At 36.4% G+C, this 230,686-nt stretch carries 206 protein-coding genes, 1 tRNA gene and 2 pseudogenes (2 of these 209 running past the window's edge); 116 read left to right on the top strand and 93 right to left on the bottom strand.

The features are described from left to right. The 4 genes in view from O4O04_RS19590 to O4O04_RS19575 are tightly spaced (at most 32 nt apart) and all read right to left on the bottom strand, a layout consistent with a single transcriptional unit that may run on beyond the window. On the bottom strand, nucleotides 1–835 hold the 5' portion of the coding sequence (locus O4O04_RS19590) for an aldehyde dehydrogenase family protein (RefSeq protein ID WP_272533609.1). 629 nt of this gene lie to the left of the window's left edge; the window shows 835 of its 1,464 coding nt (coding positions 1–835); its start codon is at nucleotides 833–835; its stop codon lies off the left edge, out of view. Next, nucleotides 832–2,202, bottom strand: coding sequence for a 4-aminobutyrate--2-oxoglutarate transaminase (gabT, locus tag O4O04_RS19585; RefSeq protein ID WP_272533607.1), 1,371 nt, complete (start codon nucleotides 2,200–2,202; stop codon nucleotides 832–834). The genes O4O04_RS19590 and gabT overlap by 4 nt, the downstream gene beginning before the upstream one ends. Continuing rightward, nucleotides 2,203–3,669, bottom strand: a complete 1,467-nt coding sequence (locus O4O04_RS19580) for an aldehyde dehydrogenase family protein (RefSeq protein ID WP_272533606.1) — start codon at nucleotides 3,667–3,669, stop codon at nucleotides 2,203–2,205. It abuts the gene before it with no gap. A gap of 32 nt (nucleotides 3,670–3,701) precedes the next feature. After that, complete coding sequence (locus O4O04_RS19575; protein ID WP_272533605.1) at nucleotides 3,702–4,388, bottom strand: TetR/AcrR family transcriptional regulator; 687 nt, start codon at nucleotides 4,386–4,388, stop codon at nucleotides 3,702–3,704. A gap of 166 nt (nucleotides 4,389–4,554) precedes the next feature. Here O4O04_RS19575 and O4O04_RS19570 point away from each other — a divergent pair, with 166 nt between their 5' ends. From O4O04_RS19570 to O4O04_RS19545, 6 genes are all read left to right on the top strand, one after another. After that, the gene (locus O4O04_RS19570; RefSeq protein ID WP_272533604.1) at nucleotides 4,555–5,715 is read left to right on the top strand and encodes an ABC transporter substrate-binding protein; all 1,161 of its coding nucleotides are present in this window, start codon (nucleotides 4,555–4,557) and stop codon (nucleotides 5,713–5,715) included. Nucleotides 5,716–5,794: 79 nt separating this feature from the next. Beyond that, nucleotides 5,795–6,847, top strand: coding sequence for an ABC transporter ATP-binding protein (locus O4O04_RS19565; protein WP_272533603.1), 1,053 nt, complete (start codon nucleotides 5,795–5,797; stop codon nucleotides 6,845–6,847). Nucleotides 6,848–6,866: 19 nt separating this feature from the next. Beyond that, entirely contained in the window at nucleotides 6,867–7,781 is a 915-nt protein-coding gene (locus O4O04_RS19560; protein WP_272533602.1) for an ABC transporter permease, read from the top strand. Continuing rightward, a complete protein-coding gene (locus O4O04_RS19555) occupies nucleotides 7,771–8,607 on the top strand; it encodes an ABC transporter permease (RefSeq protein ID WP_272533601.1) in 837 nt (278 codons plus the stop codon). The genes O4O04_RS19560 and O4O04_RS19555 overlap by 11 nt, the downstream gene beginning before the upstream one ends. A 148-nt stretch (nucleotides 8,608–8,755) precedes the next feature. Further along, nucleotides 8,756–9,235 (top strand): helix-turn-helix domain-containing protein, encoded by a 480-nt coding sequence (locus O4O04_RS19550; protein WP_272533600.1) that lies wholly within the window; start codon nucleotides 8,756–8,758, stop codon nucleotides 9,233–9,235. Between the two features lie 77 nt (nucleotides 9,236–9,312). Then, the gene (locus tag O4O04_RS19545; RefSeq protein ID WP_272533599.1) at nucleotides 9,313–11,415 is read left to right on the top strand and encodes a M23 family metallopeptidase; all 2,103 of its coding nucleotides are present in this window, start codon (nucleotides 9,313–9,315) and stop codon (nucleotides 11,413–11,415) included. Nucleotides 11,416–11,440: 25 nt separating this feature from the next. Here O4O04_RS19545 and O4O04_RS19540 read toward each other — a convergent pair whose 3' ends face one another. After that, on the bottom strand, nucleotides 11,441–12,208 hold the full coding sequence (locus O4O04_RS19540) for a glucose 1-dehydrogenase (protein ID WP_272533598.1): 768 nt from the start codon (nucleotides 12,206–12,208) through the stop codon (nucleotides 11,441–11,443). 134 nt (nucleotides 12,209–12,342) lie between these two features. On the opposite strand from O4O04_RS19540, the gene purB reads away from it, so the two are divergent. Beyond that, nucleotides 12,343–13,644, top strand: coding sequence for an adenylosuccinate lyase (gene purB / locus O4O04_RS19535; protein ID WP_272533597.1), 1,302 nt, complete (start codon nucleotides 12,343–12,345; stop codon nucleotides 13,642–13,644). On the opposite strand, the gene O4O04_RS19530 is transcribed toward purB, so the two are convergent. The 3 genes from O4O04_RS19530 to O4O04_RS19520 are packed head-to-tail and all read right to left on the bottom strand — an operon-like array spanning nucleotide 13,630 to nucleotide 15,222. Continuing rightward, nucleotides 13,630–14,079 carry a hypothetical protein gene (locus tag O4O04_RS19530; RefSeq protein ID WP_272533596.1) on the bottom strand — a complete coding sequence of 150 codons (450 nt, stop codon included), beginning with the start codon at nucleotides 14,077–14,079 and terminating at the stop codon, nucleotides 13,630–13,632. The two genes, purB and O4O04_RS19530, sit on opposite strands and share 15 nt — an antisense overlap. A gap of 1 nt (nucleotide 14,080) precedes the next feature. Beyond that, nucleotides 14,081–14,527, bottom strand: a complete 447-nt coding sequence (locus O4O04_RS19525; protein WP_272533595.1) for a hypothetical protein — start codon at nucleotides 14,525–14,527, stop codon at nucleotides 14,081–14,083. Further along, nucleotides 14,512–15,222 (bottom strand): DedA family protein, encoded by a 711-nt coding sequence (locus O4O04_RS19520; protein ID WP_272533594.1) that lies wholly within the window; start codon nucleotides 15,220–15,222, stop codon nucleotides 14,512–14,514. The genes O4O04_RS19525 and O4O04_RS19520 overlap by 16 nt, the downstream gene beginning before the upstream one ends. A gap of 193 nt (nucleotides 15,223–15,415) precedes the next feature. Between O4O04_RS19520 and O4O04_RS19515 the strand changes: the two genes are divergently transcribed. Genes O4O04_RS19515 through O4O04_RS19505 form a run of 3 tightly spaced genes read left to right on the top strand, consistent with a single transcriptional unit; the run spans nucleotide 15,416 to nucleotide 22,208 of the window. Next, nucleotides 15,416–17,809, top strand: a complete 2,394-nt coding sequence (locus O4O04_RS19515; protein WP_272533593.1) for a SpoIIE family protein phosphatase — start codon at nucleotides 15,416–15,418, stop codon at nucleotides 17,807–17,809. 3 nt (nucleotides 17,810–17,812) lie between these two features. Then, entirely contained in the window at nucleotides 17,813–19,375 is a 1,563-nt protein-coding gene (locus O4O04_RS19510; protein WP_272533592.1) for an ABC transporter substrate binding protein, read from the top strand. Nucleotides 19,376–19,394: 19 nt separating this feature from the next. Continuing rightward, nucleotides 19,395–22,208, top strand: coding sequence for a TonB-dependent receptor plug domain-containing protein (locus O4O04_RS19505; protein WP_272533591.1), 2,814 nt, complete (start codon nucleotides 19,395–19,397; stop codon nucleotides 22,206–22,208). Nucleotides 22,209–22,239: 31 nt separating this feature from the next. On the opposite strand, the gene O4O04_RS19500 is transcribed toward O4O04_RS19505, so the two are convergent. Continuing rightward, nucleotides 22,240–22,590, bottom strand: a complete 351-nt coding sequence (locus O4O04_RS19500) for a hypothetical protein (protein ID WP_272533590.1) — start codon at nucleotides 22,588–22,590, stop codon at nucleotides 22,240–22,242. A gap of 156 nt (nucleotides 22,591–22,746) precedes the next feature. On the opposite strand from O4O04_RS19500, the gene O4O04_RS19495 reads away from it, so the two are divergent. Further along, nucleotides 22,747–23,487 carry a hypothetical protein gene (locus O4O04_RS19495; protein ID WP_272533589.1) on the top strand — a complete coding sequence of 247 codons (741 nt, stop codon included), beginning with the start codon at nucleotides 22,747–22,749 and terminating at the stop codon, nucleotides 23,485–23,487. Between the two features lie 157 nt (nucleotides 23,488–23,644). Here O4O04_RS19495 and O4O04_RS19490 read toward each other — a convergent pair whose 3' ends face one another. Together O4O04_RS19490 and add are read right to left on the bottom strand one after the other, a co-directional pair. Beyond that, on the bottom strand, nucleotides 23,645–24,457 hold the full coding sequence (locus O4O04_RS19490) for a putative Ig domain-containing protein (RefSeq protein WP_272533588.1): 813 nt from the start codon (nucleotides 24,455–24,457) through the stop codon (nucleotides 23,645–23,647). 453 nt (nucleotides 24,458–24,910) lie between these two features. After that, on the bottom strand, nucleotides 24,911–26,251 hold the full coding sequence (add, locus tag O4O04_RS19485; protein ID WP_272533587.1) for an adenosine deaminase: 1,341 nt from the start codon (nucleotides 26,249–26,251) through the stop codon (nucleotides 24,911–24,913). Nucleotides 26,252–26,400: 149 nt separating this feature from the next. On the opposite strand from add, the gene O4O04_RS19480 reads away from it, so the two are divergent. Then, complete coding sequence (locus tag O4O04_RS19480; RefSeq protein ID WP_272536152.1) at nucleotides 26,401–27,594, top strand: DegT/DnrJ/EryC1/StrS family aminotransferase; 1,194 nt, start codon at nucleotides 26,401–26,403, stop codon at nucleotides 27,592–27,594. Nucleotide 27,595: 1 nt separating this feature from the next. Here the strand turns inward: O4O04_RS19480 and O4O04_RS19475 are convergent, their stop codons facing one another. From O4O04_RS19475 to O4O04_RS19460, 4 genes are read right to left on the bottom strand one after another with little or no spacing between them, the layout of a single operon-like run. Continuing rightward, entirely contained in the window at nucleotides 27,596–28,453 is an 858-nt protein-coding gene (locus tag O4O04_RS19475; RefSeq protein WP_272533586.1) for a metallophosphoesterase, read from the bottom strand. Further along, nucleotides 28,450–29,229: a hypothetical protein gene (locus tag O4O04_RS19470; protein WP_272533585.1), complete on the bottom strand. Its 780-nt coding sequence runs from the start codon at nucleotides 29,227–29,229 to the stop codon at nucleotides 28,450–28,452. Before O4O04_RS19470 ends, O4O04_RS19475 begins: the two co-directional genes overlap by 4 nt. After that, nucleotides 29,226–30,695: an NHL repeat-containing protein gene (locus O4O04_RS19465; RefSeq protein WP_272533584.1), complete on the bottom strand. Its 1,470-nt coding sequence runs from the start codon at nucleotides 30,693–30,695 to the stop codon at nucleotides 29,226–29,228. The genes O4O04_RS19470 and O4O04_RS19465 overlap by 4 nt, the downstream gene beginning before the upstream one ends. A 4-nt stretch (nucleotides 30,696–30,699) precedes the next feature. Beyond that, entirely contained in the window at nucleotides 30,700–31,608 is a 909-nt protein-coding gene (locus O4O04_RS19460) for a site-2 protease family protein (protein WP_272533583.1), read from the bottom strand. A gap of 106 nt (nucleotides 31,609–31,714) precedes the next feature. Between O4O04_RS19460 and cysE the strand changes: the two genes are divergently transcribed. After that, nucleotides 31,715–32,428: a serine O-acetyltransferase gene (cysE, locus tag O4O04_RS19455; RefSeq protein ID WP_272533582.1), complete on the top strand. Its 714-nt coding sequence runs from the start codon at nucleotides 31,715–31,717 to the stop codon at nucleotides 32,426–32,428. A 40-nt stretch (nucleotides 32,429–32,468) separates the two neighbouring features. On the opposite strand, the gene O4O04_RS19450 is transcribed toward cysE, so the two are convergent. Next, a complete protein-coding gene (locus O4O04_RS19450) occupies nucleotides 32,469–33,374 on the bottom strand; it encodes a hypothetical protein (RefSeq protein ID WP_272533581.1) in 906 nt (301 codons plus the stop codon). Between the two features lie 11 nt (nucleotides 33,375–33,385). Between O4O04_RS19450 and O4O04_RS19445 the strand changes: the two genes are divergently transcribed. Then, complete coding sequence (locus O4O04_RS19445) at nucleotides 33,386–33,922, top strand: hypothetical protein (protein WP_272533580.1); 537 nt, start codon at nucleotides 33,386–33,388, stop codon at nucleotides 33,920–33,922. On the opposite strand, the gene O4O04_RS19440 is transcribed toward O4O04_RS19445, so the two are convergent. Further along, entirely contained in the window at nucleotides 33,906–34,328 is a 423-nt protein-coding gene (locus O4O04_RS19440; protein ID WP_272533579.1) for a globin domain-containing protein, read from the bottom strand. The genes O4O04_RS19445 and O4O04_RS19440 overlap by 17 nt on opposite strands. After that, on the bottom strand, nucleotides 34,329–35,684 hold the full coding sequence (locus O4O04_RS19435) for an MATE family efflux transporter (protein WP_272533578.1): 1,356 nt from the start codon (nucleotides 35,682–35,684) through the stop codon (nucleotides 34,329–34,331). Nucleotides 35,685–35,755: 71 nt separating this feature from the next. Between O4O04_RS19435 and O4O04_RS19430 the strand changes: the two genes are divergently transcribed. The 3 genes from O4O04_RS19430 to O4O04_RS19420 all read left to right on the top strand — a co-directional run bounded on the left by O4O04_RS19430 (nucleotide 35,756) and on the right by O4O04_RS19420 (nucleotide 38,673). Beyond that, complete coding sequence (locus O4O04_RS19430; RefSeq protein WP_272533577.1) at nucleotides 35,756–37,021, top strand: amidohydrolase family protein; 1,266 nt, start codon at nucleotides 35,756–35,758, stop codon at nucleotides 37,019–37,021. 116 nt (nucleotides 37,022–37,137) lie between these two features. Beyond that, the gene (locus tag O4O04_RS19425) at nucleotides 37,138–37,854 is read left to right on the top strand and encodes a hypothetical protein (RefSeq protein WP_272533575.1); all 717 of its coding nucleotides are present in this window, start codon (nucleotides 37,138–37,140) and stop codon (nucleotides 37,852–37,854) included. Between the two features lie 9 nt (nucleotides 37,855–37,863). Then, a complete protein-coding gene (locus O4O04_RS19420) occupies nucleotides 37,864–38,673 on the top strand; it encodes a cobalamin-binding protein (protein WP_272533574.1) in 810 nt (269 codons plus the stop codon). Here the strand turns inward: O4O04_RS19420 and O4O04_RS19415 are convergent. Continuing rightward, complete coding sequence (locus O4O04_RS19415; protein ID WP_272533573.1) at nucleotides 38,640–38,837, bottom strand: hypothetical protein; 198 nt, start codon at nucleotides 38,835–38,837, stop codon at nucleotides 38,640–38,642. The genes O4O04_RS19420 and O4O04_RS19415 overlap by 34 nt on opposite strands. A 65-nt stretch (nucleotides 38,838–38,902) precedes the next feature. Between O4O04_RS19415 and O4O04_RS19410 the strand changes: the two genes are divergently transcribed. Then, nucleotides 38,903–39,649 (top strand): HAD family hydrolase, encoded by a 747-nt coding sequence (locus O4O04_RS19410; RefSeq protein ID WP_272533572.1) that lies wholly within the window; start codon nucleotides 38,903–38,905, stop codon nucleotides 39,647–39,649. Here O4O04_RS19410 and dapF read toward each other — a convergent pair. Then, the gene (gene dapF / locus O4O04_RS19405; protein WP_272533571.1) at nucleotides 39,636–40,478 is read right to left on the bottom strand and encodes a diaminopimelate epimerase; all 843 of its coding nucleotides are present in this window, start codon (nucleotides 40,476–40,478) and stop codon (nucleotides 39,636–39,638) included. The two genes, O4O04_RS19410 and dapF, sit on opposite strands and share 14 nt — an antisense overlap. Nucleotides 40,479–40,581: 103 nt before the next feature. On the opposite strand from dapF, the gene O4O04_RS19400 reads away from it, so the two are divergent. Beyond that, nucleotides 40,582–41,442, top strand: coding sequence for a class I SAM-dependent methyltransferase (locus O4O04_RS19400; RefSeq protein WP_272533570.1), 861 nt, complete (start codon nucleotides 40,582–40,584; stop codon nucleotides 41,440–41,442). Here O4O04_RS19400 and O4O04_RS19395 read toward each other — a convergent pair. Together O4O04_RS19395 and O4O04_RS19390 are read right to left on the bottom strand one after the other, a co-directional pair. After that, nucleotides 41,439–42,320 (bottom strand): LIC_13029 family protein, encoded by an 882-nt coding sequence (locus tag O4O04_RS19395; protein ID WP_272533568.1) that lies wholly within the window; start codon nucleotides 42,318–42,320, stop codon nucleotides 41,439–41,441. The two genes, O4O04_RS19400 and O4O04_RS19395, sit on opposite strands and share 4 nt — an antisense overlap. Before the next feature lie 192 nt (nucleotides 42,321–42,512). Then, entirely contained in the window at nucleotides 42,513–43,130 is a 618-nt protein-coding gene (locus O4O04_RS19390; protein ID WP_272533567.1) for a hypothetical protein, read from the bottom strand. Nucleotides 43,131–43,296: 166 nt separating this feature from the next. On the opposite strand from O4O04_RS19390, the gene O4O04_RS19385 reads away from it, so the two are divergent. Genes O4O04_RS19385 through O4O04_RS19360 form a run of 6 tightly spaced genes read left to right on the top strand, consistent with a single transcriptional unit; the run spans nucleotide 43,297 to nucleotide 50,212 of the window. After that, complete coding sequence (locus tag O4O04_RS19385) at nucleotides 43,297–44,085, top strand: adhesin OmpL37 family surface protein (protein WP_272533566.1); 789 nt, start codon at nucleotides 43,297–43,299, stop codon at nucleotides 44,083–44,085. Between the two features lie 28 nt (nucleotides 44,086–44,113). Then, nucleotides 44,114–44,785 carry a rhomboid family intramembrane serine protease gene (locus O4O04_RS19380; protein ID WP_272536151.1) on the top strand — a complete coding sequence of 224 codons (672 nt, stop codon included), beginning with the start codon at nucleotides 44,114–44,116 and terminating at the stop codon, nucleotides 44,783–44,785. Then, a complete protein-coding gene (locus tag O4O04_RS19375) occupies nucleotides 44,782–46,191 on the top strand; it encodes an MDR/zinc-dependent alcohol dehydrogenase-like family protein (RefSeq protein ID WP_272533564.1) in 1,410 nt (469 codons plus the stop codon). The genes O4O04_RS19380 and O4O04_RS19375 overlap by 4 nt, the downstream gene beginning before the upstream one ends. Beyond that, nucleotides 46,184–48,652 carry a hypothetical protein gene (locus tag O4O04_RS19370; RefSeq protein ID WP_272533563.1) on the top strand — a complete coding sequence of 823 codons (2,469 nt, stop codon included), beginning with the start codon at nucleotides 46,184–46,186 and terminating at the stop codon, nucleotides 48,650–48,652. The genes O4O04_RS19375 and O4O04_RS19370 overlap by 8 nt, the downstream gene beginning before the upstream one ends. After that, complete coding sequence (locus O4O04_RS19365; protein WP_272533562.1) at nucleotides 48,649–49,071, top strand: NUDIX hydrolase; 423 nt, start codon at nucleotides 48,649–48,651, stop codon at nucleotides 49,069–49,071. The genes O4O04_RS19370 and O4O04_RS19365 overlap by 4 nt, the downstream gene beginning before the upstream one ends. Further along, nucleotides 49,064–50,212 carry a carbon-nitrogen hydrolase family protein gene (locus O4O04_RS19360; RefSeq protein ID WP_272533561.1) on the top strand — a complete coding sequence of 383 codons (1,149 nt, stop codon included), beginning with the start codon at nucleotides 49,064–49,066 and terminating at the stop codon, nucleotides 50,210–50,212. Before O4O04_RS19365 ends, O4O04_RS19360 begins: the two co-directional genes overlap by 8 nt. A gap of 307 nt (nucleotides 50,213–50,519) precedes the next feature. On the opposite strand, the gene O4O04_RS19355 is transcribed toward O4O04_RS19360, so the two are convergent. Both O4O04_RS19355 and O4O04_RS19350 read right to left on the bottom strand, forming a co-directional pair. Beyond that, on the bottom strand, nucleotides 50,520–51,653 hold the full coding sequence (locus O4O04_RS19355; RefSeq protein WP_272533560.1) for a hypothetical protein: 1,134 nt from the start codon (nucleotides 51,651–51,653) through the stop codon (nucleotides 50,520–50,522). Beyond that, the gene (locus O4O04_RS19350; RefSeq protein WP_272533559.1) at nucleotides 51,640–52,338 is read right to left on the bottom strand and encodes a hypothetical protein; all 699 of its coding nucleotides are present in this window, start codon (nucleotides 52,336–52,338) and stop codon (nucleotides 51,640–51,642) included. The genes O4O04_RS19355 and O4O04_RS19350 overlap by 14 nt, the downstream gene beginning before the upstream one ends. A 31-nt stretch (nucleotides 52,339–52,369) precedes the next feature. On the opposite strand from O4O04_RS19350, the gene prfA reads away from it, so the two are divergent. Further along, the gene (gene prfA / locus O4O04_RS19345; RefSeq protein ID WP_272533557.1) at nucleotides 52,370–53,428 is read left to right on the top strand and encodes a peptide chain release factor 1; all 1,059 of its coding nucleotides are present in this window, start codon (nucleotides 52,370–52,372) and stop codon (nucleotides 53,426–53,428) included. 40 nt (nucleotides 53,429–53,468) lie between these two features. Here prfA and O4O04_RS19340 read toward each other — a convergent pair whose 3' ends face one another. Further along, the gene (locus O4O04_RS19340) at nucleotides 53,469–54,386 is read right to left on the bottom strand and encodes an alpha/beta fold hydrolase (RefSeq protein ID WP_272533556.1); all 918 of its coding nucleotides are present in this window, start codon (nucleotides 54,384–54,386) and stop codon (nucleotides 53,469–53,471) included. A 45-nt stretch (nucleotides 54,387–54,431) separates the two neighbouring features. Beyond that, nucleotides 54,432–55,319: a metal-dependent hydrolase gene (locus O4O04_RS19335; RefSeq protein ID WP_272533555.1), complete on the bottom strand. Its 888-nt coding sequence runs from the start codon at nucleotides 55,317–55,319 to the stop codon at nucleotides 54,432–54,434. Between the two features lie 115 nt (nucleotides 55,320–55,434). On the opposite strand from O4O04_RS19335, the gene O4O04_RS19330 reads away from it, so the two are divergent. Continuing rightward, a complete protein-coding gene (locus tag O4O04_RS19330; protein ID WP_272533552.1) occupies nucleotides 55,435–56,358 on the top strand; it encodes a diacylglycerol/lipid kinase family protein in 924 nt (307 codons plus the stop codon). A gap of 6 nt (nucleotides 56,359–56,364) precedes the next feature. Here O4O04_RS19330 and pepN read toward each other — a convergent pair whose 3' ends face one another. Beyond that, the gene (pepN, locus tag O4O04_RS19325; protein WP_272533550.1) at nucleotides 56,365–59,019 is read right to left on the bottom strand and encodes an aminopeptidase N; all 2,655 of its coding nucleotides are present in this window, start codon (nucleotides 59,017–59,019) and stop codon (nucleotides 56,365–56,367) included. 27 nt (nucleotides 59,020–59,046) lie between these two features. After that, nucleotides 59,047–60,387: a peptidoglycan recognition protein family protein gene (locus tag O4O04_RS19320; protein WP_272533548.1), complete on the bottom strand. Its 1,341-nt coding sequence runs from the start codon at nucleotides 60,385–60,387 to the stop codon at nucleotides 59,047–59,049. Between the two features lie 39 nt (nucleotides 60,388–60,426). On the opposite strand from O4O04_RS19320, the gene O4O04_RS19315 reads away from it, so the two are divergent. The 3 genes from O4O04_RS19315 to O4O04_RS19305 are packed head-to-tail and all read left to right on the top strand — an operon-like array spanning nucleotide 60,427 to nucleotide 64,112. Then, entirely contained in the window at nucleotides 60,427–60,924 is a 498-nt protein-coding gene (locus tag O4O04_RS19315; RefSeq protein ID WP_272533546.1) for a hypothetical protein, read from the top strand. 28 nt (nucleotides 60,925–60,952) lie between these two features. After that, nucleotides 60,953–62,557, top strand: coding sequence for a GMC family oxidoreductase N-terminal domain-containing protein (locus tag O4O04_RS19310; RefSeq protein ID WP_272536150.1), 1,605 nt, complete (start codon nucleotides 60,953–60,955; stop codon nucleotides 62,555–62,557). A gap of 31 nt (nucleotides 62,558–62,588) precedes the next feature. Further along, complete coding sequence (locus O4O04_RS19305; protein ID WP_272533544.1) at nucleotides 62,589–64,112, top strand: tetratricopeptide repeat protein; 1,524 nt, start codon at nucleotides 62,589–62,591, stop codon at nucleotides 64,110–64,112. On the opposite strand, the gene O4O04_RS19300 is transcribed toward O4O04_RS19305, so the two are convergent. Beyond that, nucleotides 64,109–65,341: a hypothetical protein gene (locus tag O4O04_RS19300; RefSeq protein ID WP_272533542.1), complete on the bottom strand. Its 1,233-nt coding sequence runs from the start codon at nucleotides 65,339–65,341 to the stop codon at nucleotides 64,109–64,111. The genes O4O04_RS19305 and O4O04_RS19300 overlap by 4 nt on opposite strands. 131 nt (nucleotides 65,342–65,472) lie before the next feature. On the opposite strand from O4O04_RS19300, the gene O4O04_RS19295 reads away from it, so the two are divergent. Next, a complete protein-coding gene (locus O4O04_RS19295) occupies nucleotides 65,473–66,891 on the top strand; it encodes a porin (RefSeq protein WP_272533540.1) in 1,419 nt (472 codons plus the stop codon). Nucleotides 66,892–66,909: 18 nt separating this feature from the next. Continuing rightward, nucleotides 66,910–67,461, top strand: a complete 552-nt coding sequence (locus O4O04_RS19290; RefSeq protein ID WP_272533539.1) for a hypothetical protein — start codon at nucleotides 66,910–66,912, stop codon at nucleotides 67,459–67,461. A gap of 48 nt (nucleotides 67,462–67,509) precedes the next feature. Here O4O04_RS19290 and O4O04_RS19285 read toward each other — a convergent pair whose 3' ends face one another. Further along, complete coding sequence (locus O4O04_RS19285) at nucleotides 67,510–69,399, bottom strand: alpha/beta fold hydrolase (protein WP_442915919.1); 1,890 nt, start codon at nucleotides 69,397–69,399, stop codon at nucleotides 67,510–67,512. 122 nt (nucleotides 69,400–69,521) lie between these two features. Here O4O04_RS19285 and thyX point away from each other — a divergent pair, with 122 nt between their 5' ends. After that, a complete protein-coding gene (thyX, locus tag O4O04_RS19280; protein WP_272533538.1) occupies nucleotides 69,522–70,457 on the top strand; it encodes an FAD-dependent thymidylate synthase in 936 nt (311 codons plus the stop codon). A gap of 3 nt (nucleotides 70,458–70,460) precedes the next feature. On the opposite strand, the gene O4O04_RS20505 is transcribed toward thyX, so the two are convergent. The 8 genes from O4O04_RS20505 to O4O04_RS19245 form a co-directional block, all read right to left on the bottom strand. Then, entirely contained in the window at nucleotides 70,461–70,745 is a 285-nt protein-coding gene (locus O4O04_RS20505) for an LIC_10461 domain-containing protein (protein ID WP_442915975.1), read from the bottom strand. A gap of 95 nt (nucleotides 70,746–70,840) precedes the next feature. Next, on the bottom strand, nucleotides 70,841–71,419 hold the full coding sequence (locus O4O04_RS19275) for an LURP-one-related family protein (RefSeq protein WP_272533536.1): 579 nt from the start codon (nucleotides 71,417–71,419) through the stop codon (nucleotides 70,841–70,843). A 53-nt stretch (nucleotides 71,420–71,472) separates the two neighbouring features. Further along, complete coding sequence (locus O4O04_RS19270) at nucleotides 71,473–71,895, bottom strand: Bor/Iss family lipoprotein (protein ID WP_272533534.1); 423 nt, start codon at nucleotides 71,893–71,895, stop codon at nucleotides 71,473–71,475. 35 nt (nucleotides 71,896–71,930) lie between these two features. Continuing rightward, the gene (locus O4O04_RS19265; RefSeq protein ID WP_272533533.1) at nucleotides 71,931–72,260 is read right to left on the bottom strand and encodes a hypothetical protein; all 330 of its coding nucleotides are present in this window, start codon (nucleotides 72,258–72,260) and stop codon (nucleotides 71,931–71,933) included. Next, entirely contained in the window at nucleotides 72,253–72,948 is a 696-nt protein-coding gene (locus tag O4O04_RS19260) for a type I 3-dehydroquinate dehydratase (protein ID WP_272533531.1), read from the bottom strand. The genes O4O04_RS19265 and O4O04_RS19260 overlap by 8 nt, the downstream gene beginning before the upstream one ends. Further along, on the bottom strand, nucleotides 72,949–73,917 hold the full coding sequence (locus tag O4O04_RS19255; protein ID WP_272533530.1) for a KpsF/GutQ family sugar-phosphate isomerase: 969 nt from the start codon (nucleotides 73,915–73,917) through the stop codon (nucleotides 72,949–72,951). It abuts the gene before it with no gap. After that, nucleotides 73,914–74,459 carry a UpxY family transcription antiterminator gene (locus O4O04_RS19250; protein ID WP_272533529.1) on the bottom strand — a complete coding sequence of 182 codons (546 nt, stop codon included), beginning with the start codon at nucleotides 74,457–74,459 and terminating at the stop codon, nucleotides 73,914–73,916. The genes O4O04_RS19255 and O4O04_RS19250 overlap by 4 nt, the downstream gene beginning before the upstream one ends. Next, a complete protein-coding gene (locus O4O04_RS19245) occupies nucleotides 74,449–74,934 on the bottom strand; it encodes an LIC_10042 family TonB-like protein (protein ID WP_272533527.1) in 486 nt (161 codons plus the stop codon). The genes O4O04_RS19250 and O4O04_RS19245 overlap by 11 nt, the downstream gene beginning before the upstream one ends. A 230-nt stretch (nucleotides 74,935–75,164) precedes the next feature. Between O4O04_RS19245 and aroC the strand changes: the two genes are divergently transcribed. The 6 genes from aroC to O4O04_RS19215 all read left to right on the top strand — a co-directional run bounded on the left by aroC (nucleotide 75,165) and on the right by O4O04_RS19215 (nucleotide 82,120). After that, complete coding sequence (aroC, locus tag O4O04_RS19240) at nucleotides 75,165–76,283, top strand: chorismate synthase (protein ID WP_272533526.1); 1,119 nt, start codon at nucleotides 75,165–75,167, stop codon at nucleotides 76,281–76,283. 10 nt (nucleotides 76,284–76,293) lie between these two features. Further along, entirely contained in the window at nucleotides 76,294–77,031 is a 738-nt protein-coding gene (locus O4O04_RS19235; RefSeq protein WP_272533525.1) for a response regulator, read from the top strand. Nucleotides 77,032–77,058: 27 nt separating this feature from the next. After that, nucleotides 77,059–78,522, top strand: a complete 1,464-nt coding sequence (locus O4O04_RS19230; protein WP_272533524.1) for an NADH-quinone oxidoreductase subunit G — start codon at nucleotides 77,059–77,061, stop codon at nucleotides 78,520–78,522. Further along, complete coding sequence (locus O4O04_RS19225) at nucleotides 78,509–79,036, top strand: NuoI/complex I 23 kDa subunit family protein (protein ID WP_272533523.1); 528 nt, start codon at nucleotides 78,509–78,511, stop codon at nucleotides 79,034–79,036. Before O4O04_RS19230 ends, O4O04_RS19225 begins: the two co-directional genes overlap by 14 nt. Before the next feature lie 101 nt (nucleotides 79,037–79,137). Next, complete coding sequence (locus tag O4O04_RS19220; protein WP_272533522.1) at nucleotides 79,138–81,201, top strand: putative bifunctional diguanylate cyclase/phosphodiesterase; 2,064 nt, start codon at nucleotides 79,138–79,140, stop codon at nucleotides 81,199–81,201. A 109-nt stretch (nucleotides 81,202–81,310) separates the two neighbouring features. After that, nucleotides 81,311–82,120, top strand: a complete 810-nt coding sequence (locus tag O4O04_RS19215; protein ID WP_272533520.1) for a M23 family metallopeptidase — start codon at nucleotides 81,311–81,313, stop codon at nucleotides 82,118–82,120. A gap of 12 nt (nucleotides 82,121–82,132) precedes the next feature. Here the strand turns inward: O4O04_RS19215 and O4O04_RS19210 are convergent, their stop codons facing one another. Further along, a complete protein-coding gene (locus tag O4O04_RS19210; protein ID WP_272533519.1) occupies nucleotides 82,133–83,077 on the bottom strand; it encodes a hypothetical protein in 945 nt (314 codons plus the stop codon). A 103-nt stretch (nucleotides 83,078–83,180) separates the two neighbouring features. Here O4O04_RS19210 and O4O04_RS19205 point away from each other — a divergent pair, with 103 nt between their 5' ends. Genes O4O04_RS19205 through hemH form a run of 3 tightly spaced genes read left to right on the top strand, consistent with a single transcriptional unit; the run spans nucleotide 83,181 to nucleotide 85,981 of the window. Continuing rightward, the gene (locus O4O04_RS19205) at nucleotides 83,181–83,825 is read left to right on the top strand and encodes a hypothetical protein (protein WP_272533517.1); all 645 of its coding nucleotides are present in this window, start codon (nucleotides 83,181–83,183) and stop codon (nucleotides 83,823–83,825) included. A 30-nt stretch (nucleotides 83,826–83,855) separates the two neighbouring features. After that, a complete protein-coding gene (gene fliG, locus O4O04_RS19200) occupies nucleotides 83,856–84,869 on the top strand; it encodes a flagellar motor switch protein FliG (RefSeq protein ID WP_272533516.1) in 1,014 nt (337 codons plus the stop codon). A gap of 8 nt (nucleotides 84,870–84,877) precedes the next feature. Continuing rightward, complete coding sequence (hemH, locus tag O4O04_RS19195; RefSeq protein ID WP_272533515.1) at nucleotides 84,878–85,981, top strand: ferrochelatase; 1,104 nt, start codon at nucleotides 84,878–84,880, stop codon at nucleotides 85,979–85,981. Here the strand turns inward: hemH and O4O04_RS19190 are convergent. From O4O04_RS19190 to O4O04_RS19160, 7 genes are read right to left on the bottom strand one after another with little or no spacing between them, the layout of a single operon-like run. Next, on the bottom strand, nucleotides 85,966–86,664 hold the full coding sequence (locus O4O04_RS19190) for an esterase/lipase family protein (RefSeq protein WP_272533513.1): 699 nt from the start codon (nucleotides 86,662–86,664) through the stop codon (nucleotides 85,966–85,968). The two genes, hemH and O4O04_RS19190, sit on opposite strands and share 16 nt — an antisense overlap. A 53-nt stretch (nucleotides 86,665–86,717) precedes the next feature. Continuing rightward, entirely contained in the window at nucleotides 86,718–87,998 is a 1,281-nt protein-coding gene (locus O4O04_RS19185; RefSeq protein ID WP_272533511.1) for a protoporphyrinogen/coproporphyrinogen oxidase, read from the bottom strand. A gap of 23 nt (nucleotides 87,999–88,021) precedes the next feature. After that, the gene (hemN, locus tag O4O04_RS19180; RefSeq protein ID WP_272533510.1) at nucleotides 88,022–89,368 is read right to left on the bottom strand and encodes an oxygen-independent coproporphyrinogen III oxidase; all 1,347 of its coding nucleotides are present in this window, start codon (nucleotides 89,366–89,368) and stop codon (nucleotides 88,022–88,024) included. A 3-nt stretch (nucleotides 89,369–89,371) separates the two neighbouring features. After that, nucleotides 89,372–90,490 carry a uroporphyrinogen decarboxylase family protein gene (locus O4O04_RS19175; RefSeq protein WP_272533509.1) on the bottom strand — a complete coding sequence of 373 codons (1,119 nt, stop codon included), beginning with the start codon at nucleotides 90,488–90,490 and terminating at the stop codon, nucleotides 89,372–89,374. Between the two features lie 31 nt (nucleotides 90,491–90,521). Continuing rightward, nucleotides 90,522–91,865 carry a glutamate-1-semialdehyde 2,1-aminomutase gene (hemL, locus tag O4O04_RS19170; RefSeq protein ID WP_272533508.1) on the bottom strand — a complete coding sequence of 448 codons (1,344 nt, stop codon included), beginning with the start codon at nucleotides 91,863–91,865 and terminating at the stop codon, nucleotides 90,522–90,524. Then, a complete protein-coding gene (locus O4O04_RS19165) occupies nucleotides 91,855–93,450 on the bottom strand; it encodes a type 2 periplasmic-binding domain-containing protein (RefSeq protein WP_272533507.1) in 1,596 nt (531 codons plus the stop codon). Before O4O04_RS19165 ends, hemL begins: the two co-directional genes overlap by 11 nt. Further along, nucleotides 93,435–94,322 carry an NAD(P)-binding domain-containing protein gene (locus tag O4O04_RS19160; protein WP_272533506.1) on the bottom strand — a complete coding sequence of 296 codons (888 nt, stop codon included), beginning with the start codon at nucleotides 94,320–94,322 and terminating at the stop codon, nucleotides 93,435–93,437. The genes O4O04_RS19165 and O4O04_RS19160 overlap by 16 nt, the downstream gene beginning before the upstream one ends. Nucleotides 94,323–94,455: 133 nt before the next feature. Here O4O04_RS19160 and O4O04_RS19155 point away from each other — a divergent pair, with 133 nt between their 5' ends. Further along, nucleotides 94,456–94,854, top strand: a complete 399-nt coding sequence (locus O4O04_RS19155) for a DUF2721 domain-containing protein (RefSeq protein ID WP_272533504.1) — start codon at nucleotides 94,456–94,458, stop codon at nucleotides 94,852–94,854. Continuing rightward, nucleotides 94,826–95,329: a DUF3592 domain-containing protein gene (locus O4O04_RS19150; protein ID WP_272533503.1), complete on the top strand. Its 504-nt coding sequence runs from the start codon at nucleotides 94,826–94,828 to the stop codon at nucleotides 95,327–95,329. The genes O4O04_RS19155 and O4O04_RS19150 overlap by 29 nt, the downstream gene beginning before the upstream one ends. 16 nt (nucleotides 95,330–95,345) lie before the next feature. Here O4O04_RS19150 and O4O04_RS19145 read toward each other — a convergent pair whose 3' ends face one another. After that, on the bottom strand, nucleotides 95,346–96,047 hold the full coding sequence (locus O4O04_RS19145; protein WP_272533502.1) for a lytic transglycosylase domain-containing protein: 702 nt from the start codon (nucleotides 96,045–96,047) through the stop codon (nucleotides 95,346–95,348). Nucleotides 96,048–96,264: 217 nt separating this feature from the next. Here O4O04_RS19145 and O4O04_RS19140 point away from each other — a divergent pair, with 217 nt between their 5' ends. Next, entirely contained in the window at nucleotides 96,265–97,308 is a 1,044-nt protein-coding gene (locus tag O4O04_RS19140) for an aldo/keto reductase (protein ID WP_272533501.1), read from the top strand. Nucleotides 97,309–97,311: 3 nt separating this feature from the next. Here O4O04_RS19140 and O4O04_RS19135 read toward each other — a convergent pair whose 3' ends face one another. Together O4O04_RS19135 and O4O04_RS19130 are read right to left on the bottom strand one after the other, a co-directional pair. After that, a complete protein-coding gene (locus tag O4O04_RS19135; RefSeq protein ID WP_272533500.1) occupies nucleotides 97,312–99,012 on the bottom strand; it encodes a mucoidy inhibitor MuiA family protein in 1,701 nt (566 codons plus the stop codon). Beyond that, complete coding sequence (locus O4O04_RS19130; RefSeq protein ID WP_272533498.1) at nucleotides 99,006–101,084, bottom strand: mucoidy inhibitor MuiA family protein; 2,079 nt, start codon at nucleotides 101,082–101,084, stop codon at nucleotides 99,006–99,008. The genes O4O04_RS19135 and O4O04_RS19130 overlap by 7 nt, the downstream gene beginning before the upstream one ends. A gap of 76 nt (nucleotides 101,085–101,160) precedes the next feature. Between O4O04_RS19130 and O4O04_RS19125 the strand changes: the two genes are divergently transcribed. After that, nucleotides 101,161–102,015: a DUF4846 domain-containing protein gene (locus tag O4O04_RS19125; RefSeq protein WP_272533497.1), complete on the top strand. Its 855-nt coding sequence runs from the start codon at nucleotides 101,161–101,163 to the stop codon at nucleotides 102,013–102,015. 2 nt (nucleotides 102,016–102,017) lie between these two features. Here O4O04_RS19125 and O4O04_RS19120 read toward each other — a convergent pair whose 3' ends face one another. The 3 genes from O4O04_RS19120 to O4O04_RS19110 are packed head-to-tail and all read right to left on the bottom strand — an operon-like array spanning nucleotide 102,018 to nucleotide 104,918. Beyond that, complete coding sequence (locus O4O04_RS19120; RefSeq protein ID WP_272533496.1) at nucleotides 102,018–103,046, bottom strand: glycerophosphodiester phosphodiesterase; 1,029 nt, start codon at nucleotides 103,044–103,046, stop codon at nucleotides 102,018–102,020. Between the two features lie 27 nt (nucleotides 103,047–103,073). Next, entirely contained in the window at nucleotides 103,074–103,313 is a 240-nt protein-coding gene (locus tag O4O04_RS19115; protein WP_272533495.1) for a hypothetical protein, read from the bottom strand. 51 nt (nucleotides 103,314–103,364) lie between these two features. Beyond that, nucleotides 103,365–104,918 carry a two-component system sensor histidine kinase NtrB gene (locus O4O04_RS19110; protein ID WP_272533494.1) on the bottom strand — a complete coding sequence of 518 codons (1,554 nt, stop codon included), beginning with the start codon at nucleotides 104,916–104,918 and terminating at the stop codon, nucleotides 103,365–103,367. Nucleotides 104,919–104,959: 41 nt separating this feature from the next. On the opposite strand from O4O04_RS19110, the gene O4O04_RS19105 reads away from it, so the two are divergent. The 3 genes from O4O04_RS19105 to O4O04_RS19095 all read left to right on the top strand — a co-directional run bounded on the left by O4O04_RS19105 (nucleotide 104,960) and on the right by O4O04_RS19095 (nucleotide 108,082). Then, nucleotides 104,960–106,171: an acetyl-CoA C-acetyltransferase gene (locus O4O04_RS19105; RefSeq protein WP_272533492.1), complete on the top strand. Its 1,212-nt coding sequence runs from the start codon at nucleotides 104,960–104,962 to the stop codon at nucleotides 106,169–106,171. 32 nt (nucleotides 106,172–106,203) lie between these two features. Then, nucleotides 106,204–106,467 (top strand): OB-fold domain-containing protein, encoded by a 264-nt coding sequence (locus tag O4O04_RS19100; RefSeq protein WP_272533490.1) that lies wholly within the window; start codon nucleotides 106,204–106,206, stop codon nucleotides 106,465–106,467. Between the two features lie 145 nt (nucleotides 106,468–106,612). After that, entirely contained in the window at nucleotides 106,613–108,082 is a 1,470-nt protein-coding gene (locus O4O04_RS19095; protein ID WP_272533489.1) for an NHL repeat-containing protein, read from the top strand. Nucleotides 108,083–108,225: 143 nt separating this feature from the next. Here O4O04_RS19095 and O4O04_RS19090 read toward each other — a convergent pair whose 3' ends face one another. From O4O04_RS19090 to O4O04_RS19075, 4 genes are all read right to left on the bottom strand, one after another. Next, a complete protein-coding gene (locus O4O04_RS19090) occupies nucleotides 108,226–110,058 on the bottom strand; it encodes a sensor histidine kinase (protein WP_272533487.1) in 1,833 nt (610 codons plus the stop codon). Nucleotides 110,059–110,062: 4 nt separating this feature from the next. Beyond that, nucleotides 110,063–110,752, bottom strand: coding sequence for a response regulator transcription factor (locus tag O4O04_RS19085; RefSeq protein WP_272533485.1), 690 nt, complete (start codon nucleotides 110,750–110,752; stop codon nucleotides 110,063–110,065). 122 nt (nucleotides 110,753–110,874) lie between these two features. Next, nucleotides 110,875–112,497 (bottom strand): alpha-glucosidase, encoded by a 1,623-nt coding sequence (locus tag O4O04_RS19080; RefSeq protein ID WP_272533484.1) that lies wholly within the window; start codon nucleotides 112,495–112,497, stop codon nucleotides 110,875–110,877. 11 nt (nucleotides 112,498–112,508) lie between these two features. Then, nucleotides 112,509–115,145, bottom strand: a complete 2,637-nt coding sequence (locus O4O04_RS19075) for a [protein-PII] uridylyltransferase family protein (RefSeq protein WP_272533482.1) — start codon at nucleotides 115,143–115,145, stop codon at nucleotides 112,509–112,511. 70 nt (nucleotides 115,146–115,215) lie between these two features. Here O4O04_RS19075 and O4O04_RS19070 point away from each other — a divergent pair, with 70 nt between their 5' ends. From O4O04_RS19070 to map, 5 genes are all read left to right on the top strand, one after another. After that, entirely contained in the window at nucleotides 115,216–115,698 is a 483-nt protein-coding gene (locus tag O4O04_RS19070; RefSeq protein ID WP_272533480.1) for a hypothetical protein, read from the top strand. A 54-nt stretch (nucleotides 115,699–115,752) separates the two neighbouring features. Continuing rightward, nucleotides 115,753–116,928, top strand: a complete 1,176-nt coding sequence (locus O4O04_RS19065) for a glycoside hydrolase family 172 protein (protein ID WP_272533479.1) — start codon at nucleotides 115,753–115,755, stop codon at nucleotides 116,926–116,928. Continuing rightward, nucleotides 116,913–117,848, top strand: a complete 936-nt coding sequence (locus tag O4O04_RS19060; RefSeq protein ID WP_272533478.1) for a sensor domain-containing diguanylate cyclase — start codon at nucleotides 116,913–116,915, stop codon at nucleotides 117,846–117,848. The genes O4O04_RS19065 and O4O04_RS19060 overlap by 16 nt, the downstream gene beginning before the upstream one ends. Nucleotides 117,849–117,997: 149 nt before the next feature. Continuing rightward, complete coding sequence (locus tag O4O04_RS19055) at nucleotides 117,998–118,363, top strand: phage holin family protein (protein WP_272533477.1); 366 nt, start codon at nucleotides 117,998–118,000, stop codon at nucleotides 118,361–118,363. 21 nt (nucleotides 118,364–118,384) lie between these two features. Then, nucleotides 118,385–119,131, top strand: coding sequence for a type I methionyl aminopeptidase (gene map, locus O4O04_RS19050; protein ID WP_272533476.1), 747 nt, complete (start codon nucleotides 118,385–118,387; stop codon nucleotides 119,129–119,131). Here the strand turns inward: map and O4O04_RS19045 are convergent. Continuing rightward, complete coding sequence (locus O4O04_RS19045; RefSeq protein WP_272533475.1) at nucleotides 119,128–120,876, bottom strand: ABCB family ABC transporter ATP-binding protein/permease; 1,749 nt, start codon at nucleotides 120,874–120,876, stop codon at nucleotides 119,128–119,130. The genes map and O4O04_RS19045 overlap by 4 nt on opposite strands. Nucleotides 120,877–121,120: 244 nt before the next feature. On the opposite strand from O4O04_RS19045, the gene O4O04_RS19040 reads away from it, so the two are divergent. After that, nucleotides 121,121–121,627, top strand: a complete 507-nt coding sequence (locus O4O04_RS19040) for a 6,7-dimethyl-8-ribityllumazine synthase (RefSeq protein ID WP_272533473.1) — start codon at nucleotides 121,121–121,123, stop codon at nucleotides 121,625–121,627. A 78-nt stretch (nucleotides 121,628–121,705) separates the two neighbouring features. Here the strand turns inward: O4O04_RS19040 and O4O04_RS19035 are convergent, their stop codons facing one another. Further along, nucleotides 121,706–123,292 (bottom strand): methyl-accepting chemotaxis protein, encoded by a 1,587-nt coding sequence (locus O4O04_RS19035; protein WP_272533471.1) that lies wholly within the window; start codon nucleotides 123,290–123,292, stop codon nucleotides 121,706–121,708. A 213-nt stretch (nucleotides 123,293–123,505) separates the two neighbouring features. Here O4O04_RS19035 and O4O04_RS19030 point away from each other — a divergent pair, with 213 nt between their 5' ends. The 11 genes from O4O04_RS19030 (at nucleotide 123,506) to O4O04_RS18980 (ending at nucleotide 135,417) form a co-directional block, all read left to right on the top strand. Beyond that, nucleotides 123,506–124,174 (top strand): START domain-containing protein, encoded by a 669-nt coding sequence (locus O4O04_RS19030; protein WP_272533470.1) that lies wholly within the window; start codon nucleotides 123,506–123,508, stop codon nucleotides 124,172–124,174. 10 nt (nucleotides 124,175–124,184) lie between these two features. Then, nucleotides 124,185–125,516: an Lcl domain-containing protein gene (locus O4O04_RS19025; protein ID WP_272533468.1), complete on the top strand. Its 1,332-nt coding sequence runs from the start codon at nucleotides 124,185–124,187 to the stop codon at nucleotides 125,514–125,516. A gap of 151 nt (nucleotides 125,517–125,667) precedes the next feature. Continuing rightward, nucleotides 125,668–126,699: a heat-inducible transcriptional repressor HrcA gene (gene hrcA / locus O4O04_RS19020; protein WP_272533466.1), complete on the top strand. Its 1,032-nt coding sequence runs from the start codon at nucleotides 125,668–125,670 to the stop codon at nucleotides 126,697–126,699. Between the two features lie 126 nt (nucleotides 126,700–126,825). Continuing rightward, nucleotides 126,826–127,476, top strand: coding sequence for a nucleotide exchange factor GrpE (gene grpE / locus O4O04_RS19015; RefSeq protein ID WP_272533465.1), 651 nt, complete (start codon nucleotides 126,826–126,828; stop codon nucleotides 127,474–127,476). A 26-nt stretch (nucleotides 127,477–127,502) separates the two neighbouring features. Beyond that, a complete protein-coding gene (dnaK, locus tag O4O04_RS19010) occupies nucleotides 127,503–129,452 on the top strand; it encodes a molecular chaperone DnaK (protein ID WP_272533463.1) in 1,950 nt (649 codons plus the stop codon). Nucleotides 129,453–129,455: 3 nt separating this feature from the next. Then, entirely contained in the window at nucleotides 129,456–130,589 is a 1,134-nt protein-coding gene (dnaJ, locus tag O4O04_RS19005; protein ID WP_272533461.1) for a molecular chaperone DnaJ, read from the top strand. 21 nt (nucleotides 130,590–130,610) lie between these two features. Then, nucleotides 130,611–131,570 (top strand): Gfo/Idh/MocA family protein, encoded by a 960-nt coding sequence (locus O4O04_RS19000; RefSeq protein WP_272533459.1) that lies wholly within the window; start codon nucleotides 130,611–130,613, stop codon nucleotides 131,568–131,570. A 76-nt stretch (nucleotides 131,571–131,646) separates the two neighbouring features. After that, nucleotides 131,647–132,204, top strand: a complete 558-nt coding sequence (locus tag O4O04_RS18995; RefSeq protein WP_272533458.1) for a YqgE/AlgH family protein — start codon at nucleotides 131,647–131,649, stop codon at nucleotides 132,202–132,204. A 148-nt stretch (nucleotides 132,205–132,352) separates the two neighbouring features. Next, a complete protein-coding gene (locus tag O4O04_RS18990; protein WP_272533456.1) occupies nucleotides 132,353–133,660 on the top strand; it encodes an adenylate/guanylate cyclase domain-containing protein in 1,308 nt (435 codons plus the stop codon). Between the two features lie 3 nt (nucleotides 133,661–133,663). Further along, complete coding sequence (locus O4O04_RS18985) at nucleotides 133,664–135,025, top strand: PP2C family protein-serine/threonine phosphatase (RefSeq protein ID WP_272533455.1); 1,362 nt, start codon at nucleotides 133,664–133,666, stop codon at nucleotides 135,023–135,025. Between the two features lie 65 nt (nucleotides 135,026–135,090). Continuing rightward, nucleotides 135,091–135,417 carry a hypothetical protein gene (locus O4O04_RS18980; protein ID WP_272533453.1) on the top strand — a complete coding sequence of 109 codons (327 nt, stop codon included), beginning with the start codon at nucleotides 135,091–135,093 and terminating at the stop codon, nucleotides 135,415–135,417. Nucleotides 135,418–135,442: 25 nt separating this feature from the next. On the opposite strand, the gene O4O04_RS18975 is transcribed toward O4O04_RS18980, so the two are convergent. Together O4O04_RS18975 and O4O04_RS18970 are read right to left on the bottom strand one after the other, a co-directional pair. Then, on the bottom strand, nucleotides 135,443–136,600 hold the full coding sequence (locus tag O4O04_RS18975) for an LIC_12337 family protein (RefSeq protein WP_272533452.1): 1,158 nt from the start codon (nucleotides 136,598–136,600) through the stop codon (nucleotides 135,443–135,445). A gap of 8 nt (nucleotides 136,601–136,608) precedes the next feature. Next, entirely contained in the window at nucleotides 136,609–136,815 is a 207-nt protein-coding gene (locus tag O4O04_RS18970; RefSeq protein ID WP_272533451.1) for a hypothetical protein, read from the bottom strand. A 314-nt stretch (nucleotides 136,816–137,129) separates the two neighbouring features. On the opposite strand from O4O04_RS18970, the gene O4O04_RS18965 reads away from it, so the two are divergent. From O4O04_RS18965 to O4O04_RS18890, 16 genes are all read left to right on the top strand, one after another. Next, a complete protein-coding gene (locus O4O04_RS18965; protein ID WP_272533449.1) occupies nucleotides 137,130–138,554 on the top strand; it encodes a circularly permuted type 2 ATP-grasp protein in 1,425 nt (474 codons plus the stop codon). 32 nt (nucleotides 138,555–138,586) lie between these two features. Continuing rightward, nucleotides 138,587–139,579, top strand: coding sequence for an alpha-E domain-containing protein (locus O4O04_RS18960; protein ID WP_272533447.1), 993 nt, complete (start codon nucleotides 138,587–138,589; stop codon nucleotides 139,577–139,579). A gap of 3 nt (nucleotides 139,580–139,582) precedes the next feature. Then, on the top strand, nucleotides 139,583–142,834 hold the full coding sequence (locus O4O04_RS18955; RefSeq protein WP_272533446.1) for a transglutaminase family protein: 3,252 nt from the start codon (nucleotides 139,583–139,585) through the stop codon (nucleotides 142,832–142,834). A 13-nt stretch (nucleotides 142,835–142,847) separates the two neighbouring features. Further along, on the top strand, nucleotides 142,848–145,367 hold the full coding sequence (locus O4O04_RS18950; RefSeq protein WP_442915917.1) for a circularly permuted type 2 ATP-grasp protein: 2,520 nt from the start codon (nucleotides 142,848–142,850) through the stop codon (nucleotides 145,365–145,367). After that, nucleotides 145,360–146,235 carry a transglutaminase family protein gene (locus O4O04_RS18945; protein ID WP_272533445.1) on the top strand — a complete coding sequence of 292 codons (876 nt, stop codon included), beginning with the start codon at nucleotides 145,360–145,362 and terminating at the stop codon, nucleotides 146,233–146,235. The genes O4O04_RS18950 and O4O04_RS18945 overlap by 8 nt, the downstream gene beginning before the upstream one ends. A 287-nt stretch (nucleotides 146,236–146,522) precedes the next feature. Then, entirely contained in the window at nucleotides 146,523–147,458 is a 936-nt protein-coding gene (locus O4O04_RS18940) for a hypothetical protein (protein ID WP_272533444.1), read from the top strand. Nucleotides 147,459–147,601: 143 nt separating this feature from the next. Next, nucleotides 147,602–147,778: a hypothetical protein gene (locus O4O04_RS18935; RefSeq protein WP_272533443.1), complete on the top strand. Its 177-nt coding sequence runs from the start codon at nucleotides 147,602–147,604 to the stop codon at nucleotides 147,776–147,778. A gap of 367 nt (nucleotides 147,779–148,145) precedes the next feature. Continuing rightward, complete coding sequence (locus O4O04_RS18930) at nucleotides 148,146–148,523, top strand: phasin-related domain-containing protein (protein WP_272533442.1); 378 nt, start codon at nucleotides 148,146–148,148, stop codon at nucleotides 148,521–148,523. A gap of 498 nt (nucleotides 148,524–149,021) precedes the next feature. Then, the gene (locus O4O04_RS18925) at nucleotides 149,022–149,921 is read left to right on the top strand and encodes a porin OmpL1 (protein ID WP_272533441.1); all 900 of its coding nucleotides are present in this window, start codon (nucleotides 149,022–149,024) and stop codon (nucleotides 149,919–149,921) included. Nucleotides 149,922–150,021: 100 nt separating this feature from the next. Continuing rightward, a complete protein-coding gene (locus O4O04_RS18920; RefSeq protein WP_272533439.1) occupies nucleotides 150,022–151,269 on the top strand; it encodes an ROK family protein in 1,248 nt (415 codons plus the stop codon). An 11-nt stretch (nucleotides 151,270–151,280) separates the two neighbouring features. Then, nucleotides 151,281–154,394, top strand: a complete 3,114-nt coding sequence (locus O4O04_RS18915) for a glycosyl hydrolase (protein WP_272533438.1) — start codon at nucleotides 151,281–151,283, stop codon at nucleotides 154,392–154,394. A 474-nt stretch (nucleotides 154,395–154,868) separates the two neighbouring features. Continuing rightward, nucleotides 154,869–155,777, top strand: coding sequence for a porin OmpL1 (locus tag O4O04_RS18910; protein WP_272533437.1), 909 nt, complete (start codon nucleotides 154,869–154,871; stop codon nucleotides 155,775–155,777). 25 nt (nucleotides 155,778–155,802) lie between these two features. After that, entirely contained in the window at nucleotides 155,803–157,401 is a 1,599-nt protein-coding gene (locus O4O04_RS18905) for a hypothetical protein (protein ID WP_272533436.1), read from the top strand. A gap of 173 nt (nucleotides 157,402–157,574) precedes the next feature. After that, nucleotides 157,575–158,387 carry an LBF_0142 family lipoprotein gene (locus O4O04_RS18900; RefSeq protein WP_272533435.1) on the top strand — a complete coding sequence of 271 codons (813 nt, stop codon included), beginning with the start codon at nucleotides 157,575–157,577 and terminating at the stop codon, nucleotides 158,385–158,387. Continuing rightward, a complete protein-coding gene (locus tag O4O04_RS18895) occupies nucleotides 158,384–159,049 on the top strand; it encodes a class I SAM-dependent methyltransferase (RefSeq protein ID WP_272533434.1) in 666 nt (221 codons plus the stop codon). Before O4O04_RS18900 ends, O4O04_RS18895 begins: the two co-directional genes overlap by 4 nt. Before the next feature lie 35 nt (nucleotides 159,050–159,084). Beyond that, nucleotides 159,085–160,659, top strand: a complete 1,575-nt coding sequence (locus tag O4O04_RS18890) for a methyl-accepting chemotaxis protein (RefSeq protein WP_272533432.1) — start codon at nucleotides 159,085–159,087, stop codon at nucleotides 160,657–160,659. A gap of 31 nt (nucleotides 160,660–160,690) precedes the next feature. Here the strand turns inward: O4O04_RS18890 and O4O04_RS18885 are convergent, their stop codons facing one another. Genes O4O04_RS18885 through zigA form a run of 3 tightly spaced genes read right to left on the bottom strand, consistent with a single transcriptional unit; the run spans nucleotide 160,691 to nucleotide 162,702 of the window. Beyond that, the gene (locus tag O4O04_RS18885; protein ID WP_272533431.1) at nucleotides 160,691–160,966 is read right to left on the bottom strand and encodes a hypothetical protein; all 276 of its coding nucleotides are present in this window, start codon (nucleotides 160,964–160,966) and stop codon (nucleotides 160,691–160,693) included. A 52-nt stretch (nucleotides 160,967–161,018) separates the two neighbouring features. After that, nucleotides 161,019–161,450, bottom strand: a complete 432-nt coding sequence (locus O4O04_RS18880) for an SRPBCC family protein (protein WP_272533430.1) — start codon at nucleotides 161,448–161,450, stop codon at nucleotides 161,019–161,021. Nucleotides 161,451–161,481: 31 nt separating this feature from the next. Continuing rightward, the gene (zigA, locus tag O4O04_RS18875) at nucleotides 161,482–162,702 is read right to left on the bottom strand and encodes a zinc metallochaperone GTPase ZigA (protein ID WP_272533428.1); all 1,221 of its coding nucleotides are present in this window, start codon (nucleotides 162,700–162,702) and stop codon (nucleotides 161,482–161,484) included. 158 nt (nucleotides 162,703–162,860) lie between these two features. Here zigA and O4O04_RS18870 point away from each other — a divergent pair, with 158 nt between their 5' ends. Continuing rightward, nucleotides 162,861–164,171, top strand: a complete 1,311-nt coding sequence (locus O4O04_RS18870; protein ID WP_272533427.1) for an FAD-dependent oxidoreductase — start codon at nucleotides 162,861–162,863, stop codon at nucleotides 164,169–164,171. Between the two features lie 72 nt (nucleotides 164,172–164,243). Further along, nucleotides 164,244–165,038 carry a class I SAM-dependent methyltransferase gene (locus tag O4O04_RS18865; protein WP_272533425.1) on the top strand — a complete coding sequence of 265 codons (795 nt, stop codon included), beginning with the start codon at nucleotides 164,244–164,246 and terminating at the stop codon, nucleotides 165,036–165,038. On the opposite strand, the gene O4O04_RS18860 is transcribed toward O4O04_RS18865, so the two are convergent. After that, nucleotides 165,001–165,720 (bottom strand): TerC family protein, encoded by a 720-nt coding sequence (locus tag O4O04_RS18860; protein ID WP_272533423.1) that lies wholly within the window; start codon nucleotides 165,718–165,720, stop codon nucleotides 165,001–165,003. The genes O4O04_RS18865 and O4O04_RS18860 overlap by 38 nt on opposite strands. 64 nt (nucleotides 165,721–165,784) lie before the next feature. Then, nucleotides 165,785–167,143 carry a GH1 family beta-glucosidase gene (locus O4O04_RS18855; RefSeq protein ID WP_272533421.1) on the bottom strand — a complete coding sequence of 453 codons (1,359 nt, stop codon included), beginning with the start codon at nucleotides 167,141–167,143 and terminating at the stop codon, nucleotides 165,785–165,787. Between the two features lie 111 nt (nucleotides 167,144–167,254). On the opposite strand from O4O04_RS18855, the gene O4O04_RS18850 reads away from it, so the two are divergent. Beyond that, a complete protein-coding gene (locus O4O04_RS18850) occupies nucleotides 167,255–168,244 on the top strand; it encodes a hypothetical protein (RefSeq protein ID WP_272533420.1) in 990 nt (329 codons plus the stop codon). A gap of 22 nt (nucleotides 168,245–168,266) precedes the next feature. Here O4O04_RS18850 and O4O04_RS18845 read toward each other — a convergent pair whose 3' ends face one another. From O4O04_RS18845 to lepB, 5 genes are all read right to left on the bottom strand, one after another. Then, nucleotides 168,267–169,736, bottom strand: a complete 1,470-nt coding sequence (locus tag O4O04_RS18845; RefSeq protein WP_272533419.1) for a lipid A deacylase LpxR family protein — start codon at nucleotides 169,734–169,736, stop codon at nucleotides 168,267–168,269. A gap of 30 nt (nucleotides 169,737–169,766) precedes the next feature. Further along, complete coding sequence (locus tag O4O04_RS18840; protein WP_272533418.1) at nucleotides 169,767–170,231, bottom strand: hypothetical protein; 465 nt, start codon at nucleotides 170,229–170,231, stop codon at nucleotides 169,767–169,769. 81 nt (nucleotides 170,232–170,312) lie between these two features. Then, nucleotides 170,313–172,232, bottom strand: a complete 1,920-nt coding sequence (locus tag O4O04_RS18835; protein WP_272533417.1) for a motility associated factor glycosyltransferase family protein — start codon at nucleotides 172,230–172,232, stop codon at nucleotides 170,313–170,315. Beyond that, nucleotides 172,229–174,040 carry a penicillin-binding protein gene (locus tag O4O04_RS18830; RefSeq protein WP_272533415.1) on the bottom strand — a complete coding sequence of 604 codons (1,812 nt, stop codon included), beginning with the start codon at nucleotides 174,038–174,040 and terminating at the stop codon, nucleotides 172,229–172,231. Before O4O04_RS18830 ends, O4O04_RS18835 begins: the two co-directional genes overlap by 4 nt. After that, nucleotides 174,040–174,618 carry a signal peptidase I gene (gene lepB, locus O4O04_RS18825; RefSeq protein ID WP_272533413.1) on the bottom strand — a complete coding sequence of 193 codons (579 nt, stop codon included), beginning with the start codon at nucleotides 174,616–174,618 and terminating at the stop codon, nucleotides 174,040–174,042. Before lepB ends, O4O04_RS18830 begins: the two co-directional genes overlap by 1 nt. A 73-nt stretch (nucleotides 174,619–174,691) precedes the next feature. Here lepB and thrC point away from each other — a divergent pair, with 73 nt between their 5' ends. The 3 genes from thrC to O4O04_RS18810 are packed head-to-tail and all read left to right on the top strand — an operon-like array spanning nucleotide 174,692 to nucleotide 177,886. After that, entirely contained in the window at nucleotides 174,692–176,032 is a 1,341-nt protein-coding gene (thrC, locus tag O4O04_RS18820; RefSeq protein WP_272533411.1) for a threonine synthase, read from the top strand. A 6-nt stretch (nucleotides 176,033–176,038) separates the two neighbouring features. After that, a complete protein-coding gene (locus O4O04_RS18815) occupies nucleotides 176,039–176,794 on the top strand; it encodes a hypothetical protein (RefSeq protein WP_272533409.1) in 756 nt (251 codons plus the stop codon). After that, nucleotides 176,795–177,886 carry a hypothetical protein gene (locus O4O04_RS18810; RefSeq protein ID WP_272533408.1) on the top strand — a complete coding sequence of 364 codons (1,092 nt, stop codon included), beginning with the start codon at nucleotides 176,795–176,797 and terminating at the stop codon, nucleotides 177,884–177,886. It abuts the gene before it with no gap. A gap of 42 nt (nucleotides 177,887–177,928) precedes the next feature. Here O4O04_RS18810 and O4O04_RS18805 read toward each other — a convergent pair whose 3' ends face one another. Next, nucleotides 177,929–178,375, bottom strand: coding sequence for a DUF1801 domain-containing protein (locus O4O04_RS18805; protein WP_272533407.1), 447 nt, complete (start codon nucleotides 178,373–178,375; stop codon nucleotides 177,929–177,931). 138 nt (nucleotides 178,376–178,513) lie between these two features. Here O4O04_RS18805 and cutA point away from each other — a divergent pair, with 138 nt between their 5' ends. Further along, nucleotides 178,514–178,834, top strand: a complete 321-nt coding sequence (gene cutA, locus O4O04_RS18800; protein ID WP_272533406.1) for a divalent-cation tolerance protein CutA — start codon at nucleotides 178,514–178,516, stop codon at nucleotides 178,832–178,834. 9 nt (nucleotides 178,835–178,843) lie between these two features. On the opposite strand, the gene O4O04_RS18795 is transcribed toward cutA, so the two are convergent. The 5 genes from O4O04_RS18795 to O4O04_RS18775 form a co-directional block, all read right to left on the bottom strand. After that, a complete protein-coding gene (locus O4O04_RS18795; protein ID WP_272533404.1) occupies nucleotides 178,844–179,281 on the bottom strand; it encodes a bacteriohemerythrin in 438 nt (145 codons plus the stop codon). 61 nt (nucleotides 179,282–179,342) lie between these two features. Then, nucleotides 179,343–180,947, bottom strand: a complete 1,605-nt coding sequence (locus O4O04_RS18790) for a thiolase C-terminal domain-containing protein (RefSeq protein WP_272533403.1) — start codon at nucleotides 180,945–180,947, stop codon at nucleotides 179,343–179,345. Between the two features lie 3 nt (nucleotides 180,948–180,950). Then, the gene (locus O4O04_RS18785) at nucleotides 180,951–181,736 is read right to left on the bottom strand and encodes a hypothetical protein (RefSeq protein ID WP_272533402.1); all 786 of its coding nucleotides are present in this window, start codon (nucleotides 181,734–181,736) and stop codon (nucleotides 180,951–180,953) included. Nucleotides 181,737–181,751: 15 nt separating this feature from the next. Then, on the bottom strand, nucleotides 181,752–182,933 hold the full coding sequence (locus O4O04_RS18780) for an LIC_10450 family protein (RefSeq protein WP_272533401.1): 1,182 nt from the start codon (nucleotides 182,931–182,933) through the stop codon (nucleotides 181,752–181,754). Then, nucleotides 182,930–183,208 (bottom strand): hypothetical protein, encoded by a 279-nt coding sequence (locus O4O04_RS18775; protein WP_272533400.1) that lies wholly within the window; start codon nucleotides 183,206–183,208, stop codon nucleotides 182,930–182,932. Before O4O04_RS18775 ends, O4O04_RS18780 begins: the two co-directional genes overlap by 4 nt. A gap of 121 nt (nucleotides 183,209–183,329) precedes the next feature. On the opposite strand from O4O04_RS18775, the gene rpsT reads away from it, so the two are divergent. From rpsT to O4O04_RS18730, 9 genes are all read left to right on the top strand, one after another. Continuing rightward, entirely contained in the window at nucleotides 183,330–183,617 is a 288-nt protein-coding gene (gene rpsT / locus O4O04_RS18770) for a 30S ribosomal protein S20 (protein ID WP_272533399.1), read from the top strand. A gap of 150 nt (nucleotides 183,618–183,767) precedes the next feature. Continuing rightward, a tRNA-Val gene (locus tag O4O04_RS18765) sits at nucleotides 183,768–183,840 on the top strand. Between the two features lie 94 nt (nucleotides 183,841–183,934). Further along, a complete protein-coding gene (gene glmM / locus O4O04_RS18760; protein ID WP_272533397.1) occupies nucleotides 183,935–185,290 on the top strand; it encodes a phosphoglucosamine mutase in 1,356 nt (451 codons plus the stop codon). Nucleotides 185,291–185,314: 24 nt separating this feature from the next. Then, nucleotides 185,315–187,150: a glutamine--fructose-6-phosphate transaminase (isomerizing) gene (gene glmS / locus O4O04_RS18755; RefSeq protein WP_272533396.1), complete on the top strand. Its 1,836-nt coding sequence runs from the start codon at nucleotides 185,315–185,317 to the stop codon at nucleotides 187,148–187,150. Nucleotide 187,151: 1 nt separating this feature from the next. Beyond that, entirely contained in the window at nucleotides 187,152–188,240 is a 1,089-nt protein-coding gene (locus O4O04_RS18750) for a glucose-1-phosphate thymidylyltransferase (RefSeq protein WP_272533395.1), read from the top strand. Nucleotides 188,241–188,249: 9 nt separating this feature from the next. Next, a complete protein-coding gene (locus O4O04_RS18745) occupies nucleotides 188,250–189,164 on the top strand; it encodes an alpha/beta fold hydrolase (RefSeq protein ID WP_272533394.1) in 915 nt (304 codons plus the stop codon). Continuing rightward, nucleotides 189,140–190,747, top strand: coding sequence for a carboxyl transferase domain-containing protein (locus O4O04_RS18740; RefSeq protein WP_272533393.1), 1,608 nt, complete (start codon nucleotides 189,140–189,142; stop codon nucleotides 190,745–190,747). The genes O4O04_RS18745 and O4O04_RS18740 overlap by 25 nt, the downstream gene beginning before the upstream one ends. Nucleotides 190,748–191,047: 300 nt before the next feature. Beyond that, on the top strand, nucleotides 191,048–191,392 hold the full coding sequence (locus O4O04_RS18735; RefSeq protein ID WP_272533392.1) for a P-II family nitrogen regulator: 345 nt from the start codon (nucleotides 191,048–191,050) through the stop codon (nucleotides 191,390–191,392). A gap of 162 nt (nucleotides 191,393–191,554) precedes the next feature. Continuing rightward, the gene (locus O4O04_RS18730) at nucleotides 191,555–191,896 is read left to right on the top strand and encodes an STAS domain-containing protein (RefSeq protein WP_272533391.1); all 342 of its coding nucleotides are present in this window, start codon (nucleotides 191,555–191,557) and stop codon (nucleotides 191,894–191,896) included. A gap of 413 nt (nucleotides 191,897–192,309) precedes the next feature. Here O4O04_RS18730 and O4O04_RS18725 read toward each other — a convergent pair whose 3' ends face one another. Continuing rightward, the gene (locus tag O4O04_RS18725; protein ID WP_272533389.1) at nucleotides 192,310–192,861 is read right to left on the bottom strand and encodes a DJ-1 family glyoxalase III; all 552 of its coding nucleotides are present in this window, start codon (nucleotides 192,859–192,861) and stop codon (nucleotides 192,310–192,312) included. Nucleotides 192,862–192,944: 83 nt separating this feature from the next. On the opposite strand from O4O04_RS18725, the gene O4O04_RS18720 reads away from it, so the two are divergent. The 6 genes from O4O04_RS18720 to O4O04_RS18695 all read left to right on the top strand — a co-directional run bounded on the left by O4O04_RS18720 (nucleotide 192,945) and on the right by O4O04_RS18695 (nucleotide 200,464). Then, on the top strand, nucleotides 192,945–194,519 hold the full coding sequence (locus tag O4O04_RS18720; protein WP_272533388.1) for a methyl-accepting chemotaxis protein: 1,575 nt from the start codon (nucleotides 192,945–192,947) through the stop codon (nucleotides 194,517–194,519). 91 nt (nucleotides 194,520–194,610) lie between these two features. Further along, nucleotides 194,611–196,212, top strand: a complete 1,602-nt coding sequence (locus tag O4O04_RS18715; RefSeq protein WP_272533387.1) for a methyl-accepting chemotaxis protein — start codon at nucleotides 194,611–194,613, stop codon at nucleotides 196,210–196,212. Nucleotides 196,213–196,237: 25 nt separating this feature from the next. Continuing rightward, on the top strand, nucleotides 196,238–197,404 hold the full coding sequence (locus O4O04_RS18710) for a trypsin-like peptidase domain-containing protein (protein ID WP_272533386.1): 1,167 nt from the start codon (nucleotides 196,238–196,240) through the stop codon (nucleotides 197,402–197,404). Nucleotides 197,405–197,442: 38 nt separating this feature from the next. Continuing rightward, complete coding sequence (gene ruvB, locus O4O04_RS18705; RefSeq protein WP_272536147.1) at nucleotides 197,443–198,435, top strand: Holliday junction branch migration DNA helicase RuvB; 993 nt, start codon at nucleotides 197,443–197,445, stop codon at nucleotides 198,433–198,435. Continuing rightward, complete coding sequence (locus tag O4O04_RS18700) at nucleotides 198,380–199,318, top strand: energy transducer TonB (protein ID WP_272533385.1); 939 nt, start codon at nucleotides 198,380–198,382, stop codon at nucleotides 199,316–199,318. The genes ruvB and O4O04_RS18700 overlap by 56 nt, the downstream gene beginning before the upstream one ends. A 147-nt stretch (nucleotides 199,319–199,465) precedes the next feature. Then, complete coding sequence (locus tag O4O04_RS18695; RefSeq protein WP_272533384.1) at nucleotides 199,466–200,464, top strand: hypothetical protein; 999 nt, start codon at nucleotides 199,466–199,468, stop codon at nucleotides 200,462–200,464. 67 nt (nucleotides 200,465–200,531) lie between these two features. Here the strand turns inward: O4O04_RS18695 and O4O04_RS18690 are convergent, their stop codons facing one another. Genes O4O04_RS18690 through O4O04_RS18680 form a run of 3 tightly spaced genes read right to left on the bottom strand, consistent with a single transcriptional unit; the run spans nucleotide 200,532 to nucleotide 201,980 of the window. Beyond that, a complete protein-coding gene (locus O4O04_RS18690; RefSeq protein ID WP_272533382.1) occupies nucleotides 200,532–201,131 on the bottom strand; it encodes a biosynthetic peptidoglycan transglycosylase in 600 nt (199 codons plus the stop codon). Beyond that, entirely contained in the window at nucleotides 201,115–201,765 is a 651-nt protein-coding gene (locus O4O04_RS18685) for a RibD family protein (protein ID WP_272533381.1), read from the bottom strand. Before O4O04_RS18685 ends, O4O04_RS18690 begins: the two co-directional genes overlap by 17 nt. Beyond that, a complete protein-coding gene (locus tag O4O04_RS18680; RefSeq protein ID WP_272533380.1) occupies nucleotides 201,762–201,980 on the bottom strand; it encodes a (2Fe-2S)-binding protein in 219 nt (72 codons plus the stop codon). The genes O4O04_RS18685 and O4O04_RS18680 overlap by 4 nt, the downstream gene beginning before the upstream one ends. A 129-nt stretch (nucleotides 201,981–202,109) precedes the next feature. Here O4O04_RS18680 and O4O04_RS18675 point away from each other — a divergent pair. From O4O04_RS18675 to O4O04_RS18660, 4 genes and pseudogenes are all read left to right on the top strand, one after another. After that, a pseudogene (locus O4O04_RS18675) lies at nucleotides 202,110–202,745 on the top strand (MFS transporter); the annotation flags it as partial. A gap of 120 nt (nucleotides 202,746–202,865) precedes the next feature. Continuing rightward, nucleotides 202,866–204,122 carry an IS256 family transposase gene (locus tag O4O04_RS18670; protein WP_272532316.1) on the top strand — a complete coding sequence of 419 codons (1,257 nt, stop codon included), beginning with the start codon at nucleotides 202,866–202,868 and terminating at the stop codon, nucleotides 204,120–204,122. Nucleotides 204,123–204,147: 25 nt separating this feature from the next. After that, complete coding sequence (locus O4O04_RS18665; protein WP_272536146.1) at nucleotides 204,148–204,843, top strand: MFS transporter; 696 nt, start codon at nucleotides 204,148–204,150, stop codon at nucleotides 204,841–204,843. 43 nt (nucleotides 204,844–204,886) lie between these two features. After that, nucleotides 204,887–205,096, top strand: a complete 210-nt coding sequence (locus O4O04_RS18660) for a hypothetical protein (RefSeq protein ID WP_272533379.1) — start codon at nucleotides 204,887–204,889, stop codon at nucleotides 205,094–205,096. Here the strand turns inward: O4O04_RS18660 and O4O04_RS18655 are convergent. The 6 genes from O4O04_RS18655 to O4O04_RS18630 all read right to left on the bottom strand — a co-directional run bounded on the left by O4O04_RS18655 (nucleotide 205,079) and on the right by O4O04_RS18630 (nucleotide 211,392). Continuing rightward, nucleotides 205,079–205,486, bottom strand: coding sequence for a DoxX family protein (locus O4O04_RS18655; RefSeq protein ID WP_272533378.1), 408 nt, complete (start codon nucleotides 205,484–205,486; stop codon nucleotides 205,079–205,081). The genes O4O04_RS18660 and O4O04_RS18655 overlap by 18 nt on opposite strands. A gap of 110 nt (nucleotides 205,487–205,596) precedes the next feature. Beyond that, a complete protein-coding gene (locus O4O04_RS18650; RefSeq protein ID WP_272533377.1) occupies nucleotides 205,597–206,931 on the bottom strand; it encodes a phospholipase C/P1 nuclease family protein in 1,335 nt (444 codons plus the stop codon). A gap of 20 nt (nucleotides 206,932–206,951) precedes the next feature. Continuing rightward, a complete protein-coding gene (locus O4O04_RS18645; protein ID WP_272533376.1) occupies nucleotides 206,952–207,761 on the bottom strand; it encodes an LIC13212 family protein in 810 nt (269 codons plus the stop codon). A gap of 44 nt (nucleotides 207,762–207,805) precedes the next feature. Continuing rightward, entirely contained in the window at nucleotides 207,806–208,777 is a 972-nt protein-coding gene (locus O4O04_RS18640) for an alpha/beta hydrolase (RefSeq protein WP_272533375.1), read from the bottom strand. 81 nt (nucleotides 208,778–208,858) lie between these two features. Continuing rightward, the gene (locus tag O4O04_RS18635; protein ID WP_272533374.1) at nucleotides 208,859–210,349 is read right to left on the bottom strand and encodes a DUF2779 domain-containing protein; all 1,491 of its coding nucleotides are present in this window, start codon (nucleotides 210,347–210,349) and stop codon (nucleotides 208,859–208,861) included. Then, nucleotides 210,346–211,392, bottom strand: coding sequence for a helix-turn-helix transcriptional regulator (locus O4O04_RS18630; protein WP_272533373.1), 1,047 nt, complete (start codon nucleotides 211,390–211,392; stop codon nucleotides 210,346–210,348). The genes O4O04_RS18635 and O4O04_RS18630 overlap by 4 nt, the downstream gene beginning before the upstream one ends. A 52-nt stretch (nucleotides 211,393–211,444) precedes the next feature. Here O4O04_RS18630 and O4O04_RS18625 point away from each other — a divergent pair, with 52 nt between their 5' ends. Both O4O04_RS18625 and amt read left to right on the top strand, forming a co-directional pair. Further along, nucleotides 211,445–212,140 carry an LIC13411 family adhesin gene (locus O4O04_RS18625; RefSeq protein WP_442915916.1) on the top strand — a complete coding sequence of 232 codons (696 nt, stop codon included), beginning with the start codon at nucleotides 211,445–211,447 and terminating at the stop codon, nucleotides 212,138–212,140. 67 nt (nucleotides 212,141–212,207) lie between these two features. Then, entirely contained in the window at nucleotides 212,208–214,481 is a 2,274-nt protein-coding gene (gene amt / locus O4O04_RS18620; RefSeq protein WP_272533371.1) for an ammonium transporter, read from the top strand. Nucleotides 214,482–214,535: 54 nt separating this feature from the next. Here amt and O4O04_RS18615 read toward each other — a convergent pair whose 3' ends face one another. The 4 genes from O4O04_RS18615 to O4O04_RS18600 all read right to left on the bottom strand — a co-directional run bounded on the left by O4O04_RS18615 (nucleotide 214,536) and on the right by O4O04_RS18600 (nucleotide 217,998). After that, the gene (locus O4O04_RS18615) at nucleotides 214,536–215,048 is read right to left on the bottom strand and encodes a hypothetical protein (protein WP_272533370.1); all 513 of its coding nucleotides are present in this window, start codon (nucleotides 215,046–215,048) and stop codon (nucleotides 214,536–214,538) included. 9 nt (nucleotides 215,049–215,057) lie between these two features. Further along, the gene (locus O4O04_RS18610; RefSeq protein WP_272533369.1) at nucleotides 215,058–216,137 is read right to left on the bottom strand and encodes a caspase family protein; all 1,080 of its coding nucleotides are present in this window, start codon (nucleotides 216,135–216,137) and stop codon (nucleotides 215,058–215,060) included. A gap of 148 nt (nucleotides 216,138–216,285) precedes the next feature. Then, on the bottom strand, nucleotides 216,286–216,786 hold the full coding sequence (coaD, locus tag O4O04_RS18605) for a pantetheine-phosphate adenylyltransferase (protein WP_272533368.1): 501 nt from the start codon (nucleotides 216,784–216,786) through the stop codon (nucleotides 216,286–216,288). Between the two features lie 3 nt (nucleotides 216,787–216,789). After that, nucleotides 216,790–217,998 carry an argininosuccinate synthase gene (locus O4O04_RS18600; RefSeq protein ID WP_272533365.1) on the bottom strand — a complete coding sequence of 403 codons (1,209 nt, stop codon included), beginning with the start codon at nucleotides 217,996–217,998 and terminating at the stop codon, nucleotides 216,790–216,792. A gap of 131 nt (nucleotides 217,999–218,129) precedes the next feature. Between O4O04_RS18600 and O4O04_RS18595 the strand changes: the two genes are divergently transcribed. Further along, entirely contained in the window at nucleotides 218,130–219,134 is a 1,005-nt protein-coding gene (locus O4O04_RS18595) for a hypothetical protein (RefSeq protein ID WP_272533364.1), read from the top strand. Between the two features lie 38 nt (nucleotides 219,135–219,172). On the opposite strand, the gene rlmD is transcribed toward O4O04_RS18595, so the two are convergent. After that, nucleotides 219,173–220,708 carry a 23S rRNA (uracil(1939)-C(5))-methyltransferase RlmD gene (gene rlmD / locus O4O04_RS18590; RefSeq protein ID WP_272533363.1) on the bottom strand — a complete coding sequence of 512 codons (1,536 nt, stop codon included), beginning with the start codon at nucleotides 220,706–220,708 and terminating at the stop codon, nucleotides 219,173–219,175. Further along, nucleotides 220,705–221,832 (bottom strand): quinone-dependent dihydroorotate dehydrogenase, encoded by a 1,128-nt coding sequence (locus tag O4O04_RS18585; RefSeq protein WP_272533362.1) that lies wholly within the window; start codon nucleotides 221,830–221,832, stop codon nucleotides 220,705–220,707. Before O4O04_RS18585 ends, rlmD begins: the two co-directional genes overlap by 4 nt. Before the next feature lie 10 nt (nucleotides 221,833–221,842). Between O4O04_RS18585 and O4O04_RS18580 the strand changes: the two genes are divergently transcribed. Both O4O04_RS18580 and O4O04_RS18575 read left to right on the top strand, forming a co-directional pair. Beyond that, a complete protein-coding gene (locus O4O04_RS18580) occupies nucleotides 221,843–223,840 on the top strand; it encodes a sensor histidine kinase (protein ID WP_272533361.1) in 1,998 nt (665 codons plus the stop codon). A gap of 112 nt (nucleotides 223,841–223,952) precedes the next feature. Continuing rightward, entirely contained in the window at nucleotides 223,953–226,241 is a 2,289-nt protein-coding gene (locus O4O04_RS18575) for a hybrid sensor histidine kinase/response regulator (protein WP_272533360.1), read from the top strand. On the opposite strand, the gene O4O04_RS18570 is transcribed toward O4O04_RS18575, so the two are convergent. Next, nucleotides 226,213–227,124 (bottom strand): haloalkane dehalogenase, encoded by a 912-nt coding sequence (locus O4O04_RS18570; RefSeq protein ID WP_272533359.1) that lies wholly within the window; start codon nucleotides 227,122–227,124, stop codon nucleotides 226,213–226,215. The two genes, O4O04_RS18575 and O4O04_RS18570, sit on opposite strands and share 29 nt — an antisense overlap. 297 nt (nucleotides 227,125–227,421) lie before the next feature. On the opposite strand from O4O04_RS18570, the gene O4O04_RS18565 reads away from it, so the two are divergent. The 3 genes and pseudogenes from O4O04_RS18565 to O4O04_RS18555 form a co-directional block, all read left to right on the top strand. Continuing rightward, nucleotides 227,422–228,045 carry a response regulator gene (locus O4O04_RS18565; RefSeq protein WP_272533358.1) on the top strand — a complete coding sequence of 208 codons (624 nt, stop codon included), beginning with the start codon at nucleotides 227,422–227,424 and terminating at the stop codon, nucleotides 228,043–228,045. 52 nt (nucleotides 228,046–228,097) lie between these two features. After that, nucleotides 228,098–228,316 (top strand): annotated as a pseudogene (locus O4O04_RS18560) (hypothetical protein); the annotation flags it as partial. 54 nt (nucleotides 228,317–228,370) lie between these two features. Then, on the top strand, nucleotides 228,371–230,686 hold the 5' portion of the coding sequence (locus O4O04_RS18555; protein WP_442915915.1) for an efflux RND transporter permease subunit. The gene runs 858 nt beyond the window's last position; the window shows 2,316 of its 3,174 coding nt (coding positions 1–2,316); it begins with the start codon at nucleotides 228,371–228,373; its stop codon lies off the right edge, out of view.

The following is a 230,686-nucleotide window of genomic DNA, read 5'->3' as shown; positions in this document are numbered from 1 at the left end:
CAAATTTCCAATCACTATCTTCACATACAATAACACCAGCATTGCCACCTAACTCAAGCAATACCTTCTTCTTTATACCTAATTCTTGAATTTTCCATCCTACTGATGCTGAACCAGTAAAGCTAATGATTGATATGCGACTGTCTTTAACCATTTTTTCTGCTAGTTCATTATTACAGAATAAAACTTGAAAAGCAGCTTCTGGAATTTGCTCTTCTTTCGTCCCAAATTCGTTATTTACAGACTGTAAAGCTTTTTGAAAAATATCAGCCAGAATAAAGGATGCCCCTGGTGCTTGAGGAGCTGGTTTAAGAATTACCGGAGCCCCTACTGCAAAGGCTGGTGCAATTTTATGAGCAACGAGATTCAATGGAAAGTTAAAAGGTGTTATAGCTAATATAACACCTTTAGGAAAAAATTCTGTTTTTGCTGTTTCAAAAGCTCTACCTCCTGAATCTATATCCATTGGATAAATCTCGCCTGTAAACCTTGTGGATTCATCGATAGCAGTTTTAAATGTATTGATACATCGAGCAAATTCTCCATCAGCCAATGTAATTGGTTTTCCAGCTTCCAAAATAATAGATTCTACAATCGAATCCTTATGATCTTGAATCAATTCTACCATTCGACTCAATAATTTGGATCGTAGAAATCTACTTGTATGCGAGAAAGGTACTCTTGCATTCTTTGATGCTTCTAAGCATAACTCGATATCTTTCTCATTGGCTATGGCGCATTGGGAAACAACTTCATCATTCCATGGATTCTTAATAACATGAACTTCTTTGGATTCGATCCATTGTCCATCGATAAAGTTTCTATATTGAATCATACTTTCGCCGCCGAAAGAAATTGAATCCCTTTTTCAATAACTTCCAACCCTTCTTGAAGTTCTTCGGTAGAGATCATTAATGGCACGAGAATTCTAAGAACATTTCCAAAAGTTCCAGCTGTAATTGTTACAACTCCATTTTCATAACAGAATTTAGATAATTGAGAAGTGAATTCCTTATCAGGCTCTTTTGTGATTCTATCTTTTACAAATTCTAAGGCGAGCATTGGACCAAGACCTCTTACGTCTCCAATAATCGGATAAATCGTTTTCCATTTCTCAAAACTATTACGAATGATTATTCCGACATCCACAGCTTGTCTGAGAAGTGCTGACTTATCTTTTTCAAAAATTGAGATCACTGCGAGGGCACTAGCACAAGCAACTGGGTTACCGCAATAGGTGCCACCGATTCCGCCTTCTGGAGGAGCGTCCATGACCTCTGCTCTTCCAGTTACCGCCGCAATTGGCATTCCTCCTCCGAGACCTTTTGCCATGATCATTAAATCGGGAGCTATATCATAATGCTCTGCAGCGAACATTTTGCCAGTTCGTCCGAATCCTGATTGGATTTCGTCAAGTATCAATAGAATTCCATTGTCAGTACAAAATTTCCTGAGTGCTTGCATATATTCCTTAGGAACAGGAATAAATCCGCCTTCACCCAAAACTGGTTCCAAGATCACTGCAGCAACATTCTCAGCTCCAACTTGACTATTCACTAGGTGTTCAAATGCTTTAAAGCAAGGTTCGCATTTTGAATTACCATTCGATTGATTCGGGCATTGACCATTGCAAGAACCACATCGGTATTCATATGGAAATGGTGCTCGGTAGACTTCGGGATTGAAAGGGGCAAAACCATGTTTGTAGAATTTTACTTTTGAAGTCAATGACATTGCCATATAGGTTCTTCCATGATAAGCATGGTCAAAACAAATTACTGCTTGTCTCTTGGTAAATGACCTTGCGATCTTAATGGCATTTTCTACTGCCTCAGCTCCACTGTTGCACAAGAAAGTTTTCTTCGGGTAATCACCAGGAACGAGGGCATTGAGTTTTTTCGATAATTCCACATATCCTTCATAGGCAAGGACATTGATACTTGAATGGATATTGAGTCCAGCTTGTTTGCGTATCGCCTCGACTACTTCTGGAGGCGTATGCCCCGTATTCACGACTCCAATTCCGGATGCAAAATCTAAGAGCTGATTGCCATCTACATCCCAGACCTTAGCACCATTTGCCCTTTCTATAAAAATTGGAGTTGTATGAAAAGGTCCCCGTGCAACTTGCTTTTTCCTTTCATCCATTAAGGCAATAGATTTAGGACCGGGGATTGCTGTTTTGATTTGAATATGTTTCAATTAATACCAACCTACTGGATTATCATCCATCCATATATTGATTTGCTTAGTTTCTAGATACGCTTCAATCCCAAAAAGACCAAGCTCACGACCAATGCCAGACTGTTTGTAACCACCCCAAGGCATCTCATTATAAGTTGGATGGTAGTTATTGATCCATGTTATGCCAGCTCGAAGTTGGTTGATCACTCTATGCCCGCGCGTTAAGTTCGAAGTAAAAACTCCAGCTGCCAATCCATACTCTGTATCATTTGCAAGGGCAATCGCTTCTTCTTCCGTCTCAAATGGAATTACAGCTAAGACTGGTCCAAATATTTCCTCTTGAGCAATGCGCATTTTTGGATCAACATTATCAAATATTGTTGGTTCAACAAAATTACCTTTTTCATATTCAGAACCACTTGGTCTTTTGCCACCACAAAGAAGTTTTGCTCCTTCCTTGATTCCAATCTGAATATACGATTCAACTTTGTCTCTATGGGCAGATGACACCAAAGGACCCATTACTACGCCATCTTTTAAGCCATGTCCGAGCTTAATTCGAGGAACCCTTTTCACTAGTTCATCTACAAACTTTCTGTGAATTGACTTTTGAACCAGTAACCTAGATCCAGCTGAACAGACTTCTCCCTGGTTGGCGAAGGCAGCGAATAGTGTCCAATCGACAGCCGATTCAAAATTGCAGTCTTCAAAAACAAGAATAGGGTTCTTGCCACCTAATTCCAAAGTAATGTTTTTGATGTTCTGTGTCGCGTTGCCCATTACTTTTCTACCTGTAACTGTGCCTCCAGTGAAAGCAACTTTATCTACATGAGGATTAGTAGATAATTCTTCACCTGCTCCTGCACCAGGACCTGTGATGATGTTCACAACTCCTGGAGGAAATCCAACTTCGGTAAAAATTTTACCTAGTTCGAGTGCTGAGAGAGGTGTGAGTTCGGATGGTTTAAGAATAACACAATTGCCTGCTGCAAGTGCAGGAGCAAGTTTCCATGTTGACATGAGTAACGGGTAGTTCCAAGGAACAATTTGTCCGCATACTCCTATTGGCTCTCGGACTATCATGCTAACCGATCCATCTGGAGTTTGCATTGTATGTCCGTGAATTTTTGTTGCTAAGCCACCATAATACTCGAAACAATTAGCAGCATCATTTACATCAAATTCAGCTTCCCGTCGAGGCTTGCCACAGTCTTTCACTTCAAGCTCAACAAACATTTCGAACTTGTCCATAATTGCTTGGGCAACTTTAAATAGTAGTTTGCCTCTTGCTTGTGCAGGAGTTGAACGCCAAGTTCCCTGATCAAATGCTTTCCTGGCTGCAGCAATAGCCAATTTGGCATCTTCAGAATCTGATTCTGGTACTATTGCAAGAATTTCTCCACTGGCCGGATCGATAATCTCACGAGTCTTACCTGATTTAGCGGCGACCCACTCTCCGTTGATCAACATTTTTTTTTCTAACATTTCCCTGGCTCCTTTTGGAATTTGATTATAATTTATTTACGAATGAGTTTATTTCTAGGTTTCTTTTTCGCAATAATTGCTCTGTTCGAATTATCTCTAAATAACATCGATTCAATGAAATCATCTAAATATATTTGAAAAGCTTCCAAGTTTTTCTTCTTGAGAGGATCGGAAACCCATTTCTTCCAATCAATAATTCCGGTTATAAAATAGCCATAGACCATCCAAAGAAACGATCTTAGAAAAATAGATACATCTATCCCTCTCACAGATCCGTGGTTAGCTGCTTCTTCCAAGAATTCTTCAAATGGTCGAAATATCTCGATGGTTAGCTTAACTTCATAATCCATGAATTCGTCAGGCCATTCTAACCATCGGCGAACATATAAGTGGGCACGATTTGGATCTTTTAACATTTCTTGCACAAATGCTTGTAAGCCCATTATTATAGCGGACTTAACTTTGGCTCGATCACCAAAGTTCTTAGGATCGAATTCTTTAATCGGTTCATAGAGTGCTCTATGTTCTATCTCATACAGACTCTCGATTACCGATTTATAAAGATTCCCCTTACCGCCAGTATGGTAGTGGAATGTGGAAATATTGATTCCTAATTGGTCTGCAATTTCCCTTGTTGTAACGGATTTATAACCTTTTTCCGCAAAAAGTTTTTTTGCAACTTGCAGAATTTTGTCATTTGTTCCGAATATTTCAGCCATTATACTTACCCAGATCTCCAGTTAAATCAATCTAGTTTTCAATCAATCGCTTGATTGATTTTTTGTAAAACAAGATTTTTTTTATTTCAATATTTTGAGCAACTTTGTACAATTGTCCAAAAGTTTGCAGAATTATCAAAATGGTCGAAATAGGGGAGAAGTTCAAATGAGAAACTTATACATACTACTGATAACAATGTTAGCGTTATTCGCTGTACATTGCGGTGAGAAAAAAGCTGGGGAGAAATTAACCTCGGTTGGTTCGGGAGAAGGTGAGGTATCAATCGTTGCATGGCCGGGTTATATTGAACGCGGTGAGACGGATAAAAATTTTGACTGGGTAACAAGTTTCGAGAAAGAAACTGGTTGTAAAGTTACCATCAAAACAGCTGCAACTTCCGACGAAATGGTTGCGCTTATGAATGAAGGTGGCTTCGATTTGGTCACAGCTTCGGGAGATGCTTCTCTTCGATTGATTCGCGGAGGTCAAGTTCAGGAAGTTAATCTAGACCTAATTCCAAGTTGGAGCAAAGTTGATGATCGTCTCAAGAACGCTCCTTGGCATACAGTTGATGGTGTTCATTACGGCGTACCTTATCAATGGGGTGCCAATGTTCTGATGTACAATACAAAGGTTTTCAAGGAAGCTCCTAAATCTTGGAGTGTTGTTTTCAAAGAAGGAAAATTCCCAGACGGTAAGTCCAATAAAAATCGCGTTCAAGGTTTTGACGGTCCGATTTATATTGCTGATGCAGCCTTATATTTAATGTACAACGATAAGTCTTTGGGTATTAAAAACCCTTATGAATTAGATGAAAAGCAATTCAAAGCAGCAGCTGATGTGTTAAGAGAACAAAGAAAAATCGTTCCAAAGTATTGGCATGATGCTTTTGTTCAGATAGCAGATTTCAAAACAGAAGGTTTCGTTGCATCATCATCTTGGCCTTTTCAAGTAAATCTTCTCAAGGCTGATAATGCTCCGATTGCTTCCGTAATTCCAGTCGAAGGAGCAACAGGTTGGGCGGACACAACAATGCTACATGTGAAAGCACCGCATCCAAATTGTGCATACAAATGGATGGAGCATTCATTAAGTCCAAAATTGCAAGGAGATCTAGCAGCTTGGTTTGGTTCGGTTCCTTCGAACCTAGAGGCTTGTAAAGGAAATGCTTTGCTAACTGACGAAGGATGTAAAACCAACGGTTTAGATAACTTTGAGAAAATTTGGTTCTGGAGAACACCAGAATCTAATTGTGGTTCAGGCAAAACTTGTGTTCCTTATCACAAGTGGGTGACTGAGATGATCTCAATCATAAGCGGAAGATAGATTCCAAGTTAGAAAATCCAACGGAGGCATAACCTCCGTTGGATGAGTTTATTGTTTAATTCATGATTAAAGAGGCCAAATGAGCCAAACCAATTTAGATTCCTCTAATAGATCTGCTGTCGAGTTCAAGCATACATCATGTCATTTTGGCGATGTTAAAGCTGTGGATGACGTTTCATTTTCCATACGGGAAGGTGAATTTTTCTCTATGCTTGGTCCAAGTGGATCGGGGAAAACTACTTGCCTTAGATTGATTGCGGGTTTTGAAAGTCCAACGTCAGGGAATGTTTTTATACATGGAAATGATGCTGGTAATTTACCACCTTACGAAAGAGATGTGAATACAGTATTTCAAGATTATGCATTGTTTCCACATATGTCAGTTGGAGAGAATGTTGAATATGGCTTGATGATAAAAAAAATTCCTAAATCTGAAAGAAAAAAGCAAGCCTTAGATATGCTCGAACTTATTCAACTTCCTGATGTTTATAATCGGAAACCTTCGCAACTATCTGGTGGACAAAGACAACGTGTTGCACTTGCGCGTGCTCTTATTAACAAACCTAGAGTACTTTTATTAGATGAGCCACTTGGTGCCTTGGATTTAAAACTTCGAGAACAAATGCAATCAGAGCTTAAGCAATTGCAGAGAAAAGTTGGTATTACTTTTGTTTTTGTAACTCACGATCAAGAAGAAGCATTGACAATGAGTGATCGCATTGCTGTTTTCAATCAAGGGAAAGTCTCCCAAATTGGAACTCCGTTCGAGGTATATGAGAAACCAAGTTCTGAATTTGTTGCAAATTTTGTTGGTCAATCGAATATTTTTCGTGATGAAGAAGCTAAGCAGATTTTCCAATCGGATAAAATTTTCATGGTTAGACCAGAGAAAATTTCTCTAATAACCAATTCCAATAACTTTAAACCCTCAGAAGAATTCCATTCTATCAAAGCGATAGTGGAAGATCTAATCTATTCTGGTTCTACAACTAGAATTGAGATGAAGACAAAACTTGGAAATAGAATCGTTGCGATTCAGCAAAATGGACAATTTGGAGAATCAGGACTTAAAGGAAAATCAGAAGTCACTTTGCAATGGAAGAAAGCTGACAGTCATGTCATAACAGGTTAAAAAGCGATTCAGAAAATATATGACAAGCATTGCTCAAAAAATTTCGAATTTCCTTTTCTTTAGAAATAACTTATTTCTAATCCTCCTTCTACTTCCGCCAGTTCTCTGGCTGGGAATTATTTATTTTGGTTCCTTATTTAGTTTATTGCTTCAAAGTTTTTTCTATATCGATAATTATACTGGCTTAATAGTTAAGGAAATTTCTTTACAAAGTTATAGAGATTTATTCACAGCAACGAATTTTGATATAATTCTTAGAACTTTTCTTATGGCGCTGTCTGTTACTATTGCATCCGCTGCTATTGGTTTTCCCATTGCTTATTTCATGGCACATTATGCAAGTGATAGAGCAAAACCCTGGTTGTATCTGGGAATTATGTTACCTCTATGGTCTTCTTATTTGGTTCGAGTTTATGCTTGGAAATTGCTATTAGCAAAAGAAGGTGTGATCAGTTGGGTCTTGGATAAAATACATATGACTTGGGCTTTGGATCTATTATTGGACTCACCTGTATTAGGTGGTCCGTCCTTATCCATTTCGTACTATGGGACATTTTTAGTTTTCTTATATATTTGGTTACCTTTTATGATTATGCCTATCCAAGCGGCTCTAGAGAGAATTCCTAGAACCTTTATTGAAGCGAGTCATGACTTGGGAGGAACACCCGATAAAACTTTTTGGAAAGTGATTTTTCCTTTGGCTTTTCCTGGTGTGGTTGCCGGTTCAATTTTTACTTTTTCTCTGACCTTGGGTGATTATATCATTCCTGGAATCATTGGTCCATCGGCGATATTTATTGGACAGGCAGTCTATTCTCATCAAGGTACTGCCGGCAATGTTCCGTTAGCTGCAGCATTTTCCATTGTTCCTATTTTTATTATGTGCATTTACTTGTGGGTTGCGAAGAGACTAGGAGCTTTCAATGCTATTTAGTAAGATTTTTGGTAAAAAGAAATATTCTAGAAAAGCAAGTTGGTTTCTGAAAATATTTGCAGGAGCAGGTATATTATTTCTGCATATTCCAATCCTTTTTATTTTTCTATATGCGTTTACAACAGAAGAGAAATCCTATCAGTTTCCTCCGCCAGATTTTACGTTTAAATGGTTTCCGATTGCGTTCGAGCGCAATGATATCTGGCAAGCAATTCAACTCTCGGTTGAAGTTGCGACTTTCTCGACTTTGATTGCTTTAATACTTGGAACTCTTGCTGCGGCGGCAGTGCATAAAACTAAATTTTTTGGTAGGGAAATTATTTCTTTCGCAGTGATTCTTCCCATTGCCTTACCGGGAATTATAACTGGTATATCTCTTCGATCTGCATTTTCACTGTTTGATATTCCATTTAGTTTTTATACAATTGTGATAGCGCATGCGACCTTTTGTATTGTGACTGTTTATAATAATGTTTTGGCGCGCTTTCGCAGAACTTCGATGACTCAAGTTGAAGCATCGATGGATCTTGGCGCGAATAGTTTTACCACTTTTCGCTACATTATTTTGCCAAATATTGCGACTGCTCTTCTCGCAGGTGGAATGCTTGCATTTGCATTGTCGTTTGATGAAGTGATCGTTACCACTTTTGCCGCTGGACAGCAAACAACTTTACCAATCTGGATGCTAACGGAACTTATACGACCGAGGCAGAGACCGGTAACCAATGTGGTAGCAGTTTTTATTGTTTTGATAACGTTTATACCTATCATAGGTGCCTACTACCTAACTCGTGGAACGGATGACGTAATGGGTGGTGGTAAATAAAATGATCAGGAATGGTATTCCTGTAATTAAATTATTGGGAATGACACTACTCTAAGAAATTTATTTTTCTCTGAATTTCGAACCGAAGCGAGTGGAAGCGAATCTTTGAGTTGGGAGATTCTCTGCATGCTCTTATCCTTGGTTTTAAATGAATCCTGGAATTGAGCCAATCATCAATGTCGATAGTGAATTGCTCTATTCGCTTGCCGATAGATTCAAAGAACTGCGTATTCATTATGGATATTCCTTAACTGAACTTTCAGATCGGTTAAAGAAAAATTACAATCTATCAATCAATGACAACTTACTTGGTAAAATTGAAAGAAAAGAATCTAGATTGCAATCAGACCAAATGATATCGCTTCTTTTATTCTATAAGATAGAACTACGTGAGATTTTAGATATCCCGAGTTTAACAGCCGCAGATGGAACAACTCGATTGATCAAAGAATATTCTCGAAATCCAGAATTCCAATCAGTTGTGAATCTGATTCTAGATAATATTAGTGACTTTTCTTTTCTGAGTTATGTTCGAAGTTTTCTCAAATTAACAGTTCAACATATTATCTCCCGAACAGATCCTTCAAGTCTTAAAGCCGCGAGCCCAAACAAGAAAAAGCAATCATAGAATTGTCTAAAAAACCTTACAAATAGAAAAATTCCTTTCCATGAAATGCCGATACTGTAAGCAGAAGTAGGCAGCGTATGAGATTTTATCGGATAAGACATAATACAAATCTACTTTGGATTTCCGTTTTGTTTGTTTCATTATTCTGCTTTTGTTTTCGTTCTGAGATTACCGCTCAGTCTGCTGGTACTAATTCCAATTCTTCTATTTCTAAAACTTCAACAGATTCTGATTTACCAATCGCTGCTCCTCAGGCAAAACTAAATACAACTGCTTCTTTATCTACGGTTCCAGCGCTTCCAAATTCTCCAACGGAAACTATCGAAAAGAAAGTTAAACCTCCTGGGAAATATGGATCTTACCTTTGGCCAGTTGTTGGATATGAAGCAATTACTGGAACTTTTGGTGAATACCGATCTTCCCATTTTCATATGGGCATGGATTTTAGCACTGGTGGCAGAAGAGGGCTCCCCATAATTTCTGTCTCAAAAGGCAAAGTTGTAGAGATACAAAGGTTTTGGTCAAGTATCGGTAATTCAGTTATTGTCGAACATGAGGATGGAATTCGAGCTAGATATGGTCACCTTTCTAAATTCAGTCCGAAATTAGTAAAATTTCTAAAGAGTTCAAGTTCAGCAAAAGATTTTAAATCAAGAAGAGACTTTAAACATGAATTAGGTGAACCTATACCAGTAGAAGCTGGTGAGTTAATTGCCTATTCTGGAGATACTGGAATTGGACCGCCACATTTACATTTTGAATTGTTTCGAAATGGAATTTATTTCAATCCAAGAGATTTCGGTCTGGGTCATACGGATGGAGAGGATGTAGTCTTAGATTTTGTTACAATTCGTCCAGAAACTCCAAGAACTTTTATAAATGGTAAACATGAACCTCTTACAATAAAATTTGAAAAAACTGAGGGAGGATATATCGCTAATTCCGATCATCAGGAAATTTTGATTCAAGGTATTGTATCTTTTCAAGTATCTGGGCATCAGAAATCGCGAACCAATAGACTTGGGTTACAATCAATTTCTCTTATCGTAAATGGCAAAGAGAATTTAAATTTGAATTTTCAATCTTTGCCTAAAGCCCAGACGAAAAAATTTGTTCTAGTTTATGATTCCTATAAAAGTAAATCGAATGGTAATCCTTTCCTATATAATTTATTTTCCAGACAAGGTTTCGGAATTCCAGGACTAGGTAACACAATGGTTGGATCAGGTCTCATATCTTCCGGGAATTTCAATCACAATTCAATCAATCAGATTAGTATATTAGCAGGTGGACTTGGAGAGAATCGAACAGAAGGATTTCTTAATGTAAAAAAAGATACATCAGACTATTCGCATATTCAAACACCAAGTTATACTTTCAATGTGAGTTATGATCGCTACACGAATTTATCTTCAACAGATAGATTAGTAGAATTGTTTTTTCCAGCAAATTCGGTTTTTGGTAAGGCAAATTTTCAAATAGAAGAAATTAATGATTTTGTTTGGAGCCATCCAGGACTCAGCTTAGAATCCAAAATGTACAAAATTTCTCCCGAGGATTTTCGAGAATTTAATTTAGGTTTTGATTTGTATTTTAAGATAGGTCACAAAGCTGATCTAAACCAAGCAGGTATTTACGAAATTAAATCAAATGGCGTAGCAATTCCAGTGAAGAAAGCCAATTTTAGTACTTGGGGTAGATTCTTTAAAGCACGACTCAAAAAAACTGGAATTTATGCTGTGTTAGTTGATAAAATTTCTCCGCAGCTCGAGCTAATGGGAAATTTGAAATCAGGTCATATTTTTCCGAATCAAGATTTTGAAATAGAATGGAAATTGAAAGACTTCGGTTCAGGGATTGATCAAAATTCTATTCAAGTAAAAGTAGATGGGGAACTTGCAATTGCGGAATTGAATCCAAGAACGGGCGTTGCAATAGTAGTTGAACCTGAGAATATATTTGCGCCGGGCAAGCACCGAATGGAAGCTGTTGGATTTGATCGAGCGGGGAATAAATCAGAATCCATCGTTTTTGATTACATTGTGAAAGGAACAAAGCTTGCAAATCTAACCGAAATACAGACTTCCAAAGAAATTCCAACTATTCAATCACCAGGTGAAGCTAAAACTTCCACAGCGAGATCTAAACCTACTCAAGCTACTAACAAGATTATCAAATAGTTAGAAATTTATTATTGGATCGGAATTACATTCCTATTGCCGCACCACCATCTACTCTTAGAAAGGTTCCAGTGATATAATTGGAATCTTCACTGCAATAGAATTTTACTACCGCTGCTACTTCCTCTTGTTTACCAGGTCTTTTCAACGGAATAAAAGATGGGTCTGTCAATTTCTTTTGAACTTCTTCGGAAAGGGTTCCTGTCATCTCGGTTTTGATGAAGCCAGGACAAACGGCATTTACAAGTACATTTCGTCCGGAAAATTCACGAGCAAAAACTTTAGTTAGGGCGATGACACCTGCTTTAGAAGCCGAATAATTGGCTTGTCCAGGTTGACCAGTAAGTCCAGAGACCGAAGAAATATTGACAATTCTGCCAGATGGTGCTTTGAGAATTAATTTCGTCGCGGCTTTCGTCATTAGAAAAACGCCCTTGCAATTGACATCCATCACGAAGTCGAAGTCCGCTTCTGACATTCTCATAACAAGGTTATCTTTGAGTACACCGGCATTGTTTACAAGTATATCCAATTGTCCAAAGACTTCTTTTACTTTTGAAATTGCATTCTCACAATCTTCCGTTTTTGTTACGTTAGCTGAAATTCCAATTGCTTTGACTCCAAATTGCTTTTCTACTTCTTTAGCTGCTTCGTCAATTTTTTCTTGATTGAGATCTAATAGGACTAGAGTAGCACCATGAGAAGCCAATCTATTTGCAATAGCTCGACCCAATCCGATTGGTGATGCGGCTCCCGTTACTAATGCGACTTTTCCTTCGAATTCTTTGGACATAATAAAACCTCTTATGATACGTTTGATTTTCATCCAGTTCAACCAATCTGAGATTCGAATCAAGCCAAAAAGGAACACTGTTATTCTTTTTCAATTCTGATTGCCTGAAACCAATACCGTGAAACCCTGATCTTATGATCCAAAGATATAGCAATCCAGAGATTTCCAAGATCTGGGAATTAGAGAACAAATTTCATATTTGGACGAATATAGAAATTTTGGCATGTGAAGCAAGATCCAAGCGAGGTGAAGTTCCACCTGAGGACTTGGCAGAAATCAAGAAGAATGCAAAATTTAAAGTTGAAGAAATCTTAGAAATTGAAGCGAAAGTTCATCATGATGTAATCGCTTATTTAACGAATTTGAATTCATACATTGGTCCTGCTTCTCGTCATGTGCATCATGGTCTGACTTCATCTGATGTTGGTGATACAGCGCTATGCGTACAAATGGTTCAGGCAATGGACATCCTGATCCAGAAAGCAGAAAAACTTCTGGAAACAACCAAAAAGAAAGCCAAAGAATACAAAGATCTTCCTTGCATGGGACGATCTCACGGAATCCATGCGGAGCCAATGACGTTGGGTTTAAAATTTGCTCTATTCTTTGCGGAGATGCAGAGAAATATTTTGCGAATGAAAGATGCTCGCAAACAAATTGCCGTAGGCAAACTTTCTGGTGCTGTAGGAACCTATTCGAACATAGATCCAGAAATCGAAGCTTATGTTTTAGAGAAGCTTGGATTAGAAGTGGATCCTATTGCAACACAAGTGATCAATCGTGATCGCCATGCGTTCTATCTCAGCATACTTGCGATTGTTGCATCTAGTCTTGATCGGATGGCACAAGAAATCCGATTGCTTCAAAAAACTGAAGGTCGCGAAGTTGAAGAGCCTTTTGCTAAAGGACAGAAAGGATCTTCAGCTATGCCTCATAAAAGAAATCCAGTTGTTTGTGAGAGAATATGTGGGATTGCGAGAGTCATTCGTTCCAATGCAAATGTTGGTTTTCAAGATATGCCTCTCTGGCACGAACGTGATATTTCCCATTCATCTGCCGAACGAATTGTACTCCCAGATTCAACAATAGCACTTGATTATATTCTTGATAAGATGAATTTCGTTATTGATGGATTGCATGTGTATCCAGATGCGATAGAGAGAACTCTCAATGTAACTCGCGGGCTCATCTACTCTCAGAAAGTCCTTCTGAATCTAATTGAAAAAGGAAAAATCAGTCGAGAAGACGCATACTCAATTGTTCAAGATAACGCCATGTATGTTTGGGAAAATCAAAACTCCACTTTGAAAGAGCGATTATTGAATGACCCTCGTTCGAATCAGATTTTGTCTTCGAAAGACTTGGATGAGATCTTTCGTATAGAACCTTATTTAGAAAAAGTGAATATAATATTTGAGCGATTAGGAATCCAATAAGGCAGTCTCAGTTCCCTTTTTCAAAATTACAGAGAATCCAATCTCGGAAATCGATTTTTCTGAGATTGTGAATTCTCTTTTTTTTAGAGGATTTCTGCTTTTCTCATCTTTGCAAGAAACTACGATATTATGAATTTTTGACTTTTCTCCATTAACTTGGGAAACGGTACCTAGAAATATGCCGTCGTAGCTGTAGACTTCCATCCCACTGTACTTAGTGTACGGAATGCTATTTAGAAAAATTGCATCTATTCCGAATTTTTCCAGAAATTCGATACCGATAAATAAATCTGGCTTCCACATCCCTTGATCAACCGTGATACCAATTATTGATTTTGCAACAGGATCCAAGTGAAGTTTCATCACGATCCCAAGGACTTCTCCTTCAGGATCTACTGCTTCTTTTCCTAAAATGTCATCAGAAGTTAGATTCATCTTATTTTACACTCGAATTGAGAAGGATGTTCTTCTTGAGAACAGAGATTTTATTTTTTGATATTTGAATAGAAGGAAGAAAGAATCTATTCTTAACAAATAATGAGTCAAATTCATTATAATATCCAACTTGGTCAACTTTTACGACTCTACCGATTTTTTTGCCAGACTCATCATATACTGATCTTCCCTTCAATAGATAGATAGGGTCAATATCCAGAATGATGACTGATTTTTTATTCATTGAGTCCCAATTTCGAAGGTATTTGGCATCAAGGTCAACGATTCGAAATTTATAATATACTTGGAAAGAAATTATTTTCGTTCCTCGAAATGAGAATCCAATCAATCTACCTGCTTTTTCACCTGATTTGGATAATAAAGGACGCCAAAATATATTCCAAAAACCAATCCCATCTTCTTGTGATCCGCCTAAAATCTTATCCATGATAGATTCTCCTCTCCTATTTCATTTATAATCATATATAAAACCAACATTCCCGAATATAGTAATATAGCCCCGATATTCATTAATATAAAAAATCGAGCGAAATTGTAGCGAAATGCTCCAAGAACTGTAGAAAAAACAGGAGAAGGCAATGGAAGCGCATTCATAACAATGATTACCCATAGTCCCCATTTATTTAAATAACCTTTCATTTTATAGAAATTCTGTGGGGATATAAGAATTCTGCAGATTCGATTGGCTCTTAGTCCGAACCAATAATTTATTGTTTGCGCTGCAACAATACCTAAGTAGTATCCAAAAAATAATGTAAAATAGGAATTCGCTTCAGGAATGATTGAGAAATAATAAATTTCCAAAGGAAAGAAGAGAAAGAACCATCCGCCAATAAATGAAGTCAGAAAAAGTCCGAAAAAAGTTTTTGATCTAATAGATTCAATGATTTTTTCGATTATGTCACCTGCAATTGACCCTTTGAGAAGGTTTTCCCAATCTATCCAATATATAACAACTGCTAAAGTAAGGATGATGATGAGTGATATTGAGAGAAGAACAGCGTTCAATTTCTTTTCTTCTAATCTATACTCAAAAATTTCATTCATCCGTAGATTAGGTGTATTATTTTTATGCAAAAGCTTGGAAAAAAATGTTTTTTGTTGACCAAATAATCTAATCATGATTTTTAATATTTTCCAGAATCTAATAATGCTAAATGTAACTTCATCATTCGTAACAAACCTTAAGATTCGCACAAAGATGATAATTCTTGTATGCGGAGTGGTTCTTGTTTCCGTGCTACCACTTTCACTGATCGTACTTTATCGTAATCAAGCGGTGGTCCTAGATAAGACTTTTGAGGTATGTAGGAATTTGGCAAATAATATTGCTAATCTTGCGACAGAAGAACTATTAATAAATGAAACATATGACGCAACACGAACTGCGCTTACAAGACTCAAGCAATCACAAGTAGCTGGATTATTGAATTCATATGTATTGAATGTAGATGGAAACTTCATCGCTGATATGAATGAGACTAGAGTTGGTACTCGTCCAGATGATGAAAGGTTGATTTATTTCGCTGAAATGAAAGAATTAACGCTAACCGAGCTAAAAGAGGACGGGGAGAGCATCCTTCAATTCGTTTATCCTATATTTATTGATTATAAAGGTGATAAGATGCGGGTTGGAACCGCGGTTTTTGACTTTAATAGAGATCTTGTTTATGAACCTGTCAATGAAATTCGGAGAACAATTGTAGCGGTTTCTTCCGTTTTATTCTTTCTAGGTATTGGTGTTGCTCTTTTCGCTGCCTTCTCTCTCTCAAAACCAATTCAAATTCTCTCTGATGGTGCCAGAATGATTGGTGGTGGAGATTTGAATTATCGAATTCCTATACATGGTCGAGATGAAATTGGTCAACTGGCAGAAACTTTTAACCAAATGACTGTTAGAATTCAAGATTTTACAAATAATCTTGAGACTATGGTAACTCAGAGAACAGATGAATTGAATCAAACTTTACAGGAAGTGCAAGCTCTCAAAGAAGCGCAAGATGGAGATTATTATCTTACATCTCTATTGCTCGAACCGCTCCAGTTCAATAATAACTTAGGAAAGAACGTAAAGACAGATTTCTATGTTGAGCAAAAGAAAAAATTTACCTTTCGTAAATGGAATTCCCAAATTGGTGGGGATTTATGTATAACTGATAATATTAAATTATTAGGAAAAGATTATACCGTTTTCATGAACGGAGACGCGATGGGTAAATCAATTCAAGGTGCTGGTGGTGCCTTGGTATTTGGAGTTGTTTTCAATTCGGGAATTATGCGTTCGCGATTGGAGAGAAATACTAAAGTTCATCCTGAGATTTGGTTAAAAGAAAGATTTCTCGATCTTCAAAATGTTTTTATGACATTCGATGGATCCATGTATATTTCAGTCTGTATGGGTTTGATTGATGATGCTACAGGTATCATGTATTATATCAATGCTGAACATCCTTGGACAGTGTTGTATCGTGATGAGAAGGCTTCATTTCTTGAAGAAGAATTGGTTCTTAGGAAATTAGGAACTCCTGGGCAAGAAGATAAATTCGCTGTTAAAGTTTTTCAATTGATGCCTGGTGATGTTGTTATCGCAGGTTCTGACGGAAGAGATGACATCATGATGCCGGTTCCTGGTCAGAATGCTGTTATGAATGAGGATGAGATGGAGTTTCTACGAAGAGTTGAAGAAGCTAAGGCCGATTTGACTCAAATCTACCAACTCATTCAAGCAAAAGGAAAAATCACGGACGACTATTCTTTGTTAAGGATTTCATTTAAAGAAGGTAGAGAAGACGAAGAAGTCATATCCATTCCTTACGAAGTGGAAGAGGCAATTCAAGAAGGGTATGATCTAGTTCAATCAGGCAAAGAACAGGACGCTCTAAATCGGATCGAAGGATTAATACATGATGACAATCCTTATCCTGAGATGCTAAAACTTTTGGGGAATATTTATTTCAATAGAAAAGAATATGTAAAAGCACTAGAATGCTTTCTTTCTTATAGTGAGAACAACCCTGGCGACAACGAATATATTTATGCTATCTCTAATACTTATCGTTTACTAGGAAGTTTGAATGAAGCAGCCGATTATGGAGAAAGATTGTATCTTCGTGATGCTGGAAACTATTTAAATTTAATTAACTTGTCCATAGTCTACAATAGCCTAGGTATTGGTACTCGATCTAAATATATGGCAGAGAAAGCGATCGCAATTGATGCCAAAGCTAAAGACCTATTAGAAGAAATTGTACAAGTTGAAGATAAGAAATCAGCAGAAACAATTATATCTTACTCTGAAGAACCTAAACCAGAGAAATTAGTTAGTATAGAAGATCTACTGCAAAGAGCGGATGATTTCTATCAACGAAAACAATATCGCGAAGCACTCGACACATATGATAATTGTCTTGAAAGGGACAATAGAAATCCTTGGATTCTCTTTAGATTAGCTAATTGTTATTCGTTGTTAAATGATTTGCCCAAGGCAATCGATTATTATAGTAAATCTTTGGAGATTGCTCCCAAGAATCACCATGCAAGAAATAACTTAGGAAGTATATACTTCCGATTAAAAGATTATGCCAAAGCGAAAGAGGAATGGATAGGAGCTTTGAATCTAAAGCCAGATTTTCAAAAAGCACAAATCAATTTGGCTCGCTTAGAAAAATTTGAGCAAAGCAAACTTGCTGAAACATTCGAGAGAAATTAAAATATGAATCAGAATTTCTTCAAAATTATAGCGATAGGAATCCTTATTTTTATTTCAACTGCATACTTGCAAAGATTAAAGGCTGTTGAGAATAAAAGCATAGAAATTATATTATCTTCTGATAATTCCATATACGAACAAGGATTATATGGAATTCAATCTGTTATAGACCGTGAAGTTAAGGTTACATATCTAGATATCATACTTGCGGAGAATGTAAGTATTGAAAATTATTTTCGAGATTTGGAAGGATCTGGAGTGCCTATGGTAATTACGATTGGTCCCCAGGCTTCTCGCGCTGCAAAAGATAATTTAAATAAAATCCCAGTGGTATTCTCAATGGTGAACAATCCAAAATCAATGGGTTTGGGACAAAGTAACTTTTGTGGTGTAAGTATGGATATATCTGCTCGGGAATTTTTCCAAACTCTAAAAGATATTCGTCCCAGTATTCAGAAAGTCTATGGCTTCTATTCATTAGATGACACAGGTTTCTCCGCAGGTGAAGGCAATTATCTAGATATTGAATATAAACTTTTGTATCAATCCAAACAAGTGAACTCGGATAATTTTACTTCCAAATTGAATGAAATAAAAGAAGATGCGGAAGCATTTTATATGATATCCGATCCAATTTACAATCAATCCAGATTTGAAGAGCTATCAAAGTTTAGTAAAGAGAATGGAATTATACTTATGACGTCGTTTCCGACACTTGTGAAAGTCGGAGCAACATTCGCTATCAGTCCTGAGTATAGTAAGATTGGTGTTGAGACTGGCTTGATGGCGAATAGAATTCTTGCTAAAGAATCAGACTGCAAATCAGAGAGAGTTCTTCTGCCTTCTCAATCTGCTTTTTATTTAAATGAAGAATATGCAAGTCAGTCCGGTGTAAAAATTCCTGAACAGATTTCTGAGCGAGCTAAGCAAACCAAATTATTCTCTGCTGGAATTACATTATTAAATGAAGATAAACTAAAGCCTGCAAAATTAATATTTGATACTATCTTAAAAAAAGATCCTTCCAATAAAGCAGCACAAACCTATCAATCACTTGTTATTGAGAAAATGACTGGAACTCGAACTAAGGAATTGCTAAAAAATGCTAAGCAATTTTATGAATCCAATCAGTTTTCGCAATCAAGAGCAGAGTATCAAAAAGTTTTAGTGATCAATCCAAATAATGAAACTGCGAAGGAAGGATATAAACTATCCATACTTGCACAAAGTGAACAAGAGCGATCTAAGGCGAATCAATACGCAAAAGTTGGGAAACCTTTTGATGCTATTAGGGAATATCTATCGAGCTTAAGGACATTGCCAAGCAATCAGAAATCAGCAGCAGAATTAGCGCAAATTAGGCGACAAGAATCTGACAAAATTCCTGAATATCTGAATCAAGGAATAAAAGAGTACAACGATAGAGATTATGATATTTCAATACAAACATTTGAAAATATACTCTTGATTGATCCAAATGAAAAATCCGCTAGAGAATATCTTCGCTTATCTTATAAAAAGAAAGAAGCGATACAAATTTTGCAAGAGAAACTCAAAAACGAATAATTAGGACTATCAGATGTATATGAAAAAAGTATCATTCATTATAAAGTTCTTTTTTATACTTACAATTCTAAAATCAGGCTTTTTATTTGCTCAAGATAAAAAACAAACATTCGTTATAATATCTGATTTTGAACTTCTGAACAATGCAGTTCCAGCGGACTCCAATACTAAAATCGCTCAAAGTCTTAAATCCAAGTTGGAAGCCAAAAACTACCGAGTTGAATTGATCAATGGATCTAAGATTCAAACCAATATTGATGTATCAAAAAGCAAAGGTGCTGATTTCTATATTGGAGGATTTCTAAAATACGATAAAACTCTAGAAATCTATGGTCAGGTATTTGATCCAGAAAAAGGGTACGCCATTGATGCATTGAATACCAGCGGAAGTATCGAAGGTCTGGAGTCGGTTGATATCAATCTCGATGACGTTAAGAAATCAGATTCTGAAATCGTAAATGAATTTACTAATAAAATGGTTCTTCGCTTAAGATCGAATCTGAACAAGTCAGTACGTAATCAAAATCTACAAGAATTTGTCACCAATTCCAAGTTAGCCTCTAATCTGGATATACCTGTTCCAAAAGAAGATCTTCAATCACAATCTAAAGAAGTTTTCCAGTTGATGGCTTCTCAAGAAGTTACAGTTGCATCAAACGTAATAAAGGATTCAGATAAACAGCCAGTTTCAGTATCCGTTATTACTCGAAAGCAGATTCAAATGAGTGGCGCGAGAACTTTGAATCATGTTCTCACAACTTACGTACCTGGATTTTTTACAGTCGAAGACCAAGATGATACGATCGCAGGATTTCGTGGTTTGGTGCCAGACGCGAATTCCAAAACTTTGCTATTGGTCAATGGTCACAATCTGAACACGGAATGGCAATTCGGACCACCTGACTCTATCATCAATTCGATAAACTTGGATTTTATTGAGCGAATTGAAGTTATACGAGGACCAGGATCTGTAACTTTGGGACAAGGAGCTCTTCTAGGAGTTATCAATATCATAACTCGAACTGGAGTTTCTTATCAAGGGACTTCGATCCAAGGTGGTGCTGGCGAAAACGGTTTTCGAAATATGAACATTCAGTCCGGTTCAAACGGTAAATATGTCCAAGATCTCAAGACTTATTTTTATGTTTCGAAATCACAATACCGAGGACAAAAGATCAGAAGCGAAGGATTTGCAAGATCTCAAAATTACCAAGGTGTAGACATTCAAAATTATGAATTGCTTACTGATCCTGTTGAAATTGATCAACTCAGTCCTGAAGAATTTGGACCTTTAAATATCTATCCCAACATCGCATCATCTAGTGGAAATAGGTTAAATAGGTCTCGCAATGAAATCATTATTGGAAATGTCGAATATAAAGGATTAAAGATAGATGGTTTGATTGCTAACCAAACTCGAGATATCTATAATTTTTATCGTGATAGAAATGAAGCGATTGCAAATGTTTCCAGTTTGGGTGTAACCTACGACTATCCTATCACAGAAAATATCAATCTAAAAACCAAAGGATTTTATACTCAGGATGATTTCGGATTCAAATCACATAACGGAGTAACTCTTGGTGGAGTTAGAGAAAATCGGTATGGTGGTTCCGCAATTTTTAATTTATCTCCATTTCGAGACAATCAATTGGCGGTTGGAGCTGAATACAGAAAGTATGATATGGGGCAAAGGGATGCAAATAGAAATAACTTTATTGTGAATCGATCAGATGCAGAAAGTTTTTTCCCGAATGTGACAGACCCTACACTACCACCTAATACAACTGTAAACGACACAAATATCTTTGTGAATCCGTCTACAATCGAAGTTGCATCAGTATTTGCCGAAGATTTTCACAAGCTGACTAACTCAATTGATGTTTTCGGAGCATTCCGTTATGACAAGCATCCGTTCTGGGGATCCAATGTTTCACCTCGGGTTGGAATACTATATGAGGCAGTCCGTGACTTACGATTCAGACTTTCTTATCAAGAAGGTTTTAGAGGAGCGGTCGGTGTAGCGAACGTAGGTGGATACAGGCGTGATGGACTTCTCAGAACAGCTAACTTCAATCAGGTTGAACTTGCTCAGATTCCAACTGTTGATTCTGCAGGCAATCCTACCAATTACACGAATATTCCTGAAACTCGTCCTGAGAAAATGCGAAGCTATGAATTTGGAACAAAGTATAGGTTGAATAATTGGTCCTTTGATGGAGTGCTTTTTTATAATCAAGTAGAGAATATTATAGATGTGGGAGTAATTTTTCCTGAACCATTTGGAAATGGAGCACCCGAACTTGGAGATGATATTCCTGGGGATTGGGGCGGATATTTTTTCTTTAGAAACGCTCCTGGTATTCTCAAACAATCGGGTGGTGAGTTCAAATTGTCCTATAATTCGAAATTATTTGGTATTGATCTTAGCCATTCTGTTGTTAGAGTAATATCGGCAGATCGAGAACTGTTTGGTTCGGTCTATCTTATCCCCGATAGTGCGAACAAACGACATCGTGCTTATCCAGAAAATGTTTCTAGGGCAAACTTTATGGTTTTTCCAACAAACAAATTGTCACTATCTCTCAATTACGTTCACTACTATGATTGGTATTCTCCAGCTGGACAAAGATTGATAGGAACAGGAATTATGAATTCTGGAATCGCTTATGAATTTACGGAAAATATGGAATTGATATTTTCTGCAATGAATCTGCTGAATTCTAATGCATTATATCCACTCAATAACAATGCTGGGGACGTTGTGCGTGGTGCTGGTTCACCTGCTCTAGAAGGCAGAACATATTGGGTTAACTTTCGATACACTTTTTAGAAAGTGGATTTGGAAAAGAAATCAAAAAAAATTAGAACCCACCTTGAAGCAATTTGCCATTTAGGAATTCTTTCGGAGCCATACTACAAGTGTATCCCGGCTCACTGCAAGGTGTTATCAGTGTGGCCTGCTCGCATTCTGCAACATCCTTTGTAGAGTAGAAGGCTCCATCCAGCAGAAATCGAGGGTTCTTTGCTAAATTATCAATCAATAAATTATTTATCGATTCAGTATCCGAGCAGTAGTTGAATCTAATTATCTGAGCTCTTTGAATTATTTCTATACTCTCATCTCTTGTATATGTATCTGGGCCATCAACTCCGTTATATCCACCAGAACATGAGACAGTAAAGACAAGTAATATTAGTAAAAATGATTTCATGTTAGACTCCTAGAATACACAAAGATAGGAAATTTATTATATTAGTCAATTGAATTTAATATATTATTGCTTAAAAACCAGACAAGATTCTGAAATGGAAATTTGTTTCCTAGCTATAATTTTCAAATTGATCATGGATAGTATAGTCTAATCAACATGAATAAAATTCTAATTTCAATATTCGCGAGCTTCATCGCATTTAGTTCTGTTTATGCAAATCCCAAGAAAATTTCTTATCGTTCCAATGCTTTTGATGTTACTTCGGGCAAATTTATTTATTCAGAAAATCATTCGGAATTTTATCAGAATGGAGAACATGAATACTCCATTATCGAATATAAAGATACACAAGAGAAAACTTTTGCCCGCAAGAGAATTGATTTTGGAAAGAAAAGAACTCAACCTGATTTTCATATGGAAGATTTCCGAACCGGATACTATGATAAATCCAAATTAGTGAATCCAAGCAGTCAGGAATTCTTGGTAGAACACCAGAGAGGATCTGATAAGCCAGTCAATAAAAAGACAATTAAGATTCCTGGGCTCGTTGTTGTGGATGGAGGATTCGATTATTTTATTCGGGATGATTTTGACAATGTAACAAGTGGTCAGACGATTCGTGGTTATTTCTTGCTTGCGAATCGATTAGACTATTTCCAGTGCAGAGTACAGAAGGTAAAAGATTTTCAATACAAAGGAAGAGATGCCGTACAATTCGTACTTCGCCCAGAAAATTTTATCATTAGAACATTAGCTGATTCAATTTATGTAACCTATGATAAGAAAACTACGCGATTACTCGAATATGTCGGAATTTCTAATCTTCAAGATGATAAAGCAGAAGATTTCCCAAAGGTCAAAATAGTATTTGCCTATCCAAAAGGAATTCTAGAGTGAAGGAAAATGTATCGAATTAGAGCGAAGAATTATTTTTAAAATAATTCTTAAGATTTTAATATAAAATTAATATTTATATATTATTTAAATTAATTGCTAGCCAGTAAATTTACAGTATTGGCCAGCAAGTATTCAGAATGCTAATTCATTTCTAAAATCAGAAACCACAACTAGAATTATTGATGCAACCATTGGATGTAGTAAAACAGCTCGTTGAATTATTACATGTAAACGGATTACTAATGGAGCATCCACCTCCTACACCAACTGAACTGCAGGTTCTAGCAATCCTCTGTGCATTAGTTACTACGGCAATAAAAAGATTTCCAGTTACCGATCCACCTACTTCAGTAACAGTATTAGTACCAGTCAGCGTATACGTAAGCAAATTATTACCAGTTCCGGTCGTTGGGGTTCCCGAAACAGTTCCTGCTGAAGTATTAAAAGTAAGTCCACTAGGAAGTGCAGGACTAACCGTGTAACTCAGTCCAGAAGGAGCAGTATTCGTAGTTGCGACGGGTGTTACATTTACTTCTGCGATTGCAGTTGATAAGCTGGATGTAATCGACGTGATAAATGATAAATTCAAAGATGAATTAACAGCTTGACTATCCACTGAGATCCCAGCAGTTCCTAAAGTAGAATTTGCATTATTACCAGTGATTCTTAATTTCACTTCCGTATCCGATTGGGAAACTAAGTTGGTTGGTATAACGTTGACCACTCCATTTTTAAATAGAGCAACTGTTTTTCCACTCAAATTAGTTCCAGTAATTGTGATTGTAGAACCGATGTAAAAAATTTGCGGTGTTACTGATGTTACTGTCGGTTGGTTACTAGTTCCTGCACTTCCACCTCCACCTAAAGCAGAAATCAATAGTAAGCTCGATAAATCGTCTTCCGATTCTGGCTCCGGACAGCTAACTATAAATAGTAGCAAAAAGAAAATGGGCAAATATTTAGTTTTCATGTTAATTCCTATATTCAACTAACATTTATTTGTTAGATTAAATTTCTACATTTTTTTCTATAAAGAATTAAAAAACTAACGAATATAATAGCATTTCCGAATACAGCCGTTAAATGCAAAATTGATATAAAATATAGATTAGCTGGTATATCTCAAAAAAGCAGTCGGGTTAACTGGAAGCATCTCAGAAAACTCAAGTGAATAAAAAAATCAGGAAGGTCTGGATACTTAGGATGAACCTGGAATAAGAATTCCAGAACAAGTTCTTATAGTTGGAGTATGATTTATGCTTTAGGAAAGAGATCGAAAGGCTGAATAAAGAATAGGATCTGCATCGACAAGTGTCCTAGTCCTAGAATTGTAAATACGAACAGTTTGATTCGATTGAAGAAGGATATTATTAGTATTACTTTGACGTTTGAAATCAGAACATCCAATAGTTAGCTCGAAGAATCAAGCTAACACGGGTAATTTAGGCTGATAATCAAAGTTTTCTGATACTTTGCGAATCTCAGCTTCAATTCTCGTCCATAGCTTCTCTTTTTCTGGATGGAAAGTAGCAAAGACTCCTTGTTTAATGAGGTCGATGATCTCATCCAGAGAAAAATCTAAAAAGCGATAGAGTTTGAAATATTCGTAAGTTAAGTTTACATTAAAAATTACAGGATCATCTGTATTTATACTCAAAGGAAGTCCTTGATCGTAATAATAACGAACAGGATGATTCTGTTCTTTGCGAACATATTTTCCTGTAAAGACATTGGAAGTAACACAGATCTCAATAGGAATATGATTGTCCTTCATGTATTTAACCAGTTCTGGATCTTGAATTGCAGACGTTGCATGTCCAACTCTTTCCGCCTTACAAAGTCTTACGGCATCCCAGATTGCCCAAGGTCCATCATCTTCACCAGAGTGAGCTACAGTTCTAAGTCCGGACTCTCTTGCTACTTGGAAGACTTCTGCATAATCTTTGGCTGGACCCATGAGTTCCGCTCCGCCTAATCCGATACCAATGATTTCAGGATGGCGAACTTTAAGAACTCGATTGAGATTGTTCATCGCATTTTCTGGACCAAAGGAACGTGATACATCCACCAAGATTCGAATTTCAGTTCCATCGATATTTTTTATTTCTCGGATTTTTCGAACCATCACTTCAACCATCTCATCAAAATCCAAACCGTTTTGAATGAATTTGGAAGGTGCAAAAAATACTTCAGAATAGACAATATTATTTGCTTTGAGATAGTCATGAAGGCTCTCAATTAGATAGGCAAGATCTCCTGGCTCCTTTACTGAGCTCTGAACAAAAAAGAAAACCTGAATAAAGCCCATGAGATCTTTAAAGTTAAATTTTTCTTCAATCTCTTCCTCAGTTAGAGGATTTCCATTTTTCTCATAAAGGAATTTTAATGTTTTCTTGCTAACGCAGGCTTCTAGATGTAAATGTATTTCTGTTTTTGGAAGTGCGCGTAAGAAATCCAGAACCAATTGTTCGCTCGGTCTATCACCAGATAGACTCTCAGGTTTTGGTTCTTTGGAAACATCTCCCGAAATGATTTCAAAATCATCCTTCTTTGTGAGAAGCCAGGATGGTGGCTTGATGAGTTCCAAATCCATGAGAGCAATTCTTTCGTTGAGCAGATTGTTGATCTGTTTATCAAATGAAAGTTGCAATGAGGGAGAATAAGGACGATCAGCAGGAAGTCTACTCTTGAGCCGATTCAGTTCGGTGACGTCACGGTCAATAATTGCGATGCGATTTAAGATTTCTTTGAGTTTACTGCTCATTTCTTCCAAAAATTGTCAAATACAAGCAGTATCCTACAAGAAGAATTTTATTTTTTGGAAATTAAATTTATCTTTTGTAAGAATAACCGAAAATGAAATAGACAGAGAGGTTTCTTAATGAATACTGATTTATGTCGTATTAAAGTATGATTCGGAATGCACGAAAAACATTTTTACCTTTTGCTCTCCCTTCAATTTCGGAGGAAGCCATTGATGAAGTGACTCAAGTACTTCGCTCGGGATGGATAACTTCAGGTCCAAAAGTCAAACAATTTGAACAAGAATTTGGCAAATTCATCGGAGCATCTCAAGCGATCGCTGTCAATTCGGCAACTGCTGGTTTACATTTAGCATTGGAAGCGATAGGATTCGATCAGAATTCAGCAGCAATCACAACGTCCGTAACCTTCACCGCAACTGCAGAAGTAGTTTGTTATTTCGGAGGAGAACCAATTTTAACTGATGTAGATCCGCTATACAACAATATGGATAGCAGATCACTAGAACTTTCTATTAAGAAATTTTGTTACAAAAAGAACAATAAATTATATTCGAAAAAAACCAAGAAATTGGTTCGTGCCGTTATTCCAGTCCACATAGCAGGCGCTACCTGTGATCTCGAATCCATTTCAGCAATTGCAAAAAAGTACGGATTGTACGTAATTGAAGATGCAGCGCATGCTTTTCCTGCAATTCACAAAGAACAGTTCATAGGCACGAATGGTGATTTTACTGTATTCAGTTTCTATGCTACAAAAGGAATCACAACTGGCGAGGGAGGAATGGTAACAACACCTCACTCACAATTTGCGGACAGGATACGACGAACACGACTTCATGGAATCAACAAAGAATCATTTGATCGACCTTCATGGTATTATGAAGTAACGGATGCTGGTTATAAATACAATATGACCGACATATCTGCGGCTCTTGGATTAGTTCAATTGAAAGAGGCGAATGGCTTCTGGAATAGAAGAAGAGAAATCGCGAATCAATATATTCAAGAGTTTCAAAATATCCCAGGACTACAATTGCCATCTGACTTCGAATGGGGTTCCCATTCATGGCACCTGTTCCGAATTGAATTGGATCCATCACTTGCCAAAGTTGGTAGAGACACTTTATGTGTGGAACTAAAAGATCGAAACATTGGATCTTCATTGCATTTCATTCCTATATTCGAACATTCCTTTTATCGCAAGCAATTTGACTATAATAGAGAAGACTATCCAAATGCGTGCAAAATGTACGATCGTTGTTTGTCATTACCATTGTTCGCTGGTATGACAAACGATGATGTTTCAGATGTAATCAGATCAGTAAAAGAAATTTTATATTAGATTACATCTTTATCCAGATCTCTTCTGCAGTCACAGTTCCATTTTGAATATCCAAGTTGATTGAGACATGATGTGATTTTATGCCATTACCTGTTTTCTTAATTCTCGGAACGTTTGCAGCATTAATATAGAGAGTTCCATCTTGAACCAGTTTCCAAGTTCGTTTTGATTTAGTTTTAGGATTGAAGTGGTGCATATGCCCTGAGACTACTAAAGGAACATTTATTTTTTTACTTTTTGCATACAGAATGATTTCTTGTAGATCATAATCACCCCAATCTCCTTCTTCTTTTTTAAAATCACATCCATAAATATCAGTAGCCTTATCACCTAAACCTAACGGTCCATTATGCGTTAGAAAAATTAAATTTTTCGTTCTACATTGGTCAATAATAGTTCTCCAATACTCAATGCAGGATTTAAAATCATAGATGCCATAGATTTTTTCTAAGCTTGAGCGGTAAGCAAAAGGACCTCCAGAAGAAAAGGGTCTCCCTAGCGCTAAACTAATCTCTCCTACTTCAATTAACTTCAAACCGTCCAATTCCATATTCGGTAAATTGTTTCTAAATTTTTTGATCCTGGATAAATGTCCGACTCCGCCAATTTTTGAGAGTAATTTCGACTGAAAAACTTCTCCTAAAATTTGGAAAATATTAGTGGAATCCCAGTTTCCATAACACATGTAAAGGGGCTTTGTTATTGAATTGATAAAAGGAACTATTTTGTTTAGACTTTTTTTTGTTCTACCTTTCAAGTCTCCAGTAAATAGAATGCAATCATAATCCGAATTATTGAAATAATCAGTATCTAAAGAATTCCAGAAACCATGCACATCACCTATAGCAGCAATTTTCATCTTCTTTTTATAAATTCACTATCATAAGTTAACAACAATAATTTGAGACCTTCAAAAAAATTGACATCAGTTCCATCAATTGATCTCCTTATCCAGAAAGCTACGCAAGTTTTCACAACATTCCCGTCAAATTCAGGATCATCTCGGAATATTTTAAAGTGGCTTGCAATATTGGGGTTCGGGTCATCTGTAAAACCATAATCCATAAAAGAATAGAATTTCTCATAATAATATGGTTCAAGAGTCTTCTGCTCGATCAACTTTTTGTATCGCAATCTTTCTTTGGTCAAGAATACCTCATTCGAATGTAATTTCTGATAAGTTACATACATTGTTCTCGAAAGGTTTCGAATAAATTTATCATAGATAGGTTGCGTTAAGAAGTGAAAAGTTTTGTCATTGGCTCCAGGTATAAGAGTTTTTGTCAAAAATTTAGGAAATTCTGGATCATAATAACCAAACTCATGAGAATGATTTAAGATCAAGAAACCTTCTCGATGCGGTCCCGATTTAAATATAGATTTGCCGAAATATTTTTCTAGCTCTAGAGGATTGCTATAATCTTTTATATGACAGTAGAAATTCCGAATTCCACCATTGGGAAAATAATCAAAGTCCGTACATTGTGTTCTTGAATTTGGTAATTCTCTCCAGACAAATTTTACTTTATCAATCCATAGTGAAATAGGAAGAGATTCTTCTTTCTTCTTTATATTTACACAACCTACAAGGAATACTCCGAGAATTAGTATGAGAGTGTTTTTTTTTGATATCATTGCTTTCTCCTAACGGTTACTTCCCATCTCGATTCCAAATTTTTCCATTCTTCGTTAGGGCTAGATCGGAAATAGACAGGTGATGCAATCTTACTATTTGTATTTATTTGAAAAAGCGAAATCTCATTATCATTCGCTGTAAAGGTTCGATTATCTTTATATTTAATCTCAGTTTGGTTCGAGTATGGAATCCAACCGAATCCCGGTAGGTATACATCTAGAAATTTTGAATCTTTCGATTCCCATTTCAACGGAGTCGTAGAATTTTTATTAGTTTCTGCTCTATCTGTTTTTATCGCATTTACAATTATGCTTTGATTTAATCTAGTTGGAAATCCATTGGAACGAAGCACAGAAAATGAACTCAATATATCGCGCTTTTGACTAAATAAATTATTTAATTTTGATAAGATATCAATCGGTTCCAATTGATAATTATCTTTTGTTGGATCTCGATACTGATCTAGTTCTTCTGGAATTGATTCCTTCTTTTTGAGAAATCGATCATCAACATAATAAACAGTATTGGATATTCTTGTTTGAAATTCTATATTCGTCGTTTGATTCCCACGAGCCTGATCGATACTCAATTTTTTATTGATCGATCTTTCTCTATTTACAACTCCAGTGCGAAAACCCTTTTCTTTAGATTCAAAACTTCTTATTCTTTGTTGTTCATTCGTTGGAGGTTGTACAATCCCAACTTCAGCTTTGGCGAGTGAGATATCAGGTAAGGTATAAATCAATTTATAATTTACAATATAATCTGCTTCGCCTGAAGAGAGAAATTTATCTGTTTCAACAAAGGGAATATCCTTGATCAGTTTAGATGCTCGATCAACAACCCACAATCTCGCATTGCTAAACACAATTCCTCGAATATCATCCGCAGGTGCTTGAATAGTTCCGGTTATGCGTCCATTACTCGGATTGTATCTATAAATTGTTGAATTACTTGAATCACTGACCCATAGAGAATTTTTCCCATAAGCAATATCTTTAGGTGCCGCTCTGTCAGTAAGGAATCCACCAACTATGATAGAGCTTGCCTTATCATATAAATTGATTTTACCATTTTCAATATCTAACAAATAGTACAAACCTCCGTCACTCGCTATACCAGCGATATGTGTGATCGGAATGGGAAGCCTATCAACAACTCCTCCAGTATTCGGATCAATTTTTAGAATAACCCTTGGCGCTGTAACAAGAATTCTACCTTCGCGAGAATCAAAAGTTATACCTTTCATATTCGCAAGTCCAATATTAAAAATTTCTTGCCCGCCGATTTCATTGAATCTTATAAGTGCCCGCCTTTCGCTGTCTAGATAATAGAAATACGTTCCATCCCATGTTAGACCGTAAGCTTTATCGGACAATTTGTACTCTCTTGATTCCTGCGCTTTGATTCGTTGACTTGCAGTCAATACACATAGAATTACAAAAATTAATATACTATTTTTCATTTATTTACCATCCAAAAAAATATTCTAAAAGATTCGGTGCATCTAACTCAGAACCAATACTAAGCGGAGCCGGAACAAAAATAAAAATAAAACTGATCAGCATAAAACTCCCAAGAAAGATCCTCTTTTTACCTAATCTCTGAAAAGAGTGATCGGGTACAAAAGGGTGCTCAATTTTTATAAAGAAATAGATCAGAAATCCCCATACGAGCCAAGTAAAATTAAAGAATGATAATATTAGAAACGATAAAAATAAATAATAAATCCATTTTCGATATTTCTCACCAAACATTGAATAAATTATATGTCCGCCATCCAGTTGACCAAATGGTAGCAAATTGATTGCTGTAATGATCAATCCTACCCAACCAGCCCGAGCCAAAGGATGGCTTTCGATCATGAATAGATTAGGATCATGAGCACCAAATATCCACTGACTTGTCCAGTATGTGAATAAACTGTCTCCAAATATTAGGAATTCATGTTGATCAGAACTGACTGTAATTGGGACAAGTTCGGAAAGTGATAAACCCAATAGCCAAGAAGGAACAGATAGTACAAGACTCATCACAGGTCCGCCTACACCAATATCAAATAATTTTATCTTATCTGGTATGGGTTCTTTGATTTGGATAACGGCTCCCATAGTTCCTATTGGTCCCAATGGAAATGGAATGAAATATGGGAGAGTAGCTTTTACGCCGTAGTATCGTGCAGGTAAATAATGTCCCATTTCATGACATAATAAAATAGTAATGAGAGATAAGGAATAGCTCCATTCAATTCTAAAAATCTCTAACATCTGTCTCCATTCGAATTGGAAGATACCGATAAACAAATCCCCTTTGAAGGTCAGAGTGAGGAAGGTGAATAGGAACAATAGGATATGAGTTCGGAGATTTTTTTTGATCATAGGAGTAATTCAGTTCTACACAAAGATTAAGAAAACAGATTCTTCTTATCAATAACTATTTCCAACAAAAAGGGGGTTTGTAAAGTCTGAACTAGAGACCTGTAAAATGTTTAATAATATTCGTGCTATAAAAAAATTTGATCCAGCTGCTAAATCGTATTTAGAAATTATCCTATGCTATCCAGGTCTGCATGCATTGTGGCTTCACAAGATCGCACATCTTCTGTACAGAATGAAACTTCCGTTGCTTCCTAGATTGCTCAATTATTTTACACGTATGTTCACAGGAATCGACATTCATCCTGGAGCCCAAATTGCAAACGGAATAATGATTGATCACGGGCAAGGAGTAGTTATTGGCGAGACGGCAATTATTGAAGAAGGATGTTTGATTTATCAAGGAGTTACGCTCGGTGGAACAGGTAAAGAATCTGGCAAAAGACACCCCACTCTAAGGAGAAATGTTGTTGTTGGAGCTGGCGCTAAGATACTTGGGAATATAGTAATGGAGGAGAATTCCAGAGTGGGCGCAGGGTCTGTTGTCATGAGGAACGTTCCTAAAGGTTGCACCGTCGTCGGAATTCCAGGTAAAATTGTAAGAACTACATCCGAAGATAACGTAGATGGAATGTTAGATCATAGCCAGATGCCTGACCCTGTAGCAAAAGTGTTTGCTGTAATTCTCGAAAAAATTGAAGCTCAACAAAAGTTAATCAATAAATTATCTGAAAAACAGAAAGAGCATGATTCAAAATTAACTGATAAAGAAAAGGATGATAATATTTTTCTTCAAGATTTTATGCATGGTGAAGGAATTTAAGTATACTAAAAATTCAGAATAAGTTTTCTAAATTGATTATTCAGATACTATCTAGAATTTCCTTTCTCTTTAGCTTATATTCTTCATTAGTAATCAAACCTTTTTTATTCAAATGTTTCAGTAGATTCAAACGATCTTCAATGGTTTTATTTTTCTCATCGATAGGTTTTTCTTTTGCAATCGCATTTTTCTTCTCAATGTTACTTCCGTCATGATCGAAATCAAATACTATCCAATCGGGAAATGTTATGTTCTGATCAGCAGATTTCCTATTTTTAAAATGAGCAATGATTGTACTTTTTTCATTGATGCTAAGTCTTTCTTTTGAATTGGCCTTAACTACAAATCTCGAAACATTGATCCAATCACTCCAAGTATACTGGTTTTGGAATATTATGTTTTCCTTAATCTCATCAAAAATAATATTCATTTTATGATTCTCACAGAAAAAATAGAAGTTCGTTCTAAGAATTCTTGTAAAAGGCTGAAGATCATCATCTTCTTTGAAGATAAAATAATACATATATGTAGTATTGTTTTTAGTGAAAATTTTTATCGAATTCGATTCTTGAGTAGAATCTTCTGTGCCTGTCTCAATTTTTAAATGCAATTGAAGATTACTATAAATTGAATTTGCAATTTCATCTAGATTCTTACCTGACGGGAATAGTGGTTTGGGTTTATCTCGAAAAACAGAAGGATTCTTGATCAGTAAGGAACTTAACGAATCACGGACATTTTGTTTAGAAATATTTTTGCAACTAGTAGGTTGAATTATATCTTGAACTTCGGCAAAATTTTCTTTTAATTCTAGAGGATGAATCTCGAAACCTGCGAGGTAATCTTCACTAAGAATCAATTTTGGTTGGGATGTAAATGTCTTGCAACCCTGCAGAAATCCTATTGCGCTAATAAAGATCAGATATATAATTTGAATCCAACGCACGGTTCCAGATTATGATTTCACGAAATTACTTACCAGTTCATTTCAGATTTTTTTTTGTGATAGGACTTCTATATTTTGCTTTTGTATTCACGATTACATCCAAAGAGAATCCAACACTTCCTGAATTTTCGCTACATGATCAATTTGGTAAAGCACACAAAACATCTGACCTCAAAGGCAAATCGACAATTTTGGTTGGGTGTCTTCCTCAAGATAGAGAACTCTGCCGAAGGCTTGCAAGAAAGATCTTTTGGAAGATACAAACATACTCTTATGGCCAGGAAGAAAAAATTGTATGCTTAGGATACTTATCTTTGGGCGAAGAGAATCGATCCCAGATTCAGCCACTCGAGCATCTCCTCAGTAAGCCAGGATACGAACCAATACTATTAGATTGGAACAATCAATTAAGAGAAGGCATCATTAAAGGCAAAGTTTATGTTCGAGGTTTCAATCGTAGAGGTAAAGAAATAGTTTCCGAGCAATGGACCGAAACCAACAATCAGAAAGTAAAAAGTCTATTTGAAAAGGTTATGACTTCGAATTAATCATCCATTTTGAAAAATTATCTAAATAAGAATCCAAAATTTTCTTCTCCTCTGATGGAATATTCGTATCTTCCATTGCCCTTCGATAAGAATTAAGCCAAACCAATCTAGACGCTTCGTTGATTTCAAATGCGAAATGGCGCATTCTCATTCTCGGATGCCCTTTTCTATCCGAATAAAAACTTGGTCCACCTAGAACCTGAATCATAAAATCTGCTTGGTCTTTCTTTGCTTGATCCCAATTGCCAGGAAACATGGGGGCAATGCTAGAATTTTGTATGATATCATAAAAACAGCTTACCAGTTCGCGAATTTTCTCTTCTCCGAGTCGTTGCCATAAAGTACGAAGTTCCGGCATAGGAGGAACTTCTTCTAGCTTTGGTGTATAAATTTCCCGTTCCTTCATTTATACTTTTACTCCGATCCAATCTTTTTTTCGAAATTTTGTGACAAAGGCTATAGCCAAAATCAATAGCCATAGAAAAATAGAAGACCAAAGCCCAGGATTTCCATAATTCATATATACTCCAAAGAAATACGCCCAAGGAAGCATTACAATAAAGGAAGTCAAAATATAAACTGTTGCTACCCAGTATACCAAGCCCGCACTTCTCAAAGCGGAACCAACAACCATATGATAAGCGTCACCTACTTGAATCAGCGCAACAATTACTAAGGCAGGGTATGCTTCTCTCACAACCGCAATATCAATAGTAAAAAAAGAAATGATCCATTCGCCAAAAACGATAAATATCACTCCCATCGTTCCCATCACAATAGCTGAGTAATTTGCAGCTCGCATGGTTCCTTCATAAGCAAGACGGTATTTCCCTTGACCGACTGCCTGTCCTAGTATTGTGGTTGCTGCAATTCCAAATGCAAATCCAGGCATAAAAGATAAACTCAATGTACTAAAAACAATATTTGATGCAGCCATTGTTACGGTTCCAACTAGGCCCGCAAACTTGGTGAAGATAATAAATGAAATATTTGTTAGCATCTGTTCGATAGCTGGTGCCGTTCCCAAAAAGGTAATTTCTTTGAAAATCGCAAGATTGGGCACCCAACTTGTATGGAGAAAATAAATTCTAAACCTACGGGTAAATAAATAAATGACAAAAACCAAAGCCCCAGGTATTCCAGAGAGCGAAGAGGCAATCGCAGCTCCTTGAACTCCCATCGCAGGGAAACCCAAATTCCCATAGATCAAGATCCAATTGAAGAATATATTCGATCCTGTTGTGAGGAAAGCCGAAACCATTCCTACATAAGTAAACCCCAGTCCATCAAAGTATCCGCGAATAAAGAAAATGAAAAAGAATAAAAATGTTCCTATAAATCGATAAGACAAATATAACCCTGCTTCACGCTGTACGTCGGGATCATCCGCAAGCGCTGCCATAAGTGGTTCGCCGAGGTAAAAACCACCGATGGACATAACTAGACCCAAAGCTAAAGAAAAGTAAATTGCATTGACTCCTACTTTTCCGACTTCCAACATTTTCTTTTCCCCAAAGCGACGGGAAGTTAGAATCTGAACTGCTATTGATGCGCCCATAAGAAAGGACAAAACCGTAAAATACGTGACACCACCAAAACCAGTAGAGGCGAGAGCAAGGGCACCTAATTTGCCTACCATAGCTGTATCAGCGATCATTATCGCTGTATGGTTCACCATTCCAATGAATACCGGAATCGATAGAAAAATAATTTTTTTATTTAAACGACTAGGCTGAAAAACCCTGATGATTCTATGATACATAGTGGAGATAGACCATTTTTTTTATGTTTTGTGAATTACACAACCACCTTTACGGATCCATTTCAGCTCCAATGCTTTATGACATTGGAAAAAAAAATCCTAGTCCGAGATGGAAAATATTTACTGATTCCTATGAGCAAGTATTCGGTAAAATTATTGATACGGAGAATTTTTTCTCGGACTATCAGGATCCAATAAAGTTTTCCAGTCTCTACCATTTTAACTACCACGGTCCATTCCAAGAATTCCAATCCAAATTCAATTTGATCATTGCATTGGCAAAATTTGATGAAGATGAGATTAGATCAATTTCGTCTTTAGTTACATTAGAACATGCTAAACAAGGAATAGAGCATGCGGAATTTAGAATCATGTTCGCAGTTACAGAAACTAGACCGATTGTTGAGAGCAAAATAATTGCATCATGTGAAGGTCTTCAGGCTGGATCAGAATTAGCTAATAAAGCTGGATACAAAATTGAACCTAAACTTGCAGTATCATTGCATCGAAACAAATTATTTCTAGAGCAATACATTTGGCTAAAAGAGTTGCAATCTAAAAATTCTCTTGTAAGAGATTATCTATCAGGTATTGATTTCTGTCATATCGAGGAAGGATATCCGCCGTCTGAGAAAAAGGAATTCTTCGAACAGGTGTTAGCTGACAATCTAGCTCAACCTGATTTAGGTCTAGCGATACTGTATCATGTAGGTGAGAGCTACCAAGATAAAACACCACATTCAGCTAGTCGATGGGTTTTGGAATCTGCTCTATATGGAGCGCATAGACTTGGGCATTGTATAGCCTTAGGGATCCGACCACAATATTTTCTGAATAAGAAGAGACTGGAATCTGTAAGCGAACGAACCCAACAATTGGAATGGGAGCGTAAGCATTCTAAAACTATTCAGAAATATGGATATTTTCGAAAGCTCACCGAAATTGAATCCAATCTAGCTAAGCTAAAGGATCTAAAACCGGATTCACTGATTGAGATTGTTTATGATGAGCGTGAAGTTACATTTTTGGAAACTTTTCAAAACTACTGTATGGCTGAGATCAAGAAAACTTCGGCTGTCATTGAATCTTGTCCAAGTTCCAATTTTTACATTGGAATGATCGAAGAAAAAATTGATCACCCTCTACATAGGTTTATAGAAAATGATTTACGAGTCACGATAGGAGCTGATGATCCTGGAATTTTTAACACGAACATTCAAGAAGAATATAAAAAAGCTAAAGAAATGGGAATTAAACCAGAAGACTTAGATTTGATTAGAGCAAAATCTTTTGAATATACAAGTGAGAAGCTTTCACGAGGGATTCTTTCTAGTTGACGATTCCAATTGCTGGTAAATTCTAAACTAAAGATTGGAAAAAATTCCTATCGTTTACAAAGATGAATTTTCTTAAGAATTATTTAAATAATTTATATGTCTCTTTGGTGGACTCTGTGAAAATAATCACTGTTATACTGATCATTTTCAGTATTACTGGATTTAGAATTCAAGCTCAAACAAAAGAAGGTTTCTATGATGAATATGATATGAATCTTAGAAACATCCCAGGCAGTGAACCCGAGTCAGAATTTGAGGAACGGTATAGAACTTATAAAGTTCCGCCAGAAAATAAGAAAACCAATTTTCCTGTAACACCTAAGATGGTTCAAAAGCCTTTTGACCCCCTCGTCGGAATTCCTGGAGCTGGAACTGGTGCTTTACAAAATATCGGATCACTAGATCCAAGTCAATTGCCAAACAACAATCGTGGGCAACCTCAACTTATCAATCCATTGACCGGTCAGATCAACGAGCAAGCTATGCAAGAATCGTTTAACAATCAAGGTCGAGATCGTGAAAAGAAAGAAAGGGATAAAAAGAAATTCACTGAAGAAACAGTTTATCCTGAATCCAAACTAAGAAGATTTCAAATTATTTTTTTTCTGACTATGCCATTTGCGCTTGGAGTTTCGGCGGGATTGGCAGGTGCAATTGCAGCAATGCCTATGATACCTATGGCTTATGCTTCACAAGTAAGTTCCGCAATAATGATTACTGGAACTTTAGGTCTTTCTGGTGCCAATGCATACCAAGACCAATTGCATATGGATGAACATAAGAAAAAGCATGGAACCACATGGCAGGAAGAAGATCTTTCTTTTGCTCCTTAAGGTTGAAACTTGAATTATCCCCAGAAAATTATTTGCCTTACCGAAGAAACAACAGAGCTATTTTACTTACTTGGAGAACAGAAGCGTATAGCCGGTGTTACAACTTATACGGTTCGACCTAAGCAAGCCAAACAAGAAAAACCGATTGTATCCTCCTTTATTTCTGGTAATATAAAGAAAATAAAATCTCTCAATCCAGATTTGATCATAGGATTTTCAGATATTCAAGGTGATCTCGCTCGTGATTTAATAAAAGAAGGACTGAATGTTTTTATAACCAATCAACGATCTATCGAAGAAATTTTTCAGACCATGATTCTTTTGGGATCGTTGGTAGGACGAACAACAGAAACAATTCATCTTGTTGACCAATGGAAAATGAAGATCGATGATATTAAGAATTCAATGAGAATCTATAAATATCGTCCAAGAATTTTCTTTCAAGAATGGAACGAGCCTATCATAACTGGAATCAAATGGGTTAGTGAATTGATACAAATTTGCGGAGGCGAAGATGCTTTTGATAATCTCAAAGAAAAATCTCTCGCAAAAGACAGAATTATTTCAGGCTCAGATGTTGAGAATGAAAACCCTGATATCATAATCGGATCTTGGTGTGGAAAGCCTGTAGATTTTGATTGGGTAAGAAATCACACCCAATGGCAAGATGTAAATGCTATTAAAAATAATCAGATTTATGAGATTGATTCTAGTATAATTTTACAACCTGGTCCAGCTTTATTTATCGATGCGTTGGATTCAATGAGTAGTATTGTAAAAAAATATCATGAATCAGAAGCCAATCGATCACCAGCATAGAAAAGAATTCCAAAAACTAAAACTATCAAACCCCAATAAAAGTTAACATTGTAATTCAGGGATTTGATGTACATCGGATCATCCCATGTAAAAATACCGTAGCCAGATAATATTATTCCAAGAATTATAAATAGCGAAGAAAGTATTTTTGCAATTGGTAACATTGGAAATCTACTATCAAATATTATTTTGACTCGTCAACATTAAAAACTTTCGATATCTTGTAACTATGTTATTGTTTGATATTGATAATACAATTATTCCTTCTAAGAAGGCATATGATTATGCTCTAGATAAATTAGAATCGATTTGGACTAAGAAAACAGGTAAAGCGAAATCCCATTTTCATCAAACTTATGAAATTGCACGTAGTCAGATCAAATCAGAACTCAAAGATCATACGTCCAATCGCCTTAGAATTTTATGTTTTAAGAAGCAATGGGAATCTACTTTTGGAAATTTGACTGGATCCAGTTTTCAAAAGATTCTAGATTTAGAATCCAAATATTTCGAATTTTTTACAGAGTATTTACAGAATTTTGCCAAAGAAAATAGAAACTCATACAAACAATTGTGGAAGATTCTAGAACCATTTGGTAAATCCAATCAATTGGTTTTAGTTTCAAATGAGAATCTTCGTACCCAATTTCTAAAATTGAATAATATCATTCCTCGTGACTTTCCTTTTCATATGATTGTCTCTGAAGAATTGGGCATCGAAAAACCCGATAAGAAAGTTTTTCAGCGAGCACTATCTATAACGCAATCTAAACCAGAAGATTCATTTATGATTGGAGATAGTTGGGAGGATGATATGAAAGGTGCCGCGAAAATGGGCATGCAACTCATTCATATAGAAGATATTTTTGGAGATCGTGAATACTTTGAAAACGTTGGACCGAAAGCTGGCATTCAAGCTGTTCGAGTTCGCAACGTTATTAAAGCAGTTGAAATTGCAATTTCTATAGATCAATGACTCCTGAATAGACTTCAGATGCCGGACCAGTCATAAAAACATGTCCGTTCTCTCGCCATTCAATTTCCAAAGTGCCACCTCTAAGATCTATTTTTACTTTAGAGCTGGCTCTTCCTGTTAATCTAGCTGCAACGGCAACTGCACAAGCACCAGTTCCACAAGCTAATGTTTCACCGGCACCCCTTTCCCAAGTTCTTTGGTACAAATGATCCTGGCCACGGACAGTAACAAATTCAACGTTTACTCTTCTTGGAAATAATTCGTGGTTCTCAATTATAGGTCCAATTTCCCTGACTGGAAACGAATCTGCATCATCAACAAAAATTACGCAGTGTGGATTACCCATACTAACGGCTGTAAAGTGAAGATCAAGATTTTGGACTTTGATAATCTCATTTACAACGTTTTCGGTATCTCCCCATTTAATGGGAATCTCAGATGGTTTAAGAATGGGCTTGCCCATATCAACAGTTACCAATTCTACCTTTTCACTAGAATTAACTTTCATATCGAGAGTCAATATGCCGGCACCTGTTTCAATTTTGGGTTTAGTATTTTTTGTTAGTTTTTTATCATAAATAAATTTACCAACACAACGGATTCCATTTCCACACATTTCTGATGAAGAACCGTCCGAATTGTACATATCCATTTGGAATTCACCTTTACTTGATGGACGAATAAAAATTACACCATCACTTCCAATGCCAAAATTACGATCTGAAATAAATTGAATTTGTTCTGATGACAGCTGAATGTCTTCTTTAGTTGCATCTATGTAGACGTAATCGTTGCCGATGCCTTGCATTTTAGTGAAATTGATCTTCATTTGTCGACCTCAATCCAATTTTTGTTCCGCTCTACACTGCGACAAGGTGAAAATTTTGTTTTTGATTGACCAAGTTACCAAATAATTTTTTACTAAAATTAGAATGAATCATAATTGTATACTTTGTGAAAGCCAAGACCATGTTTCCGTTTTTGATGAGAATGGCATTGCGATCGTTAAATGTTCTTATTGCGGTCATGTTTATTCCACTTACGAACAAGATGAACACTATGAAGGTTATTGGGATGATCCAACAGAAGAGTTCGATTTAGAATGGTGGGATACAGCACACAGAGATATTTATGATGATTTTATCAATCGGTTCTTGAAGGAAAAGAACGGTAAGCTTTTAGATATAGGTTGTGGCTTAGGTTTTTTTGTTAAAAAAGTTGGTTCGGATCGTAGCGGATGGACAGCGATTGGATACGAGATCTCCGAGCGCGCTGTAGCTTTTGCACGAGAAAAAAATAGGATGGACAATGTTCATTCTGGACTCGTTCAAGATAGCGGAATTGAAAAGTCAAGCTTGGATATAGTAACTCTTTGGGATGTAATCGAACATATCCCAAAACCTCATTCTCTTTTAGATTACATCAATTCAGTTCTAAAGCCTGGTGGAGTTTTATTTATGCAAACTCCGAATTTTCCATTTCAATTATGGAAAGCTAAATTAAAAGTCCTGATCAAAGGCATGAAACCAGGAGTCCATTATCTCGAAGCAAAAGATCACGTTAACAATTATTATATGGAAACGCTTGCTCGATTGGGCGAACAGACCGGGTTTGAGAATCCTAAATACTACATTCTCAAGCCAATAATGAGTGTTGCAGGTTCTAAGAGCAAATTAGCCCTAATTGCGAAAGTGCTATACTACCATGTATCTCGATTTATTTTCTGGATAAGTCGTGGGCGTTGGAATATTAGCAACACCTTATTTGTTACGATGACTAAGAAAAAAAATTAAGCTACTGCCGGCAATTGATTTGCTACTCGATTCAACCATGATGTAAAATAGTTACAAATTGTTCTCAGCATAAAAAGATCCATTTCTTTATTAGCAGTAGCATCTTCCATATTCATGAGAGATTGCATTGCTTTAGTATACACGGACCTAAATTCATTGAGTGAAGAATCGTTTGGAAAAAGTGGCAAAATCCTAGCCGCTTGATCCTTGCTGAATCCATATTCTTCCATCCAACCAGATAGCAAATTTCTAAGTGCATATTTTGTTGCGAGAATGTTCTGAGCGAGAATCAGACTGAACATATTGTCCAAAGCCATAACTGTTACCATCGGATTCAAAGTAGCAATTTTTAGTATGATTTGATCTGTAAGTTCAATTGCCTTTTTTAAATTTCCCAGTCTTTGGAATTGTGCCGCCATAAGATTGAAAGCTTTCATATGGTGCAAAATATTTTCCATATCGGATCTGGTTAAGGAATCCGAATTGGCTGCCTCAAAATAGCCTTGAACCGATTGAAGTGAGTCCTTTTCTATCGTGAGAGTTTCGATTACTTGAAAAAGAATATCAATTGAAAATTGGTTGTTTCGATTTTCGATATATTGCAACTCTCGAAGATAGCAATCATACAATCGGAAGATAAAATACTCCAACTTCTCAGAATCCATAGTAACAACTGTTTTCATAAACAACTTCATATTCTTTGTGAAATCGAAACGATTTGCTTCTAGAAATTCCTGAGGCTTATTGATGAGGATCCGGAGTGTCACTTCTTTATTGAGTCGTACCAAGCCAGTCTGAACTTCAGATTGGCGCTCAATACTCTTCCATAAAAGACCCGCTTTGGAGTTTAAAGTATTATTGTAGTTCAGTTTAGCCATATTACCGCTTAATTTTTAAACAATCTGTTTAAATTTTTATTAGATTTAAGATCCTACATACTGAATTGCATGTTTCGTACCAGAACTTGGTGAAATGGAATCAGCCTGCAGGAATTGTTAGAGTTTTGATAATAAGTCGAGAAAGAATTCTGAAGTTAAAATGCGATTTAGAGATTAAGACTCGATATGAATTTAGGAGAAAATTTTCTCAAGATCCTCGCCCTGGAGAAAACTAGCACCTTTTTCTTGATCTTCCATAATATGAAGAGTGGATTCGATGATGTCTTTCATATAAAACCGCTGATTGTTGTTATCACTAAAAACATTCCGTATTGTCACTTTCTGCTCTGAAGAAAGTTTATTTTCGATCGCCAATTTAGAAAGCGCTATAATTCCTATGGCTGATCGGATCTCATCTTTTTGTGATGCAATTTTGATAATTTCTTCTGGATCCATTTCAGCAAATGTAGGGAGAAGATCGGAGATTAACTCGATAGCTCCGAAAGGAATATTTTTATCTAATGTTTTGATATAATTGATAATCAACCTATAAGATTTACTATCCCCAACTTTTGTTAGAATGGAGATTGTACTCGAAAGTATCTCTTTATGTAGCGCCCAAGATAGTCTTCCTGAATCTGCATCTCTCATGATCTGGTAAATCACTGACCAAGTATTTTTATCATTGGATATCGCTAAGTCCGTCATCAAATCTATAACGGATTTGAATTCTTTAGTCTCCTGAATTTTCTTGAGTTCAGTAAGACATTCATTTACGGTTGCAGTGTTGAGAGGAAAGGGGCCTGGCATGATTATTGATCTTGAATAGCCTAAAATCCTACATAATCAATCCAAAGTAAACTAGTTTTTTGAAGAGAAAATTATCTTTTCTGTCAAATTTTCTTATTCACCGACTATTAAATCAATAATGAGGAATTATAAAAAATTTGTAACTTTGGCATTGGTATGTTCTGCCATGAATCTCTCATCTTCAGACCAATCCAATAAGTCGACTCAGTTGATAAAAGTTACAGAAGGGATGCGCGCAAATTATAACTACCTAAAAGATATTGGTCCATCGATTGCAAATTTTGGGGAGCCTCAAGATGAAAAGATTTATACTCGAGCTCTACAACACCAGATAGAAACGGAGCTATTGCAATTGCAAATGGACTTAGGAAAAGGATACAGTGAAATGAGGAGAACCCAATTCATCACTCTTCAGCTGTACTATCGAATTGTAGATGCAGGAATCAAAACATTAGAATATGAGATGATTCGGTTGACAAAATTATCAAACAATCGAACAAAAACCAATACACATTTCTATCTCAAATTGGGATTTCGCGAAATCGCAGTAGCGAAAATGAAAATTCTCCTCGCTAAAAATAAACATCCCCAACTCTACTTGCTTAAATTACAAGATGCTTCCTATGCTTTGCAATCCTTGAAACAATGTGAAAAATATATTATAAGATTAGGATTATTGCATGATGGATCCTATGAATCTGAAGAGGATGAACTTGAGTCTTTCGAAGCATTGAAACTTGAAATACAGAGAGTAATTCCTAATGATACGGATCGCTATCTCAGATATCACTACGATAGTTATTTTACAGTCTACGATAGAAGAGATATTTTTTATGAGGTCTGGAATGATCCAAAACTAGAAGAGCTCGCAATCCCACTTGAAGGGGTTGATGAGGCTTATATTCGAAAAGAATCTTATCCAGATATTCCAAGACAAGTATCAAATTCGAATTGATCTGCTCAATGATTATAATGATCCTATTATTATGAGCAAAGTTTTCTGGGAATTCCCACTTACGGCATCACTCGTTGTTTTTCTTTTTGTTTTTTTCTTTGCAGCGATTTTTTTTATACCAGATAGTTTCGTTGCAAATTATTTTCTCTCCTATCCAAGAGAATGGAATCCAATCAATTGGTTTCTTTCTAGTTTGATGCATGGGAATTTTAGCCATCTCATTTCTAATCTTATGTATTTATTTATTCTTGGAAGAGCTGTCGAATACAAAGTTGGACCAAGTAAATGGATACTTTTTTATGGAATGGCTTTGATCGTATCAGCATTGTTAGATTCGATTGTTCGAGGAATTTTTATGGGAGATAATACACCTGTCCTTGGTGCAAGCGGTGCCATCTCTGGTTTAGCTGCTGTCGCTGCATTACTTTCTCCTTTTACTTTGAGAATGGGTGGAGTGACATTTCCGTTTCCCATGTTTCTTATAGCTTGGGGTTCTGTTTATACGGATATAACAAATGTTTTTGAGAAAGATCAGATTGCTCACTGGGCACATCTTGGTGGTTTTTTCTCTGTTATAATCACTGCCTATTTTCTTGAAGAAAAAGACCGAAAAAAATTGAAGAATGGGTTTATACTAAATCTTGTTTTTTTTACACTGACAGTAATACTTTTTTATTTCATTGAGGCAAGATACCAATGAAGAATATTCAATTCAAAGCGCTAGATTATACATCTGATGACAAATTTCAAACTGCCAATTATGAATACAATGGCGATGAAGAGACTGGCTGGACTATTCTTAGAAATGGTGAGAACTATTTAAATCTGGGGCCAGGCTATAAGTTATTGAAGACAAGATCTTGTGGAGTTTGCTCAACCGATCTGGATAGAAGGTTTTTGCCTTTTCCTTTGCCCCAAGTAATAGGCCATGAAGTAATTGCAGAAGATTTAGAAACTAAGCAAAGTTATGTGGTTGAAATCAATGACAGTTATGAGGCACGTGGAGATTTGTTGACAGATGCCTTCGTTCAAGCAGGTATCCCAACTCATTCACCTGAACGAAAAGTTCTAGGAATTGATCGTTTACCTGGTGGTTTCGGTTCTTACATTTTAGCGCCGAAGAACGCTGCCATTCCGTATAAGGGTCTGCCAGATCGAACAGCGGTACTTGGACCTCGCCGATTGGGAAGCCTTGTCATTTCTGCCCTCCAAGCGTATCGACTCAGCTCAGGGAAAAACTTTCGTATTATAGCTCTGGCACGCAGACAGAAATTACTCGATCTTGCGGTCAAGCTTGGTGCCGACGAAGGAATATTGATTGCAGATCCAAGTATTGTAAAAACTTTAGAAGGTCGCTTCGCAATAGTATATGATACAACAAGCACAGTAGATGGATTCCATTCTGCTATTCAATTGGCAAAAAGAGAAGTGCACCTCAAGACAACGAATGGGCAGTCGATGGAGGGCATTCGACATTTGACAGAGTTGGTTGTGGATGAGCTTTCGATTCTTCCCTTGAGTAAAGAGAATCTTCAATTTCACTGGGAGAAAGAAGTTAGACAAAATACAAAAATTTTCATTGCTCCCTCTTTGTCAGATGACTTTAAAAATACCAACTCAGAATTGAGTGCAATCCTCAAAGATTTTCGATTACAGAATCCAATGGTTAAGATCGATTCAGGTGATTGGTCTTGGGCAATAAATAATTTACAAGGCGTTCAATTTGAAGGAAGATTACCTCGTTATGATATTGTGATCATTGGTTCATTGGATGAGATTGATATGGCGATTCGCCCGCAGGAAGGTAAAGAAGAATCCCTTGTGCGTCCACGCGGAGCAATTTTGGTTCATACGAAAGAATCTGGAAAATCTACAGAAGACACACCCGTTCCCATGATGGAATTTTTTGCAAAAGGCAAAGGGATACGTTCATCAAGATGCGGTGATTTTCATTTGGCATTGAAACTACTTGAAGAAAATCCATCTGTTGCTAAGTCCATGGCTGAAAATATGGTCTCGCATGAGTATCCAGCGAGTGAGCTGGAATTGGCATTCGAGACTGCTAAAAGTCCCGACGCTATAAAAGTTATGGTGAAGCATGGATAAGTTCAAAAACGGGGATCAAATAAAAACTTCTCTCGGTCCATCGCTAACAAAAGAAGCCGATGACTTGATGAGCATTGATCTCTCCAAATTACAGATTTTCTGGGGATTGTCAATTCTCTCGAGAACTTTGGGCGATGAAATAGTACAAAGGATTCAGTCCTATCCTGGTGATATTTCCTTTCTACACAAAATCAATCCGAATATAAATAGTGAACTTCTTGAGATGCATATTGGATATATCCAAATTCATGCAAGGGCAGGAGTCTTAAAAGATATTCTCCTTTTTCGTGATGAGTTCCAAGATCACTTACGATGTGTTTTCGGAACCTTCCAAAGGCAAGTATGGGCCAAAATTATCCATCCAGAATTTTATGGTGAAGATCCAAAGTTCAGTCCGAGCAAGGCTTTGGTTTTTCCATTTCATCATACTAGTCCAAATGAAAATGTCGATTATCAATTTATTCTTGAACGGGTTCAAAATCAAGTTGAACCGGGTGAGTTTTTATTTCGATTAACGATTGAGAATTTCGATCGAGCCAATCTAGATCTAAAGTCATTGCCTCACGTGGTTGTTGAGGATCTTAAATCTAGGATCTATATTGCTGGCAGTACGAAAATTTCCGAATCAATTCATAGCAGCGTGATTGGTGGATGCCAGAAGGGCGAGTCCGACTATTCAGAAGAAAATAGAAGATTCAATCGAGTATTTGAACAGATCCAGAAAACGGCATTGGGCTCGCTTACTCAGATCAATTTCTTCTGGGAACAAGATTTTGCGAGATTTCTACTAACTTCAGATCCTCTAGTATCTCTGCCAATCTTCAAGAAATTATTTCTAATGCTTGAAGACCAAGAAGTGACTCGCTGTATTAAAGAAGGATACACAATTAAAGTGGATCTTGGATCAGCAATTGTTTACCTTGATCTTTCTCGCTTAGATAGAGTTTTGAATTATTCTTTTAACCGAAGAAGAAAAGCGCAAACCTTAGGATATTATCTTTCTCGAATGCCTGAGTTAGAGGATGTAGCTGACCGAAAAGAACACAAACTTAATCTTAGTGGATTACGAGTCTACTTAATTCATCACATAACATCTGAGATATTGGCTTTGATTGAAGCTTTTAGAAGATTGGATGCAAAGTCTATCACAGTGAGTTTTGTTAAGTATGGTGGTAATATTCCATCAGTATATTTAGATACTTTGCTCGATTTACCTACCGATAGTTTTTATATGTCTGGGCTTGAGTTAAAGGTGAGTCAAGACCGTAAGATATATTATTCGCTATCACCTCTCTATAGCGATATGAGTGATATGCGAGATGTTCGGGATTTTATGGATCGTGAACAGCTTGATTTTTTTGCTGCAATGAAATTGCTTTCAACAAATCGATTTCTCAAATTGTGCCTAGATGCTCAGCAAGATGGTGATAGAGTTATTCTTATAGAAGACGGTGGATATGTGTCCCCTATTACAAATCAGTATGCTCTGGAAGGTATGACCTTAGAAGAGGTATGTTCCGAATATTTTGTTAAGGTTCCAACTAATATCAAAGGTTCAATAAAGTTTTCGGAATTTCTAGACTCAGTATTGATTGGCTCAATCGAGCATACTCGTAATGGTTATGAGAGATTGCTTACTGTTGTTAAGGAAAAAAGTAAACTGTATCTTCCTGCCTATTCAATTGCTATCTCCAATCAAAAGGTTAAAGAAGAATCTAAAGAAGTTGCGCACTCAATTCTGAAGGCCATGGAAGATGTGTTACACGGTCAGGGCAAGATTCTATCGAGAAGAAAATTTCTAATCCTGGGATCAAGTGGAAATATTGGAACCTTTTTATGTAAATACCTGCGTGGTGGTAGGATGCATGATCAAAATGATCATCTTATTGAAATCGATATAAAGACTGACAGTCCATCTCAGTGGAAATACAATAATATAAGTCAAGTCCCAGAAGAAGTTTTGTTTGAGACGGATTTTATTTTGGGTGTTGTGGGTGAGTCAATTCTTGATTCAAATTTTTGGGAAAAATTTCTTATAAATTGTAAATCCAAAAATATTTATCTTGCGTCTGGTTCAACCAAGACAGTGGAATTCGCTCAATTGACATCTTGGTTAAACGAATTTTTATTAGGACGAAAAAATTCGATTCTTGGTTATGATGTAGAAGTAGAAGCAACAAGAATCATAGATCCGCAATCGCAAATGGATCAAGGTGGAATTATTATTTTGCAATTCAAGAAGGATGGATTGAGATTTGAAAAGAAATTATTTCTGCTCTCAGATCTTAGCCCAGTGAACTTTCTTTACTACGGTGCACCGACAGAAATTATGGACTCCATCATAACGCAGCTTCTCAAAGTATCATTGGGACTTGTTGATCAATATCGAAACAACAATCGTCCAAAGCCGAATCTCTATGCTGTGGATCATGAGATTGATGTATGGGGTAATCAATTGTGAGCGATCATGGCTTTTTTCAAATTACACAAAAGTTGTTTCTCCGTAGAGGAGACGAGCTACTCGTTTTGAGAGATAAAAAATCTGGTTATGGAGATTTGCCGGGCGGCAGAATGACAGAAAAAGAATTTTTTGAAGATTGGATTGATAGCCTAGATCGGGAGATGGCAGAAGAGATGGGATCTGGTTTTCTATACTCAACCAATCCAGAACCAATATTTATCCATAAACACAAAGTAACCGAAGGCAATCATCCGTGCATTATTATTGGTTATGAAGGGAAATATATTTCTGGTGAAGTAGAAATGTCAGATGAACATGACTATATGGAATGGGTAAATGTGAAAACATACGATCCTTCAACACTTTTTGAAGATTATATGTTAGATGCTGTAAGGAAATACTTAAAAGAATATGCATAATTTATATTTTCCTTGGATTAGAATAATTATTTTTTTTGGAATCATATCTGGAATTATTTATTCAGCAAGATTTTTCGAGGAACCAGATTTTGAACTTAGGGAAGCTGATTTTGCCGAGCTAGTTGATTTCCATAAAGAACATGTTGAGATAGAATACAAAGTGAACGGAACCAATCGTAAGTTTGGGAATTTATTGGCGAGTCAGCCATTTTTTCATCCATTGGATTTCTATTCCGAAGAAAATTATTATAAGAGCTTAGAACCTATGCTGATTAGGGCAAAAGAGGAAAAGATTCTAGATAGTAAATCATTGATGATTTTTCCAGAGCATGTAGGTTCAGGATTGGTTTTGGTAGGAGAAAAAAGGCCAGCCTATTTCTCTAGCAATGTCAAGGATGCAGTTCGATTTCTAAAAACCTCCAGAAAACTAGAAATTGCGGAAATTGTAGGAAAATGTGACCCGACTAAATGCAAAGAAATAGATAAAGAAATCGGCGCAATCCTTAGGTTAAAAAAAGATTTGATTGCGGAGATTTATAACAACACATTCTCAAAGTTAGCTGATGATTATTCTGTAAGTATTATTGCCGGATCAATCATGCTTCCTTCACCTTCCATTGTGAAAGGCGTGCTTGTCGCGGGAGATGGTGCGATTGAAAATGTGTCGGTCGTTTATCTTCCAAATGGAAAAGCATCCACTCTTATCAAGAAAGTTCACTTGAACGAATGGGAAAAGACAATTGCAGTTCCAGGAGATCTCAATCAAGATTTTGTAGTTTCGGTTCCTGCTTGGAAGGTTGCAGTTTTGATAGGGAATGATTCTTTTTATGAGTCTTTATATAAGAAATTTTATTCAACAAAGATTGATGGAATTGTATCTCCGGCATCAGGCTTAGGAAATATTTTTCATGGTTTAGCGGATTCTCAAGTGGATGGTCTTCAGGATCAGGATGTTTGGATCCGATATTCAATAGGAAAGTTCATACAACAATCTAGAGGCAAAGAAGCAGTTCAGGTTTTCTGGAAAGGCGTAGGTTGGGATTTGGATCCAAAAGGTTTAACCTACACAAATAGAGAATTTGATTCGATTTCTGTAGCTGAAGATAAACCTGGACCAAAGCTTTTGAATCTGTATTTTTAAAAAAATTGGCAAAATCAAGTTGACAAATCTTGAAAGAGAGAACGGAATAAGACGCATGGGAAAAACCAAGAACGAAAAGAAAAACGAATTTTTTTATTCGTTGTCCACTCTACACACAAAAATTGGAAGAATGCCCGAGCTCTAGCAATATTTTGATGAAATCAGATTTGGATAATTTAGTTAAGAAATGTTTGTCTGATAAATACAGCGCCTGTAAGGTTTTTGAAGAGCAAAAAGAAAAATCCCAAGCAGCTTAATTTTCTAGAACCTACTAATTCATTAAGAATTGGTAGGTGATAAATGGTCTCTATTGATTTGATTGCTTTTTTACTTGTTTATAGAGTTCCAAAACTTTCCAATCTTCTTCTGAATAAGCCATGTTGGCTAAAACCAATTCACCTATTTTATTTTCATAGATAATATGATCCCGTCCTACGCCCCAGGCTCTTTCACAGAGCAAAGGAAATTCTTTTCTAGGGAGCATTGGTCCCCAGCTAAAAATAGTATTGTTATAGAACGAAAGAAAATCATTCTTTGTAGTCAATTTCCAAGGCTCAACCTCTCTTAGAGTAATGGAAAATCCAGTGTTGATTTTCGGTTTGCCAGGATTTGTATAATCAACTTCTCTCAGTAGCCAATTTCCAATTTTTCCACCAATCATAAACACGGACTTTCCATGCGCATAGAATGCTTTTGGGCTAACTATTTCTTTTGTTAAAAGTTCTAATGTCTCCGATTTGGTATTGAAAAAATATACATTATATGATCCAGCAACACCTGTAACCAACAAGAAATGCTGATTGATTGGAATTAAAGAAAATTTATTTCTAAGTTTTGGATAAGGGGGAATAATTTTCGCTGAATCAATAATTTTGATAGGTTTCTTGGGATTAGAAGTTTTTTCTTTATACAAATTCTCATCTATAAAATAGTAAATGGTTTTACCATCTGGTGCTATTCCGCCTGAATTCCTGCATGCAATATGAGCTCCTGATTCATATAGCATTTCTTCATCTAACATCGATATAGCTAACATTCTGCAACCTTTTGTATTTTTGAGTCTAAATGAAACTAAAGAATATTCAGCATTACTCGCTATTCGAAATTCATAAGGAGCTTCGGGTAATTTCTGAGTTTTTACAAGAGGATTGGGAATATCTCGAAATATTAATTTACTATCTTCCGACCAGACAATTCTGTTTCTATCTTGCGACATTCTTAAATGTCGCTCCCTTCTTGGTTTGGTTATCGAAATTACTTCATCTGAATCACGCTTGGATTCTAATTTATCTTGAATTATCTGTAGAGCCTTATCATATTTCTGTAGGTTAACAAAATCATTTACCTCCTCCAGAAATGTTTCATGCTTGGATCGGCATGATATTATGAATATTAGAATAAAACAAATTACTTGAGACTGATATAATCTAGTCTTTGTCAAATCGAAGCTCCTTAGTTTCTTTATCTTTAGGAAGGGAAATGTTATTATCATAATCGAGAGTTTCAGATTCTGGAAGTATAACAATGTCTTTAGAAAAAATGTCGATAGCGTTTTTACCAACAGCTTTTGTATCAAAAAAAGCAAAAGATCCAGTTATTGCAGCACCCGCAAATGGCACCCATCTTGTAAGATTTTTTCTAAGGACTCTTTTAGAAATGTCCATACCTAGTTTTTGCAGAATCGATTGAAAAGCTCGAACGGTAGTTGGCCGAATTAAGATTCTTACGCCAGTCTCTTCAATAAATTTTCTAAAAAGGTGAGCTCCACCATGTTTAAAGAGACAGAAAAGTAGGAGTTCTCGAGTGAGTTGCGCTTCTTTTTGGTAAATTGCCGCTATATCTTTTACTAAGTAGCTTTGAAGTCTAAAAATCATAACCAATTCTGGAACTAACGTAAGAAAACCAAAAGCACCTCCAGGTAACGAGCAAGTTGCACTGATTGTTCCCGCTTTCCAAGCCGCATTCTTGATGATTTCTTCTGTCAATTCTTCTGGCGGACGATCTGAACCAGAATATGGGCTCTGATAATCTTCGATTCCAGACACTAGCTCTACCATTTTTTGGAGAAAATCATCCAATCCATTTGCTGAGGCTTTCATTTTAATTGTGGTTTTTTGATTTTGCAAAATCGGCTACCTTTCTAGACTTTCATTATACATGATAGAGAGACTCAAAAAAATACAAGAAAAATACCTCCGTTTGGATTCAGAGCTTAGTACGGCGAGTGACCCAAATAAACTAAAGGAATTATACAAAGAAAGATCTCGCCTAACGCCAGTTTATAATAAAACAATCGAATTTCTAAAGATTTCCTCAGACATCGAGGATGCTAAAAATCTTCTGCCTAATGAAAAAGATGAAGATATGCATGAAATGTTAAAATCTGAAATTAGAGATGGAGAAAATCGTCTCGATGAGCTAGCAAAAGAACTAGAGATCATGCTACTTCCTCCTGATCCTAATTCTGGAAAAAATATTCTAATTGAAATACGAGCTGGGACGGGCGGGGAAGAGTCGGGTCTGTTCTGTGCGGATCTTTTTCGCATGTATTCTCGTTATGCGGACAAAGTTGGAATTCGTGCAGATTTAATTGATTCTAGTCCAACAGGAATTGGCGGATTTAAAGAAATCGTTTTTGCACTTGAAGATGAACGAGCTTACGACCTTTTTAAGTTCGAAGCAGGAACACATCGAGTTCAGAGAATTCCAGCAACGGAATCAGGAGGAAGGATTCATACATCAGCTGTCACTGTTGCCGTTCTACCTGAGGCAGAGGAGAAAGAAGTAGATATTAAAGATTCCGATATTCGAGTGGATGTGTTTCGTTCTTCTGGATCTGGAGGTCAGCACGTCAATACAACTGACTCTGCAGTTCGATTGACTCATATTCCTACTGGAATCGTTGTTAGTTGCCAGGACGAGAAGTCTCAAATAAAAAACCGCGACAAGGCAATGCGAATTCTTCGTGCAAGAATTATTGATCAGCAGATTGAAGAGGCTAAAACTACTAGTGACGCCATAAAAAAACAAATGATTGGATCGGGTGATAGATCAGAGAGAATTAGAACTTATAATTTTCCTCAAGGTCGATGCACAGATCATAGGATTGGATTTACGAGCCATAATCTGAGTTCCATAATGGAAGGGGATATGGATGAGTTGATTGAAGCTCTATTGGAAGAAGATCGTGCGAAGAGACTTGCCGCAACAAAATAGTTAGTTGGTAAAATTTGAAAAATGCAGAAAAATAGTAATCTCAAATTTCTGCATTTTCAACATTCTTACAAAAACTATCAATGAGTTTTGCAACTTCTTCTGGTTTCTCCCTATGAACCCAATGGTTAGCATCCAGAAAATTCTTTCGAAAATGAAGTGCATGTTCAGATAAATTTTCATAGATTTCTGGCGTTATTGCAAAATCGTTAATGGGAACAATTGCTTGGCAAGGAGTCTCAATTTTATTGGGGATACCAATTTGTTCCCCTTGAATGAGCTCACGAAACATTTGAATTGGTCCAATACAAGATCTTAGAATCTCTTTAGTTCCATAATCCCACATTGGATCGGACTTAGGAACTCCACCCGCTTGAAGCAAAGCATGCCAGAATCCGAGCGATCCAAAAGTTAAACCTAGTTCTGGTAGGATTGGAAACTGAAAGAACAAAACGTACCATGACATGGTTCCTTGCTTGAAGAAGCGCGAGATCTCATCGGTATTCCATGACCAGATTCCTCTTTTCGCATAGGATTCCATTTGTTTTCTTGCAAGTGCTGGATGTGGACCAGCTATTCCCGTAAATGAAGAAATATAACCTGATGAAATTGGATCAGATGCAAAACACCAACCTATCAGTGAACCCCAATCATGTCCAACTAGATGAACGTTCTTTTCTCCTTTGGGATCTAAGAATCGAATAGCAGTTTCAATATCTTTATAAATCCTTCGAATATTAAAGGCGCTTCTCTCTGTTGGACGAGAAGATTCACCTGCTCCTCTCAGATCGATTGCTGCGACTTGGTATTTCTTCGCGAGTTGATTCATGAGAACATCCCAAGTTTTGTGCGTGTCTGGATATCCGTGAAGAAAAAGTAAAATTCTATCTTTCTCTGGGGCTGAATATTTTAGATAAATATTTAAATCTGTTTCTGGATGAAGGAAAGTGTTCTTATACATGTTAATATAATTAAATTATAAAATATAAATGTTTGGATATGGTAGTTAACTTATATTTTCTCGAGTAGAATTTATTGAATTGGCTGCATTTTTATTCAATATTGGTTCAAATTTCATTGAAAGAATAATTTTATCAACAAGATGGTGAGTCTTGGATTGAGCTGGATGGAATTCAGGTTTGAAATAATCGATAAATCTAGAAAATAATTTCATAGAAATTTTATCTCTCACAAATAAAAAATCTTTACCTTCTTTGAAAATTCTCTGCCAATTCCTAGGATCTTCTTGTAACAGAAGATGAAGATTCGCAGAGCCCATTGCAGTCATAATCAATATATAGGCAATAATCATTCCTTGCAATCTTAAAAAGTAACTATCATTAACTTCCTGCAAGACATCATAGGCAACATTTTTATGTTCTAGCTCTTCTGCTAGATGCCATTCAAAAATTTCTTTCATGTTCGGATCAGAATTTTTAAATAGATCCTCCTCAATAGAAATTTCAGCAAAAATTGTATTAAAATGTTCGATGCCGGCTATAATTGAGAGATTGAGTTCATCGGGTATAATGGATTGCCATGTTCTCAGAATAAAAAATTCGTAAACCTTAACAAAATTTGAAATAACAAATCCTTGGGATTCTAGCAATTCCCATATATTTTCGTGCTGACCTTTATGCTGTATTTCTTGTCCGATAAAGGATTGAATATCTCGGTTCAATCGAGGATTGCGGATCACGGGGAGAAATTTCTTGATAGTATTTACAAAATAGTTTTCTGTATTTGGAAAAATTATAGAAAGCGCATTGCCAATATGAGTTTTAAATATATTTCCATCGAGCCAATGGATAGGTATCGATTCATTCAGCTTGGTCAAAGGCTTACGAATCGTAATCTTCTCATGAATTGGATTTTTATCATTCGGATAAATCATCTTGGTACATTAGTATTCTTCTACCTTGCCTTTTTGAAAAACGTTTTTTTACCACATCTGACAAATTTATGAAAAATACTTTACAATGTTCGAAGGATAACTTTAATTCCTTCTTATGGCAAAAAAGGTTCACTTCTTAGTTAATCCCAATTCTGGTGGCGGCGATGTTGGTAGAAATTGGGAAGAAATTTCCAAAAGAATCCAGAAGAAAATTGGCAAATTTGAATTTACTTTTACTGGTTCGAAAGGTCATGCCTCAACTTTAGCACAAGAAAAGATTCGTGAGAAAACGGACATACTAGTTATAATTGGCGGCGATGGAACTGTATCCGAAGTAGTTGATGGAGTGATTAAGTCTAAGAACAATTCTGTCTCATTAGTAGTTTTGAACCTTGGAACAGGCGGAGACTTCTCGAAAACTCTTGGAGTTGCTGGAGATCTAGAGATAGCTTTAGAAAAAATACAGAATGGTAAAATCCAAAAAGTTGATGTTGGAAAAGTATCCTATAAAAAAGAAATAAATTTACCATTGGAAATAAGATATTTCATAAATATAACTGGCTGTGGAATGGCTGGTGCTGTTGTTAGAACTGTCAATAAATCTTCCAAGCGTTTTGGTGGCTTTAGTTATTATCTAGGTGGGCTTGCGAACCTAATAACATATCAAAATAAAGCCATCCGTTATAAGCTTGATGATTCAGAATGGGTTTCCACTAAGATTACAACTTTAGCTGTCTGTAATGGACAATATTTTGGTGGAGGAATGAGAATATCTCCCAAGTCGGAATTGAATGACGGCTATTTTGATGTGGTATTATTGCAAGATTGGAATTTATTTCAGAAAGCGTATTACTCTAAAAATTTATACAATGGAACGATTCTCTCATCAGCTCAAGTGGAATCCTATCGTTGCAAGAAAATTGAAATCGAGCCAATTGATCCACAAGATTACGTATATATTGATTCTGACGGGGAAGATATTGGAATCATTCCGATGAAAGTGGAAGTTCTCCCATCGGCTGTTCAATTTCTAATTTGAGAATCGTTAGTTAATTGAATTTCTAACTTTTAAACAATCTTCCTCGGTTTCCAAAACTTGTTTTAGATTCTTGAGAACTGGAGCCGAAAGTCTTTGGTTATTGTTGATAAACTTCTTTAGAATATGCTTATTTTCCTCGGTACAAAACTGTGGAGCCAAAGTAGAAGAATAAGATTCTAAATAATTCTCATCTCCAAAAACCTTCTTTTCTTTTATGTTTTGGTAGAAGAAATCAACAAATGGAATTTGTAAATTTTTCTGATGAATCGGAAATATATAATACATAATAGTTCGCAAAGTCGATGCTGAATACCCTTCATCATTTTTGGTGAGAATCGCCATCCATTTGCCTTTCGTCACTGGGTCAGGGTGAGCCGCTTCACAAGCGAGAGCTGAATCAAGTCCGATTCGAGACTTATCGCGAATCTTTTCTGCTTCAAGTAATTTTTTGACAGAATGATCATCATGATTGAAAGAACACAATTTTTTTAGAATAGACCAACGCAAATCTTGGTCAATCGTCAAGCCTGGAATATTTTCTTTAGAAATAAGAATTTTGTGACCGCGATCAAAGAATGTTTTTGTATTTCCCACTGATAAATAATTTCTAAACCACAATCTTTTTCGATCTGAATTAGCACTTGCTTTAAGAGTTTCTTCCCAAGTAAATTTCTCCAATTCTTCAAGGGCTTCACTTCTCTCAGGATCACGCTGAAGATATTGAAGGGAATGATAAGAAATAAAATGATTCGAAGTAATATGTCCTAGGTTAGATTCGAGCACAATATCATTGTCTTCTTCGGGTAGAATGCTCATTGCAATATCTTTATAAGCGCTGATGCTCAGTCTTCCATCCAAAACTTCATCATATAGAGATCGCCAGAGCATAAGTGAAGTGAGTGTATCTGGTGAATCCTTTAATAGGATTCTAAGGATTCTATGATTTTTTTCTTCAAGTATTTCCTTAGGAAATACAGTTCTTACAAAATCATAATCCTTGTAATTTAGAATTACAAAATCAGGACATTTAGTTTTTTCATTTCTGTCAAAACTGTGAACTGTATTTTCATCTGAATATTCCAGTCCGATTGTCTTATAAATTTTTGCATTTTCTTCTTCTATATCAACTAAAGCTATCATCATGCGGTGATCGCGAAGATATCGAGTGTTGGTTTTGAAATCTTGATTGAGTGCAATGGAATCAATTAAACCTCCAGAACACTTAAGTTCATATGCAACTCGATTGAAGCCTTCCTTTTCTAACCAATCACCAGACCATTTTTTTAAATCTTTCTTCGATACTGATTCAATGGATTTAAGAAAATCCACCAATTCAGCATTCTTGTAAGAAAATTCTTTCAGATAGTTGGATACTCCAACTCTAAAATTTTCTTCTCCAACAAAGTAGACAAGTTGTTTTAGAACTGAGGCACCTTTCCCATAAGTTATCCCATCAAAATTGGTGAAAGCTTCTTCCGTGTTCAGTACATTTCCTTGAATCGGATGAGTTGTTGAAGATCGGTCCGATGCATAAGCCCAAGTTTTCATTCCTGTAAAAAATGTTTCCCATGACTCTGTAAATTCAGTTGCATCATATTGTGCTTTGGCTGCCATATATGTCGCAAAACTCTCGTTCAACCATAATCCATCCCACCACTTCATTGTGACTAAATTTCCAAACCACATATGTGCCATTTCATGCAGGATTACACTTACTGTTTTCTCGCGAGATTGTCTTGTTGATTTGCCACGACTCAAGAATCTCTCAGAAAATGTTACAGCACCGACATTCTCCATAGCACCGAAATTGAATTCGGGAACTATAATCTGATCATATTTACTAAATGGATATTTTATATCAAAATACTTTTCAAAAAAAGCTAATCCCTGTTTGGTTGCCTTGAACCATAACTTATGATCAACATACTGAGCCATCGACTTTCTTGCTAATAATCGAAGAGGAATATTATTATAAGAATCCTTCCACTCTGAGTATGGTCCAGCATGAAGTGAGAAAATATAAGTTGAGAATCGACGAGTTTCGGGAAAGTAAGTTTTGGTTTTCGCTCCAAGACTTTCTGACTTTTCGGGAAGAGTTGCCGAAATCACTTTCCATTTCGTTGGAGCGATTACGTCTAGTTTATAAGTCGCCTTCAAATCTGGTTGATCGAAGCAAGGGAACATATGGTTTGCATGGTTCGTTTCAAATTGACTATAAAGGTATGTCTCATTGTCAACCGGGTCTACAAAAGTATGAAGTCCATTTCCAGATCTACTGTAAGGATGAGTGAAATGTATTTCAATTCGATTTGCATCTGGATTCAGGAAGTTTGAAGATATGATTAGAAAACCTTTTTCGTAAGGTATTTGATCAATATTCTTCTCGTTAACAATTAGTTTTGAAATTTTACCTTCATAGAAATCAACTCGAAGTGGTTTATGTGTATCTTTGATATCGAATAAAATCTCAGTAACACCAGAGAATTCTTTACCTGCATCGATTTCTAAGAAAATGTTGTAGCGTACATTCTGTACTTGATCATACCTTTCTTGAGCTGCTCTTTGAGTCAGAACATCTGGCTCAACAGTATCGTTTGATTGTAAGAATCCGCAGGATGTAATTAACAATCCTAGAATGAGAAAGGAACACTTCTTGGTCATAGTGTTTAGACGCTTTTTATATAGAAACTACGGTTGAAATTTACGATCCAATATTACCCAGTTGTTACCTTGACGATCATACCAATCCTTTTCTGGGAAGTACGTGCCACCTGCTTTTTCGATCACAAGTTTCATATAAGATTCTCCAGGATCAAAATCTTGAGCCATGAGAAAAATTGATCCACCGAATTTCTTTTTAGCTTGAGTATGAGAATACACTCCTTTGAATTCTTCAATCCGATGATTTGTTATTGGAAAAGAAAACTTGTTAGAAATCTCCTGAACTAAGGCAACAACTTTCTCTGATTGTGCTTCGTTTGCCATTAATTCTTCGGTATTGAGGCCAACGATTTCTATTTGAATGCACTTTTCATTTGTTCCATAAGCTGTTGAAGGAAGTTCATACAAACTATCCAATATCTGATACGCTTTCCCATCCGTATCAACCATAATTGTAGCATTGAGACCTCGTGCTTCAAGGATTCCTAAGGTTTTATTGTATTCTGTTGTAGCAGTATAATGCAAAACCAAACAAGTCGGACGAATTGTACCTTTGTAAGCGTATCTCACTCTCTTTTCTTCTAAAGCGAGACCATTCGAAGTTTGCTCTAGATTTTTAAGCTCAACTTTAGGAAGTTCAGATAAACCTCTACCTTTGTCTGGAGTAAATTTCTTTTTGATTAAGTTCAGATTCTCTTTTCGCAGAACCCACTTGGATTCAAATCTATCCAGCCATTGATCTTCAGGATAGTATTTGCCATTCAGTTTTTTTAGAATGGTTGCTAATAAATTCTCATCCCCATACTCTTTTAAATTTATGAATCCTCCGAATCTTTTTTTGGATTGGTTGTGTGTGAAGATTCCCTCTTTAGAAGAAATGTCGTGATTTGTTGTTTTAATTCCATAAACTTCAACCAGTCGTTCAATTGTTTGGATTGTTTTTTCCAATTGAATTTTGTTTTGAATTATTCTATCAGCAAAACCTTCAATTCCTATATGGATTGTGACTGGATCCATTCCAGGGCTTGCTGGTAATTCTATTGCTCCAGGGTAAGGTTCTCCATAAACGATTCCGTTTTTGTCAATAAGAAGTTGAATTGCCCATTGGTTATCCCAAGAAGATCGAATATATTCCTGAGCTGATAGGTCTTTGCTTGTGTGTATCATTATGGCTGATACTTCACGATCCCATCGCCTAATGGGTGTCGGTCCAATGTATTCTGAGTTCAATAAATTAATGAACGGTTTTGGATAATCGGATTCGATTCCTTTCCAAACTTCACGAGTAGGAATCAAAATACTACAATTAATTGTATAGAGAATTACAATGGATTGAAAGATGTGGAGGAAGTTTTTTTTGCTAGACAATTAAATTTTCCCAATGATAGTTACCCAAAGGTTTTACCAATGTTTGAAGCAGAAATCTCAAGAAGCAAGTTTTTAAAATATTTAATGCAAATATCGACCATTTCATTTTTCGCAATCAAAACAACTGGATGCGGAACTGACAGGCCAACTCCAAGGTTAAAGGGTCTCTCCGAAGTTGACTATCAAAGTTTTCGATCTTTGCAAGAAGTTATACTTGATGGCAATCCAATCGAAGATTACGATCTTGGACTATCACTAGATAACTACTTATATGGGCATCCAACTCCAACTGAGAACGAAGATGTTGTATTGTTTCTTGCTGGAATTCCTTCATCCATACTGATTGCCATTGCTCTAGATTTTTCCCTTACTCCGCTTGCTAACTTGGACAAAGAAGCAATGGACAAGAGATTGCAAAGCTGGAAGCATTCCACTCTCGTAATGAAAAGAGGAATATATAGTATACTAAGGCAATTTTCCTTTTTTCTACTTACCAGTGACAAAAGATTCCAAGAATATATGGGATATAGATCTTAATTTTGAATTTATAATTTTTAAAGGAATCATCATGGGAATACCTGGCATTAACAAAAATATTATCACTCCGAAGAAGCATGCAGAAGTCATCAAAGATCAGAATATAAAAAAAAATCTTTGGAAAATGAAAACGGATGTGGTTGTGATTGGATCCGGAGCGGGAGGAGCAGTTGCTGCAGCAGAATTAGCTAAGCAAGGTTTAAAAGTTGTATTGATTGAAGAAGGATCTTATTTTACGCCAGCTCAATTTACGGGAGATGAATTCATTGCCCAAGCAAGACTTTATAGAGATGCAGGGTTTATAGTATCGGAAGATCAGACTATTAGTATTGTCCAAGGAAGAACATTGGGTGGTTCTACGACTGTAAATTGGCAGACTTCATTGTATCCTCCAGACTATGTAACCAATGAATGGTCTAAGAGGTTTGGATGGACTGGATATGGATTGGACGAGATGCAAGGAATTGTGCAAGAGGTACATGATAGATTAGGTGTACATATTGTACCAGACAACCTAATCAATGCTAACAATAGCGTATTGTGGAGAGGTGGGAAGAAATTAGGTTATAATCCCGAAGTTTTAAAGAATAATAATAAAGGTTGTATTGGACTAGGTAGATGTGGACTTGGATGTCCTATCAATGCAAAACAGTCGACATTTCTTACTTGGATACCTGATGCCCTCGAACACGGGGCAACTGTCATTCCAAATATGCGTGCGATCAAAATCAGTGATGGAAAAATGAAGACTGTATATGCGGAATTTTCACCAGATGCATATGAAAAAGCACCCAATGAAATAATTGAGAAAATGGAAATTACTGCACCGATTGTGATTGTGTCTGCAGGTGCGATTGAAGGACCCGCATTATTGCAGAGGTCTTCTCTGGGCAATGATTGGGTTGGACGCAATTTGAAAGTCCATCCAACTTCCACAATTTTTGCAAGATTCAATTCAGAGATCAAAATGTATTCTGGACCACCGCAATCAGTTGTAATCAAAGACGGTCACAATCAAGAAGGAACGGGGTATGGTTATTGGCTTGAGGTCGCTCCTTTTCGTCCGACACTGACAGCTTCCTTAGTTCCATTTTACGGAAAAAAACAATTTGAAGTTTTGAAAAATTATCCCGAATACAACGCAGGAATTGTTTTAGTTCGTGATGGTGCCGATGGGGAAGCCAATGCAAGTGTTAAGTGGAGTTTTGGTAAGAGAAAAGTATACTTTGAGCTGACTCCAACTGATGGCAGAAATATGTTGCGTGGTCTCAAAGCCCTTGCTGAGATCAGTGTTGCTGCTGGTGCAAATGAATTGGTGTTGCCATTCCCGAGAATCACGGAACCTATGAGAGTTGATTCATCTACCAATTTCGATTGGATTCTGAATGAGAGTTTTGCTCCTGGACATCTAGCTGTTGGATCGGCGCATCCTCATGGCTCAATACAAGCATCATCCAATTCTGAGACTGGGGCTGTAGCTCCAAATTTAGAACTCTATGGTCATGAAAATATTTTCGTTATGGATGCATCTGTTTATCCAACCGGTCTTTCTGTGAATCCTCAGATTACAACTATGAGTGTTGCTATGAGGGCTGCTCGACAATTAGCATCTGAGAAAGAAAAAAGGATTTAATCTAGCACTGCATTTCGTCAAAATAGTTATAATGAAGAAATTATTCTTACCCACTCTTGTATTAGGAGTGGGGCTCTTGATTGTAACACAGACATCTGCACAGAGCTCAATTGATCCTCCAGAATTAAAAGAAGCTAAGAAAGCTTACTCTCAAAAGAGCTATACACAAGCTTTAAAATTGTTCCAGGCTTATGCTGATAAGAATCCGAATGATGGATCTCCATATTTGTATATGGGTTATATTCACGAGTCAAAAAAAGATTTCCCAAAATCTATTCAAATGTTTCGCAAAGCAGTCGAAGGCAATCTTTCCAAAAGTCAAAAGAGCACTTCGCTTCTTAAGCTTGCACTTTATTATAATTATTACCAAGAATGGGATCAAGCTGCTGTTTACAGTTCAAGATATCTAAAGGTCAATCCAAACAATAAAGAAGTTCAGAAGATCTATGAACGAGCAGACGCTAATCGCGGAAGAACGCCTACTCGTGTCTCATCCAATAACAATTATATCTCGACTGCACCTAGCAATGATCCTCCACCTGTAAAAAAAACCAAAACAGAGTATGAGGCCATTTTAAAACAAACTCCTAGTGATGAAGAAGCTAGATGGGAATTGTCATTAATTTATTTCAATGAAAAAGATTTTGTTCGAGCAGAATCAATTATGAAACCACTGGTTGCTTCATTTCCTAAAAAACCAAGCTATTCTTATAAATTAGGAGTTACTAATATTCGTTTAGGAAAATTCAATGAAGCGCTCGAACTTTTTAATCTTTCGAAGAAGCATGTTGATCGGGAAGATAAACAGTTTCTATATTACCTTTACTTAAATGAAGGTATGGCTTCTCATAAATTAGATCGCTACGCTGAGGCTGAAGCTGCTTATTTGAATTCTTATAAGATGAATGGTAAGTCTTCTCCATTGATCGCGTTGACGAAGCTGTATTATGATATGTCCAAATATGAATCCTGTATTACATCTGCCGATAGAGTTCTAAAAACCATGCCGAATCAATTAGAAACTATGATGTATAAATCTTTGTGTAAATTTGATTCCACTGCAAAGGATGCAGGATCGTTGTATGCTTTTGAGACAGAGCTTCGCAAAAAATATCCTAAATCGGAAAATATTCCAGATACCTACTATCCTGCGATGATTAAGCTTGCTCGTGACTATACCAATCAAGAGAAATACAAACAAGCTGAAGACTATTTTAAAGTTCTTGAGTCTAGTTATTCACAAGACAGAGAGTATCTCTTCTATCGCGGGAAAGCTCTCTATTATACTGGCAATCCAAAAAAAGCCATTCAAATGTTGAGTCTGGTCGAAAATTCTTCAGCTGCTATGTATTTAACTGCAAAAAGCTATGCTATGTTAAATGATCGTCTGAAAACACAAGAATTACTGAAAAAGGCTGGTGATCTTAAGGATATTTACTGGGGACTAGCAAATGAAGAAGATGATTTTATCGAGATGAGAAAAATCCCTGAGTTTATAGAATTCTTAAATAAGAAAGGTGCAGATAGCGAGAAAACTCCTGCATCAAGTAATTAGAATGAGCTGACTCCTGAAAGATCTCGTGCAATATTCAGCCAGAAATCTTTGAAGAAGTCTTCAACTGATCCCTTCTGATTCTTATTATCTTTATTTGAATCCGAATTGAATAGCGAAAATTTCTTTTGATAGGATTCGGATTGGGAACTCATAATAAAAGATGAATTGGAGCCTTTTCCTTTGAAAGTTGCTACAAAGCGATTCCCGGATTTTCCATCACTACCTTGAGTCAAAAGGGTTAGTCCTCGACGGAAGTATTCCTCTATGTTTCCGGGTATGAACAAATCGACTATACCTGGCGGAATGATATAAAAAAATCTTCCTTGGATTTCTGGATCAGGCGTATTTATAAATTTTCCACTTAAAGTTTCTAATATTCCATTATTCGAATAGTTTAGTTGGTATTTCAACTGCTTAACTTGAAATTTGACACCAAAGCTTTCCAATGAAAAATCGACAGTAATATGAATTTGCTTGGGATTAAGCCAGTCCTTAGAGTTTTGTCTTGGAAGCTGTACAAATAATTCTCTTTCTCTGTTGAAAATTTGAATCTGAGCAGATTGCTTATGATCAGGAATTGCAAATGCATTAAATTTGATCTGATCCATACGTGGCGCAAAAGTTTCGTAGAAAGATGGATAATTAATTTTCGTATCATTGGTGATTCGATAAGAAAGAATTCTCCCTTGTTTCGTTTCTTGCACCAAGCATTTGAAGGATTTGCATAGCCAATCTTGAGTTGTACTTGGATGAGGTTCTTTATCAATTAATTTGGCAATTGATAAGAAAGTTAAAGATGGCTTGGAATCACCTAATGATGAATATTGTTTGCGAGAAATATAATAGATATCATCTTTATCCCATTTTCTTTTCGTAAAACTTGTTTTCGAATGGAACTTAGCTTTTTTATTGATTTCAGAATCTTTGCTTACTTTCCATTTCAAAGGAGTCGATGAATTCTCTACTGCATTGATAACCAGGTAAAGGCTTTCATCATCAGATTTATATAGTAAATTTTCATTTTTTGGATTCAAATTTCCAAATAGGATCGCTCGCATGTCCGTGTCTTTAAATTCGGAACGAATCGCCTCATTTAAAGATACGAAATTTGTCCAATATCGACTACCATCGGGATATACCGATAGACAGTTTAAATTGAATGTTACAAGGCAAATGACTAATAATTTAGATTGAATTTTTGCAAATAGAATCATCGAATTTTTATTCATTGAGTATTTAGACTGTAATGAATCTAAGAAAATAATTTTACATCCGATTTCGATTTCTTGTTTTGTAAACTCTTCTGGAAATTATGACAAAAAGATTACAATTTACTTTCACAAGATCTTTCTACTAGAACATGAATATTAAGTCAATTTCACAAACTTATTCTAGAAGTATCCTGATACTTACTTTAAAACTATCTCTCTTTTTACATCCATGTTTACTATTTGCTGAGGATAAAATCTCTTCGGATCCTTTAATAAAAAATGATAATCCTACCAATAGCAAAGATAATGATTTAGAAAATCAGGATAAGTCGAATCAGAAAAGTAGTTCTGAAGAAGCCAATGATTCCAAGAAGCCCGAAGAAAATTTAAAAAATGTTTCAGAATCCAAGAAGGCAGAGAACAGTTTGTACGCAGCTCATTGGTTTACTTCAAGGATGGGTGAGGGCTTCACAATTACCAGTGATGATGCCGAGTCACTAATCAATATTCGAATCCGTGCTCAGTTGCGAGCTTCGCAAACCGTTGTTCCAGAAGACCGTTCGAAAGACAGTACTACATTCCAAGCGCGAAGACTTAGGTTGATGGCGCGCGGTAAATTGCGTGGAGATGAATGGCATTACTATGTCCAGTTTGGTTTTTCAAATTTAGATAACGAACCTGACAGACCTGTTCCCTTACGAGATTCAGTGATTCTTTACAACGGATTTAAATCTGTCAAAATTTCTGTTGGACAAATGAAAGTTCCGTTTAACAGACAACGTGTGAACTCCTCATCTGCTTTGCAAATGGTTGATCGCTCTATTGTGAACGGAGAACTGACTTTAGATCGTGACGCTGGGATTCAAATTTTCACAAATGATCTATTTGGTCTATGGGATAAAGTTGGAATCAATGTGGGAGTTTTTGGTGGTGATGGAAGGAATCGGACTACTGGCGGAAATGGAGTATTGACAGTTGCAAAAATATCCTATTTCCCTTTTGGAAATTTTTTGCAGAACAAACTTGCTGGTGTTGATGATGAACTATTGTCTGAGGGAGATTTCAAAAGACACAAAACTCCTAAGTTAGCAATTAGCTTTGGTGCTGGTCAAAACAATCAAACAAGGCGAGATCGATCTACATTTGGAAATGTCTATGAGTTTGCTAGATTCGATTATACTCATGGACTTGCAGAGTTATTAGTGAAATGGATGGGCTTTTCTTTCTCAACAGAATTTATTTCAAGAAAAGCAAATCTTCCTTATCAAGAAAGAGAGATCAATGGTGTGATTCGTAGAGAATATTCTCGATCTGCTTACGGATATTTTTTCCAGATGGGTTATTTGTTTGAGAACAATTGGGAGGTATCGACAAGATGGGGTCAGTACACACCTTGGGGAGAGACCAATCCGCAACTACAATATTCTCGTGAGGCAGGAGTTGGACTTTCATATTATTTTTCCAAGCACAACTTGAAATGGCAAATGGATTATTTTAAGTTAGATGGTGATCCAACTCTAGTAGTAGGATCACATGAAATACGGACTCAACTCCAATTGTTTTATTGATCAAGGAAAAGCAAAATTATGAATGAAATAAAAATAAATAAATCAGCTTTTAAAACTTTGATAATTTCCAGTATTATGATTATCTCTAATATTATTTTTTTTGCCTGTAGTTCGGAAGTACAAAGAGCAGAAGATAAAAAACTAGAAGACTGTGTGCGTTTGATTGGCCTATATCAACTACAACAACAAAGCAATGTTCTGAATTCTAACGCAAACCTTTCGACAGAACAACAAGCATCTTTGGCTGCAGAATTTTCTTATACTTGTTCAGCCGATTCCAATTCCAAACCTGCTTGTATAGAATTTTATTTTATTCAAGCTAAGCAAAAAGCCGAATCAAGCTTATGCATTTCAGGTTACAATAAGAGATCTGCTAAATGTTCTGCACAGAATAGAGTTGGATCTTGTCGCTTGTTTCTTGAAGCAGGCTATCAACTCAACGTCTACGCAGAACCAAATGATACAGAAGAGGAAGCTCGGTTGGACTGCAGTTTACGTGGCGGAGTTTTTACACCAAAAGAAGGTAATAATTTATTACCTTCAATCATACTTTCTTGTGATCTAGGATAAGAGCTATCAAGATTTAGTTGATTAGATTAGATCTTTAGAATCTTAATCTTAACCTAAATCTTGAATCCAAGCATCCAATCCTTGGCATATCTGACGAACCGTCTCGTTATGAAAAACTATTCCAAGATGTCCTTGCTCGTATTTCTCAATCACTTTATTCTTACTCGGAAGATTTGCTAAATCTTCTTCGATGCTCTCCATCGGTACGATCTTATCAACTGTTCCTAGGATTGAATAAATTGGAAGATCAAAGTTTTCTTGTTCTTTCGTATAGTTGATTCTTCCATCGGATGAAAGGAAGCATTTGTCATTTGATAATTGTGAGTGAACGAATTGCATGATAACGCTAACTGATTCTTCGCAAAATACATCTTCAACTAAGAAATACCACTCAGGTGGAGTAATTTCTTTGTAGCCAACGAAATCTTTAATCGTTAACATCTTCGTTCCTATATCGAATGAAAATGGACGCAAAGACTCATGCATATTCAATAACATTTTGAAAAACTTCTTCAGATCTATCGTCTGAATAGTTGTCTGCATGGAAAATGATGTCATATTCAAAAAGAAATCTACTATTGATTTGGAAGGAATCATATTGAGTCCTTTCTTGATCTGATCAATGTATAGAATATTTGAGTTGATGCTAATATAATTAGGTGAAGTGATCGATATGATTCCTGAAATATATTTCTTTGGATCTGGAAGATTGAGATCTTCACGCGCTTCGCAAATTTTATTGTATGCAGAAGCATAAAATCTAGGAATCATTCCACCCATGCTATGTCCAAGAACTACTGTCTTCTCATTTGGGTATTGTTGTCTTAGCCAACGGAGTACTTCTGGGAAATCGGATTGGATATAATCATCAACGGTCCAACCTTCTTTGCGTCCATTTCTGGGCATCGTTTGCTTAGAACGTCCTCGCATATCCATAGAGAAAACTCTATAGCCATATTTCAGTGCCATTTCTTTTGCAAGCTTATCCATTACAGATCTGCGACAGAAGAATCCAGGAATCATCAGAATATTTTTATTCGTATTATTTAGTTTCTCTGGAGTAAATTGCTTCAAGCTTACCGCATAGCCCTTGCTTGTCGGAATAATAAAGGACGCATCCATTCTATATTCAGTTTCATATTGATACGAACGAAAAATGATAGAAGTAACAGGTTCTTTCTGCTCTTCCGTTGTTGTGTAAAAAAGATTTTTGGAACTAGAATGTGTGTCTGCTTTCTCGATATTTTTTCGAGCCATATAGGTATCAAGCGCACCATCCAATTCTTTACCAATCACGAATTCAATTACATCAAAAAGAGAATAGAATTGTTGTCGAAGCTCTTCTTTCTCGTGATCTTCGATTGGATCCTTTGCTATTCCCCATAGAATTCCTATAGGATTGTCTTTTATGAATAGAGGTAGTCCAACCGCATAATTCATTGTATCGGATAAAAGAATTTTCTTATCCGGATGGATAGGTTCCTTTTTTAAATCAAGAAACTTGATTTCAGGTCTGAGTCCTTTATTGAAATCTATAATTGCTTCTTTGAGGTAAATGGCGGATTCATTTCTAGGATCCGAAAGTGGAATCGGTTTAGCTCGACTTGTATATTCATCAATGCCAGCCACCTTTTTATTCATTGCAAGCTCTTTGAGTTTGAAATGAGTTGCTGTTGCAACAACTTTCATAGCATCTTTATCAATGATTTCGAATATAGAATAAGAGAATGAAGGTGCATCATCGAAATAAATTAATGACACCATCTTATTCACAAAGGAAGTCCATACACCTTCTAGGAATTGGTATGTTTGTCTAGGAACAGGAAAAACGTAAATATCATCTGGGCGAACAGATAGACTTTCTGGTCTTTTAAGATTAGGGTTCTTGATGATACGGAGTGCATCCGAGTCGATTTTTGAGGCTTTCCCAATTTTCATTAGCATCGTTATTCCTTATATATGACAGAGACTGAAAAATTGAGTTTCTTAAAACCTAAAAATTTTATTTCTAAGAGTAAAATTGACTTTTCTAGACTGCCTAAAAAAAAGACATATCATGTATGGAAGATACGCCAGAGATATTGGAAAGAAGTTCAGTACCTGAGTTAGATAAAATATTAGGGAAAGCATTTCCTGTATTAGATGACGGTTTTATAAGAGTAGTGGATTATATGGGTTCAGACTCATCTATAGTTCAAGCTGCAAGAGTTTCTTATGGTAAAGGAACAAAAAAGATACATGAAGATCGCGGATTGATTCGTTATCTTTTAAGACATAAGCACACTACACCTTTAGAAATGTGTGAAATAAAATTCCATGTTCGCGTTCCTATGGATACATGGCGACAATGGATTCGTCATAGAATGGCGAATGTTAACGAGTACTCAACACGATACAGTGTGGCTATCGATTCAACGCAGACAACAAACGAATCAGAATGGAGATTTCAGTCTGTTGGTAATCGCCAAGGCAGTGATGGATTTTTGGACCCTGAAATTGGAAAACAATTGAGTAATGAAGAAAAACAATTTCAAGATCAAGCAATAGCACTATACCAAAAGAGATTAGATAAAGGTGTTGCTCGCGAACAAGCTAGAAAAGATTTATTATTATCAACATATACAGAAGCTTATTGGAAGATTGATCTACACAATCTATTGCATTTTCTTGCATTACGAATGGATGATCATGCGCAACTTGAGATCCGCAACTATGCCAAAACAATCGGCAATGAGATTGTTAGTAAATGGTGTCCATTTGCTTGGGAAGCTTTTATGGATTATCGTGTTCTTGCAAGCGGATTGACACGATTGGAAAAAGAAATTATATCTTCCTATAATAAAAATGGAAAAGATGCAGCGATAGCAAAAGCTATTGAATTTGGATTTTTGAATCAAGATATTTCACAGCCGAAGCAAAGTCGGGAAAGGATAGAACTTGAAGACAAATTTAGAGAATTGGGTTTTGTGATTCCTTGGGAACTTGAAGCAAAATAATTTCTATTTAATACAAGTTACAGTAGTAGTTCGAGTTGTGACGAACCCACCAATTGCGAAATGAATTACAGTATCTAACCAATTTCTTTCCATGACTACGCGACTTAGTTTTGAACTATCGCAGTTGGTAGTTTTTGTTTGGCCTAATTCCAAATAGCCAATTACGTAGCTATAAGTCTTCAGTGAACTTTCTTGTAGGTTTTGATCTTTTGGGGATTTCTGAAAGTTAATAGTGGTTCTGTTGCATTGCAATAGCGTAGCAAAAATCAAAAGAGTAACCAATCTCATTATAATATCTTTAATATTGGAATGCAAAAATACTTTCAATTGAGATATTTTCCAAGATCATAAGACGAATACCTCAATTGAATTCTTACAGATTTTTAGTTTTGTCGTCCTTCAATAATTTGTAGAAGAATCACGGCAGCAATTCCAAGTCTACGATCTAGAGCTCGGGAGCGATCTTCAGTAAAATCAATATTGTATTGCGGAACAAATGGATTAAATGTTTGTTTCAAAATTCCAGCTGGTTGATTGTTAACAGAGATATTGAAAGTCTGTGGAATGAGATTAGTGAGAAATCTGCGAAGTAGAGCTTTTAGCATACTGTCTTCAATCACTGATCCTATTACTTGGTCGCTTGCGTTAAGAATCTCCCATTCGTCTTTCAAAATGGATCTAAATCCTTTTCTACGAAGTGCTCCAACTTTTGAATTAGAAGAGGCATCAACTACATCATAACAAGATGAGAAATCGATTACACTTCTCGCTTGAATTTTTAATAATTCAGTTGTTTTAGATTCATCTGCATAAACAGTGATATCTTCCTTTAGTTTAAATGCTTTTTGCTTTACAAAGAAAAGAAGTCTACTTTTACTTTCATCGAATATTCGAATTTCACCACCGAATAGTTTCCAGAAAGTTTTTTTTGCGAAGTATTTATTGAGTTCAAATTGTTGCATAGGGTATGATTATAAAAATCCCAATGCGAATTCAAGCTTAAATTTATTCAGTATTATTTATAGCAAAGTAATTGTAGAGTCCGGGGAGAATAAATTCCGATCGTGATTTGTTCATAAAATCCGTCCATGAAGCTTGAGAATTGGTGAACTTCAATGATACCTTTTGGGCATTGTTCTTCAGCATTGATTTCGTAATTTTCCGGACGGAGTCCCCAGAAATAGTACTTTTGGGGAATGAGGATTTCTTGAGTCTCGGCTTTTTTTTGTTCTTCTTCTAACTTTGCCAAGGAGTTGATACATTTTGTATCTTTTTCTTTCTGTTCAAAAGGAATGCATGATTCAGGAAGATTTGGAAGGATTCGAACCCTTGCATGCTGACAATGAAATAAAAATAAAATTGAGAACGTAAAAATTATAATTCGTAGAAATAGAAATCTCATCTTAGAGATGAGACGTATTGATCCTATTCTTTCCATGCGGCAACGGCAATAATTATTTAATTCACATTCGATTACTTTTTTGTTCCAAAAAAGTATTTTCCTTCTTTGCGGATCAAGTTTCGAGTGATCAAGCCATCAGCGATGATAAGCATTCCATCGGCAGCAGCTTGCCTAGATTCTTCACTAGAACCTTGTTGTTGAGCCATTAGCTGATGCACATACTCGCGTCTTTTTGCATCTAACACACCTAACATAGAACCACACACTTTTTCCTCTGCGTTGAGGAAGGCAAGCGCCAATGTCTGAGGTGGTGTCTCATTGCATAGATACCATAAGGCAACATTATCGAAATAAGTGAAATCACCGAATTTTTGAATTACTTTATCTGGATCGTTAGACATTTGAGTTCTTATATAAATCAGGTCTTAATTTTTTGAAAGTGTCAATAGTAATTTGTCCCGGAGCCTTTGGTTCTCCGATGGTCATATAAGTAAAACTAGAACCGTATTGGTCACCAAAGACTCGAGAAATTATTCCTGACTCACCCATGCAAACTCCAATCAAGCTACTCTGCTTGGAAAGAACTTTTATATCTGCTAAAAATTCCGCTGCTTCGTTAATATCTTCTGGTGTTATTGCAAATTTAAAAACAGGTTTACCCGACTTAACAGGTACAGCATTGGATATGTAGTCACGCATTTCTTTCTGGGAAATGGATTTTTTAAAACTATGGTATGAATAAACAATCTGAAACTTTAAGGATGCATAATTCTCAAAGATAGTTCCATCGCGGTTCAATTCAATGTCCAGGTAATTGGAGCTATCATTAAAATCTTTGAGAATATCTACAACGTCCTCAGCAAATAATTTCACATAAGATCGCATATTACTATCTTCTGCTCTTCTATAAGTTAGCAAAACAGGAAGCGCTAGTGCTTTTACTTTCTTCTTAAGTTCTTTCTGGATATAATTTCTTGAGAAAAGATCAAGGCGAATCTCCAAAATATCAATATCCTTTGTATCCTTTTTCTGAAGATTTTTGAGGTCATCTTCACCGACGGCTGCAATTACTTTGTATTTCTGTGGCATTTATAATCCTTTCTGTAGCAAATCATGGACAGTCACAATGCCCACCAATTTTCTATTGGAATCAGCGATTGGAGCAGCAGATATCGGACGCTCTCTTGACTCCATACTAACCAACACTTCATAAGCCTTGCTTCCAGATGGAAAGTGTGCTGGATTTGCTGTCATAATTTTTTCGGCAGTGGGGTTTTCAATTTTTTCAGATAAGACTTTTTTTCGAATATCATAGTCTGTGATGAAGCCAATCAGAATTCCATCATGGTCTGTAACTGCCGCACATCCAGATAGTTTAGAAGTAATTTCCTTCAATATTGTATCCAGATTGTCTTCAGGTTTTACCTGCGCAAGTTCTGTTCCCTTTCGCATAACATCGTCTATTTTAAGTGCGAGTCTTTTGCCTAGTCGTCCAGCTGGATGGTAGAGAGCAAAATCTTCAGCTTGAAAATTTCGCAATTCCATTAGAGTCATAGCGAGAGCATCACCCGCCATGAGGGCAATGGTTGTACTTGATGTTGGGGCAAGTGCTAAAGGACAAGCTTCTTTGAGAATAGGAGTGAGAAGGATAACATCGGATTGTTTAGCAAGCGAAGACTTATCATTTGCAGTAATCGAGATGATTTTGGCTCCGATACTTTTCGCAGTGGGAATCAAAGAATTCAATTCTTCAGATTCTCCGCTTTTACCAATTGCTATGACAACGTCGTCACGAGCAATGATTCCTGCATCTCCATGTAGAGCGTCGGTAGGGTGGATGAAGATTGCAGGTGTGCCTGTTGATGATAGAGTCGATGATACCTTTTTTGCAATATCGCCTGATTTACCTACACCAGTTAGAATAACTTTTCCTTTTGATTGTAGGATTACATTCACTGCGTCTGCAAAACGACTATCAAGATTTTTGCGAAAATGCAAAATCGATTCGATTTCTATATCCAGAGCTTTTTCAATTTTGGAAATAATTTCTTGGCTCATACTTTTAACTCTTCTAATCCGAGGTCTTCAATTTGGATTTCTGCTCTCACAGTCTGACCCATCATCGGAAGGTTTACAACAACATAAAACTTATTCTTTTGTTCAAGGACTTCAACAATTTTGCCTTTGAACTTACCATGCTTGATTTCTAATTTTTTGCCAGCTTGTAAGGATTCATGTTTTTGAACTTTTAAAGTTTCTGCATAATTTTGCACAAACAAATCTACTAGATCCAAATCCTCTTGAGTAACAGTCGCTGGGACTCCCTTATAAAAAACGATATGATGTATTCCGGGAAGCATGAGTACTTTGTTTTTTTCTTCCCAGTAGGAAATTCTTACAAATAGATAGGATGTGAAAAGAGGCTTCTCAACCATTTTCCAACGATCGGACCATTTGGATTTGATATTTAATAAAGGTAAATAGTTGATAATTTCGTAACGATCAAGATATGTTTTTACCTTTTTCTCTGCTCGAGGATTGGTATAAACGATATGCCATTCTCTCTGGAGTGATTCGTTATCGGGTTCTTTATTTTCCATGGTCTATTCGAAATGAGACAGGAATTCTGATTACAGTTCCCGGTAATGAGGCAAATTCCCAATCTCGAACGGCATCTTCGAAAGCTTTTTCAAAAATTCCGTATTTACATTTCTTCGTTGTTTCCAATTTTTCAAGTTTTCGATTTTCCGCAACTGTTACAAGCCACTCGCAGTCAGATTCTAAATTTCTTTCGAGTGCAGAAGCAGGATAGATAATTTTTCGTTGTATGGATTCTATGTCATTTTCGACATCCGTAGAACCCAATTGCGATTCTAAAGATTGTTTTGAGATCTCATCTCCCAAACCTTTATTCACAAACCGCGCGACGATTCTAGAGGAGGAACCTTTTTCTAACAGAAAGTTGAGTTCAGTATCCGAGCTGCTCAACCAATAAGAAAAACTAAAGACAATTCCGATAAAAATATGAGAAATAATCGATATTAAAATTCCGAATTTTATGCTGAATGGGTTCATTTGAGTTCGCGTGCTGTTAATTATATTCGAAAAAATCAGATCTGCGCATTATTCTGTGCAGTTTGTCCATTGTAAACAGGATTTCAAGATGATTCTTGTAAACATTCTACAGATTATATTCTAATTCTACAACACATTCAAAAGAAAACAAATCTCTATTTTTCCATTTTCCGAAAAGCCTCCAAAAACTTGGTTTGTTTTCTTTCCAATCTCATTGAACTTGGCAGTATATGCCGAGCAGTTGGGGAAAAATTTTTAAGGTCAGTACATTCGGAGAATCGCACGGAACATCAGTTGGAGTAGTGGTGGACGGAGTACCAGCCGGATTACCATTTGAGTTGGAAGAAATTCAGAAAGATCTAGATCGGAGACGTCCAGGACAGAGCGATATTACAACACCTCGTGACGAAGCTGATCGAGTTCGGGTTCTTTCTGGAGTTTTTGAGAATCGAACTATTGGAAGTCCTATTGCACTAGTTGTAGATAATCAAAATACCATTTCTAAGGATTATGATAACCTAAGAGATGTTTATCGACCATCCCATGCAGATTTTACATATCAAGAAAAATATGGGCATCGTGCCCATGTGGGTGGTGGAAGGTCCAGTGTTCGGGAGACTATTGCAAGAGTTGCTGCGGGTGCAATTGCTCGTCGAATTTTAGAAAATGATTTAGGAATTCGGACGGTTTCATGGGTTGATTCCATAGGAGAGATTGATAGTAATATTGTTGATGGTCAATATCCAACTTCTCGCGAACAAGTCGATCAAAACAAAGTTCGTTGCCCAGATGCAGCAACAGCAACCAAAATGGAAGAGTTGATTTTGCAATTGAGCAAAGAAGGAGATTCCGTTGGTGGAGTTGTCAAAACTGTAGTTTATAATTTACCTCCTGGCCTAGGAGATCCCGTATACGATAAGTTAGATGGCGATTTAGGTAAAGCCATTCTTTCGATTCCTGCTTGCAAAGGTTTCGAGATTGGTTCTGGATTCTCAGGAACAAGACTGACCGGAAGCAAGCACAACGATGAATTTTATAAAGATAAAGATGGTAGAATTCGCACTAGAAGCAATCATTCCGGTGGTTTGCAAGGTGGAATTACAAATGGAATGGAACTTGTAGTGAAAGCTGCATTTAAACCAACTTCAACCATCAAGAAAGAGCAGAAAACTGTAAATGCGCAGAACGAAGAAACGATTTTACAGGCAAAAGGTAGACATGATCCTTGTGTGCTACCGCGCGCAGTTCCGATTGTGGAAGCGGCAATCAATTTGATTCTGGTTGATGCCTACTTCTATCAGAGAGCGCTTCAGCCTGAATGGTATTTGAAATGGGTGTTGAAAAAGTAGGAGTTGGAATATGCAAAAAGTTTTTAAAATATTATTAGCTGAAGATGATGATAATTCTGCAAAGGTTGTGATACATTCTTTGGATAGATACAATTTTGATGTTACCCATGTTGCAGATGGAATGGCTGCTCTATCAAAGGTTAGAGTTAATGAATATGACCTCATAATAAGCGACATAATGATGCCCTACCTTGATGGATTGGCATTTCTAGAAAAGGCAGCTGAATTCATTAAAGAAACTCCAACAATCGTTCTTACTGCAGCCGGCGAAAGAAAAAATGTTTTACGAGCAGCTCAGAGACAAGTTAGCCATTATATCCTTAAGCCAATTGATGTGGATGGACTTATGGAAAAAGTTCTCTCCACTCTCACTATATCCAAAGGAGAATTGGTAGAGAAACGGGGATTTCCCTTGAAAATTTCCCTCAATGATGGAGCTGCACCTTCAATCACTCTCAATTTGGAAGGCTGCCCACGTAAGAATAGTGCGGACGAAATTGCTGCTCGAGTTATGGATTATATTCAAGCTCGTTCGACTACCTCAGCTATGGAAATAAATATCCAAGATGTTTTCTTTGCTGAATCCGCAAGCTTTCGTATCCTCGATGAATTTCTAAACAAAATCAATAAGAATACAAATCTTAGATCTGGGCAGATTCAAATTTTTGCAGATGAAATCATCCAAGCGAAATTAGAACCTGATAAATTCCCAAATTTATTGAGTTGCAAGATACAATCTAGGGCTTAGTCTGTCTCTAAGGGCGGAGGTTAGCTTTTGGTTAAGATTAAAATTGATAGCGTAGAATACGAAGTAGATGAAAAGAAAAACTTAATCGATGCAGCCAAAGATGCCGGGGTAGAAATACCTTTTTTCTGCTATCATCCTGCTCTAACTGTTGTTGGAATGTGTAGGATGTGTTTGATCGAAATCGAAGGTGTTCCACGATTACAAGCCGCTTGCAATACTCCTGTGAAGGAAGGACTTTCTATCATCACCAAAAGTGATCGTGTAAAAGAAGGTCGAGCTGGAACAATGGAATTTCTTCTCGCCAATCATCCGTTAGATTGCCCTGTCTGCGATAAAGCAGGAGAATGCCAATTGCAAGATAACGCATTTGGATCAGGGAAGGGTGTATCTCGTTTTGAGTTCACCAAACGAAATGTTCCTCAAGAGGAAATTGGCACTAATTTAATCATAAATCACAATCGATGTATTGTTTGCTATCGATGTGTTCGATTCGAAGAAGAGAAAGTCGGAGAATCGAATCTGGGTTTATTCGAACGAGGTTACCATTCCATTATTGGATTGGCCAAAGAAGAACCAATCAATCATAATTACCAAGGTGCTTTAGCAGACATCTGTCCTGTGGGTGCCCTACTCAATCATGAAACCTTATTCAAATCAAGAGTATGGTGGTATAAAAATTATGAATCAGTTTGTCACGGATGCAGTACTGGATGCAACGTAAAAGCAAACGTAAGAGACAATAAAATGTATCGCTATATGGTGCAAGAGCGACCCGAGAAAGATATGTATTTTCTCTGTGACAAAGGTCGATTTGATTTAGATTGGATGAACGATAACCGTTTGCTTACTTATGTTAAAGACGGATCACCATCGATTTCTACAGACGTCTTCAGTAGCTTAATTGATAATTGGAAAGCTTCTTCTTCAATTGCTATACTCGGTGGAGGGCATGAAACTAATGAATCACTTTCAAGCTCTAAGGCGATTGTTGATCAACTAGTATCAATTGATAGCCAGAAGAAAATTGTATGGGAAGCTCGAGTTATGGATCCTCAATATAAAGACACAGAGCAAGTTGATTTCTTGTTAACAAAAGATTGGCATCCTAATACTCGTGGAGCTATGGATTTAGGACTTAAATCCAATGATGGAATTCATAAAATTATTGATTCATTCAATCAAGGCAAAATTGATATGTTAATAGTCATTAAAGAAACTTTGCCTTTGAATATAGATCCATCTAAGTTAAGCAAGGTGGTCGTATTGGATACAAATCTAAGTGATTCAGTAATGAAGGCTGGACTTGCTATGCCTATCCAAATATTTGCAGAACAAGGTGGAAGTTTTACCAATAAGAATGGACTTGTTCAATCATTTGAAAAATCTATGAAAGCGCCTCAAGGTCTTTTGAGCACTTCAGAGATTTTTAGCAGACTGCTAAAAGAAATTCAGAATCCTATAAAGGAGGAAGTTGCTCTTGGCCACAATTAATGTTGTAAATGTTGCAAAGCGTCACCAATTTTCTTGGATAGAGAGGTTTTATTTCTATTCAATCAGTAAGGGACTTTGGATTACTCTGAAGCATTTTCTCAAGGTTGCCGTATTGAATCGTGTTCCTACAATTGAATATCCAGATAAGAAAAGGCAATACTCGAGCAGGTTTCGTGGAATGCATTCCATGAAGCGGGACGAGAAAGAGCGAGAACGGTGCACGAGTTGTTTTTGTTGTATGTGGATCTGTCCAGCCAATGCGATTTATATAGAAGCTGGAGAAGTAACGCCTGAGATTCAGCATTTGCATCCTGAAGATAAATTTGCTAAGAAATTTGAAATTGACTTATTGCGTTGTATTTTTTGCGGACTTTGTGAAGAAGCTTGCCCCAAGGGAGCAATCTATCTTGACGGAACGGGAGAAATGGCAGCGGATAATCGCGAAGATTTAATTCTAACAAAAGAAAGAATGATGGAAAAAACTGGTGGGGCTATAATAGGTCAAAGAAACTAGAAATATTCCAAGAATTTAGCAATTTTTTGTAAAAATAATAAATTTCTGAATTCTCATTGACCGAGTTTAAAAAATCCTATCTTCTGGATCATCGGGTTCGAATGGTTCAATATATTTGCTCATCAAAAACAAACCTTTCGATGTATATATCAGACATATTAATGTCTGCTTGGGATACTGTACCTATTTTGCTATCAGACGAATCTTATTTCTCTAGGGTTGAGAGAAACAGAGATTCCATATTCTTTCTAATTGAAGATTCAAATTCCAACCATTGGTGCAAGCGAGTAATCGAAGAATTTCCAAACTCCTTAACAGTTGTCATTACAGAGTCAGATAATGTAGATAAGAAGCTGTCTGAAAATGGTAAGATTGCTGATTTCTATATCACTGTAAAAGATTTGGCTTCAGACCATTTTAAACATATAAAAACAGCTATTGATCTTAAACAAAAAGATAAACAGAATAATGCACATATTAGAATGCTTGAAGAAACCGTGGTTGAATGGGAAAATGTATTCCGCGATTCCTTGGATTTAATTTTTATTATCGATGCAGAAACAAAAAAAATAGTTCAGCCTAACAAAACTGCTACCATAGTATTAGGTTATTCAGAAGTTGAATTGATTGGGATGGATTTTTCTTTCCTTAGTACGAATATGGATGAAAATTCAAGTAACGCTGAGTTTCACGGAGCAAGCATTGTCAATCAAGGATTACGTAGTAACTCTGGGAAATGGATTCCAATGGAATCTACTTGGAGAGTATTTCAGAAAGGACAAGTAGCACATATCATTGCAACCTTTCGCGATATTTCAGAAAGGAAATCTGCTGAAGAAAAGATTCACTCGCTTGCATACTATAATGCAACCAGCCAACTCCCGAATAGAATTTTATTTGAATCAGAATTAAAAGAAATATTATCAATCGTTAAGTCACAACAAGAATCATTAGCAGTAATTGTGATGGATATTGACAATTTCAAATTAGTGAATGAGTCATTAGGAAGTGTTAGGGGAGATCAACTTCTTAAAGGAGTTGCTGATCGTCTTGTCAAAATCGTATCCAAGAAATATTTTATTGGTCATTTTGGAGGTGATGAATTTGGCTTAGTTGTTCGCGGATATAGAAACCAGACCGAGCTTGAATCTATAATTCTTTTCGTTCAAATGGAATTACGCAAACCTTATCAATTGGAAGAACGAGAACTTCATATTACATTTAGTATGGGAGTTGCATTGTATCCTAAGCATGCGGATGGTTCAGCGGGTCTGATTAAGTCGGCGGACATGGCTATGTATTCTAGTAAGAATAAAGGTAAAAATCATTTCTCTTACTACTCTAATAAAATGATGGAAATTGTTCAAGGTCGCTTGGAAGTTGAGAATGATTTAAGACGTGCAATTCAAGCAAAAGAATTTGAAATTTATTTCCAACCACAAATTTCCATAAAGACAGGCGAACTATGTGGAGTTGAGGCTCTGATTCGTTGGAACCATCCGCAGAAAGGATTGGTAATGCCTGGAAAATTCATTGGAGTTGCTGAAGATACGGGATTAATTTATGATATTGGTCTATGTGTTTTGGAAAAGTCATGTCAAGCCGCGAAGTCTTGGATTGACGATGGGCTAATAGATTTTCCAATTTCTGTGAATATTAGTGCGAAACAATGGAACGGATTTGGGATTGCGGAAGATATTAAGCGTGTTCTCGCAGAATCTCAGCTCCCAGCTAATTTTCTTACAGTCGAGTTGACGGAAAGTTCTATCATGTTGAATCCAGAATCAAGTATCGCAATGTTTCGAGATTTAGTTAAGATGGGTGTCCTCCTATCTGTTGATGATTTTGGGACAGGATATTCATCATTGAGTTATCTAAAACGCTTAGATGTTCATCATCTAAAGATCGATCGAAGTTTTATCCAAGATTTGGTAACAAATGAAAATGATCGCGCAATATCTGCTGCAATCATCAATATGGCTCATTCATTAAATCTTTTAGTTGTCGCTGAAGGTGTGGAGGATCATGAACAGCTTATGATACTTCGAGAGCAAGGTTGTGATATGATTCAAGGTTTTTATATTTCTCGACCAATTCCAGAAAAAGAGTTTGAAGAACTTCTCAAAAGGTTCCGAACCTTGAAGTATGGAGTCAGCGTTCCTTAGAATAATTTATTTACTTATTTATATTTCGTGTTTTTCAATTGTCCCAATTGATGCAAAAGAGTCTAAGCTTTCTGTAATCTCTAAAAAAGAAAAGAAATTTATACTGGAGATGAAAGCAAGAAATTTTGCGCAGGGTGAAGTAATCTATGTTAGTATAAAATCCTTGAAACCAGGAGTCTTTAGTGAGAAATTCAAAATGCTCGCAGACAATAAACCTGTGCTGCTCTCACCAAAATCAAATACCGAAGAAATGATTGGCTTTATACCAATCAGTCCCGAATACAAAAATAAAACTCTCCAAATTGAAATCCAATCGAAAATCTTATTTGTAAAATATGGAACTAAGAAATACGAAATTGATATCCATACAACAGACTTTCTCGTAATCAAAAAACAATCTATAACACTTGATAAGAAATATACAGAAAAAAAATATTCCGATGAAGTTTTAAAATTCATCCAAGAATGTTCAGCAGCGAAAAATACTGCCTTCTCTTCTATGAGCGATCTGCAATTCACAAGCGGATTTGTTATGCCTGTAAAAAAAGTTTATCTTACCAGTCCATTTTATGTGAGGCGTGATTATAATAAAACCAAAGGGAAACCTCATGGCGGATTGGATTTTCGAGGATCATCTGGTACTCCTATTTTTGCAATTCAAGACGGAACGGTTGTTTTAGCTAGAGAAATGTATTTTGAAGGAAATTTCACGATCATAGATCATGGTAACAAGATATTTTCTTTTTATATGCACCAATCATCAATCGCCGTTAAGCCTGGTGATAAAGTCAAGAAAGGTCAAGAAATTGGTAAAATTGGATCAACTGGAATGTCTACTGGGCCCCATCTTCATTTAGGAATCAAAGTAAATGATGTGATACTAGATCCAATGTCAATTTTAAGTTTTAAAAATTTATAATAAACTTTAGAACTATTCCTTCCAGATAAATCGAATTGATTCCAGAAGACTATCCATTGAAGGCTCATGAAAATCCCCTTTCTCAAGATTTTCTGTTAGGTGTAGGAGAATCGAAGGACCTTTCTCTAATCTTAAGAAATAGTATCCAGTTTTGGCATATCTTGGTCTGATTATATCGTAAAAAGTCCAAAATGCATTCGTTCCCGAAGCATTTGGAAATACCGTTCCTCGATCAGGTTGGATTTCGTTAACATCTTCTATCTCGCCCTGCTTTTCTTGGAATTGGATATATTTCTCCACTTCCACACGAATCAGTTCATTCTCTACGGGAATAAAAGCAGGGAAATAGAATATTCTGATAAAAGGATATGCATTTGGATCGTGATCGCTGGCTGATATAATTCCCGCAATCTGTCCAGTTCCAGTTTTATCTTTGAGTCCTAAATCTTCAGGATTGTGAAAGAACATTGTGTCTGGCAAAATCATGGAAATAGGAATAGATCGATTCGATAGCGTTCTTGTTTCTTCTTCCCATTTCCATCCAGATAGATCGGCTTCGGTAAATTGAACTGCAGATCGAAACAAGTGATAGGCAGTATACAATTCAATTTTTTGCAGAAAAACAAATGATAGCAGACCATTTGCCATTAAAATCATGGCAAGCATAGCCAAAAGATAATGAAGCTTGGTTCGAATGATTCGAAATAGCGTAGCTGCTCCTAAAAAAATCAATACAAATACAACACCGGCTCGATTCTCTAAAAACCCAGACATTTGCAATGCAAAATAAAACACTACAAGAATGCAAAATTCATAAACTGGATGAAAACCAATATTCAATAACTTCGTATATATGATTATACTTGCTAGGAAGACAAGAGATCCTATAATTAATGTTAAAGTTGCAAGAATTAGAATATAGGAAGTTGGGAGATGCTGCTCATGCCAAACAATCAAAGGAAAGGCAATGCATATGTAGCCTAAAAGAAATAGAAATAGGGGACGTGTATTTTTTATCTTTTCAAATAAATCGAATAGTATTGATTTGAGTTTATTCACCATGACTGTAATAAAAGATGCCTATAACAAGATTTTAGAAGGAATTGCTGATCTTCAAGATTTTGCTAATTCGACTCAAAATTTTCTTTCCACCACCAAAACCATCGTAACAACCACTATAGATTTTCTCGAACCAATTTTTAATTTTTTGCCTTGGGAAGTTTTTCTTATCCTCCTTGTTGCAATCTTGCTTCTTTCTTGGGTAAATGTAATCTTTCCAACAACACCAAAGTTGAATTTTACGTTCGTTGTGATTTTCATTTGTTTTGGTTGGGGCTATTCCGAATATATTGCCTCTGGAAGTCTTGATTCCTCAATTTCCTTTAGTTCGAGAATTCAAACTGTTTCTTGGAGCCGTATTGCCAAGGCGGCAATTTATTTACTATTACCTGTTCATATAATTTCTATTCTGATTATGATCTGGAAATACAGTTCCTCCGCTATTCTCAAGAGAAAAAAACTCAATCCAGCCGATCTGTCAGTATATCTCAAAAATTTAAGTGATCAATTTCATAAAACATCCTCAATCGGACATAAGATTCTGGCTGGCGAGGAATCTGGAAAAAAGGACTTAGAGACCAGCATTATCGAATTAGAAGAAATCGTGAAGTCATGGAAAAATTTAAAGCACGATTCCAAAAACTGACCGATAGTCTAAATTAGAAGGTTATCTCTCGTGTTAAATAAGAAGGCAGCACTCACAGGTAGGCAAAAAGCAGCGATATTTTTAGTTGCTGTTGGGAATGAAGTAGCTGCAGAGATTTTTAAACATTTACGTGAAGATGAGATCGAACAGATCACATTTGAGATCGCACGTCTCGATAAGATCACACCGGAAGACAAAGAAAAAGTTTTAGTTGAATTCAATGAGCTAATGATGGCTCAAGAGTTCATTACGAACGGTGGTATTGATTTCGCTAGAGGATTATTAGAGAAAGCGCTCGGAAATCAAAAAGCTATAGACATCATCAATCGTCTTACTTCGTCATTGCAAGTGAGACCCTTTGACTTTATTCGAAGAACTGACCCACAACATCTATTAAACTTTATTCAGAACGAGCATCCCCAAACAATTGCCTTGATCTTATCATACTTGGATCCTCAAAAAGCATCGAATATATTATCAAATCTTCCTCATACAATCCAAGCAGATGTTGCCAAAAGAATTGCAACAATGGACAGGGTGTCACCGGATGTATTACGTGAAGTTGAACGGGTGTTAGAGCGTAAATTATCAACACTTGCATCAGAAGATTATACATCAGCGGGTGGTATAGATTCTGTTGTTGAGATTCTTAACTTGGTGGATCGTGGAACTGAGAAGACAATTATTGAAGCGCTAGAAGAAGAAGATCCAGAACTTGCAGAAGAGATTAAGAAGAGAATGTTTGTATTCGAGGACATTGTACTTCTTGATGATAGAGCGATACAGAAAGTACTACGCGAAGTAGATAACCAAGATCTCGCGAAAGCTTTGAAATCGGTTGATACAGAAGTGCAAGATAAAATTTTCAAGAACATGTCCAAACGTGCTGCCAATTTACTTCGTGAGGATATGGATTTTATGGGACCAATCCGTCTGAAAGATGTTGAAGATTCTCAGCAAAAAATTGTAAATATCATACGTAAACTTGAAGACCAAGGTGAGATCGTCGTTGCTCGTGCGGGTGAAGAAGAGTTGGTTGTTTAGTTTATTTCATGACCCAGCAAGAATCATCTTCAGTTACATTAATCAATCTTGGTGGTCCAGCCAATCGTGAAGAAATAGAAAAATTTCTGCTCGATCTCTTTTTGGATCCATATGTTTTTGATCTTCCTTTATGGGAACCGATCAGAAAAAAATTAGCTAAATTTATAGCAGTTAAGCGAGCACCAAAAGTTGCTGAGAAGTACGCATCCATGGGATTTGGTGGAGGATCTCCACTAGTATCCGAAACAAAAAAACAAGCGGATGCAGTCGCGTCTATTTTATCAGAAAAGACTAATAAATCTTGGACTGGAAAAGTTGCAATGGCTTGCGGATATCCGAATATTCGGGATTTGAGTGAAAAGGAACTTACACCAAGCGAAGATAACATTATAATTCCTTTATTTCCACAATTTTCTCGCTCAACAACTCTATCAATAGCCAAAATATTTGAAGAGAAATTGAGATATTGTCCAATCGGATTGATAGGATGGGTAGATGGATTTGCAATTGACCCAAAATTTCAAAAACTTACAGCTGATTTTATCCTAGAGTTTTTTAAAGGAAATTTGGATCACAGTCAATTCATTCATTTAGAGTCAGACAAATCTATAGATAATTGGAAGAATCTAGATTTAGTTTTCTCAGCCCATGGAATTCCAATGCGCCTAATCAATAAAGGCGATCGATACGTTGAAGAGATGAAGGTTTGTATTGATGGAATAGAAAAAGCACTTAGGACTTTTGGGTTTCTAGGTAAAGTTCATCTTTCTTTTCAGAGTAGAGTTGGCCCTTCAAAATGGACGGAACCGAATACAATTCGTACGGTTACAGAGTTAGGTAAACAAGGTAAAAATATAGCAATTTATCCAATTAGTTTTGTAAGCGATCACTTGGAAACCCTTGAAGAGATTGGAGTCGAACTCAGGGATATTGCTCTCGAAGCCGGTGCCAATTCCTATCATCGTATTCCTGCATTTGGAACATACGCAAGTTTTATGGAATATTTAGCGGACCTATCGTTACTCTCAACAAAGCCTCACCTCAAAGAAGAATGTCTTTGTCTTAATCTGGGCGGCGAAGTAATTTCAAAAATCTGTCATGCTAGAAATTGACCTATAAATTTATAAGATTCATAGTTTGCAATAAGTCCTATATGAGTTGATCGAATTTCTTGGTTGATCGCATTGGGAGATAAATTATCAATACATGCGTTCCAGCCTACAATGTTGTCACTCTTAGAATAGATAGAATATACTGGAATTTCCAATGGAACTTTGTATCTCTCATCGATTTCCTTTTCTAGTTCATTGATATCAATTCCAAATTGTTGCGCAAAAACATTTGAGATAGAAGTATATTTGGGGCCACCGATTAATGGTGCACCAATCGTTATCACTTTCTCAATAATATCTTGATTGTCTCTTGCGGTTTCGCGAGCAAGATATCCTCCTAGACTCCATCCAATTAATTTAATTTTGGATCCCGTCTCGGAGTGGATTTTTCTCATCATAACTGTTAGTTTCTCAAGTAGATAGGGAACATTGCCATGATTGGTACCAAGTCCCCATCCTAAACTATTGTAACCTAGACTAGAAATATAGGAACGAAGTGGCGTAGTGATAAGGTCATCCGTCGCGTATCCCGGCAGAACAACGACCGTTTCACCATTCCCCCGTGGCATAATGGTTCTTAATTTATTAAGTTTGAAAAGTAATTTTGCAGCATCGAAAATCCCGAGTATCTCTCGAGGTAACTGTATTCTAGTCGGAATATGGAAATGGGATCTTTCTTTCATAAATTATAAAGTTAGACGATAACCATCAAAGAGGTTTACAGAAAAATGAAAATTTATTTCAAAGCAAGATCAATTATACTTCTCAGCCCAATTCCTGATCTATAGTTTCCAATGAATCGAATTGGGCGTTTTGCTCGTTTAGTCTCCAATTCAATGTTATTTAAACATGAATTTAGTTTAATCAATTCTTTTCCATAAACCGGTAGGGCATTCTCCCATTTTTGACAAAAGGAACCTAGTGCAGGAAAATTCGAATTGTGAATACATTTTCTATCTTTTTCTACAAGATCATTTATTTGGTGTGTTGTGAATTCACGAATTGCATCGCCCGAATAAATCCAAGTCTCAGAATGGATTGACGGATCAATTGTTCTATTTGGAAAAATGTGATCATTGAATAAAACACCATTTGCTAATATGTTAGAATTTCTTGGAAATAAAATTCCAAATCCCTTTTTCTTCAGTAGTCTATCTTTAGAAAATCGAGTGACAGTAGCTATCGACGTTGTAGGAACTTTCGTCACTTTATATTCATCAAGAAAAACTTTTGACCAGGGATCTGACTGGAGAATGTGATATAAAGATTGAATAGGTAAGCTGATAATGATTTCTGTCTGAGGAAATTCTTTGCGTAGATTAGTTAAATTTAATTTGGACTGTCCAAATCGAATTTCTCCATGTTTGTGAATGTATAACGCTAAATGATCTATTAAGGATTGCATGCCTCCTTCGAATGAAACCGAACCCACATATTGTGGTTTATAATTTATTTTCCTATTCCATCGTATTCTAAATAATCTATTCAATAAACTTCGATTAGATGATTTTAATATTTCAGGGAATGCACAATTTGGATCCATCAAATTGAGAGGTGATGCATATACTCCGCCGATTGCTGGCTCAAGGAATTGATTGGTAAAGTTTGAACCAAAAATTCTGGAACTCCAATCTTTCATATCCTCTCGTTCAGTTGGTTGACAATTCAAAAAAATTGCACCAAATAGAAATCGACCGATATCTAGAAAACTTAGAGGTAACTGAGATACTTTGTCCTTGTACCAGAAGAATCTTTTCTTAGAATCTTTGAGATGCGGAATTGGAGATAAGCCAATTTTACTAAACATTCTTTCCAATGGTTTAGATAAAAGCAATCCGTTAGCTGCTCTCTCAACCAAACCAAAATCTGTTTGTATTGTCTGGATCATCCCGCCTAGTCGATAACTCGCTTCGCAGATGATTGGTTTTTTGCCATCTTGAATGGCACCATAAGCAGCTGCCAGACCGCTAATACCACCGCCAATAATTATAACTTTATTTGAAATTCGAGTAGTCATGAACAGATTTTACAATTTCGCAATTAGATTGCTCTGGAAAACATTTCTTCCTTTAGCTTACTTGCACGAAGTCGCTCATCGAAAGCAGTACATACCACTCTAAGAAAAGGCTTTCCCATCTCCGTGATGTACAAAGTGTTCGCTTTCCATTCCACTAGTCCATCAGCTTCCATCTCTGCAAGATATAATTTTATATTTTGAAGCATTTCATTTGGAACATCCAATTGCCATCTTGTCATCAAGGACAGTAGTAGTTTTCGATGAAATTGATCGGTAACATTGAGTTTATGACCACGCAATGTTGGGATATTTTTTTCATGAACAATTTTTCTATATTTTATTTCTAATTTTTCGTTTTGATGAAAACAGTCAGGAGTCTCAGAAATTGCGGACGTTCCGAGACCTAACAAAATATCCGTACTCTGAGGAGTATATCCCATAAAATTACGATGAAGATTTCCGGCTTGATAGGATTTCCACAACTCATCTGTTTCTAAAGCAAAATGATCCATCCCTATTTCTTTATATCCAGCATCTTCTAAGCGACTGCGACCGTACTCATATAAATTTCTTTTCTCCATTGCCTGTGGGAGATCTGCTTCTGTAAAAAGTCTTTGCGATGCTTTGATCCAGGGAACGTGAGCATAAGAATAAAAAGCAATTCTATCTGGCCTGAGCTCTAATGTTTTATCTAGAGTGATTCTCATAGTATCTAAGTTTTGCTTGGGTAACCCATATATAAGATCAAAATTTATAGAGTTATATCCAAGAAGTCTTGCTTCATCTGTGGTCTTTTTTGTTTGATCAAAACTTTGGTTTCTATTGATCAATCTTTGAACTTCTGAATCAAAATCTTGAACTCCTAGGCTGATCCTCCGAAAACCATTTCGGAACAAAACTTCCAATTGTGATTTTGTAGTTCTTCTTGGATCTACTTCGATTGAGAAATCAGAATTTTTTGTAATTCTAAAACTTTGCAATATTTTGTTGACTAATAGATCCAGGTTAGATTCTGAAAGATAGGTCGGGGAACCTCCACCTAAATGAAGTTCGACTATAGGAGTGTCTTTCAATTTTGGAAGTTTCTCAAGATAAGTATCAATTTCAAGGAAAAGAGCAGAAAGATATGGGTCTTCAACCGAATGATTTTTGGTTATAGAAGTATTGCATCCACAGAAAGTACAGAGTGTCTCACAGAAGGGAATATGAATATATATACTAAGCTTTGTGTCAGATTTTGATAAAGTTCGTTCAAGTGAATTGATCCACTCTTCTGATGTCGGACTGTCCGTCCAATATGGAACCGTTGGATAACTTGTATATCTTGGAGCTGGGATATCGTATTTTTGTAATAGAACAGAACTAGTCATAAATTATTGGAAAACCTCACGAATAATATTTACCATCCTTTTCACATTTTCTTCGGGAGTTGCAGGTAGTATTCCATGTCCCAATCCACTAACCCAACCTGCTCTTTCTTCAATGCTTAGGTTTTGAATTGGGCGTAGATATTGACGGAAAGCTTTTTCAAATTCGTTGTATGGAAGAAACAATAGAGTTTGATCAAAATTACCCTGAAGAAATCCATTTGATACTTTCTCTTGCATCAGTTTCTCAATAGAAAATCTATGATCAACTCCTATACCTGCCAATCCTTCGACATTCTGTAGCAGTATCAATTGATCCTTCGTACTATGTTTTGTATAGTAACCGATACGATTCGGAAATTGTTTAGTAATTTCACTTAATGGTTCCACAACATAAGATTGAAATTGTAACGGACTTAAGTCTCCCGCAGAAGTATCCAAAACCATCACAACTTCCGCACCACCAATAATTTGTAAGCGAATATTTTCAATAAGTAAGGGTAGTATTTTTGCATAGAAACCTTTGATCAAGTCAGTATTGGTTTTTGGTTTAACAATGGAACCTTGGTGATTCCCAATTGTCGCATAACTGTACAAAGTCCAAGCACCGCCCACAAACCCGATGAGAGAAACGTCATCGGGAAGAATTGCTCTGGTTTTCTGCATCGCAACTTTTTGAAATTCCAAAAAATGAACCGCATCATCCAATGAATGCAAATTACGCAATTCAGAAATATCTGTTAGTTGCTTAGAGAGAATTGGTCCTGGATTATAAGTTAATCCAAAGCCAAGAGCTTCCAAAGGGAAAAGTAAATCTGAAAACAATATGGAAACATCAAATTGAAATTCCGCCACAGGACCCAATGCTACTTCCGCTGCCAATTCAGGATTTTTACAGAGTTCCATAAAAGAATATTTTTCTTTTAGTTTTCTATAATGAGAATGGTATCTTCCCGCTTGCCTCATAAACCATATCGGAGGTGTGCTTTGAGGAATTTTTCTCAAAGCATTTGCAAATAGAGGATTGTAGTATCTAATATTCTTATTTTCTTCACTGATTTCGAATTTTGATTGGCTACCTAGTCCTAGATCAATTGAATTTTTTTCTGAAGAATTTGGTGTCATAATTTATTGCCCTTTGCGATCTGAATTCGTTTTACTTACCAAATTCTTTTTTTATTGCATTCTCTGCTTTATCAAGAGTGTCATCAATGATTGACTTGGTATGTGCTGTTGATAGAAATCCAACTTCGTAGCCACTTGGAGCTAGATAGATTCCTTGATTCAATAAAGCATGAAAAATTCTTGCAAACCTTTGTTTATGTCCAATCGGAATCGCATCAATCGAGCGGACAGGTTGTTCGGTCTTTTGCTTTAGCCAGAATAAAGATCCATAGGTCACGGATTCCCATTCGATCTCAGAAATGTAATTTTTATTTTGAGAGAAAATTGTATTGGTTTTCTCATCAATTCTTGCATATAGATTTAAAATTCTAACCAATCCATTCATTAGTTCTTTGCAGGATTTACTCAAAAGATCGTAAGGTTGTTCTTGCCAGATTTTTTGCATCATAGCAAGCCCGGCTCTCATTCCAAACGGATTCGCGCTCAATGTGCCTGCTTGGTATACTGGTCCCTGCGGAGCAACCAAATCCATATACTGACTTTTCCCTGCATAGGCTCCAACGGGAAATCCACCGCCAATGATTTTGCCATAACAAACCAAGTCAGGTTCAATTCCTAAATCACCTGCCATTCCTAAAGGTGACACGCGAAATCCAGATATCACTTCATCAAACAGTAGTAACGCTCCATATTTCCTAGATAGTTTGGCGACTTTTTCAATAAATTCTTTTCTTTGTATAAGCAAACCATAATTAGCTGGTAGAGGTTCAATTGCGACAGCTGCAATCTGATCTCCTTCTCGTTCGAATAATTTCTCCAGTGCTTCTTCGTCATCTAAAGGTAAAACTAATGTATTCGCAATGATCTCACTTCCGATTCCAGCACTATCACTCGAACTCTCACCGGCTAAACCAGATCCAGCCTTTACAAGTAAGGCATCCAAATGACCATGATAGCATCCATCAAATTTGAGAATTTTGTGACGTTTTGTTGCGGCTCGAGCAACTCTTAATGCACTCATCACGGATTCGGTTCCCGAATTTACAAATCGAATCTTATCTATAAATGGAATTCTTGATACAAGGAATTCAGCAAGCTCTAGAGAATACGGTTCACAGGCCCCGAATGACCAAGCCATATCGACAGTTTCTCGAACTGTTTTTGAAATCGTTTCATCACGGTGCCCGAAAAGGAGAGGACCAAAACTTTGGCAATAATCAATGTATTGATTGCCATCAACATCAGTCATCATCGCTCCTTGAGCTGTCTCAAAAAAAATTGGAGTTCCTCCGACAGAATTAAAAGACCGAACCGGTGAATGCACGCCACCTGGTGAGACAAGTTTTGCTCGTTCAAAAAGTTCTCTAGATTTCATGATTGGTCTCCGTCGAAATAATAAATTCTCTTTTCCAATGTTCGTAACTCAATGTAATATAAATCTTCGCATCTAGCTCTTTAATAAGATCATTTCGTATAAATCTGTAAGTTGATCCAGGTCCACAAAAATGAATGAGCTTTTTCATTTGAGGATAAAGGTCTGTGAGTTTTTTATACTCACTACTGCTGCTCCAGTATGCGGCTTTTAATCTATCCGGATTAAAAGCCTGAGGCAAAGTCATATTAGAAATTCTGTATGTACTAACTATTCTGAATTTGGATTCTTTTTGTAATTCTTGTGATTGATCATGCGTAAGCTTTACAAAATTGATTACACGTCCAGTTAAGTTTTCAAGGTCTACGGAATCAGATTCACCTAGCCCGTCACTGGTTCCATTTACCCAATATCCACGCCGAGCAAGTTCTTTCCAAGTTTTGGTTCCTGCGGTCCAGATAAGTTTAGGTGCAGGTAATTTTTTTGGTAAAGCAAAGCTCTTTGTTATCCACAAATCAGCGTTAGATGCTATTGCGCATGGAATTCTTTCACGGCTCTTTATAAATTGGTTTATGGATGGGTGCCATGTTTCATTCAAATGGAATTTTTCTATTGAATTCGTTCGTATGATTTCTTCAGAATGAAGTTCAATACCTTGATCAGTTAATCCTCTCGTGTAGACAATCTGTCCATAATCTCGTTCAAGAACAGCAACTCCAATTTTCTGATGGCAACCTCCACCATATTTTTTTAGAATTTTCCGCTCTAAGTGCGATGAGGAATCTGCTTTTGCATCTTGTAGATTCATGAACAGATCTTTGATTCTATGATCGGACTTACGTAATTCCAAGACCAATCCGCCTTGAGCAGGTGCGTTAGGATTTAATGATAGAGGAAGAATCATAAACTGGCATAAGGAAATTCCTTGTTGGATGAATTGTTTAGTATGAGAAAAATCATTCCAATCGTCTTCAGAAATAAGATCTGGGTTTAGGCTATTGAATCCAATCAATCGATCGAGAGCTGCTTTCGCTATAACGAGTCCAGCATAATCTCCATCTAAGAATTTTTTGATCCTTGTTTGAATATTCCCTCGAATGGGAGTGAAGGAAAATTTACAATTCGAGAATTGAATTGGAAGTAGCGAAGGTAAAAATTTACCAAGGTTGTATTCTCTTCTTGGTGAGGATGTACAGATTTTTAGAATTTCATTGAGTTTGTTAGGTGATACGGATTTTGCAGTTTCCCATAATTTTGATTTGATTAGCAAGACATCTCTCTGGTCTTCCCTTGGTAGTATTGAGAGTGTTTCTGTCTCGCTTCTTTCTTCTAAATCAAGATCTTTCCATGAATGAACAACGCAATCGATACGATTCTCTATCAATTCAACTTGTAAATCTCTAGTAAAAACACCTTTTCCTTCCATCTTCCATAAAGGGCTTGTTAGGTCTTTATCACCAGCTGCTTCTTGAAAGCAGTATTCGATGATAAGGTTAGGATTTAATTCAAGAATCGATTGTCCTACTCTATAAGCTTGAATTTTTGCAAGTGCAGACTTGCGTGCTCCGATTATTATCGTGTTAGACAAATTAGATCATCCCAGCCATGCGGAATATGGATCTGCTCTTTCTTGATTCCATTTATAATTTCTTCTATTTTGGAAAGAATTTCTAGATGCAGATTTTTTATATTTTCTTCACATCCACGAATCGTATCCATTATTTCTAGAAGTGAAATATATTGAATATGAGTTGGAGTAAGCGACTCCGAGACCTCACCTCTAAAATCTAATACGATCGAATCATCTGACATTCGATTTATCCAATCCGTGATAGGAACTGGGGCACAGACTACCATAGAAGAACTACTTGGTTCGTAATCTTCCCATAAGCAGGTTGAGACTTTGTATTTTAGTTTGAAACGTTCTAAGTTTTGAGGATCTCGTCCAACCACTTGAACTGCTCTATTCTTTTTTAATAAATGAACGATAATGGATTCGGCAAGTTTTCCAGTTCCTATCAATGAAACGGAAATATTTCGTGGAAGGAGAGAGTCAGCAATTCCACCATATGTTGTTCTGCCATGACCTGTTAAATATTGAGATCGAATGGATCTGGCATTTTTTAAAATATCATCTCGCAATTTTTGAAGAAAGCCAAATGCTTGAGATTCTCTATTGATGTTCTCGTTCGAAAACCGATCTCGAAATTGGGCTTGGATTTCGGATTCTCCAAATAGCTTCGAATGAAGTCCCGTGACTAATTCTAAAAGAAATTGATAAGCTTCCATTCCGAAATAGGAATCGTAATTTGCTAAATTCTCATAGGAATCTCTCTCAACAATTCTTGAATCACTGATATAAATAGTTCGAAGGCAAGTATTCCAATCTTCAAATCCACTGATCTGGATTTTAGATCGATTGGGATCGTTGCTATGTAACAATACTAAGTTATTCCACATCAATTTTATACTATCATAGAGATTTAGTCCAGTGTCACAGGAACGTCAGGATTGGCAAAAAAAATCTCAATCTTTCTCACCAATAAAAATTTATTCTTGGTAATAGTTTTATGTCTTATTCAATTGAGAAAAGATGGAAGCAAATACTCCAGGTCTCCTTTTTCCAGCAATTTCTCTCCTCATGCTTGCTTATACAAATCGGTTTCTCGGACTTGCTAGTTTAATGCGGCAATTACTTGCAAAGTATGAAGATTCCGGTCGTGATTCAGATTTTCAACAGATTCAAAATCTTAGATATCGCATATCTTTGCTCCGATACATTCAAGCACTTGGAGTAACGAGTTTGCTTCTCTGCACTGGTTCTTTATTTTCAGTTTTCCTGGATTCGATAATGGCAGCTCGTGTATTCTTTGGATCTGCAGTGATTTTTATGGCGATATCACTTTGCGTATCTTTATTAGAAATTCATCTATCAGTTCGCTCTCTGGATATAGAAATAAATAATGTCCAATATAGGCGAAAGAATCAGTGAAGTGGTAACCTATCGTATGTTAGCAATTAGTCTTTTCTTTATCGTGATTGGGTCATTTGCCCTATATGCGGGATTTCAAATGTATTCCCATTCCAAAAAATGGAATACATTTAAAGAAACGACAGGTAAGATTCTAAGCAAAAGCATTGATTTAAAAAAAATAGCTTCAAGTTCAGGTCCTCGTGCAAAATATAGAATTGATATTCGATATAAATACTGGGTTGAAGGTCGAGAATTCGAGAATGATAAATTCTATTCAATTGAATTGGAAGGAGGAGAAGTCGCATTGTCTGAATCGGATGCTGATAATTTATTGAACAAGATTATTGATGAATCTACTGTTTACTACAATGCAGATAATCCGCAGGAATCTTTTATAATTCAGAATAAGCAGCTTCCTTGGATTTTTTTATCTGTAGGGTTTGTACTTATAATTGCAGGAATTCTGATTTTTATTTCAAAAATCCTGCAATAAATTGTTTCGCATTTTATTATTTTAGAAAAACCATATAGGTTCTAATGCTTTCTTTCTTAATCAATTTGCGTTGAGATTGGATATTGTCGTAATGCTTGTTTACGGTTGTCCAATATTCTGGAACGCCACCCCATTTTTTGACAGCACCTGGACCTGCGTTGTAAGCAAGAGTTGCTTTTTCCAAATCTCCCATTTCTGATATAAGATAGTTCATGTAGGTCACACCGATCTCAACATTAACTTCTGGCTCAAGAATTGTTTTTGGATCAAATTTCTCTCCATGAATCTGGCGCATCCACTTCGCAGTTGGTGCCATCAATTGCATATACCCACGAGCGTTCTTTTTGGATTTAGCAGTTTTTTTGAACTCAGATTCTGTTTGAATCATTGCCATTATGAAATAGGTTTTTTCAATATAAATCGCTTCCTTACTAATTCCAAGATCTAGTCTTTCGGAATTTTCTAGGATGGATTGAGTCAATCGATTCAATTCTTCTTCTGGAATGGATGGTCTCTGTCCCTGTATGTAGGATTTGATGAATTGTTCTTCACGAATGTTTTGATTCTCTTGAATTCTAGACTGAACTTGGTCGTTCGTAACCTGAATCAAAAGAACCAGACTGAGAATTGCAGTAATTCTCTTTTTGTAAGGGATTCTTTTGTTCTTTTGTTGTCTAGTTGCGATTTCTAAAGTTTTGTTTTCATTTGTTATTTTCATTTTGTCCTCTTTGTGCAGTGCACTATAGACTCTGAGACCATTATTTGTGCGTCGCACTATAAGGGAAGTCTTTTTTAGACGCATAGAAACTGCCGAATTTTTCAGAAATTAGCAGATTCCTCCATTCAATCTGGAATCTGGGAGATTCTTCCAAAAAATTCTGAAACTTGCGAATTCTCGAATGTCGAAATCTGGGATTTTGTCTAAACGGTATACTATGGAATACAGAAATTTAGGAAGAACGGATATCAAGGTGAGCGCTCTCTGTCTCGGAACGATGACTTGGGGTAAGCAGAATACAGAATCTGAAGGGCACGAGCAAATGGATTATGCACTCGATCGAGGTATCAACTTTTTTGATACAGCAGAAATGTATGCAGTTCCACCAGCGCCTGACACTTACGGAAAAACAGAGACAATCATTGGGACTTGGTTTGCGAAAAAGAAAAATCGTGATCAAGTGATTTTGGCATCGAAAATTGCCGGACCTGGCCTTCGATGGATTCGCGGTGGTGATTACAAGATTGACCGAAAGAATATTCTCGAAGCTTTAGAAGGCTCTCTAAAAAGATTGCAAACCGACTATATTGACCTCTACCAGTTGCATTGGCCCAATCGAGGTTCCTACCATTTTGGACAATTTTGGGATTACAATCCGAATCCAAGCAATACAGAAGAAGTTCTTGAAAACTTCAACGAAGTTTTGGAGACTCTGAATGATCTGATTAAACAAGGGAAAATTCGAAACATTGGACTCTCCAACGAAACCGCTTGGGGAACAATGAACTATCTGAGAATTGCAAAAGAGAAGGGATTCGCTCGGGTTGTATCTATTCAGAATGAGTACAGTCTACTTTACCAATTGCATAGTCCTGATCTTGCAGAGGTATCGATTAGGGAAAATGTTGGACTACTAGCATGGTCACCACTAGCTTCAGGAATGCTAACAGGAAAATATGCCAATGGCAAAATTCCAGCAGGTTCAAGATGGACAATGCTTCGAAAACACAATCAGCGAAATACTAAACAAGCACATGATGCAGTGAATGCTTACCACAGTGTTGCAAAAAAACATGGAATCGATCCAAGTCAGATGTCACTTGCTTATGTTACGATGCAACCATTTGTTACATCGAATATAATTGGTGCTACTTCCATGGATCAATTGAAACAAAATATTGATTCCATCAATTTAAAGTTAAATGATGAAGTTCTAAAAGATCTCCAAGAAGTGCGAAAAGACTATCCGATTCCGTATTGAATTTTAGTTTCCGTAGACCGATCCAGGATAATTTTTTGGAACGCGAACTCTATACCGCAGACGAATCGTTTGTTTGGATTTGGGTTCCAAATTGATATCCCACCGCAAAATACCAGGATTCTCGACTACAGATCCTGGTGTGGTTTCTTCCATTTGTTCTACTTTCACATCCTCAATTTCGGAGACTGGAATTCTCTCATAGGTTGAAACTTTCTTTTTCTCGTTTGAAGGATTGGAAATCTCAACAATTATATCCGTAAAATAGTATATGTCAGAACTGATTGTTCCAACTGTTTCTCGTTTGGTGGAAACATTCCGCTTTACCGCAACTGAACGATCGGCACCAAAGCCAACCAAGAATGATTGACCGGATGGAGTGAACTCAATCGTGGATCGCCCTGTAAATCCAGAATCGCGAAAGGAATCAACTCTTCCTGCCATCAATGGAAAATCTCTCTTGTTCGGAATGATAGCCGCAAGATGAGTAGATTGTTGAATGCTCGGAACCAATCGATAAAAAACTTCCTTTGGTTTTTCTTCGAATTGAGCAATCGTAACTCGATGGGCTCTTTGTATGGAAGGCGCTGTAACTTTCTGTGGAATTTTGAAAAGATAGGATTCTCCAGTGCTCGATACGTCTGTTGAGCCTGTAGTTGGAATTGGTGATTCTTCTGCAGTTTCATCAACTGATAGATCATCTACATTCTGTTGCGCAATGGATTGAGTCTGAACATATTCAATCTGAGGTGAGATCTCTCTTGCAGATACTTGCATGGGTGTTACTTTAGAACGCTGTGCTCCACGAGATGGACTCGATGTTGAAAGACTTGCTGTAACTTGATTCCAGTCTTCACCGGTAGTTTGTACTATATTTCCATAATAATCAATCTGGACTGAACCATTCTTAGCTAAATGCATTCCATAAGAAACTGACCAAGACGCTCCCTTGATCACATAACTTAAACTAATGGTAGTCTCCTTGCCAGTTAGGCTCTGAACATTTACTTCAATGACTCTTGATTTCTTATCTCCCGCAGAACGAATTTTATTGATGTTGCCATTGATGATTTTTATTTCATCATTCATTTTTGTTATTTCTTCATCGGTTGATTGGAGTTTACTTTTTATACTATCTCTTCTGGTTGATAAAGCAGACAATGATTCTTTCCAGGTTTCTGCATTCTCATTGATTTTGGTTTTAGTACTGCTTTCCGAGACAACATGGGATAAATATTTACTATAATTTTCAATATTCTGTAAATCATATCGATATCTTTCGTTTCGCTTGAGATGGTTGTCTCGAGCATATTCAATCTTCATCAGTTTATCTTCGAGTTCTTTCAATTGAGCTAAAGGAGTAGATACTACTCGTTCAACTGTTGATGTGATCCCATGAACAATACAATCATTGGATGATGAAAATGCGCGCAGACTATTTGGCTCAATCTGGATGCTTCCGTTCTCAAATCTCAAGATTTGCCGTCCAGGTTGAATCGAAATTTTGGCCTTTCGTGTGACCATTGCTTGATCAGGATATACAATCACTTCTTCGATCGATGGATTGAACTTGGTTATTTTATATTCAAGATTACGGATCGCTATTGGTTCAGTTGATATTGTTCGTGCAGAATCTTGAGCCAATAGATTATAGAAGCTGAATAAAGCTGCAATTAAGGTAATACGATGAAAATTATATCTTACCATTGTGGACTTCCTGATAGATTGAATACAGGTTGTATGTTTTCTGGATGAATCATTTTGTATTGGATGGTGATCTTCTGTTCCGTCCCAGGATCTAAATTTAGTTTAAATTTATACATTCCGTACGATTTGTACGTTTCGTCTGGATTGGATGAGATTTTAATATCTGTGATTTGGACTCTTTCATCCGTAGAAATCGGAATTCTATCGAATACGTCTATAGATATCTTGTTTTTCTTACGATTTTTGATCTGAATCGTTATTGTATTGCTATTTACAAAAGATTTACTAAGAAGTCCTGATTTCTCCCGAAATTTATCTTCCGTTCTCTTAATCTGTACATCTTCGATTGCACCCAATTGTAGAGTAAAAGGTTCATCGATCGACACATCATTAATCACTGATTCGCCGATATAATCATTTTCATAAAAAATTGTAACTGGTCCTGAGAGTAAGGGAATTTTGTTTTCAAATTTTACATTGCCCGCAAGAAATGTTGTCTTCTGAGTGATCGGACTTGCTTCATAATTGAGATCAACCTTCCAATCCTTCTCATATAGGAAAATTTTTCTGAACGCACCATCAGATGGAATATTCTCAAGTGATTGAGAGCTATAATTGAAATCAAAACTTCCTGTTTTTGGAGGAATCAATCTGCTGATTAATTGTCTCTTCTCTTGCATTTCCAGGGATTGCCTTTTGGCTCTCTCTGTCGCAATCAATTCTTCAGTAAAATACTTCTTAAACTTAGGTTCGAGCGAATTGATATTTTCTAATATTCTCTCACTATAATGGAGAGCATTATCATAATCTTTGCTTCTCAATGCATTGTCTCGTTGAACAATATTTTGTTGGAAATTGTTCAGAACTTTTTGAGTCTCGGATGTTTTCTTATTAGCTCGAGCATCAGGAATCTGTGCAATGTTTGTGTTATAATATCCTTGCGATTGATTGGCTTGCTGGGAAATGCTTCTCTGTCTCTCCATATCTTTTTTGCCTATACTTGCTGACTTAGGAGATTCGTTCTTACTTGCAATAGGCATTGCTTCTTCTCTATCCATCGCTTCCATTGCAGGTGCAGGACTCACAGAATTTTCCATCAAACGTTTAGATTTACTTGAAAAAAAGCTATCATTTGATTTGGTAGAATCAACGATACGAGATTCAATTTTCCAAATCTTAAGTGATGGAAGCTGTGCTGACTCAGATGGGTTGGCTGCAGAAAAGCTTACTTTTGCATTATTCCAATCTTCACCTGATTCATTTTGAATCAAAGCGTATGCATTGAAGTGAACGTTCGATCGACTTCCTTCCCCAAATACACGAGCGCTGTAAACTGGATACCATGATGCACCAAACATCCGATAGGATAAGCTTATCGTTTCTTTGCTTTTATCTTTGCTATAAATTTCAACTGTAATTTTCTTCTTGGAAATAGATTTTCCTGATTTGTATTTTTCGGAAATAAAAATTGCAATACTCAATTCTTCCCGAGCTTTATCAATTTGGTCTAACAATCCCAGCATTTGGTCATGATTTTTTTCTAAAGAAGTCTGAATAAAATTTAAAGTAGAGATCCAATTGTTTGGACTCACTTCTCCGATACTATCTTTAGATTTAGATTTTGTATCAGGGATTCGTCCAACTTGAATTGATTTCAATGATCTTTCTTCTTCTTGAAGAGATGCAAATTGATCACTGAGATTTCGTAATTTTGATTCTGCTTGGCTGAGCATAAGCTCAGAAGATTTTGCCTCTTCAGTTTTATATATCTGAATATAGTCAGATTCCACTTCTATAGTTTGGATTTTCATTGTGGAATTGGAGGCTCGAGGAATAGAAACTCGAATTGTATCGTCAAGCATTTGCGAAGTCAAATTGTCTATTTCAATACGATTTATGCCAGGCTGCAAGGACACTTCGCTTTGCCTCGTGACTTCAGCTTGGTTGGTATAAAACTGAACTGAATGAACTGGGAAAGAAGGTGCATCTATAGTTTGCGATTGCAATGAAGGATATGGTTTATCAAGTAAGATTAAGCAAAAAAGCGTAATTATAAAAAGTCGAGCTTGCATAGGGATAAACCTTGGATAAGTTTAAATTATTGTCAACTTTATTCGTGGCTTCAAATATTAAGAGGAAGGATTCAAATTGAAAAGATTTTATTATATAGTAAATTTATTGATCGTTTTATCAATGTTTTCGTACATAAACGGACAAACTTTTGATACAACAAACAAGCAAAAGCTAAGCCCTGATGGAACTACAATCGAGAAAAGAATTCTATTGCTGGATGGAAGCAAAAGATCGAATGAACCTCAGGAAAGTTTTTCTACCTATTTGCGCACTCTCAAACTAAAAGAACATGGATCAAAGGTTCTATTGTATGATGGCAATAAAAAGGGAAATCAGAATGCTCACGTCGCCATCATTGATATGGATGTCGGAAAAGTTGATCTCCAACAATGTGCAGATGCGATCATGCGTCTTCGAGCTGAATATTTACTGAAGCAAAAAAAATATGATGATATTAGATTCAATTTTACAAATGGATTTGTTGCAAGCTACTCTAAATGGCGACAAGGCAATCGTATACTTGTCAAAGGAAATAAAACCAGTTGGATTCCAACAAAAGAAGAATCAAGTTCTTACTCAAGCTTTCGAAAGTATTTGCATATTGTGTTCAGCTACGCTGGCAGTGCTTCCTTATCTAAGGAATTGATCTCTATAAAGTCAAATGAACTTCAGATCGGAGATGTATTTATCCAAGGTGGATTCCCAGGCCATGCCGTAATTGTAGTTGATAAAGCAATCAGTACAAAGAGTTCAGAAGTTTATTTCTTACTTGCACAGAGCTATATGCCTGCGCAAGAAATTCACATACTAAAAAATCCTATGGATCCAACAACGAGCCCTTGGTACAAAGTAGAAACTAGCGGACAAGTTGTCACACCTGAATGGACATTTGATTGGAAAGACTTAAAAAGATTTCGAACCAATCATTGAGATCATTGTCCTTTTAATTCTAAAACCACATCTCGCAATCGATTAGGATAATCAGTTATAATTCCATCAACTCCGCATCCAATCAATCTTTTCATTTCCTTTGGTTCATTAACTGTCCAAGGGATTACTTGAATGTTTTCTTTTTTAGAATTTGCAACAAAACCAGGTGTCACATATAAAAAGTAAGGTGAAACAATGTCAGCCTTGAATTTTTTTGCTGTTGTAAGAATATCTTCTCTATACCCATTTCCGAATCCAAGAATCATCATCAGTCCTTGAAATTTACTTGGTGCAAAAAGTGCAGATGTTTTGATCTTAGGATTTTTTTGTTTTACAACAACTAAAGCTGGAAGATAGAAAGATTGAATCGTTGTGTATTGCGTGACTTTTGCCTTATCAATCGCTGCGAGAAGTGCGCTTACATGCGCTTGAACTTTCTCATCGCTAACAGTGGATTGGTCATCATTGGGAAATTTTGTCTCAATATTGAATTGGAGCTTAGTTCCTTTAGCGCCTAATCCTTGTCCGCGACCATCACGCTGTTTCTCGGCTTCCGCTACTAGTGTAAAAAATTCCTCAATCGTTATTAATTTAGTTCCAGCAACGGTGATTTGCTCAGGGAAGTTTGGATTCTTCTTAGATCCACAATCAAGTTCTTTCAATTCAGATAAAGTAAGATCGTAAATATTTTTTTTCTCGATAGGTGTTCCATCGAGTTTCTGACAGATTACTGGATTGGTGTCGGAATCGTGGTGAACAATAACTTTTCCATCTTTGGTTAAAACAGTATCCAACTCCAATGTTGTCATCTTATAGTCAATGGCAGCACGAAAAGCTGGCCAAGTATTTTCTGGCTTTAAACCACGAGCTCCACGGTGACCTTGCATATCCAACAAATCTAAGTTACTTGGCTGGACTTGAACGGATGAACAAGAAACAACAAAGTTTAAAATAGTCAAAAAACTTAGAATTTTGAACACGAGCGAATGCAGAATATTATGAACCGTATGCGTTAAGTCGTAGAAGAGCATGAGATTTTCCTTAATGTAGTTTAAAAATTATTTCTCGATATCCAGACGATCGTCCAACTCTTTCATATCATTCACAGTTTCAAGAAGTTCCTTGAATCTTGCATGATAATTGGTTACCGCCTCAACAATGAGTTCTAAATCTTGTCTCGCTGTTGCAATATCGTCTTTGGTAGGTTTCTCATCACGGTCGACTGTATCGATTAAATTTTTTAAACTATCAATCGAGACTCTGAGCGTGAAATTGTTGCGGCGTTCATCATTTAGCATAGCTGAAATTTTCCAAATTTATCGAAAGCTGTCAAGATGTTTGCGAAAAAATTAGCCTTTATTCCAAATGGAGAATAGAATTTGGAACACTGTTCCTTTTCCAGGATTGGAATAGACCCGAAGTCTTCCGTTCATCTTGAGCACTATAGTTTGTACTACAATGAGTCCCATTCCAGATCCCTCATCGGATTTTTTGCCTGAATAGAAAGGTTTGAATATTTTCTCAATTTCTTCGTCAGCAATTCCATGTCCTTCATCCTCAATTTCTAGAATTGCATCTCCAAATTCTTCGAATAAACGAATATGTATTGTTCCTTTTTCTCTAAACCTCATGGCATGAAAAGAGTTCACTACAAGGTTATCAATTATTTGCTGTATTCCAGATTCTTCGCCCAATATTGGAAAACGACCTTCCGAAATTTCCAATTTCAGTTCAATATTTTTGGGTCGGCTCAAATTTAATATTTTTATTGCTTTGGGAATCTCATTTTCTAGAAAAATCGGAACCAATTGATAGATTCCAGACTGCGAATACTGAAATAATTTCTGGACTAATGTTTTCGCTCTCTGTGCAGATGTTGATATTTTTTCTAAATAATTTTTGAGTTTTAATACGAAAGGATCACTTGGAGTTGGAAGATTGTTTATTTCTTGCAAAGCTATATCAGAAATCAAAGTCACTGGCAATAGCATATTATTGAAATCATGCGCAATGCCACCTGATAATTTGCCTAATTCTTCCATCTTACTCGATTCCAGTAGCCTTTGCTGTAACTCTCGTTCGTCGGTAATGTCAACGTAAGAACATATTGTAAGATAGGGTTGGTTGAGATCATCACGAATCAGATTCAAGGTTTCCGAAATAGTTCGAATCTCACCATTGGATCTTTTTAATTTCTTCTCAGTTTTATAATAGTCCGATTCCCCTTCGATTAGAGACCGAATTAAATTCGATTCATAAGATGAGCCTATACTTGGAAATAAATCTTCAGGATGCAATTCAAGCAATTCATCTTTCGTATAACCTGTGATATCGCACAATCCCTTATTTACTTTGTAAAATCCACCTTCAAAATCTTTGATCGCTAAACCAACTGGTGCCATTTCGTATAAAGTTTTAAAAACTTCTAATTGCTCTTGGAATCTTTCTGTTAATTTTTTCTGCTTTCGAATCTGTTCTGTTATATTGATTCCCGCGATTATGTAGACAATTTTACCATCAATAGTATTTTTCTTTACACTGAATTGCATGGAAATATCTGTCTTGATAGTGAATCGTTCATTTATAAAGTTTTTGTCGGAATTTTCCAATTCGATGATTGATTCACTGAGTTGATCGACAATAAATTCAAATTCACTATTCTGTAAAAGATCTCTTAAATTTTTTTGAATCAAGAAATCAATGTTCGTAATCTCTTTAAATCTAATTTTGGCATACTCATTGATTCCAACAATATCGAATGATGAATCAATCGCTAAAGCGGGCTGTCCAATATAATCTAGAAATGTAAACTGTGACATAAATATAATTGTATAATGTGCTAAAACTGTTCTTGAATAGCAAGTTTTATCATGCTTTCTACAAGATTTATTTTCTTGCCACATATTTGCATTCCATTTCTCGTAAAAGTATAGAGGTTCTATTTATGAAAAATGCATATATTGTAGATTCAGTTCGTACGCCCCGAGGTAAGGGTAAAAAAAGAGGTACTCTTGCTTCTGTTCATCCTCAAGAATTATCAGCCGCAACTTTGAAAGCTCTTGCCGAGAGAAACAATCTTGATCCAAAAGCAGTAGAAGAAGTTGTTATGGGTTGTGTATCTCAAGTTGATGATCAAGCTGCTTGCATTGCACGATATGCTGTGATGGCGGCGATGTGGCCTAACTCAGTTCCAGGTTACACAGTGAACAGATTCTGTGGTTCTGGATTGCAAGCGATCAATAATGTTGCTAACCATGTAGGTTCTGGCGCTATGGATCTTGGAATTGGTGGTGGTATCGAATCTATGTCAAGAGTTAAGATGGGCGCAGACATGGGTGGTCGTGATTTTACAGTTGGTAATACTCATATTGCTGAGAACTACAATCTCGTTCCTCAGGGAATTTCTGCTGATTTGATAGCAACTATTTATGATATTTCTCGTGAAGAAGCTGATAGATTTGCTGAGTCTTCCCAGATCAAAGCTGCAAATGCAATTAAGAATGGTTATTTCAAAAAATCTGTAATTCCTGTTAAATTAGATGATGGTACAGTCGTTACGGAAGAAGAGAATCCTAGAATCGAATCTAACTATGAGTTTTTGTCAGGACTTGCACCTGTATTCAAAACAATTGGTGAAAAAGAATTGGATGCGATAGCTTTAAAACAATATCCTGATGTAAAAAAAATCAATCATATCCATACCTTAGGAAATTCTTCGGGAATCGTAGATGGTGCGGCAAGCTTGTTGATTGCAAATGATGATGGTCTCAAAAAATACGGACTTAAGCCAAGAGCAAAAATACTTGCTACTGTTGCAACAGGAGAAGAACCAACTATCATGCTGACTGGTCCAGTATCAGCTTCTCGTAAGGCATTGAAGATGGCTGGTCTTGAAGTAAAGGATATTGATCTTTGGGAGATAAACGAAGCATTCGCATCTGTTGTTCTTTATGTGAAGAAAACTTTGAATATACCTGAAGAAAAGATCAATGTAAATGGTGGAGCTATGGCTCTTGGTCATCCACTTGGTGCGACCGGTGCAATACTCACTGGAACTGTGTTGGACGAATTAGAAAGAAGAAATCTTCGATATGGACTCATTACACTTTGTATTGGTGGTGGAATGGGAATTGCTACAATCATTGAGAGAATCTAATTCTCAAAATATTTTTGTAATTCAGTAATCGAATGGAAGATCTTTCGAAAACTCAAGAAAAATCTGATTTTGAATTGCCCCAGGAAATTTCTGGGGTAATCTACAGTTTTACAATAGTACATGTTGGTTTCGGTCATATGGCAGATAAGGTGCCGTATGCCTTGTGCCAAATTCAAAAAGATGATGGATCCATGCAGATGGAAATATTCGAAGATCAAGAATTGCTACAAGATCTAAGAATTGGACAATCTGTAATCTTGCAAAAAAATAAAGCAGGATTCACACTAAACTTCTAAAAACCCTCTTTTTTTTCCAAAATACGTCAAATGCCGTATTTACAACTCCTAGATTATATTGTAAACTTACAGTCTTATAATAATATAAAAAGCTAATGCGAAGTTTAGTTTTTTAGAAATTTGATTGAGGAGATTTTAACAATTTATGAATTACAATCAAATTTTTCTATATCGTAGAAGAATCATCAATATAAAGGTATGTGCTTTCATTTTTGGAATCGCTCAACTCTATACGTGCGCTTTACCTTCCCTTGATGATCCTTTGGAATATTTAATTCAGAATATAATTATACGTTCATCACAAAATACTCAAGTAGACTCAAACATTGATAACGGAGCGGTTGACGGAACTCAAGATGAAGACGAAGATGAAGCAGTGGTGAACCAAGTCGTAGCAAATGGCAAGGATCTTATTCTCACAGGCTATTATGATGGCAATGCAAAGATCATGCGAGTTCGTCAAGATGGAACGATCGATTCATCATGGACTAAAGTTTTTGATCTAGATGGCGTACCTGGTACCACAAATTTAGGACATGACTTTTTTCGAAATGTCGCATGTTCATCGAACGGTGATGTATACATTGCAGGTGTTTTCAAAGGGCCATCAAGTTCTTTGGATTTAAACACCATTGTCAAAAAGTTTGATAAAACTGGTGGAGCTTCACCAGGATGGGATAAAACTATTAATCTTTATGTAGAATATGATGATCCTTGGTCGCTAACTTTTGATCAAGATGAGAATGTTTACCTTTCAACTAGAAACAATTCCGCTACTTTTACTGGACAGGGAAGAATCTTTAAATACCAACCAGATGGAACTGCTTTCGGAGCACCATGGCCTTTAGTAATCCCTTCAGTGAGTGCTCATAACTTTTGTGGAGGTGTCTCTGTTGATAGCAACGGAAATATCTTTGCTGGCTGTGCTTACTACTCTGCAACCTCTTCAACAGCTGGAAACAATGCTTGGTGGATTCGCAAATGGGATCCAACTCTAAATGAAGACACCACAAATTTTGACTTAAGAATCAACAATCCATTGGGGAATACTGGAGGCTGGCATAACTTACCTTATGTGAGCATTCTTGATCAGGATGAGAATTTCATTGTCGGTGGTCATATGAAATCTGCAGGCGTAACCGATAATGATGCTTGGTACGTTCGAAAATTCAATCGTGATACCGGCGCCACAATTTGGGCTCATTCCTGGGACATCAAAACCAATCTAGCATATGATAGCGAGGCTGTCAGAGCCTTGGCAGTTGATTCGGATAATAATACATATGTGGTAGGAAGTCTGAATTCAGTAAATGGTGATTTAACAAAGCATAGATGGGCGATCAAAAAGTTAGATGTAGCTGGCATTCCAATTCCTGCTTGGACGAAAATTATCGAAAGTCCAACTGCTTCTCCTGATGGGCATTCTTATGTCTTCTCAGTTAAAATCGCAGATGATGGAAAGGTGTATATGGCTGGTTCATGGGGAACAGGACCTGGAACTACTGGAGGCAAAGGAAGAATTATTAGATTCAATCCAGACGGAACTGAAGATACAACATTCGATCCAGGAATTTTGGATATAGCAATTCGCGGAATGGAATTGTGTAATAATTGATTTTTTAATAATTAAATTATAATTTATGGTTTTACTTATTTAATTATACTATTAATTATGCCAACGGATGAGATGGAATCCGATTTTTTGAATTTGAAATCAGATTAAAAGATTTTTAAAATTAAAAAACAGGTATTCAAAATCTAAAATATTTTAGATAGGTAGATCAAGGAACCTTTCTCAGGCGACGAGAGAATTCTAAATTTAGAACCGATACTCTTTGCACGGTAATTCATATTTTTCAATCCATTTCCTTTGTGATTTCCTTCGTAACTTTGTTGGTTGATTCCTGAATATTTTAAAGATTTAGAAATTTTACCATTACCATTGTCTCTGATTGCAAAAATCAATTTATTACTTTTGAATTTGAGCGTAATAAATAAATTAGTTGCTTCACTATGTTGGAGTACATTGCTTACAGATTCTAAAAATATTTTATAGATTTCATTCATTTCACGGAATGGAAGTTTATTTTCAATATTTTGAATATCGGTTGTGACAGTTAATTCAGGAATCGATTTCAATCTTTGAATATAATTGTTTATTTTACCATTCAAATCACTGTTAAAATTTTTATCACCGTTTAGAATTCCAATAAAATCTTTTATGTTTTCTAGAATCAAAGAAATTCGGTCGTTAAACTCAGAAAATAACTTGATTTTACCCTGATCTGAATTGAAGAGATGCATCATCCCAGTCAGTTCAGCACCTATAATATCATGAATGTCTCTAGCAATATTTAGTCGCTGCTGTAATTGTTGTTCTCGAAATTCTGATACTTTTTTTCGCGAGTCGACAACTTCTTGAGTATGGATCACAAAAATTAAAATAGAATAAATCATAGAAAAATAATTAAATACAAATGGCATATTTAGAAAATGAAACCGTACAAGAAGATCCCAAAAGCTAGCCAAAAATGAAATCAGAGAAGGTACAAATATTATATTTGAGTATCGTGATGTTGCATACCGATTATCTTTTCCTAAATATGAAAACCAAACAATAGATCCTAATAAGAATGTTACATAAATATTGATCCACTTGGCGATAGAATAAACGTATTGGAAATCTAATATTAAAAAATGTAATGGAACCAATAGTATCCCAAGAAAGCAGAATGATATATCCGTAATTTTAAAGTATGACTTAATAATTCTTAGATAGAAAAGGGAGATTAAACTTGCTGTTATTAATCCTCCAGAAAAGTAGAGTTGGACTGCTGAAAGATAATCTATACCTATATTAACAGGTAAAAAATGTAAAATATAAAATAAGTAAAAATTTGCCGCTCCCAAATAAAGATAGTAATATTTAGGTAAATTATTAAAAAGCAATGCAATAAAGATAAAGAGAGTGATAAAGCCACAGATTCCAAATATTGCAAAAGGTAGAAAAACATTAAATATATACTTCCATCTAAGTAAATCATTTGCAATAATTTCGTCAGCTAATGCAAGAGGCTCGCTGTATATTCCAGCTTTTTCATCATAGACTCCAATTTCTACTTGGATAACATTTTCACCTGGTATGAAATACTCGGAATCAATTCTATATTGCCGTGGAAGCATCCAGATAGCACTGATACGATTAACATCGAATTCCCGACCAATCGAGCCAATCATCTTTCCATTAATCAGAACTTTATCTGTCGAACCGATTGCACCAGCAATAAAAAGAATATTATCTTGATTCTCCGAACTAATTCTAAATTTTTTTGTGAATACAATTCTTCCATAAAAATTTGAATCAATTTTTCTTAAGTCTCTCGGTAAATGAATCTGAGCACCTTCAACTAATTTATCACACTGAGAAATTTTTATACATTTTACTGATTCTATTTTCCATAGTCCTGACAGATCGATAAAGGATTTTGGATTCTCAACTTCACTTTGATTGTTTTGACAATTTGAAAATAGCAAAATTCCAAAACAGATTACTATAAAGAAATAACTTTTAGTAGGTCTAGAATTTTTCATAACATTATTCGCGTTTTAGTATTCCTATTTTAATTCCTAATTGTATCGCTTCCAGTTTAGAATTTACTTTCAAATTCTTATAAATGTTTTCTATATGTTTTCTGATTGTCCTAGGAGATTTATTCAATTTATTCGCAATTGATGAGTAAGTCATTCCCAAGGAAATGTAATTCAATATTTCAATCTGTCGATTTGTCAGAATACTTTTTCTTTCAGTTTCATTTTTGATAGGCTCTGGTTCAAGAACATCATTTTGAGAAATATATTCTTCTAAAATTTTTTCTGCGACTCTTGCCGTTAAAGGTGAACCACCTAAAAGAATCGATTCCAATTCATGGATAAATAATTTTGGTGAAATATCTTTTAACAAATATCCATTTGCACCAATTTTTATACATTTCAATATATTTACAGGATCTTCAATCGAAGTGAACATGCAAACTTTGGAATTAGGGTGGAGTGATTTAATTTCTTTTAGAGCGTTGATTCCAGATTTTCCAGGAAGTCCAATATCAATGATCCAAAAAGGACAAAATTTCTCAAATGAATTCTTAGCAATTTCATATGAAGGAAATACATCTGTGATTTGGAAATGTGCTGACTCTTGAAAAATAGATTGTAAATAATTTACTGAATCAATATTATCTTCAATTATCTGAATTTCGACAATTTCCTCATTGTTGAGCTTTTTCATCAATAAATTATTCCCAAAAGAAGAAACTATCAGGTTTCTACATATTTAGCAATTTCTTTTTAATAAAAAATATTTGCTCTCTAAAATGAGTTTTTAATTCCTTCTTGTGATCTAGTTAACGATTATCCTTCCCACAGCAATGCCTGATATGGCAAAAGAATTATTTCGTGAGCAGGAGATAATTTTTTCTTTAATATTCCCGATTGATAGCTATCCATCATAAGATTCTTAGGTTTCCAATCAGCAGGAATATGAAAAATCTTTTCATCCGAAGAGAAATTTAGAATGATATGACTTTTTTCCTTACCGATACTTCTTGTATAGTATAAGAAGGATTCTGTCGAATCGATACCTGTTTCAATCGTTCCAGTTTTGAGTGCTTTACTTGATTTTCTTAATTTGATAATATCTCGATAAAAACACCAGAGACTATCCGGTTCTTTCTGCGCTGTTTCAACATTTCGTTTTTGAAATTTTGAATACACAGGTAACCAAGGAATTCTTTTCGAGAATCCTCCAAATTCAGAAGCATCCCAGCACATTGGTTTTCGTTCTGAATCTCGTCCAGGGTGAAAAGGCCAATACCGAATTCCTACTGGATCCTGCAAATTTTTCTTAGGAACTCTTTCACTTTCCATACCAATTTCTTCACCATAATATAAGAAAGGAGTTCCTCTTAAAGTTAATAGCATAAGTGCTGTTAGCTTTGCTCGAAGAAATGACAATTTTCCATCAGCATATCTTGAAAAATGTCTTCGGAAATCATGATTACTAAGTGTATAATTCGGCCAGTTCTTTTCGCCTAGTGCATCTTCCCATTCATCTATAACTTTTTTGAAATTACCCGCTCCCCAGAAAGAGTAGAGAAACGCAAAATTAAAAGCCATATGCAATTCATCATTATTTCCATAATAAGAAGCTGGAATGGAAACTTTACCAGGTGGATCCATCATCACTTCGCCGACGGACATTCTGTCCTTATAAGAATCCAAAAGTTTTCTTAGATCACGTAGCAGATCATGCATTTCTGGTCTATCTCTGTCATAGATATGGACTTGCCGATCAAAAGGACGAATTCCTTTGAATATCCTTGATGGATTGTCCCGCCATTGATCATCTTTGTAGAATAAGTTAACTACATCTAGGCGAAAACCATCAACCTTCATATCCAACCAATAACGAATCATTTTGAAAATTTCTTCTTTAACTGCAGGATTTCTCCAATTCAAATCTGGTTGTTCAGCAAGAAAAGAATGGTAATAATACTGGCCTGTCTTCTCATCCATAGTCCAAGCTTTACCGCCAAAAGTTCCCAGAAAATTATTGGGTTCTTGTCCATCCACCGGATCCTTCCAGATATACCAATCACGCTTCTCGCTATTGATAGATGATCTAGAATCTAGAAACCAAGGATGAAGATGGGAAGTATGGTTCACTACGAGGTCCATGATGATTTTGATCTTTCTCTTATGTGCTTCTTTGATCAGCTTTTGGAATATCTTAAGATCACCAAACACTGAATCTATGGAATTGTAGTCCGAGATATCATATCCGAAGTCATACATGGGAGATGGATAAATTGGAGAAAGCCATATTGCATCGATGCCAAGTGATTTATCCGTTCCATCATTCAAATAATCTAACTTCTGAATGATCCCTTCTAAATCACCAATTCCATCACCATTGGAATCATAAAAACTACGTGGGTATATCTGATAAATTACTGCGTCTTTCCACCAACTCATTCAATCATCTCCTAAAAATATATCTCTTGAATCATATCAGATTTTTGGTTAGAGAGCAAAAGGTTTGCAGCTTGAAAAATTTTCTGCCTAAGCTCAGTTAATTGCTTCTGATCTTCTAACTTAGATCCTGATTTATCTAATAAATAGAAAGTGTCATAAGCAAAATCTGCACTTGTCGCAACTCTTGCAAAATGAATTTCTATTCCCTGCGATAATAACACTTCCAGTATTCGATAAAGAAGTCCGATCGAGTCAGACAATCGGATTTCTAAAATTGTATAAATTTCATTTGCGGTGTTGTTGAATTCTACCATCTCATCAACCAATCCTTCCGGGACTTCCGTCTTCTCTGACCATTTGTTGGACAGCATCGCGGACTCTTCTAGATTGATTCGCCCAGCTAGGGTTCCATCTAAATTGCTTCGAAAGATATCTAAAGTATTAGATGGAATATCTCCTGAACCAATTGAATCAGTTACCAAAACTTGACTGATGAGAAAATCATCTCTATCATCTGTTAAACGAAAGGGTCGCATTCCAACGAGATTCAAATCTAATGAACTCACAGCTCCGGCAATATGCAATAAAACATCTCGGCGAAAATGAGAATAAACAGTTATTGTAGTATAGGAAGGTTCCTTCTCATATTCAATATTGAATAGCATGCTATTTTGTTTTAGAACCTGCAGTTGAGTAAAATGCTGAAGAATCCTTCTATGAGTATGGAAATTCAAATACGATGTAGGCTTGACATTTTGTGCAAAATCACAAACCGCAAAAACTATATTATCTGGCAGTTGTTCTTTTGATTGTAAGTAGTTCTTAAGGCCTTGAATATTTGACTCTTCTGTATCAAAGGTTTTACTTCCGCCGTCAAGAAATTCCTTTGTGGATATGTACAATCTGTACAAGATATCTTTTTTCCAATTGGTTAAAATGGAAGGCCCAACAGATTTGGTGTCTATAATTGTTAGAACATACAATAGAGACAATCGTTTAATATCCGTTACAATCTCTGCAAATTCTTGAATTAAATTTGGATCAAAGATATCTCGTTTATTCGAGATTTCGGACATATCAATATGGTGAGCTACCAAGAAACGAAACAAGTCTGTTTCCGAATCCGAAAGAGCCAAGCGATCGGATATTGCCAATGCTAGTTCAGATCCATATTGACAGTGATCTCCCTCTTTTACTTTGCCTGCATCGTGAACAAGTAGAGCGAGATACAATATATGGATCTTCTCACAATTTGCAAAAACTTCTAAAACTTCTTTATCTGGATAATCTCCACTGACTAGTAAATCCAACTCTCTAAGAATCAATAGGCTATGCTCATCTACAGGATATTCATGATGGTAGCTAAATAATGGGAAATTTGTACATGCTCCGAATTCTGGAAACATCGCTCCCAATATATTGGCATCATGCATAACGCTTAGCATTTTTCCAACATTGCGAAGATTCTTAATTAAAGTTAAGAAATGCTCGATAACTATTTTACTATTTTTGAAATCATCATCTAAGAAATTGGAAGCGAATCTTAGTTCATTCAAGAGGGTGGGCGATGGCTCTTTGCCTTCTTCCTGACAAATAAGAAAAACACTGATTACATCTTGGTACAAACTGTCCGGATTAGCGAACAATCTTTCTGAATGCGGAGGATATAAATATTTATCTGTTGTAACAAGTTGCAATCCATATTTTGAAATGGTTCGATGACTAGTTGCAGTCGGACGGAATGCACGGTAATCAAGATAAGTTGCTATAAAGTGGTAAACTTCTTTCTGGTATTTGTAATAGGTTGATACAAAAGATTCAAGAGAATTCAAACCTCGTGGCCCAAATCCCATTTCTTCTGCAAGATCGGGTTGTAGGGCTAGATCCAGTCGGTCATTCTTTCTTCCTGATATTTTATGTAGAATCACTCTCGTTCTTAGAAAGAAATCATAAGCTTGGACAGCAAGTAGTGTATCACCATGTGTAAAAAAATCGAAAATACCCGTTCGTCTAACATTGATATTTTCATTGAGGGTTTTTTCAATCCAATAGATTGCTTGGATGTCTCGAAGTCCAAGCGGACCGTTTTTTATATTAGGTTCTGTAAGAAGCAGGGGTGTGTGACTGGATAAAATATTCTTTTCTAAACTGTCTAATTTTAACTTATTGTATCCATTTACTAGATCTTGTGGGAAATTTTCTAAAAAATCCTTTTCGTACTTAGCGTACAATAGTTCCGAACCAACAAGATAACGTGAATCGAGAATCGCATGAAAAGTTTGGATGTTATCAATATATAGTTTAGATTCTTCTATAGTTCTACAAGTATGTCCGACTTGCATCCCAGAATCGTAGAGAAAATTATTGATTCGAGAGATTACTTCACTCAATAGATTTTCTTCCATATTGTCGTGAAGATAAAGCAAATCAATATCTGAATGCGGAGCGAGTTCCATCCGTCCGTATCCACCAATTGCGATTAAGCATAATTTATCCCATATCAATTTTTCTTTATTTATTGTATGGAATAATCCAGTAATGGAGGAATCGATAATATAAGAAATCTGTCGTGTCAGAAGGCGACCAGATAAGTTATTACTGCCTTTACTGAGTGTTCTTTGGATTCTGGATGGGAGGTCGAGCTTCATCTTGGATTCTAATATGAGTTTTTTTTCTTATAGGATTCCGTCCATAAGATATTGCAGAGTCCAACTAAGTATGCTGTACTGTCGATTCATATTAAAATATACGCTCGCTCATATACCAACCTACCTGTTCTTCGGAATCCTTGGTTATACGTTTGTCAATCATGATTTCTATATAGGATCTGAGCCAGTTTTTGCTTCGTTTCTGGTAACACCGAACCAACCAGAATTATGGAACAGCGCAAGAATTTGGATGATACCAGCACAATTTCTGAGAGCCCTGATTATTGGATCAACAATGTTCCTTATTCGGGAATCACTTTTTCAATCTTCGTTTTATCAGAGAACTTTTATTGTTTTTTGCATTTATAGTTTAGTGGGTGGATTGGCTTCCGATGTACCAGCGCCTGGCACTATTGAAGGTTTAGTTTATATGCTTCCCAATATTGAATTTTCTGTTCATTTTATTGTCCTAACAGAAGTTGTTTTACAAGGATTCATTTCTTCGCTGATTTTTTCTTACTTAATTAACAAAGATAAATTCCTAAATGCTTGATAAAAAATTGAATTAAAATAGAATTGGTGCTTGTTTTGGATTGAGCTCAACTCTATGATTTGGAAATTTATTATTTATACATTTATAATTCTTTTCCAAATCCAAGGAATCTATGCAGATTCTCTTTCGGAATTATGGCAAAAAAGGCAAAACTATGATAACTATCGAGTTTCTTCTTTTGATAAGTCGGGAGGAAATGATGATTTTGTCAAAATTATACCAAATGGTATATATGAGTTAGCTGATTTAAAAGGTTCTGGAATCATCCGACATATATGGATTACTTTATGGTCCAAGGATAAAATGATTCTTCGCAATGCCGTGTTGAGAATACACTGGGACGGCCAAAAGCATCCGAGCGTTGAGGTTCCTCTTGGGGATTTTTTCGGACAAGGTTGGGGTGAAGAATACATTATGAACAGCCTACCGATTGTTGCCGCTCCAAAAAAAGGAAAAGGTCTCAACTCCTATTTTTCTATGCCCTATTCAGATGGAGCAAAAATCACAGTAGAGAACCAATCTTCAGAAGAAATCGGAAGTTTTTATTTTTATGTAGATTATGAAAAAAGAAATGATATAACAAAAGATAGTCCAAGATTCCATGCAAATTGGAGAAGATCTACAACAAAGCCTGAGACAAATGATGATCGTGAGAATGATCGCGCTGTTCTTGGCCCAATGCATAAGGGCAAAAAGTCCCTGGCTGGCAATTTTGTTTTTGCTGATATCGAGGGAGACGGTCATTTCGTTGGGATACAATACTATGTTGATTCACCAACACCTCTCTGGTATGGAGAAGGCGATGATATGATTTTCATTGATGGAACTTCTTGGCCTCCGCGCTTGCATGGAACGGGAACTGAAGATTTTTTCAATACGGCTTGGTGTCCTAAGGAAGTTTTCCATCATCCTTATTTTGGTTATCCTCGTGTTACGGAAAGCATTGGTTGGCTCGGGCGAACTCATATCTATCGGTTTTTTTTGGAATCACCGATTCGTTTCTCGAAATCGTTTGTTGGAAGCATTGAACATGGGCATGGCAACTCTCTTAGTTTAGATCTAGCTGCGGTTGCCTATTGGTACCAGACTTTACCCAATAAAAAATTTCCAGAATTACCATCCGTTCAGAATCGGCAGAACAAACCTGCAATAACCGAAAATGATATACATAGATGGAGAGACAGTTACAGAAAGTCCAAAGGTGGAGGGGAAATATGGGGGAATCAGTAACCGTGATACCTTCTTCCCTTTTTGAAGAGATCATTGCGAAAGCATTGGATGCAGTTTGGGTTATCAATGAAGACAATGAAGTAGAATTTATGAACCCCGCTGCGGAAATTTTGTCTGGTTACACCAAATTAGAATTAGTTGGTCAGTCTTTTTCTACAATCATTCCTCCTAATTATGCCGGTGATCATTTAGAATATATTCGCAATTATTTGGATCGAAATACAGATGATAATTCAACAGTCTTAGGTAAAGTTCGGGAATTCTATATTTATTCAAAAGATAAAGTAGCGATTCCTATTGAATTAAAAGCTTTTGAAATTGGAACCAATGTCGGCGAAAAACGTAAATTCGCCGGTATCATGAGGGATATTCGAGCACGGAAACAATTAGAAGAGAATCAGAAAATGACGATGGTTACTCTTAAGAAGCTGGCTTTTATTGATGAGCTAACGATGATTCCTAATCGTAGATCATTTTACGAAACTTTTAGAAAACTACTTGCAGGTATTCAGAGAAAGCATCGATTTGCAGTTATCGGACTAGTAGATATCGATAACTTCAAAGAGATCAATGACAAGTATGGTCACGATATAGGAGACATGGTTCTGATCCATGTCTCAAAAGTATTCATAGAAAATCTGCGCGAAGAAGATACTGTCGGAAGAATTGGTGGAGAAGAGTTTGGATTGCTACTTCCAGAGACAGATTTGGAAGGAGCTTATATTGTATTGGAGCGTCTAAGAATCGCTGTTAAGCAATATAAGTTTTTTGTTTTTGAGAATTTCTATTTAAATGTTACAATTAGTACAGGTTTTGTAAATATTGGATCAGAACAAACTGTCGAAGAGATCATCAAATGTGCAGATATTGCATTGTATAAAGCAAAATCTGCAGGAAAAGATATCGTTTCTAGCTACTAATTTTGTTATTCTATTATTGCTCAGTACTACTTATTCAATCATACACCTTTCTAGAGTTCAAAAAGTTCACAAATCTAATTTAAGTTAAATTTATTTGATTGATCCAAAATCCGGGGATAGATTAGTCTAAAGGACAAGAGGACTCACAAATGGTTTCACTTATATTATCAATTCTCCTTCAAGCAGCGGTTGTCTGGTATGTTTTTCCATGGATCAATTCTTCATTTCATGTCAATGGACAATTTGAGAGTGCGGTTGTGGTTGTTTTGGTTTTTATTTTGCTCAACTGGATAATCCGTAAGTTATTTTTTATCTTTACGCTTGGAATTGGTTTAGTTTTCTATTATCTATCATTAGGATTATTAGGATTGGTTGCAAACGCAGTCGTTTTACTTTTAATTGCTAAGTTTTTTCCAAAATTATTATCAGTTCCCGATTTTGGAACTGCTTTCTTGGGTGGATTGAGTATGGCCCTAGCAGCACTTGTTATGGGACATGAAAGATCACGAAAGTAAATTGTAACGAGGTTTTAGAGAATGTCAATTTCAAACGATGAAGAATTATCAGGAATCCTGAAAGCGGGCAAGATGGTTGCTCGCATAAGAGACGCTATGCGAAATTTTCTAAAGCCAGGAATGACTACATTTGAATTAGATGATTTTGCTCGAAAGCAATTCGCAATATTTGGTGGAGTTTCTGCACCCAAGCAAGATTATAATTATCCTGGCTATACTTGCATTAGTTTGAATGACGAAGCCGCTCATGGACTTCCATCCAAAGATAGAAAAGTGAATTCGGGTGATCTAATCAATATCGATGTCTCAGGCCAGCTTGATGGATTTTATGCTGATACAGGAATTTCGTTTGTCGCATGTAGCACAGAAACCAATAAATGGACTCATTTATGTGATGCTGCTAAAAAGAGTACATTAGCTGGAATCAAACAAGCAAGAACAGGAAATCTATTGCGTTATATTGGAAGATCTATTCATGAAACTGCGAAAAATGAAGGTTATACGGTAATAAAAAATTTAGCAGGTCATGGAACCGGTAGAAAATTGCATGAAGCACCGGAAGTTCTAAATTTTGAAAACAAAAGAGAGAAAAAAATTCTAAACGAAGGTCTCGTACTTGCTATTGAATCATTTGTCTCAAATGGTTCAGAGTATGTTTATGAGGAACGAGATGGCTGGACACTCAAAACACCAGATGGTTCCCGGGTTGCTCAATTTGAACATACAGTAGTCGTTACTAAAAAAGGTGCAATCATCGCAACTGTTTAGATTTTGGATTCCACTTTGTTTTCTTTTTGTTGGATTCTCCAAAGATTAGCATATACTGAATTCATTTGAATCAGTGAATCATGGGTTCCAGTTTCTACAATTTTTCCTTGTTCTAAGACTATGATGGCATCTGAATCAACGATCGTCGAAAGGCGATGCGCAATGACCAGGCTAGTTTGACCTTTGCTTACTTCGGCAATAGCTTTGAGGACAAATTGTTCGGATTGACTATCTAGAGAAGAAGTGGCTTCATCAAAAACTAAGATATGCGGTCTTTTCAAAATCGTTCTAGCTATTGCAATTCGTTGTTTTTCTCCTCCACTTAGTTTTAATCCTCGTTCGCCGACAATTGTCTCTAATTGGTTAGGCAATGATAGTATAAAATCTTCAAGATGTGCGAGACGAATTGCATCCCAGATTTCTTCCATGGTTGAATCGATTCTTCCATATCGAATATTTTCAAGAATTGTCGTATTGAATAAAACCGTATCTTGTGGAACGATACCTATAGACTTGCGAAGAGAAGATTGACTTATATTTCGAATGTCTTGCCCGTCAATGCTTATGCATCCTTCATTGACGTCGTAAAAACGAAACAACAGTTTTACTATCGTAGATTTCCCCGATCCACTGCTACCGACCACTGCTAGTTTTTGTTTCGGTAAAACTTCGAAGTTCACATTCTGAAGTATGGTTCGATTCGCATCATAGTGGAAACGGACAGATTCAAATTTGATTCTTCCTTCTCGAATTTCTAAATCTTTGCAATTGGGTTCATCCTTTATGCTTGGTTTTTGATCAAGCAACTGGAACATTTTTTCAATATTGGTTAATGAGCCCTTAATTTCGCGATAAACAAATCCCAATAAATTCAATGGAATGAAAAGCTGCATCATGAAAGCATTCATTAATACAAAGTCGCCTAACGTCATCGTTGCATTAATTACATTTATTGCAGCAAGAATCATTATAGCTGTCATTGCAAGAGAGACAATCAATGCTTGTCCTCCATTCACAACAAAAAGAGATAGTCGGTTTTTTCTACGAGCAGTTTCCCATTTTTCGAGATCCTCATCATATCTTGACACTTCATACTTCTCATTGGAGAAATATTTAACAGTTTCATAATTCAAAAGGCTATCAACAGCTCTGGAATTGCTTTCGGAATCTGCTTTATTGGCTTCTCGAATAAATATGATTCGCCAATCCGTGACGATCACTGAGTAGGTAATGTAAAGAATGATTGCAATCAATGTGATTATCGCAAACCAAATAGAATAATTGATAATCAATATGCCTATCACCATCGCGATTTCTAAAATGACAGGTACAATATTGAATACCATAAATCTCAAAAGAAAGCTTATTCCCGATACTCCACGTTCGATATCTCTAGATAAACCGCCTGTACTTCGATTGAGATGGAATTCCAGATCTAAATTGTGAACATGTTCAAAAACCTTCAATCCAATCTTGTGCATGGCTCGCTCTGTTATCCTACCAAATAATGTATCTCTAATTTCACCAAACATAACATTGGCGAATCGGAGCAATCCATAAGTTACGAGCAATCCAACAGGAAGACTAATCATTAAATAACTGGATTTGATTGAGTCAAGATCATCAACTAAGTCCTTTAGTATGAAAGGAATCATTACGGTTGCAAGTTTTGCCAAAATCAGAAAAAGTATCGCAACTAAGACTCGAAATTTATGTTCCAAAAGATACGGTAATAGCGATTTCAAAGTTCCCAATTGAATAGGTGAAGAGTCCTCGACAGATGCAAATTTTTGACCACGCATTCTTAGATGGAAAAATACTAGAGAATCTAAGACAAGATGTTAATTGGATTTTAATCTAAATGTTCGGAGCTGAATTATAACGACACTCTATAAAAATGTAACCGACTCCAATTTGATTTATAAAAGATGGACAATTCATTCATATTTATGAATATCAATAATACACGGAATTTTATACTTAAGGAAATTGATTCCTTATAGATGGTTAGAAATTATCCAAGAGGTAGAAAAGATGGAAAAATTAATTAATACTAAGAGAAGAATAGCTTTCATACAAGCTTCCTGGCACAAAGATATTGTTGATCAAGCTAGAATTTCATTTACGAACGAAATTCAAAATGCAGGTTATGATTCCAAAGACATTGATTTTTTCGAGGTTCCCGGGAGCTTTGAGATTCCATTGCAAGCAAAACTTCTAGCTAAATCAGGGAAATATGTTGGAATCGTAGCGGCTGGATTTGTCATTGATGGTGGCATTTATAGACATGACTTTGTAGGTCGTGCCGTCATCGAAGGCTTGATGCAAGTTCAACTGGAAACATTAGTTCCAGTTTTATCAGTTGTGCTGACTCCACACCATTTTCATGAACACGAAGCACATAAGAATTTCTATTTTGATCATTTTAAGTTAAAAGGTCTTGAGGCAGCTAAAGCTTGTTTACAAACCTTGAAAAATATTCAAAATATAAATTAGTTAAAATTCAATATTTTTTCTTTTTATCAAAATAGATTTAGAGATTAGAATAAATCCCCTAATGAATTTAAGAATTTTCTAGGATTCTTCAGTATTAATTTTATTAATTAACTCTTCTGTCTGATTTAGGAATAGATGCAATGTATCAAATTTCGAAATCCAGCTCGAAAGATATGCAGCAGATTGAGATAGATTATTTATACTCTCATTGGTTGCATCGATTGCGCTGGATTGTTCTTTCGTTGAGTCACGAACAAAATGAGCCTGTTCGCTTAACTGTTGTATGGATTGAATGATTTTATCTTTCTCCCCTTCAAAGATTCCAAGGGATTCCAAACCTTTGTCTAGATTTTTGTCAATTAGAGAGAATCCGTCAAAGATGTTCTGGAATGTTTCGTTTACTTCAAAAACAGATTGTGTACCGTCTTCGGTTTTCTCTAAACTATGATTGATTTTTTCGGCAATTTCTTTCGTATGATTTGTTGATCTACTAGCCAATTTACTAACTTCATCGGCAACTACCGCAAAACCTTTTCCTTCTTCTCCTGCTCTTGCTGCTTCGATCGATGCATTTAATGCAAGTAAGTTGGTTCTGGATGCCAATTCATTCATAACTTTTAGCGTCCCAGCAATATCTTTTGCAGATTGATTGATATTACTCATCGAACTTTTTGTAATTTGAATTACGCCTCTGCCTTTGTCCAAGTCTATATTCAATTGCTTAATGCTTTCTTTGATTCGAAGGATCAGATTTTTAAAATCTTCAAATTCCAATTGAAGAACAGTTGCTTGCTTTTCTGCAGATAGAACTTGTCCTTGTTGCTCTCGGGTTGTATCAGAGATTTTTCGGGAAGCTGCGGAAATTTCTTCCATGGCGGCAGACGATTCTTCCGACGTTGACGCTTGTGTTTCCAATCCTTTCTGCAACTCGGATAAGAATTCATTCGCAAAATCTTTGAGCTTGTGAATTTGGTCTTTGGAATTTTGAAGACCTATGAGAATTTCTTGGTTTTTCTCATTGGTATTTCTAGCTTTGGATTCATTTGCTCTTGATTCCTTTAGATATGTATTCATGATTTTGGTTGCTATACATAGAATGGCGATCGTACCTAGGAAAAATAAATTTCCATTGATTAGGCTAACGAGATTCATTTCATTCTTTCCAAAACCATTATCCATTGCATAAACATAACCTTGATTCGATGCGAAGGCTAGAAAAGCAATCTCAGCTAAAAAGATTAAACTACCAATGATAACACTAAACCGAAAATTATTTCTCAATGGCATTAGAGCAGCAAAGATTAAAAAAATCATAAAGATTCCTTTCCCCTTCATTTCTTGCTCTAATCCATCGTCAGTAAAAATAGATGTAATGATTCGAATTATGAGAACAACGAGAACATCTGATACAGCAGAAAAGTAAATCATCCAGAAAGGCAACTTGCGATACTTTAGCAGAAAAAATGACAGAGTCGTTAGAACGAAAAAATAGGCTGTTGATAGATAGTAGGCGATTATGGGAATGGTCCAGCCATTTGTCAAGGTTCCAATGACTGATGCTAACAAGAATAGTCCTGTTAGATAGAATCTTACTTGAACAGCAACTCGCTCGCCTTTGAATGTGATTGCTTGTTCGATTTCCTTTTCATCCATTGAATTTTCCATTACCTATCTCCTGGAAGCCATAACGTAAGAATCAATATCCTAGTCCAATAAGCAACATTAATTCTGTTCACATTCACTGATTCTTTTTTTGTTAAAGATCAAAGTTAGTAAAGAAATTTGTTGAATGAAACATAAGGATTGTTTTATTATAATTAGAACGATCGACAATCCAATCTGATTGTAAAAAGTCGAAAATAAATTTAGGACAGAATTATGAATTTAAGCTTTATAAAAACCGAAATGATATTTTTCCTTCTGCTGGCATTTGGTGCAAGCTCAGTCTATTCTCAGAGTACGGAATGGAAAGAAGCTAAAAAGAAAAATGGAATTACTGTATTAACTAGAGAATATTCAGGATCCAGTATAGATGAATTTATGGGTAAGACGGAAGTCGAGGCGAGTCTTTCACAGGTTGTAAGTCTGCTATCCGACCCAGCCGCGTGCGAATATTTGTATTTCAACTGTAAGGAACTGGTTGTGCTTTCTAACGCGAATAACAGGGCAGTTTTCTATTTGCGAAATGGGGCTCCTTGGCCAGTTGCCAATCGTGATGTTGTAGTTGAGCGTTTGTTGAATCAGAATCCGAAAACCAAAGTGATCACCATGAAGCTTAAGAAAACCGAATCTGTTTCTAAGCCGTCGCCTTCTGGAGTTGTTCGTATCGAAGAATTTGACGCAGTTTGGCGACTGACTCCACTTTCATCAGGTAAAGTTCGTGTCGAATACCAAGCACATTTTGAGCCAGGTGGATCGGTTCCACAATCTGTAATCAATCTTGTAATCACCGATACTCCTTACAACACTTTAGCGAACATCAAGAAAGTCGTTGGTGAAGGCAAATTCAGAGAGGCTAAAATAGATTGGATTGCAGAATTGGAATAAAATGTGCCGATTGGTTTTAATTTTATTATTTATAGCAGTAAACATTCAATGTTTATTTTTTAGAGAGAACGATTTAGATCCTAATTCTGCGTTCGGAAATTTGTTATTTCTTGCTAGGCTGCAGGGCAATTCTTCTTCCGTTCCTACCATTAGTTTTCAGCCACCTGGCGGATTCTATGATTCCTATCAAGAAATCAGAATTTCGAGCACGTTGGAAAACGCGAGCATCCATTATACGATTGACGGCTCTGAACCAAATATTGATTCGCCTATCTACACAAATCCTTTTTCTATTTGGAATATGGCAGGTAGAAATATTATAGCAGTTGAATCGCGAGATGGAGAAATTGTTGGAAAGATACGTGATAGTGGCTTCTATAAATATCCAAACCTCAAAACTGGTGCTGGGATACTAACAAGTTACACTTTAGTAAATGGCGAAGACGGGCAATTGCAATCGGGAATTGAACGAAGTTATACTGGACCAACTCAACATCCAATCTATACAGATGATTATACGACAAGAGATAATGCAACTGGACTAGTATGGAAATCTTGTGTTCAAGGGTTAACAGGAGCGAATTGTTCTGGGGGTGTTGTCCTACCGATGACCTGGCAGGATTCTCAAACAGGATCCAATGGATGCAAATCTTTAAACACCTTGAATGGGGGTGAAGGTTACGCAGGATTGAAAGACTGGAATTTATCTACTCTAACTGAATTACAAAGTCTAGCAAGCTTTGGAAAAGAAACACCAGCAACTATTGATGAAATCGCTTTTCCTGCAACTCCAGGTGGAAACACTTTGTCCAGAACCGAAAGAGATTTGACAAATGCTTATCCCGTGGACTTTTCTTTCGCTTCAGGAGGAATTTTATTGAAGTCAAGTTCGGGTAATGTTCGTTGCGTTTCAGGATCAGATCAAAATTTTCGCGGATATCAATTCATGGATCTAAGCAACGGAACAGTTGAAGAGCTCAGAACAGGATCCATTTGGCAAAAATGCCTTGCGGGTCAGGACCCCGTAACTTGTGATGGTCTGTCCAATACTTTATCGTGGACACAAGCACTCGACTATTGTGATAATTTACAACTTGGCGGGCGATCTAACTGGCGCTTGCCTAACCGCACAGAACTCAATTCTTTGATTGATTACCGAATTCAATCCGGTATAAAGATCGATCTTGCTTTTTTCCCAAATGCTACAGGTGACAATGTCTGGACATCTACCACAAATGCTATAGATAAGACTCGAGCTGCCACAACGGGTTTTGGAACAGGCGTTGGAGTAGTTGATTTCAAAACTACTCTCAACCGAGTTCGTTGCATTTCTGATCCTTAATTCCTCTAAATTTTTAGCAGTCTGATCGATAGACTGCGAATTTTTTCGCTTTTTCTTGACATTTTTTCAAAAAATCCGATCTTAGATGTAAGTCTTGGCACTCTAATACATAGAGTGCTAATGGAGAGACTGAACTGAGAATGTAGAGCCAATGGAACTTTCACCAAGACATAGAGTCATCTTAAAGTCCTTAATCGACGAGTTTGTCGCAGACAATCGTCCTGTGGGATCGAAGACCCTCTGGGAACGGTATGATATTGGATTATCTCCGGCTACAATTCGGAGCGTTCTCAAGGAATTAGAAGACTGGGGATATTTGCTCTCAAGGCATACATCCGGTGGTCGAGTGCCAACAGATCGAGGATACCGATTCTACGTAGATAGCCTAGTTGGTCTCTATGAGCTGACTCTTAAGGAGAAGCAGAGAATCCAGGAAGAATATCTTAAGATGCAGTTCAAGCTGGATCAGATTCTAGTGGCTACCAGTCGAGTTCTATCCAACTTGACTTGCAATGCGGGAGTTGTTCTTGGCCCTGAAAAGAATTTGGATACGCTCAAGCATGTTGAGTTGATTCATGTGAATGGCGGTGAAGTTCTTGTAATTCTTGTTATGCGATCAGGAACTGTGATCAACAGAAATATTTTTCTGGATGCACATGTTGGACAAGAATCATTATACAATATTTCTCGCTATCTCAACGAGAATCTTGCGGGCTATGATCTCAATGAGATCCAAGCAAGTGTGATTCCTACGCTAAGAATTCGTAGGGATGGACCAGAAGATTTCAATCATGTTGCGGATCTTCTCCATGTTGCCTTTCAAATGGATAATAGCTATGATGATAATATCTATATTGATGGGCTTAAGAATTTGGCTGATAATTTTCGAGAAGAAGAACATAGGTTGCATAAGGTTCTTTCTCTAATGGATGAGAAACAGTTTTTGAAAAAATTCTTCGGAGATTATGTGAATCAAGATGGGATTTTTACAATCATTGGGAAGGAAGGAGATGACTTCCTGGGTGGTATGACCATCATTGCGACCAACTATAAAATGGGTGAGAAGAGGATTGGATCAATGGGAATTATTGGTCCACAGAGAATGAACTATCATAAAACACTTCCTTTGCTTGAGTTTACATCCAAACTTGTAAGTGAAATGATAACAAAGATTAGTCGATAAAAAAAGTGAAAGTGGAAAATTACATGAATATGAAAAATATTATGAAAGATTTGAAAAATATAAGCAGAATTGATCGGAATAGGGAATCATTATAAATTATAGTTAGAAGATAAGAAAGAGGTTATTATGTCAGAAGAAATGAATACAGATACGTTGGAGACTATGGAATCAAAAAACGAAGAGTTTACAAATGGAGAGAATTTGAATGGAGAAGGTTCCGCGAAGGGATTTTCACCTGAAAATAACTCGGAAGTTTCCGCGAATTCGGAAGCAAGTAATACAGAAATTACAAGAGAGATGGAATTGGAAGAAGAACTAAAGAAAGCTCGACAAGAGGCAGAATCTTTCAAAGATTCTTGGCAACGAGAAAGAGCAGAATTTACGAATTATAAAAGGCGAACAGCGGGCGAGCTCATGAATTCAAGAAAAGAAGCTGTAAAAAACTTCATTCATGAATTGCTCAATCCGATCGATAACCTTGATCGAGTTACGGCTGTTAAGACAGAAAGCCAAGAATTCAAAGCATTCATTGATGGAATCGCAATGGTGAAGAAAGAATTTATTGGCATTTTAGACAAGGAGGGAGTAAAAAAAATGGAACCAGTTGGTGAAGCATTTGATCCCATGTTGATGGAAGCAATTGCCTCAGAAGAATCAGATGATTATTCGGAAGAAACAGTCATTGAAGTTTTTCAACCAGGCTACTATTCAATGGACGGGGACAATAAGCAGTCTATTCGTCCGGCTCGTGTAAAAGTGGGCAAACCTAAAGCTTAGTTTTTATAAAAGAAGGAGAAGAAAATATGAGTAAAGAAAAAATTATAGGTATCGATTTAGGAACAACGAATTCATGTGTTGCTGTTATGGAAGGTGGGGATCCAGTTGTTATCCAAAACTCTGAAGGAGCAAGAACAACTCCATCGATCGTTGCATTTAGTGCAAAGGGAGAAACTTTGGTTGGGCAATTTGCGAAGAACCAAGCTATCACCAATGCTACTAACACAATTCGATCTGCGAAGAGATTTATCGGACGAAGATTGAATGAAGCAAGCGAAGAGATGAAGCATGTTTCCTACAAAGTAATTCGCGCTGGCAACGACGGCGTAAAATTTGAAACAGCACAAGGTGAATTCACACCACAAGAAATTTCCGCAAGAATTCTTCAAAAGATGAAGAAAACTGCTGAAGACTATCTAGGTCATGAAGTAACCAAAGCTGTAGTAACCGTTCCTGCTTATTTCAATGACGAGCAACGTCAGGCAACCAAAGACGCTGGAAGAATTGCTGGTCTTGAAGTAGAAAGGATCATCAACGAACCTACTGCTGCAGCACTCGCTTACGGTTTTGACAAGAAACAAACCAATGCTAAGATTGCTGTCTATGATTTGGGTGGTGGAACTTTTGACGTATCCGTACTTGAGTTAGGTGATGGAGTTTTCGAAGTAAAATCTACAAACGGTGATACTCACTTAGGTGGAGACGATTTTGACCAAGCGATCATGGAATGGATGATTGCAGAATTCCGTAACCAAACAGGAATCGATGTTTCTGCAGATAAGAACACAGTTCAAAGACTGAAAGAAGCCGCTGAGAAAGCAAAGATTGAATTGTCTGGAACAACAACAACTCAGATCAATATTCCTTTCATCACAGCTGATGCTTCAGGTCCTAAGCATTTGGACATGACACTGACTCGTGCGAAGTTTGATGATCTAAGTAAGAAATTGGTAGAAAGATCTAGAATACCATGTATCAACGCATTGAAAGACGCAGGTCTGTCTGCTTCCGATATCAATGAAGTGATCTTGGTTGGTGGTTCAACTCGAATTCCAGCAGTACAAGCATTGGTAAAAGAAATCTTCGGACGTGAACCGAATAAATCTGTAAACCCAGATGAAGTGGTTGCGATCGGTGCTGCAATTCAAGGTGGAGTTTTGGCGGGTGATGTAACAGACGTTCTGTTGCTTGATGTTACTCCGTTATCTCTTGGAATTGAAACATTGGGTGGCGTTATGACCAAGCTCATAGAGAGAAATACAACGATTCCTACAAGAAAATCGCAAGTATTCTCAACAGCAGCGGACAATCAGAACGCAGTTTCCGTACATGTAATGCAAGGTGAGAGAGAGATGGCAAAAGACAACCGAACACTCGGTCGTTTTGATCTTCTCGGAATTCCACCAGCACCAAGAGGAGTTCCTCAGATTGAAGTAACTTTTGACATTGATGCAAACGGTATCGTTCATGTATCTGCAAAAGATCTTGGAACTGGCAAAGAACAAAAAATCAGAATTGAATCCTCGTCTGGTCTCAGCGAAGATGAGATCAAGAAAATGGTTCGTGATGCAGAATTGCATGCTGAAGAAGATAAGAAACTTAGAGAACATGCAGAAGCTAAGAACGAATTAGAAAGCATCACTTTCAGCTTAGAGAAAACTGTTAATGAGTCTGGCGATAAGCTGGGTGAATCAGAGAAACAACTTGCTCTAGATGAAATCAAGAGAGCAAAAGAAGCGATCGAATCCAATGATCTTCCACGCTTGCAAAGCGCTAAGGAATCGATCTTAAAAGTTGCTAATGATATTTCAACTAAGTTGTATTCACAAGGTGCACCAACAGGCGAAGAAGGTCCTTTCCCTGGAGGAAATCCTGGTGGTGATGCAGGTGGTTCTGGTCAAGACAACGGTAGCTCAGGTAACAATGAAAAGGTTGTCGATGCCGATTATACGGTAGTGGACGACGAGAAGAAGTAAGCCATGGCTGAGAGAAGTTATTACGAAATCCTAGGCGTCGCAAAAGGCGCCTCGGATGACGAAGTCAAATCTGCCTATCGGAAGCTTGCGATCAAGTACCATCCTGACAAGAACAAAGGCAACAAGGAAGCTGAAGAGAAATTCAAAGAAGCTACCGAAGCCTATGAAGTGTTACGCGATCCTAAGAAAAAGGCTGCGTACGATCAGTTCGGTAAAGCTGGGGTCAATGCTGGAGCGGGTTATGGGCAAGGTGGATTTGGACAAGGTGCCTATACTGATTTCTCAGATATATTTGGGAATTTCGAAGATATATTCGAGGGTTTCTTTGGTGGGCAAGGACAAGGCGGGCGTAGTGGATCACGGCGTGGTGGTCCTCAACGAGGTTCTGATCTAAGATACAATTTAGAGCTTGGACTCGAAGACGCAGCACTTGGTAAAGAAGTAAAGATCGAAATACCAAGAAATGAAACCTGTACAGATTGCAGCGGATCTGGTGCGGCAAAAGGAAGTACACCTTCCACTTGTCCAGATTGTGGTGGATCAGGTCAAGTTCGAAGAACACAAGGTTTCTTTTCTGTAACGACAACTTGTCCGAGATGCAGTGGTCGGGGTAAAGTGATTACCAATCCTTGCAAGACATGCCATGGAGATGGAGTCGTTGAGAAACGAAGAACCATCAATATCAAGATTCCTCCTGGTGTTGAGAACGGTAGTCGACTCAAAGTCAATAACGAAGGTGAGGCTGGACCAAACGGTGGTCCTCATGGTGACTTATATGTCGTAACTCATATTCGCAAGCATCCAGTATTCGAGCGAAACGGAAGTGACTTAATCGTTACCAAAACGATTTCCCTTGCGATGGCTTGTCTAGGTGGCGAAATTGATATTCCTACGATCGATGGCAAAACCATTTCACTTAAGATTCCTGAAGGTACAGAATCCAATCAAGTTTTTCGTATGAAAGGGTTGGGGATTCCTTATATCGGATCGTATGGAAAAGGGGATCAGCATGTGATTGTGAAAGTGGAAATACCGAAAAAACTTTCCAAAAGACAAAGAGAACTACTTGAAGAATTTGCGAAGGAATCTGGCGAAAAGCTTGGCTCAAAAGGAAAAAGTGGCTTGTTTTCCAGATAAGCTACTTAAGGATATATTTTTATGAAAGATAAAGTCCGTTTAGGAGTGATCGGAACCGGTCACATGGGACAGTATCATGTGAACGTTGCTAAGCAACTCACAGATGCTGTGTTAGTTGGAATATACGATGCGGATTTGGAACGATCTAAGCTTATATCCGAAAAACATAAATCAAAAGCATTCGCAACAGTAGATGAAATGTTAAAAGAAGTGGATGCGGTTGTTATTGCCGCTCCAACTTTTTTGCATCATAAACTTGCGAAGCAGGCTCTTGAGGCTGGAAAGCATGTTCTAGTTGAGAAGCCAATTGCAGAAACCGTGGATCAAGCAAAAGAAATTGTTGGCATTGCCCAGAAAAACAAACTCGTTTTGCAGGTTGGACATATTGAACGCTTCAATGGTGCAGTCCTTGAACTCGGCAAAATTATCAATAGTCCATTGCTTATTGAATCCAGAAGACTCTGTCCATACAATCCCCGCATAAAAGATGTAGGCGTTGTTCTGGATATGATGATCCATGATATCGATATTGTACTCAATCTAGTCAAATCCCCTGTAAAGTCCGTTAGTGCAAAAGGCAACAAAGTAGTATCTGATCATGAAGATATAGCTTCGGTTGTAATTTCTTTTGAAAATGGATGTGTTGCCAATATGAACGCTTCGCGTTGTACGCAGGCCAAGATTCGAACATTGAATATCTCCGAAAAAGATACTTATGTATTCTTAGATTTTACAGATCAAGAAATAGAACTGCATAGACAAGCGAGTTCCAATACTCAACTAGGTAACGGTGAGATAAAATATAAACAAGAATCTATTGTAGAAAAGATTTTCGTTCATAAAGATAATCCGCTTAAGCAGGAGCACGAACATTTTGTTACATGTATCTTAAATCCTGAGACCAAATACATTGGCGGAGAATCTGATATAAAAACGCTGGAAGTAGCTCATCAGATCTTAGAAGATATTTCCAAAAAGTGAATCCTGGAAATTCTAAAAATTTGAGTCTAATAGCCAATTGATGTTCGCTAGTTTCTTATATAGGATGGTATAGGATATGGAAAAGCCCGCTTCAACAAAAGGTCTAGTTCTTATTTCTAACTCTACTGTTGTTACCGACTTCTTTCATAAGACAGTCATATTCATGGTTGATCATGATGATACCGGTGCTTTCGGAATTGTTCTTAATAAAAAATCTGATAATACAATTCGAGAGATCGTGAAGAATGTTCCTGACGTTCCATCGGCTGAAGATCCAGTCTGGATCGGAGGCCCTGTGGACAGTATGTTCGTTTGTATGGTTCACCGAGATGCAAGTGCCATTGATCCCGGCGTGGAAGTGATGCCTGGAATCTTTATGGGCAGAAGTTACGAACTCTTGATGTATCTAACTGAGAATAATTGCGAATTCCGGATCTTTCAAGGTTATGCCGGGTGGGGTGCCGGACAATTAGAATCCGAATTTGATAGGTTCTCTTGGGTTGTTCATAAACCTACCGAAGAATTGATATTCAATGATTTGGATTCCGATGTTCTATGGAAGAAGTCCTTGGTTGAAAAAGGTGGAATCTACAAATATTTTGTTGAGCATACCAAAGATCCAATGTTAAACTAGATTTCTCTCAGATAAGTTTCTCTAACTTAGTTATTTCTATTTTTCTTTTCCGAATTCACGATTTTCGTGGGAACAATTTGTACAATTAAGTAGAAATTATTTATTTACTTTTGTTTAAGTTGTGTAACCTTTAGAATTCGAGTTAACTATGATAAAGAAACTTCAGTCCACGGATGCATACAAACAAATTTTAAAAGAAGAACAGACATATGGATTGCGCAAAGTCAATCAGATCAGGTATCTATTTATCTTTCTATTTAGTATTCCCATCTACGCAAATTCCCTAACGGATCACGGTTCAATTCTTCCGAATCTTATTGCGATTTCTGCATATACTTTGGTTACAATTTTGCATACTTGGGTGATTTATAAAGGTTGCGATCTCCACAAGTCTATTTCAAGTTATATTGCGATTTTTATTGATTATGTTATATTAACTTCGCTTTGTTATTACTATTGGCAACGAGAGTATCCGGAGAATTTCGCATTCATTGTCAAGAATCCACTTCTATTGTATTATATGTATCCTATTGCCTTATCGGCTTTGGAATTTAAATTCAAGCCGCTGATTTTCTCGATTGTGCTTGCTATATCTGCATATTTATGCATGGTCTGGATTGGTTTGACTGTCGATATGCCGATTGCAAAAACTTGGAAGGAATATGTCACAGGAGACGGCATGCTAATCAGTGATATTCAGAGTAAGCCTTTGTTGTTTATCACAGCTGGTGGTGCAATGCTATTTGCAATATATAGAGTTCGCGTGCTGTTACAAAAGACTGGAGATTTAGAGTCTAAAAAGGCATTACTTGCTAGGTATTTCTCACCTTCCGTGGTCAACGAATTGACAGAGAATGATTCAGCCGAGAGTGGAGATGTCTTAAAAAGTAATCGAAAATATGCTGTTATACTATTTTCCGATATTCGAAAATTTACAAATCTCTCGGAAAATATGGATCCTCAGGAGCTTGCAAACTTCTTGGCTGAATACCGAACAAATATGCTGGACTGCATATTCTCGGAAGGCGGAACCTTAGATAAATTTGTCGGCGATGCTGTTATGGCTGTATTTGGAATTCCAACTTCAAGAGGAGAGAATGAAGAGAATCACGCAGCCGTACGTTCTGCACGAAAAATGTTGAATAGACTCAATGAAATGAATATTAATCGTAAGTCGAAGGGTCTAGAGCCGATTCATATAGGAATTGGTCTTCACGCGGGTATTGTCTTTTCGGGTAATATTGAATCGGCGGGACAGATGGAATATACTGTAATCGGTGACGCAGTAAATGTTGCATCGCGATTGGAATCATTGACAAAAGAAAAGAGTGTCGATATTCTAATATCCGAAGAAGTTGCGAGTCATTTAGACAGTTCATACAATTTGTTGGAACTGGGTTCTACCGAAATCAGAGGGAAAAGTCAGAAGGTCAAAATTTTTTCATTAGGAGAGTAAAGAATGAAAGCTAATTTACCACCAGATGAAGAAGCAAGATTAGCTGAGTTGAAATCTTTCCAGTTGTTGGATTCAGCGACCGAGCAAGATTTTGATGATCTCGTAAAAGTAGCGTCCCAGATTTTGCAGACCCCGACTGCCCTTATTAGCTTAGTTGATTCAGATCGTCAGTGGTTCAAAGCAAAGGTTGGAATGGAATTGGACGAAACCAATCGAGATATAGCATTCTGTGCCCATGCAATACTTGATCCCAAGGAACTTCTAGTTGTACCAGATGCAACTAAGGACAAAAGATTTAGTGATAATCCTTTAGTTACTGGATCAAACGGAATTCGATTTTATTTGGGTGCTCCTCTTATTACTCAGAACGGTCATGCGATAGGAACCTTATGTGCAATCGATAGAATTCCAAGAGAAATCAATCAAGAGAAAATGGAGTGCTTAAGGATTCTCGCCAAACAAACAATGGCGCAAATAGAATTGCGTTTATTGACCGAGAAATTAGCCGACGAAAATATTGAACTTGCATTTGCTCAGAATGAGCTCGCACGTTATCATAGCCGCATTAGTAGTGATTTAGAAAATGCAATTGAGATACAAAATTCTTTGATGCCAACACAATACCCTACATCAGATGAATTTATTATTCATTCATATTATAAATCGATGGATGAAGTTGGGGGAGATGCAATTGGGGTATATCAGCCTAAGGATGGCGATTACTTTGATATATTCTTTTCTGATGTGTCTGGACATGGAATATCCGCTTCCCTAGTTTCTGCAATGAGTCTGATGATTTTTAATATCATTGCCGAAGACAAATTAACACCTTCTCAAATATTGAACAATATGCACGACAAAATGATTTCCCTTCATTCTATACATCATTTCATTTCATGTTGTTATGCTAGATATATTCCTTCTGAAAAAAAATTGCAATATTCTTACGGTGGCCATTATCCGATTTTACTTTATAGAAACGGAGAGCTATTAGAATTGCCCGGAGTCGGAACTCTATTGTTGACTCAAATGCCTCCTGATCATGTTAATTATGATATTCAGCTTGAACCAGGAGATAAGTTATTTTTTATTTCAGATGGTTTTTTTGATGTTTTTAATTCTAAAATGGAACAATTGGGATGGAAAAGAATTAAGGATTGGATACTGGAGCATTCTTCTAATCCAGAAGTTTTAGAATTAGGGAAAACGAATAAAAAACCTAAAAATTCTAATGTAATAATATCCGAATCTTCGCAAGTTCGAAACGATATTTTCCCAATTGGGAACTTAGTTGATCGAGTTATAAATTTTGCAAATGGGGATATTTCCGACGATATGACTCTGCTAGTTTTAGAAATCAACTAATTTTCAGGTATTTACTATTGCTCCATGTTCTTGACAATCTCTGAGAGAAATCGATACTAAGCACTATGAGCCTTAGAATAATTATTCTCATCATTCTTTTTTCCAGTTTGAGTAATTGCGGACAGATGATTCTCGTTAATGATCCAGTTTTGGATTTATTGGAAGAGAGTGATTCTGAATCTAGGTCAACCCAAAGCTCGAGCAGTTCTTCAGATGGATCTTTCAATGGAAGTGATAATGGTCTAGGTAGCCCATCAGGTTCAGATTCCTATTCCTCAGACACCGGTGGATTCACAACTTCACCAACCGGAACCAGCTCATCTGGTTCCACAGGAACTTCAGCAGGTGGGGCTGCAGGATCGGCTCCCGGCGGAGCTACCGGAAGCAATTAACTATTTATTTTAGAACAGTTTCGAATTATGGAGGTGTTGAAGCCTTGAAACTAATTGCAGCATTGGAAGGAACTCCATCAATAAATGCTTTTGATGTGATTTCGGATTGATCTAAAGTTCCAGCATCACTATAAGTTCGTTCGAAAGCACTATCCACGTTAGGTGTTCCTTGATTGGGAGAAGGATAAGAAGCGGGAACGTCGGCAGTCGCAACCTTATCTCTCTCGAACCCGACGTCATTGAATAAACCGTAATTGTTGTTAGTTCCCGAGAATGCACAAAAACCTTCTCTTCTCTCGTTATTTCCTGTCCAACCATATTTAGCGGTAGTTAGAAATGGAGATTGGAATTTCTGCATATAAGCTAGCGTATAATATAAATTATCTCCAGCTCCACATACAGCGTTTATGTTGCTAACTGTAAAAAAGCTATTATTTGCAAGACTGATTAGATTGGTTCTTGGAACACGAACAGCTGTCCTAAAACAAAGTTGCTCATTGTTCAAAACTTCATCTAGAACCACTCGCCCAACATCAGTTATATTCTTAGAAGTAACAGGAATCGCTTTCCAAGTATAAACTTGTCTTCTTGTTCCGTTTGCTCGCCTGAAAATAAACGTTTCAATTACCGAATTTGCATCACCAAAGTTTAAACTATTCGTCGTTTCTAGCTTTGGTAAATTATAATATAAAAGAGCACCATTTTCATCCAATGTATCAACACTATTAAAGAAAAGTTGAAGAGCAGGAGTATTAGAAGTATCTCCTGGAATCCAAATTTCAAATCGATTGGCAAAAGTTTTGTTACCTGAAAATGCTCCAGAAGCAACAGAGAAATTCGCACTTAGATCAATTTTGATATTTACTTTTTTACCATTTCCGAAATCTACATCCCTGTAGACTTGATTGTCACCCAATCGAAGCAAACCATTATCTCTCATATTTGCAAGGAGTTGGTCTATAAAAGTAGAGTTGCCTCTTGCCCATTGTGCTGATCCACGAACAAAACCCCAATCATTCTCTGCTGCATGGATAACAGAAAACAGTCTATCTGGATCAATTTGCCAAGCGACTGGATGTGCAATTTCAAACCAAGGTGTCTTTCTTATCGGAAGACTAATTGTGCTAACAATTGTTAAAATTGCGATTGTAAGAAAGATATTTTTTTTATTGAATAATTTCATTGGATCACCTAGTTACTTCCAATTCCTGGTGGAACGCAGATTGCAAAACTAGTCTTATAGTTGCAACCATCTCCGACCAGACGAGACGAAGCACCCAAAAGCAATAAAAGAAGATTCTCATCATCAGAGTCTGATTTGCTTTTACACTGATAGCCTAGAATAAGAATCATTCCTAAAGTAAGAATTGTAATGGTTTTTCTGGTAAATTTCATCATTTGAATTTATTAAAATTTTTATTTTCAGTCAACAGATTTTCTCAACAATTGATCCGTGAATGAAACGTCACTGGAATCCGCAAAAATGAATTAAAACTCGCAGAAAAATGAAGAAGTAAAAACAGGTTGACAGAGCATTTTTTTGCTATCAAATAGGAAATTCAATGCAAGTTAAATGAGCAAATTGCTCGATTTCTGAAATTTCCTTCAATTATACTGGTTTGGATTATGTCTATATGCTATAGAATTCGCCTTTTTGCTCATGATGTAATTGGTATGCTTCTTGCAAGTTTAAGTGTGGATGGTTATATTCTATGTTAGCAAACTACGATACAGAGGAATTTTTTGACGAAATGTTTATCAAAGCTGGGGAACCTCGGCTTGGTTATGATTATTTAAAAAATAGAATTGAATCTCTCGGTGAGACGGAATTGAGACGAAGGTCGAATTCTGCAGAGAAAGCACTTATTTCGATGGGAATTACATTTACCGTTTACGGTGATGATGAAGCAGAAGAACGAATCATGCCCTTCGATGTGATTCCGCGAGTTCTGCATAATGAAGAATGGGCAAATTTGGAGAAGGGTCTCAAGCAAAGAATCCAAGCCATTAATTTATTTCTACAAGACATTTATTCAGATCAGAAAATCATAAAAGATGGAATTATTCCAAGAGAAATTATAGAATCCAGTTCTGGATATTTAAAGCAGTGCATTGGCGTGAAACCTCCGAAAGGAATTTGGATTCATGTTACTGGAACGGATCTAGTTCGCGATGGAAATGGAACCGTTCTTGTCTTAGAAGACAATCTACGTTGCCCATCTGGAGTATCTTATGTTCTGGAAAACCGTGAGGTAATGAAAAGAACCTTTCCTGAGTTATTTGAGAAACTATCTATCCGACCCATCTACGATTATCCCTTTCGCCTACGAAATACTTTAGAAAATTTAACGGATTCTTACAATCCTACTCTTGCAGTTTGGACTCCGGGAATTTATAACTCTGCCTACTATGAACATTCCTTTCTTGCCCAAAAAATGGGAGTCTCTTTGGTTGAAGGATCGGATCTAACTGTTGAAGATGATAAAGTTTTCATGAAAACCACAAAAGGGCTTAAGCGTGTTGATGTAATTTATCGCAGAGTGGATGATATATTTATGGATCCAAATTCTTTTAGAAAGGATTCTTTGTTAGGTGTTAAAGGTTTGTTCGAAGCTTATAAAAAAGGAAACATAGCACTTGCAAATGCTCCAGGAACAGGAGTTGCAGATGATAAAGTTATTTATACTTTTGTTCCACAGATTATAAAATACTATATGAATGAAGATCCGATCATACCGAACGTTCCTACTTATCTATGTAGCGAAGGTAAAAATCTACAGTTCGTTCTAGATAATATTCATGAACTCGTTGTTAAAGCAGCGAACGGTGCTGGTGGTTACGGGATGATCATCGGACCGAAGTCAACGAAACAAGAACAAGAAGACTTCAAGGAATTGGTCAAAAAAGATCCGAGAAATTATATTGCTCAACCAGTTTTATCTTTATCAAGAGTTCCAACCTTAGTTGGTGATGAGAAGATAGAAGGAAGACATGTTGACCTTCGTCCTTTCATTCTTTATAGTGAAGATATCTATGTAATGCCAGGCGGACTCACAAGAGTTGCTCTGAAAAAAGGATCCCTTGTAGTTAACTCGTCACAGGGTGGTGGATCCAAAGATACTTGGGTCATGGGTTAACTCGAGAAACTCGCAAGAGAAGGAATATATTTATGTTAAGCAGAGTCGCGGGTTCTATCTATTGGATGAATCGTTATATAGAAAGAGCCGAGAATTATTCTAGATTCATTGATGTGAATCATCAATTGATGATGGATCTCTCCGGTTCTTATCCTAATCAATGGATGCCATTGGTTTATACAACAGGTGATCATGAACTTTTTGTCAAAAAATATGAGAATCCTTCCGTCGGAAATGTAATTCAGTTTTTGACATTTGATACGGAAAACTCGAATTCCATATTCTCTTGTCTGACACGGGCTCGTGAGAATGCGAGAACCGTTCGAGAAAATATTTCCACTACAATGTGGGAAGTTCTAAATGAATTCTATTTGGAAGTAAAAGTAATTCGCAATGATTATTTAAAACTTTCTCCAGACTCCATCACTTTGGACACAGTGTTCTCTTCCTCTTCTGGTAAGAATCTCAGTGAATTCTTCAAATTAGTTAGAAATAAATGCCAAATGTTTCAAGGAACAACTGATTCTACGATTAGCCATGATGATGTTTGGCATTTTGCTATGATCGGAAGAAATTTAGAAAGATCAGATAAGACAACTCGTATATTAGATATGAAATATTTTATTTTGCTTCCTTCTAACACGGATGTCGGATCGACTCTTGATCTACTGCAATGGATTTCTTTGCTTAAGTCTGCCAGCGCGCACGAAATGTACAATCGAGTATATCCTAAAGTGATTCCTCTGCATATCGCAGAATTTATGATTCAAAATCCTCAATTTCCAAGATCGATTTTATTCTGTCTCAATGAGATTGAGAAGGGAGTCAAAAAAGTTTCGGGAATCGAAATTGGACAGGAACACAAATCAACTTCCATAGAAAGAATGGTCGTTCAAGAAGTGAAGGAAACATCAATGGCTAATGTTTTTAAAGATGGATTTCATGATTATCTAGATAATCTTCAAGGGAGATTAAACAGTCTAGGTGCATCCATTCATGACCAATTCTTCATTAGTGAAACATAAAATATGTCAATAAAAATCGCATTAACTCATCGCACATCCTATCGTTATGACCGAGACGTAGAATTGTCTCCTCATATTATTCGTCTTCGTCCAGCTCCACATAGTCGAACTCCGATACTTTCTTATTCATTGAAAATCCAACCTGAAGATCATTTTATCAATTGGCAACAAGATCCTTTTGGTAACTACCAAGCAAGATTTGTATTTCCTAAGAAGACAAGATTCTTTGAAGTATTAGTTGATCTAACCGCAGATATGCGAGTTTACAATCCTTTTGACTTTTTTGTAGAAGGATATGCTGAGAAGTTTCCATTCAAATATACTGAACTTCTCGAAAAAGAACTCGCACCTTATTTAAACAAGATTCCACTTACTCCTCATTTTGAAAAATTCTTCAAGACTGTAGATACAACTCCAAGAGAAATGAATAATTTCTTAGTAGATCTCAATCAGAAAGTATCAGCTGATATTCGTTATATTATTCGAATGGAGCCGGGCGTTCAGACATGCGAGGAGACTCTACAATTAGGTTCTGGTTCCTGTCGAGATAGTGCTTATTTGCTTGTTCAGACTCTCCGGCATCTCGGTCTAGCCGCAAGATTCGTGTCAGGTTACTTGGTTCAACTTAAAGCTGATACAGTGCCTGCTGAAGGACCTAAAGGTCCCGAGACAGATTTTACGGACTTACATGCATGGGCAGAAGTGTATATTCCTGGTGCTGGATGGATTGGAATGGATGCTACTTCTGGACTCATGGCTGGCGAGGGTCATATTCCTCTTGCTTGCACTCCAGAGCCTGAGTCTGCAGCTGCTGTGACTGGTTTTGTGTCTGATGGAAAGTCGGAATTTGATTTCGAAATGAAAGTAGTTCGAATTTCGGAGACTCCTCGAGTAACAAAACCTTATTCAGATGATGACTGGAACTCAATTTTAGAATTGGGTTCAGATATTGATAGACGAATTGAGAAAAATCAAATCCACCTAACAATCGGTGGTGAGCCAACATTTGTGTCAACCGAGAATCGAGAAGACAACGAATGGAATTTCGGAGCAATGGGTCCGAATAAATACAAAATTTCTGAGAAATTAATTTATAAATTAAAAGAAAAATATTCAACCAATTCCTTACTTCAATACTGCCAAGGAAAATGGTATCCTGGAGAACTCATTCCGAGATGGTCAATCAATTGCTATTGGCGAAAAGACAATGAGCCGATCTGGAAAGATTTTAAGTTACTTGCAACTGAAAATGAACCTGGTAAGAACACAGTCCAAGATTCTTCGAAGTTTATAGAAGCTCTTGCTAACGAGCTGAGAGTTAGTAAAAAATTTATACTTCCTGCTTATGAAGATATTGTTTACTACATATGGAAAGAGGCAACCCTTCCTGTAACTTCTGAAGCAGAACTAAAAAAATTGAATGCTTTTGAGAAAGCTGAGCGAAAACGATTACTTGCTTTGCTCGAAACTGGACTCAAAGATGAAGTTGGTTTCGTACTGCCTCTTGAATACAATGTTATAGACAAAAGGTTCCAATCCAATCAATGGACATTTGAAAGAGACAAACTTTATCTTATTCCAGGAGATTCACCAATTGGATTTCGACTTCCATTGGATTCTCTCAATGGATCTTTTGAATCATTCCCATCTGAAGATCCGATGGCACCTAAGAAAGATTTGCCGAGTCGAAAGGAACTTGAGGATAAAAGAAAAAGTATTTCTGAGCAGAAAGAACAACCGGAGTTCCGATCGAAATCAGCCCTTTGTGTTCAGGTAAGAAACGGAAATATTCGAGTTTTTTTACCTCCAATGTACAATTTAGAAAGCTTCTTAGAATTGATCGTAGCTATTGAGAAGGCTTCAGAAATCACAGGGCTTTCTATAATATTGGAAGGTTATGATCCTATACGAGATACAAGATTAGAAAGATTTCAGATTACGCCAGATCCTGGAGTTATCGAAGTCAACCTACATCCTTCTTCTTCTTTTGCGGAAATTTTAGGTAAAACAGAAATATTGTATGAGACATCAGAAACGGTTAAGCTAACAGCAGAAAAATTTATGTTAGATGGTAGACATTGTGGAACTGGAGGAGGCAATCATATAACCGTAGGTGCTGCAACTCCTTCAGAAAGTCCATTCTTGAAACGACCAGATCTACTTCGCAGTTTGATTGCATATTGGCAAAATCACCCAAGCCTATCTTATTTATTTTCTGGTTTATTCATTGGACCGACTTCTCAGGCACCGAGAATAGATGAAGCAAGAATTGACTCACTTCACGAATTGGAAATTGCCTTTCGTCAAATTGATTCTAAGGACGAGACAACGCCATGGCTTTTGGATCGCTTGTTTAGAAATATTCTGGTTGATGTAACTGGCAATACACATCGTACGGAAATTTCTATTGATAAAATGTTTGATCCCGGTTCGGTGACTGGACGATTGGGTTTGGTTGAGTTCAGAGCTTTTGAAATGCCTCCGCATTTTAAGATGAGTGTTGTTCAGCAAGCACTTGTTATGTCTTTGATCAATATGTTTTGGGAGAAACCATATCGCAGATCACCAATACGTTGGGATACAAGTCTTCATGACAAATTTATGCTTCCATATTTTGTTTGGAAAGATTTCGGTGAAGTGATTTCTGATCTTAATCGTGAAGGTTTTGGATTCAAAGAATCATATTTTCAACCATTTTATGAATTTAGATTTCCTGAATATGGATTGCATGAAGCGGACGGATTGTCCTTAGAACTGAGAATGGCTCTAGAACCTTGGAACGTTTTAGGCGAGGAGACCAATGCATTTGGGACTTCACGAGGTGTTGACTCAGCAGTTGAAAGAGTTCAGATTCTCATTCGTGGACTCGTTCCAGGGAGACATTTGCTTTCCTGCAATGGCTATCAAGTTCCCTTACAACCAACAGGCATTCTTGGAGAATATGTTGCCGGAGTTCGCTTCAAGGCTTGGGAAGCAGTTTTAACTCTGCACCCACATTTGCCAGCACAACAGAGTCTGGTTTTTGATATTTATGATCAGTGGAATCAGCGATCTGTGGGTGGATGCACGTATCATGTATCTCATCCTGGTGGTCGAACCTATGAAACTTTTCCAGTGAATTCTTATGAAGCCGAATCACGAAGAATCAGTCGGTTCTGGTCACATGGTCATAACCCTGGAACGACTCCTCAACCGATTCCGAAAAAATTAGAAAATTCTGATTTTCCTTGTACTTTAGATTTACGAATGCTGTAGCCAGGAAAATCTTGTGGTTGCGAGTCGCGGTTTGGAACTAGAAAATCTTACACAGGGTTATACTCCTTTATCTTCCATTTACGATGAACTTTTTGATGAAGGTGGCAGCGTAAGGCCTAAGTATTCTTTTCTTTTGAGATCCTTTATGGAATTGGGTCCACAGGAATTGATGAAGAGAAGGCAAGATGCAGATCGTATTCTTCAGGAAAACGGTGTAACCTACAATGTGTACGGAAGCCAAGAACGTCATGAGCGTAGTTGGGCGATGGATTTATTTCCAGTTCTCATGGAAAGTGATGAATGGCGTAAACTGGAAAGAGGCTTAGACCAGAGAGCAGAACTTTTAAATAGCATTTTAAAAGATGTTTATGGATCTAGACGCTTGGTTTTTGAGAAAAGAATTCCAGCAGAACTGATATTCGGAAGCCCAGGTTTTTTGCGTCCTTGTGACATGATGTTTGCTCAACATGGATTGTCTTTTTTCGCTTGTGATCTAATTCGTGACAAGAATGGAAACTTCAATGTATTGAGCGATCGTATTCAGGCACCGTCTGGTTCGGGTTATTCGTTAGAGAACCGAATAGTGCTGTCAAGAATTTTTCCAAGCATTTATAGAGATTCCCAAGTTCATCGTGTAGCTTCTTATTTTCGATCTTTAAGAAAAAACCTCCACAATCTTTCTGGAGTTCAAGGCAGAGACCCAATTGTTGTTCTGTTGACTCCAGGTCCTGGAAATGAAACATTTTTTGAGCATGCGTACTTGGCGAGTTATCTTGGTTATACACTGGTTCAAGGTGAAGACCTAACTGTACGAAGCAATTTTGTTTATATGAAAACAGTTGAAGGTTTACAAAAGGTTGATCTCATTCTCAAAAGGGTAGATGATTATTTCATGGATGCTCTTGAATTAAAGGGTGATTCGCTTCTAGGTGTGCCAGGATTACTGGAAGTTGTGCGTTCAGGTAATGTAAAAGTTGCAAATCCTATTGGCTCAGCAATATTAGAAAACCGTGCATTTATGCCTTTTATGAGTGAGCTTTGTCGGTTCTATCTTGGTGAAGAACTAATTTTGCCAACTATTCCAAGTTATTGGATGGGTCGTAATGATGATTTTCAAACCGTAATGGAACATCCTCAGAATTATATTTTTAAATCTGTTTTTCCATCAGCTTTGGACAAAAGCTACTGGGTAGCACAAATGTCCGATGCAGAATCCAATCAATTACTAGCGCAAGTTAGGTTAAATCCTAACCACTACATTGCTCAAGAAATTCTTGCTTCATCCACAACTCCCATCCTAACCCAGAATGGATTGGTTCCAGGCAGAGCGATCTATCGTACATTTGTTACTGCATCCGATTCAGGTTATGTTACCATGTCTGGTGGTCTTGTCCGAGTGACTACAGACTTAGATGAGATTTTTATTACGAATCAACGCGGTGCATTGAGCAAAGATTTATGGGTTCTTGCGTCCGAATCCCAGAAGGAAGAGAGCATTCAAGTTGCTGCTCCCGAAAAAATTGCAATTTCTCGTAATCCGATTGGAGTTCCAAGTCGAGTTGCGGACAATTTGTTCTGGTTTGCAAGATATTCCGAGCGTGCAGAGAACACAGCTCGAGTATTGCGTGAAGCAATCAATGAGATATTAAAGTATGAAGATAGTTACGACAACTCTTCAATCCACGGAATTCTAAAACTAATTACACATATCACATCGTCCTATCCAGGCTTTCTTGGAGATGACTCGGATGAACTTTTGGGTAATCCTTTTCCAGAAATCCAAAGGTTGCTCTACAGCCAGCTTTATGGCGGTAGTATGGTTTTTAATCTCAACGGATTATCTAACTCAGCCAAAAACGTTCGTGACAGATTATCGGACGATACGAGAAAGATTGTTCAGATCCTAGAAAATCGAACAACCAATATGCCATCTAATTATGATTCAATGTTAGAAGATATTTTTCAAAATATAATATTGCTTTCATCTCTATCAGGATTGTCATTTGAGAATCTTAGCCGTGAATCCGGCTGGTATTTCTTGGAATTAGGAAGACGATTGGAACGATCTCTAAATCTTATTCGAATTCTTCAGGGTATTATCAATTTCCAATTGGAGGATGATCGCAATGCATTAGAGAGTCTTCTGAATATCAGCGATATTCGCATTACCTATCGTAGACGATATCGATACAAAATGGAAATTGAACCAGTTTTTGACATCCTTATGTTTGATGATTCGAACCCAAGATCTCTTGGCTTTCAATTCGAACAATTGAATGAAGTTGTCAAATATCTTCCAGGTAAGAACGCTAAGAAAATGTTCCCGGAAGATCGACAAGTATTGGAATTGTATACAGCCTATAAACTTAAAGATGCATCAATGTTGGTTGAGAACGGACGTTTGCTTGATGATGAATGCTTACAATGGTTAGGAGATCTTGAAATAAAACTAAAGAATCTATCGGAAACGATTACCGGGCGATATTTCAATTATACAGAATCTCAAAGCTTTCTCGGAGATACCAGTGCCTGATTATAAAATAATTCATAAAACCATTTACAGTTATGAATCGACTGTATCCCATTGCATCAATCTTGCTCATATGTATCCTCCGAATACACCCCACCAAGAATGCTATCGGACTTTTATTGATGTTAACCCTCGACCTTCCGCTTCATCCTTTCGTAAGGACTACTTTGGTAATAATTTATTTTTCTTTTCTATTGAGGATCCTCATAAACAGTTAGAAGTAAAAGTTGAATCATCTGTGAAGACTAATCAGCCTTCCTACGCAAATTTTGCTCGTTCTTGCCCATGGCCAGAAGCGCAAACAAGATTGATGAAGTCCACAACACGATCTGATATCGAAGCTCTTGAATATTTGCTGCCATCAGCTCATGTTCCTTTTAATCCAAAATTTGCTGAATATGCCGCGATTTCATTTGCGGACAATAAATCTATTTTGGAAAGTGTTCATGATTTTACAATTCGCATATTCAATGATTTTGAATTTGATCCAAAGGCAACGACCATAGTGACGCCTTTAGAGCAAGTCTTTGAACAGAAAAAAGGTGTATGCCAAGATTTTACTCATTTTGCAATTTCTGCGCTTCGAAGTTTTAAAATTCCAGCAAGATATGTGAGTGGTTACATAGAAACCCATCCACCTATTGGTCAGAAAAAGCTACAAGGTTCTGATGCAACTCATGCTTGGTTATCGGTTTATTGTCCTGATCAAGGTTGGGTGGATTTTGATCCAACTAACGGCAAATTTATCACAGATGAATATGTAATAACCGCTATCGGTCGTGATTATTCTGATGTATCACCATTAAAGGGAATTCTATTCGGTGGCGGTAAGCATAAATTGAAAGTTGAAGTAGACGTTCTTCGCGAGTAACTATATAGTTTAATCAGATTGATAACGAAGAATTTCAATTTCTTGCTCTTACGTCCTTATATTCATTAGCCTAACGAAATTTTTGCATAGTTCACATAGTCATTTTATTTTTGATTTATAAAAATGATTCTATCTTTCAAATTACAATTTTATAACAGATATTGATTCTCATTGGCAATATAAAATTTTTGAACAATATCAGATATAACATGATATAAAAAAATATTAGAAGCATTCGAAATATGCTTTCTATTTAATATTATGCAATTATCATGGAGTCAATCAACATGAATAATAAATTATTGAATAAACATATTTTGATTTTCCTTTGCCTTGTACTAGTTGCTTGTAAGACTGAGAAAGACAGTGGCGACAATGATCTTTTCCTTGCATTAGCTTTAGCATCTGCAGCTTCTTCATCATCACTTGAACAATACACACCGAATCAGGCGAATTGGGATAATTTTTCTAGTAAACCTTTCGAGAATACTACCAATAGATCCCATGATCCAGATGGAGTTGGCTGGCTAACTGCTGCTTCTTGGGAGAATGCAAAATGGGACGGGACAGTCTATGACCCGACCAAATATACAAGAGCACAGTTTACGAATATTATCTGCCCGAGCGGTGATCAGATTCGAGGAATCCGGGAAGTTTTTTATGCAAATCGACCGTTTGCAGACAATCGAAATCCCACTAAAGCTGAAGTGGACGAATGGCATCGAATTGCTCTCAATCATATTCGCGCCCTCGTTGGGTATTCTAGCGAAGATCGTAAAGTGAAGAAAGACCATTGCATGTTCAAAAGAGCATTGTGGGGTCAAGAGCGAAGATTCACAACGATGTGGGATTCTAAATATCCTGGAACCAATGGTTCAGCCTACGGGCCATGTGCAGGATCTGGAAACGCACACTGTGGTGCGACATTTATTCCCGATCTAGAAGATCAAGCCGCCTATCTACCTTCTGGACATCCTGGTTGCAGCACTCAAGCTGGAGCCGAAGGTGTAACTGGCGCTCCTAAAACTGACATACCATGGTCAATCAAGTGGTCCCGAGCTTTCTGTCAATATCTTGGATCGGAAGGATTTTGGGGAGGTCACGTAGGACCTTTTTTTCATAGAGAGAAATTTGGATTCAGCTTTTATGACAATGGAAACAATGCTACTCTCCGTGCAAAATGGACAGGCGAACTCATGGATAATCGCTACCCAGCCCCTTGATCTTTGCTCACTTATAAGACTTTAATATTAGTGTCAAAACTTTCAATAGGCGCATACTTGTTGTTTGGTGAAGATTGTCACAGCCAGCTCTTTTCATTGTCAAACTTTTAAACTAAAAGAATGAGGTAAAAGGAGGTAGCGAAATGTTAATAGTAATAAGAATGGTACAAATTCTATTAATTATTGTGATATTATCTTGCTCATCCAATCAATCTATGAAAGAATCAGTAACAGAAGTTGTGATTTACAAAGTGGGCAAGGAATATTGCGCAAATTATTTTCTTTGGATAGCAATACTGGTGCAAGCATTCTCAGTATGAAAGCCGACAATTTTCGAAAAATTCTATCAAGATCTAGAAAAGATTTGTAGAATATTATGATAAAGACAAATCCCAACACTTGTTATCTCAAATTAAGAATGACCCCATTTTAGTTGAGATTTTTGATTTATAAAATTTTATTCCCTTACAAATAAACGCCTTATCTTCGTTCGATCAGGAAGCATTGAATGAAGGAATCCATATTTTGAGACATAATCAACTTACAAAAAAATCAACCATCTGGAAAAAAAATCTAATTTTTCGTTGACAGAAATTGTGCGTTGCGTAAAAAGGAATAGTGCGGTGCACAATCGGGCTCCAAGAGACGGATTTGTATCGAACAAAATCATTCAGGAGACAATTGAAAATGGAAAAAATTGTAATCGACATTCTTAACGCTGGGATCGGACTTCTTCAATCTGGAAAAGAAGGATTAGGAAAAGCTACTGTAGATCTAGAAAAAACTTACGGTGAATTAGTTGCTAAAGGTGCACAAGACAACTCTGAAACAGCAGTACAACTCAGAGAGTCCGTTGACAAAATCATCAACGACATCAAAGAATTCACATCTGTTGCAGGTAAGAATTATGATGAAACAAGATCTAAAATTGTAGAAAACTACAATAAGATCACTGAAGAAATCAAAAGCAAAATGCCAGAAGGTAAAGTAGAAGAAGTGAAAGCAAAAATCAATGAAGTTGCTGAATCTATCAAGAAATCTGCTTCTCCAAAAGCTAACGCTTAAAAATAATATTCGCCCACCATCGCTGGTGGGCCACCTGTTCTAATTTTATTCATCCTCCAATCAAACTTGCCTCCTAATCAGGGAGGCATTTTTTTTATTTTATATATCACCTAGCAGAGATTTTGCTTGACAATTGATTATTTAAATATCAATTGTGACGAGTGTGATCTTTGCTACGATGAATGGAATCATTTGTCGTAGCCTTTTTTTAATTCATCTAACGCAACTTACCGTCTTCTCGATGCTATACATGCATACTTTTTAGGATCAGATATCAACCTATTGGATCATTTTTTCGTTCGCATCGCAAAAACTATGATCAGTTGTGCAATGATATCATATAACTCTTGATTGTACGTGGCACAAAGCAGTTATTTTGCGGTTAAAATGTTTTTTATTTGACATTTTAATATAATATTTGTTATGACTAAAAGCCTAATTTATTTAATAAAGTAAAGATATTTAATATAATAGATTTCTTAACAAAGAGGGTACCAAATGTTTAAAAGACTAGTATTATTATATTTTATTTTAATGGGGCCTATTGTACTTGCAGACGAAACAAGAAGTGGCTCGCGCTACTTTTTAATGTTTGGTATAGGCTATCAGTCTGACCTCGGAGGAATTGGTCCTCTCATCACGACTGGAGGATTAGAATCTGCTGTTTATGTTCCTAATTCTGAAGGGACTGGATCTCTCAAACCTCAGACAGCAATATATTCAGAAAGATCCTTGCAGTCTTTGAATGATACTACTCTCGGATTTGTTGGAGTTAATGCGAACGGCCAAATGAATGGACTCAATCTTAATTTGGGATATGAAGTGGAAGGAATATTTGGATTGGAAATGCTGTTTGCTCGAATGAATATTAACTACACAAAAAAAATATCAGGAGGTTATACCTCATCCACCGTTGCAGGTTACAAATGGCTTGAGCAGGAATGGGATTATACTGCGGTGACAATTCCAGGATATTTAGGATATAAAATTTATAATAAGAATAAATCAAGCGGTCTATATGCAGGATTTGGAATGAATTATTTCAGAGGTGGATGGACATTTTCTGGAACGATTGATGGTGATACTATCGCTCTTGCATTCCCAGGATTAGTTGGTCCGGGTGGTCAGTTTTTGAATGATGCACCATCACCATCCATCATTTATGAAAATGCTAAATTTTTAGTAAATGGTTTCGGGTTCAATTGGCTAGTTGGAATTCAAACTCAAATTTCAAGCCGAGGATTTTTATTCTTTGAAATGGAGACAATTTTAGCCGCTAATATGGGTAAAGCCTATACAAAATCAATTGGTGGTACTTTTGCACTTTCTCCTTATCCCGCATTTCCAGTATTAGTTGGTGGAGATACTTATAGAATAGGATATAAAATTAGTCTCTAGTTTTGAAACAAAGTTTAAATACTGGTTATTTGAAAATATGAACTACAAAACCAAGATACAATTCAGAGGATTCTTTTTTGTCAGGAAATAGATATTTATTATGAGAACGAAAATAATTAAAGGACATAGACCAGAACATATAAAAAGGTCCAATCGATTAACAATTCTTATGGAGCTTTGGAATGAGAAGTTTTTGTCTGTTTCTGAGCTATCAATTAAATCTGGATTGAGTCATACAACAATTCACAAGTGCTTATTGTTTCTTAAATCTCAAAAATTAATTGTAAGTATCGGTCATGGAGATTCAAGCGAGGAAGGAGGAAAACCTCCAGAAATTTATCAGATTAATGATAGCAGAGAATACTTCCTGACGATACATATTTCTAGCTCCAAGATTAATGTGGGAATTTTCAGTGTTCGCCCGATTCTTTTAGGTTCATTAAAAAAGAATTACTCTTATTCTGATAGTTTAAAAACTATCTGGGATATCGTAATTGATCTTACAGATAAAATTATTCTGGATAATAAAATTGATAAAAAGAATATTAAAAGGATTTCCGTAGCCTTACCAGGATTAGTCAACCATTCGCTAGGGATTTGGATATTGAATCCCTGGCGTCCTGATTGGGGGAAGAATATAAATGTTATATCAGAAATTACAAAAAAACTCAATATAAACTGCGATGTTATTGTAGACAATGAATTCAGATTCATAGCTCAAGCATCAAAAAAGAAAGATTGTTTAGAAAAAGAAAAAAATTTTGTTCTTTTCGGCGCAGGTGAAGGCTTGGGATCCGGGATAATCTCAGAAGGAAAATTAAAGCGAGGATCACATTTCTTTTCTGGTGAAATAGGTCATATGATTATTGAGCCGAATGTCAATTTTTCTTGTGCTTGTGGCGGAGTAGGATGCTTTGAGTCTCTTCTTCTAATTCCAAGAGTTATTGAGAAGATAGTCACTTTAAAAAATCAATTTCCAAGTTCAATCCTCTCGAATTTAGAACTAAAATCAATCACAATACAGAAGTTATTTGAAGCTTGGAATTCAAATGATCAGTTGGCTGTGAAAGTAATGGAAGAAATTGTTGAATGGTTTTCTCGAGCGATTTCAAACTTAATTGTTACAATTGATCCAGACGCAATTTTCATCTATGGAATTTATACAGAAGCTGGAGATTTATTTCTGAAAAGATTAAGAAATAGAATACAAAGTGTATTTTATTCTGAATTTCCAAAAGAAATTCATATAAGGTTCTCGAAACTAGACGAACTCTCTGCGCTGTGGGGTGGGGCATATAATTTAACAGAAAGATTGATAGAAGATATAAATTTTGAGGAAAATAAATAAAGGAAGTTTACATGATGTTTAAGAAAAAAAAGTATATTATTATTCCATTAAGTATACTATTTGCGATTTGCATTTTTGCATGCATTACGTTGCAAATAGTATTATTAAAGATTAGAGATACGATCATTCAGCATGATGATGGAAGAGTTTCAAATTCTAAATTAGTATCATCGCCCTTCGACAATAATCATGCAGACTTAATAAAAGAAATTAAATTAAAAGAATTCACCAAATATAATTTCGAATTGAAGGACTTCACAAATCCAGATTTCCGATTTGGTCCATTCGCTCGTTGGTGGTGGCCAGGTAATGATGTAACCCCGTCCCAGCTAAAAAAAGAAATTCAAGAATTTAGCGAAGTGGGTATTGCTGGCGTGGAGATACAACCTTTTATCATGGGTTTAAATCCAAAAATGAATGAAGTCCATCGAAATCGAGTTTATAGTTGGGATACAGAATCCTATTATGATAATCTAAAAATAGTTATGAATGAAGCTAAGAAAAAAGACATGAAGGTGGATCTGAATTCAACGGGTGGTTGGCCTACCGGAGGTAGACACTTGACTTTGGACGATAATCTCCTAACTCTATTGCATAGCGAGGTTATTGTCAGTGGTGGAAAGAAAATTCAATTAAAAATCGAACATCCCAATCCTCCTTTTACCTCTTACCTGCCCGGAATTATTCAAATGGCCACAGGTGATAATTTTCTAAAAGGGGGAAAAATTTACTTAAATCATTTAAAACTTGAAACTGTTGTTGCTTACAAAATTGAGAAGAATGATCGAACCACATTTCTTTTACAATTGAATGATCAAATTCAATTGAATCAAAAATCCCATATAATTTTGGATAATTTTATAAGTCATGAATCAAACATCCTGCAATGGGAAGCACCAGAAGGAAATTGGATTGTTATAGGTTTTTGGTCATTACCTGCGGATGAGTCGCCTGTTTTAATTCCTACTGAAGAAACTAGCTACGTGGTTGATCATTTCGATAGTGATAAAGTAAAAAATAATTATTCGTATTTATTTGGAGATCGAACAGGACTTAAGAGTTTTTATGGAAATACATTTCGTGGAATCTTTAACGATAGTTATGAGTTTATTGTTGAGAGACATTTCTCTAAGGATTTTTTTAATATTTTTGAAACAAAAAGAGGATATGATATACGTCCTTTCTTACCAGCGAATATAATTCCAGCATACAACCATGGCTATGGCCATATCCTGGCTATTCAAAGTAAACCTGAATTTATTTTTGATCAGGAAGATTCTAGAATTGTTTATGACTACGATTTAACTATCTCTGAATTATTAGAAGAGAGATTTTTAAAAACAAGTAAAGAATGGATGAGCAAACGTGGTTTAGTGCACCGCTCTCAAGGCTACGGTCTTCCTATGGATACAATGAAAGCCGCCAAATATATTGATATACCTGAAGCAGAGCATCTATATGGAGAATTCTCATATTCCTTCTTAAAGCTGGTATCGTCGGGTTCATTTTTATATAATAAACCTCTTACAAGTTGTGAATCGATTGTTTTTATAGGTAGAGATTATATGAGTAGTCCCCTGAAAGTAAAAGTTGCACTTGACAAAGCCTTTGCAAATGGAATAAACCATACAATCTATCATGGATCAGCATATTTGTATCAAAACGAAGATTTTGGTGAGGAAGGTTGGTTTCCCTGGTCTTCACCTTATTCACCTATGTTTGGTTTTTCATTTGACTATCGTAAAACAAATCAAATTTGGAATGCCATGACTCATATTAATAAATATGTTAAAAGAGTTCAGTATGCACTTCAATCTGGAAAACCTAAAAAATCTACATTGGTATATTTTCCTTTTTTAGGAATTGGCTATCAACAAGGGGTTTCTGATCCCAATGAACATTTGCGAGGAGGTTATCTGGATAATTTAGAGCCGGAAACAATTGAATTGCCTCCAGGGATTCCTTTCATAAGTGATTCAAGCAAAACTTCAGAAAGCAGTAAATGGCTTCATCTTATATACAAACATTTACAAGTATTCCATGATCAAGGAATAGAATGGTCATGGGTAAACAATGATTCAATTCTTGAAGCTAAATTCATAGGTGGTGAAATTGAAATTCGGGGAAACAAGGTATCGCAGATCATTGTAGCAGACGTGCCACATATCCCTATTGAAGTTGCAGAAAAACTAGTAAATCTAGGAAAAAGCGGAGCGAGAATTATTTTTCTGGATAAAATACCGACCAAGCAACCTGGTTACCTTAATTACGTTATTAATGACAAAAAGATTCAAAATTTATTGAATACAGCAATTTCTAATGGTGAAGTAAGGCTATTAAAAAATCTGAGTATTAAAGATCTTATCATTAAAGGTTCTGATAAAATTGGATCATTTGTAGCAAGTAGCCCAAATATTCAATCATCTAAGCGCCTGATGCAAGATGGATCAGTGCTTAGCTTCTATGCGAATAAATCAAAAAATGAATCCAAATTAAGAGTAAACTATGATGAAAGAATACAAGCAATTTTTCTCCTAAATGTTCTGGATGGAACGATTCGAAAGTTAACATTGACTCAACTACAAGAAGGAATCTCAATCGAAGGTTATGGATCAAGGTTCATACTTTTCTCTAAGAATAAATTAGAAAACAAAACATATCCTAATTATGTTAACTCATTGACTCAATTGAGATCAGAAACTATTCAAGTTTGGGATATAAATATTGAAGGAAAAAATTTCTTGCGATCGGAACTTTTCGATTGGTCCGAGAGGAATGAAACAAAATACAGTAGCGTTGGCGATTATTCTGCTATATTTAATCTTCAGAATAATGATCTCCTAAAGAAATTTATAAAAATTTCTGGATTTTTCCACTCACTTGAGCTGTCCGTTAATGATAAACAGGTGGGATTTTACTTCGTTCCACCATATAATATCGATATTACAGATTTTTTGAAAGTGGGTAAGAATAGAATTCAAATTAAAGCATTTAGTCCTCTTTACAATTCAAAGATTGGTAAAGGAAAATCTGGTGATCCTCATTATTCTCAGTTTTCGAGAAGAAATGTTCAACTCATGTCCACAGGAATTCTTGGACCAATAGAAATAATTTCTATGGAATAAAAACCTGCTCTAATTTTATTCATCCTCCAATCAAACTTGCCTCCTAATCAGGGAGGCATTTTTTTTATTTTATATACCACCTAGCAGAGATTTTGCTTGACAATTGACTATTGAAATATCAATTGTGACGAGTGTGATCTTTGCTACGATGAATGGAATCATTTGTCGTAGCCTTTTTTTAATTCATCTAACGCAACTTACCGTCTTCTCGATGCTATACATGCATACTTTTTAGGATCAGATATCAACCTATTGGATCATTTTTTCGTTCGCATCGCAAAAACTATGATCAGTTGTGCAATGATATCATATAACTCTTGATTGTACGTGGCACAAAGCAGTTATTTTGCGGTTAAAATGTTTTTTATTTGACATTTTAATATAATATTTGTTATGACTAAAAGCCTAGAGAAATCATAGGCTGCGATTTTGATTTCTCGAATAACAAAAAGATTACTCTTGAGGAGACATTGAATGTTTAAAAAGATTACTAACATCTTTTTGGCGATTTGCGTTTTGCTAGTTACAGCAATTTCTGCAGAGGATGCTAAAAAGGGTCCACGTTCATACCTGATGTTTGGTATTGGAACACAATTAGATTTGGGTCAACTTGGTGGAACTATCACGAAGGATGGATTGGATTCCGCAAGACCTGTAAGATCTGCTAATGGAGACATCGCAGGTGGAACACAGAAGGCGATTTATTCTGAGAATACACTAGTAGCTCTCAACGATACAAGCTTAGGAGCAATAGGTGTAAAGACTAACGGGGCAATGGTTGGTCTCAATCTAAATGTTGGTTATGAATCAGAAGGTCTATTCAATATAGAAAGCTTATTCTGGAGAATCAATGTAAACTATACGCAAAAAGTTGCAGGAGGTTATACAACCTCGACTGTTGCAGGTTATAGATGGCTGGAACAAGAATGGGACTACAAAGCTTGGACAATTCCTGCCTATATCGGAATCAAACTGTATAACGAAAAGAAAGATACGGCATTTTATGTTGGAGCTGGCGTGAACTACTTCCGAGGTGGATGGTCAGTCTCAGGTACAGTCGATGGTGATACATTGGCTGCTGCTTTCCCTGGCATTGCAGGACCTGGCGGATCATTTTTGAGTGATGCACCTTCCCCTTCAATCATAAACGAAAATGCAAAATTCAATGTCAATGGATTCGGACTTAACTGGATTGTAGGTGCACAGACTCAAGTTACAAATAGTGGTCATCTTTTCTTCGAACTGGAAACCATATTATCTGCTGCCTTGGGAAGCGCTGGAACAAAATCTGCCGGTGGAGCTGCCGCTTTGTCTCCATATCCTGCTTATCCAGTTGTTATTGGCGGTCAGACTTATCGCGTCGGTTACAAAATCGAAATCTAATTTCATATAGGAGGAATTACGACTAATGAACTTTAAATCATATATTATTAAAACAATCGCAGTATCAGCGTTAGCAACTCTTGCAATCAATTGTCATCCAGAAAAAGTTGAAGATGATGCATTACTTGCGGGCTTAGTTGCTTCACAAATTAGAGGACTTGCATCAGGTAGCTGTGCAATTTCTATCAATCATGCAGGACTTAGATACGGAGCCATTGTTCAAACTGCAGTTACCCAAGCTGGGACCGCATCGGGAGTCTATACCAATGCTACCTTCAATGGTGGAATTGACACATTTGGACAGACGCAATACGAGGCGGTTACTGGTTCATCAATTTCAGCACAAGGCTTTGCTAGCTATTCTGATGTTCCTTACAACCTAAAATACGATGCATTCTTTGGAACAGGTGGCGATACTTGGACAGATGCCAAAAGAAATGCCGCCCTTGTATGGACAAAAACTTTTCGAGACTACTTTCTTTTCATTGGACACTTAGCTGTGAGTGATAATGCCGGTGCCGCAGCTGCTTTTCCAACGGGAGCAGGAGCAACAGTGGTTTCATTAATTGCAGCGAGCGGAAACCCAGTGAGCTGTAATTCATTTGTGAATTATGTAACAAATTGTGCAGCCATAACCACGACACTTGCTGCATCGTTTGGTGTTGTTGATAGAACAGATGGAACAGGAACTCTAGCTTGTGCCAAGATCCCAAGAGCCAATTGTAGCATTGCTGGTTTAACAACAGCTAATCGTGAAGCTGATATAAAAAGCCAATCTGATTCGGTTGCTGTCATAGCCAACGAACCTGCTTGTCGCAAGCCAGGAGTAAAACTTTTACCAAATGTACAAGCAGCGGCCTTTAAAGGTCTTCCAAATACAGTCCCAGTTTCTCTGGTTACTGGAGTCTACAACCAACCAAACCCCAACCCAGTTACAACTTCCATTGATAGAACGATAAGTATACTTCCGGAAAAAGCTTATCCAAAATTCGGATCACTAGTCGGTCTAGGTTTTGGTGCTTTGATGCCGATCAATAAGAACAATCAAAAATTTGTTCTTTCTGCAGAATCGTATGCGGCAGGCATCAATCTCAGTGCAACACCCGTGGATAATTGTGAACAACTTGGCATGAATAGAGGAATTTCAGTTGAACTACCAAATGACAGTCAATCGGAACTAACTTCGGCTAGAGAAATTTCCTATGCACTTAGTCCGTCGGGAACTGCGGCTTCCCTATATGCAGGACAGATAAGTGCAAGTGGTGGTTCATCTACAGATGCGATCGCTTGCAATCGAACTCTCAGATCCAAGTTTCCGATCTCAGTTGCGCTAGGTGGTGGAAAACTACCGGATCTTCAAGTAACGTCTGGAAATGGTGGTGAGACACAATTACTATCTGTATGTGTATACGGAGGATCAGAGGCAACTCGTGCTTTTCCGAAGGCTCTTCTTGCGTCAGGATTATCAACGGCTACCGGCACCACAATTACTGCGGCTCAGATCGCTGTCTGCGGAGAAGGTAAGCTTACGGAAAATAGGGCAGCATTGCAAAACTCTGCTAAATTGTTCGAAGAAGTTGGCTCTGTAAAAGAAAATACAGTATTTCCCAACACTTCACTCTAATGCTAATGATTTGACTTTGATTGGTTTTGAATCTGAAGATGCCTTTGGATCCAAACCACTCCTGACCTTTGAAAAAAGGTCAGGAATTTTTTTTAGCAGAAAATAATAAAAAACCAATTCCATTTGAGGAAACCAGTTGACCATTACTAATCTTAGAGATTAAACTTGGAAACATGGGTCGATTGCCTTTATTTTTATTTATTACTTTTCTTCAAATTTCCTGTGCGATAGCTGATCTGAGGACGGATCTGCTAATAAATGGTGATGTTCCAGCAGATATTCAAAAGAAAGCAAGAGATCTATTATCCGATCCGATTGATCCTTCTCTTTCTCCATTAAAATGGTCAAAAGTTGAAGCACTTGAATTCTACATGGTAGACTACTGGAATTCGTCTCTTGTTAGATTCTTTACTCCTGTTCCTGAACCTGTACAAGCTATGAAGGTTAGGTTATCGCTTAACAATACAAATATGGATATTACCTTCACGGATGGAAGTCAAAGAGGTAAAATATATGGTTTAGAGAATGGGGAGCCTTTTGTTATTGAAGATGCTTCCGGTAAGGTATTTATAAAAGATTCTGAAGTAAAAGTATATTTGGAATCTCTACGCCTATATCTCTTGCTACCAACTATGTTGCATAAATATGAAAGTCTTGCTTACTTAGGGGAGATTGGACTTGGAGATCATTTTTATCACGAAATATTTGCGACCAATGGAAGTTTTGAAATTTCGGAAAACCATGATCAATATATTTCCTATACCAGAAAGGATACTGGAGCGATTGAATTTATTCAGTTTACTTACAGAGATGTTTTTGATTCTTATAGAGGTGTAATTCACTACGAAAATTATACTTTGGTTGATGGGAAAAGTATTCCAATGAAAATTGCAATTACCAATTCCTTATTGGATGAAGATTTTGTTCATCAATTTCAAATTGGATCCATTCAGTTTTTGTATAAGGAACCAGATTATAGCGAGTGAATCAAAATCCAAGCAAAGTTAAATGTCCACTTTGTTACAATACGAACGGAATTGAACTGTATTCAAGACAACCTATAAATAGGGAATACTACCATTGTGATAAATGTGAATTAATTTTCGTATCTTCATTCTACCATCTAGATCAAGAAACTGAGAAAAGGCGTTATGAAAAGCATGAGAATAGTTACGAAAATTTTGGATATATACAATTTTTGAATCGATCCATTCTACCAACTTTGCCATTTTTAGATGGAAAAAAGATTGGATTAGATTATGGTTGCGGACCTGGACCAGCCTTATCAAAAATTTTATCTAATCATGGATACGAAATGCATGATTACGACCCAAATTATTTTCCAATTTTTCCAAAAATAAAATTTGATTTTCTTTTTTGTACAGAAGTGTGGGAACATTTTTATAACCCAGGAATAGAAATTCCTAAAATTCTAAGTCTTTTAAAGCCAAAAAGTATACTTTCTATCATGACACTTCCTTGGAACAGAATGCACGGGTCAGAAAATTTCTCCGAATGGTTCTATGCAAGAGATGATACGCATGTTTCTTTCTTTCATGAAAAAACTATGGAATGGATGTCAATAAAGTGGAATCTAGAATTGTTATCTCATCCTGAAGAAAGGGTATGGATTTGGAAAACTCCTTGATTCTGTTATCGATTTGAATCCAATAGTTTTCTAAGATGAGTCTTTATTCTAAATTTTCTTCCCATATTCTTGCTCCTTACCAGCATCTTGATTATCTGAGTCGTGCAAGAGCTAAGTATCTTTTAATTTTACAGATAGTGTTTTCGAATGTTATGTTCTGGGGAAATTTAATTCTCTTAATCGTTTTACCAGAATTAGCTGCAAAGACTATGTTTATAATTGTTCCTGCTTTTGCAGGACTTCAGGTGAGTTTATACCTTCTTTATAAGAATAGATACAATACCGCGAGCATAGTTTTCATAGTCGTTCAGATTCTTGCAATTATGGGTGGAATGATTTCCAAAATCTTTGTGTCCCCTATTCAAGCTTTATCAACTTATATGTTTTTCTCATTTTCAATTCTATCATTATGTACATTATTTGCTGGTGTTCGGCTTTTATCTGTCGCATCGCTAATGCTAGTTTCAACTTCAACAAGCCTTTATTTTTATTGTCGTAACATTGTACTTCCTGAATTTCAAGATAGCTTTAAATTGCAGTATTATGATAGTCTTTTAGGTCTTATAATGATTTATTCTGTTGGTGTACTAACAATTCGAATTTTTAGAAAAAATTCTCATCTAATCCAACTCGAAGTACAAAGAGCTTCGGATCTAAATGATTTTATAAAAAAGAATATTAAAGAAAATTCAAGAGAAGTTCTATCCGTATCTCAGAATCTCGCTAATACTGTGTCTTCCGTATCGGAACAGGCATCTCATCAAGTTTCCACTGTTGAAGAAATTGTAGCGAGTATTGAAGAGTTGGAAGCTGGAGTAAATTCTATAACAGATAAATCTATTAATCAAGAATCACGAATGAAAGAATCAAGATCCGATGTGAATCAGATAACAACTTCTAATGATTTAATTTCGAATGAGACCAATAATATTCTGGATAAAATTGACAAAATGATTGAACGTAATCAGATCGCCGAGAAAAAAATTACGTTCATGAAAGATAGTATGAAATCCATTCGCTTGAGTTTTCAAGAGATGAACAAAATTCTAAAAATCATTAATGAGATTTCGAGCAAAGTAAATATGTTAGCCCTCAATGCAGCAATTGAAGCAGCTAGAGCTGGAGAAGCGGGACGCGGATTCACTGTTGTTGCCGATGAAATATCCAACTTAGCGGAAAGAACAAGTGCCAGTATAAAAGGAATAGATGTTCTTATAAAGAAAAGCAATGAAGAGATTTTACTCGGAAGTGATCAAGTAGATACAGCTGTTGAAGAGTATACCGAAGTAGCAAATGCGATTCGATCAATACGTGAGTTGGTTGCTTATCTTAATAATCAAGCGGAATCCCAAACGATGGCAAGCGAACAATTGAAGCAGGGTGTAGATTTGGTAATGGAACTATCTAGAGAGATTAAGAATTCCACTGAGGAATCAAGATCTCAGACAGAAATAATTTCTAGATCTATGTCCGAAATTGGTGACTTTTCAAATGTCTTAGCAACTACGATCAATGGAATTTCTGTATCTTCGCAAAATCTATCTCAATTAGTTCAAGATCTTAACATTAAGATTGAAACTCATGAAAGAGAGATGGCAATCAGAAGTTAGCAGATATGTTCTCAATTAAGCAACAGAATCCTTATTTGTTCTGTTCAATTGAATTTTTGATTTTTGGGATGCAACTAAAAGAGAAACCTTCCATAACATAACAAATTGCATCGTTAGTTTCACATTTTAATGTTTTATCATATTCTTGACCATCGACGGTTGTCGCAATTTTGATACAGACAAATCGGTCTCTCGAATCCGGAGAATTCTTGATCGATTCATTCTCCTGAGCAGAAATGTCTAGATTGAAGGAAAGTAATAGTGAAGCAGAAAGAATTATTATAAAAAAACTTGTTCGAGAAATCATAGATATAATCGATTATATCTAATTGGAAAGTCAATTCAAAAAATTGCTCTCTCTATTTGCCTTTTTCGATGATTTCTATTAGTTTTCTTAAGTTTGCTTCCATTTGGTTTTTCATGATAGGTCTCAAAATAATTTCACTTAAAGAAAGAAGCCCTTTCAAGGAAGTTCGATCAGTGATCTCAAAGTAAGTTCCATTTTCCTTTTCTTCGAAAATATATGTATCCTCAAATCTGAGATCATTGGTTTCACAATAGGCAATTATTTTCTGGTTCTCAATGAATTCAGTAATTATATATTCTGACTGAAATCTCTTTATCCCCATATCAATATCTATTGCGTAGCGAGGAAGTTCACTTGATGAGGAAACTAAACGAGAGGATTTGACAGAAGAATTGTATTCAACCATATTTTCAAAATTAGTTAATTTTTGAAAAAGTTCAGGAAGAGGAATTTTAAAGATTGCTGATACGGTTGTCGTTACCATAATACAATGAACAACAACCGATGTTATCTGATCAAGCAGACATTTCTGTCATTTCAATTTGTTGTGAAAAAGGATCATCATATAGACTCCATACTTCGGGACCTTGAGTAAGTTCTTCGTCTGTGAGCAAGCACTCCTCTAAAGTCTCAATAATTCTTTCTTGATTCATTTTTTTTCCAATGATAACTAATTCTTGTCTTCGATCTCCGTAAGGTTCTTCCCATGATTCCTTAATCGATTCGATTCCTTCTAGATCCTGATTCCAATCTTTTTTTGGAACAGCTGCCCACCAATAGCCCACAGCATCATAGTTACACAATTGCCCTGCTTGTGATAGCATGAAAGCGTGATCAAACATTGTCGCAACCCAGAAAAATCCCTTCGCTCGAACCATCCAAGGCTTTTCTAGAACTAGCCAATCATAGAATCTAAGTGGATGAAATGGTCGTCTGGATCGAAAAACAAAACTCGAAATCCCATATTCTTCTGTTTCTGGAGTATGCTCGCCTCTTAGTTCTTTTAGCCAGCCCGGAGATTGAGATGCCTTTTCGAAATTGAATTTTCCTGTGTTTAAAACCTTGTCCAGGCTAACTTTGCTGTGGTCTGTAAAAATAATTTCAGCATCTGGATTGAGACTTTGTATAATTCCTGTTAGATCATTTTTTTCCGAATCTGAAATTAAATCAGTTTTGTTTACAAGTATTGTATCACAAAATTCTATCTGATCAACAAGAAGATCAACGATTGATCTTTCGTCGTCTTCGCCCGCAGCCATTTTACGATCGCTCAGAAGTTCTAGAGATTTATAATCTTTTAGGAAATTTTTTGCATCAACAACTGTAACCATTGTATCCAAACTTGCAAATTGCGATAGACTCTCACCATTCTCATCTTCGAAAGTAAATGTTTCTGCGATCGGAAGAGGTTCCGATATTCCCGTCGATTCAATCAGTAGATAATCAAATCTACCTTGTTTAGCTAGATCCTTCACTTCCAATAGTAGATCTTCACGTAAAGTACAACATATGCATCCATTTGACATCTCAACCAGTTTTTCTTCCGTTCTGGATAAAGCGGCACCACCTTTTTGCACAAGTGCGGAATCGATATTCACTTCGCTCATGTCATTTACAATTACTGCAACTTTTTTGCCTTCACGATTGTTTAGAATATGATTGAGTAGAGTTGTTTTACCAGCTCCTAAGAATCCAGAGAGAACTGTAACGGGAAGCTTGGAAACTTTTTTGGACATTGAAGACCTCTTGATAGATATACTATAATTTCAAGGATAAAAAGTTGCGAATTTTCGACAAGTCTTTTTGCAACTCAGTTGCATTTTGAGTAAATACAATTTTCGAATTAAAGTTTACTCTGAATCTTTAATCTATCAAACTAATCATATTATAAATTATGAAAAGAATCGCAATCATAGGTAGCGGAATGGCTGGACTCTCCATAGGATATATTTGCAAATCCAATGGATTCGAAGTAGTTCTTTATGAAGCACAAGATTCTTTGAATGGTGGAATGGATGCTCATTCTTTCAATTTGGAAGATATCGATTCGTCTGGTTGGGTTGATCTTCCCCTGAGAATCATGAATCCGACAAGTTGGAAATCTGTTCTTGCACTTGCAAAACATCTTAATGTTCCAACTTTTGAAGTAAGAACTGGGCTTACCTATTTCTATCCAGATGAGAATCCTTGGTTCAAAAGTGGAAGTATATCTGTTCTTGGTTATCGTATACCTTACATTAATTGGAAGTATTGGAATTCAGATGGTTGGAAAATAATAAAAGGGATTCGTTGGTTAAGAAAATACATTCGAGGATCCGATAAAATTTTTGATTCAAAAATGTATAACAATCATGAATCAATGCCAGATTCCGAGATTTCAATCAAAGAACTTTTTATTAATTCAAAACTTGATCCAATTTTCTGGAAAGGATTTCTGCTACCGATTTTGGTTACAATTTGCACATGCAAAGAAGAAATAATCTTAGATTGGCCAGCTCATAAATTGATTCAACTAACGGAACGTTTGCTATTGGGCGAAAATTCACTGCGGTTTACAAACGGAACCAGTTCACTCGTTAAGGCTTTGTTACAAGGTGTAGCACATCATGCAAATACAAAAGTGACTAGTATTACAAAAGAAGATTCTAAAATCAAAATTCAAGACCATACAGGAAGAGAAGATCGTTTCGATTATTGTTTCGTTGCAACTCAAGCTAATCAAACTAACTTTCTAAATCCAATACAATTTAAGCAAGAGCAAGAAATTCTATCTTCATTTTTGTATGATGAGGGGGATTTGATTCTTCATACAGATTCGAGTTTTTTACCCAAAAATAAAAAGAACTGGTCAGCTCTTAACTATCAAGTTGAAAATAATTTAGAGACATCCATGTTTACAGTTTGGGTGAATGCAGTCGAACCCTCAATATCAAAAGGTTCCATCGATCTTTTTCAAACATGGAATCCGAAATTTGAACCGAAGTCAGGATGCGTTGTAAGGAGGTTAAAAATGCAACGTGCTGTAGTTAATAGAAATACGAGATCTGCAATTGATCAACTCAACAAGCTGCATCTTGAGAAAGATAGAAATCTTTTTTTTGTCGGATCATGGGCGAGTCCAGGCATTCCTCTGTTGGAATCCGCTGTTCGATCTTCGATGGAAGTTGCAAGAATTCTAAAATTCAAAATTCCTTGGAACGTTTAAAATTCCAACATCACAGATTGATACCAAATTATAAACTCTCTCCATTCAGAAATAATTTATAAGGTAACTGCTATGCTAAATTCAAGTCTATTAGGTGATGTTTACCCATTTCTATGGGAAAATTTAGGATACTGGAATTCGCAGGTTAATGTTAGCTACCACAATTCATGTGAAGAAATGGTCAGACAACATTTTAGTTTGTTAAAAAAGAAAGATAAAATTAGAATATTAGATCTAGCTTGTGGAAAAGGTGGAAGTATAATAACACTTACATCAGAACTCAGAATTGCCCGTTTGGATGCCATGGATATTCAGGAGGCTTTTTTAAAAATTCCAAAGCAAGAATTCGAGATTCGAAAATTAGGCGATTTAAATTTTGAATTTGAAAAAACAATTTCTGGAAATTCTTCATTTCCGATTCATTTTTATGATTCAATTGTTTGTATTGATAGTGCTTACCATTTTAAAAATATTCCCGACTTTATAAAATCCTGTAAGTTATGGCTTAATTCTACTGGAGAACTGGTATTTACGACAGTTTCGAAAAATTCTGATGAGCGGATCGGATATCTAGATAGATTCCTTTTCTATTTTGCGGGAATTTCAACTTGTTCAGTATTAGAGAATCGAGAAATCAATCAAATACTTACTACAAATGGTTTTTCAAATATAAAGATTCAAACAATAAATGAGCAAGTTTTAAGAGGCTTTGCAAATTGGGTAGATACAATCAGAGAAACTCAGTCAATTTATAATTTATTTTCGTTTGATTGGATCAAAATAAAAGCAACAGCCCTTTTTTGTAAGAGGCTGCTGCGACAAAAAAAGTTTAGCTATGTTTTGCTTTACGGACAACGCGGATATTGATCATTTCAACTATTAGAGAAAATGTCATCGCGAAATAAATGTATCCTTTTGGAATATGAAGCTCCCAGCCTTCGCCAACTAACGAGAATCCTATTAGGATTAAGAAGCTCAATGCTAGAATTTTAATCGTTGGATGATGATCAACGAATTTGGAAATGCTATCAGCAAATATCATCATAACAATAACACTAATTACAACAGCAATGATCATAATTGCAATATGATCCGCCATACCAACAGCAGTAATTACAGAGTCTAGAGAGAAAACAATATCTAGGATCGCAATTTGAATTAGGACAGATAAATAGGATACTTTTTTCTTGACTGTGTTGTTCAGGTTTTCTACTTCTCCTTCCATTTTTACATGAATTTCATGTGTGGCCTTCGCTATTAGAAACATACCACCTACGATAAGGATAATATCTCTTCCAGAAATACTCTTAGAAAAAATCTCAAAAATCGGCTCAGGCAATGTCATAACCCAGCTCAATGAAAAGAGGAGAAGAACTCTTGTTCCCATAGCAAGCAGCAGTCCAATTCTACGTGCTGAGCTTTGTTTATTCGGTGGAAGCTTACTCGATAAAATTGAAATAAAAATGATATTATCAATACCAAGAACAATCTCAAGTAAGGTTAAAGTAGCTAGTGCAAGGTAGGTTGATGAGAGAAGCCAGATTTCCATTAAAACAAGAGATCCAATATTTTCTAGTTATGACAACTCTGAATTACGAAACCGCATAAAAAATTTATTCTATATATTGAAACCCATTCTTTCGAATGACATTAGAATACCAATCTGCAGATTTTTTTGGAGTTCGTTTGAAGTTGGGATCATCTCTATCGATATGAACAAGTCCGAATGTTTTCTCATATCCTGCCTGCCACTCAAAATTATCCATAAATGACCAGACAAAATATCCTCGGACATCTGAACCTTCTTGAATGGAGTGGTAAATATTTGTTAAATACTCTTTTAGATAAGCTATTCGATTGTGATCATGAACGATTCCATCGCTACTTGGAGATTCTTTGAACGCAACTCCATTTTCAGTAATGAATATTGTAGGGTTTCCATATTCTTTTCGAATCCAATCCAGTAAATCCTTGATCCCTTTTGGATAAATTTCCCAGTCCATACTCGTGAATTCGGCATCCTTATATTTAGGTTTTACCGGTATAAATCTAAAAAGCGGGATTGGTGCAGCCCTTACAATGGAACGAGTGTAATGATTAACTCCCAGAAAATCAGTTGGTTTGGAAATAATTTGTAGATCTCCAGGATGAATATTTCGTCTGTTCTGAGAATAGATTTCTTCTTCAATTACTGAAGGATAACGCCCTTTAAAAATTGGATCCATCCACATCGAATTCTGAATGGCATGAGCTCGAGCAACAGTTTTCTCTCCGCAATTCCATTTGAAATACTGAACGGGAGATAATGCATTTGTGATACCAACTTTAGATTTTGGAAAATTACTTCGAATTCTTTCTAAAGCTAATCCATGAGCAAGTAAAAGATTGTGTACTACTTTAAGTGATGAATAAGGTCGGATAAAACCTGGCGGATGAACTCCTAGAATATAACCAGTAACATAAATAATCCATGGTTCATTGATTGTAATCCAATTCTTTACACGATCTCCCAATTTATTAATTACGATTTCCGAATAATCCGCAAATCTCTCAGCAGTTGCTCGATTCATCCAACCGCCTGATTCTTGCAACTTAGAAGGTAAATCCCAATGATACAAAGTAACAAATGGATTGATTTTTTTAGTTAATAATTTATCAACTAGTCGATCATAGAACTCTAATCCTTTAGGATTTACAGATCCATCGCCATTTGGAACAACTCGTGGCCAAGAAATCGAAAATCTATAGTTTGGGTAACCCAAATCGCTCATTAGATCAATATCTTTAGAGTATAAATTGTAATGGTTACAACCCAGATCACCATTATCGCCATTGTCAATTTTGCCTTTTCTTCTTACAAAATCATCCCAGATAGATAATCCTTTACCATCGACATTCCATCCACCTTCGATCTGATATGCGGATGTCGCAGTCCCCCATGTAAAATTCTTGGGAAATTTAAGTTCGTTCACAATGAACCCAGTTTCGATCACTTAATTTTGCAGGCAATTCATTCTAAATAAAAAAATTGACAATTGCGTAAATATTGACATACTTATGCTTATTGTTTGCAAGGATTACCAATGAAAGATTTCAGAAAACCATACAAAGATGTAGGGCAGAGCAACCCGAATTCCGAAACTAATTACAACAATTCCTTTCAAGTTTATAAGCCTAATCAAGGTGATAGCTCCACAGTCTCTTTCAAAAACATTTTCATAGTTAGTGCAATTGCCCTTGCTGGGTATTTTTATTATTCTTCTTCAACTGCGACGGATTCGATTTCTGATACACAGGAACGGGAAATTGTTTCTGAAGAAAATGCTGGAATTTTTTCAGAATTAGTTGTAGCAATCGAATCATCCATTGAGGAATTTTTAATTTTCTTAGAAGAAGTTGATGCTGCCCTAGATGAAAATCCTGATTCTCAAGTATCTTCCTTATCAACAGATGCAGAATCAGATTCAGAATCTTCTGAACTCAATGACGGCTTTGAAACTACCGGACCTTTGCCTTTCAAAGAATTCTCAATCGCTACACGTGGTTCAACATATTTTATTTATGGAATTTTGGAGAATACAACCGACCAGATATTAGGTCAGATAAGAATCAATGCCGAGGTAGTTGGTAATTCTTCTCTTAGTGATAAATACGGATTCACAATTACAAGCTATGTTCTTCCAGGAAAAACCACCCCGTTCGAAATCATCATGTCTGGATGGGACGGAACAGGAGAATTGAAATTTTCGAATTCGATATCGCCATATCACAATCCTAACTTCACTATGCCTGATATCAAAATTGGTGCAGGTACTTGGGTTGCTGGAACTTACAAATATTCTTATGATTTGAAATTTGAGAATAAAACTAAGAAGCCGATTCGCTTTCCGCAACTCATCCTCGTCTTAAGAAATGAATCAGGGCAAATTGAAGAGATCACGAGAAAATACATCGCAACGAAAGAAGAAGACTACACAATGAAGGCGAACGCAAAGGTTGATGTAAGCATCGAATCTTTTGGTCGAAATTCGGTTCCATCTAACACAGAAGTATTTTTTTCTCACCTTCCATGATAGAAAGGAAATTGATAAAATTTCAGAATACTTTTCCTAGCTGAAACCCTAACCATTGATGTCCTTCAGGTAAGCCCGGTGCAGGTTCAAAATCTACTGTTGAATAATTATAATTGAGAGAGAGAAGCAAACCTGCATCAGAAACAAAAACGAATCCAGCTCGAATGAATCCTACAGCTCTACGAAGATTTGCAACATAAGTTTTTCCTTCGGTTTCAACAAGCCCTTGTTGTAGAGCAGTGAGAAATAGTAATCTTTGGTTAGGATCCAGAATGTATTGTGATAAGATTTCATAAGAAAGGTATCTTGCGAGAACAGGAAGTTTCTGACCTTCAGGTCTAAAAAGAGAATACAATGCCACGATTCTAGCATTTTCATCCAATGTAGGCCAAGTTTCTAATATATTCGAGAAAAGATAAATTTTTAATCCAGCCTCAATTTCCTCTGATGAATTGAAAATATTATTGAATAGAATGTAGTTTAAACCATCGCCGTATGGATTTTCCGAGCCGCGGACCAAAAACAGCTGGTACAGAATATAGCGATCAATCGAGTTGTTGCCATTATCTTCATATAATGAATTTACAATAAGATTTCCAATAATGTCATTGCTTGCATTAGTTTGAAAAATTGCTGAATCTGAATTTAGAAAATTATTCCCAGCATCACTGCGGTAAACTCTTCCATCTCCCATTTTGCCCTGAATCGTTCCATTGTAACCTTGAAATGTTCCACCTGGATTTAAGTAGAAATACCAATAGCCAACTCCAGGATTTTGAAGAACCGGTGGTCCTGGACTAAGCGCATTGAAACCAGGTCCAGGTTCAGTACCGACATTTCCCCATCTAAAAATTACGCTGACAGATGCATCCGCTTGAACATTCCCAACGGTGAAGTGATAATTCATTCCAAAATATGGATGATAAAATTTACGAATATCTGTCTTCAGTGCAAGCGAAGTTTGATTACCGATCTGAGTATCCCACCCTTGAGGAATTGGTGATCCAATATAATTGTGAAACTTTTTTTGTGCATTTTTACCGCCAACATCTGGTCCAAGTAAACCAATTTCAATTTCGGATGTTACACTTGCATTGCTTGACCAGGTTGTAAGTGAACTACCCAAATACGCTCGACTTGCGTAAGGACGGTCTCCATAAGAAACTTCGGATTTTTTAATATTCGAAGGAGTGTAGAATTCTTGTCCCACTGAAATTCCCATAAAATGTTTTGTTTCAGGAGAGGTCGTTACAAAAAGATTATTCCACCCCTCAAATGCAAATCGTGTCGGATTGTATTTCTCTGCATCCATATGAAATTCAATTCGTCCTCCATTGGTGTAATATCGATCAGAAAAGCCACCGTAGCTATCATTTTCGGATAGCATTCGAATTTGGTATTGAGCCTGTATTTCTGATGTTATACCTAGAAAGAGCAAAAATAAAAAAACTTTAATAATTGTTAAATTTTTGAAAGAATATGGTCTGCTCATCGAATTCATTGTAAAAGTAAAAATGTTCCTTTATTTTCCTGAACGAATTGATCTAAAGCTCTCTTCAATTTTAGAGCGAGATTCAGAGACATCAATAAAAAGCTTTTCATAAGACATATAAAGTAGACCGCAATTGTACGAGAATAAAATAATTTCTTTGTTAGAACCTTTTTTAAAAACCAGCGCTGAGTTATACGAAGGTAAACATCCGGAAGGAGGATGGATTGAGTATTTTCCAGAGGCAGATGTTACCAGTTTTCGAAAATGCTGAATCTGAATTTGATTGGTCACGGGTAAGGAGAAAGTTAGCAAACCTTCTGGATTCTCTATCGACGTTGTGTCAGGAAGCTCATAATAATTTACAGAATCAGATTCTTGTATCAATTCTTTCTTAACCTGCGACACTTGAACTTCTTTTTCTGAAGCTGTTTCAATTTTTGTTTCCGTTGATTTGCAATGAATTGTTATTAGAATGAGATACGCTGATATGTTCAAAATACTCAATATACTAAAAATCTTTTTCCGAGTTATAGGAGTTTTAATATAAGGAATTATTGCTAGGAAATGTTTCATAATTTAATGATCGACTAAATCTATTGATTCGTTAGTCCCCATTCTCAAAATTGATTTTGCAATTTGCTTCTTCAAATCCCGAACTGTCTGCAATAGACCTTCGTACAATAATTTTGATTTCTTGGCTATTCCAAGTCTTGCATTCTCTTTTTCTTCCCAGTTGAGGTTTGATTCAAATCCCTCAGTTACTGAGAAAATGACTCTTTGCATACTAGAGGATAAGATATCACTTAGATGTTTTTTATCAGAAACCAATTCATCAATTTTGTCCATTTCAACGATTTGTTTACTCAGTAATTTCGGGTTTTTTTCTCCAGACTTAATCCCCGCATATATATCTCTGCTCAACGTGCAGCCTTTTTCTAAAAGAGGATAAAAAAGACCCAATTCCAAATTCATTTTCTTTAGTGTAGATTTCAATTCTGCAGTGTTGCACCAGGATTTGGATTGCTTGAATATCAATTGAATGGAATCTCTCGCTTTTTTTACATTCTGCTTTCTTAAATTTATTTCATCTAAAGCTATGGAGTCCTTACCTTTGGTATATTCAAACTCTGATTCAAAATCCGAATTTCGCAGATTTGGAATTTGTAAACCTTGAGATGTTAGGTTGATCGCATCTTTTGCATTTTCATTGAACCAGTTCCTAAAGATTATTAATTTTTCATTGGTCTGAATTTTGGAACCATCAATGCCTGGTTCAAAATGTTTAGGAAGGGCTGTCAACTGCTGAAAATTGTGAAGTTCTCTTCTAAATCTCCTGGATTCTTTCCAGTTCAATCGCTCTTCCAAAATGGCTCCCTTAGCATGTGCCAATCCATTCGTAAAACTCAAATCTTGTGCGACCAAATATACTGGAGATCCCCCGAGAAGCTTTGCAAGAGAAAATGCATTGGTTGATACAGAACCGCCAAAGGGAACATTTCCAATTTCTTCTTCGGATAATTGATCCAGTATTTTCGTAAGGGGAAAGGGCGATGAAGTAAAAAAACATTCTTGAGGTCCAACTGCAAGTCTTGGGGTCAGATAAGTAGAAGTCGGATCGAAAACTAAGAATCCATTGCCCTCGTATCCTTCCAGATAATAACTATTGAGAGCCTGAGGATCTACAGAATAAATTAGATCTGGTTCTATATGATTTTCGTGCAGAACATTCAATGCCGTATCGACCGCAATGATTATATAATGTTCTCGGTATTTTTGAATTGATTCAATGCTCTTGGATAATGATGGTCCTGCACCGACCACCAATACGGGAGTATTGCTTGCTTGCCCAAAGATTCTCGAGATGGGCTGCATTCGCCCAAGCTCAGACAAATTCTGAATTATATTTTTGGTCCAAATTTTTTCGAAGCGAACTAAGGTTGCTAAATTCACATCTTTTTTATGAAAGAAATTTTCACCAAGATAGCGAAGCCGTAAATATTCTGTTTCGTTCCATTGAAGGCTTGCCCTATGTGGAACGAATGTAACAGGAACGGTAGCCTTTCCTTTAAAAGCAGAATATAGATCATCTTCTGCAATCGGAGCAAGTAGTATTTTCAAACGTCCAGAGGACAAGTATTCGGAAAAATCTAAAGTCTCAAGAGCTGCTTTTAATATCGACGAACTTGCCTCCATCCAAACACCAGCACAGAGGGGTCGATCCTTTAGTGATTCAAGTATGATATATCCTAGACCGGCACCGAGAAAAAGATACATCCTTTCTGTATTGTCATATGGCAATTCGATTGCTAAGCGATTGGCTTCCCTTACGGGATCATGCTTGCTATGAAAATAACAGTCATCCGTAAATAGATTCCAATGCCCTGATTTTGTTTTTTCTAATATAAATTCAGAATGCGAAGAACTTCCAATGCCCTCCAATCTCTCAATTAAACTAGCATTCAAAAAGCGGGAATTGGATTCCCAGAAGCCTTTCATTTTTCGAGTATCAACCTAATTACGGATTTATCATTGATCATAGTTCCTGGAGCTGGCGTCTGTTCTTTAACAAATCCAGAACCCGAAACCGTGAATCTAACCTGAATGCTGTTGAGTGCAGCAATCGCTTCGCTTAAAGTTAGGCCAATTAAATTTGGAGCATAATTAGGATTGATGAGAAACTTTTTGGGTTGGATTCTTTTGAGTCGGTAACTTTTATCAGAATCTCTTTGGTCGAGCATTGGCAGTATTCCTTCAACCACATCCTTGAATACGGGAGCAGCAAGTCCACCTCCAGAATAAACATCACCAGCAGGTTCATCGAATAGAACTAGTCCTACGATCTGTGGTTTTTCAGCAGGAAAGAATCCTAGAAAGGATGCAGACCATAGGCCTGGTTGGTAACCTTTTCCAGCTGTTGCTTTCTGACCAGTACCAGTTTTTCCAGCGATCGTAATATCTTGGAGGTAGGCGTTTTTGCCTGTTCCTGATTTAACTGCTTTTGTCATTGCCTTCAGAATAACATCTGTTGAAGATTTTTTAATATTTAGGCTCTCTGACCTAGTTCCAAATTGATGAACTAACTCACCATAGGTGTTTGTGATTTTTGAGACAGGTTTAGGGTCAACAAAATATCCTCCATTTACAACACCCGCAGCGGAAGCAACGAGTTGAATTGGAGTGACGGAGAGACCCTGTCCTATGGATAGGAAATAAGGCGTACCTTGTCTCCAGTCGTTTACGTTTGGCAGGAATCCTTTATTTTCGTGAATAGCAAACCCGGTCTTAGATCCGAATCTAAACTTCTTTAAGTACTCATAGAATCGTTTATCTGAAATTTTTTGAGATGCTTTTATAATACCCACATTGCACGAAAATTGTAATATCTCTTCTAGATTGACTGAACCATGTTTATCAGTGCATCTTATCATGGAACTCCCAAACTCAACATATCCTGGGCAATAGAATCTTTCCTGGGTAGAGAGAACCCCTTCGTTGATAAGCATCAGGGCAATGAAAATTTTCATAGTTGATCCTGGTTCATATACATGACGAATTGCCCAGTTTGTATGATTGGTTGCAGGAAAATCCGAATATCGATTGGGATCAAAATTAGGAAAGCTTGCCATTGCGAGAATATGACCAGAATATATATCCATAAAAATTCCGATTGCTTTACTGGATTGAGTTTGTTTGAACGCTTTAGCAAGTGACTTCTCTAGTTTGTATTGCATTAGGCTATCTAGAGTTAGGTGAATATCATTACCTCTTTCTATTTCTGGACTTGGTGTAGTCAATAATTCTAGATTAAACTCTTTTTCAAGTCCTGACAAAGCCCGGTCATCATCTAAGCCTGTAAATCCAATTAGATTCGAAGCAAGTGCTCCTTGAGGGTAGATTCTTTTAAACTCTTTCTCAATTCGCACACCTGGCAAAGATAGGTTTGCAATTTTTTTGCCTAAATCTTTGTCAATTTCCCGTTTCAATAAAAAGTAGCTCGACTTTTCTTTTAAGATTGCTTCCAGTTTGTTGGTCGGAATTTCTAAAGGCTCGGAAAGATATTTTGCAGTAAATGGGATATCATAAACATTCGAAGGATTGATCCCGATAGTTGAAGCTTCGGTTGACAGTGCGAGTTCTATTCCTCTTCGATCCACTATCATACCACGACGAACATGCTTGTTTACTTGATAGTGTTTTATTTTTTCATTGAAAAACGCTAAGTAAGCAACTCTCACAAGCAAGATTAAGAATAGGGAAAGTATGATTCCAATGAGGATAGTCAGTCTTCTTTTTTGAACTTCCATTATTTTATTGTAGCGAAAACTTTTCCCCGGAGACGTGAGAGAGGAACGAATCCAAAACTTCTCGAGTCTGTACTATATTCTCTATTATCACCTAACAAAAGATAATATCCCGGTGGAATCCTTCCCGATTTACTCATTTCTATGAACGGACTATCAGGATATTTATAAGCCATTTCATTCGATGGCTCGTTGGTTTCTGCACCATCAGGAATATAATCTTCTTCAAGAATTGTGGATTCGATCATAACTTTTCCAAAATTGAGTTCGTAGTATTCATGAGGTTCACCAACCAATCTCTTGAGACTGATTTCGCCTTCTTGATCCTCGAAAATCACAATATCAAGTCGATTGAGACTAGGTTTTGAATAAACAAAATGCCAAGGGAAAATTTCTGATGTGACTGGAAATCCCAGCTTGGATACGAACACTATGTCTCCATTTCTCAATGTTGGAGCCATTGAATTACCGCTTACAACGTAAATTTGAAAGAAAAAAATGCGAATGATGATAACAAAAAAAATGAATCCAGTAAAATATAAGATCCTCCGTTTGAGCTTGTCTTGTGATTTTTGGTTCAATTTGTATTTCCCGACAATTCAAAGCATAAAAAAGCTTGGAATTTCTTCTATAATATAAAAGAATAGAATCCGCATGTCTGTAGCAACTTCAAAATTTACTGCTGAATTCCGATGTACCCATGAAGGTTGTGGTGCAACCTATCCTTTGGGAGAAATAATCTATACTTGCAAAAAAGATGGAGAGCTCTTAGAAGTTTCGCACGACATGGAAAAATTGTCGAGTAGATCTGGAGCCGATTGGAAAGAATTATTTGACGCGAGAATCGGTTCTTACAGATTTCCATTCAATTCTGGAATCTGGTCGAAGAGAGAATGGGTTCTTCCAGAAATTGAAACGCAAAATATCGTGAGTTCTGGCGAAGGGAACACTCACCTCTATGATACTGGAAGATTTGCAAAAGAATTGGGCCTAGATGGTCTCTTTGTTAAGCAATGTGGAGTTTCGCATACTGGAAGTTTCAAAGATCTGGGTATGACTGTCTTAGTAAGCCAAGTGAATCAGATGATAGCCGATGGCAAAGATATTAAAGCGGTCGCTTGTGCATCTACGGGTGATACATCTGCAGCACTAGCCTCTTATGCTGCCAAAGCTGGAATTCCATCTGTAATTTTTTTACCAGCTAATAAAGTTTCTGCGGCACAATTGATACAACCAGTCTCGAATGGATCACTAGTTCTGGCTCTCGATACGGATTTCGATGGATGTATGAATATCGTCAAGCAGGTCACAGAAAAACAAGGTATCTATTTGGCTAATTCGATGAATTCTCTCAGGATCGAAGGACAGAAAACAATTGCGATTGAAATAGTTCAGCAATTGGGTTGGGAGGTTCCAGATTGGATTGTAATTCCAGGAGGAAATCTTGGAAATGTTTCGGCGCTTGGAAAAGGATTTGAAATGATGTTTGATCTTGGCTTGATTGATCGATTGCCAAGAATTTGTCTTGCTCAAGCAAAAAATGCAAGTCCTCTGTATGATGCTTTTTTGCGAGATTATTCAGATTTTAAGCCAGTGACTGCCAATAAGACTTTAGCATCTGCAATTCAAATTGGTGATCCTGTTTCTGTTAAGAAAGCAATTAAAATCCTCAAAAAATTCAACGGTGTAGTAGAAATTGCCAGTGAAGCGGAATTATCGGATGCTGCACATAGAGCTGATCGTTACGGATTGTACAACTGTCCTCATACAGGTGTTGCACTTGCAGCGACTTTTAAGTTGATTGAGGCGGGAACCATTCGTAAAAAAGATAAAGTTGTTGTTATTTCAACTGCACATGGTTTGAAATTCACAGAATTTAAAGTCCAATACCACAATTCTCAAATTCCTGAAACAGATTCAAGATACATCAATAAGATTGTTGAATGCGATGCGAATATTTCCAAAGTATTAGAAATTCTGGATAAACGGTTATAAAAATTTTTGTCAGCACCTAAGATTGAAATCTCTGCACAAGACAAAGAAGCCATTAGAAAAGGTGTGGAATTAGGCAAAAAAATTTCGCTGATCACCTATGTGTTGGGCGATATTGGCGAAATTAAACTAAAATATCTGTTGGACTGCATATTAGAAAAATACAATAGATCCGATCTACTTGAACTATTCTACACTGCTGCGAAAGAATTAATTGCTAACTCTACTAAAGCTGCAATTAAACGAATGATCTTTGATGAGATGGGATTGAATATCAAAGAAGAAATTGATTATCGCAAAGGAATGGAAAGATTTAAGTCTTATCTGAATGAACGCAAATTTCCTGCTTATCGAAGTAAAATGAAGGAAAATAATTATTTCATTAAGATTACGATTACACATGATCCGAATAAAATGGCTTTATATGTAGCTAATAATTTTTCACTCATTCCTGTTGAAGAAGAAAGAGTTCGAGAAAAATTTGAAAACGCCAAGAAGTATGATAATCTATTTGAGTTTTTTATGGCTCATGGAGATAATACGGAAGGGGCAGGAATGGGAATAACAATGGTAGAAATTCTACTATCACAAAGTGGCTATGATAGAAAGAATTTTATTATATTCTCATCGAATAGAGCAAATTTAACTTTGGCAAAGATGGAAGTACCATTGATAGAAGGAACACAATTACCTCTTCCATTTGGAGATAAGCAATTGATTTCAACTGATATGACTCTACCTGAAATGATGGGAGTCTACAAATAAATGGCAGAGCAAGAAAATTCGCAGAACAAATTAAAATCTCAAGCAGAACAGATCAATCTAGCCTTAGACTCTGTCCTATCAGAAGATCAAGCGAAAGAACTGATAAATGGACGAATCGAAGATGCTTTTGTAATGAAAGCCAAAGTGGATATTGACAATAGATCAGGTGTCGTTATGATACTCTTCTCCACTTATAAAAAGAAAATATTGGAATTGTATTCTTTGATTGGCAATTCACCCATATTAAGAAAGATCAGAACCTTTGAAGATTACCAACAATTGTCTCTGGACTTTGTTGAGGTAACCAATGCTGGAGGAATTGATACCGCATTATCCGAGATAGTTGGTCAGGCAATTTATTCCATGTACAATACCGATGTGATTGGATCCTTTCTTCCATTCTGGGAAAAGAAAGACACAACCAATTCGATTCTAATGATGGAGCAGAATGTTCAAAAGAAAGTAAAAGCTACTCGAGTAAAGATTGCTGCCGAAGTGGACAAAGTGTCCAGCGTTAAGTTTCGCTATAAAAATATTATGATTGGGACTGTAGCACCGATCAAGCCACCCATCGAAGATGAAGCATTCAATTCTTCCGAAGAAGGTTTGCCTGAAGGGGAACTTGATGGTGAAGAAATGGCTCCATATGAAAGGTTGATCGACAATGTAGCCAAAAGATATTCACGTATGTTAGAATGTGAAACCATGTTATCACCTGTTGCTGGAGTTGAATTCGATGATCTTGTGGAGGGCCAAGAAATTTTGTTTCGTTTACCTTATCAGACATCGCAAGAAAAGGCTACTGCGCAAGCTTTAGAATTGGTTGACTCGGAAGGTAAATTGAAACCTTTAATCGGTAAATTTATTAGTATCGTGTATGGTGATGATTCCTATCACATTCTAGCTGAGGGACCTTCGAATACAGTAATAAGGTCGATTGAGGAAAGGCCTGTTCGAGTTGCTACTCCAAAGAAATTAGTAAAAGAATTGGATCTGAACGCAAATGAGCCATTGAACAGCAATGCCGGCTTACTAATTATTGGAGCCGTTGTAGCTTTCTGTATATTGATCGCTATCCTGGTAATATTATAATATTTAGAACTAATATTTTTTTCATTTAAGCCGTTTTCGACTTCAATCAATATATCCATTTTCCTTGTAAACAGTATATCCTTTCGCCAATGCCTCATCAATTTCCTTGAAAATTTGTTTATCCAATTCTTTTATATGAAAGCAACTTTTTCCTTTCAAGCAGCTAAGAAGTTTATTTCCAAATAATTTCTTTATTTCCGATTCAGCATATACTGGCATGAAATAAAAACCAACATATCCTTTTTGAATTAAAGCTGAAGTAAACGAAATTTCGGTTCGATTTTTTCCTCCATAAAAACAAGATTTCTCACTCATAAGATGGATGATTCCTGGTCCATCCTGTCTTATTTGAATAGAACCTTTTTTGTATTTAAGAATTAGTTTTCGCAGTTCACGAAAAATCGGAATCAAGTGTTCCTGCCCAATCGATTTATCTTCATACTTAATAAAATACTTATTGTCTGATTTTACTTTTTTTTTGGCAGGCATAGTTTTCCTTTCTATTCTGGAAATTTATTTATGGTTAATTAAATCAAATTGGATTCAAAAAAAATATTGTAAATCAAAATATTTTAATTTGAAATTGAACTAGATATTTATAGTTGAATGGATTTATCGAGGTGAAATATGAAATTTGAATTTTGTATGGTTTATATCACAACAACCGATCGCAAAGAAGCCGATTTGATTTCTAAAACATTAGTTGAGAAAAGACTTGCGGCTTGCGCAAATATTTTTGAAGACATGGAATCTATGTATCATTGGAAATCGAAAATCGAGAGTGATAATGAATGCGTCGTGATCTTAAAGACAAAAGTTGTATTATTTGGTGAATTGAATGAAGTTGTGAAAAATATTCATTCATATGAAAATCCTTGTGTTGTTGCTTACCCAATGCTTGACGGAAACTCAGAATATCTAGATTGGATAAGAAACGAAACAAAATAATTTGTATTTTTAGAGAGTTCGCTTTACAAATGGCTTATAATCCATATCCTTTATTAATATATGATTGGTTAGCCATAATCCTAAAAATTTAATTAGTTTATGTAAGAATTCATCCAATTTCTCTTCATCTAATTCTTTTTGAAGTTCAATCAATTCTTGCTTAGAATCTTGAATCTTTGTGGTAAACTTATCATGCAATAATTTATGATTTTCTAAATCTGGATAATCGCTATCTTCCATCACTCTCTCTTCAATCAAAAAATGGGAAATTGTGTAATGCTCCAAATCCAGAATGGTTTTGCTTATTTGAGGAATGAATTTAGTAAGATTGCCTTTATTACTCTCATATAATTTTTCAACTTCACCTAATAGAAAAAATAGTCTTTGGTGTTGAGTGTCTATTTCTGTAATATTCGTTACGTATTTTTCGTTCCATTCTACTGACATATCGTTCTCCCAATACTGGATTCCTCTATTTTTATAAACCAGAGGCTTTTTTCAATAGAATTTACTCAACGATGATACCTTTCCAAATATTATTATTTGGAATTATTCTAATTTTTGTATGATTATTTTTTATCAGGTCAAGATTCCTGCACTCGTCTCCATTTTCTTGATAAATGTTTGTCATAACAAAATTTCCATTTTCTAGCGATACGAGTGCTAGTACATAGGGAGTCTTCTTCTCGCCACCTGGATTGAAATAAACTACCGTACTTGTCAGAATCGTTCCAATCCGTTCTGTCTGTTCGTTAGGAATTTGATTTTGTGATTGATCAATATTATTTTTAGCAATCGTAGAATTTGTATTTTTCTCAGGATGAATGATCTTATTGAGTTTGAGTCTTCGGTGGATTATTGGTTTTCTTTGCGATTGGGTGTTGGCTGATTCTTGTGAAAATAAAGCCACTGAGTTGATAGAATCGATTCCACCATTGCCACCAAGAAGAGAAAGTTTAGGTGGAGTAGTAAGTTTTTGTGATAAAGGTAATGGATTTTTGGACAATCCGTACTGACTAAGAACATCAACCAATCCGGTTGCTCCAGACATTGACATCGCTGCTTGGTAATTTAGTATTCCACCGCCCATGTTGATCGGAATTTCTTTATCTCCTATTGGAATTTTTCCATTTTGTAAAGCCTCTGCTACTTTTTTCGGATTCTCGCCAAAATATGCGGAAGCTTGAGAAATTATCATTCCAATGAAACAATCATATATCCATGCGTATTCAATTGAGTTTCTATTGCATCCTGCGCTCGCAAAAGCTCTCTCGGCCGCAATTCCAGCCGGACTTTCTAATTTAGATTTTAAGGAAAAATATTCTGAATGTATACAATGTCCCGTTCCAATCAAATACAACGGATTAGATTTTTCTTTTATGACTGACTTAGCGATCAATTCTTCATGGGCTTTATGCCCAACAACAATAGTGGCAAATCCATGATCAGTGACGATTGCAATCATGGGTGTTGAATATGGATAAGCCAAAAATTTCGTAAATTGTTTGTCTATGATTTCCTTTCTGTAATAAAATGAGCGCGGATTTTCAATTGCAATATTTCGGAAATATTTGGTTATATTCTCATATTCTGAAATATCAATATCATTATCTTGCATCTGTTTATTAGCAAGTAGTCCATACATTGCGATTAACGTGGCACCATATGGAATTTCATATTCAGAATTTGCAACGGTAGCAGTAAGTTTCTTCAGATCACTTACCTGACGAAAAACGGACTTTGGAACGTCTGCGCCTGCAACTAAAATTACTGCATAAGGATTTGATTCTGCGATTCGCCATGCTTCTCCGATTGCACCACAAACACTGGCACCTCCAAGATCGACCGTATGGCACTGAATTCCAGTAAAGCCCAAATCATTTGCGTCCTTTACCATCTGTCCGTAACCCGTTCGAGCAAGAGCTGCTGCATCTATGGAAACAAAGTCTGTTAAATATTGAGAAACTTCCGTACGATCTGTACCTAAAAAATTGCAAAGTCCATCGACAGCAGATTCTAAAAGTGCGAAATAGCGTTCATAATTTGATAACTCTTGATAGTTGCTAATGTCTGATTCGATTGAATCACAAACTCCTAGAATTATTGGGCTCATAAACTAAGGTCCAACAATCGCAGTCATTCGAAAGTCCTCAATAATTTCTTGGCATTTGATTATGACTGTTTCAAGTGCTCCCTTATGAGTTTTGACATTATACGATCCAGCTTTAGGATATTCCTTGTCATCAATTCTCATCATTATTTCTGAACTGATCCGATTCTTATCGATGCACTCTTTGCACAAAAGAGAAACTTTTTTGAGTGCTAGACAAGTGGTTTTGAGTACATCTTGAGTATCTTTTTCCATCAACATTTGATTGCCGTTTGCATCAAGCAAAGCCTTGATATGCTCTGTGATACGCGGTGGTGATTGATTGCGAATGCGTGAGACTGCTATTTTTTCTATGGTGTGTAAAACATCTTGGAACATATTGTATTCTGGTGTACCACGAAAAACATGAATGAGAGCAGGAACTTCAGAATCTCCAAAATCTCGCATAGCTCCATAAAAATATCTCAACTCAGGTTTGGCTAAGGGATGGAAGTCCATTTTTGGATACTTCTCTAAACGGGCGATAGCTTCATCCATTATTCTATTGATGGTTGCGCCTTTGGATGCTTCTTTTTTCGCAATTAATTCATTGTATTTATTCTTAAGTTGTTCTAGAAAAGCAACTTCATCATTTAGGAAACGCACAACATTGGATTTCATTTGTAATGTTTGCAAATATCTTTTCTCGAATCCCGCGAGATCAAAAGCTTTAGGATTTTGTTTGCTATAAGTTGCATATTCACTGCGGATTTTTTCTAAAATTCCGTTGATTTCCGTTGTGTTGAGTGTCATAGTTCCCTTTTTATTTTAGTTCGTTTCGTATTTCCAGTTTTCAACATCTTTTATCAATTTCTCAATATCTTGGGAGCAAAATATTGTAGCATTTTTCGCATCGGTAAACATTAGTTGATTCTGATATTGTAATTGTTTTACATGCGTTTCCGTTTTTAAATTGAATACATCTAGAAGGCTATGGCTCAATGCTTTAAATTTGCCTAACAAACTTGTAAATCCTTCTTGCATTTCCCATCTCATCACAAGAGCAAGCTTGTCTTTATCATTTACAGCAAGTGATAGATCATCTCGTTTAGATTTCTCAAATTTGGCAGTATAATAGTTGATTGCTCGAGGATATGAAGTGAGTTCTTTTAGATAATTTGAGATTTTTTCTAAGGGCTGGAACACTTCTACATCAAATTCGCGTGTCAGATTTCCGATTATATTTTTGTTCTCGGATGGATCTCCCGTTATCTCAAATATTCTAGATGATTTTATATTATTGAGTACAGATTGTATTCTCGTTTTGGCTTCTTCAATAGATTTCATCAAAGCTTCAATTTTATTCTTTTCTTCTTCTGGTTTTATTGCTTTGGTTTTTATCTCCGAAGAAGCAGAAGTGCTTTTTTCATTGACTCCTTTTTTATCATCATAATTTTCTTCAGGTTTGGAGGATTGGGAACGGGTTTCTTGAATTTCCAAATTTTCTTGGCTAGTTTCTGTACGAGAAGGTGTTACTGGTGATCCAAAATCTTCTAGAGAAATATCCAGATCAATTCCTGAGAAATTAAAATCATCTTTATTATCTTTTGATTTATCTGTTGACTGGGATGGAATGGAAGCTGATTGAGAATTCTTTTTGGAATCCAATTGTTTTTTTGAATCATGCGGGGACGAAGATTCATGAATATTAGGAGTTTCTAAACTTTGTTTAGTTACTTGCGTATCTGGTTTTATATAATCTTGCAGTGGTTTATCAATTTCTTTCGACTCTTCCCAAGCGCGTAGAGAATTGTCTTCTTGGATTTTGCCTCCTGAGCGAATCATTATTTTGACAACTTCCATTTTACGAGTCTCACGATTGAATCGAATCGAAAATCGATTATTATCCTTATCGATAAATTTTTTACCAACAAAAGATAAAGATAATTTATTGGGATCAATCTCGTTGATCGAATTCACTCGGATATAATCAGTATTTTCTTGGCTCATTTGTATAAATATTTAAAGAATGCGTGGTTGAATAAATCTTCCGTTATCTCCCCAATATATTTTCCATTTCTAAACGAATGTGCAAATAAAAAATTGAATTCATCTGAATCACAATTGATTTTTACATAGTCTATGTCTCTTACTTCCGCTTTTAGGAAGGTCTCAATTTCTGAAGGTGGATCCAAAATTGCCATTCGTATCAGCAATTTTAAATCTAAATCCCACTCTTTCATATATCGACTCAATCCTTGGTCAATTTGAAAATAAACTTCCATAATAATCTCCTGGAATATAATTTCCAAAATTGGCAATCAATTGGCTTGGTTCTAGCGTACAATCAAAAAATCATCGACTTCCCAGACTCCGACGAAAAAACTGTAAAAAAAGGGGAATCTCGTGGCAAATTTAAAGTCATCCAAAAAAGACATAAGAAGAACAATAAAGAGAACTGCAGCCAATGCATCTAAGAAGGCTCGTCTCAGAACCAGTGCTAAAAATATTTTAAAGAATGTAAAAGAAGGAAACTTAGAAAAGGCTTCACTTCTGTACAAAGAGTATTCATCATTATTAGATAAAGCAGCGAAAACAAATTTGATTCATAAAGGAAATGCGAGTCGTAAAAAATCTAGAATGGCACTTTTGATTTCCAAAACTTCAAAAGCACAATCAGCAACTGCTGCTTAAAGGCAGAACTATTTAGAACTTCCCTTTTTATAGGACCTCCTCTGGAGGTCTTTTTATTTTACTTTGAATAAATCTTTCTTTTTCTAGCCTTCATTCAAAAAATCATCGACACTGTAACCTTCTATAATTTCATAGCAAGAGTGAACCTGAGGGCGATTAGCTCAGCTGGGAGAGCATCTGCCTTACAAGCAGAGGGTCGGCAGTTCAATCCTGTCATCGCCCAGGTTCAATCTATCTTATCCATTTAATAATCTCTTCCTCTCTTCCAATATAAATTCCAGTTTACTCAGAAACTTATTATTTTAAACTAATCAGTGATGGATGATTTCTCTAAATTAATGATATCTGTATCAGGTGTCCGTGGTAAGATACAAGATGGGTTTAATCCTGAAACTATATTAAGATTTTCCAGAGCATTTGCTACTGCAATGGGTGGTAGTTTTGTAGTTGTTGGTCGTGACTCTAGGCCAAGCGGCCTTTTCGTTGAATCTATATTAAACGGTGCAATCTTAGCTGCCGGTAAGTCTGTATTATCATTAGGAATCGTACCAACTCCTACGGTTAAAGCAGTTGTGAATGCAAAATCTGCGGAATCTGGAGTAATTGTTTCCGCATCTCACAATCCTATGGATTGGAATGCTTTTAAATTTGTCGGACGTAATGGATTCTTTTTTTCTCAGAAAGAAATTGACAAAGTTATGGAATTGGTTAACGCTAACCAATTTCCTCAAGCTATTTATGATGCAAATGTAAAAGTTGATTATCAATATGATGATGCAAAATTGCATCTTGAGTCTATACTAGAACGAATCGATGTTCTCGCAATTCGTAAGAAGAAATATAAAGTATTAATTGATGCTGTGAATGGCGCAGGTAGTAATCTTATTCCCGAGTTTTTAGAGATGTTAGGATGTGATGTGTACAAAATGCACTGCAATCCGGATGGGCAATTCCCTAGACCAGCAGAACCTACAGAAGAAGCACTGGTTGATACATCAGCATTTGTAAAATCGTCAGGTGTAGATATAGGTTTTGCTGTAGATCCAGACGCTGATCGTTTGGTTGTCCTTACACCAAAGCTAGGTGCCCTATCAGAAGAATATACAGTCCCTTTGAGTTTGATGGCAGTTCTGCCTGAATTTATTGGCAAACCAAAAGTAGTTCTAAATGAATCTTCAAGTTTTGTATCTGATCGTGTTGTAAAAGCATATGGTGGATCTGTAATTCGATCCAAAGTTGGTGAAGCTAATGTCGTTCAAGCCATGATAGACAACAAAGCAATGTTTGGTGGAGAGGGCAATGGGGGAGTCATTGATCCAAAAATCAATTCTTACGGAAGAGATTCTCTCGCAGGTATTGGACATATTCTTCATTTGATGGCAAAAGATGATAAGCCAATAGATAGTATATTTGAAAAATTGCCCGGACTCTTTATGAAAAAAACCAAATTTGCTCGCGAGGGTAGAGAAATATTGGATGTTTTCAATAGTATCCGATCTGGTTTTAAATCTGATCAAGTTTCGGAGATAGATGGGCTGAGGCTCGCCTGGGATTATGGCTGGATTCATGTGAGACCGTCTAACACCGAGCCTATAGTAAGAATTATAGCAGAAGCCGATTCTGCAGAGAAATTAAACGAAATCATTCATCAAGCGGAGAAATCCTTGTCGTAAGACATTTATTCTGAGGAGAAAATTATGTGCGGAATAGTTGGTTATATTGGTAAGCGCGATGCGTATCCGATCATCATTAAAGGACTAAAAAGATTAGAATATAGAGGATATGACAGTGCCGGTGTTGCTCTTCTAAACGGTGGACTGAAAGTTTATAAAAAGAAAGGAAAAGTAGCCGAATTAGAAAGTCATGTCGGTGGATCAGATATTTCTAGTAATATTGGAATAGGACATACAAGGTGGGCAACACATGGTGAACCTAATGATATAAATGCACATCCTCATTCTTCGTCCGATGGAAAACTCGCAATCATTCATAATGGCATTATTGAAAATTATCAATCTCTCAAAACCGAATTGGAGCAGAAGGGATATAAATTTAAAAGTGAAACAGATTCGGAAGTTATAATACTATTAATCGAAGAAATCAAAAAAAGAAACAATTGCAACTTAGATGAAGCTGTTCGTTTGGCATTGAACGAAGTCGTAGGTGCTTATGCTATTTTGATTCTCTCATCTGATGATGATAAGCAACTTATTGCGGCGAGAAAAGGAAGTCCTTTGGTGATCGGAATCGGAAATGGTGAATTTTTTGTGGCATCGGATGCAACACCAATCATTGAATATACTAATAACGTTGTTTACTTGGATGATTATGAAATTGCTGTGATCCGAGATGGTGAACTCAATATAAAAAGTATTGAAGATGTTCCTAAAACACCTTTTATACATCACTTAGAAATGGAATTGGAATCTATTGAGAAAGGTGGATTTTCTCATTTCATGCTTAAAGAGATTCATGAACAGCCTAAATCGATTCGCGATTGTCTACGCGGACGATTGATAGCAAAAGATAACCATTTGAATCTAAATGGAATGTATCAGTACATGAATAAATTCTTAAATACTGATAGAGTTATTTTTGTAGCCTGTGGGACTTCATGGCATGCAGGTTTAGTTGCTGAGTATCTATTTGAAGATATAGCGAGAATCAATGTTGAGGTTGAATATGCATCGGAATTTCGATATAGAAATCCAGTGATTCGCGAAAATGATGTAGTTGTCGCAATATCACAATCAGGTGAGACAGCAGATACATTGGCTGCTATAGATTTAGCGAAATCAAAAGGTGCTACTATATTTGGAGTTTGTAATGTTGTTGGAAGTTCCATCTCTAGGGCTTCTCATGCGGGTGCCTATATTCATGCTGGACCGGAAATCGGTGTGGCGAGTACGAAAGCTTTCACTGGGCAAGTTACAGTTCTTGCAATGATGGCGATTATTTTGGGACTCAAAAAGGGAACTCTATCCGAGAGTCGCTACAGAGAATTGTTATTTGAATTGGATAGTATTCCTGATAAAATCCAAAAAATTCTAGAGAACACAGAACCTGTAAAGCGTATCGCAGAAACTTTTCAGTTTGCAAAGAACTTTTTGTATCTTGGACGTGGTTACAATTTTCCAGTCGCGCTGGAAGGTGCTCTCAAACTCAAAGAAATTTCCTATATTCATGCGGAAGGATATCCAGCAGCCGAGATGAAGCATGGACCAATTGCACTTATTGATGAAGATATGCCAGTAGTTTTTATAGCAACAAAAGATTCCTCTTATGAGAAAATCATTTCAAATATCCAAGAAGTAAAAGCTCGTAAAGGAAAAGTTATAGCGATCGTTACAGAAGGTGAAAAGGATATTCACAATATGGCGGAATATGTTGTTGAGATTCCTAAAACAGAGGATTGTCTGCAACCTTTATTATCAGTAATCCCTTTGCAACTTTTGTCTTACTATGTTGCGATTCATAGAGGATGCAATGTCGATCAACCACGTAACCTTGCTAAGTCGGTAACTGTTGAATAGAATGAAAGAGTCTAGTCAGATCAAAAGGATAATCATTTTAGACAATGAAGTGATTCCTGGATTGGATATATTAACGCGATTTCGATCATTCGTTGAGCTTAGAGTTGGGCACGAAACTATATTAGAAAGACTACATAGAAAATATCCGCAAGCGAAGACATTCTATATCAATTCCAATGAAGTGAGTAGGAATTTTTTTCTCTCTAAGCATCCTTCGATACTACCGCTAGAACATAAAAACACTGAATCCAATTATAAATCAGAAAGTGGAGATCTAGTAATTGAACCTGGATCTTATAAACCTTGGGATCTTATACAGAACATTCCCAATTACTTAGAAGAAGATATTTCTCATGTCAAAGAAATATCAAAATGGAAGAGTAAATTCAAATCTAAATTCAAACGAATCGATTTGGTAGGTAAAGAAAAGCATCTTTACATACATCCTGATACGATCATTTATCCAGGAGTTGTTTTTGATACTACCAATGGTCCAATTATAATTGATAAAGGTGTCACTATTTCATCTTTTAGTTTTCTTGAAGGTCCATTGTATATTGGAAGTAAATCCAAGATCGATGATGCGCGGTTAACAGGTGGAACTGTTATTGGAAGTCAGTGCCGCATTGGTGGGGAAGTATCGAATACAATTATTCAAGATTATTCTAATAAGCATCATGAAGGTTTTCTGGGTCATTCTTTTATTGGTTCATGGGTGAATCTGGGTGCTTTGTCAACAACTAGTGATCTAAAGAATAATTACGGAACGATTGAAATTCAATCAGGTAACCAGAAAATTAATACCGGCACGATAAAATTTGGTTCCGTAGTCGGTGATTATGCTAAGATTGGAATTGGGGTCATGCTTAATACGGGAACTAGTATTGATGTCGGTTCAAATATAGTTAGTTCAAAAGTAAAAGGTTATACTCCTCCTTTCTCATGGATTGATTCTGGAGAAAAATATAGATTGGATAGATTTTTGCAAGATACAAAAAAAATAATGTCTCGTCGTTCAATGATCATGCCTCAAGAATTAGAGAATTATATATCATATATTTATTCGAAAATGATACAAAATAAAAATTAAATGGACAATATGAACTGGGATCTAAAAGAACATTATCAATCAGGTTTATTCGCATCTAATTCTGGACAGAAAGTTTTTTATACTAGTAAGGGTAAAGGTGAGAAAGTAGTTCTTCTACCTGGATTGATGGCAACTTCTTATTCTTATAGAAAAGTAGCTGCAGTCCTTTCTGAGCATTATCAAGCAATTTCTTTAGATTGGCCAGGTATTGGATTCTCAGAACCTTCCATTCATCCATATTCTCATAGGTATCTTGCTACTGTCTTGGCTGAATTTTTAGAAGAGATAGCTGGAGAAGAGAAAGTTCATTTGGTTTGTCATGAATATGCAGGCAGTGTTGCTTTCTTAATGCTAAATCAATTTCCTGAAAAGGTTAAATCTCTTAGCATGGTATCTTGTTTTTTAAAAATTAAAAAATATAGTTTTCCTTTGCCGATTAAATTATTCCGAATCCCTTTGATAGGATTTTTGTTTTCTTATCTATTCTTTCCACCGGTAATTCGCATTATGTACAATCTGTTCATGCAGTCTTTCTCCCGACCTATGAGCAAGGAAGTCGCGCAAGATTATTATCAGCTTCTATTTGAAGGTGATAGAAAGAAGTATTTAGTAAGTATGTGCAAAAATTTTGATAGATCAAGTCACGCACAGCGTGATATGGAATCTGGAATCAAGAAGACAGTTGGTTTAAGACAGATCATAATAGGTGCAGACGATAGAAGTGAGAATGCTAAGCAGACCGAGTATCTTATGGAGATTACAAGATTATCATCTGTACATATTGTTGATGCAGGACATCTTTCAATGGAAGAAGCACCACTTTCTCTTGCAAAAAAAATCGAACCATTACTCAATTCAATGTCAAGAAATAAAAATAAGAAATCCTTAGGAAACAAACCATGGATATCCTCACAACCAAAATAGATTCAAACTCGGAAGATTTCAAAGAAAATAAAGAATTCCTGATTCAACGTTCTAAGGATATTCGAAGCCTTGTCGACAAAGTAAAGTTAATGGGTGGAGATAAATCTATTCAGCGCCATAAATCTAGGGGTAAGCTTACAGCTCGTGAACGCATACGAAGTCTAATTGATAAGAATACGGCATTTTTGGAACTTTCTACTCTTGCGGCATATGATGTCTATCCTGATGATGTACCGTCTGCGGGTATCATTACGGGAATAGGAATTATCGAAGGAATTGAATGTGTCATTGTTGCAAACGATGCAACAGTGAAGGGAGGCACCTACTATCCGTTAACCGTGAAGAAGCATGTTCGGGCTCAAGAAATTGCAAAACAGAATAAGTTACCTTGCATATATCTCGTTGATTCAGGTGGTGCATTTCTACCAATGCAAGATGAAGTTTTTCCAGACAAAGAACATTTTGGCAAAATATTTTATAATCAAGCACAAATGTCTGCATTGGGGATTTCTCAGATAGCGGTTGTTATGGGGAGCTGTACTGCAGGCGGTGCTTATATTCCAGCGATGTCCGATGAATCTGTTATTGTAAAAGGAACTGGAACCATTTTTCTAGGAGGGCCTCCTCTCGTGAAGGCTGCAACTGGAGAGGTTGTTACACCTGAAGAACTCGGTGGAGCCGATGTTCATTGTCGAATGTCTGGAGTAACGGATCATTTTGCTGAAAATGATGATCATGCTATCGAAATAACTCGAAGTATTGTTCGTAATATCAATTCACCGAAGAAGAACTTAGTAAAAAAAATTGAATATCGTGATCCTTTATATCCGGCTGATGATATCTATGGGATCATTCAAAAAGATACTCGCAAAAGTTCCGACGTTCGAGAAATTATTGCTCGATTGGTAGATGGATCAGAGTTTCAAGAATTCAAAAAATTATATGGCAATACTATTATCTGTGGATTTGCTCATATATATGGTTATCCAGTTGGAATTGTAGCTAATAATGGAATTTTATTTTCGGAATCTGCATTAAAGACCGCTCATTTTATTGAACTTTGTGATAAACGAAATATTCCTCTGCTCTTTTTGCAAAATATCACTGGCTTTATGGTTGGGAAAAAATACGAAAATAACGGAATTGCTCGTGATGGTGCCAAAATGGTGACGGCTGTATCAACAACTAGAGTTCCAAAGTTGACTGTAATTATTGGTGGATCTTACGGCGCAGGAAATTACGGTATGTGCGGTCGAGCATTCAATCCGAATTTTCTCTGGATGTGGCCGAATGCTAAAATTTCTGTGATGGGTGGTGAACAAGCTGCAAGCGTTCTTGCCACTGTCAAAAAAGATCAAATGTCAAAAGAAGGTATCGTTTGGACGGATGACGAAGAGTCAAAATTCAAAGAACCGATTCTTAGCGACTATGAATCGAAATCATCTTCTGTTTATAGTTCTGCACGTCTATGGGATGACGGTATCATTGATCCAATTGATACGAGAAGCGTTCTAGGAATTGCTTTGTCTGTGGTTGAAGGACAAGAACGTGAAAAGCACGGGTTTGGAATTTTCCGGATGTAAAACTCTTTTCGATTCAGTTTTTATTGATAATTTTTATCTCGCGATTCCAAAATTATTTTCATTGGAAAGTGTAGGTACGAAGTACGAATCAGCGTACTGTCTGTTCATTGAACAGATTTGGAATACTGTATTTTCTAGAAAAATTGAACGGAATTTTATTCGTTTAAAATCCATAATTTTTATGCAAATTACTGTCAATTCCTGCGTCCGAATACAATTACTTTCAAAAAAGAGCCATCACTTCTTAAACTAGGTACCTTTTTTGCAAGTATTCCTTTATCCATTGGGTAAGGAGACAAAATGAAATTAATCGTAGCGATCATTCAGCCTCATAAGGTTGAAGAAGTAAAAGCTGAACTAACCAAACATGAAATTTACCGATTAACCGTAAGTGATGTTCAAGGATACGGCCAACAAAAAGGAAAAACAGAAGTTTTTCGTGGCCATGAATATCAGGTCAATTTGCTCCGCAAAGTGAGATTGGAAATCGCAGTAAATGACGAATTTGCGAAGGCAACAGTTGATGCAATTCTGAAAGGTGCAAAAACTGGAGAAGGAAAGATTGGAGATGGTAAAATTTTCATTCTACCATTGGAAGATGCAATCCGCATTCGAACTGGTGAAAAAGGAAGTTCAGCGATTTAAGAATCCGTTTCCTATGATCTGGGGGGATAAAGGCATTGATTCTGTCTATTTTTCGATTTTCGGAGAAATTAGAGAGAAGTCAGTAAGCCCCCCAAGTCACTTTTTATTTAAGTTTGATTTTTTTTTCTTTCCAAAAACTTTCATAGATGATTGCTTTAATGTATGGAAATCATCCATAGAACTTTTGATTCAATACCTGTCCTAGATATCATTGGTGAGGTAGATTTGTACAATGCCCGCGAAGTAAAAGAAGCGATTGATTCAATTGTTAAGCAACAAATGTATGAGATCATCGTGAACTTAGAAAAAGTTCCATTCATGGATTCTTCTGGCATTGGAACTTTGGTTACAGGTATGTATAAGCTCAAGAAATATCATGGAAATCTCAAGGTTACAGGAGTATCCGGTTCAGTGGCTAAAGTTTTCAAGCTTACTGGGATGGAAAGCCATTTAGAAATCCACTCTTCTGTAGAAGAAGCAGTTAAGTCTTTCAAGCAGAATTAACTTTATTTTTGTTCAATCAATTATTTATAGAAATCAATAAGTTATTTCTAATTACCTCAATTGTTATTTTTGCCTATTGATGTCGCCATCTATAAACCCAATCAAATTTTTCATTAAATAACTGTTACCCCATTAATTTCCCAATCAAAGTCTATTTATTTTGATACGTCTCTTGCAACAATGCAAGTTTTTCATTTTGTAGAAATAGTAAAATTGAGTGGGATTACGAATGGATGGGCTTAAGCCCATAGCTTTTGCCCATCCTCACATCCAGTCAACTTTCTGAAGTCTCACAGATACCTCATTTAGAACAATCTAAGCTTTTGGCAATTTTCAATTGCTATTTAGGTGATTGAATTCTGTATAATGTGCATTTTGAACAAAAATTAGAACAAAATCATAAAAAACTTTGGTCATATGGGTAGCATGAGTCCAGCTCTCACTTCTTTCTCAATATCTTCTCCTTGTAGAATTTCTAGAATCTTCAAAGCAAATTCGAATGCGGAACCTACAGCAATACTTGTAATAATTCTATTTTGAATCACAATTCTAGCTCCACTATATTTGCCCCCATCCGCTAATTGCAAAGTAGATGGATAAGCTGTATAGGGATCGTCACCAGAAATAATATTCAGTTTTCTTAATATATTAGGAGCAGCACAAATCGCGCCTATCCAACCAGAATTGTTTGCATGATTTATCAACATATTGCTGAGCTCTTGAGAATTCATTAACCCTTCTGTTCCCTTTAATCCCCCCGGAAGAACAATCATATCGAACGTTCCGTGCAGATTGTCCGTGATTAGGCTATCTGGTGTATGAATTGTACCTCGTGATGCTATAATAGGACCTGCTTTTAGGCCGCAAGATGTGACTTGAACTTTACCTCTCCGTAAAACATCTATTAAAATGATAGCTTCCATCTCTTCAAAACCTTCAGCTAGTGGAATCATTACTTTTTTCATACTTTAATTTTAAAATAATATTCAAATTCTGCAATAATTAATTAATTAGTAGGTATATTAGATTACATATTGTGGATTTTACAATGCATAAGCCTCTCTCGAAAAAGACTATTGATGTTCGTGGTTTAGAAAAATTTGGACCGATTTATATTAATCGAATTCGATTTTCTTTAGCTGGTTTTTATATTCTTGCTATAATCTCAACAATTGAAACCTCCACTACGCTCCAAACGACTGGTTATATGATTGGAACGATCTCTATGTTTGTCTATGGGGGAATTCAATACTTATTGATTCGTCAGAATAAATTAAGCATGAACATCGCTAAATTTTTTGTTCTATTAGATATAACTATAAGTTGTGCTGTGACAATTACTGGAGTGTTCGAAAGTCCTGAGATTGGTACGCAAATATTTAGAAATCCAGTTTTATTCATTTTGTACTTTTTCTATTTAGCTTATGCATCATTTTTATTTTCTCCCAATTTTGTTCTCGGTGCAGCTTACTATGCAGGCTTTCTTTTATCTTTGATGTGTGTGTTAGGCTATTATAAAGGGATTGTTTTTGAAGAAAGTATAGAGGCTTCTCAAGCTTTAGGTAAGACTAGCTATTCTGGAGAAATTCTCAAAATTCTCTTTATTATTGCAGGAGGATATATTATTCGCGCTGTGGTTCAGCTTCTAGTCAAAATGAAAGACGAAGCAAATGTTCGATATGAAACAGCAGAAAATGATCGATCCAAAATCGAAAGCGCTAATGCAAAGATCAAAGGTATCGGTGAGTTACTGGTTCAATCGGTCATCGAACTCAATCAATCAATCACCGAATTCAATGAACAACTTCAAGAACAGTCATCAAGTGTGGAAGAAATTTCTGGATCTATGGAAGAGTTTAGTTCTTCTGTAATTCATTCTGCCAATCATATAAAATCTCAATACAATAAAGTAGATGGAATTACCAAAGAGTCAGAGCGTCTCGAAGGAATACTTGGTGAGGTTTCTGGAACTGCAGAATTTATTCTGGATAGAATGGTGGAATCTCGAACCTCCGGGGAAATGGTATCAAGTTCTATCCGTGAGTTAGACGAAATTCTAAGAGAAATCAATCTTTCATTTAATAAAGTAAGCGAAGTAAATCAGATCATGTCAGAGATTGCGGATCGAACCAATTTGCTAGCTTTGAATGCTTCTATTGAAGCCGCGCGTGCGGGAGAGCATGGAAGAGGCTTTGCAGTGGTAGCTCAAGAAGTCGCAAAACTAGCAGAGAGTAGTGCTGAGAATGCTAGTACTATAGAGAAAATCATCAAGCAAGCCGGTGGCTTAATTCGAAAAGGAAGTAATTCAGCTTCAGAGACTTCGTCAAAAGTTACCGAACAACAATCTGGATATGTTGAACTCAATGTACAGGTAGACCGACTAACACAAAAAATTCGAGAACAGAAGCAGATTAATAACCAGATATTATTTTCGCTCAAAGAAATTAGAATTATTTCGCAGGAAATTGAATCCAATTCTAAGGAACAAACAGAAACATGCAATCACGTAACTAATGCGATTGGTTCTCTGGAAGGTGCCGTTTCTCATTTAGCTCAGAACTCAGAATCGATCAAAGAAACTATTGATCTGCTAGAAAATCAATCCCATGCCCTAGCAAATTGATATATTGTATTTATATTTTATGCGATTTGCATTATAAATACACACAGAAATAATTTTTTTCCCTTGAGATTCTCTTCAGTGGTCGGATATAGTGAACAAAAAGTTTATGCTATCCAAATCACATTTTTCAAGACAAGATCAAAGTAAAATATCCATCGAGGCCCTTCAAGAAATGGGGCCTGTATTTATTAACAGAATTCGCTTCACTCTAGTCGCTTTCTATTTAGTGGCTTTGTTGGGATCAATACATGGAATAACGGAAATTCAAATTTTGAGCTATTCTGTAGGAATCTCAGTCATGTTCAGTTATGGTTGTATGCAATGGTGGATGCTTAAGAACCACTCATTGAGTTCAAAGTGCGCTAAGTTTTTTCTCTTTCTAGATGTTACTGTATCATTTGCAGTTATTTTTTCGGGACTATTGGGTACAGCCGAAGCAGCTGCATTGCAAATCAAGAATCCAATTCTCTATCTTACCATCTATTTTGTTCTTATATATTCGGCTTTCTTATTCTCCGCAAGCTTGATTCTATACTTAACTGGGTATGCGGCTATTCTTCTTATAATGATTCTTGTATTCGGAGTGAGTCAAGGTGTAGAGCTTTCTGATTCACCTGGCATCGTGGAAAAAGCAAGAAGTGCGAGTCTATCTTTTGAGATTTTAAAAATTCTCTTCTTAATCGCAGCTGGATTTCTTATCAACAATGTGATCAAATTACTTGTTCGCATTAAGGATGAAGCACTAAACCTCAAAGAATCTGAGCGAGATAAAATTCGAGCCGAAAATGAAAGAGAAAGAATTCGTAGCATTGGAGAAATTTTCTCATGGACTGTTAAAGAATTCAATAAAGCAATTCAAGAGTTTAACTCTCAATTGGTGAACCAAGCAGCAAGCGTTGAAGAAATTTCTGCATCTATGGAAGAATTTTCAGCAAGTGTAGTTAGTTCAGAACAACATATCCGCGTTCAATACAATAAAATAGATAGTATTACTACTGAATCAGAGAAGTTGGAAGGAATTCTTGCTGATGTCTCACACGCAGCCGAATTTATTCTGGAAAGGATGATGGCTTCGAGAAGTTCAGGTGAGCTTGTATCAGATTCAATCAGAAGTCTAGATGAAATACTCCGAGAGATTGATCAGTCTTTCAATAAAGTGAGTGAAGTAAATCAGATTATGTCTGAGATCGCAGATAGAACTAATTTACTTGCTTTGAATGCTTCTATCGAAGCTGCACGAGCGGGTGAGCATGGACGAGGCTTTGCAGTAGTAGCTCAAGAAGTTGCAAAACTTGCAGACAGCAGTGCCGAGAACGCAAGTCAGATTGAAAAGATAATCAAGAAAGCAGCGGGCTTAATAAAAAAAGGAAGTGAGTCCGCTTCAGCAACATCTTCGCAAGTAACCATTCAACATTCTGGATATGCGGAATTGGGCGAACAGATTGACCGCTTGACGAAAAGAATTCGTGAACAAAAAGAAATCAACACAGAAATTCTCACTGATCTAAAAGCAATTCGTACAGTATCGCAAGAAATTGAATTGAATGCTCGGGAGCAAACATCGACGAGCGATCAAGTCACCAAGGCTATTGGTTCATTGGATACAGCTGTTTCAAATCTTGCTGCGAATTCACATATCCTGCAAGAAACAATCAATCAATTGGAAAACCAAGCTTCTTCCTTGTCTGTCTAATATACAAAAACAGGTCGGAAGGACTATGAACAAGACAAGTAAATCTAGCATTTTAGCGATTGTCGCTATATCAATTTGGATAGGAACCTTTTTGTCACCCATCCTAACTTGTGGTGATCAGAGATCGGGAAGTTTGTATCTTACAGCAGACCCAAGTGGCAAGACATCTCCAGCCATTGCTCAAGCGATAACACTTGAGAATGCTTTTCAAGAAGTTTTTGACAGAGTGAGTCCAAGTGTTGTATCTATTGCTACAGAGCGTACGGTAGATATAAGCAATAGACAGATTCCAATGGATCCTTTTTTCGAGCATTTTTTCGGAAGAAGACCTAATGGTCCTGGTGGTCAGCAAATGAAGCAGAAGCAAACAGGTTTAGGATCAGGACTCATCTTAAACGAAGAAGGCTATATCATGACAAATCACCATGTTGTTAAGGACATGGACAAACTCACTGTTAAATTAAAGAATCAGAAAACTTTTGAAGCCCAGCTCATAGGATCCGATGAATTGATGGATATTGCTTTATTGAAAATTAAAGCCGGCAAATCAGAGATAACTCCAATAGTACTTGGCAATAGCGAGAAAGTTCGAGTAGGTAACTGGGCAATTGCAATTGGAGCGCCACTTGGATTCGAACAATCTTTTACAGTTGGAGTAGTGAGTGCTATTCAAAGGGGTGGCATTGATGCTTCTGGACTAAGTTATATTCAGACAGATGCTGCGATTAACCAAGGAAATAGTGGCGGGCCGCTTTTGAATATCAATGGAGAAGTTGTTGGTATCAATCGAATGATAGCATCTCAGAGTGGAGGATCTGTTGGGATAGGTTTTGCTATACCAATAAATGAAGCGAAGCGCGTTGCTGAAGAACTTCGACAAAATGGAAAAGTCATTCGTCCATGGCTTGGCGTTGGTCTTGACAATGTCACCGAAGAAGATAAAGCACAACTAGGATTATCTTCACTCAATGGGGCGATTGTGCGACAAATCATAAAAGGATCACCAGCTGATCAGGCCGGTTTGCAGCTCAATGATGTGATTACAAAATATGAAGGGAATGATATAAAATCACCAGAAGAGCTTATCAACTATGTTCGTGCTTCTAAAATAGGAAAAAGAATAGAAATCAGATTCACTCGGAAGAAAAATGAGATTATTGCATCTATCATACCGAGAGAACGACCGAACTGAACTACGACGACATAGAAAATAATAGCGGTGCATCCGCCATCGCAAGAAACGGAGAGGATGATCCAAGTCTTCGACCACTTAAGCTGAATGACTTTGTTGGACAGAAACAACTTCTTTCCAATCTAGAAGTTTATATTGAATCAGCTCGTAAACGTGGCGTAGGTTTGGATCATGTTTTGATTTCTGGACCGCCTGGACTTGGCAAAACAACACTTGCAACTATCATTGCGAATGAAATGAACGTAGCGTTCACACCAACTTCAGCTCCAGCGATATCAAAAGGTGCTGACTTAGGAAAATTCTTAACACAACTTACAGAACGCGAAGTTTTTTTTATAGATGAGATACACGGCTTCCAAAAAAAATTAGAAGAATTGCTCTATCCAGCTATGGAAAATTTTATTTTGGATTTTGTTGCAGGCGAGGCAATGACTGCACAAGCAATTCAAATTCCTTTAAAGCCCTTTACTTTGGTTGGGGCAACGACTCGATCTGGGATTGTCAGCGAACCTCTTCGCAATCGATTTGGAATTCAGCTCAAGCTTGATTATTATACAGATGAAGAAATGGCAATTATTGTGGCAAGATCAGCCAGCATTCTAAAAATTCCTTTGGCAAAAGGAATTGATTATGAGATTGGAAAGAGATCGAGGAAGACACCACGAATTGCGAATCATTTATTGAAAAGAGTTAGAGATTTCACAGAAGTTGCGTCTGAGAAAACTATATCCGAAAAAATCTGTAAAATGGCTTTTGAAAGAATGGGAATTGATAGTTTGGGATTGGATGGGGTTGACAGGCAGATTCTAACAATCATCATAGATAGATTCAATGGTGGACCAGTTGGATTGAAACCAATTTCTGCAATTATTGGTGAAGAAGAAAGAACGATTGAAGATAATTATGAATCATTTCTTGTTCGTATAGGTTTGATTGATCGCACACCTCAGGGGCGCGTGGCAAGTAGGAAGGCATATGAGCATCTTGGATTGGACTACGGTAAAGAAGAAGCTACTCTCTTTTCAGTATAAAGAAGAAGAGGAGGGAGATTCACGTCTACTTCTGTCTGCAGCTTTTGTATTCTTAATTATATCTTTATTTGTAGGGCATCTCATAACCAGAAATCTTCTATGGAAAGTGCTAGGTTCGGAACCTGTATCCGAGCTCAAGATGCGTGAAGATCGCGAGAAAATCTATGAAGTGTTAGTTGAACAGCAGCATATAAACCCTGAAAAGAGGGACGAGTATAAAGCTCTCTCAGATCGAGATAGTGCTGGTGGTGGTGGATTGACGGAAGAGAAAGGCTTTCATACAAGTTCACCTTTTCGAGAATTTATATTCGGAACTACGAATCAACCTTCCAATAATCCAACACCTCAAGAAGAGAATATGAAAAAAGAAGAGGATGTATTTGAAGTTGGAATTTATAAATCTGATCCAGTAACCGTAGCTGCATTGCAACCGACTCCATCTAATCCAAGTCAGACGGGTCAGATGATGAAAATCCCATTCAATTATCGATTTCAGCAGGATTTTCTTTTTCGTTGGGATGGAAATCGTGCTATGACAGTTCCTACAAAGGAACTTGCTGGTTATCATTATTTTAAGAATATGCTCAAACAAATTGAAGGATCTTTTGCTCCGCCCGGTGGCGGAAACTTTGCCTATCGAGATATTGCTGGAACCGTTGTTCGTGAAGGAATCAAACCTGGAATGACGAAGGTACAATTCCTCTTAAACGATCAAGGTAAAGTTCTAGATGTTCGCCTTGTGAGTTCGCAAGGTCAAGAACTTGTTGATCGAGCCTGCATGGATTCTATACGAGGTCAAAACTTTGGCGTAGTTCCTGAAGAAGTGAAAGCAAAAGGTATGATTTTCGGAATAAATTTTATATTTCCTGGAATTTTTCGATAAACTCTTCCAGTTTTAATGTTTCAGCTGCTTAAGTTGATTTAGCTTAGAGCCTTTTTATGGATTAGATTTTTTTTGGTTTAATGTATATGGGTTTATTCTAATATTGATATGGATATTTTAATCTGATAGGTTGAGGAAGGAAATTGAATGGAAGAAGATATATCTCTAATTATTGGTTTGTTTAGTTGGACTTTTATCTTTGGCTTGATATTTCTATTTAGTTTTATTCTTTCCAAGAAGAAATTAAAAATCCAGATCAATCCTTCAACAGGTCGTCTAGAACTTTTTATTGGAAAGGATTTGGTCGGGGAAGTATCAACTTCTATTATTCAAGAAATTCGTTTATCACAATATACAATTAAGCATCAGAAGTCTTCGAACACGTATTACACATATTCGGTTGTCTTAGAAGAATCTACTTTAGGGAATTTAAAATCAAAATATCCGAAGTTTGATAAGATAGAAAAGGACTACGAAAAGATTGGATTTCTTATTGAGAAATCTGCAGATCAGATAAAAATTCGCGAGCGAGCGGAAGATCTGTCGAAATCAACGGGAATTCCCTTGCGAAATCGAGAAGGAGTTTTGCGACAAGCCAACGAACTTGACCTTCCTTATCATGAAACGATGAAAGGAAAAGTTGAAATGGACGATTTTCCTCCGCGTTACAGACCTGGTGATCTGTTTGAAATTTCTTTAGATGGAAGAGGTCTTACTTTAACGAGTCATGATAAAAGTTATCTTCTTTATATACCGATAGCCTTTTTACTTTTTATATCTTCTATGTTTTTTATCGCATCTGGAAGTTATGAACTATTTTATATCGATAATCCAGATATTATAAGTATCGTATTTGCATTTATCTTCAATTCGCATATAATCTTTGCCGTTTTGTTTTCCATCTATGTCGCTTTTAGAGTTCATTTTCCAAAGCCCTTGCGTATAGAAAAAGGAATATTAAAATATGGTTATATGAAAATTCCTATTTCCAAAATTGAAGAAGTAAGTTTTGCGGGTGTCTATGCAAAATTTTTAACTGATGAGAAATCGTACAAAATATTCTTACCATTTCTATGCCATTTGAAGAACTCAAAAGTCTGCTTCGATCTGATTCAAAAAGCTATATTATACCAAGGAATGCGATGATAAAAGAATTTATGATTGTTTAATTTAATCGAATAAAATATTTACATAAATTTCTTTCCTTTAAATTTTATTTGTGATCTGGCCTTTTTAATTTTTGTACAAGTTCTCGAAATTCATCTAAATTCAAGTCCTTCGGGGATTTTTGAAAATGGTATTTAGATGCGAAATAGATTCCGTTAAAACCTCGACCCCAATAAACCGTATTTAAATAGTACTCTAAAATTTCTTTCTTATTGAGGCTTCGTTCTAATGCTACTGCAATTCGAATTTCTGTTAGTTTACGTTTAATTGTCTTTTCCCGATTTAAAAAAAGAGTTCTAGCTAGTTGCTGCGTAATCGTACTTGCACCCCGTAATTTTTTTTCTAAGAAGAAATTATGAAATAAGGCAGAATGAATATCATATAAAGAATAGCCTTGATGATTATAGTATTTTTTATCTTCGATATTGATTAAGATAGTCTCAGAACCTTTTGGCAATTCGTAGATAGATACCCAATTGTCAGGAAGTTCTTTTGAATAAGATTGGTCTGGCAGGAATTTAATTGAATTTTCTTTGAAGAGAAAAAAAAGTTCCTCGGTTGTAAGTATATAAATGAGAGATATACTTGCGAAAAATGAAATAAATGCTAACGAAAAGATTCCGACTCGCTCAAGATTTGCGATCATAGATTAGAAAAATTTCATCTCCTTCTTTATTGCATGAAGTCAACTTCCAATCTGCTTTTTCATAACCAGGAATTTCAACATCACCATCAGCGATTGAAGGCAATGTCCGCTGACCAATAAGATAAGGCACAATAGTTAAATGAATGCGATTGACCAATCCTTGCCGAAAGAAGGAATAATTAAGCTTTGGTCCACCTTCCAGAAGTATTCTTTCATATCCAAGTCTGGATAGAATGCCCATAACTTTCTTAGGTTCGATATCGTCCGAATCCAATGCTTGAATATCGACTCGATTTCGTAGACTTTCTTCAATTTCTTTTTTGTTTTGCCGAGTGCAAATTACGAGCGGTGTATGATCTGATTCTTCAAAGATTCGTTTATCGGGTGTTAGGCTCCCACGTCTGATCAAAATCACAGGTCTTGGATTGATCGCATTTTCCACAAATCTCAATTTTACGAACGGATTATCATTTGTAATAGAATTCTTACCGACGATTAGAGCATCCGAATTGGAACGATAGATATCCATCTGTCTTTTATCTTTTTCGGTTGTCATTCCATGCCATTTGCCATCGGGGCGAGCTACCTTTCCGTCTAGAGTCATTGCCATATTTATCGCAAGGATTTGTTTCATTTTTCTGTCCTAATTGTCTTCAACTGTTTCTCCAAAATTCTAGTAATTGCACCGTAACAGGTTCCACATCCTGTAGAAGCGAGAGTTTTCTGAGAGATTTCCTCTACACTAGTCGCTCCATCTTTTATGCACTGTATGATTTCTTGTTCACTAACCTGTTTGCAAACACAAGTTTTTCTGGGTCTCATCAAAGAATATAAGTCAATTTCTTCCATACCCAGTTCCTTGTTAAAAATTAGCTTAACAGGTTAAACTAGCCACCTTTTTTTATCATAATCATTTGACATTTTCTAACTCATTCTTATAATTCTCCCATATACTGAATAAGGATAACTAGGTATTTTATGTCTCAGGAAGAAAAGAAGTCTCAGAAAAAACAGATATTTGGATGGTGCATGTTCGACTTTGCGAACTCTTCGTACACCACCGTTATCGTGAGCGTTATATATTGTAATATTTTTACAATGCTTGTTGTTCCTGGCGATCCTACATCAGAAACTCCTTTTGCCTATGGTAATCTACTTTGGTCAATTGCCCAAGCTATCGGTTATATTCTTGTGGTTTTTACCGCGCCGATTCTAGGTGCAATCACTGACTTTTCTCCAACTAAGAAGAAAGCTTTGATTATAACTTCATTTTTATGTATAATACCAACAGCTCTTCTATACTTTGTTGATCCAGGCATGATTTGGTTAGCAATGATCTTGGTAATCGTTTCATTTTTCAGTTTTACATCAACCGAGAATATCGTGTCTTCATTTTTGCCATTTTTAGGTGATAGGGAGACACTAGGTAAGATCTCGGGCTATGCTTGGGGTATTGGTTACTTTGGTGGACTGGGATCGGTCGCACTTGCGCAAACACTCGGTGATATAATTCCAGAAAATTACGATAACTTAAGATGGGTCGGTCCATATACTGCAATGTTCTTTTTTGTTGCAGCCATTCCCACTTTTCTTTTGTTAGATGAACCAAAGATAAAATCGATTCGCCCTCCTGGCTTTTCGTAGAGCTAGACTCAAAAACCGTTAGGAATTGAAAAAAGCGGAACCCGTCCATAATATAGTTTTGGACAACAAAATCATAAAGGGGTTCCACCAATGAAAAATAAAAACACAACCACATCGAATAGTCAATCGAATATTGATAGTTTTCGATCTTTTTTAAAATCAAACATAGAAACTGAAATCCGAAAAAAATCCTTAGAATTTATCCAAGAGATCATGGAAGAGGAAATCGAAGCCCTATGCGGAAAAAGATTTAGCCGTAAAGTAGAAGAAAGTCTAGCATATCGTGCAGGTTCAGAGAATGTTTTTGTTCCAATATTGGGTCAGAAACATAAAATCAAAAAACCAAGAGTCAGAAAATCTGGACAAGAAGTTTTACTAGAAAGCTATGCAAATTTAAAATCCGAAGCAGATCTTGGAGAAATTGTTTTCAAACTGATGGTATCTGGTCTAACGACACGGCGATTTAGAGAATGCTTGAAAGATGTATCTGAGCAACTTGGAGTTTCAAAATCAAAGATATCCAGAGAATTTGTAAATGCTTCTAGAGCACATTTTAACAAACTGAATACGAGAAAATTTCCAGGCAAAGAATTCTTTTCCATTTTCATTGATGGTATTCATGTAGCGGATGAAGTGATAGTAGTTGTATTAGGTGTAGATAAAGAAGGACACAAGCATTTTTTGTCGGTGGTACAAGGCTCAAGTGAACATTCTGAAATAGTATTATCTGCTTTAAGGAAACTACAAGATCGTGAAATTTCACTTACTGAACGGGTTTTGGTTGTCTCAGATGGTTCAAAAGGAATTGAGAAAGGCATTAAGCAATACTTTGGTGAAAACTATGATCACCAAAGGTGTATTTTACATAAAATGAGAAATATAAAAGCGTGCTTGCCCAAAGAATATCATGATGAATTTCAAATTGAATATAAAGCAATTTTCAATTTGAATGAATACTCGAAGGCTAAAGAATCTTTGAAAGCAATGGAACATTGGTTAGGGAATATCAGTGAAACAGCTAAGATGAGTCTGTTAGAAGGTCAAGACAATCTATTGACTTGTCATAGAATCCAATTACCAATCGAAATTCGAAAAACATTTCAATCAACGAATCCCATTGATTCAGCCTTTTCACATCCAAGATTTCAAATGAACCGAGTAAAAAGGTGGCGTAAAAATCGAGACATGACAACACGATGGACAGCAGCTCTCCTATATGCACAAGAGCTTCATTTCAGAAAAGTAAAAGGATACAAAGAAATAGAAAAATTTCTATCCAATTATTTAGCCAATAAAAAAGTAATTGAAGAAAACTTTACAGAGATGAATATATCTTTATCCGCCTAATTGATTTCTAACGGTTTTTGGGACAATCTCCTTTTCGTATTTAGGTCATGCTACGAATGTAGTTGTGAAAACTCTAAAAGATGCTTCTCAATTCAAAGATCTTATGATCTATTTAGTCGCGTTGTTTTTTGCAATGGCATCTCATGGAATTGTTATAGGATTTGCATTTATCTATGGCGAACAAGAAATAAAATTATCCTCTGAACAAGTTGCATTCATGTTTATATTTCTCCAAATTTCAGCTGCTATTGGTGCCTTTGCTTTTGGAGCATTGCAAGATGGTTATGGTGCTAAAAAAACATTTAATCTAACATTGATTCTATGGATAACAACTTGCATGTTAATTTACTTTGTGAATGATATTACATATTTTGCTGTATCATTAGGTCTGAAATGGACAACACAATGGGTTTTTATAGCAATTGCAATCTTAGCTGGATTGGGTATGGGTGCAACTCAGTCAGCAAGTAGAGCTATTGTCGGATTGTTCTCACCTCCAACCAAAACTGGAGAATTCTATGGATTATGGGGCTTGTCTGGTAAAGTAGCTTCTGCCTTAGGTCTATTGGCACTCGGCGGTCTACAAACAATTATGACTCTACGAAATTCATTCCTAATTGTTGCGCTGTTTTATTTCTTATCATTGCTTGTGAATTACTTTGTCGATGAGAAACGAGGAATTGAACAAGCTAAGGCATTCCAGGAACCGTCTAAGGGTTAACTAGGGGAATGAATTCTAATTAATATTAGAATCTATATTCATTATGAATTTTGATATGGAAGATGAATTTGAAACCCATCAGAGCCAAAGGATTTTGGCTCTGACTACCATAGACGAATTGACGAGTATCAAATTGGATCTTCTTGATGCTGGTAAGCAAACTCCTCGCTTTATTAATAATGCGATTTTCTATCTTAAGAAAAAATATGTAACCGATGAGAGAACAATTTCTCAGTTACTCATTCAGAAATAGTTTTTTTGAAAATTCCACACTTTGCGTTTTATTTTTATACATAGAATACCAAAAAAGATAGCATCCGCCTACAAAAGAAGTAAGAGCAAGACCGAATAACAGACCTTTGTCGTCCTGAACTTCAATTCCTAGAATAAAAATGTGGCTTGCGATCGCTCCTAGCATAATAAAAATAATCGAGAGGGCACCCAGAATTGATGTTTTTGGATTCCAAAGCAAAATTATAGCAATTAATTCAAAAATTCCTGATCCAATTCTGCCTATAGGTTCTAATCCCATTTTCTCAAAAATAAAAATAGACTCTTGCGCCCCAGTGAACTTGAAAAACAAAGTTTGGAGAATTATTAGAGAAGTAACTATCTTAAATATCCAATAAAATACATTTAGCATTCTTAGAAACCCCGCAAATTAAATACAAATCTAAAGAAATCCGACTCTAGATATTGATTTAATTCTCAAACTGAAGGTAAAGGTTACAAAAAGTCCATTTATTCGAAAATTTATCTTCTTTCTTTGAGTCCTGCGCGAACATAATTTCTTGTATGTGATCCAAAGGCTTTAAATAGTTCAGCTAAAGGTTTTTCAAAATTAATTAGAACTTGTTTGTGGTCCGATTTCAAAATCTGATAAATATTAGTTTTACCGTCATGACTATCATATGAATATGTCGGGTCATTCACATACAACGCTGGAACTTCTTCTGATATTAAGGAATCAATGATTTTAGATTTAGAATTTGATTCTTTTGCGACCGATTGAATCGAATAGAAGTAATCGACCTCTGGATATTTACTGTCATTATCAATTTGTTGAAAGGATTTAAAAAGAATATGATCAAAATCGGATTCACTGTGTATTTTGATCAATAAATTTCTTTGAATGTCTTCTAAAACCAAATGACGGTTTGATAAAAGCTGAATCATATCATCTTTGGATTGCGGAAATCCAATCATAGCAATTGTATTTTTCCATAGCATTCCACCAGTACTTGCATTTGGTGATACTGTTGAGTGATATGGTTGAGTTAGATCTTGAATATAATGTGAGCCCCATCCAAGAAATCTATGTCCCCAGTAATCATGACCTGATGCAAAAGCGAATTTGGCTAATTCCAAATATTGATAAGCACGAATATGCGGGTAGTTTTCTTTTAAAAAGCCTGCTAGTCCGAAGACTACAAAATTTTCATGAAAGAATCCGATATGAAAAGGTGTCTGACTTGAGAATTCTAATTTTGGATTTCCAAATGCTTGAACTCCAAATCCATAAATACCGCCATGTGAAGTTTCATTGTTTTCGAATAGACCAATATCTAATCCGAAGTCTGGTTCGTCGGTTGCTGTTGCTATAACATCGATTGGGTGAACAAAACTTCCAGGTTTTATTTCACATATTTTCACATTGTTCCAGAAAGAGTTATCATGAAATACGGTGACCTTATTGATATTCAGTCGATTGCAATTGCTTTGATTTTTGTTAGGTAATTGTTGAACATAGGATAGCGTTTTGAAATTAGGATTCACTCGGATTGAATTGAAGAATCTTTCTTTGATTGTCTTGCGATCGCCATTCGCAATAAATTTCAATTCATCGGGTCTATGCTTATAGGGAGATACATTAGCTTGCAGCCATTTTTCTTGTAACTCTAATAGTTCTGCAAGTTTGCTTTCTTCTTTGATGAGAAAATCTTCAAGCGATTCTACTTTGACTGGCTTGGAATCTTTTAATTCTTTCAGAGCTTGAAGCGCGGGATAACTACCTAAAGGATGTTCGCCCCAAGCGTACAGATTGTATGTTAGAAATATTCCTAGAAAGACAATAGTTTTTAGAATCATAGCCCTATATTAAATAGGGTCTATTTATATTCCAACATTTTTGTTACCATTCTTCTCTGATCTAGTTGAAGTCCGCGCAACCTTAGAGCTACAATCTTATCAACTTTACGAAGAATTTTTTTATATTGATGCATTATCAATTTCTGTTTCTCATAAGGTAACAGATTGTCCGCATTGTTCAATTCCATCTTTACATCTGGCTCATTATCCAAAATTGGTTTATCAGGCCATACAGTGTTGGAAGTCATGGATTGATAATATTCTAATTGAATATCCGAGTTGGAATCCGTACTAACTGTACCATCTTCATTGGTAACGCTGTTTTTAGGTGTTGGGTTTATCAAGCGGCGCATTTCTTTAGTGTATTGCTGACCTTCCGCATTCACTCTTCGAAACATTAGAACAATTTTATCTAGTTGGCTATAGTCTTCACTTGGGTAGATAAATCCAACGCCGTCGTATAAATAGATTTTTGGCCAATCAACATAAGACTGACCTTGGGGTAATGCAAATTGAATGTATGTTTTACCATCTTTGTCCGTTTTGAAAATATCAGTGTCAGTTGCTGGGATATCGGTGAGATAGATAGCACTCTGCTTCTCCACTCCCATATCCCGTAATTTTTTAATTTCTTGAAGGTTAGTAGAAATCGATTCATGCAAAGTATCAATTTCTACATCCGAGAAACCAGATTTTCTCTGCGCATCAATCTGTTTCTCTGTTTCCCTTTCTTTATAAGTCATCGCTTTGGTTTTTTCTGAATATACGGAATGAACCAATATAGTTAATGATGCTAGAATTATAAGTATGAATTTAATTGCGGATTTCATAGAATACCCCTGCTTTCTATTATCGAAACCGCCTTGGTCGGTCTTTAAGTTGACCATTCGGTTTTTATAAATTTCAACAAATCATCAACAGCTTCTCTTGCCGAAGGAATAAAATCGCCCATATTAAAATATCCATGCACCATTCCTGGGAAATCGGAATACGTGACTTTTACACCAGATTTACTTAATTTTTGAACTAGTTCTTTGTCCTCGTCAGACAGTGGATCAAATCCTGCCGTTGAGACATAACAATTGGGAAATCCTACAAAATTGTCTGCTTGCAATGGACTAGCTAGCGGGTTTAATCTGTCTGATTCTTTTGAGCAATAGTTAGAACGAAACCAGCGCAGTAAATTTCGAGTAAGTAAGAAGCCATCACTGAATGTTTGGTAGGAAGGGTATTCGCGAGACATTTCAGCAACTGGATAAATGAGTCCAAGAAAATTCGGTAAAATTTGTCCTTCATTTTTCAATTTTAATGATGTAGCAAGCGCTAAGTTACCGCCGGCGCTATCTCCTACTATTGCAATCTTCTCAGGATTGCCTCCCAATCGATATGCATTGTTTTTGACCCATTGGTATGCTCTATAACAATCTTCTAATGGAGTTGGAAAAGGAAATTCAGGTGCTCGACGATAATCAACTGAAAAAACCATACAAGGTGTACGGTGAGCGAGATAGCGGCAGATATTGTCATAAGTATCAATATCACCAACAACATGACCACCGCCATGTAAATAAACTATAATAGGATGCTTATCTCGTGTTGGATCTGAGTTATAAATTCTAATTTTAAAAGAGTCACCTAATCCACCTATTACGGTCGTTTCAACTTTTGGAAGAGCATTCGGGGACTGCATAAGGATCGCCATTGATTGGGCAAAAATTTTTCTTGCTTTGGTTGGCTTATAGTTCTCTATTTTCGGATTGAATCGACTGAGTTTGCAGACAATTTGCATATCTATGTCGAGCTCTTTGCCTTGGATTTTGATGAGTTCGCCTCCAGCTATTTTCAATTTCCATGAATACGGGAGCGCAAGGACAAGCTTTAAAAAAAAACGTTGAATTCCGACCATACAACCCTCTATCTTTGCTGTTTATTTCTGATTCACTATCTCTGTCAATTTTTTGTGAATTAGATAAAGAGCATATGTATCCATTTTACAGTACTCCCTTAGTCTATTCCAGATGATTTTCTTGACTTCCAAATTTTCTTCGCCAGTTCTTATCAATTTCAAATACTCAAGATTAGCTGCATGACCATTTTGTATATCAAGGTGACTATGTGAAGCTCCAGTCAATGCAGGTAAAATATCTTTGAGCGAGGCACTGCCATGTTGATCTGGACTATAGTAATCAAGAGACTTAAATGGAATAGCAGCATCTAAGAAAAAAGAACGAATAGATTCAAACCAGCTCTTATATTCAGGATAAGCTTGAGTCGATTCTTGTAAGCAACGCTTTTCGAAGAAATCGTTGAAGCAGAGAATTGTTCCTCCTGGCTCAATGATTTTTGAAAGTTGTTTTAGAATTCCAGGACGAGGATCATTGAAATCTTCTTGAATATAGTCAAAGTGTTCAGGTTCAGTAGAAAAATCACCGTTCCATTTATGCAAAGAAAATAAAAATGGAATATGTTGGTAAGGTTTTGATTTTTGATAGAATGGAATCTGAGGATTGATTGTTTCGAAATCCAAATAGTAAATTGGAAATTTCAATCGATCCAAAAATAAAGAAATATTATTCGTATCTTGGTGAGGAAGATTAGATCTAGATGTAGCAATCTGAATTTTTTGTTTATCCGAGAGTTCTGTATTATCAGGAATATCTTTGAGATGAAAGATACCACTATGATACAAATCAACTGCAGTTTTCGCTGACTCTCTTAGAGTAAAGATGTCACCAGAATCTAAATTAGGAAAACACAATTCCGTATAAGAGCACACCTTATAACTCTGGCATTGAGATTTCGGTGTAGAAACTTCTTGACCATCTCGAATTTGACGAATTTGGTTTATCAACAATTCAATAGTTTCTGAGTGCTTCAACAACTTATCAGAGAAATCTTTTGTAATAAAAAAATTACTCAGATCCAAATCTCCATCCAATTCATATTCCGAATTGATTTTTATTCCCATATAACGATTTATTTTAATATTCTCAAATTCTAAAACTTTCTTATGATAAGCAAAGCTCAATTCGAAATCACGCTTAGTATTTATTGATGTGCTAATTTCCCATACATCGTATACGCCATCGCCTATATGAATTAGCATATCAGGAGATGATATCAGATCTTCATAAATTAGAACAGGATGGAATATTGTTTTGAATAGTTCTAGATTTCTTCTAGTTTCAATCGCGGCTAATTGTATATCTCCATACTTTGGAATATGAATTCCTTCGGGATATTGAGAACAGGCTAGCGCACGAACACGATCATTCTCTAAACCAAAATTCTCTTCGAATGATTTTACCTTTCTCTGATCTTTATACAACAAATTGAATCTAAATAGATTCTCACATCGATTCAAATTTAACAATTTAGATTTAGTTATAAATCGAAAAGATGGTTTAGGATCTGTCATGCAGTCTTATGAAGCGATGAAATCTTATTCAAATACAGTTCATATTCATCTCTCACCGATTTTGGCTCTAAACCTAGAATGATATTTTCGTTTTTTAGAAGAAATGCAAATATCGCTTTAGAATTTGTAGATTTGAAACTGATTATATTTTGTTTGGATTGGAAATCGACTGAATTCAAATAGTCTTTTAATAGATCAGCATATGATTCTTGGATCTTAATTTCAATTTCTATTGGATCATGAAAAGGAAACATCAATGGATGAAAATTTTGAAAAGGTTTCTTTGTTGCATGATTTTTAAAAAAATTGGTTTCTAATTTTATAATTTTTGTTATACAAGGAATTAAGAAATTCCTATAGTCTAGCTTTTCTCTATCAAATGCATAAAGGTAGAAATCCTGAGAATTTTTTCGAATCAATTGAACTGGATCTATTTCTCGCATAACAGGAATTCCATATTTTCTTTCATATTGAATCTTGATCGGGATTTTGGATTTTATAGAATACAATATGGTTTCAGTGATTGTATCATTTTGAGAATCATCTTCTTCTGATTCCGAAACTTTGGAAGATAAATTTTGTTTATGATTTGTCCAAATTTTTTTATGGAACTCTGTATGAATCTTGGTATTCCCACCGAATACTTTTTGTGCAAGTGATTTGATTTCGAAATCGTTTGCAGATTTGAAATTGCCACCTTCTTGCATGGCCTTTGAAATCAACGCCATAGATAGAGATTCCAATTCTTCATGGCTAAATTGTAATTTTGATTCAGGAGTATCCCCGTCTACATGGTAGGTATTGGTCTCTCGGTGGAAATAAGCAGGAAATCCAAGCTTACTGAGTTCTTCCATATCTCTATGTAATTTTTTCTGATCAGATTCCTGATTTTCATTGTTGTAATGATCTGGAATATAAGAACGAATCCGTTGGTAAGTAAGTCCTTGAGGATATTTCAAAAGTGTAAATAATAATGTAATTAGCCTAGATTCCGTATCATTGATTGGGTAGGGATCTATGCCTAGTTCGATGTCCTCTTGCATATTCTATTTTTTTCCTTGCAGACCTTGTCTAGCAAGCGTTTTTAGAATGTAAATGCACCGAATTCATATCGCACTTATTCTGATTTTTATTACACAATGTGCCTCTTACAGGGAAAACCGTCGAAAAGATTTGCAAGATATCGTCCAATTTGGTTTGGAAACACCTGTTTATGGCGTTGGAGTCCGAGTTGGTCCTCTACCTTTAGGTATATATTTTGCAGGTGGAGAGAGTGAACTTGGTAAACGAGATTTAGGTTCTGGAATTGGTCTTCGGGGTGGAGATTTTGGAAAATACCGCACTCAGCAATTGGTCTTCGGATTTCTAGGTGGTGAGTTTTTTTATTCAGGTGAGCCAATCCGGAACGATGAAGGTAAATTACAGACGGACGAGAATGGGATTCCGCTACTTCTAGATGAGAGGGCTAACAAGAAAAGTTATAAGATGAGATATTTTTCATTCTTAAATGATCCGGTTGAAGACAGGAAGAAACGTAAGAAGGAAAAGTTTCAAAAAAAGATGGTTGAGAATATCTTGGGCGATGATGCGGACGAATCAATTCGAGCCTATCTTCCAAAAGAAAAAGAAAAACCGTTTGGATATCCTGCTAACTACATTTGGCAAATTGATGTATTCATTGGTGCCTATGGTGGTGCTCGAGTCGGTGTAAATCTTGCCGAGGTCTTTGATTTTATGATCGGCTTAACGACAATAGATATACTGAATGATGACGTAGAATCTTCCGAGTAGTCTATTTCGACTAGTGCCTGTTTGATTTTGCATCTTATATATATTTTATCGAATGAGGGTTTTAAATATGGATGAGGTTATACCAGCCTTTCGCAACCTATCTAAAGACGTTGATATTATGTGGCTCATCATAGCCGCAGCATTGGTATTTTTTATGCAGGCTGGATTTCTATTGCTTGAAACCGGTTTGGTAAGATCCAAGAATTCCATCAATGTCGCAATCAAAAACATAATCGATTATATAGTAGGTTCAGTTTGCTTTTTTATTATAGGTTTTGGCTTGATGTTCGGCTCGAGTTTTAAAGGCTATTTCGGAGATGATACCTTTTTGTTGGAAGGAATGGCAGGCGGTAAAGAATTTGCATTCTTTCTTTATCAAGTTACTTTTATGGGAACTGCGGCTACTATCGTATCAGGTGCGGTTGCAGAAAGAATAAGATTCAATGCTTATGTAGTTTGTTCTATGTTTGTGTCCATCTTGATCTATCCAATTTTTGGTCACTGGGCTTGGGGCGGTGGATGGCTTGGTGCAATTGGATTTTACGACTTTGCTGGAAGCACTGTAGTTCACTCTGTTGGAGCCTGGGTTGCATTAGCAGGTGTTATAGTTCTTGGACCCAGAGCCAATCGCTTCGATGAAGCAGGAAAACCTCGTGAATTATCTGGCCACAATCTTCCAATCGCTGTACTCGGAGCATTCATTCTCTGGTTTGGATGGTTCGGATTCAATGGTGGAAGTACATTATCATTCAACGATTCGATTCCACTAATCATTGTTAATACAACAATTTCAGCCTGCGGAGGAGGATTCGCAGCTATACTTTTCTCATATATCCAAAAAGGAATTCCAAGCGTGGAGGGAACTATCAATGGAGTTTTGGGTGGATTGGTAGGTATTACAGCCTGTTGCTCAATCGTCAACCCTTCCCAAGCATTGATCATAGGGTTTATAGCTGGGCTAATAGTACAAGTTGTAACCTATGCGATGGAGAACTGGTTGCATTTAGATGATGTTGTCGGAGCATTTCCAGTTCATGGAGCCGCAGGAATCTGGGGAACGATTGCAGTTAGTTTATTTTCTATCGATCCATCTCTTCGAGGATTCGAGCAATTTAAAATTCAATTAATTGGAGTAGTTACTTGCGGAGCTTGGTCTTTTGGTTTGGGTATCATTTTGTTTTCTGTATTGAAATTTGCCACCAAACTACGAGTATCTGCTGAAGACGAAGAACGTGGTCTCAACGAATCTGAGCACGGATCCAAAACAGTCTGGCTTGATCTCATGAACACAATGAACTATATTGAAAAATCTAAAGACCTAAGATTAAAACTAGTCATTGATCGGGGATCAGAATCGGGAGTGATAGCGGAATATTTCAATAGATTGATATTTAGTCTAGCACAGATCATCGGCATCGTCAAAGTAAATTCTGATAGTATTGAACGTGGATCCAAGCAATTGGATCAAGCCACAGCAACAATCCTACGGGGAATCACGGAACAACAAGAGAAGAACAATCTTATCCAAGGACTTTTCTATAAACTTGAGGCATCTCTGGAAATGGTTATGGATAAAGCGGATGCGCAGAACATTGTGTCCAACCGAGTTCTCAATCTCTCTGGAGAGCTCGCAACCCAGATTCAGATTATCGAAAAAGATATTCATTCATCTAATAAGATCGTTTCAGAAATAGACGGGTTAGCATCGGAAGGCGAGAAGATTCTGCAAAAGACTGGTTCTAGCATGGAAGGAATGAACCAGTCTGCAAAAAAAGTGGAAGAGATTGTCCTAGGATTACAAAAAATCGCAGATCAACTCGGAATGCTGTCCATCAATGCAGCCATTGAATCTGCTCGAGGTGGTGAAGAAAGTGCTGGCTTTACGATTGTAGCTGAGAATATATCAAAGCTTTCTGAGAAGACTGGTTCAAATGCGAAGCAAGCTTCCATGTATCTTCGAGAAATCTGGGATACGATTCATAAATCAACGGAATCCATCCGAGAGACGAGTCAGTCCTTTCATCAAATTTTGCAGAAGCTACCTGATTTGACAAGGTATATGGAAAAAGTGGTTGAATCGGTAACTGAGTATTCGTCAAAAACGGACACGATCCACCAATCAATCGGAGAAGTTCAAGATACAAGCGAATTAGTAGCTAATGATATTAAAATTCGTTTCGAAGAACTCCATCATATGCATCAGCTATTTGATGATATAAAACTCAACACGGAAAGTATGGTGAATCAATTACAAGAATTGGATTCTATGAGTGGCGTCTTAAGTCAAGACTCAATCAATATGCATAGAATTGTAGATACGTTCCAAGTCAATCCAGCGTAATCATAGGAATTTCTAGCAGCCCTTTTCTGAACATTTTGAACGGATAAACAATATCTAAAATAGATCAGAAATCAAAGTGTCAATTTTTTTCTGGATAGGGTCATAGTCTTCCACATTGGATTTATCTCCGACGGGAATGGAAACCATCTGATGTGTCGAATCTATTAGAACGATCACTTCATCTAATTTGAAACCATATTTAGGAAGAAACATAACTTTTTTAGCAGTAGGAAAAACAAAGGATTTCGAATCTAACAGTATAGTTGTTAATGTTTTAATCTGGCCTGATGTCAAATCCTTTCCTTTTTCAAGAATTGGGTAACCTGCCAATAATTTACCAGAATCAGATTTTTTAGAACCTACTTTATAGCTTTCACCAGTTTTTGCTTTTTTAAGAGCAGCCATAGTTTCCTTACCAATATACTCTTCTACATTTTTTGGAAAGCTCATTGCTTCCTCTCCTTGTTGCGATTTGTTCGGAATCAGACTTGGTTTATTGGTAGGTTGCTTCGATGTACAAGCGACACTGGACAATAATATAATAAAGGATAAAGCTAGATATTTCATAATAATCTCCTATTTAAGTGGATCGACAAGTATTTCCCAATCTTCTGAATTGTCGTCATAGATCCATAACATTCTCTGTTCTATGCTTAGACAGTAATAAGATTCATCTTCTGGGCTTTCAAGATAAATCATGTCGTCTTCTTTCTCATATTGTTTTAGATTGTAATCAACGCCTTCCCAAGTAAGAATCCATTTTTTTGCGGATTTTTGAACTAATTTACCTTCTTTGAACTTAAAACTATTTTTATTACTAGATGAGTTTGTCGGAGAAGGTGGCGGACTTGGAATATTAGAAGTGGTTGTACTTACTGCAACGGAAGATGTTCCTCCATCAACAAGATTGAATGCCTGGTATTGAGGATCTTGCCTTGCATCAGTTCCTTTGCCAATTACTTTGGTTGCAGTATTCATTATATTTGTCCACTTAGGAAGACTTGTGGATCTTGTTGCTGTCTTTAGCGCTGCAAGAAAGTTCAAAGTGAACGCTCCACCTTTTTCCAAAGCATAAGAAAGCTGTTCAGGTTTGGAAGAAGAGCTAATGATTCCTCCTTTGCTATTCAGGAAAAGTGCTTTGTAGTTAACGGATTCATTTGAATTGGTAGATCGCGGTGCGACGTGTGGAGAATCTTCATCCATTTCTATGAGTTCATTGCACACATCAGCCATGACGATTTGAAATCTAGGTTTTTTACTTGCAATAGTTTGGTAAACTTTATTTAAATCTAGGCCGTCATCTGATTCAGCGTGATAGACCAAAGGCCATTTGGTTTTTGTTTTTTGAGTTCGGTAACCATGTGCGGAGAAATAGACAAAAACCATATCATTTGCGGAGGGTTTTAAATTATTAATGGCATTATTATTATTTTTTAAAGTAAACTGTTTACCTTCGTAATAGGTAAGCTTGAGGGTCATACCTGTCTCACTTGCAATTTTTTTTACAAGATCACGCATGAGCGCACCATCCTTTTTGACACTCCGACCAATAGATTCGTCGTTGCTATCAACTGAAATCAGCGCATGAAGTGTCTGGGAAAAAATCGGACTCTGAAAAAAACAAATTAGAAAAATAAATAGAACCCAACGAATCATTTATTGCCTACTCTAAAATACAGAATGCTCTATATCAGATAGGTTCGTTTTTATTAGCAATCAAATTTACATTTTTGAAATAAATAATTTCAGAAAAAAATGTAAAAACTATAATATATTCTAATTTTCTACACAATCGATATGATTGTCAGTCTTGATCAAAATCTTGGGATTGAAATTTTCGAAGCAATGCTTCATTTACGACGTCAGGAACTTGGTTCGAGACTGCCCTACCATGCCTTGCTACTTCTTTGACGATTGTCGATGAAATAAAAGAATGTTCATTGCTAGCCATAAGAAAGATTGTTTCAATGTCTGGAGCGAGTTTGCTATTCATAAGTGAAATTGCATATTCATAATCGAAATCTGTCACCGCTCTCAGCCCACGAATGATCACCTTTGCATTTCGTTTTCGGGCATAATCAACAGTTAAACCACTGAATGTATCGATTTCAATCCGCTCCAATCCTGGAAGAGATTTCTTAATAAGTTCCACTCTTTCGTCTACTGTGAAGAAAGAGTTTTTTCGAGAATTTTTTGCAACCGCAACAATGACTCGGTCATACAATTGTAAGGATCTTTTGATTAGATCAAGGTGCCCATTCGTCATGGGATCAAATGATCCTGGATATATTGCAAGTCGATTCATTGCTTAAGGAGTCCCTCGTAATTTAGAGGTCTCTTTCAGTTGCAATCCATATAAGTTGATAAATCCTTCAGCATCAAATTGATTGTACAATGCCTCTTTCTCAAATGTCGCCATTTCAGGATTGTAAAGTGAAACTTGAGATTTACGTCCCACTACCGAACAATTTCCCTTGTACAGTTTAACGCGAGTTGTGCCAGAAACAAATTCTTGAGTAGTATCTATAAAGGCTCGAACGGCCTTCATCTGGCTTGAGAACCACATACCATTGTAAATCAATTTTGCAAACGGAATCACAAGTTCATCTTTCATATGCTGAGTTTCTCGATCTAATGTAATCGATTCAAGATCTCTATGTGCATGAAAAAGGATTGTACCACCTGGAGTTTCATAAACACCTCTAGACTTGATACCGACCAATCTGTTCTCAACAATATCAACCCGACCAATGCCGTTGGCTCCACCAACCTCATTCAAAGTTTCCATCACTTCTAATGGATTCATTCGCTTGCCATTGACAGCAACGCAATCTCCTCTCTCCCATTCAAGTTCCACATAGGTCGGTTTATCAGGTGCCTCTTCAGGAGAGACTGATAATAAAAACATACTTGGATCTGGCTCTCTATACGGATCTTCCAAAATCCCACCTTCAAAGGAAAGATGCATAAGATTTCGATCCATTGAGTAAGGTTTAGCGGCTGTTACAGGAACTGGAATTCCTTTAGATTTGGCATAGTCAATCAGTTCTTGTCTTCCACCAAAATTCCATGTTCTCCACGGTGCGATGATCTGGGAATTTGGTGCGAGTGCCTTGAAAGTTAGCTCGAAACGGACTTGGTCATTGCCTTTCCCTGTGGCACCGTGAGAGAAAGCATCTGCTCCTTCTTTCTTTGCAACATCAACCATCGCTTTTGCAATCAAGGGTCTTGCGAGAGAAGTTCCTAGCAAATAACGCATTTCATAGAGAGCATTACCTCTGATAGCTGGATAAATATAATCTCGTGCAAATTCTAATCGAAGATCTTCGATATAAACTTTCGATGCTCCTGTCTTTAATCCTTTTTCTTCCAATCCACTGAGTTCTTCCTTCTGCCCTACGTCTGCACAAAAGGCGACTACTTCGCATCCATAAGTATCACGCAACCAAGCGAGGATCACTGAGGTATCTAAACCACCAGAATAAGCTAATATAATTTTTTTTGGAGATTCTTTCATTGACTTTACGCCACTATATTAGCTTTTCGAACGATTTCAATCTTGTTTTTCATCAAAAAGCAAGTTCCCTATCAGATTCAAAAAACCCAATAATCAATTGACGGTATTCTTTTTATTAAAAAACTCTTACTATGATTCGAAAGTCGAGTATTCAATTTCAATTAACCATATTAACATTCTTTTTGTTCGGTTTTGTTACTTTGGTGCAGGCACAAGACGATCGCAGAGATCCAACTACTCTTCCACAAGATAGAATCCCTGGCTTTCAAAATAATTCATCTGACTCAAGTGAGCTAGATCCAAAAGAAAAATCGAATAAAGAAATTAAGAAATCGGAAAGTAAAGAAGAACCTACTTCATCAATATCCTCGCCAAGACACCGTCCGGCATCTATGCCAATCGGATTTACCCAAGGAGCTAATTATGTTGAAGCTCGCGGTGGAGGATCTCTTTTTATTGGTGGCCCCGCAGTAAATAATGTAAATAAGTCCCTACAGACTTCTGGATTTGACGGGCTTTATACATATACTTATGGATCTGATGCTCAGAAAGCCGCTTTTTATTATGGTTCACAATCTTATGAAGGAATCAATGTACGAGGCGAACATTTTGGCCTTATGTATGAAAAAGGATTTACTGATCATTGGGGATTGGGAATCGGAATCGATTACAAAGAATACAAAGCTAGTAATGTTCCGAACAATGCATTATCGAGATTATTTATTCAAGGTACTGCAAGATTTCCAGGTCAATTCGGTGCACCTTCCGAAGATGTTATCCAAAGATTTATTGGATATGAATTTACTGGTTTGGGAACATTTGCAAATTCGGTAGATTTGAACAAAATTATATTTGTTGAAGCTAATGCGATTTATCATTTTAATAATGAATCAGCTTTTGATCCATATCTAAAGCCGCTATTTGGTATTGGATATGAATCCACGACCAAGAGTTATGCTTTGAAAGTTGGAGGCGCTGCGGGAATGAGATACTATCTTGAGAATGGAATTTATTTTGGTGGCGAATTAGCTGCTGAGATGGTTTACTTAGGTCAAGAAAGAGTTGTGACTGCAAAGGGCAACAGCCGAATCGATGATATTTCGTTCAGCTTGTTTCTAGGAAAAAAGTTCCAATAATTCAATTCGCTTCCATTTAGAGAATCGAAGCCTTATACTTATTTGGTCTCAAATACTGCAACTGTTTCAATATGACCTGTCTGCGGGAACATATCGATTGGTGTAAGCTTTGTTAAATAGTAGCCCCTTGATAAGATTCTAGAATCTCTTAATAGTGAGTCCGGATCACAAGATACGTAAACGATTTTTCTAGGTGGATTGGACAAAATTCCTTCAATCGTTTTCTCATCGAGACCAATCCGAGGAGGATCCAGAACTAAAACATCTGGATCTTCTTTTGCTAGTGTCTCAGGCAAAACCTCAGCAGAGCGTCCTTGTTTGATTCTTACATTTTTGATATGATTCATCTTGATTGCTTCAATGCCCGCTCGGAATGAATCTTGATTTTCTTCTGTGCAGATTACTTCTTTCGCTTTGCTAGCAATCCAGATACCGATCGTTGCCATTCCTGAATAGGCATCTACAACTTTCGATTTCTCTGGAATCTCATCCAATATTAAATTATATAAAGTAGCTGTCTGGTACGGATTGACTTGAATGAAGTTATTCAATCCCACTTTGAAATGGTAAGGTCCAATCTTTTCCTTTAAATAGGATCTACCCCATAGTAAAGAGAAATCTTTACCAAGAACCATATTGGTATTTTTCATATTTGAATTCATTACGATTCCAACGAGTTTACCAAATTCAGATTTTTTACCGAGGGCATCGCGCAAGGTTGAGAACAACGATTTAGAGAAATCCTTACGATTGGGTAAATCATAATCGTTGAGAATAATACCAACTAGGATTTCTCCAGTAGCAAAAGATTTACGGATCAATGCATGGCGTAATATCCCGTTTCCCGTCTTCTCATTGTAAGGTGTAATTTTTTCTTTTCTTGCCCAGAGACGAATAGCCTGAGATGCTCGAGTAAGTCCCAAGTCTTGAATCTTACATTCGGCTTGATCAACTATAAATCGATTATCAACGCTATGCAATCCCAGAGTGACAAAACTTTTGTGACCAACTGACTTTCTGCCGAAGGGCAACTGCAATTTGAATCGGTAATGAAATTCTTCTGGGCAGGGAACGATGGGTGCAATGGTAAGTTTTCTAAATTCCTGAAATAAATCCCTTAGCTTTGTATCTTTGCTCTTAAGTTGAGAAGCATATTTTTTATTTAGAGTTGTGCAACCACTACATATTCCAAAATGCTGACAAAGATTTTTTCGTTCAGGATCAGAATTCTGGTGATGGTCAATTGTGTTTTTTATTTTGGATTTTCCTTTGAATGGAGCTTCGGATTTATATCGAGTTTTCGCATTGGATAATTCATCAGGCTGAAATCGAGTTTTAGATTTGTGTGCAGAATCAGATTTGAACCTTGATTTTGAATTACTGTCAGATTGATTTCGAGATTTTGGATTGAGCCGAGTATCGTCGTATTTGCGAGGCTGAGGTTTTTCTTTTCGATCAAATTTGGAAGGTGCATCCGATTTTGCAAAGGGTTCTGTTCCTGTTCTAGAATTTTCCTGAGTTCGAATTTTCCTTTTGAAACTAGATTTCTTAAATGGCGGTTTTCGATCGTTCATTTGTTTTTTTCTCCGACAATTTCAGAAATTGATTTCTTACCTGATTTCTTTAAATACTCATCTATATGCTTATTGATTTCCCAAGGCAGAAATGGTCCTTGATAGATATAGCTCGTGTAAATCTGAATGATGTTCGCTCCTGCCTGAATTCGTTCCAATGCTGATGCCCCTGAATCGATACCGCCAACACCGATGATCGGAATCCGACCTTGCAGAAATTTGTATGCAATTCTAGTACAATGCAATGCCCTATCTCGAAGTGGTACACCAGATAGACCACCTTCCTCTGGCTTAGCCAACCCCAATGAAGATTTATCTAGGGTTGTATTGGTTAAGATTACACCAGATATTTTTAGATCCAAAGCTTCTTGTAAGTTTTCGAGAAGTTCTTCATCCGATAAATCAGGTGCAAATTTCACGAATATAGGAAAATCAAAAGATCCACCTAATTCTTGTTTTATATCAAGAAATAGTTTTCTGAATGCTTCCCGTCCTTGCAGACTTCGAAGTCCTGGTGTATTGGGAGAGCTAATATTGATAACACCATAATCTGCGTATTTGCCTAAGATCCTAAATGACTTTGCATAATCTTGTGCTGAATCTTCGATGGGAACAATCTTGGTCTTGCCAGCATTGATGCCGCGTACGTTGATCCTTGGCTGCTTCATTAAGGTGATATTCATTTTCTCAGCACCTGGATTATTAAACCCCATTCGATTTATGAGGGCATTGAATTCAGGATAGCGGAATAAACGTGGACGCGGATTGCCCAGTTGTTCTTCTCCGGTTACAGTTCCAATTTCAATATGACCAAATCCTAATTTGCAAAGAAATGGATAAAGTTCACCTGTCTTATCGAATCCAGCTGCCATACCCAATGGATTCTCAAATTTGATTCCGGCTACAGTTGATACAAGTCTATCGGAACTGTAATTTGTAATGGAATGCAGTGTTGATAAGAAGAAGGGAAATTTGTCTCCTAGCTCAAGTAATCCTTTTGCAAGCTCATGAGCATTCTCAGGAGACAACCGAAAGAATAGTGGTTTTAGAAGATAGCTATAAAATGCATTTCGGTTCACCTTTACTAGCTTATGGAATATAGATTCTTTTTCAAGGCTTTCCATACAAAACATCTTGCTTTTAAAATTTTTTGATAATAAAGTTGTATGCGTGCAGGTTGGAAGCTTACAGGAATTTCTGGATCGTGAGATTCTAAAAGGGATATTCAATTATGTCCCAGTTGTAATTACGAGATTGGACGTATCTGGGCAAATTCTTGAAACCAAAGGAAATATAAATAATGCAGTTCCAAAAGAATATTATCCCGTTGGGATGAATGTCTACGAATTGTATCCGAATTTAGAAACACAGTTAACTCCAGTAATAAAATCGCAAAAGAATATTCGCTTTCAGCAATCGATCATGGTCGATGGAAAACTCCGAACATTTGAAAATCACGCTTTTGCAATTCAGAATATTCCAGAATCTGAATTGCAAATTGTCATAGTTGGTTTGGATAAGACAGAAGATGAGAATGTAAAAGAAGACCTCAATCGCAAGAACAATGAACTCAAAGCAATCTTCGATGCAATTCCAGATTTATATTTTCGTCTCGATCAATTCGGAATCGTTCTCGATTATAAATCGGATATTGAAGCGGAATTGTATGTTCCACCAGAAGTCTTCCTTCATAAATCAATAGAAAGTTTTCTTCCTTCCAATTTATCAGAACGAGTTCGGGCATCGATTGAAAAAGTCAAAAAAGATCGCAATCTTGTAACAATGGAATATGTTATTCCGTTAGGTGTTCATCGTCGTCATTTTGAAGCAAGATTTTTTCCATTGCTCAATAATGAGATCATTGTGATCATTAGAGAGATTTCAGATAAAGTTATTTTTCAAGAGAAAATTCTAGAAAAAGAAAAACTTCTGCTCGAGACACAGCGGATTGCAAAAGTTTTTTCATTTTTCTATGATGTTCAAGAGAATATCATGTCGGTCACAGATGAATTTAAGAATATTTCAGAAATTCCTGATTTAAAATTGGAGAATACACCCGAGTATTTTATGAGAATCATTCACGATGAAGATCGAGAATCGGTTAAAAAAGAATTCATTAGTTCTTTCGATTATAAGATGCCAGATATCTATTTAGAGTATAGAATAAATACTCCTTCGGGAGAAATTAAATATATCCTCACTGAAGGAAGGGTTAAGTTTGATTCTAAAGGAAAGGCAACTCAGGTTCTGGGACTGTCACAAGATATAACTCAGCGTAAAAATTATGAAATAGAATTGCTTACGCAAAGAAAAGAACTGCAAGGGTTGTTAAGCAATATCGAGGGCATTGTTCAAACACAAACTTTAGAAGTTGTACAAGCGAAAGATCGAGCAGAAAAAGCGAGTCAAGCTAAATCTTATTTTCTTGCGAATGTCTCACATGAACTAAAAACACCGATACATGCAATTATGAGTTTTGCGGAATTGGGAATTGAAAAATTAGAGAAAGTGGAAAAAACCAAAGTAGCTGAATATTTTTCTATAATTTTGGAATCAGCAAAGAGACTGATCAATCTCATGACTAATATATTGGATCTATCTAAATTAGAGTCAGGCAATGAGAATTTTATTTTTGATAAAGTCAATTTGTATGATCTATGTTTAGATATTTGTCTTGAGCTTGAAGCAGTCATAACAAAAAAAGAAATGAGAATCAATATTGAAAAGCCGGACGATACAATATTTATCGATGCTGATTCTTCAAAAATTGGGCAAGTTATTAGAAATTTATTTTCCAACTCCATACGCTTCAGTTCGGAAAAATCATGGATAGACGTTCATTTTACAAAACTTGATTCAATGAAAAAATACAATGATTCCAGTGAACCTGGGGTTGCATTATTGATTCGTGATTATGGTTCCGGTATTGAGAATGAAGATAAGGAATTGATATTTGAGAAATTTCGACAAGGAAGCCAAATAAAAGCAGGAACAGGTGGAACTGGCTTAGGGTTATCTATTTCAAGAGAAATTATTTCTGGGCATAGAGGAATTATTTTTGCCGACAATCATCCAACAGGAGGAGCTGAATTTACAATCGTTCTGCCTTTGTCCCAGCCTAATGAAATTTAAATTTAAAAATAATATTTATAATTTATCGAAATTTATTTTTATTCTCATTTCCCTTTTATTAATTATCTCGTGCTCTAAAGAAAATATTCAATATGAAATAAAGAATGGAGTTATGAATATTCCATCCAATTGGTCTGGCGATGCCATTAATTTGTCTGGAGAGTGGCTGGCACTTCCTGGTATTCGAAATCCTGAGGATTTTCATGATAAGAAAATTAATCCAACTCGAATGCAAATTCCCACGATAGGAAAAAATACTATCCAGGATCCGGAATTACATTCCATGACTTTTTTTTTGCATGTGGATATTGATTCTTCAAATCTTAATTTTGATACATTGAGTATTCTCACAAGCAAGGTACGAACAGCTCACAGAATTTTTGTGAATGGAATTCCGATTAATCAACAAGGTATCGTTTCTGAAACAGCTGAGAATCATGTACCGAAGCTAAAACCGATGGTCTCAGCTTTTTCCTATTCAAATCATTTCGATATTGTCATTCAGATTTCGAATTACAATTTTGGTAAGCTTGGAATTATCGATGCACCAAAACTCGGTAAATCATTTATTATCTATAATTTACTTTATAAGAATAAATTGTATGATTATGCACTCATATTTATTTCAATAATTTTTATTTTTGTTAACCTTGGGATTTATATAAGCAATTCTAAAGATAAAAGTTCATTGATTTTTGCATCAATTTTATTTTTATTTGCAATCCTAATTTCAGTTTCATCAACGACTGACAGAATTTTTTGGGATTATTATCCTGATATTTCCTATGATTTCATAGTTCGATTGGAAAATTCAATTTTCCATATAGTTCCAGCCTTATTTTTTCTTTTCTTGAGATCTACATTTCCGAACGAGATGAAGCGTAGCTATTTACTTTGTTATGGAATTGTTAAGTTAATTCTTGTTATTGCTACATTCTATTCTACGCAAGTTTTCTACAAATTAATCGTTCCAATCATTGCATTTGATTTTTTAATGTATTCTCTTTCCTTTGTTATTATACTTCAAGCAGCAAAAAATAGAAGACATCACGCAAAATTGTTGTTAACTGGATTGGTAATTGTTGGAATAACTTTAGCTTTAGATATCCTAAGCTCTCTTGGAATTATAAGAACAATTAGAACAACACTTGAGGGTTTTTCGATCATGTTTTTTATTTATTCTCTCATACTTATTCTGCGAGTTAGAAAAACTTATATAGCCAATGAAAGTCTAAATGAAAACTTAATTGAGGCAAATGAGTTCTTAGAGCACAAAATACAAGAACGAACAGGTTCTCTTAGAGAAACCATGCAAAATCTTAAAGATGCTAATCAACTTAAAGATCGATTCATTTCAATAGTTTCGCATGACATTAAGTCACCTTTGTCTGGTGTCTATTCGCTTCTTTCTTTTATTCTATCTGATCCAGACTTAAGTAAAACTGAGATTTTATCACATATCAAGCCAACTCAAAAAACTTTGAAAGGCTTAATCCGTATGACGGAAGAAATTCTCAATTACTCTAAGAGTCAATCGAATCAGATCATTCCTAATTTCGAAAAACTTTCTCTAAATAATATAATAGAAGAAACGATTGGAAGGCATAGAATGCTTTTGGATAACAAGAAAATTGAGCTTCAAATTACCGGTGATGATTCAATCGAAATTATTACCGATGCTTCACTGCTTGGTATTGCAATGTCTAATTTTCTTTCTAATGCAATCAAGTTTTCAAAAGAAAAAGGAAAAATTGATATTCAGTTTTATGAATATACGGACTCATATGAATTGAAAATTATTGATTCAGGTATAGGTATTCAGAATATTAAGCTTGGTACAATCTTTAGTTATGATCATAATATTTCAACACTAGGAACGATAGGCGAGAGAGGGTCAGGATTTGGACTTCCTTTCAGTAAAGAAATTTTGGATGCACTCCAGATTGGTATTGAAATAAATTCCCAAGTTTCCGAAGGAACGGAAGTTCGATTGATTTTTCCTAAAAAAGAAAAGATATTGTTAACACTTGATGATAACCCTAATTTTCGAAAATTTTTTCATGACCAACTAGCAGAAATTTTGCCAGAATATTTAATTATTCAGAAAGATAGTGGAGAGCAAGCCTTGGAGCAGTTGAAATCTCTTAAAGTGGATCTTATATTCACTGATTACCAAATGCCTGGTATGGACGGTTTAGATTTTTCTTATCGCGTTCGTCAAATGGATGCATATAAGGAAACCAAGATTTTCTTAATTACATCTTACTTGGAAACCGAAGAAAATATTTTCCAAGAATTAAAATCGAAAGCAAGTGTCTTTGGAATTGAACATATTTTTTCCAAATCTCTAGATCCAGAATATTTGAAAAAAATTATTTCTGATTCTGTATCCAATCAATAATTAGATTAGCCCACTCCTCTCCACAGTCTTCTTGAAGAAAATGTCCAGCATTTTTAATTGTTGTGTGCGGTTGGCCTTTTGTTCCCGGAATTCTTCTTCTAAAAATCAAATCACCACCCTTAGTCACTGGATCTTGATCACTGAATGCAGTAAGAAAAGGTTTGGTCCATTTCCTGAGAATATTCCAAGCCTTTATGTTGGCAATACTTGCAGGATCTTCTGGATTGGATGGAACTAACGTTGGGAAAACCCGAGCTGCAGCTTTATATGATTCATCAGGAAATGGAGCGTTGTATGCCCGGATAACATCTGGAGAAACTTCCCTTACACAGCCACCTTTGATAATTTTTCCAACTGGCAATCTCTTTGCTTTCTGCGAAAAGTTGTGCCATTCCAAAAAACTCTGCGGTAAAGGAAATTCTCCTGTTGGAAGAAAAGTATTAGCAGCTGAAATGCGTACGAATCGTTCGGGATTCTCTGCGGCTACTCGTAATCCAATGAGTCCACCCCAATCTTGGCATACTAAAGTTATATTCTGTAAATCTAAAGACTTTATGAATTCTGTAATCCACTCAACATATATCGCATAACTATAAACACTTCTATCAATTGGCTTATCACTTTTGCCAAAACCAATTAGATCAGGTGCAATAACTCGAAACCCAGATTTTGCAAAAATGGGTATCATTTTTCTGTATAAGTACGACCAAGACGGTTCTCCATGCATCAATAGTACAGTCTGTTCTGAAATTGAATTCTCATCCAAATAGTGTATCCGCAGATTGCCTGGATTGATTTGTAAATAGTTTGGCTTAAATGGGTAACCTGGAAGATTCTCAAAATTATGATCTGGTGTTCTTAGAAAAGGGATTTCGTTGCTCATATTGATTCCTTTGCTTCAAAAATTCTAATCGCGAAAAAAGTAGATTCTTGCTATTTAGAAAAATTCACAGTAACTTCTTCGGAAATTATTGCAATTCATTAATTCTTCCAATTCTATGAATGTTTCAAGCCTTGCAAACTTCTAAAATATAGTATTTTGAAATCGTCTAATTGAATAATAAATATTTTATTAAAAATTTACATTGAGTTAGTGTTTAATATGATGGAGTAAATACTGCGTTTTCTGGTTTATGAATTTTCTATGAAGACATATTGCATTTTTTGGTAAACATATTCTATGATTAATATATTGATAATTGATGATGAAGAATTGAATCTTAGGATCATAGAAGAATCCTTGGAAGGAAGTGGGTATATTCTTACCAAAGCAATTGATGGAAGTCAGGCTTGGGAGATTCTTAAGAAAAAGAAAGTTGAATTCGCAGCAATTATTTTAGATCGCTTAATGCCAGTTATGGATGGAATTGAAGTTTTAAAATTAATTAAATCTGATCGCGATCTTAGAGAAATTCCAGTAGTTCTCCAAACTGCTCTTAGTGGAAATAAAGATATCATTGACGGACTTGAATCGGGTGCTTTCTATTATCTTACCAAGCCATATTCGAAAAAAGTATTAATTTCCATAACTAATTTAGCAGTTGAAGGCTATTTCAAATATAAGAAGGCGAGAGAAGATCTCAAACTGAGTCAAAATGTTTTAAAGTATATAAAGAACGGCGAATTTTACATTAAAAATTTTGATCATGTTTTAGCATTGGCACCTGTTCTATCCAATGCTTTTCCAGAACCTAGCCGTGTTCTTACAGGAATTATGGAGATTATGCACAATGCGATTGAGCATGGTAATTTAGAAATAGGTTACGAATTAAAAAAAAGAATTACAAGATACAGACAAATATAGCGATGAAGTTAACCGAAGATTTGCTCTAGAAAAATACAAGAATCGATCTGTTGAGATAAAGCTTGAAAAGTTTGCGGATAGTATTCATTTGCATGTAAAGGATGAAGGGAACGGCTTTAATATTGAAGAATATACCAATTTAGAAAAAATGAGTAGAAATGTTTTTCTTGCATCTGGCCGAGGTATCATGATTGCAAAAAAAATCAGCTTCGATGAATTGATCTATCATGGATCTGGCAATCAAGTAGAAGCTATTATAAATTTAAATTAGGACTTTTTTGCAATTTATTGAGTCAAAACATTAAATCAATTATTTTTTAGAACATTGCTTACATTTATATCAATAAGAAATCCCATATTCGCTTGGATGATGATGATAGCGCTCATTGGTTTGGGTGGATTCTCAATGTCCAGGATGAATCTATCTCAAATGCCAGATGTAGATTTTCCAGTTGTAAATGTAATTTTGAATCTGGATGGTGCAACAGCAAAAGTTATGGAGACGGATGTTGTTGATATCGTAGAAGAAGTTATTCTAACAGTCGAAGGTGTAAAAGAAATAAAATCTTATTCCAAAGACTATACTGCAAATATTGCGGTAGAGCTAGAATTGAGCCGTGATGTTGATGTTGCTCTGCAAGAAATTCAAACTAAGATAGCACAGGTTCAGAATAAATTGCCTGTTGAGATGGATCCACCTATCTTAATGAAATCCAATCCTGAAGACAATCCGATTGTCTGGGTATCACTTACTTCTGATGTGCATTCCAAGAAGGATATGGTTCTCTATGTAAAGGATGTTCTTAAGGATCAATTCCAAAAAATTCCAGGTGTTGGTGAGATATATCTTGGTGGCTATGTTGATCGCACAGTAAATGTTTATTTGGATCCTAAGAAATTAACTCAACGAGAAATTACTGTTGATGATATCACCAATACACTGTTAGAGCAAAATATTGAAATTCCCGGTGGACGTGTCGAGAACCGTTTAGAGGAATATGGTTTGCGTTCTATTGGAGAAGTTCCACAAGTTTCCAGTTTTCAGGAAATTTACGTGAATTCCAGAAGTGGCGTTCCTATCTACAGTTTAATAAAGCTTGGTGATATTGCAAAGATTGAAGATGGATTGGATGATATTCGCAGAATTTCTCGATTCAATGGATCTCCTTCGATCGGTCTTGGGATCAAGAAATTAAAAGGTTACAACGCAGTAGATATCGCAGACAATATAAAGGAATTAGTCGAGAGCCTTCAAGATGATATTCCAGACGGATATAAATTGCAATTGGCATCAGACAATACAATTTTCATTCGTGAGTCAATTGGTGAATTGCAATTTACAATGTTGCTTTCGGCATTGCTCACAGGATTTGTAACTAGAATCTTCTTAGGCTCATGGAAATCTACATGGAACATTTTGTTAGCGATCCCGACATCCATTCTTGGAACCTTTTTCTTTCTAGAATTATTTGGTTTTACTCTGAATACATTTACTCTGTTAGGTTTAACGCTTGCTACAGGAATCGTTGTCGACGATGCGATCATGGTTTTAGAAAATATTGTACGTCACAGAGAAATGGGAAAAGGTTGGCGTGAGGCAGCAATCAAAGGAACCAAGGAAGTACAGTTTGCGGCTTTGTCTGCCACTCTTGCGATTGTGGCAATTTTCTTACCAGTTGCTTTTATATCAGGAATCATTGGGCGGTATTTTCTGGAATTTGCGGTCACTGTGTCCGTTGCCGTACTGCTTTCGTTATTCGAAGCTTTAACTTTTACACCCATGCGAGCATCCCAATTTAAGGATGATGAATCAGTCAAATTATCAAAATTTGATTCATGGGTGGATAGTAGGATGATTTCTATTCAGGACAAATACCGACAAACACTCGATTGGTCATTAAATCACCCTAAAACTATTATTTCATTATCATTTGGTTTTTTTGCTTTATCTCTATTGCTTATTATCCCCTTGAAGAAAGAATTTGTGCCAGCTCAAGATACTGGTCGGTTTCTGATTCGAATGAGAGCTCCCGTGGGATACTCGATATATAGAACTGATCAAGAAGTAAGACCGATCGAAGACTATCTTCGTAGTAAGGAAGAAATTTATTCTTATTTTATCGCAGTCGGTGGAGTTGGTGGCGGCGATGTCAATACTGCAATGATCTATGCAACTCTCAAAAATAAAAATGATCGACCAATCAATTCTGATACAGGTAAGTCAATTACTCAGAAAGAAATTTTTGAAAAATTGAGAAATGAGCTTCCAATTGTTGCTCCTAGTTTGAAAATTTCTATTCAAGATTTTTCTCTAGGTGGATTCAGTGCGGGACGTGGTTATCCAGTTGAAATTCAAGTGACCGGATCAGATTGGGATGTTCTCGCCTCAAATTCTGAGATATTAAAAGAAAAATTGGAAAATAGTGGTTACCTCACTGACGTGGATTCTGACTACAATAAAGGTCAACCAGAATTAAGGTTAGTTCCTGATCGTAGATCTGCAGCTTTAATGGGTGTTAGTATAGCAAATATTGGAAATACGGTTGGAACACTCATGGGTGGACGAAAGGCTGGCAAATTCACCGAGAACGGCAGAACCTACGATGTCAAAGTGCGTATTGATAAGAAAGAAGGTGAAGAT

The sequence above is a fragment of the Leptospira sp. GIMC2001 genome (assembly GCF_028462125.1).
In the GTDB taxonomy this organism is placed as follows: Bacteria; Spirochaetota; Leptospiria; order Leptospirales; family Leptospiraceae.
The sequence above is the reverse complement of the archived record's forward strand: the minus strand, read 5'-3'. Positions and strand labels throughout refer to the sequence as shown.

Coding starts and splice junctions, on each gene's coding strand:
- O4O04_RS19580 (WP_272533606.1), bottom strand. CDS start 3,669: ATGTTAGAAAAAAAAATGTTGATCAACGGAGAGTGGGTCGCCGCTAAA.
- O4O04_RS19575 (WP_272533605.1), bottom strand. CDS start 4,388: ATGGCTGAAATATTCGGAACAAATGACAAAATTCTGCAAGTTGCAAAA.
- O4O04_RS19570 (WP_272533604.1), top strand. CDS start 4,555: ATGAGAAACTTATACATACTACTGATAACAATGTTAGCGTTATTCGCT.
- O4O04_RS19565 (WP_272533603.1), top strand. CDS start 5,795: ATGAGCCAAACCAATTTAGATTCCTCTAATAGATCTGCTGTCGAGTTC.
- O4O04_RS19560 (WP_272533602.1), top strand. CDS start 6,867: ATGACAAGCATTGCTCAAAAAATTTCGAATTTCCTTTTCTTTAGAAAT.
- O4O04_RS19555 (WP_272533601.1), top strand. CDS start 7,771: ATGCTATTTAGTAAGATTTTTGGTAAAAAGAAATATTCTAGAAAAGCA.
- O4O04_RS19550 (WP_272533600.1), top strand. CDS start 8,756: ATGAATCCTGGAATTGAGCCAATCATCAATGTCGATAGTGAATTGCTC.
- O4O04_RS19545 (WP_272533599.1), top strand. CDS start 9,313: ATGAGATTTTATCGGATAAGACATAATACAAATCTACTTTGGATTTCC.
- O4O04_RS19540 (WP_272533598.1), bottom strand. CDS start 12,208: ATGTCCAAAGAATTCGAAGGAAAAGTCGCATTAGTAACGGGAGCCGCA.
- purB (WP_272533597.1), top strand. CDS start 12,343: ATGATCCAAAGATATAGCAATCCAGAGATTTCCAAGATCTGGGAATTA.
- O4O04_RS19530 (WP_272533596.1), bottom strand. CDS start 14,079: ATGAATCTAACTTCTGATGACATTTTAGGAAAAGAAGCAGTAGATCCT.
- O4O04_RS19525 (WP_272533595.1), bottom strand. CDS start 14,527: ATGGATAAGATTTTAGGCGGATCACAAGAAGATGGGATTGGTTTTTGG.
- O4O04_RS19520 (WP_272533594.1), bottom strand. CDS start 15,222: ATGATTAGATTATTTGGTCAACAAAAAACATTTTTTTCCAAGCTTTTG.
- O4O04_RS19510 (WP_272533592.1), top strand. CDS start 17,813: ATGAATCAGAATTTCTTCAAAATTATAGCGATAGGAATCCTTATTTTT.
- O4O04_RS19505 (WP_272533591.1), top strand. CDS start 19,395: ATGAAAAAAGTATCATTCATTATAAAGTTCTTTTTTATACTTACAATT.
- O4O04_RS19500 (WP_272533590.1), bottom strand. CDS start 22,590: ATGAAATCATTTTTACTAATATTACTTGTCTTTACTGTCTCATGTTCT.
- O4O04_RS19495 (WP_272533589.1), top strand. CDS start 22,747: ATGAATAAAATTCTAATTTCAATATTCGCGAGCTTCATCGCATTTAGT.
- O4O04_RS19490 (WP_272533588.1), bottom strand. CDS start 24,457: ATGAAAACTAAATATTTGCCCATTTTCTTTTTGCTACTATTTATAGTT.
- add (WP_272533587.1), bottom strand. CDS start 26,251: ATGAGCAGTAAACTCAAAGAAATCTTAAATCGCATCGCAATTATTGAC.
- O4O04_RS19475 (WP_272533586.1), bottom strand. CDS start 28,453: ATGAAAATTGCTGCTATAGGTGATGTGCATGGTTTCTGGAATTCTTTA.
- O4O04_RS19470 (WP_272533585.1), bottom strand. CDS start 29,229: ATGATATCAAAAAAAAACACTCTCATACTAATTCTCGGAGTATTCCTT.
- O4O04_RS19465 (WP_272533584.1), bottom strand. CDS start 30,695: ATGAAAAATAGTATATTAATTTTTGTAATTCTATGTGTATTGACTGCA.
- O4O04_RS19460 (WP_272533583.1), bottom strand. CDS start 31,608: ATGATCAAAAAAAATCTCCGAACTCATATCCTATTGTTCCTATTCACC.
- cysE (WP_272533582.1), top strand. CDS start 31,715: ATGTTTAATAATATTCGTGCTATAAAAAAATTTGATCCAGCTGCTAAA.
- O4O04_RS19445 (WP_272533580.1), top strand. CDS start 33,386: ATGATTTCACGAAATTACTTACCAGTTCATTTCAGATTTTTTTTTGTG.
- O4O04_RS19440 (WP_272533579.1), bottom strand. CDS start 34,328: ATGAAGGAACGGGAAATTTATACACCAAAGCTAGAAGAAGTTCCTCCT.
- O4O04_RS19435 (WP_272533578.1), bottom strand. CDS start 35,684: ATGTATCATAGAATCATCAGGGTTTTTCAGCCTAGTCGTTTAAATAAA.
- O4O04_RS19430 (WP_272533577.1), top strand. CDS start 35,756: ATGCTTTATGACATTGGAAAAAAAAATCCTAGTCCGAGATGGAAAATA.
- O4O04_RS19415 (WP_272533573.1), bottom strand. CDS start 38,837: ATGTTACCAATTGCAAAAATACTTTCTTCGCTATTTATAATTCTTGGA.
- O4O04_RS19410 (WP_272533572.1), top strand. CDS start 38,903: ATGTTATTGTTTGATATTGATAATACAATTATTCCTTCTAAGAAGGCA.
- dapF (WP_272533571.1), bottom strand. CDS start 40,478: ATGAAGATCAATTTCACTAAAATGCAAGGCATCGGCAACGATTACGTC.
- O4O04_RS19400 (WP_272533570.1), top strand. CDS start 40,582: ATGAATCATAATTGTATACTTTGTGAAAGCCAAGACCATGTTTCCGTT.
- O4O04_RS19395 (WP_272533568.1), bottom strand. CDS start 42,320: ATGGCTAAACTGAACTACAATAATACTTTAAACTCCAAAGCGGGTCTT.
- O4O04_RS19390 (WP_272533567.1), bottom strand. CDS start 43,130: ATGCCAGGCCCCTTTCCTCTCAACACTGCAACCGTAAATGAATGTCTT.
- O4O04_RS19385 (WP_272533566.1), top strand. CDS start 43,297: ATGAATCTCTCATCTTCAGACCAATCCAATAAGTCGACTCAGTTGATA.
- O4O04_RS19375 (WP_272533564.1), top strand. CDS start 44,782: ATGAAGAATATTCAATTCAAAGCGCTAGATTATACATCTGATGACAAA.
- O4O04_RS19370 (WP_272533563.1), top strand. CDS start 46,184: ATGGATAAGTTCAAAAACGGGGATCAAATAAAAACTTCTCTCGGTCCA.
- O4O04_RS19360 (WP_272533561.1), top strand. CDS start 49,064: ATGCATAATTTATATTTTCCTTGGATTAGAATAATTATTTTTTTTGGA.
- prfA (WP_272533557.1), top strand. CDS start 52,370: ATGATAGAGAGACTCAAAAAAATACAAGAAAAATACCTCCGTTTGGAT.
- O4O04_RS19340 (WP_272533556.1), bottom strand. CDS start 54,386: ATGTATAAGAACACTTTCCTTCATCCAGAAACAGATTTAAATATTTAT.
- O4O04_RS19335 (WP_272533555.1), bottom strand. CDS start 55,319: ATGATTTATCCGAATGATAAAAATCCAATTCATGAGAAGATTACGATT.
- O4O04_RS19330 (WP_272533552.1), top strand. CDS start 55,435: ATGGCAAAAAAGGTTCACTTCTTAGTTAATCCCAATTCTGGTGGCGGC.
- pepN (WP_272533550.1), bottom strand. CDS start 59,019: ATGACCAAGAAGTGTTCCTTTCTCATTCTAGGATTGTTAATTACATCC.
- O4O04_RS19315 (WP_272533546.1), top strand. CDS start 60,427: ATGTTTGAAGCAGAAATCTCAAGAAGCAAGTTTTTAAAATATTTAATG.
- O4O04_RS19305 (WP_272533544.1), top strand. CDS start 62,589: ATGAAGAAATTATTCTTACCCACTCTTGTATTAGGAGTGGGGCTCTTG.
- O4O04_RS19300 (WP_272533542.1), bottom strand. CDS start 65,341: ATGAATAAAAATTCGATGATTCTATTTGCAAAAATTCAATCTAAATTA.
- O4O04_RS19295 (WP_272533540.1), top strand. CDS start 65,473: ATGAATATTAAGTCAATTTCACAAACTTATTCTAGAAGTATCCTGATA.
- O4O04_RS19290 (WP_272533539.1), top strand. CDS start 66,910: ATGAATGAAATAAAAATAAATAAATCAGCTTTTAAAACTTTGATAATT.
- O4O04_RS19285 (WP_442915919.1), bottom strand. CDS start 69,399: ATGAAAATTGGGAAAGCCTCAAAAATCGACTCGGATGCACTCCGTATC.
- thyX (WP_272533538.1), top strand. CDS start 69,522: ATGGAAGATACGCCAGAGATATTGGAAAGAAGTTCAGTACCTGAGTTA.
- O4O04_RS20505 (WP_442915975.1), bottom strand. CDS start 70,745: ATGAGATTGGTTACTCTTTTGATTTTTGCTACGCTATTGCAATGCAAC.
- O4O04_RS19275 (WP_272533536.1), bottom strand. CDS start 71,419: ATGCAACAATTTGAACTCAATAAATACTTCGCAAAAAAAACTTTCTGG.
- O4O04_RS19270 (WP_272533534.1), bottom strand. CDS start 71,895: ATGGAAAGAATAGGATCAATACGTCTCATCTCTAAGATGAGATTTCTA.
- O4O04_RS19265 (WP_272533533.1), bottom strand. CDS start 72,260: ATGTCTAACGATCCAGATAAAGTAATTCAAAAATTCGGTGATTTCACT.
- O4O04_RS19260 (WP_272533531.1), bottom strand. CDS start 72,948: ATGCCACAGAAATACAAAGTAATTGCAGCCGTCGGTGAAGATGACCTC.
- O4O04_RS19255 (WP_272533530.1), bottom strand. CDS start 73,917: ATGAGCCAAGAAATTATTTCCAAAATTGAAAAAGCTCTGGATATAGAA.
- O4O04_RS19250 (WP_272533529.1), bottom strand. CDS start 74,459: ATGGAAAATAAAGAACCCGATAACGAATCACTCCAGAGAGAATGGCAT.
- O4O04_RS19245 (WP_272533527.1), bottom strand. CDS start 74,934: ATGAACCCATTCAGCATAAAATTCGGAATTTTAATATCGATTATTTCT.
- aroC (WP_272533526.1), top strand. CDS start 75,165: ATGCCGAGCAGTTGGGGAAAAATTTTTAAGGTCAGTACATTCGGAGAA.
- O4O04_RS19235 (WP_272533525.1), top strand. CDS start 76,294: ATGCAAAAAGTTTTTAAAATATTATTAGCTGAAGATGATGATAATTCT.
- O4O04_RS19220 (WP_272533522.1), top strand. CDS start 79,138: ATGGTTCAATATATTTGCTCATCAAAAACAAACCTTTCGATGTATATA.
- O4O04_RS19215 (WP_272533520.1), top strand. CDS start 81,311: ATGAAAGCAAGAAATTTTGCGCAGGGTGAAGTAATCTATGTTAGTATA.
- O4O04_RS19205 (WP_272533517.1), top strand. CDS start 83,181: ATGACTGTAATAAAAGATGCCTATAACAAGATTTTAGAAGGAATTGCT.
- hemH (WP_272533515.1), top strand. CDS start 84,878: ATGACCCAGCAAGAATCATCTTCAGTTACATTAATCAATCTTGGTGGT.
- O4O04_RS19190 (WP_272533513.1), bottom strand. CDS start 86,664: ATGAAAGAAAGATCCCATTTCCATATTCCGACTAGAATACAGTTACCT.
- O4O04_RS19185 (WP_272533511.1), bottom strand. CDS start 87,998: ATGACTACTCGAATTTCAAATAAAGTTATAATTATTGGCGGTGGTATT.
- hemN (WP_272533510.1), bottom strand. CDS start 89,368: ATGACTAGTTCTGTTCTATTACAAAAATACGATATCCCAGCTCCAAGA.
- O4O04_RS19175 (WP_272533509.1), bottom strand. CDS start 90,490: ATGACACCAAATTCTTCAGAAAAAAATTCAATTGATCTAGGACTAGGT.
- hemL (WP_272533508.1), bottom strand. CDS start 91,865: ATGAAATCTAGAGAACTTTTTGAACGAGCAAAACTTGTCTCACCAGGT.
- O4O04_RS19160 (WP_272533506.1), bottom strand. CDS start 94,322: ATGTGGAATAACTTAGTATTGTTACATAGCAACGATCCCAATCGATCT.
- O4O04_RS19155 (WP_272533504.1), top strand. CDS start 94,456: ATGGAAGCAAATACTCCAGGTCTCCTTTTTCCAGCAATTTCTCTCCTC.
- O4O04_RS19150 (WP_272533503.1), top strand. CDS start 94,826: ATGTCCAATATAGGCGAAAGAATCAGTGAAGTGGTAACCTATCGTATG.
- O4O04_RS19145 (WP_272533502.1), bottom strand. CDS start 96,047: ATGAAAATAACAAATGAAAACAAAACTTTAGAAATCGCAACTAGACAA.
- O4O04_RS19140 (WP_272533501.1), top strand. CDS start 96,265: ATGGAATACAGAAATTTAGGAAGAACGGATATCAAGGTGAGCGCTCTC.
- O4O04_RS19135 (WP_272533500.1), bottom strand. CDS start 99,012: ATGGTAAGATATAATTTTCATCGTATTACCTTAATTGCAGCTTTATTC.
- O4O04_RS19130 (WP_272533498.1), bottom strand. CDS start 101,084: ATGCAAGCTCGACTTTTTATAATTACGCTTTTTTGCTTAATCTTACTT.
- O4O04_RS19120 (WP_272533496.1), bottom strand. CDS start 103,046: ATGCTCTTCTACGACTTAACGCATACGGTTCATAATATTCTGCATTCG.
- O4O04_RS19115 (WP_272533495.1), bottom strand. CDS start 103,313: ATGCTAAATGATGAACGCCGCAACAATTTCACGCTCAGAGTCTCGATT.
- O4O04_RS19110 (WP_272533494.1), bottom strand. CDS start 104,918: ATGTGGCAAGAAAATAAATCTTGTAGAAAGCATGATAAAACTTGCTAT.
- O4O04_RS19105 (WP_272533492.1), top strand. CDS start 104,960: ATGAAAAATGCATATATTGTAGATTCAGTTCGTACGCCCCGAGGTAAG.
- O4O04_RS19100 (WP_272533490.1), top strand. CDS start 106,204: ATGGAAGATCTTTCGAAAACTCAAGAAAAATCTGATTTTGAATTGCCC.
- O4O04_RS19095 (WP_272533489.1), top strand. CDS start 106,613: ATGAATTACAATCAAATTTTTCTATATCGTAGAAGAATCATCAATATA.
- O4O04_RS19090 (WP_272533487.1), bottom strand. CDS start 110,058: ATGAAAAATTCTAGACCTACTAAAAGTTATTTCTTTATAGTAATCTGT.
- O4O04_RS19085 (WP_272533485.1), bottom strand. CDS start 110,752: ATGAAAAAGCTCAACAATGAGGAAATTGTCGAAATTCAGATAATTGAA.
- O4O04_RS19080 (WP_272533484.1), bottom strand. CDS start 112,497: ATGAGTTGGTGGAAAGACGCAGTAATTTATCAGATATACCCACGTAGT.
- O4O04_RS19075 (WP_272533482.1), bottom strand. CDS start 115,145: ATGAAGCTCGACCTCCCATCCAGAATCCAAAGAACACTCAGTAAAGGC.
- O4O04_RS19070 (WP_272533480.1), top strand. CDS start 115,216: ATGCTGTACTGTCGATTCATATTAAAATATACGCTCGCTCATATACCA.
- O4O04_RS19065 (WP_272533479.1), top strand. CDS start 115,753: ATGATTTGGAAATTTATTATTTATACATTTATAATTCTTTTCCAAATC.
- O4O04_RS19060 (WP_272533478.1), top strand. CDS start 116,913: ATGGGGGAATCAGTAACCGTGATACCTTCTTCCCTTTTTGAAGAGATC.
- O4O04_RS19055 (WP_272533477.1), top strand. CDS start 117,998: ATGGTTTCACTTATATTATCAATTCTCCTTCAAGCAGCGGTTGTCTGG.
- map (WP_272533476.1), top strand. CDS start 118,385: ATGTCAATTTCAAACGATGAAGAATTATCAGGAATCCTGAAAGCGGGC.
- O4O04_RS19035 (WP_272533471.1), bottom strand. CDS start 123,292: ATGGAAAATTCAATGGATGAAAAGGAAATCGAACAAGCAATCACATTC.
- O4O04_RS19030 (WP_272533470.1), top strand. CDS start 123,506: ATGAATTTAAGCTTTATAAAAACCGAAATGATATTTTTCCTTCTGCTG.
- hrcA (WP_272533466.1), top strand. CDS start 125,668: ATGGAACTTTCACCAAGACATAGAGTCATCTTAAAGTCCTTAATCGAC.
- grpE (WP_272533465.1), top strand. CDS start 126,826: ATGTCAGAAGAAATGAATACAGATACGTTGGAGACTATGGAATCAAAA.
- dnaK (WP_272533463.1), top strand. CDS start 127,503: ATGAGTAAAGAAAAAATTATAGGTATCGATTTAGGAACAACGAATTCA.
- dnaJ (WP_272533461.1), top strand. CDS start 129,456: ATGGCTGAGAGAAGTTATTACGAAATCCTAGGCGTCGCAAAAGGCGCC.
- O4O04_RS19000 (WP_272533459.1), top strand. CDS start 130,611: ATGAAAGATAAAGTCCGTTTAGGAGTGATCGGAACCGGTCACATGGGA.
- O4O04_RS18995 (WP_272533458.1), top strand. CDS start 131,647: ATGGAAAAGCCCGCTTCAACAAAAGGTCTAGTTCTTATTTCTAACTCT.
- O4O04_RS18990 (WP_272533456.1), top strand. CDS start 132,353: ATGATAAAGAAACTTCAGTCCACGGATGCATACAAACAAATTTTAAAA.
- O4O04_RS18985 (WP_272533455.1), top strand. CDS start 133,664: ATGAAAGCTAATTTACCACCAGATGAAGAAGCAAGATTAGCTGAGTTG.
- O4O04_RS18980 (WP_272533453.1), top strand. CDS start 135,091: ATGAGCCTTAGAATAATTATTCTCATCATTCTTTTTTCCAGTTTGAGT.
- O4O04_RS18975 (WP_272533452.1), bottom strand. CDS start 136,600: ATGAAATTATTCAATAAAAAAAATATCTTTCTTACAATCGCAATTTTA.
- O4O04_RS18970 (WP_272533451.1), bottom strand. CDS start 136,815: ATGATGAAATTTACCAGAAAAACCATTACAATTCTTACTTTAGGAATG.
- O4O04_RS18965 (WP_272533449.1), top strand. CDS start 137,130: ATGTTAGCAAACTACGATACAGAGGAATTTTTTGACGAAATGTTTATC.
- O4O04_RS18960 (WP_272533447.1), top strand. CDS start 138,587: ATGTTAAGCAGAGTCGCGGGTTCTATCTATTGGATGAATCGTTATATA.
- O4O04_RS18955 (WP_272533446.1), top strand. CDS start 139,583: ATGTCAATAAAAATCGCATTAACTCATCGCACATCCTATCGTTATGAC.
- O4O04_RS18940 (WP_272533444.1), top strand. CDS start 146,523: ATGAATAATAAATTATTGAATAAACATATTTTGATTTTCCTTTGCCTT.
- O4O04_RS18935 (WP_272533443.1), top strand. CDS start 147,602: ATGTTAATAGTAATAAGAATGGTACAAATTCTATTAATTATTGTGATA.
- O4O04_RS18930 (WP_272533442.1), top strand. CDS start 148,146: ATGGAAAAAATTGTAATCGACATTCTTAACGCTGGGATCGGACTTCTT.
- O4O04_RS18925 (WP_272533441.1), top strand. CDS start 149,022: ATGTTTAAAAGACTAGTATTATTATATTTTATTTTAATGGGGCCTATT.
- O4O04_RS18920 (WP_272533439.1), top strand. CDS start 150,022: ATGAGAACGAAAATAATTAAAGGACATAGACCAGAACATATAAAAAGG.
- O4O04_RS18915 (WP_272533438.1), top strand. CDS start 151,281: ATGATGTTTAAGAAAAAAAAGTATATTATTATTCCATTAAGTATACTA.
- O4O04_RS18910 (WP_272533437.1), top strand. CDS start 154,869: ATGTTTAAAAAGATTACTAACATCTTTTTGGCGATTTGCGTTTTGCTA.
- O4O04_RS18905 (WP_272533436.1), top strand. CDS start 155,803: ATGAACTTTAAATCATATATTATTAAAACAATCGCAGTATCAGCGTTA.
- O4O04_RS18900 (WP_272533435.1), top strand. CDS start 157,575: ATGGGTCGATTGCCTTTATTTTTATTTATTACTTTTCTTCAAATTTCC.
- O4O04_RS18890 (WP_272533432.1), top strand. CDS start 159,085: ATGAGTCTTTATTCTAAATTTTCTTCCCATATTCTTGCTCCTTACCAG.
- O4O04_RS18885 (WP_272533431.1), bottom strand. CDS start 160,966: ATGATTTCTCGAACAAGTTTTTTTATAATAATTCTTTCTGCTTCACTA.
- O4O04_RS18880 (WP_272533430.1), bottom strand. CDS start 161,450: ATGGTAACGACAACCGTATCAGCAATCTTTAAAATTCCTCTTCCTGAA.
- zigA (WP_272533428.1), bottom strand. CDS start 162,702: ATGTCCAAAAAAGTTTCCAAGCTTCCCGTTACAGTTCTCTCTGGATTC.
- O4O04_RS18870 (WP_272533427.1), top strand. CDS start 162,861: ATGAAAAGAATCGCAATCATAGGTAGCGGAATGGCTGGACTCTCCATA.
- O4O04_RS18865 (WP_272533425.1), top strand. CDS start 164,244: ATGCTAAATTCAAGTCTATTAGGTGATGTTTACCCATTTCTATGGGAA.
- O4O04_RS18860 (WP_272533423.1), bottom strand. CDS start 165,720: ATGGAAATCTGGCTTCTCTCATCAACCTACCTTGCACTAGCTACTTTA.
- O4O04_RS18850 (WP_272533420.1), top strand. CDS start 167,255: ATGAAAGATTTCAGAAAACCATACAAAGATGTAGGGCAGAGCAACCCG.
- O4O04_RS18845 (WP_272533419.1), bottom strand. CDS start 169,736: ATGAGCAGACCATATTCTTTCAAAAATTTAACAATTATTAAAGTTTTT.
- O4O04_RS18835 (WP_272533417.1), bottom strand. CDS start 172,232: ATGAAAGGCTTCTGGGAATCCAATTCCCGCTTTTTGAATGCTAGTTTA.
- O4O04_RS18830 (WP_272533415.1), bottom strand. CDS start 174,040: ATGGAAGTTCAAAAAAGAAGACTGACTATCCTCATTGGAATCATACTT.
- thrC (WP_272533411.1), top strand. CDS start 174,692: ATGTCTGTAGCAACTTCAAAATTTACTGCTGAATTCCGATGTACCCAT.
- O4O04_RS18810 (WP_272533408.1), top strand. CDS start 176,795: ATGGCAGAGCAAGAAAATTCGCAGAACAAATTAAAATCTCAAGCAGAA.
- O4O04_RS18805 (WP_272533407.1), bottom strand. CDS start 178,375: ATGCCTGCCAAAAAAAAAGTAAAATCAGACAATAAGTATTTTATTAAG.
- cutA (WP_272533406.1), top strand. CDS start 178,514: ATGAAATTTGAATTTTGTATGGTTTATATCACAACAACCGATCGCAAA.
- O4O04_RS18795 (WP_272533404.1), bottom strand. CDS start 179,281: ATGTCAGTAGAATGGAACGAAAAATACGTAACGAATATTACAGAAATA.
- O4O04_RS18790 (WP_272533403.1), bottom strand. CDS start 180,947: ATGAGCCCAATAATTCTAGGAGTTTGTGATTCAATCGAATCAGACATT.
- O4O04_RS18785 (WP_272533402.1), bottom strand. CDS start 181,736: ATGACACTCAACACAACGGAAATCAACGGAATTTTAGAAAAAATCCGC.
- O4O04_RS18780 (WP_272533401.1), bottom strand. CDS start 182,933: ATGAGCCAAGAAAATACTGATTATATCCGAGTGAATTCGATCAACGAG.
- O4O04_RS18775 (WP_272533400.1), bottom strand. CDS start 183,208: ATGGAAGTTTATTTTCAAATTGACCAAGGATTGAGTCGATATATGAAA.
- glmM (WP_272533397.1), top strand. CDS start 183,935: ATGGATGATTTCTCTAAATTAATGATATCTGTATCAGGTGTCCGTGGT.
- glmS (WP_272533396.1), top strand. CDS start 185,315: ATGTGCGGAATAGTTGGTTATATTGGTAAGCGCGATGCGTATCCGATC.
- O4O04_RS18750 (WP_272533395.1), top strand. CDS start 187,152: ATGAAAGAGTCTAGTCAGATCAAAAGGATAATCATTTTAGACAATGAA.
- O4O04_RS18745 (WP_272533394.1), top strand. CDS start 188,250: ATGAACTGGGATCTAAAAGAACATTATCAATCAGGTTTATTCGCATCT.
- O4O04_RS18740 (WP_272533393.1), top strand. CDS start 189,140: ATGGATATCCTCACAACCAAAATAGATTCAAACTCGGAAGATTTCAAA.
- O4O04_RS18735 (WP_272533392.1), top strand. CDS start 191,048: ATGAAATTAATCGTAGCGATCATTCAGCCTCATAAGGTTGAAGAAGTA.
- O4O04_RS18730 (WP_272533391.1), top strand. CDS start 191,555: ATGGAAATCATCCATAGAACTTTTGATTCAATACCTGTCCTAGATATC.
- O4O04_RS18725 (WP_272533389.1), bottom strand. CDS start 192,861: ATGAAAAAAGTAATGATTCCACTAGCTGAAGGTTTTGAAGAGATGGAA.
- O4O04_RS18720 (WP_272533388.1), top strand. CDS start 192,945: ATGCATAAGCCTCTCTCGAAAAAGACTATTGATGTTCGTGGTTTAGAA.
- O4O04_RS18710 (WP_272533386.1), top strand. CDS start 196,238: ATGAACAAGACAAGTAAATCTAGCATTTTAGCGATTGTCGCTATATCA.
- O4O04_RS18700 (WP_272533385.1), top strand. CDS start 198,380: ATGAGCATCTTGGATTGGACTACGGTAAAGAAGAAGCTACTCTCTTTT.
- O4O04_RS18695 (WP_272533384.1), top strand. CDS start 199,466: ATGGAAGAAGATATATCTCTAATTATTGGTTTGTTTAGTTGGACTTTT.
- O4O04_RS18690 (WP_272533382.1), bottom strand. CDS start 201,131: ATGATCGCAAATCTTGAGCGAGTCGGAATCTTTTCGTTAGCATTTATT.
- O4O04_RS18685 (WP_272533381.1), bottom strand. CDS start 201,765: ATGAAACAAATCCTTGCGATAAATATGGCAATGACTCTAGACGGAAAG.
- O4O04_RS18680 (WP_272533380.1), bottom strand. CDS start 201,980: ATGGAAGAAATTGACTTATATTCTTTGATGAGACCCAGAAAAACTTGT.
- O4O04_RS18670 (WP_272532316.1), top strand. CDS start 202,866: ATGAAAAATAAAAACACAACCACATCGAATAGTCAATCGAATATTGAT.
- O4O04_RS18660 (WP_272533379.1), top strand. CDS start 204,887: ATGAATTTTGATATGGAAGATGAATTTGAAACCCATCAGAGCCAAAGG.
- O4O04_RS18655 (WP_272533378.1), bottom strand. CDS start 205,486: ATGCTAAATGTATTTTATTGGATATTTAAGATAGTTACTTCTCTAATA.
- O4O04_RS18650 (WP_272533377.1), bottom strand. CDS start 206,931: ATGATTCTAAAAACTATTGTCTTTCTAGGAATATTTCTAACATACAAT.
- O4O04_RS18645 (WP_272533376.1), bottom strand. CDS start 207,761: ATGAAATCCGCAATTAAATTCATACTTATAATTCTAGCATCATTAACT.
- O4O04_RS18635 (WP_272533374.1), bottom strand. CDS start 210,349: ATGACAGATCCTAAACCATCTTTTCGATTTATAACTAAATCTAAATTG.
- O4O04_RS18630 (WP_272533373.1), bottom strand. CDS start 211,392: ATGCAAGAGGACATCGAACTAGGCATAGATCCCTACCCAATCAATGAT.
- O4O04_RS18625 (WP_442915916.1), top strand. CDS start 211,445: ATGCACCGAATTCATATCGCACTTATTCTGATTTTTATTACACAATGT.
- amt (WP_272533371.1), top strand. CDS start 212,208: ATGGATGAGGTTATACCAGCCTTTCGCAACCTATCTAAAGACGTTGAT.
- O4O04_RS18615 (WP_272533370.1), bottom strand. CDS start 215,048: ATGAAATATCTAGCTTTATCCTTTATTATATTATTGTCCAGTGTCGCT.
- O4O04_RS18610 (WP_272533369.1), bottom strand. CDS start 216,137: ATGATTCGTTGGGTTCTATTTATTTTTCTAATTTGTTTTTTTCAGAGT.
- coaD (WP_272533368.1), bottom strand. CDS start 216,786: ATGAATCGACTTGCAATATATCCAGGATCATTTGATCCCATGACGAAT.
- O4O04_RS18600 (WP_272533365.1), bottom strand. CDS start 217,998: ATGAAAGAATCTCCAAAAAAAATTATATTAGCTTATTCTGGTGGTTTA.
- O4O04_RS18595 (WP_272533364.1), top strand. CDS start 218,130: ATGATTCGAAAGTCGAGTATTCAATTTCAATTAACCATATTAACATTC.
- rlmD (WP_272533363.1), bottom strand. CDS start 220,708: ATGAACGATCGAAAACCGCCATTTAAGAAATCTAGTTTCAAAAGGAAA.
- O4O04_RS18585 (WP_272533362.1), bottom strand. CDS start 221,832: ATGGAAAGCCTTGAAAAAGAATCTATATTCCATAAGCTAGTAAAGGTG.
- O4O04_RS18575 (WP_272533360.1), top strand. CDS start 223,953: ATGAATATTCCATCCAATTGGTCTGGCGATGCCATTAATTTGTCTGGA.
- O4O04_RS18570 (WP_272533359.1), bottom strand. CDS start 227,124: ATGAGCAACGAAATCCCTTTTCTAAGAACACCAGATCATAATTTTGAG.
- O4O04_RS18565 (WP_272533358.1), top strand. CDS start 227,422: ATGATTAATATATTGATAATTGATGATGAAGAATTGAATCTTAGGATC.